The sequence below is a fragment of the Microbacterium sp. 4R-513 genome (assembly GCF_011046485.1).
Lineage (GTDB): Bacteria > Actinomycetota > Actinomycetes > Actinomycetales > Microbacteriaceae > Microbacterium.
This window is the reverse complement of sequence record NZ_CP049256.1, coordinates 229,564-460,249: the sequence shown is the minus strand read 5'-3', so window position 1 is coordinate 460,249 and position 230,686 is coordinate 229,564. Positions and strand designations below refer to the sequence as shown.

General features: G+C 69.9%; 196 protein-coding genes and 3 pseudogenes (1 of these 199 cut by a window edge). 100 read left to right on the top strand and 99 right to left on the bottom strand.

Features of this window, described 5'->3' with window-relative positions; genetic code table 11:
* From G5T42_RS02115 to G5T42_RS02100, 4 genes are all read right to left on the bottom strand, one after another.
* Positions 1–37, bottom strand: partial view of a YciI family protein gene (locus tag G5T42_RS02115; protein ID WP_165124794.1) — the 5' portion only. It extends 347 nt beyond the left edge of the window; the window shows 37 of its 384 coding nt (coding positions 1–37); its start codon is at positions 35–37; the stop codon falls past the left edge of the window.
* A 79-nt stretch (positions 38–116) separates the two neighbouring features.
* The gene (locus G5T42_RS02110; RefSeq protein WP_165124791.1) at positions 117–671 is read right to left on the bottom strand and encodes a hypothetical protein; all 555 of its coding nucleotides are present in this window, start codon (positions 669–671) and stop codon (positions 117–119) included.
* 58 nt (positions 672–729) lie between these two features.
* Positions 730–1,527 (bottom strand): transglutaminase family protein, encoded by a 798-nt coding sequence (locus G5T42_RS02105; RefSeq protein ID WP_165124788.1) that lies wholly within the window; start codon positions 1,525–1,527, stop codon positions 730–732.
* A 161-nt stretch (positions 1,528–1,688) separates the two neighbouring features.
* Positions 1,689–5,339, bottom strand: a complete 3,651-nt coding sequence (locus G5T42_RS02100) for a S8 family serine peptidase (protein ID WP_165124785.1) — start codon at positions 5,337–5,339, stop codon at positions 1,689–1,691.
* A gap of 300 nt (positions 5,340–5,639) precedes the next feature.
* Between G5T42_RS02100 and G5T42_RS02095 the strand changes: the two genes are divergently transcribed.
* On the top strand, positions 5,640–6,608 hold the full coding sequence (locus G5T42_RS02095; RefSeq protein WP_165124782.1) for a helix-turn-helix domain-containing protein: 969 nt from the start codon (positions 5,640–5,642) through the stop codon (positions 6,606–6,608).
* Between the two features lie 3 nt (positions 6,609–6,611).
* Here G5T42_RS02095 and G5T42_RS02090 read toward each other — a convergent pair whose 3' ends face one another.
* The 6 genes and pseudogenes from G5T42_RS02090 to G5T42_RS02065 form a co-directional block, all read right to left on the bottom strand.
* Positions 6,612–7,415: an aldolase/citrate lyase family protein gene (locus tag G5T42_RS02090; RefSeq protein WP_165124779.1), complete on the bottom strand. Its 804-nt coding sequence runs from the start codon at positions 7,413–7,415 to the stop codon at positions 6,612–6,614.
* Positions 7,400–8,185: a fumarylacetoacetate hydrolase family protein gene (locus G5T42_RS02085; protein WP_165124776.1), complete on the bottom strand. Its 786-nt coding sequence runs from the start codon at positions 8,183–8,185 to the stop codon at positions 7,400–7,402. Before G5T42_RS02085 ends, G5T42_RS02090 begins: the two co-directional genes overlap by 16 nt.
* Positions 8,186–8,340: 155 nt before the next feature.
* Positions 8,341–9,501: a 3,4-dihydroxyphenylacetate 2,3-dioxygenase gene (gene hpaD / locus G5T42_RS02080; RefSeq protein WP_165124773.1), complete on the bottom strand. Its 1,161-nt coding sequence runs from the start codon at positions 9,499–9,501 to the stop codon at positions 8,341–8,343.
* Between the two features lie 118 nt (positions 9,502–9,619).
* Positions 9,620–11,180, bottom strand: a pseudogene (gene hpaE, locus G5T42_RS02075) (5-carboxymethyl-2-hydroxymuconate semialdehyde dehydrogenase).
* A gap of 32 nt (positions 11,181–11,212) precedes the next feature.
* Positions 11,213–11,914, bottom strand: coding sequence for a GntR family transcriptional regulator (locus tag G5T42_RS02070; RefSeq protein WP_165130043.1), 702 nt, complete (start codon positions 11,912–11,914; stop codon positions 11,213–11,215).
* 38 nt (positions 11,915–11,952) lie between these two features.
* On the bottom strand, positions 11,953–13,530 hold the full coding sequence (locus tag G5T42_RS02065) for a fumarylacetoacetate hydrolase family protein (protein WP_165124770.1): 1,578 nt from the start codon (positions 13,528–13,530) through the stop codon (positions 11,953–11,955).
* Between the two features lie 109 nt (positions 13,531–13,639).
* Between G5T42_RS02065 and G5T42_RS02060 the strand changes: the two genes are divergently transcribed.
* Together G5T42_RS02060 and G5T42_RS02055 are read left to right on the top strand one after the other, a co-directional pair.
* Positions 13,640–15,031, top strand: coding sequence for an MFS transporter (locus G5T42_RS02060; protein WP_241245924.1), 1,392 nt, complete (start codon positions 13,640–13,642; stop codon positions 15,029–15,031).
* A gap of 86 nt (positions 15,032–15,117) precedes the next feature.
* Complete coding sequence (locus tag G5T42_RS02055) at positions 15,118–16,110, top strand: class I mannose-6-phosphate isomerase (RefSeq protein WP_165124767.1); 993 nt, start codon at positions 15,118–15,120, stop codon at positions 16,108–16,110.
* A 76-nt stretch (positions 16,111–16,186) separates the two neighbouring features.
* Here G5T42_RS02055 and G5T42_RS02050 read toward each other — a convergent pair whose 3' ends face one another.
* Entirely contained in the window at positions 16,187–17,839 is a 1,653-nt protein-coding gene (locus tag G5T42_RS02050) for a thiamine pyrophosphate-binding protein (protein ID WP_165124764.1), read from the bottom strand.
* A 149-nt stretch (positions 17,840–17,988) separates the two neighbouring features.
* Between G5T42_RS02050 and G5T42_RS02045 the strand changes: the two genes are divergently transcribed.
* Entirely contained in the window at positions 17,989–18,303 is a 315-nt protein-coding gene (locus tag G5T42_RS02045) for a hypothetical protein (protein WP_165124761.1), read from the top strand.
* Between the two features lie 256 nt (positions 18,304–18,559).
* On the opposite strand, the gene G5T42_RS02040 is transcribed toward G5T42_RS02045, so the two are convergent.
* On the bottom strand, positions 18,560–19,276 hold the full coding sequence (locus tag G5T42_RS02040; protein WP_241245923.1) for an IclR family transcriptional regulator: 717 nt from the start codon (positions 19,274–19,276) through the stop codon (positions 18,560–18,562).
* A gap of 133 nt (positions 19,277–19,409) precedes the next feature.
* Here G5T42_RS02040 and G5T42_RS02035 point away from each other — a divergent pair, with 133 nt between their 5' ends.
* The 3 genes from G5T42_RS02035 to G5T42_RS02025 all read left to right on the top strand — a co-directional run bounded on the left by G5T42_RS02035 (position 19,410) and on the right by G5T42_RS02025 (position 24,233).
* Positions 19,410–21,395 carry an FAD-dependent monooxygenase gene (locus tag G5T42_RS02035; protein WP_165124758.1) on the top strand — a complete coding sequence of 662 codons (1,986 nt, stop codon included), beginning with the start codon at positions 19,410–19,412 and terminating at the stop codon, positions 21,393–21,395.
* A 136-nt stretch (positions 21,396–21,531) separates the two neighbouring features.
* Positions 21,532–23,004 carry an NAD-dependent succinate-semialdehyde dehydrogenase gene (locus G5T42_RS02030; protein WP_165124755.1) on the top strand — a complete coding sequence of 491 codons (1,473 nt, stop codon included), beginning with the start codon at positions 21,532–21,534 and terminating at the stop codon, positions 23,002–23,004.
* Positions 23,005–23,156: 152 nt separating this feature from the next.
* Positions 23,157–24,233: a winged helix DNA-binding domain-containing protein gene (locus G5T42_RS02025; protein ID WP_165124752.1), complete on the top strand. Its 1,077-nt coding sequence runs from the start codon at positions 23,157–23,159 to the stop codon at positions 24,231–24,233.
* A gap of 212 nt (positions 24,234–24,445) precedes the next feature.
* Here the strand turns inward: G5T42_RS02025 and G5T42_RS02020 are convergent, their stop codons facing one another.
* A complete protein-coding gene (locus G5T42_RS02020) occupies positions 24,446–25,882 on the bottom strand; it encodes an XRE family transcriptional regulator (RefSeq protein WP_165124749.1) in 1,437 nt (478 codons plus the stop codon).
* Positions 25,883–26,004: 122 nt separating this feature from the next.
* Between G5T42_RS02020 and G5T42_RS02015 the strand changes: the two genes are divergently transcribed.
* The gene (locus G5T42_RS02015; protein ID WP_165124746.1) at positions 26,005–27,897 is read left to right on the top strand and encodes a phosphoenolpyruvate carboxykinase (GTP); all 1,893 of its coding nucleotides are present in this window, start codon (positions 26,005–26,007) and stop codon (positions 27,895–27,897) included.
* Positions 27,898–27,981: 84 nt separating this feature from the next.
* Here the strand turns inward: G5T42_RS02015 and G5T42_RS02010 are convergent, their stop codons facing one another.
* Entirely contained in the window at positions 27,982–28,263 is a 282-nt protein-coding gene (locus G5T42_RS02010) for a DUF3072 domain-containing protein (protein WP_165124743.1), read from the bottom strand.
* Between the two features lie 107 nt (positions 28,264–28,370).
* Here G5T42_RS02010 and G5T42_RS02005 point away from each other — a divergent pair, with 107 nt between their 5' ends.
* Together G5T42_RS02005 and G5T42_RS02000 are read left to right on the top strand one after the other, a co-directional pair.
* Complete coding sequence (locus tag G5T42_RS02005; RefSeq protein ID WP_165124740.1) at positions 28,371–29,306, top strand: hypothetical protein; 936 nt, start codon at positions 28,371–28,373, stop codon at positions 29,304–29,306.
* A complete protein-coding gene (locus tag G5T42_RS02000; RefSeq protein ID WP_165124737.1) occupies positions 29,303–31,075 on the top strand; it encodes a Dyp-type peroxidase in 1,773 nt (590 codons plus the stop codon). The genes G5T42_RS02005 and G5T42_RS02000 overlap by 4 nt, the downstream gene beginning before the upstream one ends.
* On the opposite strand, the gene G5T42_RS01995 is transcribed toward G5T42_RS02000, so the two are convergent.
* Together G5T42_RS01995 and arr are read right to left on the bottom strand one after the other, a co-directional pair.
* Complete coding sequence (locus G5T42_RS01995; RefSeq protein ID WP_165124734.1) at positions 31,046–31,393, bottom strand: hypothetical protein; 348 nt, start codon at positions 31,391–31,393, stop codon at positions 31,046–31,048. The genes G5T42_RS02000 and G5T42_RS01995 overlap by 30 nt on opposite strands.
* Positions 31,394–31,582: 189 nt before the next feature.
* Complete coding sequence (arr, locus tag G5T42_RS01990) at positions 31,583–31,993, bottom strand: NAD(+)--rifampin ADP-ribosyltransferase (RefSeq protein WP_165124731.1); 411 nt, start codon at positions 31,991–31,993, stop codon at positions 31,583–31,585.
* Between the two features lie 91 nt (positions 31,994–32,084).
* Between arr and G5T42_RS01985 the strand changes: the two genes are divergently transcribed.
* Positions 32,085–32,255 carry a hypothetical protein gene (locus G5T42_RS01985; RefSeq protein ID WP_165123761.1) on the top strand — a complete coding sequence of 57 codons (171 nt, stop codon included), beginning with the start codon at positions 32,085–32,087 and terminating at the stop codon, positions 32,253–32,255.
* An 18-nt stretch (positions 32,256–32,273) separates the two neighbouring features.
* Here G5T42_RS01985 and G5T42_RS01980 read toward each other — a convergent pair whose 3' ends face one another.
* From G5T42_RS01980 to G5T42_RS01970, 3 genes are all read right to left on the bottom strand, one after another.
* Positions 32,274–34,217: an ABC transporter ATP-binding protein gene (locus G5T42_RS01980; protein WP_165124728.1), complete on the bottom strand. Its 1,944-nt coding sequence runs from the start codon at positions 34,215–34,217 to the stop codon at positions 32,274–32,276.
* 45 nt (positions 34,218–34,262) lie between these two features.
* Entirely contained in the window at positions 34,263–34,475 is a 213-nt protein-coding gene (locus G5T42_RS01975; RefSeq protein ID WP_206535694.1) for a sigma factor-like helix-turn-helix DNA-binding protein, read from the bottom strand.
* Between the two features lie 174 nt (positions 34,476–34,649).
* A complete protein-coding gene (locus tag G5T42_RS01970; RefSeq protein WP_165124725.1) occupies positions 34,650–36,200 on the bottom strand; it encodes an aldehyde dehydrogenase family protein in 1,551 nt (516 codons plus the stop codon).
* Between the two features lie 328 nt (positions 36,201–36,528).
* On the opposite strand from G5T42_RS01970, the gene G5T42_RS01965 reads away from it, so the two are divergent.
* The gene (locus G5T42_RS01965) at positions 36,529–37,191 is read left to right on the top strand and encodes a GntR family transcriptional regulator (RefSeq protein ID WP_165124722.1); all 663 of its coding nucleotides are present in this window, start codon (positions 36,529–36,531) and stop codon (positions 37,189–37,191) included.
* 122 nt (positions 37,192–37,313) lie between these two features.
* Here G5T42_RS01965 and G5T42_RS01960 read toward each other — a convergent pair whose 3' ends face one another.
* From G5T42_RS01960 to G5T42_RS01940, 5 genes are read right to left on the bottom strand one after another with little or no spacing between them, the layout of a single operon-like run.
* Entirely contained in the window at positions 37,314–38,582 is a 1,269-nt protein-coding gene (locus G5T42_RS01960) for an ABC transporter substrate-binding protein (RefSeq protein WP_241245922.1), read from the bottom strand.
* Complete coding sequence (locus tag G5T42_RS01955; RefSeq protein WP_165124719.1) at positions 38,579–39,589, bottom strand: branched-chain amino acid ABC transporter permease; 1,011 nt, start codon at positions 39,587–39,589, stop codon at positions 38,579–38,581. The genes G5T42_RS01960 and G5T42_RS01955 overlap by 4 nt, the downstream gene beginning before the upstream one ends.
* On the bottom strand, positions 39,589–40,470 hold the full coding sequence (locus G5T42_RS01950; protein WP_165124716.1) for a branched-chain amino acid ABC transporter permease: 882 nt from the start codon (positions 40,468–40,470) through the stop codon (positions 39,589–39,591). Before G5T42_RS01950 ends, G5T42_RS01955 begins: the two co-directional genes overlap by 1 nt.
* Before the next feature lie 3 nt (positions 40,471–40,473).
* The gene (locus tag G5T42_RS01945; RefSeq protein ID WP_165124713.1) at positions 40,474–41,184 is read right to left on the bottom strand and encodes an ABC transporter ATP-binding protein; all 711 of its coding nucleotides are present in this window, start codon (positions 41,182–41,184) and stop codon (positions 40,474–40,476) included.
* Positions 41,171–41,953 carry an ABC transporter ATP-binding protein gene (locus G5T42_RS01940; protein ID WP_165124710.1) on the bottom strand — a complete coding sequence of 261 codons (783 nt, stop codon included), beginning with the start codon at positions 41,951–41,953 and terminating at the stop codon, positions 41,171–41,173. The genes G5T42_RS01945 and G5T42_RS01940 overlap by 14 nt, the downstream gene beginning before the upstream one ends.
* A gap of 296 nt (positions 41,954–42,249) precedes the next feature.
* On the opposite strand from G5T42_RS01940, the gene G5T42_RS01935 reads away from it, so the two are divergent.
* The 4 genes from G5T42_RS01935 (at position 42,250) to G5T42_RS01920 (ending at position 47,157) form a co-directional block, all read left to right on the top strand.
* Positions 42,250–43,632: an aminomethyl transferase family protein gene (locus G5T42_RS01935; protein ID WP_165124707.1), complete on the top strand. Its 1,383-nt coding sequence runs from the start codon at positions 42,250–42,252 to the stop codon at positions 43,630–43,632.
* Between the two features lie 76 nt (positions 43,633–43,708).
* Positions 43,709–44,584 (top strand): IclR family transcriptional regulator, encoded by an 876-nt coding sequence (locus tag G5T42_RS01930; RefSeq protein ID WP_165124704.1) that lies wholly within the window; start codon positions 43,709–43,711, stop codon positions 44,582–44,584.
* A gap of 12 nt (positions 44,585–44,596) precedes the next feature.
* Positions 44,597–45,373 carry an NAD(P)-dependent oxidoreductase gene (locus tag G5T42_RS01925; protein WP_165124701.1) on the top strand — a complete coding sequence of 259 codons (777 nt, stop codon included), beginning with the start codon at positions 44,597–44,599 and terminating at the stop codon, positions 45,371–45,373.
* 164 nt (positions 45,374–45,537) lie between these two features.
* Entirely contained in the window at positions 45,538–47,157 is a 1,620-nt protein-coding gene (locus G5T42_RS01920; protein WP_165124698.1) for a tannase/feruloyl esterase family alpha/beta hydrolase, read from the top strand.
* Positions 47,158–47,214: 57 nt separating this feature from the next.
* On the opposite strand, the gene G5T42_RS01915 is transcribed toward G5T42_RS01920, so the two are convergent.
* The 3 genes from G5T42_RS01915 to G5T42_RS01905 are packed head-to-tail and all read right to left on the bottom strand — an operon-like array spanning position 47,215 to position 50,952.
* On the bottom strand, positions 47,215–48,096 hold the full coding sequence (locus G5T42_RS01915) for an IclR family transcriptional regulator (RefSeq protein WP_165124695.1): 882 nt from the start codon (positions 48,094–48,096) through the stop codon (positions 47,215–47,217).
* A gap of 55 nt (positions 48,097–48,151) precedes the next feature.
* Entirely contained in the window at positions 48,152–49,510 is a 1,359-nt protein-coding gene (locus tag G5T42_RS01910) for an aminomethyl transferase family protein (RefSeq protein ID WP_165124692.1), read from the bottom strand.
* 38 nt (positions 49,511–49,548) lie between these two features.
* Positions 49,549–50,952: an aminomethyl transferase family protein gene (locus tag G5T42_RS01905; protein ID WP_165124689.1), complete on the bottom strand. Its 1,404-nt coding sequence runs from the start codon at positions 50,950–50,952 to the stop codon at positions 49,549–49,551.
* A gap of 208 nt (positions 50,953–51,160) precedes the next feature.
* Here G5T42_RS01905 and G5T42_RS01900 point away from each other — a divergent pair, with 208 nt between their 5' ends.
* Genes G5T42_RS01900 through G5T42_RS01885 form a run of 4 tightly spaced genes read left to right on the top strand, consistent with a single transcriptional unit; the run spans position 51,161 to position 54,681 of the window.
* The gene (locus tag G5T42_RS01900; RefSeq protein WP_165124686.1) at positions 51,161–51,916 is read left to right on the top strand and encodes a PIG-L deacetylase family protein; all 756 of its coding nucleotides are present in this window, start codon (positions 51,161–51,163) and stop codon (positions 51,914–51,916) included.
* Positions 51,913–52,626, top strand: coding sequence for a 4-carboxy-4-hydroxy-2-oxoadipate aldolase/oxaloacetate decarboxylase (locus G5T42_RS01895; RefSeq protein ID WP_165124683.1), 714 nt, complete (start codon positions 51,913–51,915; stop codon positions 52,624–52,626). The genes G5T42_RS01900 and G5T42_RS01895 overlap by 4 nt, the downstream gene beginning before the upstream one ends.
* Positions 52,613–53,698 (top strand): 4-oxalomesaconate tautomerase, encoded by a 1,086-nt coding sequence (locus tag G5T42_RS01890; protein ID WP_165124680.1) that lies wholly within the window; start codon positions 52,613–52,615, stop codon positions 53,696–53,698. Before G5T42_RS01895 ends, G5T42_RS01890 begins: the two co-directional genes overlap by 14 nt.
* A 32-nt stretch (positions 53,699–53,730) precedes the next feature.
* Positions 53,731–54,681, top strand: coding sequence for a VOC family protein (locus G5T42_RS01885; RefSeq protein ID WP_165124677.1), 951 nt, complete (start codon positions 53,731–53,733; stop codon positions 54,679–54,681).
* Positions 54,682–54,685: 4 nt separating this feature from the next.
* Here G5T42_RS01885 and G5T42_RS01880 read toward each other — a convergent pair whose 3' ends face one another.
* Entirely contained in the window at positions 54,686–55,825 is a 1,140-nt protein-coding gene (locus tag G5T42_RS01880) for a 5-methyltetrahydropteroyltriglutamate--homocysteine S-methyltransferase (RefSeq protein ID WP_165124674.1), read from the bottom strand.
* Positions 55,826–55,928: 103 nt separating this feature from the next.
* Between G5T42_RS01880 and G5T42_RS01875 the strand changes: the two genes are divergently transcribed.
* From G5T42_RS01875 to G5T42_RS01865, 3 genes are read left to right on the top strand one after another with little or no spacing between them, the layout of a single operon-like run.
* Positions 55,929–56,870 (top strand): ATP-binding cassette domain-containing protein, encoded by a 942-nt coding sequence (locus tag G5T42_RS01875; RefSeq protein WP_165124671.1) that lies wholly within the window; start codon positions 55,929–55,931, stop codon positions 56,868–56,870.
* 41 nt (positions 56,871–56,911) lie between these two features.
* Entirely contained in the window at positions 56,912–57,793 is an 882-nt protein-coding gene (locus G5T42_RS01870) for an ABC transporter permease (RefSeq protein WP_165124667.1), read from the top strand.
* Positions 57,790–58,617 carry an ABC transporter permease gene (locus G5T42_RS01865; protein WP_165124664.1) on the top strand — a complete coding sequence of 276 codons (828 nt, stop codon included), beginning with the start codon at positions 57,790–57,792 and terminating at the stop codon, positions 58,615–58,617. Before G5T42_RS01870 ends, G5T42_RS01865 begins: the two co-directional genes overlap by 4 nt.
* A 14-nt stretch (positions 58,618–58,631) precedes the next feature.
* Here G5T42_RS01865 and G5T42_RS01860 read toward each other — a convergent pair whose 3' ends face one another.
* Positions 58,632–58,895, bottom strand: coding sequence for a hypothetical protein (locus G5T42_RS01860; protein WP_165123758.1), 264 nt, complete (start codon positions 58,893–58,895; stop codon positions 58,632–58,634).
* Positions 58,896–59,015: 120 nt separating this feature from the next.
* Here G5T42_RS01860 and G5T42_RS01855 point away from each other — a divergent pair, with 120 nt between their 5' ends.
* The gene (locus tag G5T42_RS01855) at positions 59,016–59,183 is read left to right on the top strand and encodes a hypothetical protein (RefSeq protein WP_165124643.1); all 168 of its coding nucleotides are present in this window, start codon (positions 59,016–59,018) and stop codon (positions 59,181–59,183) included.
* A 207-nt stretch (positions 59,184–59,390) separates the two neighbouring features.
* Here G5T42_RS01855 and G5T42_RS01850 read toward each other — a convergent pair whose 3' ends face one another.
* The 8 genes from G5T42_RS01850 to G5T42_RS01815 all read right to left on the bottom strand — a co-directional run bounded on the left by G5T42_RS01850 (position 59,391) and on the right by G5T42_RS01815 (position 67,571).
* Complete coding sequence (locus G5T42_RS01850; RefSeq protein ID WP_165124640.1) at positions 59,391–60,512, bottom strand: LLM class flavin-dependent oxidoreductase; 1,122 nt, start codon at positions 60,510–60,512, stop codon at positions 59,391–59,393.
* 154 nt (positions 60,513–60,666) lie between these two features.
* Entirely contained in the window at positions 60,667–62,148 is a 1,482-nt protein-coding gene (locus G5T42_RS01845; protein ID WP_165124637.1) for an MFS transporter, read from the bottom strand.
* A gap of 208 nt (positions 62,149–62,356) precedes the next feature.
* The gene (locus G5T42_RS01840; protein ID WP_165124634.1) at positions 62,357–62,710 is read right to left on the bottom strand and encodes a Fe-S protein; all 354 of its coding nucleotides are present in this window, start codon (positions 62,708–62,710) and stop codon (positions 62,357–62,359) included.
* 70 nt (positions 62,711–62,780) lie between these two features.
* The gene (gene ribH, locus G5T42_RS01835; RefSeq protein ID WP_165124631.1) at positions 62,781–63,278 is read right to left on the bottom strand and encodes a 6,7-dimethyl-8-ribityllumazine synthase; all 498 of its coding nucleotides are present in this window, start codon (positions 63,276–63,278) and stop codon (positions 62,781–62,783) included.
* A complete protein-coding gene (gene ribA, locus G5T42_RS01830) occupies positions 63,275–64,567 on the bottom strand; it encodes a GTP cyclohydrolase II (protein WP_165124628.1) in 1,293 nt (430 codons plus the stop codon). The genes ribH and ribA overlap by 4 nt, the downstream gene beginning before the upstream one ends.
* Complete coding sequence (locus G5T42_RS01825) at positions 64,564–65,238, bottom strand: riboflavin synthase (protein ID WP_165124625.1); 675 nt, start codon at positions 65,236–65,238, stop codon at positions 64,564–64,566. Before G5T42_RS01825 ends, ribA begins: the two co-directional genes overlap by 4 nt.
* Positions 65,238–66,281 carry a bifunctional diaminohydroxyphosphoribosylaminopyrimidine deaminase/5-amino-6-(5-phosphoribosylamino)uracil reductase RibD gene (gene ribD / locus G5T42_RS01820; RefSeq protein WP_165130038.1) on the bottom strand — a complete coding sequence of 348 codons (1,044 nt, stop codon included), beginning with the start codon at positions 66,279–66,281 and terminating at the stop codon, positions 65,238–65,240. The genes G5T42_RS01825 and ribD overlap by 1 nt, the downstream gene beginning before the upstream one ends.
* 330 nt (positions 66,282–66,611) lie before the next feature.
* Entirely contained in the window at positions 66,612–67,571 is a 960-nt protein-coding gene (locus G5T42_RS01815; RefSeq protein WP_165124622.1) for a sugar-binding transcriptional regulator, read from the bottom strand.
* Between the two features lie 90 nt (positions 67,572–67,661).
* Between G5T42_RS01815 and G5T42_RS01810 the strand changes: the two genes are divergently transcribed.
* Together G5T42_RS01810 and glpK are read left to right on the top strand one after the other, a co-directional pair.
* Entirely contained in the window at positions 67,662–69,422 is a 1,761-nt protein-coding gene (locus G5T42_RS01810; RefSeq protein WP_165124619.1) for a glycerol-3-phosphate dehydrogenase/oxidase, read from the top strand.
* A 56-nt stretch (positions 69,423–69,478) separates the two neighbouring features.
* Positions 69,479–70,996, top strand: a complete 1,518-nt coding sequence (gene glpK, locus G5T42_RS01805; protein WP_165124616.1) for a glycerol kinase GlpK — start codon at positions 69,479–69,481, stop codon at positions 70,994–70,996.
* A 15-nt stretch (positions 70,997–71,011) separates the two neighbouring features.
* Here the strand turns inward: glpK and G5T42_RS01800 are convergent, their stop codons facing one another.
* The 9 genes from G5T42_RS01800 to sdhC form a co-directional block, all read right to left on the bottom strand.
* A complete protein-coding gene (locus G5T42_RS01800; protein WP_165124613.1) occupies positions 71,012–71,884 on the bottom strand; it encodes an Fpg/Nei family DNA glycosylase in 873 nt (290 codons plus the stop codon).
* Between the two features lie 77 nt (positions 71,885–71,961).
* Positions 71,962–72,525 (bottom strand): GNAT family N-acetyltransferase, encoded by a 564-nt coding sequence (locus G5T42_RS01795; RefSeq protein WP_165124610.1) that lies wholly within the window; start codon positions 72,523–72,525, stop codon positions 71,962–71,964.
* On the bottom strand, positions 72,525–73,529 hold the full coding sequence (gene trpS, locus G5T42_RS01790) for a tryptophan--tRNA ligase (protein ID WP_165124607.1): 1,005 nt from the start codon (positions 73,527–73,529) through the stop codon (positions 72,525–72,527). Before trpS ends, G5T42_RS01795 begins: the two co-directional genes overlap by 1 nt.
* A 53-nt stretch (positions 73,530–73,582) precedes the next feature.
* Complete coding sequence (locus G5T42_RS01785; protein WP_165124604.1) at positions 73,583–74,434, bottom strand: exodeoxyribonuclease III; 852 nt, start codon at positions 74,432–74,434, stop codon at positions 73,583–73,585.
* Between the two features lie 10 nt (positions 74,435–74,444).
* A complete protein-coding gene (locus G5T42_RS01780; RefSeq protein WP_165124601.1) occupies positions 74,445–75,719 on the bottom strand; it encodes a YihY/virulence factor BrkB family protein in 1,275 nt (424 codons plus the stop codon).
* A gap of 108 nt (positions 75,720–75,827) precedes the next feature.
* The gene (locus G5T42_RS01775) at positions 75,828–76,628 is read right to left on the bottom strand and encodes a succinate dehydrogenase iron-sulfur subunit (RefSeq protein WP_241245921.1); all 801 of its coding nucleotides are present in this window, start codon (positions 76,626–76,628) and stop codon (positions 75,828–75,830) included.
* Between the two features lie 2 nt (positions 76,629–76,630).
* Positions 76,631–78,457, bottom strand: a complete 1,827-nt coding sequence (sdhA, locus tag G5T42_RS01770; RefSeq protein WP_165124598.1) for a succinate dehydrogenase flavoprotein subunit — start codon at positions 78,455–78,457, stop codon at positions 76,631–76,633.
* A gap of 40 nt (positions 78,458–78,497) precedes the next feature.
* On the bottom strand, positions 78,498–78,953 hold the full coding sequence (locus G5T42_RS01765) for a succinate dehydrogenase hydrophobic membrane anchor subunit (RefSeq protein WP_165124595.1): 456 nt from the start codon (positions 78,951–78,953) through the stop codon (positions 78,498–78,500).
* Positions 78,953–79,387 (bottom strand): succinate dehydrogenase, cytochrome b556 subunit, encoded by a 435-nt coding sequence (gene sdhC, locus G5T42_RS01760; RefSeq protein ID WP_165124592.1) that lies wholly within the window; start codon positions 79,385–79,387, stop codon positions 78,953–78,955. The genes G5T42_RS01765 and sdhC overlap by 1 nt, the downstream gene beginning before the upstream one ends.
* A 268-nt stretch (positions 79,388–79,655) precedes the next feature.
* On the opposite strand from sdhC, the gene G5T42_RS01755 reads away from it, so the two are divergent.
* From G5T42_RS01755 to G5T42_RS01720, 8 genes are all read left to right on the top strand, one after another.
* Positions 79,656–80,771 carry a mannose-1-phosphate guanylyltransferase gene (locus G5T42_RS01755; protein WP_165124589.1) on the top strand — a complete coding sequence of 372 codons (1,116 nt, stop codon included), beginning with the start codon at positions 79,656–79,658 and terminating at the stop codon, positions 80,769–80,771.
* A gap of 163 nt (positions 80,772–80,934) precedes the next feature.
* Positions 80,935–82,038, top strand: a complete 1,104-nt coding sequence (locus G5T42_RS01750; RefSeq protein ID WP_165124586.1) for a BMP family ABC transporter substrate-binding protein — start codon at positions 80,935–80,937, stop codon at positions 82,036–82,038.
* Between the two features lie 138 nt (positions 82,039–82,176).
* Positions 82,177–83,697 carry an ABC transporter ATP-binding protein gene (locus tag G5T42_RS01745; protein WP_165124583.1) on the top strand — a complete coding sequence of 507 codons (1,521 nt, stop codon included), beginning with the start codon at positions 82,177–82,179 and terminating at the stop codon, positions 83,695–83,697.
* Positions 83,694–84,998 carry an ABC transporter permease gene (locus G5T42_RS01740; protein ID WP_165124579.1) on the top strand — a complete coding sequence of 435 codons (1,305 nt, stop codon included), beginning with the start codon at positions 83,694–83,696 and terminating at the stop codon, positions 84,996–84,998. Before G5T42_RS01745 ends, G5T42_RS01740 begins: the two co-directional genes overlap by 4 nt.
* A gap of 29 nt (positions 84,999–85,027) precedes the next feature.
* Positions 85,028–86,290 (top strand): ABC transporter permease, encoded by a 1,263-nt coding sequence (locus G5T42_RS01735; RefSeq protein WP_165130036.1) that lies wholly within the window; start codon positions 85,028–85,030, stop codon positions 86,288–86,290.
* A gap of 9 nt (positions 86,291–86,299) precedes the next feature.
* Positions 86,300–86,701, top strand: coding sequence for a cytidine deaminase (locus G5T42_RS01730; RefSeq protein WP_165124576.1), 402 nt, complete (start codon positions 86,300–86,302; stop codon positions 86,699–86,701).
* Complete coding sequence (locus G5T42_RS01725; RefSeq protein ID WP_165124573.1) at positions 86,701–87,987, top strand: thymidine phosphorylase; 1,287 nt, start codon at positions 86,701–86,703, stop codon at positions 87,985–87,987. The genes G5T42_RS01730 and G5T42_RS01725 overlap by 1 nt, the downstream gene beginning before the upstream one ends.
* Positions 87,988–88,046: 59 nt before the next feature.
* A complete protein-coding gene (locus G5T42_RS01720; protein ID WP_165124570.1) occupies positions 88,047–89,162 on the top strand; it encodes an adenosine deaminase in 1,116 nt (371 codons plus the stop codon).
* 202 nt (positions 89,163–89,364) lie between these two features.
* Here G5T42_RS01720 and G5T42_RS01715 read toward each other — a convergent pair whose 3' ends face one another.
* From G5T42_RS01715 to G5T42_RS01670, 10 genes are all read right to left on the bottom strand, one after another.
* Positions 89,365–90,321 carry an SDR family oxidoreductase gene (locus G5T42_RS01715; protein ID WP_165124567.1) on the bottom strand — a complete coding sequence of 319 codons (957 nt, stop codon included), beginning with the start codon at positions 90,319–90,321 and terminating at the stop codon, positions 89,365–89,367.
* Positions 90,321–91,289 carry a bile acid:sodium symporter family protein gene (locus tag G5T42_RS01710; RefSeq protein ID WP_165124564.1) on the bottom strand — a complete coding sequence of 323 codons (969 nt, stop codon included), beginning with the start codon at positions 91,287–91,289 and terminating at the stop codon, positions 90,321–90,323. The genes G5T42_RS01715 and G5T42_RS01710 overlap by 1 nt, the downstream gene beginning before the upstream one ends.
* Positions 91,286–92,671, bottom strand: a complete 1,386-nt coding sequence (locus G5T42_RS01705; RefSeq protein WP_165124561.1) for an NAD(P)-binding domain-containing protein — start codon at positions 92,669–92,671, stop codon at positions 91,286–91,288. Before G5T42_RS01705 ends, G5T42_RS01710 begins: the two co-directional genes overlap by 4 nt.
* A gap of 120 nt (positions 92,672–92,791) precedes the next feature.
* Positions 92,792–93,589, bottom strand: coding sequence for an alpha/beta hydrolase (locus tag G5T42_RS01700; RefSeq protein WP_206535693.1), 798 nt, complete (start codon positions 93,587–93,589; stop codon positions 92,792–92,794).
* A gap of 94 nt (positions 93,590–93,683) precedes the next feature.
* Positions 93,684–94,835: a mannitol-1-phosphate 5-dehydrogenase gene (locus G5T42_RS01695; RefSeq protein WP_165124558.1), complete on the bottom strand. Its 1,152-nt coding sequence runs from the start codon at positions 94,833–94,835 to the stop codon at positions 93,684–93,686.
* Positions 94,832–95,272 (bottom strand): PTS sugar transporter subunit IIA, encoded by a 441-nt coding sequence (locus G5T42_RS01690; RefSeq protein WP_165124555.1) that lies wholly within the window; start codon positions 95,270–95,272, stop codon positions 94,832–94,834. Before G5T42_RS01690 ends, G5T42_RS01695 begins: the two co-directional genes overlap by 4 nt.
* Positions 95,273–95,419: 147 nt before the next feature.
* Positions 95,420–96,991: a PTS mannitol transporter subunit IICB gene (locus G5T42_RS01685; protein WP_165124552.1), complete on the bottom strand. Its 1,572-nt coding sequence runs from the start codon at positions 96,989–96,991 to the stop codon at positions 95,420–95,422.
* 111 nt (positions 96,992–97,102) lie between these two features.
* Positions 97,103–98,794: a phosphoenolpyruvate--protein phosphotransferase gene (gene ptsP, locus G5T42_RS01680; protein WP_165124549.1), complete on the bottom strand. Its 1,692-nt coding sequence runs from the start codon at positions 98,792–98,794 to the stop codon at positions 97,103–97,105.
* Positions 98,795–98,797: 3 nt separating this feature from the next.
* Positions 98,798–99,073, bottom strand: a complete 276-nt coding sequence (locus tag G5T42_RS01675; protein WP_165124546.1) for an HPr family phosphocarrier protein — start codon at positions 99,071–99,073, stop codon at positions 98,798–98,800.
* 51 nt (positions 99,074–99,124) lie between these two features.
* Positions 99,125–99,472 (bottom strand): PTS sugar transporter, encoded by a 348-nt coding sequence (locus G5T42_RS01670; RefSeq protein WP_165124543.1) that lies wholly within the window; start codon positions 99,470–99,472, stop codon positions 99,125–99,127.
* A gap of 164 nt (positions 99,473–99,636) precedes the next feature.
* Here G5T42_RS01670 and G5T42_RS01665 point away from each other — a divergent pair, with 164 nt between their 5' ends.
* Positions 99,637–101,574 (top strand): PTS sugar transporter subunit IIA, encoded by a 1,938-nt coding sequence (locus tag G5T42_RS01665; RefSeq protein ID WP_165124540.1) that lies wholly within the window; start codon positions 99,637–99,639, stop codon positions 101,572–101,574.
* A 107-nt stretch (positions 101,575–101,681) separates the two neighbouring features.
* Here G5T42_RS01665 and G5T42_RS01660 read toward each other — a convergent pair whose 3' ends face one another.
* The 4 genes from G5T42_RS01660 to G5T42_RS01645 all read right to left on the bottom strand — a co-directional run bounded on the left by G5T42_RS01660 (position 101,682) and on the right by G5T42_RS01645 (position 106,019).
* Positions 101,682–102,638 (bottom strand): hypothetical protein, encoded by a 957-nt coding sequence (locus G5T42_RS01660; protein ID WP_165124537.1) that lies wholly within the window; start codon positions 102,636–102,638, stop codon positions 101,682–101,684.
* Positions 102,639–102,858: 220 nt separating this feature from the next.
* The gene (locus tag G5T42_RS01655; RefSeq protein ID WP_165124534.1) at positions 102,859–103,443 is read right to left on the bottom strand and encodes a GNAT family protein; all 585 of its coding nucleotides are present in this window, start codon (positions 103,441–103,443) and stop codon (positions 102,859–102,861) included.
* A gap of 72 nt (positions 103,444–103,515) precedes the next feature.
* Positions 103,516–105,189 (bottom strand): phospho-sugar mutase, encoded by a 1,674-nt coding sequence (locus tag G5T42_RS01650; protein ID WP_165124531.1) that lies wholly within the window; start codon positions 105,187–105,189, stop codon positions 103,516–103,518.
* Positions 105,186–106,019 carry a purine-nucleoside phosphorylase gene (locus G5T42_RS01645; protein ID WP_165124528.1) on the bottom strand — a complete coding sequence of 278 codons (834 nt, stop codon included), beginning with the start codon at positions 106,017–106,019 and terminating at the stop codon, positions 105,186–105,188. Before G5T42_RS01645 ends, G5T42_RS01650 begins: the two co-directional genes overlap by 4 nt.
* 112 nt (positions 106,020–106,131) lie before the next feature.
* Between G5T42_RS01645 and G5T42_RS01640 the strand changes: the two genes are divergently transcribed.
* Positions 106,132–107,589, top strand: coding sequence for an NAD(P)H-quinone dehydrogenase (locus tag G5T42_RS01640; RefSeq protein WP_165124525.1), 1,458 nt, complete (start codon positions 106,132–106,134; stop codon positions 107,587–107,589).
* 141 nt (positions 107,590–107,730) lie between these two features.
* Here the strand turns inward: G5T42_RS01640 and G5T42_RS01635 are convergent, their stop codons facing one another.
* Together G5T42_RS01635 and G5T42_RS01630 are read right to left on the bottom strand one after the other, a co-directional pair.
* On the bottom strand, positions 107,731–109,497 hold the full coding sequence (locus G5T42_RS01635; RefSeq protein WP_165124522.1) for a biotin carboxylase N-terminal domain-containing protein: 1,767 nt from the start codon (positions 109,495–109,497) through the stop codon (positions 107,731–107,733).
* Between the two features lie 78 nt (positions 109,498–109,575).
* Complete coding sequence (locus G5T42_RS01630) at positions 109,576–110,223, bottom strand: Maf family protein (protein ID WP_165124519.1); 648 nt, start codon at positions 110,221–110,223, stop codon at positions 109,576–109,578.
* A gap of 59 nt (positions 110,224–110,282) precedes the next feature.
* Here G5T42_RS01630 and G5T42_RS01625 point away from each other — a divergent pair, with 59 nt between their 5' ends.
* From G5T42_RS01625 to G5T42_RS17535, 4 genes are all read left to right on the top strand, one after another.
* On the top strand, positions 110,283–111,656 hold the full coding sequence (locus G5T42_RS01625; protein ID WP_165124516.1) for a TRAM domain-containing protein: 1,374 nt from the start codon (positions 110,283–110,285) through the stop codon (positions 111,654–111,656).
* 9 nt (positions 111,657–111,665) lie between these two features.
* Positions 111,666–112,337, top strand: a complete 672-nt coding sequence (locus G5T42_RS01620; protein ID WP_165124513.1) for a response regulator transcription factor — start codon at positions 111,666–111,668, stop codon at positions 112,335–112,337.
* A complete protein-coding gene (locus G5T42_RS01615; protein WP_241245920.1) occupies positions 112,327–113,583 on the top strand; it encodes an ATP-binding protein in 1,257 nt (418 codons plus the stop codon). Before G5T42_RS01620 ends, G5T42_RS01615 begins: the two co-directional genes overlap by 11 nt.
* A gap of 480 nt (positions 113,584–114,063) precedes the next feature.
* Positions 114,064–114,639, top strand: coding sequence for a hypothetical protein (locus G5T42_RS17535; protein WP_241245919.1), 576 nt, complete (start codon positions 114,064–114,066; stop codon positions 114,637–114,639).
* 529 nt (positions 114,640–115,168) lie between these two features.
* Here the strand turns inward: G5T42_RS17535 and G5T42_RS01605 are convergent.
* The gene (locus tag G5T42_RS01605; protein ID WP_165124510.1) at positions 115,169–115,399 is read right to left on the bottom strand and encodes an acyl-CoA carboxylase subunit epsilon; all 231 of its coding nucleotides are present in this window, start codon (positions 115,397–115,399) and stop codon (positions 115,169–115,171) included.
* On the bottom strand, positions 115,396–117,042 hold the full coding sequence (locus tag G5T42_RS01600) for an acyl-CoA carboxylase subunit beta (protein WP_241245918.1): 1,647 nt from the start codon (positions 117,040–117,042) through the stop codon (positions 115,396–115,398). Before G5T42_RS01600 ends, G5T42_RS01605 begins: the two co-directional genes overlap by 4 nt.
* 65 nt (positions 117,043–117,107) lie before the next feature.
* Here G5T42_RS01600 and G5T42_RS01595 point away from each other — a divergent pair, with 65 nt between their 5' ends.
* The 7 genes from G5T42_RS01595 to G5T42_RS01565 all read left to right on the top strand — a co-directional run bounded on the left by G5T42_RS01595 (position 117,108) and on the right by G5T42_RS01565 (position 125,412).
* Entirely contained in the window at positions 117,108–117,923 is an 816-nt protein-coding gene (locus G5T42_RS01595) for a biotin--[acetyl-CoA-carboxylase] ligase (RefSeq protein WP_165124504.1), read from the top strand.
* Between the two features lie 46 nt (positions 117,924–117,969).
* Positions 117,970–118,521 carry a PH domain-containing protein gene (locus G5T42_RS01590; RefSeq protein WP_165124501.1) on the top strand — a complete coding sequence of 184 codons (552 nt, stop codon included), beginning with the start codon at positions 117,970–117,972 and terminating at the stop codon, positions 118,519–118,521.
* A 63-nt stretch (positions 118,522–118,584) separates the two neighbouring features.
* Positions 118,585–119,721: a 5-(carboxyamino)imidazole ribonucleotide synthase gene (locus G5T42_RS01585; RefSeq protein ID WP_165124498.1), complete on the top strand. Its 1,137-nt coding sequence runs from the start codon at positions 118,585–118,587 to the stop codon at positions 119,719–119,721.
* Positions 119,722–119,840: 119 nt separating this feature from the next.
* Positions 119,841–120,308 (top strand): 5-(carboxyamino)imidazole ribonucleotide mutase, encoded by a 468-nt coding sequence (gene purE / locus G5T42_RS01580; RefSeq protein WP_165130033.1) that lies wholly within the window; start codon positions 119,841–119,843, stop codon positions 120,306–120,308.
* The gene (locus G5T42_RS01575; protein WP_165124495.1) at positions 120,305–121,756 is read left to right on the top strand and encodes an LCP family protein; all 1,452 of its coding nucleotides are present in this window, start codon (positions 120,305–120,307) and stop codon (positions 121,754–121,756) included. The genes purE and G5T42_RS01575 overlap by 4 nt, the downstream gene beginning before the upstream one ends.
* A 2-nt stretch (positions 121,757–121,758) precedes the next feature.
* On the top strand, positions 121,759–122,883 hold the full coding sequence (locus G5T42_RS01570; protein ID WP_165124492.1) for a glycosyltransferase: 1,125 nt from the start codon (positions 121,759–121,761) through the stop codon (positions 122,881–122,883).
* A gap of 54 nt (positions 122,884–122,937) precedes the next feature.
* Positions 122,938–125,412 (top strand): hypothetical protein, encoded by a 2,475-nt coding sequence (locus G5T42_RS01565; protein ID WP_165124489.1) that lies wholly within the window; start codon positions 122,938–122,940, stop codon positions 125,410–125,412.
* 102 nt (positions 125,413–125,514) lie between these two features.
* Here the strand turns inward: G5T42_RS01565 and G5T42_RS01560 are convergent, their stop codons facing one another.
* Both G5T42_RS01560 and rfbB read right to left on the bottom strand, forming a co-directional pair.
* Positions 125,515–126,954 carry a bifunctional dTDP-4-dehydrorhamnose 3,5-epimerase family protein/NAD(P)-dependent oxidoreductase gene (locus G5T42_RS01560; RefSeq protein WP_241245917.1) on the bottom strand — a complete coding sequence of 480 codons (1,440 nt, stop codon included), beginning with the start codon at positions 126,952–126,954 and terminating at the stop codon, positions 125,515–125,517.
* Positions 126,951–127,949 carry a dTDP-glucose 4,6-dehydratase gene (rfbB, locus tag G5T42_RS01555; RefSeq protein ID WP_165124486.1) on the bottom strand — a complete coding sequence of 333 codons (999 nt, stop codon included), beginning with the start codon at positions 127,947–127,949 and terminating at the stop codon, positions 126,951–126,953. Before rfbB ends, G5T42_RS01560 begins: the two co-directional genes overlap by 4 nt.
* Before the next feature lie 68 nt (positions 127,950–128,017).
* Between rfbB and rfbA the strand changes: the two genes are divergently transcribed.
* The 6 genes from rfbA (at position 128,018) to G5T42_RS01525 (ending at position 135,921) form a co-directional block, all read left to right on the top strand.
* The gene (rfbA, locus tag G5T42_RS01550) at positions 128,018–128,902 is read left to right on the top strand and encodes a glucose-1-phosphate thymidylyltransferase RfbA (RefSeq protein WP_165124483.1); all 885 of its coding nucleotides are present in this window, start codon (positions 128,018–128,020) and stop codon (positions 128,900–128,902) included.
* Between the two features lie 58 nt (positions 128,903–128,960).
* Entirely contained in the window at positions 128,961–130,928 is a 1,968-nt protein-coding gene (locus G5T42_RS17530; RefSeq protein ID WP_165124480.1) for a rhamnan synthesis F family protein, read from the top strand.
* Complete coding sequence (locus G5T42_RS01540) at positions 130,925–132,883, top strand: rhamnan synthesis F family protein (protein ID WP_347104451.1); 1,959 nt, start codon at positions 130,925–130,927, stop codon at positions 132,881–132,883. The genes G5T42_RS17530 and G5T42_RS01540 overlap by 4 nt, the downstream gene beginning before the upstream one ends.
* A gap of 68 nt (positions 132,884–132,951) precedes the next feature.
* On the top strand, positions 132,952–133,863 hold the full coding sequence (locus tag G5T42_RS01535) for an ABC transporter permease (protein WP_241245915.1): 912 nt from the start codon (positions 132,952–132,954) through the stop codon (positions 133,861–133,863).
* The gene (locus G5T42_RS01530) at positions 133,863–135,074 is read left to right on the top strand and encodes an ABC transporter ATP-binding protein (RefSeq protein ID WP_165124474.1); all 1,212 of its coding nucleotides are present in this window, start codon (positions 133,863–133,865) and stop codon (positions 135,072–135,074) included. Before G5T42_RS01535 ends, G5T42_RS01530 begins: the two co-directional genes overlap by 1 nt.
* Positions 135,067–135,921 carry a glycosyltransferase family 2 protein gene (locus G5T42_RS01525; protein ID WP_165124471.1) on the top strand — a complete coding sequence of 285 codons (855 nt, stop codon included), beginning with the start codon at positions 135,067–135,069 and terminating at the stop codon, positions 135,919–135,921. Before G5T42_RS01530 ends, G5T42_RS01525 begins: the two co-directional genes overlap by 8 nt.
* On the opposite strand, the gene G5T42_RS01520 is transcribed toward G5T42_RS01525, so the two are convergent.
* Complete coding sequence (locus tag G5T42_RS01520) at positions 135,906–137,495, bottom strand: DUF2142 domain-containing protein (RefSeq protein WP_165124468.1); 1,590 nt, start codon at positions 137,493–137,495, stop codon at positions 135,906–135,908. The two genes, G5T42_RS01525 and G5T42_RS01520, sit on opposite strands and share 16 nt — an antisense overlap.
* 75 nt (positions 137,496–137,570) lie before the next feature.
* Between G5T42_RS01520 and G5T42_RS01515 the strand changes: the two genes are divergently transcribed.
* From G5T42_RS01515 to G5T42_RS01505, 3 genes are read left to right on the top strand one after another with little or no spacing between them, the layout of a single operon-like run.
* On the top strand, positions 137,571–138,191 hold the full coding sequence (locus G5T42_RS01515; protein WP_165124465.1) for an acyltransferase: 621 nt from the start codon (positions 137,571–137,573) through the stop codon (positions 138,189–138,191).
* Positions 138,188–139,285 (top strand): DegT/DnrJ/EryC1/StrS family aminotransferase, encoded by a 1,098-nt coding sequence (locus G5T42_RS01510; RefSeq protein ID WP_165124462.1) that lies wholly within the window; start codon positions 138,188–138,190, stop codon positions 139,283–139,285. Before G5T42_RS01515 ends, G5T42_RS01510 begins: the two co-directional genes overlap by 4 nt.
* Positions 139,285–140,286, top strand: a complete 1,002-nt coding sequence (locus G5T42_RS01505) for a Gfo/Idh/MocA family oxidoreductase (RefSeq protein ID WP_165124459.1) — start codon at positions 139,285–139,287, stop codon at positions 140,284–140,286. Before G5T42_RS01510 ends, G5T42_RS01505 begins: the two co-directional genes overlap by 1 nt.
* Positions 140,287–140,305: 19 nt before the next feature.
* On the opposite strand, the gene G5T42_RS01500 is transcribed toward G5T42_RS01505, so the two are convergent.
* Together G5T42_RS01500 and G5T42_RS01495 are read right to left on the bottom strand one after the other, a co-directional pair.
* Positions 140,306–141,265 carry a glycosyltransferase family 2 protein gene (locus G5T42_RS01500; RefSeq protein ID WP_165124456.1) on the bottom strand — a complete coding sequence of 320 codons (960 nt, stop codon included), beginning with the start codon at positions 141,263–141,265 and terminating at the stop codon, positions 140,306–140,308.
* Entirely contained in the window at positions 141,265–141,696 is a 432-nt protein-coding gene (locus G5T42_RS01495; RefSeq protein ID WP_165124453.1) for a GtrA family protein, read from the bottom strand. The genes G5T42_RS01500 and G5T42_RS01495 overlap by 1 nt, the downstream gene beginning before the upstream one ends.
* 99 nt (positions 141,697–141,795) lie before the next feature.
* Here G5T42_RS01495 and glf point away from each other — a divergent pair, with 99 nt between their 5' ends.
* The 3 genes from glf to G5T42_RS01480 are packed head-to-tail and all read left to right on the top strand — an operon-like array spanning position 141,796 to position 144,097.
* Positions 141,796–142,932 (top strand): UDP-galactopyranose mutase, encoded by a 1,137-nt coding sequence (gene glf / locus G5T42_RS01490; protein WP_165124450.1) that lies wholly within the window; start codon positions 141,796–141,798, stop codon positions 142,930–142,932.
* Between the two features lie 56 nt (positions 142,933–142,988).
* Positions 142,989–143,726, top strand: coding sequence for a glycosyltransferase family 2 protein (locus tag G5T42_RS01485; RefSeq protein ID WP_165124447.1), 738 nt, complete (start codon positions 142,989–142,991; stop codon positions 143,724–143,726).
* Positions 143,723–144,097: a DUF2304 domain-containing protein gene (locus G5T42_RS01480; protein ID WP_165124444.1), complete on the top strand. Its 375-nt coding sequence runs from the start codon at positions 143,723–143,725 to the stop codon at positions 144,095–144,097. The genes G5T42_RS01485 and G5T42_RS01480 overlap by 4 nt, the downstream gene beginning before the upstream one ends.
* Here the strand turns inward: G5T42_RS01480 and G5T42_RS01475 are convergent.
* Positions 144,070–145,509: a DUF2142 domain-containing protein gene (locus G5T42_RS01475; protein WP_277601780.1), complete on the bottom strand. Its 1,440-nt coding sequence runs from the start codon at positions 145,507–145,509 to the stop codon at positions 144,070–144,072. The genes G5T42_RS01480 and G5T42_RS01475 overlap by 28 nt on opposite strands.
* 230 nt (positions 145,510–145,739) lie before the next feature.
* On the opposite strand from G5T42_RS01475, the gene G5T42_RS01470 reads away from it, so the two are divergent.
* Together G5T42_RS01470 and G5T42_RS01465 are read left to right on the top strand one after the other, a co-directional pair.
* A complete protein-coding gene (locus G5T42_RS01470) occupies positions 145,740–146,810 on the top strand; it encodes a glycosyltransferase family A protein (protein WP_277601762.1) in 1,071 nt (356 codons plus the stop codon).
* Positions 146,811–146,857: 47 nt separating this feature from the next.
* Positions 146,858–147,925 carry a UDP-N-acetylglucosamine 2-epimerase gene (locus G5T42_RS01465; RefSeq protein ID WP_241245913.1) on the top strand — a complete coding sequence of 356 codons (1,068 nt, stop codon included), beginning with the start codon at positions 146,858–146,860 and terminating at the stop codon, positions 147,923–147,925.
* A 15-nt stretch (positions 147,926–147,940) separates the two neighbouring features.
* Here the strand turns inward: G5T42_RS01465 and G5T42_RS01460 are convergent, their stop codons facing one another.
* On the bottom strand, positions 147,941–148,828 hold the full coding sequence (locus G5T42_RS01460) for an alpha-1,2-fucosyltransferase (RefSeq protein WP_165124435.1): 888 nt from the start codon (positions 148,826–148,828) through the stop codon (positions 147,941–147,943).
* Positions 148,825–150,108 carry an oligosaccharide flippase family protein gene (locus tag G5T42_RS01455; RefSeq protein ID WP_165124432.1) on the bottom strand — a complete coding sequence of 428 codons (1,284 nt, stop codon included), beginning with the start codon at positions 150,106–150,108 and terminating at the stop codon, positions 148,825–148,827. The genes G5T42_RS01460 and G5T42_RS01455 overlap by 4 nt, the downstream gene beginning before the upstream one ends.
* Positions 150,109–150,595: 487 nt before the next feature.
* Between G5T42_RS01455 and G5T42_RS17425 the strand changes: the two genes are divergently transcribed.
* Genes G5T42_RS17425 through gmd form a run of 3 tightly spaced genes read left to right on the top strand, consistent with a single transcriptional unit; the run spans position 150,596 to position 153,536 of the window.
* Complete coding sequence (locus tag G5T42_RS17425) at positions 150,596–151,285, top strand: NAD-dependent epimerase/dehydratase family protein (RefSeq protein WP_206535691.1); 690 nt, start codon at positions 150,596–150,598, stop codon at positions 151,283–151,285.
* Positions 151,251–152,456, top strand: a complete 1,206-nt coding sequence (locus G5T42_RS01440; protein ID WP_241245912.1) for a DegT/DnrJ/EryC1/StrS family aminotransferase — start codon at positions 151,251–151,253, stop codon at positions 152,454–152,456. The genes G5T42_RS17425 and G5T42_RS01440 overlap by 35 nt, the downstream gene beginning before the upstream one ends.
* Positions 152,457–152,504: 48 nt before the next feature.
* Positions 152,505–153,536, top strand: coding sequence for a GDP-mannose 4,6-dehydratase (gene gmd, locus G5T42_RS01435; RefSeq protein WP_165124423.1), 1,032 nt, complete (start codon positions 152,505–152,507; stop codon positions 153,534–153,536).
* 262 nt (positions 153,537–153,798) lie between these two features.
* Here the strand turns inward: gmd and G5T42_RS01430 are convergent, their stop codons facing one another.
* Entirely contained in the window at positions 153,799–155,013 is a 1,215-nt protein-coding gene (locus G5T42_RS01430; protein ID WP_277601761.1) for an acyltransferase, read from the bottom strand.
* A 162-nt stretch (positions 155,014–155,175) separates the two neighbouring features.
* Here G5T42_RS01430 and G5T42_RS01425 point away from each other — a divergent pair, with 162 nt between their 5' ends.
* The 3 genes and pseudogenes from G5T42_RS01425 (at position 155,176) to G5T42_RS01415 (ending at position 157,701) form a co-directional block, all read left to right on the top strand.
* Complete coding sequence (locus G5T42_RS01425) at positions 155,176–156,069, top strand: class I SAM-dependent methyltransferase (RefSeq protein ID WP_241245911.1); 894 nt, start codon at positions 155,176–155,178, stop codon at positions 156,067–156,069.
* A 63-nt stretch (positions 156,070–156,132) separates the two neighbouring features.
* Positions 156,133–156,925: pseudogene (locus G5T42_RS01420) on the top strand (ABC transporter permease).
* Positions 156,925–157,701, top strand: a complete 777-nt coding sequence (locus tag G5T42_RS01415; RefSeq protein WP_165124417.1) for an ABC transporter ATP-binding protein — start codon at positions 156,925–156,927, stop codon at positions 157,699–157,701. Before G5T42_RS01420 ends, G5T42_RS01415 begins: the two are co-directional and overlap by 1 nt.
* On the opposite strand, the gene G5T42_RS01410 is transcribed toward G5T42_RS01415, so the two are convergent.
* The 3 genes from G5T42_RS01410 to G5T42_RS01400 are packed head-to-tail and all read right to left on the bottom strand — an operon-like array spanning position 157,686 to position 161,466.
* Positions 157,686–158,702, bottom strand: a complete 1,017-nt coding sequence (locus G5T42_RS01410) for a glycosyltransferase family 2 protein (protein WP_241245910.1) — start codon at positions 158,700–158,702, stop codon at positions 157,686–157,688. The two genes, G5T42_RS01415 and G5T42_RS01410, sit on opposite strands and share 16 nt — an antisense overlap.
* 44 nt (positions 158,703–158,746) lie before the next feature.
* Positions 158,747–160,066: an O-antigen ligase family protein gene (locus tag G5T42_RS01405; protein WP_206535690.1), complete on the bottom strand. Its 1,320-nt coding sequence runs from the start codon at positions 160,064–160,066 to the stop codon at positions 158,747–158,749.
* Positions 160,063–161,466 carry an O-antigen ligase family protein gene (locus G5T42_RS01400; protein ID WP_165124414.1) on the bottom strand — a complete coding sequence of 468 codons (1,404 nt, stop codon included), beginning with the start codon at positions 161,464–161,466 and terminating at the stop codon, positions 160,063–160,065. Before G5T42_RS01400 ends, G5T42_RS01405 begins: the two co-directional genes overlap by 4 nt.
* 42 nt (positions 161,467–161,508) lie before the next feature.
* Between G5T42_RS01400 and manA the strand changes: the two genes are divergently transcribed.
* From manA to G5T42_RS01380, 4 genes are all read left to right on the top strand, one after another.
* On the top strand, positions 161,509–162,669 hold the full coding sequence (gene manA, locus G5T42_RS01395; protein ID WP_165124411.1) for a mannose-6-phosphate isomerase, class I: 1,161 nt from the start codon (positions 161,509–161,511) through the stop codon (positions 162,667–162,669).
* Between the two features lie 237 nt (positions 162,670–162,906).
* Complete coding sequence (locus G5T42_RS01390; protein WP_165124408.1) at positions 162,907–163,233, top strand: WhiB family transcriptional regulator; 327 nt, start codon at positions 162,907–162,909, stop codon at positions 163,231–163,233.
* A gap of 81 nt (positions 163,234–163,314) precedes the next feature.
* On the top strand, positions 163,315–166,158 hold the full coding sequence (locus tag G5T42_RS01385) for a glycosyltransferase (RefSeq protein WP_165124405.1): 2,844 nt from the start codon (positions 163,315–163,317) through the stop codon (positions 166,156–166,158).
* Complete coding sequence (locus G5T42_RS01380) at positions 166,155–167,558, top strand: DUF5719 family protein (RefSeq protein WP_165124402.1); 1,404 nt, start codon at positions 166,155–166,157, stop codon at positions 167,556–167,558. Before G5T42_RS01385 ends, G5T42_RS01380 begins: the two co-directional genes overlap by 4 nt.
* A gap of 9 nt (positions 167,559–167,567) precedes the next feature.
* Here the strand turns inward: G5T42_RS01380 and G5T42_RS01375 are convergent, their stop codons facing one another.
* A complete protein-coding gene (locus tag G5T42_RS01375) occupies positions 167,568–168,008 on the bottom strand; it encodes a metallopeptidase family protein (RefSeq protein ID WP_206535689.1) in 441 nt (146 codons plus the stop codon).
* Between the two features lie 104 nt (positions 168,009–168,112).
* Here G5T42_RS01375 and G5T42_RS01370 point away from each other — a divergent pair, with 104 nt between their 5' ends.
* Both G5T42_RS01370 and ahcY read left to right on the top strand, forming a co-directional pair.
* Entirely contained in the window at positions 168,113–168,319 is a 207-nt protein-coding gene (locus tag G5T42_RS01370; RefSeq protein WP_165124399.1) for a DUF3499 family protein, read from the top strand.
* Positions 168,320–168,361: 42 nt separating this feature from the next.
* Complete coding sequence (gene ahcY / locus G5T42_RS01365; protein WP_165124397.1) at positions 168,362–169,852, top strand: adenosylhomocysteinase; 1,491 nt, start codon at positions 168,362–168,364, stop codon at positions 169,850–169,852.
* Positions 169,853–169,891: 39 nt separating this feature from the next.
* Here ahcY and G5T42_RS01360 read toward each other — a convergent pair whose 3' ends face one another.
* Positions 169,892–170,740, bottom strand: coding sequence for an RDD family protein (locus tag G5T42_RS01360; RefSeq protein WP_165124394.1), 849 nt, complete (start codon positions 170,738–170,740; stop codon positions 169,892–169,894).
* A gap of 16 nt (positions 170,741–170,756) precedes the next feature.
* On the opposite strand from G5T42_RS01360, the gene G5T42_RS01355 reads away from it, so the two are divergent.
* On the top strand, positions 170,757–171,752 hold the full coding sequence (locus G5T42_RS01355) for a stage II sporulation protein M (protein WP_165124391.1): 996 nt from the start codon (positions 170,757–170,759) through the stop codon (positions 171,750–171,752).
* Positions 171,753–171,898: 146 nt separating this feature from the next.
* Here the strand turns inward: G5T42_RS01355 and G5T42_RS01350 are convergent, their stop codons facing one another.
* From G5T42_RS01350 to G5T42_RS01325, 6 genes are all read right to left on the bottom strand, one after another.
* Entirely contained in the window at positions 171,899–172,759 is an 861-nt protein-coding gene (locus tag G5T42_RS01350) for an aquaporin (protein ID WP_165124388.1), read from the bottom strand.
* A gap of 129 nt (positions 172,760–172,888) precedes the next feature.
* Positions 172,889–174,190, bottom strand: coding sequence for a DUF58 domain-containing protein (locus tag G5T42_RS01345; RefSeq protein WP_165124385.1), 1,302 nt, complete (start codon positions 174,188–174,190; stop codon positions 172,889–172,891).
* Between the two features lie 8 nt (positions 174,191–174,198).
* Positions 174,199–175,191, bottom strand: coding sequence for a MoxR family ATPase (locus G5T42_RS01340; RefSeq protein WP_165124382.1), 993 nt, complete (start codon positions 175,189–175,191; stop codon positions 174,199–174,201).
* On the bottom strand, positions 175,188–176,387 hold the full coding sequence (locus G5T42_RS01335) for a DUF4350 domain-containing protein (protein ID WP_165124379.1): 1,200 nt from the start codon (positions 176,385–176,387) through the stop codon (positions 175,188–175,190). The genes G5T42_RS01340 and G5T42_RS01335 overlap by 4 nt, the downstream gene beginning before the upstream one ends.
* Entirely contained in the window at positions 176,384–177,064 is a 681-nt protein-coding gene (locus tag G5T42_RS01330; protein ID WP_165124376.1) for a DUF4129 domain-containing protein, read from the bottom strand. The genes G5T42_RS01335 and G5T42_RS01330 overlap by 4 nt, the downstream gene beginning before the upstream one ends.
* Entirely contained in the window at positions 177,061–178,464 is a 1,404-nt protein-coding gene (locus G5T42_RS01325; protein WP_165124373.1) for a glycerophosphoryl diester phosphodiesterase membrane domain-containing protein, read from the bottom strand. The genes G5T42_RS01330 and G5T42_RS01325 overlap by 4 nt, the downstream gene beginning before the upstream one ends.
* Positions 178,465–178,695: 231 nt before the next feature.
* Between G5T42_RS01325 and mtrA the strand changes: the two genes are divergently transcribed.
* The 5 genes from mtrA to raiA all read left to right on the top strand — a co-directional run bounded on the left by mtrA (position 178,696) and on the right by raiA (position 184,344).
* Positions 178,696–179,376: an MtrAB system response regulator MtrA gene (mtrA, locus tag G5T42_RS01320; protein WP_165124370.1), complete on the top strand. Its 681-nt coding sequence runs from the start codon at positions 178,696–178,698 to the stop codon at positions 179,374–179,376.
* A 1-nt stretch (position 179,377) separates the two neighbouring features.
* Complete coding sequence (gene mtrB / locus G5T42_RS01315) at positions 179,378–181,135, top strand: MtrAB system histidine kinase MtrB (RefSeq protein WP_165124367.1); 1,758 nt, start codon at positions 179,378–179,380, stop codon at positions 181,133–181,135.
* Positions 181,132–182,805, top strand: a complete 1,674-nt coding sequence (locus G5T42_RS01310; protein ID WP_165124364.1) for an LpqB family beta-propeller domain-containing protein — start codon at positions 181,132–181,134, stop codon at positions 182,803–182,805. Before mtrB ends, G5T42_RS01310 begins: the two co-directional genes overlap by 4 nt.
* A 118-nt stretch (positions 182,806–182,923) precedes the next feature.
* Positions 182,924–183,574, top strand: coding sequence for a phosphoribosyltransferase family protein (locus G5T42_RS01305; RefSeq protein ID WP_165124361.1), 651 nt, complete (start codon positions 182,924–182,926; stop codon positions 183,572–183,574).
* A 110-nt stretch (positions 183,575–183,684) separates the two neighbouring features.
* The gene (gene raiA, locus G5T42_RS01300) at positions 183,685–184,344 is read left to right on the top strand and encodes a ribosome-associated translation inhibitor RaiA (protein WP_165124358.1); all 660 of its coding nucleotides are present in this window, start codon (positions 183,685–183,687) and stop codon (positions 184,342–184,344) included.
* Positions 184,345–184,417: 73 nt separating this feature from the next.
* On the opposite strand, the gene G5T42_RS01295 is transcribed toward raiA, so the two are convergent.
* Positions 184,418–185,788 carry a hypothetical protein gene (locus G5T42_RS01295; protein ID WP_165124355.1) on the bottom strand — a complete coding sequence of 457 codons (1,371 nt, stop codon included), beginning with the start codon at positions 185,786–185,788 and terminating at the stop codon, positions 184,418–184,420.
* A 243-nt stretch (positions 185,789–186,031) separates the two neighbouring features.
* On the opposite strand from G5T42_RS01295, the gene G5T42_RS01290 reads away from it, so the two are divergent.
* Positions 186,032–187,741 (top strand): SulP family inorganic anion transporter, encoded by a 1,710-nt coding sequence (locus tag G5T42_RS01290; protein ID WP_165124352.1) that lies wholly within the window; start codon positions 186,032–186,034, stop codon positions 187,739–187,741.
* 6 nt (positions 187,742–187,747) lie between these two features.
* Here the strand turns inward: G5T42_RS01290 and G5T42_RS01285 are convergent, their stop codons facing one another.
* The gene (locus tag G5T42_RS01285; protein WP_165124349.1) at positions 187,748–188,356 is read right to left on the bottom strand and encodes a PadR family transcriptional regulator; all 609 of its coding nucleotides are present in this window, start codon (positions 188,354–188,356) and stop codon (positions 187,748–187,750) included.
* A 240-nt stretch (positions 188,357–188,596) separates the two neighbouring features.
* Here G5T42_RS01285 and secA point away from each other — a divergent pair, with 240 nt between their 5' ends.
* From secA to G5T42_RS01270, 3 genes are all read left to right on the top strand, one after another.
* Entirely contained in the window at positions 188,597–191,428 is a 2,832-nt protein-coding gene (gene secA / locus G5T42_RS01280; protein ID WP_165124346.1) for a preprotein translocase subunit SecA, read from the top strand.
* A 156-nt stretch (positions 191,429–191,584) separates the two neighbouring features.
* Positions 191,585–192,808: a pyridoxal phosphate-dependent aminotransferase gene (locus tag G5T42_RS01275; RefSeq protein ID WP_165130025.1), complete on the top strand. Its 1,224-nt coding sequence runs from the start codon at positions 191,585–191,587 to the stop codon at positions 192,806–192,808.
* Between the two features lie 72 nt (positions 192,809–192,880).
* Positions 192,881–193,237: a hypothetical protein gene (locus tag G5T42_RS01270; protein WP_165124343.1), complete on the top strand. Its 357-nt coding sequence runs from the start codon at positions 192,881–192,883 to the stop codon at positions 193,235–193,237.
* A 67-nt stretch (positions 193,238–193,304) separates the two neighbouring features.
* On the opposite strand, the gene G5T42_RS01265 is transcribed toward G5T42_RS01270, so the two are convergent.
* On the bottom strand, positions 193,305–193,739 hold the full coding sequence (locus G5T42_RS01265) for an Rv3235 family protein (RefSeq protein WP_165124340.1): 435 nt from the start codon (positions 193,737–193,739) through the stop codon (positions 193,305–193,307).
* A gap of 151 nt (positions 193,740–193,890) precedes the next feature.
* Here G5T42_RS01265 and G5T42_RS01260 point away from each other — a divergent pair, with 151 nt between their 5' ends.
* Entirely contained in the window at positions 193,891–194,496 is a 606-nt protein-coding gene (locus G5T42_RS01260) for a hypothetical protein (RefSeq protein WP_165124338.1), read from the top strand.
* Positions 194,497–194,508: 12 nt separating this feature from the next.
* On the opposite strand, the gene G5T42_RS01255 is transcribed toward G5T42_RS01260, so the two are convergent.
* Complete coding sequence (locus tag G5T42_RS01255) at positions 194,509–194,790, bottom strand: helix-turn-helix domain-containing protein (protein ID WP_206535688.1); 282 nt, start codon at positions 194,788–194,790, stop codon at positions 194,509–194,511.
* Between the two features lie 99 nt (positions 194,791–194,889).
* Here G5T42_RS01255 and G5T42_RS01250 point away from each other — a divergent pair, with 99 nt between their 5' ends.
* From G5T42_RS01250 to G5T42_RS01240, 3 genes are all read left to right on the top strand, one after another.
* On the top strand, positions 194,890–195,519 hold the full coding sequence (locus G5T42_RS01250) for a flagella basal body P-ring formation protein FlgA (protein ID WP_165124336.1): 630 nt from the start codon (positions 194,890–194,892) through the stop codon (positions 195,517–195,519).
* Complete coding sequence (locus G5T42_RS01245) at positions 195,516–196,781, top strand: P-loop NTPase (protein WP_165124334.1); 1,266 nt, start codon at positions 195,516–195,518, stop codon at positions 196,779–196,781. Before G5T42_RS01250 ends, G5T42_RS01245 begins: the two co-directional genes overlap by 4 nt.
* Positions 196,782–196,845: 64 nt before the next feature.
* Positions 196,846–198,336, top strand: coding sequence for a PAS domain-containing sensor histidine kinase (locus G5T42_RS01240; protein ID WP_165124332.1), 1,491 nt, complete (start codon positions 196,846–196,848; stop codon positions 198,334–198,336).
* A gap of 39 nt (positions 198,337–198,375) precedes the next feature.
* Here the strand turns inward: G5T42_RS01240 and G5T42_RS01235 are convergent, their stop codons facing one another.
* Positions 198,376–198,624 (bottom strand): WhiB family transcriptional regulator, encoded by a 249-nt coding sequence (locus G5T42_RS01235; protein ID WP_039397845.1) that lies wholly within the window; start codon positions 198,622–198,624, stop codon positions 198,376–198,378.
* Positions 198,625–198,877: 253 nt separating this feature from the next.
* Between G5T42_RS01235 and G5T42_RS01230 the strand changes: the two genes are divergently transcribed.
* Positions 198,878–199,276, top strand: coding sequence for a histidine kinase (locus tag G5T42_RS01230; RefSeq protein WP_165124330.1), 399 nt, complete (start codon positions 198,878–198,880; stop codon positions 199,274–199,276).
* Positions 199,277–199,490: 214 nt separating this feature from the next.
* Complete coding sequence (locus G5T42_RS01225; protein WP_165124328.1) at positions 199,491–204,044, top strand: PxKF domain-containing protein; 4,554 nt, start codon at positions 199,491–199,493, stop codon at positions 204,042–204,044.
* A gap of 32 nt (positions 204,045–204,076) precedes the next feature.
* Here the strand turns inward: G5T42_RS01225 and bcp are convergent, their stop codons facing one another.
* The 3 genes and pseudogenes from bcp to aroA form a co-directional block, all read right to left on the bottom strand.
* On the bottom strand, positions 204,077–204,547 hold the full coding sequence (gene bcp / locus G5T42_RS01220; RefSeq protein WP_165124326.1) for a thioredoxin-dependent thiol peroxidase: 471 nt from the start codon (positions 204,545–204,547) through the stop codon (positions 204,077–204,079).
* A gap of 125 nt (positions 204,548–204,672) precedes the next feature.
* Positions 204,673–205,731 carry a ribosome small subunit-dependent GTPase A gene (gene rsgA, locus G5T42_RS01215; protein ID WP_165124324.1) on the bottom strand — a complete coding sequence of 353 codons (1,059 nt, stop codon included), beginning with the start codon at positions 205,729–205,731 and terminating at the stop codon, positions 204,673–204,675.
* Positions 205,728–207,105: pseudogene (gene aroA, locus G5T42_RS01210) on the bottom strand (3-phosphoshikimate 1-carboxyvinyltransferase). Before aroA ends, rsgA begins: the two are co-directional and overlap by 4 nt.
* A gap of 47 nt (positions 207,106–207,152) precedes the next feature.
* Between aroA and G5T42_RS01205 the strand changes: the two are divergent.
* On the top strand, positions 207,153–207,857 hold the full coding sequence (locus tag G5T42_RS01205) for a sigma-70 family RNA polymerase sigma factor (RefSeq protein WP_165130023.1): 705 nt from the start codon (positions 207,153–207,155) through the stop codon (positions 207,855–207,857).
* A complete protein-coding gene (locus G5T42_RS01200) occupies positions 207,854–208,096 on the top strand; it encodes an alpha-ketoglutarate decarboxylase (protein WP_165124322.1) in 243 nt (80 codons plus the stop codon). Before G5T42_RS01205 ends, G5T42_RS01200 begins: the two co-directional genes overlap by 4 nt.
* 34 nt (positions 208,097–208,130) lie before the next feature.
* Here the strand turns inward: G5T42_RS01200 and G5T42_RS01195 are convergent, their stop codons facing one another.
* Positions 208,131–209,036 (bottom strand): diacylglycerol kinase, encoded by a 906-nt coding sequence (locus tag G5T42_RS01195; protein ID WP_165124319.1) that lies wholly within the window; start codon positions 209,034–209,036, stop codon positions 208,131–208,133.
* Complete coding sequence (locus G5T42_RS01190) at positions 209,033–210,658, bottom strand: FAD-binding oxidoreductase (RefSeq protein ID WP_165124316.1); 1,626 nt, start codon at positions 210,656–210,658, stop codon at positions 209,033–209,035. The genes G5T42_RS01195 and G5T42_RS01190 overlap by 4 nt, the downstream gene beginning before the upstream one ends.
* A gap of 35 nt (positions 210,659–210,693) precedes the next feature.
* On the opposite strand from G5T42_RS01190, the gene G5T42_RS01185 reads away from it, so the two are divergent.
* Both G5T42_RS01185 and G5T42_RS01180 read left to right on the top strand, forming a co-directional pair.
* Complete coding sequence (locus tag G5T42_RS01185; RefSeq protein WP_241245909.1) at positions 210,694–211,287, top strand: TetR/AcrR family transcriptional regulator; 594 nt, start codon at positions 210,694–210,696, stop codon at positions 211,285–211,287.
* Positions 211,284–212,831, top strand: a complete 1,548-nt coding sequence (locus G5T42_RS01180) for a glycerol-3-phosphate dehydrogenase/oxidase (protein WP_165124313.1) — start codon at positions 211,284–211,286, stop codon at positions 212,829–212,831. The genes G5T42_RS01185 and G5T42_RS01180 overlap by 4 nt, the downstream gene beginning before the upstream one ends.
* Positions 212,832–213,008: 177 nt before the next feature.
* Here G5T42_RS01180 and G5T42_RS01175 read toward each other — a convergent pair whose 3' ends face one another.
* Positions 213,009–216,737, bottom strand: a complete 3,729-nt coding sequence (locus G5T42_RS01175) for a multifunctional oxoglutarate decarboxylase/oxoglutarate dehydrogenase thiamine pyrophosphate-binding subunit/dihydrolipoyllysine-residue succinyltransferase subunit (RefSeq protein ID WP_165124311.1) — start codon at positions 216,735–216,737, stop codon at positions 213,009–213,011.
* Positions 216,738–216,912: 175 nt separating this feature from the next.
* On the opposite strand from G5T42_RS01175, the gene G5T42_RS01170 reads away from it, so the two are divergent.
* Complete coding sequence (locus tag G5T42_RS01170) at positions 216,913–218,376, top strand: GuaB1 family IMP dehydrogenase-related protein (protein WP_165124308.1); 1,464 nt, start codon at positions 216,913–216,915, stop codon at positions 218,374–218,376.
* Here the strand turns inward: G5T42_RS01170 and G5T42_RS01165 are convergent.
* Positions 218,366–219,487 (bottom strand): YihY/virulence factor BrkB family protein, encoded by a 1,122-nt coding sequence (locus G5T42_RS01165; protein ID WP_165124305.1) that lies wholly within the window; start codon positions 219,485–219,487, stop codon positions 218,366–218,368. The two genes, G5T42_RS01170 and G5T42_RS01165, sit on opposite strands and share 11 nt — an antisense overlap.
* A 289-nt stretch (positions 219,488–219,776) precedes the next feature.
* On the opposite strand from G5T42_RS01165, the gene G5T42_RS01160 reads away from it, so the two are divergent.
* Together G5T42_RS01160 and G5T42_RS01155 are read left to right on the top strand one after the other, a co-directional pair.
* Positions 219,777–221,099: a hemolysin family protein gene (locus G5T42_RS01160; protein ID WP_165124302.1), complete on the top strand. Its 1,323-nt coding sequence runs from the start codon at positions 219,777–219,779 to the stop codon at positions 221,097–221,099.
* On the top strand, positions 221,096–222,151 hold the full coding sequence (locus G5T42_RS01155) for a hemolysin family protein (RefSeq protein WP_165124300.1): 1,056 nt from the start codon (positions 221,096–221,098) through the stop codon (positions 222,149–222,151). Before G5T42_RS01160 ends, G5T42_RS01155 begins: the two co-directional genes overlap by 4 nt.
* 21 nt (positions 222,152–222,172) lie before the next feature.
* On the opposite strand, the gene G5T42_RS01150 is transcribed toward G5T42_RS01155, so the two are convergent.
* The gene (locus tag G5T42_RS01150; RefSeq protein WP_165124297.1) at positions 222,173–223,246 is read right to left on the bottom strand and encodes an NADH:flavin oxidoreductase/NADH oxidase; all 1,074 of its coding nucleotides are present in this window, start codon (positions 223,244–223,246) and stop codon (positions 222,173–222,175) included.
* Between the two features lie 30 nt (positions 223,247–223,276).
* On the opposite strand from G5T42_RS01150, the gene G5T42_RS01145 reads away from it, so the two are divergent.
* The 4 genes from G5T42_RS01145 to G5T42_RS01130 all read left to right on the top strand — a co-directional run bounded on the left by G5T42_RS01145 (position 223,277) and on the right by G5T42_RS01130 (position 227,018).
* Positions 223,277–224,119, top strand: a complete 843-nt coding sequence (locus tag G5T42_RS01145; RefSeq protein WP_165124294.1) for an ADP/ATP-dependent (S)-NAD(P)H-hydrate dehydratase — start codon at positions 223,277–223,279, stop codon at positions 224,117–224,119.
* An 82-nt stretch (positions 224,120–224,201) separates the two neighbouring features.
* Entirely contained in the window at positions 224,202–225,467 is a 1,266-nt protein-coding gene (locus G5T42_RS01140) for a glycosyltransferase 87 family protein (protein ID WP_241245908.1), read from the top strand.
* 15 nt (positions 225,468–225,482) lie between these two features.
* Positions 225,483–225,821, top strand: a complete 339-nt coding sequence (locus G5T42_RS01135; protein ID WP_165124291.1) for a thiamine-binding protein — start codon at positions 225,483–225,485, stop codon at positions 225,819–225,821.
* A gap of 429 nt (positions 225,822–226,250) precedes the next feature.
* Positions 226,251–227,018 (top strand): NUDIX domain-containing protein, encoded by a 768-nt coding sequence (locus G5T42_RS01130; RefSeq protein WP_165124288.1) that lies wholly within the window; start codon positions 226,251–226,253, stop codon positions 227,016–227,018.
* A 1-nt stretch (position 227,019) separates the two neighbouring features.
* On the opposite strand, the gene G5T42_RS01125 is transcribed toward G5T42_RS01130, so the two are convergent.
* Positions 227,020–228,225, bottom strand: coding sequence for a homoserine O-acetyltransferase (locus G5T42_RS01125; protein WP_165124286.1), 1,206 nt, complete (start codon positions 228,223–228,225; stop codon positions 227,020–227,022).
* 166 nt (positions 228,226–228,391) lie between these two features.
* Positions 228,392–230,671, bottom strand: a complete 2,280-nt coding sequence (locus tag G5T42_RS01120) for a hypothetical protein (protein WP_165124283.1) — start codon at positions 230,669–230,671, stop codon at positions 228,392–228,394.
* Positions 230,672–230,686: the final 15 nt, after the last annotated feature.

The following is a 230,686-nucleotide window of genomic DNA, read 5'->3' as shown; positions in this document are numbered from 1 at the left end:
TCATCTCGGGGTAGTGGAGCAGAAGCGTGTAGCGCATGGTGTCATCCCTTCAGGTCGGTTGCGACACCGTGATGACGATCGAGTCCGCGGTGGATCGACAGCCCGGGGGAGATCCGTCAGCCCAGCTCGTCGAGCATGCGCCGCTGCTCCGCCGTCAGGCCGTCCTGCAGCTCTTCGCGGGCGGCCCGCGCTTCAGCGGAGGGAGGAGCGACGGGGGCCGCGGCATCCGTCCTCCCGCGCCCGATGCCCGCCGAGGCGCGGTCGAACAGGTCGCCCGCACGCGCCTCGAGACGGTCGTCGATCGCGGCGTAGATCGCCCATGCGATGAGGAGCAGGACGGGGGGCAGGAGGTATCCGAGGAAGAAGTGCCGCACCTGCACGCCCGACAGCATGACGACGATCACCCACACGATGAGCTCGACGAGGAAGACCAGACCGGCGCGGACGAGCCACTCGCCGGCCTTCGTCCGCTGCCCGGCCGACCGCGCGGCCATGCCGGTGAACCACTTGTGGATCAGAGGCTTCACCCAGAGCACGGCCGCGGTGAGGATGACGCTCGCCCACAGGACGCCCCAGCCCACCGAGACGCCCGCGACGAGCAGATCGATGACGAGGAGCACGGCGAGGTTGAACACGTAAAGCGTCGCGAATCGGACGACCCACTTCTTCATGCGTCCAGGTTCGCACGCCCGGCGACGGGCGGCCACCCGGCCGGGCGACCGGTACGGCTCAGGTGATCGAGACGAGCTGCGTGACGTCGTCGTAGGGGAGGCTGTCGGCGACGGCCGACACCGAGATGTCGACGAGCTCGGCCCGCCCCGACACGATGTTGAGGAACGCCGTGTCCGCGGCATCCCGTCCCGTCGCGATCCGCACGAGGGTCGAGCGCGGCGCGAGCGTCGTCGCGTCCACCGCACACCAGCGGCCGTCCACCCACGCCTCGGCGACGGCATGGAAGTCCATCGGCGAGAGTCCCGGCGCATAGACGGCGGCCAGGCGCGCCGGGACGCCGAGCGACCGCAGGAGCGCGATGCACAGGTGCGAGTAGTCGCGGCAGACGCCCTGCCTGGCGAGCAGCGTGCGCACCGCGCCGTCGGTCACGAGCGAGGATCCCGAGACGTAGGCGAGCTCGGTGCCGACCCACGACGAGACCGCGGCGAGCAGATCGGACGGCTGGGTGATCCCGCCGAACTCCGCGGCCGCCGTGGGGAGGAGCGAGTCCGACTCCGCGTAGCGACTCGGTCGCGAGTAGACGAGCAGCTCGGTCTCGCCGGCGTCCGGGACGGGCGCCGCATCGTCGACGGATGCCTGGTACTCCACGACGAGCTCGCCCGCACCCGCCTGCAGGCGGTGCAACCGGGTGCCGTGCGCGTCCGACAGCTCGTGGTGCGGCACGGGTTCTCCGCCGACGGATGCCTCGAACCGCTCGTCGACCGATTCGTACTGTCTCGCGACCGCGATCGCGAAGACGAGGTCGGCGGGTTCGCTGACGTTCAGGACGATGCGCGCGGAGACATCCCTCTTCATGAGTTCCACGATGTCATGCGCGCCCACGGCGGACGAACGCTTGACAGCGGCCGTGGATGAGACGAGGTGCCGGTCGACCCCGCCCCGCGGAGGGCCCGGCGATCCTCCGGGGGGATGCGGATCGCCGGGCTCGGCTCGGGGTCGACCGGAGTCGGGGAAGGTCAGGGGCGGGGCTTGCCGCCCTTCGCGGGGGCGACCTCGACCGCGTGCTCGATCTCCTGCGACATCGTGTTGCCGGCCTCGTCGGCGGTCGTGACCCTGAGGTCGATCCACCCTCCCGCGTCCGGCACCTTCAGCCCGGCCTTGTACGCCGCGACGAACGCACGACCTGTCGCGCTCTCGCTCCCATCGGTCGGAGGCTCGCCCGGGCCGGAGGTGTCGCGCGACACGAGTCCGAGCGGGACGGCCGTCCAGCCGCCTCCTGCGACCCGCATCTCGAGCTTCGTCGTCTTGACGGCTCCACTGCCCACAGCACCCGCGATGTGACCGATCTCCAGCGCAAGGGGGACGGTCTCGCCCTTCTTGCGTCCGTCGCCTGCCAGACCCGCGGCGTTGAGATCAACGTCGTAGTAGGCCTGGAGCATCGGGAGGAACTGCATCGTCCAGTCCTCCGAGTCGCCGGTCGTCTTGAACGTCCACGACGAGGCCAGCTTCGTCGACGACGTCAGGACCGTTCCATCGTGCGTGGCCGTCTGCGTGACTCGCACGTCGTGGGTCCCGTCCGGCATCTCCCAGTAGTTGGCGTCGATGAACGGCGAGGAGCGGACGAGCGTTTCGTCGACGAAGAGCTCCGTCGTGATGGCGGCGTTGGAGTCTTCCGCATCCGTGCTGATGGTTCCCTCGTGGAAGAGCTCGCCGCCGTCGGAGTAGGCCGGGACGATGATCGACAGCGCGGTCCCCGCGCGCACGGGCGCTCGGAAGCTCTGGCCGACGAACGGGCGCACGATGGGCGAGAAGTACGCCGTCTCGGTCCGTTCACCCGGCTCGTAGCTGCGAGTGATGTCCCGCATGAGCCACAGGCCGTCGACCGTCACGAGCTCCTGGTCCCAATCCGCAGACGCGTCGGTCCAGTCCGTCCGCACCATGCCGCGCTGCGTGGACATGTGCAGCGCGTAGCCCATCCGGCCGGCCGGATTGACGTCCCAGCGGATCTCCGCGACCTCGGCGCCCTTCTTGCCGAAGATCGTGGTGTCCACTCGGGCGAGATCCTTCGGGTGGTAGGCGAGGTCGGCGGGAACCGATCCGTCGACGAAGTGCGAGAGGTCCCAGATCTCGTCCGAGTAGGCCTCGGCGACGACGGTCGCCTTCTCCTTCTTCTTCGCGAGCATGGCCCGTACGAGGTCGCCCTCGACGCCGCTGATCCCGGCGACCGCGATGGGGCCCTTCGTGTACTCGTCCTCGCCGCCGACGAAGGTGTTGAACTCCTCATCGGCGTCGTTGGCCATGATGAGCATCGCGGCACCCGCGGCGGCGGCGTTGGCCGCCTGCTGCATCGGGGTCACGTCGGGGGAGAGCGTGACGAAGGCGATCCTGTCGCGGGCGCCTGCTGAGGCGAACTCCTCAGGGCTGCCTGCTCCGGCGTCGACGACCTGGGTCTTCAGCTCACCGGTCATCGGCTTGGAGGAGTTCAGCGGCAGCGCGTCGAGGTGCCGGCCGCCGATGTCGATGCTCATCCGCTCGTGGGTGAGACGCCACCGGGTCGTGAAGTCGACGGCCACGGCGTCGGAGGGATCCATCGGCTGAGCCCACATCTCGTCGGCCATGATCGGGACGAGGACCCCGGTGCCGATGCCGTCGATGTTCACGTCCATGCGCCGGACGGTCTGCTCGAGCCCGTCGCGGTCGACGTCCACCGTTACCGGCACCGCCTGGCGCGCGTCCAGCTCGACGGTCTTCGCGCCGTCGAGGAGGATGTCCGGGTCGCCGAGCGCGACCGTGGCGAGGGTGTCGGGCTCACGTGCGATGTCCGGGTAGGCGACGACGGCCCAGCGTCCCTTCGGAAGCCGGAGGGTGCGCTCGCCGGAGACGTACACCGGGTCGAACCAGCCCTCGTCGAGATTGACGACCGTCGCCACGAGGTCGAGGGGCTCGCCGTGGAATCCGGTCGCCGTGAGGGTCAGGTCATAGCGCTCGCCCTCGCGGAGGAGTCCGAGGGGCGTGCGCGCGACAGCGGTCCCGTCGATCGACGCGGTGAGCGCGCCGGTGTTCTGGGTGCCGGGCTCGACATCGGCCGGGTTGGCGGCGATCTTCACCGACCGCGTCTCGCCCGCCGGGATCGTGAGGCTGTCCGCACCCAGGGCGAGCGCGGCCGCGGTGTCGTCGCCGGAGCCGCCGTTCGTCGAGTCGCGCAGGGTCGCGGCGAGGTCGACCGTGACCTCGGCGTCCGAGTGGTTCGTGTACTCGACGGTCCGCTCGATCGGCGAGAGGTCCTCGCCCCACGACACGAGCCCGAAGTCGCCCGAGCCCGAAGCCACCACCTGCGCGTCGAGCGCGGCGGCGATGTCTACCACGCCGGCACCCTGCTGATAGGCCGTCAGACCGAGGTCCTTCGCGCTGCTCAGAAGCGCCGCGCGCAGCTGGTCGGCGGTGTACTCCGGGTGCTGCTGCTTGATGATCGCAGCCGCGCCCGAGACGTGCGGTGTGGCCATCGACGTGCCGCTCATGGCGATGTAATCGCCCTCTCCGGGCGAGTCCGCAGATCGTGCGGCCGTGACATTGTTTCCCGGCCCGGCGATGTTCGGCTTCATCACGCCCGTACCCCACAGCGGCCCCTGGCTCGAGAAGCCGGACAGCTCGCCGCCTGGGTCGTCGACCGAGCTGACGGTGAGCGCCTCGGCCGCGGCGCCCGGAGCGTTGACGGTCTCAGGGGCGCCGGAGTTGCCGGCCGCGACGACGAACAGGGTGCCGGTCTTCTCGGCGATCTCGTTGAGCGCCGTCGACATCATGTCGGTGCCGTCGGACGGCATCTGCGAGCCGATGCTCATCGAGACGATCGGCGCGTGAGAGGCGGCCCACTCCATGCCGGCGATGACCCACGAGTCCTGGCCCTGGCCCGAGGAGTCGAGGATCTTGCCGACGAGCAGGTCCGCGCCATCCGCGACGCCTCGGTGGGAGCCGCCGCTGGCGGCGCCTGTGCCGGCGATCGTCGATGCGACGTGGGTGCCGTGACCGTTCGGGTCCCAGGCGACGTCCTCGTCCGGGACGAAGCTCGTCGACTCGGGCAGCACCCGGCCCGCGAGGTCGGGGTGCGTGTCGTCGTAGCCCGTGTCGAGCACGGCCACGGTGACCCCTTCGCCGGTGTACCCCTTCTCCCAGGCCTCGGGGGCGCCGATCCACGGGACGCTCGAGTCGAGCGTCGCCTGAACCTTGCCGTCGAGGTGGATCGCCTCGACGCCGCCGGCGAGGCTGACGTCGGAGCCGAAGGCGGTGGGGCCCTCGGCATGGGTGAGAGCGGCCCAGGTGGCCGCGGCATCCGCGTGATCAGCCTTCGCCGCCGCGCCGCCGATGCTCTCGAGCGGCAGGCCGAGCTCGATGCCCGGGACGGGGGGATCCGCTGCGAAGGTCGTGGGGCCGGACTCGAGCTCGACGATGACGGGGGTGGCATCCACGTGCGCGTCGTCGTAGCCGAAGTCGATGAGCCGCGTCACGTTGAAGAGGTCGCGGTCGACGACACCGGCCGCGACGTAGCGGTCGACGCCCTCCGGCATGACGTACAGGTCGTCCTTCGTGCGAAGGGTGCGGAACCCCGTGCCGGGGACGGCCGGCTCGACGTCGACGGCGTCCTTGCCGTCGGCGAGGGTCTGCACGGTCACGCGATCGCCGGTGATCAGCGTGACCGTGTGCTCGGCGGGCTGACCGATGGAGGTCGCCGATCCGTTGGAGGGGGTGCGGCGCCGGCCGGTGCCGCGAGGCCGATGCCGGCTGCCGCGATCGCTGCGGAGCTCAGGACGGCTGTCACCGTGCGGGCGCGGTGACGTGGGGAAAGGGGGTGGTGGGACATGGCGGGGAGGGACCTCTCGTGAAGCGTCCTTTCAACTGTCGCTGAGAGTCGGTCTACAGTGATGGCGGAGAAGCGCCATGGCGCTCATCCGCCAGACATTCGAGGAGGCGCGATGCTCGAAGCGATCGGATTGAGCGAGGACCATTCGGCGGTCTATCGGCTGCTGCTGGCGCTTCCCTCCGCCGACCTGGCCGAGATCGCCGCGGACGCCTCGATCCCCGTCCGCATGGCACGGCAGGTCGTCGACGACCTCGAGGAGCTCGGCCTGATCGCGCGCCTCGCCTCGGCGCCCGACCGCGTCGTCGCATCCTCGCCCGCCGTCGCGATGCTGCCGATCCTGCGGGAGCGCGAGCGGCAGCTCGCGGCCGGCCATGAGGCGCTCGTGCACCTGAGCGACCTGTATCGGGGAGGAGCCGCTCAGCGAGCCGCGCCGGATGTCGTCGAGGTCGTCTTCGGCCCGGAGGCCGTCGTCCAGCGCCTCGGACAGCTGCAGGCGTCTGCCGAGCACCAGGTGCGGGTCTTCGTCCTCGAGGACGTCGCGATCATGTCGGGCGAGGACAACGTCGAGGAGGACCTCGCCCTCGCCCGAGGCGTGCGGTACCGCGTCGTCGCCGAAGCGGGCGTGCTGAATCGACCCGGATTCGTCGATACGGTCCGCGAGCTCGAGCCCCTCGGCGAGGAGGTGCGGGTCCTGCCGAGTCTGCCGACGAGGCTCTTCATCGCCGACTCGTCCTTCGCCCTGATCCCGATGTACTCGCGCGGTGAGCGCCGCGTGGCGGGTGGCCTCCTGATCCATCCGAGCGGCCTGCTCGACCTCGTCATCGCAATGTTCGAAGAGGCGTGGAAGTCGGCGCCGACGCTCCTCGCCTCACGCGGCGTGTTGCAGGAGCGGGACGAGGATCCCGTCGACACCGACCTGCTCAACCTGCTTCTGCTGGGATTGACGGATGCCGCGGCCGCGACGCAGCTCGGCATCTCGGTGCGCACCGTCCAGCGCCGGGTCGCCGACCTCATGGAGCGCGCCGGCGTCGCGACGCGCATCCAGCTCGGTGCCGAGGCGGTCCGTCGCGGCTGGGTCTGAGCCTCAGTACGAAGCGCGCTCGCCGTCGCGCCCGCGGCCGATGAACCGAGCCTCGAGGGCCTCCGAGCCGCGCGCGAGGAGCGCGACGTCGGCCCCGACGAGGATGAAGTCCGCGCCGTCGTCGAGGTAGCCGTCGGCGACGGCGGGATCGAAGGCGTTCACCCCGACGGGCTTGCCCGCGGCCTTCACCGCCTCGAACGTCCGCCGGACCGCCGCGACGACCTCGGGATGCGTCTGCGCGCCGAGCACTCCCATCGATGCTGCGAGGTCGCTCGGACCGACGAAGACGCCATCGACGCCGTCGACCGCCGCGATCTCGGCCGCCGCCTCGACGCCGGCCGCCGTCTCGATCTGCACGAAGAGCGAGACGTGGGCATCGGCATTCGTCAGATATCCGTCGATGCGGTTCCAGCGGCCGCTGCGCGCGAGCGCCGACCCGACGCCGCGCGTGCCGCGCGGGGGATACCGCACGGCCCGCACCACCGCCCGCGCCTCATCGGCCGACGAGATCATCGGCACGAGGAGGCTCTGCGCTCCGAGGTCGAGCACCTGCTTGATGGTCACGACGTCGCCGATCGGCACGCGCACCACGGGTGTGACCGGGTAGGCGGATACGGCGTGCAGCTGCGCGACGACGGACTCGAGGCCGTTCGGGGCGTGCTCCATGTCGATGAGCACCCAGTCGAGCCCCGCCCCCGCGCAGATCTCGGCGACGAGCGGGCTGCCCGTGCACACCCACATCCCCGCGAGGGGACGGGATGCCGCGGCCAGCGCCTCGCGGAAGGTCGGCGTCAGATGAAGCGGCATTCGATGACTCCCATCGGTCCGTAGTCGGCGCGAACGCTGTCGCCCGCCGCGACCCACATGGGACGCGTGAACGACCCTGCCAGGATGATCTCGCCCGCCTCGAGACGCGCGCCGTGCTGGTGGAACTTGTTCGCAAGCCACGCGACACCCGTCGCCGGGTGGCCGAGTACCCCGGCGGCGACGCCGGTCTCTTCGATCTCGTCGTTCTTGTAGAGCAGGGCAGGAACCCAGCGCAGGTCGATCTCGTCGGGGCGCTTGCGGGTCGTGCCGAGCACCATCGCGCCGTAGGCGGCGTTGTCGCTGATCGTGTCCACGATCGTCCGGCCCTCGAGCTCGATGTGCGAGTTGAGCACCTCGAGCGCGGGGACGGCGTAGTCGATCGCCGCGAGCGCATCGTCGAGCGTGCAGTCGGGCCCCTCGAGCGGGGTGCCGAGCGAGAAGGCGAGCTCGACCTCGATCCGGACGTTCGAGAAGCCCGCGACCGGGATCTCGGCGCCGGACTCGTAGACGGTGTCGTCGAACATGACCCCGTAGTCGGGCTCGGTGATGCCCGTCGCCTGCTGCATCGCCTTGCTCGTGAGCCCGATCTTGCGCCCGACGAGCTTCCGGCCCGCGGCGAGGTTCCTGTCGCGCCAGACGCCCTGGATCGCGTACGAGTCCTCGACCGTCGCATCCGGGTAGCGCGCCGTGATGCGGGGGATCACGCCGTGCGTGCGGTCGGCCTCGGCGAGCTCTTCGGCGATCGCCGCGATCTGCTCGGATGACAGCATCCTTCTCTCCCTGTCTCGTGCGTCCTGCTCTTGCTGTGCATGTCCCGAAGTTGGTCGCTTTCGCGCCGCGAAAGCGACCAACTTCGGGACATCAACCGGGTGGTGGTGCCGCGACGCTCGAAGAGGATCGGGACATCAACCGGTGGATGCTGCGGCTACAGCTGCGCGCCGAGCTTGAACTCGCCCTGCTTCCAGCTGGGCAGCTCGTCGGGCGCGTCCTCCGGGCGGGTGTAGGAGAAGCCGTCGGCGCCGATCGTGACGGCCATCTCGCTTGTGTCGGTGCGCGCGACGACCGGCTGCGGGTTGCCGTCGAGGTCGAGGACGAGGGATGCCTCGGTGTACCAGGACGGGACGACGGGGTTGCCCCACCAGTCGCGCCGCTGGTTGTCGTGGACGTCCCACGTGACGACCGGGTTGTCCGGGTCGCCCGTGTAGTAGTCCTGCGTGTAGATCTCGACGCGGTGCCCGTCGGGATCGCGCAGGTAGAGGTAGAACGCGTTGCTCACGCCGTGCCGGCCCGGGCCGCGCTCGATCGCGTCGGAGCGGCGGAGCGCGCCGAGCTTGTCGCAGATCGCGAGGATGTTGTGCTTCTCGTGCGTCGCGAAGGCGACGTGGTGCATGCGCGGGCCGTCGCCGCCCGTCATCGCCGTGTCGTGCACCGTGGGCTTGCGGCGCATCCACGCGGCGTAGACCGTGCCCTCCTCGTCCTGGATGTCCTCGGTCACGCGGAACCCCAGCGACTGCATGAAGTTCACGGCGCGCGGCACGTCCGGGGTGACCTGGTTGAAGTGGTCGAGGCGGACGAGCTCGCCCGGCGTGTGCAGGTCGTAGCGCCACGACAGCCGCTCGACGTGCTCGGTCTGGTAGAAGAACTCGTACGGGAAGCCGAGGGGGTCGGTCACCCGCACCGAGTCGCCGATGCCCTTGGTGAAGCCCTCGGGGCGGCGCTCGATGCGGCATCCCAGCTCCTCGTAGAAGGCGACCGCCTTGTCGAGGTCCTCGGGCGTCCGCACGCGGTAGGAGAAGGCGGCGACGGCGGCGACGGGGCCCTGACGCAGCACGAGGTTGTGGTGGATGAACTCCTCTGTCGAGCGGAGGTAGATCGCCTCGCCGTCCTCCTCCGTCACGTACAGGCCGAGCACGTCGACGTAGAACACGCGGGACGCCGCGAGGTCGGTCACGACGAGCTCCATGTACGCGCAGCGCAGGATGTCGGGGGGCGACGCCTGCGGTGTCGGGATCGGGTTGTCCGAGTGGATGGGCGCCTCCTGGCTGACGTAGAAGCCGGAGGAGGTGAGGGTCTTGTCGTGGGTCATTTCAGCGTCCTTGCTCTGGGTCGTCAGTGGGTCTGGGCGTCTCGTCTCGCTTCGCTCGCTCAGCGACCGAAACCTCCGGTCGTTGAGCGAGCGTGCGAAGCGACCGAGACGAAACGCGTCAGCGCGGATCGGGGTCGTCGAGGTCGGTGTGGTCCTCGTGCACGGACTTGCCGAAGGTGGGGTTGTGCACCTCGCCCAGCGTGATGTGCACCGACTGCTGGTCGGTGTAGAAGTCGATCGAGCGGTAGCCGCCCTCGTGACCGAGACCCGAGGCCTTGACGCCGCCGAAGGGGGGTGCGGAGGTCGCGGACGTTGTTCGAGTTGAGCCACACCATGCCGGCCTCGACGGCCTGCGAGAAGTTGTGCGCGCGCTTGAGGTCGTTCGTCCAGATGTAGGCGGCGAGCCCATACTTCGTGTTGTTCGCGAGAGCGAGCGCCTCTTCGTCGGAGTCGAACGGCGTGATCGCCACGACCGGTCCGAAGATCTCCTCCTGGAAGATCCGCGCGTCGGGGGCGACGTCGGCGAACACGGTCGGCTCGACGAAGTTGCCCGTCTCGAAGCCCTCGGGGCGACCGCCGCCGGCGACCAGACGACCCTCCGACTTGCCGATCTCGATGTACGAGACGACCTTGTCGTAGTGCTCGGGGTGCACGAGCGCACCGACTTCGGTCTTCGGGTCGTGCGGGTAGCCGACGACGACGCGCTTCGCCTGAGCCGCGTACTTCTCGACGAACTCGTCGTAGATCGCGCGCTCGACGAGGATGCGCGAACCCGCGGTGCAGCGCTCGCCGTTGAGCGAGAACACGCCGAAGATCGTCGCGTCGACCGCGGCATCGAGATCGGCGTCGGCGAAGACGACGGCGGGCGACTTGCCGCCGAGCTCCATCGAGAGGCCCTTGAGGAAGGGCGCGGCGTTGCCGAAGATCAGCTGGCCGGTCGAGCTCTCGCCCGTGAACGAGATGAGCGGGACATCGGGATGCTTCACCAGGGCGTCGCCGGCATCCTCACCGAGTCCGTTGACGAGGTTGAAGACGCCCTTGGGGAGCCCTGCCTCCTCGAAGATCCCGGCCCAGAGCGACGCCGACAGGGGAGTGAACTCGGCGGGCTTGAGCACGACGGTGTTGCCGGTCGCGAGGGCGGGGCCGAGCTTCCAGGACTCCAGCATGAACGGGGTGTTCCAGGGCGTGATGAGCCCCGCGACGCCGATCGGCTTGCGGTTGACGTAGTTGATCTGGCGGCCCGGCACCTTGTACGTGTCATCGGCCTGCGCGACGATCAGGTCTGCGAAGAATCGGAAGTTCTCGGCCGCGCGCCGGGCCTGACCGAGCGCCTGCGTGATCGGCAAGCCCGAGTCGAAGCTCTCGAGCTCGGCGAGCCGCGCGTCGCGGGACTCGACGATGTCGGCGATGCGGTGGAGGATGCGGGAGCGCTCGCGCGGCAGCATCCGGGGCCAGGGTCCCTCGGTGAACGCGCGGCGCGCGGCCGCGACCGCTCGGTCGATGTCGGCCTTCTTGCCCGCCGCGGCCTGCAGATAGACCTCGTTCGAGACGGGGTCGAGCACGTCGAACGTGTCGCCGTCCGCCGAGTCGACGAATTCGCCGTCGATGTAGTGCTGGATGCGGGTGGGCAGGTCGTCGGGCACGTGCCGCTGCGCTGCGAGCGTGGTCGTGTCGGTCATGGGTTTCCTCCGTGGGTGGGGCGAAGTCTTCGTCAGTTCGCTGCGCTGTCGGGATGCCGCGCCTCGAGGAACGCGGTCATCGTGCGCCAGCGGTGGTTGCGGGCGGCGAGTTCGACCTCGATGGGCTCGGCGCCGGAGCGGATGAGCTCGAGGATCTCGGCGTGCTCCTCGACGGAGTGCTGCGCGCGTCCCGGCACGAATGCGAAGGTCGTGTCGCGGAGGCCCGAGAGGCGCGACCATCCGCGGTGAACCAGGTCGAGCAGGAGCGGGTTCGGGCACGGTTCGTAGAGCACCGAGTGGAACTGCTGATTGAGCTGCGTGAAGGCATGCGGGTCGAAGTGGTCGAGCAGCTCCTGCATCCGGTCGTTGATCCCGGCGGCCCGCTCCAGGTCTTCCGGGCTCAGGAGCGGCGCCGACAGCGCCGTCGCGCAGCCTTCGACGAGGCCCAGCGTCTGCATGGTGTGGACGTACTCCGACTCGTCGACGAGGGTCACGCGAGCGCCGACGTTGCGCTCGAACGTCACGAGGCCCTCGGCTTCGAGCTGACGCACCGCCTCGCGCACTGGGACGACGCTCATGTCCAGCTCGCCGGCGATCGTGCCGAGCACGAGCCGGTAGCCGGGGGTGTACTCGTGCCGCGCGATGCGCTCCTTGATCCACGCGTACGCCACCTGGGACTTGCTGAGCGACTCCGGTCCCTGAGCCGGTCCCGGTCCCTGAGCCCCTCCCGGCACCTGAGCCGGTCCCGGTCCCTGAGCTTGTCGAAGGGTCGTCACTTCGCCTCGCCCCTCTCCGCCTCGTAGCGGGCGCGCCACTCGGCGTTCATGGGGAAGAGCCCGTCGACCGGATGCCCCGCCGCCACCTGCTCGGCGATCCAGGCATCCTCGTCCTCCTGTGCAAGCGCGGCGTCGACGACCTCTTCGGCCAGCGCGGGCGGGACGACGATCACCCCGTCGGCGTCGCCGACGATGATGTCGCCCGGCTGCACCGTCGTGCCGCCGCAGGCGATCGTGACGTCGTGGTCCCAGGGGACGTGCTTGCGGCCGAGGACGGCGGGGTGCGCGCCGTTCGAGAAGACCGGGATGCCGACGGATGCCACGGCCTCGGCATCCCGGACACCTCCGTCGGTCACGATACCGGCGGCGCCGCGCGCGTGGGCGCGGATCGCGAGGATGTCTCCGAGGGTGCCCGAGCCGGCCTCACCGCGGGCCTCGATGACGATGACCTCGCCGTCGCCGACGGCGTCGAATGCGCGCTTCTGGGCGTTGTAGCCGCCGCCGTGCGATGCGAAGAGGTCCTCACGGTTCGGGACGAAGCGGAGGGTCTTGGCGGTGCCGACGATCTTCACCCCGGGCGTGAGCGGGCGGACTCCGTCGATCGTGACGTTGTTCAAGCCGCGCTTGCGCAGCTGCTGCGACAGGCCCGCGACGGGCGTGCGCTCGAGCTTCGCCCGGAGGGCGGGGTCCAAAGCGGTTCCCGAGCTCGTCGAGGGGTCGTCCTCGGTGGCGCTCGTCGGTCCGAATGTCGACCCTTCGACAAGCTCGGGGACCGGGGCGGGGTCAGCGACCGGGGCGGGGGAGAGGCCGGCGGCCTCGCGCGAGCCCCACGCCTCGGCGCGCTGCGTGTCGTCGACGGAGGGGAGCGATCCGACCGAGGCATCGAACGCGTCGTGCCGTCCCTGCACGACGGTCGTGACGAGCCGGCCCGAGCTCGGGCCGTCGGGCACGTCGACCTCGACCTCGACGACGTCGCCCGGCTCGACGACGGACGAGCCCGCCGGGGTGCCGGTGAGGATGACGTCGCCCGGTTCGAGCGTGAAGTGCTGGGAGAGGTCGGCGACGAACTGCGCGAGCGGGAAGATGAGCCCGGCTGCGTCGTCGTGCTGAACGAGGTCGCCGTTCACCCAGGTGCGCAGCCGGAGCAGTCCGGGGTCGATGGCCCGCGCGTCGATGAGGGACGGGCCGATCGGCGTGAACCCGTCCCCGCCCTTCGAGCGCACGTTGGAGCCCTTGTCGTTGGCTCGAAGGTCGTAAAGCCCGAAGTCGTTCGCCGCCGTGACCCAGCCGACGTGCTGCCAGGCGTCCGCGAGCGAGACCCATCGGGCCGCCGTGCCGATGATGAGCGCCATCTCGCCCTCGAAGGCGAGCAGCTCGGTGCCCGCGGGGCGCTCGATCGTGCCGCCGGATGCCGCGACCGAGCTGGCGGGCTTGAAGAAGTACGACGGGTCGGCGGGGCGCCGGCCGCGCTGATCGGCGCGGGAGGCGTAGCTCAGATGTACGGCGATGATCTTGCCGGGGCGGCCCGGGAGCCCCGAGAAACGCGGGTCCGCGGCATCCGTCTGATTGTCCATGAGCTCCCTCGCTCTTGCGTCGTATTCGAAATCGTATATCATCGGTCCCGAACGGGCAACACCGATTCATCCCGGGCGAAGACGCCGAACTGACGAGGGAGTCATCGAAATGAGCATGCAAGACCGGAGGTCCGCAACGCCGGGCTTCACACCGACGGGCACGATCGCGACGCCCGCCGATCGCCGACGCGTGGTCTTCGCCACCGTCGTGGGAACCACCGTCGAGTGGTACGACTTCTTCATCTACGCCACCGCCGTAGGCCTGGTGTTCGGGCAGCTGTTCTTCGCGCCGCTCGGCGCGAACAGCGTGCTCATCGGGTTCGCGACCGTGGGCATCAGCTTCCTCTTCCGTCCCCTGGGTGCTTTCCTCGCCGGGCACTTCGGTGACAAGTACGGCCGCAAGGTCGTCCTGATGTGGACGCTCGTGCTCATGGGTCTGTCGACCGCCCTCATCGGCCTGCTGCCGACCTACGAGGCGATCGGCGTCGCCGCGCCGATCCTCCTCGTGCTGCTGCGCATCCTCCAGGGACTCTCGGCCGGTGGCGAGTGGGGCGGCGCGGTGCTCATGGCGGTCGAGCACGCCCCCAAGAAGCGCCGCGGCGCCTACGGCGCATCCCCGCAGATCGGCGTTCCGCTCGGACTGCTCCTCGCCTCGGGAATCATGGCGCTCATGGCGATGATCGCCCCCGGCGACGCCTTCCTCGCATGGGGCTGGCGCGTTCCCTTCCTCCTCAGCGTCGTGCTGATCCTCGTGGGCTGGTACGTGCGCCGTCGCGTCGAAGAGAGCCCGGTGTTCGTCGAGCTCGCCGAGCGCAAGGAGAAGGCCCGTACGCCGATCGTGCAGCTCTTCCGCAAGCACGCGCTCCTTGTGCTGATCGCCGCGCTCGTCTTCGCCGGCAACAACGCCGTCGGCTACATGACGACCGGAGGCTACATCCAGAACTACTCGACGAACCCCGAAGGTCCGCTGGGCCTCGACCGCACCCCCGTGCTCTGGGCCGTCGCCGCCTCGGCGGTCACCTGGCTGCTGTCGACATTCGCGGCGGGCGTCGTCTCGGATCGCCTCGGCCGCCGCACGACCTACATCATCGGCTGGATCCTGCAGCTCATCGGCGTCTTCGCCCTGTTCCCCCTCGTCAACACGGGCAACGTCGGGCTGCTGTTCCTGGGTCTCGCGATCCTCACGATCGGCCTCGGCTTCACGTACGGCCCGCAGGCGGCGCTCTACTCCGAGCTGTTCCCGGCGTCGATCCGCTTCTCGGGCGTCTCGATCTCCTACGCGATCGGCGCGATCCTCGGCGGTGCGTTCGCCCCGACGATCGCGACGGCGCTCGTGCAGGCGACCGGCACGACCCTCTCGGTCACGTGGTACCTCGCCGGCATGACCGTGATCGGCCTTCTGGCGACGCTGCTGCTGCGCGACCGCTCCGGCATCCCGCTCGGTCCCGATCACGAGGCCGAGCAGGCGCAGAGCCCGATCTACGGGCTCTCGAAGGCCTGACCTCCGCGATGGAAGGGCGGTCCCGGATGCCGGGGCCGCCCTTTCCGGTAGGGGCGCGGAGCACCCGGCGGGTGAACAATGCCTTCATGCACCTCCGGCCGATCGCGCTCCCCGCGAACCAGCCCTCCGCCCGGTTCTACCGCGGCGGAGAGCGCATCGCGCGCTTCCGCGGCCTTCCGGCGGCAGAGCCCCACACGCCAGAGGACTGGGTGGCCTCCACCACCGCCCTCTTCGGCGAGACCCGCACGGGCCTGACCACCGTCGAAGGCGACGTGCTGCGCGACCTCGTCGAAGCCGATCCGGTCGGGTGGCTCGGCGCCGCGCACGTCGCGGCGTTCGGCACCGATACGCGCCTCCTCGTGAAGCTGTTGGATGCGGGTCAGCGGCTGCCGGTGCACGCGCATCCCGACGACGCCTTCGCCGGCCGCATCGGTCACGGGCACGGCAAGACGGAGGCCTGGTTCATCCTCGAACCCGGCACGGTGCACCTCGGCTTCGTCCGCGATGTGTCGCGCGAGGAGCTGGAGCGGCTCGTCGATGAGCAGGACACCCGGCGCCTGCTGGATCTGCTCCATACCCGCCGGGTGGAGGCGGGCGACACGGTCCTCGTGCCGGCCGGCCTCCCGCACGCCATCGACGACGGCGTCCTCCTCGTCGAGGTGCAGCAGCCGGAGGACCTGTCGATCCTCCTCGAGTGGCGCGGATTCGCCATCGACGGCCGTGCCGACGGTCATCTCGGAATCGGCTTCGAGGCGGCTCTGGACGCGATCGATCGCCGTGGGAGGACGGATGCCGAGATCGACGCCCTGATCGAACCCCGGTCGGCGACGGAGCAAGCGCTGGTGCCCGCCGCTGATCCGTTCTTCCGGATCGAGCGGGCGTCCGCCGTGCAGAGGCCCCGGATCTCCGCCGGGTTCGCGGTCCTGGTCGTCACCGACGGCGCGGGGACGCTGCGGTCGGCGGCCGGCGAGCTGCCGTTGCGCGCCGGCGCGACCGTGGTCGTGCCGCATGCGGCCGGCGATCAGCTCCTGACGGGCACCCTCAGCGGCCTGGTCTGCCGACCTCCTGCGCCGGCCTGAGCACGCGTCGGCAGCGCCTTCCCGCGGCGCTTCGCGGAGCGCGAGGGTCGATGCTCGCCCAGTCGCCGAGCGCTCGTCAGGAGTTCACGCGGATGATCTCGCGCTGGTACGGCGCGATGACCGACGTCGAGACGCGGCAGTCGAGGAGGAGGAAGGGGCGGGCCGAGGCATCCGTCGCCGTCCACTCGGCGAGCCGATCGAGATCGGAGAGCGAGCGCACGACGACCCCCTCGGCCCCGACCGCCCGCGCGAGTCCCGCGAAGTCGACCTCGGGGATGAGCATCGGCTCTTCGGCGACGCCCTTGAGTCCGTAGAGGTTGACCTCCGCCCCGTACGCCCGGTCGTTCCAGACGACGCAGAGACCGCGGCCGCCCGCCACGCGCACCGCCGACTCGAGGTCGGCGAGGGCCATGAGCCCTCCGCCGTCCCCGGTCGTGAGCACGACGGTCGCCGACGGCTTCGCGAGAGCCGCGCCCGGCACCGAGGGGAAGCCCAGGCCGATCGACTGGTAGGCGGTGCCGACCATGATCATTCGGTCGGGCGAGGCGACCGGCCAGTACATGTTCGCCCAGCCGATGAAGTGGCCGCCGTCCGAGACGACGACCCGGTCCTCTGGGAGGAGCTCGCCGATGCGCGCAGCCACCGACCGGGGGTCGAGACGGCCGTCGCCGGCCAGCTCGTCGCCGGGCTCGTAGGCGCGCAAGCCGTCGAAGTCGACCGACTCCCGCCACCCCGACGGCGTCGCACCGAGGTCCCGCAGGGCGCCGACGAGGGACTGCGCGACGACGCCGGCGTCTCCGCGGAGGTATCCGCCGACGTGCGGGTGGGTCGCCGCGGGCGCGATGTCGACCTGCACCACGCGGGTTCCCGGCGAGAAGAGCTCGCCGAAGCGCATCGTGAACTGATTGAGGGATGCCCCGAACACGACCGCCACGTCGGCTTCGCGCACGAGCTCCATGGCGCCCTCGGCGCCGAAGCCGCCCGTGACGCCGAGATCGAACTCGGCGCGGGGGAACACGCCCCGGCCGAGGGCCGTGGAGGCGGTGACGGCTCCGGTCGCGTCGGCCAGTTCGCCGAACGCCTCGCCCGCGCCGGACACCCACGCCCCGCGGCCCGCGAGGAGGAAGGGGCGCTCGGCGGAGGCGAGGACCGCGGCCAGCTCGCCCACCGCTGCAGCCGCGAACGGGCCGGTCGGGGCGAGCGGCGTCGGCAGAGCCGGCATCGGCGCCTCGGGGACGGGGCCCGCCTCGCGTGTTGCGACGTCATACGGGATCGCGAGCACCGTCGGCACACGATAGGTGAGCGCGTGCTCGATCGCGATGACGGTCGTGGCCGCGGCATCCGTCCGTCCCACCGTGTAGGTGCGCGCGCCGACGGCCGATGCGAGCGCGATCTGGTCGACGTCCCACGGACGCGGACCCGACGTCGGCTCGTCGCCTACCACGAGCACGAGCGGGACGTGCGCCTGAACCGCTTCGGCGAGGGCCGTGAGCGTGTTGGTGAAGCCGGCGCCATAGGTCGCGGTCGCGGCGGCGAGGCGTCCGGAGGCGCGGTGGTAGGCATCGGCGGCGACGACGGCGCCCGCCTCGTGCCGCACCGCCGTGTAGGTCGCAGCGGTCTGCCGCTCGAGGGCGTCGAGGAACCAGGCGTTGCCGTTGCCCATCACACCGAAGACGTGGTCGATGTGGCGGGCGAGGGTGACGGCGACGTGCGCGGAGACGGTGGGCATGGCGGTGCTCCAGAAGAGACAGGGACGGATGATCAGGCCGTATGTGTCTCGCGCGTGTGCGCTGCGTGCCCTTTTTTCGAGCACCGGCGGGTTCGTCCCCGCCGGACATGACGAGTATAGGCATCCGGGCCGCGTGGCAGGATCGACGCGTGAGGACGATCCAGTTTCGCCGGTACCTGCTCGTCGAAGGCGAATACGACGCCTTCCTCGCCTGGTGGGAGGAGTGGATGCCGCGCGTGCGCGCCCGCGCCGGGTTCACGATCGACTTCGCCTACGGGCTGCGCGAGCAGAACCAGTTCATCTGGGCGGTGAGCGCCGAGGGCGACCGGGAGGCGTTCCTCGAGCTCGAGAAGGGGTACCTGGCCTCGCCCGAGCGCGCCCAGGCGTTCGACGGCGTTCCCCAGCGGATCGCGGAGTACGACATCCACCTGGTCGAGGACGTCCTGACCCCGGCTGCCGGCTGACCGTTCCCGGGTTCGGGGCGGATTCCACCGGCGACACGCCGGGGTGTTCGGCGCGCCGCGGCCGGACCACGCCCCAAACCGTTCCGGCCTGTCTGGAGCGGCGTCGAGCGCACGCCCGGGCCGCGCGTCCGTTACCACCGGCCCCTCCCGGGTTCGGGGCGGATTCGGCCGGCGACACGCCGGGACCTGCGGCGCGCCGCGGCCGGATCACGCCCCAAACCCATCGATGCCCGGCCGAGGGGCCCGGGGCGCCGAGTCAGCCGCCGATGGCCGCCGTGATCGCCGCGGCGACGCGGGTGAGGCGGCCCGCGATCTCGGCGTCGGGGTGCGGGTCGGACAGATAGACGACGGCGATCGCCGCGAGCTCGCCCTTGGGCAGAAGCAGGGGCACCGCGATAGAGCGCAATCCCGCGATCACCTCGTCGTGGCTCGTCGCCCAGCCGCGCTCGCGAGCCGCAGCGACGTCGGCGCGGTGGGCGTCGTCGAGCCCCGCGGGCCAGCGACCCTCGGGCAGCATCGACAGGATCGCCTTGCCCGGCGCTCCGACGGTGACGGGATGCCGCGTCCCCGGCCGCTGCGCGACCGAGGCGACGCCGTGCCGGGGTTCGACGCTCGCCAGGGTGATGCACTCGTCCCGGTCGAGGATCGACAGGAAGCACGTCATCCCGAGTTCGTTCGCGGCCGCGGTGAGCTCGGGGAGCGCCTCGGCCTGCAGGTCGTGCGCCACGCCGGCGGCGAGGGCCGCCATGCGGGAGCCCAGCGCGACCCGGCCGTTGCCGTCGCGCACGACGAGGCCGTGATCCTCGAGGGTCCGCAGCAGGCGGTAGGCGATGGACCGGTGCACGTCGAGCCGCCGGGACAGCTCGTCGATCGTGAGGGGCCCGCGCGCATCGGCGAGGATCTCGAGGATCCGGATGCCCCGGCTGAGCGTCTGCGACGCGGGGCTCTTCGTCTCGGCGATGACCATCGGCATCCACACCCTCTTGTCGCGACTCGGCAAGTCGTATACGATCTGTTCAATAGTAGAACGGTGTGTTCGAATATAGAACACAGTGGGCGAACCGGCAAGACCTCGACATCGATGTCCGAGGAAGGGATCGACGAAGATGCAGTTCCACCACCACGGGTACGTCTCGGGAGAGCCGCGCGTTCAGGATGCCGCGGGCGCGGGCATCGACCGTCCGGCCGAGCTCCCCGAGGAGATGGACGTGCTGATCGTCGGCTCCGGCCCTGCGGGCATGCTCCTCGCCGCGCAGCTCTCGCAGTTCCCCGACGTCACGACGCGCATCATCGAGCGACGCGACGGCCGGCTGGTTCTGGGCCAGGCGGACGGCATCCAGCCGCGCAGCGTCGAGACGTTCCAGGCCTTCGGCTTCGCCGAGCGCATCGTCGCCGAGGCGTACAACATCGCCTACATGAACTTCTGGGGGCCCGACCCCGAGAACCCGGGCAACATCATCCGCACGACCCGCACGGAGGACTACGCCTTCAAGATCAGTGAGTTCCCGCACCTCATCGTCAACCAGGCGCGCGTGCTCGACTACTTCGCCGAGGCGGCGGCCCATGGTCCGGGCCGCATCGTGCCGGACTACGGCATCGAGTTCGTCGGGCTCACGGTGCACGACGAGGGCGAGTACCCGGTTGAGGTGCGGGTGCGCCCTTCGACAGGCTCAGGGACCGGGGCCGGCTCAGGGACCGGGGCCGGCTCAGGGACCGGGGCCGGCCCAGGGACCCGGGCGGGCGACCGGGCCGGGGAGGTGCGCACCATCCGTGCGAAGTACGTCGTCGGCTGCGACGGCGCCCGCAGCGGCGTGCGCGAGGCGATCGGCCGCAAGCACATCGGCGGCATCTCGGCCCACGCGTGGGGCGTGATGGACGTGCTCGTCAACACCGACTTCCCGGACTGGCGCACCAAGTGCGCGATCAATGCCGAAGCGGGCAACATCCTGCACATCCCGCGCGAGGGCGGCTACCTCTCCCGCATGTACATCGACCTCGGAGCCGTCGCGCAGGACGACGACCACCGCGTGCGCCAGACTCCGATCGACGAGATCATCCGCAGGGCGAACGAGATCCTGCATCCGTACTCGATCGACGTGAAGCAGGTCGCATGGCACAGCGTCTACGAGGTCGGCCACCGCGTGACCGACAAGTTCGACGACGTCGACCTCGGAGAGGACCGCCCCCCGCGCGTCTTCCTCACCGGCGACGCCTGCCACACCCACAGCGCGAAGGCGGGCCAAGGGATGAACGTGTCGATGCAGGACGGCTTCAACCTCGGCTGGAAGCTCGGTCACGTGCTGACGGGCCTCGCCCCGGCATCCCTCCTCGAGACCTACTCCGCAGAGCGCCAGCCCGTCGCGCAGCAGCTGATCGACTTCGACAAGGAGTGGTCGTCGCTCATGGCGCGCAAGCCCGAAGAGATCAGCGATCCGCAGGAGCTCGCGACCTTCTATCTCGGCACCGCGGAGTTCCCATCGGGCTTCATGACGCAGTACGGTCCGTCGCAGATCGTGACGGATGCCTCGCACCAGGCGCTCGCGGCCGGGTTTCCACTGGGCAAGCGGTTCAAGTCGGTAGAGGTCACTCGGGTGTGCGACGGCAACGTCATCCACCTCGGCCACCACGCCAAGGCGGATGGCCGCTGGCGCATCTACGCGTTCGCCGACGCGCCGGCGGCGGGGGAGCCGTCGCGGCTCGCGGAGTGGGCCGAGTGGCTCGCGTCGTCCGAGTCGCCCATCGCCCGGCACACCCCGGCCGGCGCGGATGTGGACTCCGTCTTCGACGTGAAGGTCGTCTACCAGCAGCGTTTCGAAGACGTCGACATCAACCGGGTCCCCGGGGTGTTCCTGCCGGCCTCCGGCCCGCTGGGCCTCACGGACTGGGAGAAGATCTACGCGGCCGGCGCCGACGCGTGGCGCACGGCCGACATCTTCAACGAGCGGGAGCTCTCGCGCGACGGCGTGGTCGTCGTCGTGCGGCCCGACCAGTACGTCGCGGGGGTGCTTCCGCTCTCGGCGACGGATGAGCTCGCCGCGTTCTTCTCGGGCGCACTCGTCGACCAGCGCGAGACTGCAGCCGTCGCGTCCTGACTTGTCCGTCGGGGTGATCCGAGCCGAGCGCCTGTACACGGCGTCTATCGGATCGCACGCCGGGCGCGGGCAGAATGACCACGAACCACACTGAGCAGAGGGATGCCGCGGCATCCCGAACCGACGAGGGAGTCCCATGAGCGAGAACCGCGAGACCGAACTGCTGGCCAAGGTGCCGGACGGCCTCTTCATCGGTGGCGAGTGGCTCGCCGCCGACGGCGGAAAGACGCTGAAGGTCTATGACCCGGCGACGGGTGACGTCGTCAAGGAGATCGCGAACGCCTCGCCCGGCGATGGCATGTCCGCGCTCGACGCGGCCGTCGACGCGTTCCCCTCGTGGTCGCAGACGCCGGCGCGCGAGCGAGGTGAGCTGCTGCGGCGCGCGTTCGACCTGCTGCAGGAGCGCAAGGAGGAGTTCGCGCTCCTCATGACGATCGAGATGGGAAAGCCCCTCGCCGAGGCGCGCGGCGAGGTCGCCTACGGCGGCGAGTTCCTGCGCTGGTTCAGCGAGGAGGCCGCGCGCATCCAGGGCCGCTACGGGGCGAACCCCGAGGGCACGGGCCGCATGATCGTGTCGCAGCACGCCGTCGGGCCGTGCTTCCTGATCACGCCGTGGAACTTCCCCCTCGCGATGGCGACGCGCAAGATCGCGCCGGCGCTCGCCGCCGGGTGCACGGTCGTCATCAAGCCGGCCGAGCTCACGCCGCTCACCACCCTCTACTTCGCGAAGCTGCTCGAAGACGCCGGGCTGCCGAAGGGCGTCGTGAACGTCTTCACGACCTCCACGTCGGGCGCGGTGTCCGAGCCGATCATCCGCGACCCGCGTCTGCGCAAGCTCTCCTTCACTGGCTCGACCCCCGTCGGCGTGCGGCTGCTCGAGCAGGCCGCGGGCGGCATCCTTCGCACCTCGATGGAGCTCGGGGGCAACGCGCCCTTCGTCGTCATGGACGACGCCGACCTCGACAAGGCGGTCGACGGCGCGATGCTCGCGAAGTTCCGCAACATCGGCCAGGCGTGCACGGCGGCGAACCGCTTCATCGTGCACCGCTCCGTCGCCGACGAGTTCGCCCGGCGGGTGACCGAGAAGGTGCAGGCGTTCAAGATCGGTCGGGGCACCGAGGACGGCGTCGCCATCGGACCGCTCATCGACGACCGCGCCGTCGAGAAGGCGTCGACCCTGGTTCAGGATGCCGTGTCCCGGGGCGCGGTCGTGACCACCGGCGGCAAGGCCGTCGACGGTCCCGGCACCTTCTACGAGCCGACCGTCGTGACCGACGTGCGGCCGGGGAGCGAGATCCTCCAGGAGGAGATCTTCGGGCCGGTGCTCGCGATCATCCCGTTCGACACCGAGGACGACGCCGTGCGCATCGCGAACGACACGGAGTACGGCCTGGTCTCGTACGTCTTCACCGAGAACCTCGCACGCGGCCAGCGCATGATCGAGCGGCTCGAGACCGGGATGATGGGGCTCAACGTCGGGGTCGTCTCGAACGCCGCGGCGCCGTTCGGCGGCTGGAAGTCCTCCGGCCTCGGCCGCGAGGGCGGCGCCGAGGGCATCCACGAGTACCTCCAGACGAAGTACACGCTGACCCCGAACCCCTTCGCCTGACCTTCCGTCGCCGGTCGCTGCCGCCGAAACCACCCGTTCGCGCTTGAGACGCCGCATCCGGCCCGCACCGGATGGGCGTTTCAGCCGCGGACGGGTGGTTTCGCGCGCCAAACCCGGACACCAAGTGTCCGCCTCCCCGGCAGGATGAGGGGATGGATGCTGCGAGCCCGCGTGCAGAGAGACTCCGGTCGCATCGGCTGAGCGCCCCCGCCGCGACGGTGGCCGCGGCGGCCGAGCACATGCTCGCGACGCAGGCGCAGGAGTTCTGGGGCGGGCGCTGGGCGCTCGCCTCGCGGACCCGCGGCGAGCCGCGGCTGAGCGACGTCGACGCCGCCTTCGACCGCGGCGAGGTCGTGCGGTCGTGGACGATGCGCGGCACCATCCACGCCATCCCTCCTCGCGACCTCGCGTGGGTGCTCTCGCTCACGGGGGAGCGTCAGGGCCGGTCCGCCGCACCGGTCCGTCGTGTCGAGGGGATCGACGAAGACGTGCTGACCGGCGTCGAGGCGGCGACTCGCGCCGCGCTCTCGGGCGGCAACCGGCTCACCCGGAAGGAGCTCGCCGACCTCTGGGAGGCCGCCGGGCACTCCACTGCGAAGCAGCGCGGCTACCACCTCCTGGTGGCCATGTCGCTGCGCGGCGTCGTGTGCCAGGGGCCCGTCGTACCGCGCGATTCGGGCCCGTCCCGCGAGCAGTACCTCGTCCTCACCGAGGACTGGATCGCCGAATCCGCGAGCCCGACCGACCCGCTCGCGGAGTTCTTCGCGCGGTTCATCGCCTCGCACGGCCCCGCCGGCGCGCGCGACTTCTCGTGGTGGTCGGGGCTGCCGCTTCGCGATGCCCGGCAAGGGGCGGCCGCGGCATCCGATCGCCTCATCCAGGTCGCCGACGAGCCGGAGGCGCAGTACATCGCCGCCGGCGCCCGCCCGCGGCGGAGCCCGGCGCCCGAGGTGATCGCCCTGCCGCCGTTCGAGGAGTACTACCTCTCGTACGCCGACCGCACTGTGCCCTGCGCGCCGGAGTTCCTCGCGGCGATCGGTCCGAGCATGAACGGGATCGTGCGCCCGATCCTCGTCGCGCGCGGCGAGATCGTCGGCGTCTGGACGCACTCCGTCGCGGTCGGCCGCCATGCCGACGACCCCGTCCCGGAGCTCTTCACACCCGGGGCAGCGACCGACGAGGAGGTCGGCGCGGCCCTCGACCGCTACAAGCGCTTCATCACCGGCTGACGCCCCCGACCTCGACCGCTACAGCGCTTCATCACCGGCTGACGCCCCCGAGACCACACTTCGGTGCTCCCAACCACGCATCCACACCGTGCGGATGCTGCGTTTCGGGCGCGGATGTGTGGGCTCGGGCGAGAGAGGCAGGGCTAGAGGGGCTCGGGCGAGAGGGGCCAGGGCTAGAGGGGCCGAGGCGAGCGGGGCCAGGACGGGGCGGGTCAGGCGTGGCGCTCCAGGAAGGCGTAGACCTCGTTGTCGTCGACGCCCGGGAAGGCGCCGCGGGGAAGCGGCGAGAACATCTGCATGTGTACGCGAGCACTGGGCCACGCCTTGCCCTCCCAGCGCTCGGCGACGTCTGACGAGGGACGCCGGCAGCACGACTCGTCGGGACACCGCGACGTCGCGCGCTTCTGCGTCTCGCGACCGCGGAACCACTTCGCGTCGTCGAACGGCACCCCGACGGTGATCGAGAACTCGCCTGCCGACGTCGTACCGGTCTGCGTCGAGCACCAGAACGTGCCGGCCGGGGTGTCGGTGTACTGGTAGTGCTCGGTGGTACGGTTCTGCTCCTCGAAGGCCGACCGGGCGAGGAACCGTCGGCACACGATCTGACCCTCGACGGAGCCCGTCACATCCATCGGCACGGGCAGATCGTCGTTCTCGTAGACGCGTGAGATCGCCCCCGAGCCGTCGACCCGGAGGAAGTGCAGCGGGATGCCGAGATGCTTGGTGAGGAGATTCGTCATGCGCATCCCGGCCGCCTCGTGCGTCACACCGAAGGCGTCGCGGAAGTCCTCGACGGCGAGATTGCGGTCCTTCTTCGCCTGCTGCAGGAACGCGACGGAGTTCGTCTCGGGCATGAGGCAGCACGCCGCGAAGTAGTTGATCTCGAGGCGCTGCTGCAGGAAGTCGCCGTAGTCGGTCGGCGGCTTGTGGCCGAGCAGGCGGTGCGCCATCGCCTGCAGCGCCATCGACCGGAGGCCGTGGCCGCCCGGGATCGAGGCGGGCGGCAGGTAGATGCGGCCGTTCTCGAGATCCGTGACCGACCGCGCCGAGTGCGGCAGGTCGTTGACGTAGATGAGCTCGAAGCCCAGCTGCTCCGCCATGATGCTCACGGTCCGGTGCGTCAGGGCACCCGAGACGTGGCCGGCGGATTTGAGCTGCTTCTCGGCGAGCTTCTCGATGTCGGGGAGGTAGTTGTCGTGTGCGCGCATGCGCAGGCGCAGGTCGGTGTTCGCGCGGCGGGCCTCTTCGGGCGTCGCGATCGCCTCCCGCTCGCGCCGCTGCAGCTCGCGGTGCAGGCCGAGGATGGACTCCAGGGTCTCGTCGCTCATGCCTTTCGTCACCTTGACGGGCGCGATGCCGAGCTGCCGGAAGACCGAGCTCGATTGCGCACGTTCCAGCTCGATCTCCAGCGCGGCGCGTCGATTGGGCGGCTCGTTCGACAGCAGGTCGCCCACCTCGACGCCTGTCACCTGGGCGATCGCCTGCAGTAGTGACAGCTTCGGCTCCCGCTTGCCGTTCTCGATGAGACTCAGCTGGCTGCCCGCGACGCCGACCTTCTCGCCCAGTTCATCGAGCGTGAAACCGTGTGAGATTCGCTGATGACGGATGCGGTGGCCCAACGTCGTGAGCTCAAGAGAGGTGGGAGGCATTCCTTGAGCATAGAGAAAGAATTGAGGTTCTTGCGACTGTATTGCGTGGAAACCTCTCCAGGAAGGTCGCAAAGTAGAAGAGAGCACAGAAGCGCATCCGACGCCCCGGGAGGAACCTCGACATGGCACTCGCCGACATCTTCACTCGCCCCACGCCCGTGTCCGCCGCCCCGCCCGCTCCCTCGGCTCCTGCCTTCGGCGCGCGCCCCCGGATCGCCGGCGAGGGCTTGAAGGCGCTCGTCGACTGGGTCGACGAGATCGCCGCCCTCACACAGCCGGCGGCCATCCACTGGGTCGACGGTTCGCGCGCCGAGAACGAGGCGCTGCTGCGGGAGATGGTCGACGAGGGGAAGCTGATCAAGCTCAACCCGGAGTGGCGCCCGGGCTCGTACCTCGCACGCTCGCACCCCAGCGACGTCGCGCGCACCGAGGGCCGGACCTTCATCGCGTCCGAGAACGAGGAGGACGCCGGCCCGACGAACAACTGGATCGCGCCCGACGAGATCCGCGCCACGATCACTCCGCTCTTCGAGGGCAGCATGCGCGGACGGACCATGTACGTCGTGCCGTTCTCGATGGGACCCGTCGGCGGTCCGCTGTCGCACATCGGCGTGCAGATCACCGACAGCGCCTACGCCGTCACCTCGATCGGCATCATGACGCGCGTCGGAGCGTCGGTGGTGCGCGAGATCGCCGCCGGGGCGCACTGGGTCAAGACGGTGCACTCCGTCGGCGCACCTCTGGCAGCGGGCGAGCAGGATGTCCCGTGGCCGTGTAACGACGAGAAGTACATCGTGCACTTCCCCGACACGCTCGAGGTCTGGTCGTTCGGCTCGGGCTACGGCGGCAACGCGATCCTCGCGAAGAAGTGCTTCGCCCTGCGCATCGCATCGGTCATCGGCCGCGACGAGGGCTGGCTCGCCGAGCACATGCTCCTCATCCGGGTGATCGACCCCCAGGGGAAGGCGTACCACGTCGCCGCCGCGTTCCCCTCGGCGTGCGGCAAGACCAACCTCGCGATGCTCCGCCCGACGATCCCCGGCTGGCGCGTCGAGACGCTCGGCGACGACATCGCGTGGCTCCGACCCGGTGACGACGGGCGCCTCTGGGCGATCAACCCCGAGGCGGGCTTCTTCGGCGTCGCGCCGGGCACGGGCGAGTCGACGAACGTAACGGCGGTCGAGACCCTGTGGGGCAACACGATCTTCACGAACGTCGCGCTGCGCCCCGACGGCGACGTCTGGTGGGAGGGCCTCACCGACGAGCCGCCGGCAGAGCTCATCGACTGGGAGGGCAAGCCCTGGACGCCGGCCGCCGGTCGCCCGGCGGCGCACCCGAACTCCCGCTTCACGGTCAGCGCCGCGCAGTGCCCGCAGATCGCGGACGACTGGGATGCCCCGCAGGGCGTTCCCCTCGACGCCATCCTGTTCGGGGGCCGTCGTGCGACCAACGTGCCCCTCGTCGTCGAGGCGACCGACTGGACGCACGGCGTCTTCATGGGCTCGAACATCTCGTCCGAGCGCACCGCCGCCGCCGAGGGAACCGTCGGCGAGCTGCGCCGCGACCCCTTCGCGATGCTGCCCTTCTGCGGCTACAACATGGCCGACTACTTCGGCCACTGGCTCAAGATCGGCCAGAAGCTGCGCTTCGACCGGGCCCCGCGGGTGTTCCAGGTCAACTGGTTCCGCAAGGGCTCCGACGGCCGGTTCCTGTGGCCCGGCTTCGGCGACAACTCGCGCGTCATCGACTGGATCATCCGTCGCGTCGAGGGCCAGGTGCCCGCCGTCGACAGCCCGATCGGGCGCCTGCCGCGCACGGAGGACCTCAACCTCGAGGGCACCGATGTGTCCCAGGCCGACCTCGACGAGCTGTTCGCCATCGACCCGGTGTCGTGGAGCCGCGAAGCCGATCTCACCGAGGAGTTCTACGCAGAGTTCGGCGGCCGCGTGCCGGCGGCGCTCCAGGCCGAGCTCGCGGCGCTCCGCTACCGCCTGAAGGCGGCTCAGCAGTCCTGACCCCGGTCCGGACCATTCGCTGACGGATGCCTCGCCCCGCCCTGTGCAGCGGGCCGAGGCATCCGTCGTCTCGGTGGGAGCCGGTCAGCCGCGGCCGGTCTTCTGCTGCAGCCGCTCGATGTGCTCCGAGGCCTCTGCCTTCGTGAGGTTCGCGGGAACCGTCTCGCCGGCCTCCCGCGCCAGCGTGTCGAGGTAGCTGCGCTGGGCGGCCGTGATCGGCTCGTCCCCAGTGACCCACTCCGACGGATCCTTCGCCGCGGGGTTGTCCGTCTCCTCGGTCGCGCCGAGGACCTCGTCGGAGGCCTGGGGCTGGCCTCCGCTCGCGGCGTTCTCGGGCGCGCCCTGAGTGTTCTGCTCATCGCTCATGCACTCGACGGTAGGTGGGGGAGCGGACAGGCGGCGCGGGGTTGACAGCACGCGGCATCCGTCGTCTCTTCATCGCATCGGCCCGCGACCGCTGCTAGCTTCCGAGCATGGGACTCGTACGGTTCTCGCCGCCGGCCGGTATCGACGATGTGGGCGGGGATGCCGCGTTCCTCGACGGCTGGCACGACATCGTCAGCGCGCTCGTCGCCGAGCGCACGGAGGTGAGCGGTCGAGGGGCCTACGTGAACCCGGCGCTTGTCGAGGTCGTCGGCGGAAGGCCGCGGGCCATCACGTGGACCGGGCTCTCGCGGCCGCTGCTGATGGAGCACCGCGACGACCGGCGAGCCGCGTACATCGCGTCGGAGGAGCGGTCAGCCCAGATCGAGTACCTCGAGTGGCATGTCGAGCGGAAGGACGGCAAGGTCTCGGCTGTGACCTTCACGACCGAGACGCCGGAGTACTGGCGCCTCCTGGCGTCCGTGAACCCGGACGCCGTGCTCGACCTGTACCGGCGGCTCGTCTCGCCTGACGTGAAGCGCGAGGAGCTGTTCCCGGACGACGCGTACGACCCGCTGAACAGGTGGAACACGACCGACGGGGCGGTGCACTACGTCATGCCGATCAACTCGATGCGGGACCTGCTCGGCGTCTCGCAGGAGGTCGAGCCCTCGCACCACGCCGATGACGGCTACGACGCCCTGCCCTACTCGCGCGCCACCGGCGCCGACGCGCGCATCAACTTCGACCTCTGGGCCATCTCGCGGCAAGGCCATCGCATCGCCGCCGCGAACCCGCCTGGCGTCTACATGATCGGCTGGGACGACTCGGGCTGGACGAAGCCCGACGGAAGTCTCGTCGGCGACTACTGGACCATCGTCCGCGGCATCCCGGGAGCCGCGCTGCGAGTCGAGTATCGCGTGCCCGAGCACGAGGGCTTCCTCGTCGGCGACATCGCCATCGGCGGCATCCCGATCGAGTTCGGCGCGCAGCTCGCCGAGCACATCACGATGTCGGCGCACGTCGTCGCGGGAGGCGAAGCATGACGGGCGAGGGAGCGAGCGCGCTCGCGGGGCTCGGTGCGGTCGGGGTCGAGCGTTTGTCGGGGATCACGCTGCCCGCACCGTCCGCCGCCGAGCGCGCGTCGTCGGGGCTGCTGGGCGACGAGGAGCCCGGTGCTGAGAAGACGACGGATGCCGCCTCCCCCGGCGAGCCTCTCTTCGACGCCGCTGCCACTGCCGACATCCAGGGCAACGTCATCCCCGGGTTCAACAAGGACCACCAGCGGTTCCTCTTCTTCACCGCAAGTGAGGTCGAGGGTGCTCGAGCGTGGCTGCGCTGGCTGGCCCCACGACTGTCGAGCATGCAGGAGGTGCTCGACTTCCGGCGCGAGTTCCGGCGCGAGCGCCTCGAATCGGGGAGCTCGAAGCCGTCCAAGACGGCGATCTGGACGGCCTTCGCGCTGTCACGGGCGGCAGTGCTGAAGCTCCTCGGTGAGCAGGCGCTCGCCGAAATGGGCGACCGCGCATTCCGTCAGGGCATGGCGGCGCGATCCACGTACCTCGGCGATCCCGCGACGGCCGGAGCGCCCGGGCACAGTGGCGGCTGGCGCATCGGAGGGCCCGATGCCGAGCCCGACTTCCTCGTGATCATCGCCGCCGATGAGAAGGACGAACTGGATGCCGCGGCATCCGTCGTCATCTCCGAAGCCGCTGTCCGCGGGGTCGACCTGGCCTTCGACCAGCTCGGCGAAAACCTGCCCGGTAACCTCGCCGGGCACGAGCACTTCGGATTCAAGGACGGCGTCTCGCAGCCCGGCGTGCGTGGGACGACGGACGACGGCGAGGACATCAGCCCCCGCTACCTCGATCCGCGCAATCCGCACTCGCGGATCTTCGGCAAGCCCGGCCAGCCGCTCGTGTGGCCTGGTCAGTTCGTCGCCGGCTGGCCGCGGCAGAATCCGGCCGATCCGCTCATTCCCGACGAGGGGCCGGGAGCGTTCCCCGTCTGGGCGCGCAACGGCTCGTACCTCGTGTTCCGCCGCCTGAACCAGGACGTGCCGGCATTCTGGGACTTCGTCGCGCGCGCCGCGGGCGAGCACGGCACGGACCCCGTCCGCTTCGCGTCGATGCTCGTAGGCCGCTGGCCGAGCGGGGCCCCCGTCTCGCGCGCGCCCGAAGCGGACGACCTCGCGCTGGCCGGCGACGAGTTCGCCCACAACCACTTCCAGTTCGACGACGATACGAGGGGCTGGACCCCGAGCGCGGAGCTGAGCGGAGCCGGCTACGCCGGCGATGCGCATCCACGAGCGCGCTCCGACGTGTTCGGCGACGTCTGCCCCGTGTCGAGCCACATCCGCAAGGTCAATCCGCGGGACAGCGGCACGGACTTCGGCGCGCCGGGCGACACGTTCCTCCGACTCATGCTCCGCCGAGGCATCCCGTTCGGACCCCCGCTCGCCGGTGTTCGCGACCCGTCGCCCGACCTCGTCGCGACGGAGAGGGGACTCCTTTTCGCCGCGTACATGACCTCGATCGAGGATCAGTTCGAGTTCGTCATGCGTCGATGGGCGAACTCGTCCGTGCAGCCCAACGCCGGCGGGCACGACCCGATCATCGGACAGAGCAACGTGCACGGGGAGCGCGAGCGCCGACTCCGGCTCCACGCGAGTGACGGCGGGGAGCGCGACATCGTCCTGGAGCGCGAGTGGGTGACCGCCAGCGGCGGCGGCTACTTCTTCGCGCCGGGGATCTCGGCTGTCACGGCCGTGCTCGCCGCACCGGCGTCAGAGCGGTCCGGCCGCGACGAGTCCTGAGCGGGACCGCTCGTCGAATTCGGGCTCGTCCTCGGTGAACGCGATGCCGGACGACGAGTTCGCCGACTTCGCGAGCTGGGCGATCCACGTCGGGTTCAGCTCGCAGGGATCGGGGTCGTCGAACGTGAAGCGCAGCGGAATGGAGGGGTGCACCCAGATCGTCGAGCGTCCTCGAGGTTCGTCGGGGGCGTGCTGCCACGACAGTGTGAAGCTCTCGTTGCGCCGCAGCTTCGTCGCCATGACGACCTTCAGGTGGGCGAGCGCGCGGTCTCGGACACGGATGGGCGCCTCGGCGCCACCGTAGTACATCGTCCCCATCGATTCGTCCTTTCACGTGCGGGAGCGCGGCGGCGCGCTGCGGCACGCCCGATGCACACCTTTGCGCGCCGGACCGCTCAGGTAATCGGTCGGTCCGTCGACTGAGCACCCAGTACGTTTACGTGAAGGGACTCTATCACGCTTCTATACGTAGTCTATTCATGCCGCAAGGATACGGACGCGCCGACCTCAGTTGATGATCTGACCTCGCTCATCCGCGCGGAGCGCCGCGAGCCGATCTCTCCACGTCTGGAGCGCGTCGGGTGTGAGGCGTGTCCAGTCGTCCGACTCGCCGATGATCTTCAGCGGGGCGGTGCTGCGATAGGACCGCGTGGGATTGCCGGGGAACTTCTTGTCGGTCACGTTGGGGTCGTCCTCGAAAGGCCCGGTCGGCTCGACGAGGTAGACGCGGGGCGGATCCTCACCAGGCGCGAGCTCGGCCGCGAGACCGGCACCGTCGCGCAGCGCCGTGAAGTAGATGTGATTCATCACGATCTCGGGCCGGTAGTTCGAGCGGAATCCCGGCGTCAGCAGGTCGCCGACGCGGAGGTCAGCCTTGGTGCCGTGGTAGAACGGTCCGTCATCCGATGCTTCGGTCACCGCGACAGCATAGGACGTCCATGCCGGCCCGGATCCAAGACCGCGGGCCGCACCGGCAGGTACGTTGTGAACATCACCCCGAGGAGCAGAGATGTCGGATACCCACGCGCCAGTCGGCCACGACCACGTCCCCGAGCCGGGTGAGCCGAGCGTTCCCGAGCTCGAGGAGGACGAAACCATCGCGCCGCGCCCCGAGGAGGCGATCGCCGACATCCTGCGGGCCGAGCCCGATGTCGAGGACCACAGCGCGCATCACGACTGACGTCGGGCAGCGGCGCGCTCAGACGAGCAGCTGGTGCCGCGCGAGGTCGCGGTAGAGGGGCGTCGTCTCGACGAGCTCGGAGTGCGTGCCCTGACCCACCACCCGACCGTGGTCCATCACGACGATGTGGTCGCTGTCGACGACGGTCGACAGGCGGTGCGCGATCACGACGAGCGTCCGACCGGTGGCCACCGCGTCGATCGCGTCGCGCATCCGCTGCTCGTTCAGGCCGTCGAGCGACGAGGTGGACTCATCGAGGAGGAGGATCGGGGGAGCGGCCAGCAGGGCGCGGGCGATCGCGAGGCGCTGGCGCTCACCGCCCGAGAGCATCACGCCGCTCTCGCCGACGGGCGCGTCGACACCGAGCGGGCTCCGCTCGAGCACCTCGCCGAGGTTGACGGCGCGCAGCACGTGCTCGCAGTCCGCGTCGGATGCCTCGGGCGACGCCAGCCGAAGGTTCTCGGCGATCGTGCCGGCGAGCGTCGGGGCATCCTGTTCGACATAGCCGAGCTGTGCGCGAAGCGCGTCCCGCTCGAGCGTGCGCACGTCCGCACCGCCGAGGAGGACCGCGCCGGACGTGGGGTCGTAGAACCGCTCGATGAGCGCGAGGGTCGTGCTCTTGCCCGCACCCGACGGGCCGACGAGCGCGACGCGGGCCCCCTGCGGGACCGAGAACGACACTCCGCGCAGCACTTCGGTCGAGGCGTCCGTCTCGAGAGCCGACGGCTCGCCTTCACCCCCGGCGAGGCGGCGCAGATCGTCGGCGACGGACTTGTCGACGTGCGCGTCGTCGAGGGCTGCGAGGGCCGCGTCTTCGGCCTTGCGCCGGGCGGCGACGACGGCCTCGGGATAGCGGAAGCGCACGTCGCGGAACTCGATCGCGGCGGCGGGTGCGACGACGGATGCCGCGGGCTCGCGCTCGACGACGGTCGCCGCGATCTCGGCATCCTTCCCGGTCTCGGTCGGGAGGTCGAGGATCTCCTGGATGCGCCCGAGCGCGCCGAGCGCCTGGTTCACGGAGGTGATGGCGCCGAAGAAGGTGCCGAGGGGTGCGATCAGCATGAAGAGGAACATGACGAATGTCACGAGTGCCGCGACCGAGATGGCCCCGGACGCCACCCGCAGGCCGCCGACGCCGAGCACGACGAGGAGCGAGAGCTGCAGGGCCACGCTCGAGATCGGCACGATGAGCGCGGACACCTTGGCGATGCGCACACCCTGGTCGTATGTCTCTTCCGCGAGTCCGGCGAGGGCCCGCTCCTCGCGGTCGCTCGCGCCGGCCGCCCGGACGGTGCGGATCGAGCCGATGGCCCGCTCGACGCCGGAGGCGAGCTCGCCGACCTTCTCCTGCTGGTCTTTGGTCGCGCGGCGGATGCGTCCGCTGAGCCCGCCGACCACGGCGATCGATGCGCCGATCACGACGACGATGAGCCCCAGGAGGACGGGATCGATCAGCGCCATCGCCACCAGGGCGCCGATGAAGACGACGGAGTTGCCGACGGCGTCGGCGAGACCCTGCGTGAGGACGGCGTAGAGGAGCGTCGTATCCGTGCCGACGCGCGAGACGAGGTCGCCGGTGCGACGCGCGTCGAACTCGCCGATCGGCAGGTGCAGGATGCGGCCGATGAGCTTGCGGCGCGAGGAGTAGACGACCGCTGTGCCGGTGCGCTGGAGGAGGTAGTGCTGGTACCCCGAGATGAGGGACGCGATGACCACGAGCACGACGATGCCCCACACGAGGTAGCCGAGCGGCTCGCTGGCCTCGACGCGGCCGATCAGCACTCCCACGAAGAGCGGCTGCGCGAGGGTGGCCGCGGCACCGACGATGCTCAGGATCGCGACGATGATGAGGACGCGCTTGTGCTCGAAGAGGAAGGGGAGGAGCTGCTTGAGGCTCGCGCGCGGACCCTCTTGAGGTGCGCGCCGGCCGCGGCGGGCTCGGGGAGACGTCGTGGTGGACATGCGGGTTCCCTGTTCCGTGCTCATTCGGGGGATGGGGCGAACGCCCTATCTTCGACCGTACTTCTTGTGAACTGCCTGCTTGCTGACGCCGAGGGCGTCGGCGATGGCGAGCCAGGAGTACCCCTGGGCGCGCGCCAGTCGGACCTGCTCGGCTTCCGCGCGAGCGAGCTCGGCATGAAGTGCCCGCAGGCGGCGCAGCTCGGGCAGCGGGTCGCCGCCCTGTGCTGCGCCGATGGCGGTGCGGATGTCGTCGCTCACGGGTGTCAACCTTAGTTGACGGCATCTCGCGGTGTCAACTTGAGTTGACGTTTGCGTGACGAAGGCCCGTCCCGGTGTACCGGGACGGGCCTTCTGCTGGAACAGGCTGTGCTGATTCTGATCGCGGCAGATCCCGCGTGGCCTCGCTGACGCGAGTCAGCGAGGCCGTCGCCCCTAGTGGGCCATTTGGGCGAGGGCGGTGGGGTCGATGGTGGCGATGGCGCGGGTGTCTTGGAAGGCGCGGATGCCTTCGATGCCTTGTTCGCGGCCGATGCCGGATTGTTTCATGCCGCCGAAGGGGGCGCGCAGGTCGAGGCGGGTGGCGCCGTGGTCGTTGACCCAGACGTAGCCGCAGACCAGCTGCGACCCGACCCGGGTGGCGGATTCCGGCGAGGCGGTCCAGACGGAGCCGCACAGGCCGCCCCAGGTGTCGTTCGCGAGCCGGACGGCGTCGTCTTCCGAATCGAAGGGGAGGATCGGGATGACCGGTCCGAACTGTTCCTGGGTGACCACCCGCAGGCCCGGGTCGGGGTCGACGATGATCGCGGGGCGGAGGAAGTTCCCGCCGGCGAGGTCGCCGGTGGGGAGTTCGCCGTATTCGCGGACGTCCGCGCCGGCATCCTTCGCTTCCTGGATGATGTCTTCGACGAACGCTTTCTGCGCGGCTTGGTGCAGCGGCCCCATCGTGGTCGCCTCGTCCAGCCCGTACCCGATCACCGCCTGGTTCAGCCGCTGCTCCAGCCCGGTGACGACCTCGTTCAGGCGGGAGCGGTGCACGAAGACGCGTTTGGCGTTCATGCAGATCTGCCCGGTGGTGTCGTAGATCGCCGCGTAGAGGCGGTCCAGGTGGGTGTCGTCCAGGATCGCGTCGTCCAGGATCACCGCGGCGTCGTTCCCGCCGAGCTCCAGGGTCACCCGGGTCAGGGTCTGCGACGCCATCTGCATGATCCGCTTGCCCCCGTTCACCGACCCGGTGAAGCACACCTTGTCGACATCGGTGATCAGCCCGGCCATGTTCTCGTCCCGGCCGGTCACGACGTTCAGCACCCCCGGCGGGAGCTTGGCGGCGACCCGCTGCACCACCCGGGTGGTCGCCAGCGGCGCCGACGGCGGCGGCTTGACGATCGCGGTGTTCCCCGCCAGCAGCGCATGCGGCAGCGCCGCGCCGAGGATCGCGATCGGCCAGTTGAACGGCACGATCACCGTGACCACCCCGAGCGGCTGATACGACACCTCGGTGGACACCGGGATCGCGCCGGGCACCACCGGCAGGGTGTGCCCGGTGTCGACCTGGTCGGCGAGCATCAGCGCCAGGTCCCACCGGATCTCGAACACCAGCGCATCCACCCAGGACTCGAACCGGATCTTCCCGTTCTCCTGCGACAAGATCGCCGCATCCGCGTCCCGCTCCTCCGCGATCCCCGCGATCGCGTCCGCCATCATCCCGGCCCGCTCCTGCGCCGACAACGCCGCCCACGCCGGGAACGCCGAGCGTGCCGCCGCGACCGCGTCCGACACATCACCCGGCGACGCCGACGCCGCCTCACCGACCACCACGCCCGGCTTACCCGGGTCCGCGATCCGCAGCACCTCCGGCGTGAACCGCTCCTCCCCACCGATGAACAACCCCGTCCGCACCCCCGAACCCACCGGCGAACCCACCACCGTGTCCGACCGGCCATCCGCGGCATTCGTGCTCACCACCGCGTTCTCCACATCAGTCATCTCGACCACCTCTCTGTGTTCTCCGGTGCGTCGAGCGCGCACCGGCGTCGGGAGAGGCATCCGTCTGAGGGGGCGGACGAGCCGCCGCGCGCAGCAGAAGAATGCGCCTGAATAAAGCCTGCCTCGCGCCGCTCGTCCTGACAAGATTGCGGCGAAATCTCGCGCCAATTTCGTATGCAATGTTCAGACGGCGGCTAGCCTGGGACCGGGCACTCTTCGTCGTGCCCCTCGGCAGCGCAGCCGACGGCCGGGATGTCTCTTTGCGGGAGTTCCGGCGAATCGGCTCGCGCCGGGTTGGCCGCAGGGCAGACGCGAAGGGATCCGCGGGATGACCGACACCGTCGTCGTGGAGGTGGACGAGGACACGACCTCGCGCCCCGACCTGACCCAGCAGATCCGCGAGGCTATCCTCGGCGCCGAGTTCGCACCGCATCAGCGGCTCATCGAGGCGGACCTGAGCGAGCGTTACGACGCCTCCCGCGCCGCGGTGCGCACCGCGCTGCTCAACCTGGCGAACGAGGGACTCGTCGAGCGCGTGCCGAACCGCGGCGCCCGCGTCCGCGCGATCAGCGTCGACGAGGCGGTCGAGATCGTCGAGGTGCGCATCGGACTCGAGACGCTGTGCGCCCGCAAGGCGGCGGAGAATCTGACGGATGCCGACGCCGACGAGCTGCAGACGCTGCGGGGCGCGATCGGCACGGCCGTGACATCCGGCAACCTCGTCGAGTACTCGCGACTGAATCAGGAGCTCGACCGCCGGATCCGGGAGCTCAGCCGGCACCGGACCGCGACACAGCTGCTCGAGCGGCTGCGGGCGCAATCGGCCCGGCACCAGTTCCGGCTCGCATTCCACCCGGGGCGGGCCGCGCAGTCGGCGCCGGAGCACATCGCGATCATCGACGCGATCCTCTCGCGGGATCCCGATGCCGCCGAGGCCGCGACCCGCGCTCACCTCAGCGGCATCGTCGACGTGCTGCGCGGGATGGACTGACCGGGGGAAGCGGTCCTCGTCGGCGCGGCGCGTTTCGTCTCGCTTCGCTCGCTCAACGACCGGGGGGCGACATGGGAAGGGGCGGCCCGCGTCGCGGACCGCCCCCTCACGTCAGAGCTGGATCAGCCCCATTCCTGGGCCGGCGCGTACCCCTTGCCGTTGTACTTCTGCACCTGCACGGTCGAGACGGCGGGCTGGCCGTCCTCGGTCGTGTTGACGCTCGAGCCTTCGAGCATGAGCGGAGCGACGTAGTCCTTGATGGAGCGGAGCTCCTTCATGAAGTCCTCGCGCGTCGGCTCGGTCATCTTCTGGAAGACCTGGTCGAGCGTCGCGCCCACCTGGTACGACCAGACGCAGTGCGGGAAGGCCGGAGTGTCCGGGTAGTCCGCGTACTGCTTGAGACCCTCGAGGAACGTCTTGCCGTCCTCGCTGTCTGCGAAGGTCGGCGCCGCCGCCGACTGGGCGAAGGCGACGGTGTAGACGCCGGGGAAGGCCGAGGCGCCACCGGGCTCGAGGATCGCGCTGGGGCTCGAGGTGTTCGACGGAAGGAACCAGCTGGGCAGCCAGCCGAGCTCCTGCGTCTTCTGCAGCGACGAGATCACGAGAGGCGTGATCGACATCGCGTTGAAGAACACGTCGGCGCCGGAGCCCGCAAGCTCGGTGAGCTGCGCGTCGACGTTGGTGTCGGTCGCCTCGTACGTCAGCTCCTTGACGACCTCGATGTTGTCTGCGCCCTCGATGGCCTTCTTGAAGCCCTCGACGTAGCCCTCGCCGTAGTCGTCGTTCTGCGACAGGATGGCGACCTTGTGGTCGTCGCCCGACGACGCGAGCAGCTTGCCGAACGCCTCGCCCTCGTTTTGGTAGATCGGCACGAAGCCGAGCGACCAGGGGCTCTCCTTCTGATCGCTGAAGATCGGGTCACCCGTCATGATGAGGGCCTGGGGGACCTCGTCGGCGATCGCGGCCTCGCGCCAGGCGCGGTTGGTGGGCGTGCCGAGCCCGGCCGTCATCGCGAAGACGCTGTCCTTCAGCTGGTCGAAGTTCGCGGCCGCCTTCTGCGGGTCGTACGTGTCGTCGAGCGACTTGATCTCGACCTTGCGGGTCTTGCCGTCGCCGAACTCCACGCCTCCGTCGGCGTTCTTCGCGCCGAAGTAGGCGGTGATGCCCGCGACTGTGCAGGTGCCGGGGCCGGCGGTCGGACCCGACAGGGGAGTCGTGATGCCGAGCGTGATCGTGTCGTCGGTGATGCCCGGGCTGGCAGCGGCGGGGCCGCCGCTCTCGCTGGGGCTTCCGCTGTCGCCGCCGCGGGCGCATCCGGCGGCGAGGAGGGCGACGATGCCCAGGCCCGCGACGACCGACACAGCCCGCATCTTGGTGCGGTGGGTGATCATGTGTCCTGCCTTCTCTCTTGTGACTCTGTGGGTGGGTGGGTGGAGGGGCCGTTGCGTCGACGGCGCCAGAGCCTCGGGAGCGACACGAGCCCGCCCGGGAGGACGAAGAGCACGACGAGGAGGATCGCGCCCTGGAGCACGGCCGTGAGACCCGGGTCGATGAGGTTCGTGAGCTGCGGGGTGAGCACGTAGTACGCGCCACCGAGCAGCGAGCCGATGATGCTTCCGGCGCCCCCGATGACCATCGCGGCGACGAGGGTGATGGAGTGGCCGAAGTTCAGCGTCTCGGGCGACGTGTACTGGATGACGACCATGTAGAGGAAGCCGCTCACACCGCCGAGGAGTGAAGCCACCGTGAAGGCGAGCACCTTGTAGCGGTAGGGGGAGATGCCCATCGAGGAGGCGACGGCCTCGTTGCCCTTCACGATCGCGAAGGCGCGGCCGTACTTGCCCCGCACGAGGTTGCGCGTCAGCAGGAACGAGATTCCGGCGATCAGCAGGACGATGTAGAGCTGCCACTGGTCGTCGTACAGGCCGCTCCAGTCCGGGGCATCCGTGAATCGTGCCGAGATGCCCTGCGACCCGCCCGTGAAGTCGGACAGGCGCTTGGCCAGTGGGACGCCGACGATGGGCAGCGCAATGGTGACCATCGCGATCGCCAGGCCGCCCAGGCGGGCCGCCGCGAGAGCGACGAGCAGGCCGACGACGGCCGGGACGATGCACGCGAGCAGGAAGACCAGGACGATGTTCCAGTCCTGCTCGACGCCGTAGGCCGTCACGTACGCGCCGAGCCCGAGGAAGAAGATCTGGCCGAGCGACACCTGGCCCGTGTAGCCCATGACGACGTTGAGGCCGAGGACCGCGACTGCGAAGACGCCGATGCGCGCGATCGTGGTGTTGGCGAATTCGGGGAGCACGAGGGGGAGGACGACGGCGAGCACCACGATGAGCGCGATGCCGGCCCAGCGGACCCAGGGCTTCTGCAGGAAGGCGGTGGCGGTGGACATCAGACGCGCACCACCGCTTTCCGGCCGAACAGGCCCTGGGGTCTCAGGATGAGCACGACGAAGATCATGATGAAGGGCACCGCGATCTTCAGGTCGTGTCCGATGAAGGGCACGTAGACGGCGGCGAGGTTCTCGAGGACGCCGATGAGCCACGCGGCGATGACCACGCCGATGGGACTCGTGAGCCCCCCGATGATGACGGCGGCGAGGGCGTAGACCAGGGCGCCGTCCATCATGTTGGGGGTCAGCGTCAGCTGCGGAGCCACGAGCGCTCCCGCGACGGCCCCGAGTCCGGCGGCGAGTCCCCAGCCGATCATGAGCAGCCGTCCGACGGGCATTCCGGAGAACGCCGCCGACTGAGGGTTGATGGCGACGGCTCGCAGGGCGAGTCCGAGCTTCGTGCCGATGAACAGGAGCTGCAGCAGCACCATGATCGCCACGATCACGAGGATGGTGCCGAGCGACCGCACGCTGATCACGGCGCCCGCGATGTTGATCGTCTCGAGCGGGAACAGCGAGGGGAAGAGCCTGTTGTTGTACGACCAGATCCAGGCGCAGATGCCGGTGATGAGGGTCAGCAGGCCGATCGTCACGACGACGGCCGTGTCGGGGTCGCCTCCCTCGAACTTGCGGATGAGGAAGCGCTCGACGATCGCGCCGATGACGAACGAGACGGCGATGGAGATCAGGATCGCGAGGATGAGTGGCACGCTCCAGGCCGTGAGCTGCCAGGCGATGTAGGCCGAGAGCACGGCCATGCCGCCCTGCGCGAAGTTGATCAGGCCCGTCGCCTGGTTGACGAGCACGATCGCGAGGGCGAGCGCGGCATAGATCGAGCCGGTCGAGAGGCCGTCGATGACGAGCTGGATGAAGGTCCCCACCGGTCAGCCTCCCAGGTACGCGCGGCGGATCTCGTCCATGCCCTTGAGCTCGGCCGAAGAGCCCGTGAGGACGTTGCGGCCCGTCTCGAGCACCGTCGCCGAGTCGACGAGCGTGAACGCGAGGTTGGCGTTCTGCTCCACGATGAGCATCGCGATGCCGGACTCGACGCGCAGCCGGCGGATCGAGTCGTAGACGTTCCGCGCGGTGCTCGGCGCGAGACCGAGGGATGCCTCGTCGAGAAGCAGGAGCCGGGGCTTGGCCATGAACGCCCGGGCGACCGCCAGCATCTGCTGTTCGCCGCCCGATAGAGCGGAGGCGTTGGACTTGATGCGCTCCTGGAGCTGCGGGAAGAGATCGAGGCAGTAGTCGATGTCGGCGGCGATCCCCTTGCGGTCCTTGCGTTTGTACGCGCCGACGCGGAGGTTCTCGCGCACCGTGAGGTCGCCGAGGGTTCCCCGTCCCTCGGGGACGTGGGCGATGCCGAGCCCGGCGACCTGATCGGGTCGGAGGCCCCGGATGTCCTTGCCGTCGAACTTGATCGACCCGCCTGCCCGAACGGTGCCGCTGATCGCGCGGAGCGTCGTCGTCTTGCCCGCTCCGTTCGCACCCAGGATGCCGACGGCCCCTCCGTCGGGCACGCTCAGCGACACGGTGTCGAGCACCTGGACCGGCCCGTAGAACGCCGTGACGTCGGTGAGCTCAAGCAGCGTCATCCGCGGCATCCTTCCCGATGTAGGCCTCGATGACGCGCGCGTCGGACTGCGCCTCGGCGGCGCTGCCCTCCATCAGCTTGCGGCCGTGGTCGAGCACGACGACGCGGTCGGTGAGCGCGGCGATGAGTCCCATGTGGTGCTCCACGATCACGACGGTGATGTCGTCGTCCGCCCGCAGGCGGCGGACGGTGTCGATCAGCTGCTCGACCTCGGTATGGGGGAGACCGGCGGCCGGCTCGTCGAGCAGGAGGAGCCGCGGCTTCATGAGCAGCGCGCGACAGAGCTCGATCCCCTTGTGGAGGCCGTGCGACAGCTCGTCGGCGGGCAGGTTGGCCGCCCAGCCGAGGCCGTTGCGTTCGAGGAGGCGCAGTGCCTCGTCGCGCAGCGCCCGTTCCGAACGGGACGTGCGGGGAAGCCGCAGCGACCACTCGCCGGCACCGCCGGGAAGCCGCGTGTGCGCGCCCAGCAGGACGTTCTCGAGCACCGTCGAGTGCAGCTGGAGGGCCGGGTGCTGGAACGTGCGGGCCAGACCGTGCTGGGCGAGCGTCGCGGGGCGGGAGCCGCTGACCTCGGCGTCGTCGATGCGGATCGAACCGGCCGTGGGCTTGTAGTGACCGCTGATGCAGTTGAACAGCGACGTCTTGCCTGCGCCGTTGGGGCCGACGAGCCCGAAGATCTGCCCCGGCTCGACCGTGAACGACACATCCTGCAGCACCTTGATGCCACCGAACTGCAGGCTCACATCCTGGAGTGTCAGCTGAGCGGCCATGCTCACCCTTCGCGTCGTCGCGTCGTCTGGCTCGGGCACGGGTCGGGTCGACAGGACGACCTGTCCCCGTGAATGGGACGGTACGGATCTGCGCTCAGATTGTCAACGATTTTGGCGTGATTCCCGCGACGCGTTTCCGAATCGTGACCGGGTGCCCGGTGCATCCCTGCCCGCCGATTCATCGTCCCGCCGGCCGCCTTCCCGACGAGGCATCCATTCTGTTGAACGGAAGCGACGCTTCTCGTCGTCGAGGAGGTTCGTAGCGTGGCCGTCATCACCCGACAGGAAGGCCGACGATGACGTCTGAATCTCTCGCAGAAGCGATCGCCCGCGCGGGCAGCCCCGTGGAGCTGCTGCGCAACCAGAACTGGCCGGCGTTCACCTTTCCGGTCGCGCCCGAGTTCACGAACTGGCGCGACGAGCAGCGCGCCTGGAACACGAGCGTGGCGCTCATGGACCAGTCGCACCATATGACCCAGCTGTTCCTCCACGGCGCCGACCTTCTTCCCATGCTGGAGAGCATCTCGCCGAACACCTTCGGCACGTTCCGGCCGGGAGTCGCCAAGCAGCTGATCTCGGTCAACCAGGACGGCTACCTGATCGGCGACGGCATCCTCTTCTACAACGCGGAGGGTCCCGAGGGACTCGTGCTGATCGGCCACCACATCCTCATCGACTGGGTGCGGTACAACGCCGAGAAGGCCGAGGCGGCAGGCAAGGACGTGCACCACCGCCTCGAGGCGAACTCTCACATGCGCCAGGGCCCGCCGACGTTCTACCGGTACGAGCTGCAGGGCCCGCACGCCAATCAGGTCATGGAGAAGCTTTTCAGCGGACCCGTGCCCGAGGTCAAGTTCTTCCACATCGCCGACTTCACGATCGCCGGCAGGAACGTCAAGGCGCTCCGCCACGGCATGGCGGGGCAGCCCGGCTTCGAGTTCTTCGGACCGTGGGAGGACAGCGACGTGGTGCTCGAGGCCATCCTCGACGCGGGGGGCGAGTTCGGCATCCGTCGCGTAGGCGCCAAGGCCTACTCGGCCACGCCGCTCGAATCCGGCTGGGTGCCCACGCCCTTCCCGGCGATCTTCGACGAGGACTTCGCCGAGTACCGCGAGTGGCTGCCGGCCGCGCGCGCGGGATCGATCGGCGGGTCGCTGTACTCCGAGGACATCCACGAGTTCTACATGACCCCCTACGACATCGGGCTCGGCAAGTCCGTGCGCTTCGACCACGACTTCCACGGTCGGGCGGCTCTCGAGAAGCACGCCGAGAACCAGAGGCGCCGCAAGGTCACGCTGCTGTGGAACGCGGAGGATGTCGCGGCCGTCGTCCGCTCGCAGCTCGAGCCCGGTACGCCGGCGAAGTTCCTGGACTTCCCGAAGGCGCGGTACGGCCTCTACCAGATGGACGAGGTCGTCCAGGGCGACCGCCGCGTCGGCATCTCCACCGATGCCGGGTACATCGCCTACGACCAGCTCTACATGTCGCTCGCGACGCTCGACACCGACATCGCCGATGGCGACGAGGTCGAGGTCGTCTGGGGTGAGGACCCCATCTCGCGCAAGGACTCCGTCGACGCCGACCACCGCCAGGTGCGGATCCGCGCCACCGTGGCTCCCGCTCCGTACCACGAGTGGGCACGGACGGTGTATCGGGCAGACGCCTCGGTCCCGGCCTAGACCCGAGGCATCCGTGCGACCCCGGTTCCGCTGAACGGAATCCGGTTAGCATGGCGCCGACGAGGGGAGGTCGCCCATGGCGCGGGGATCGGACGGCGAATCCGTCCTGCACAAGCATCTGCGGGTACTGCAGGCCTTCGACACCCTGCGCCCCTTCCTCACCCTGACCGAGATCGCGGATGCCTCGGGCCTGGCCCTCTCGACCGCGCACCGTCTCGTCGCCGAGCTCGAGCGCGAGGGGCTGCTCGAGCGCATGCCCGACCGCACGTATCGGCTCGGCGTGCGCCTGTGGGAGTTCGCGTCGCGGACGCCGGGCGCCCTCGGTCTGCGGGAGCTCGCGCGACCGTGGCTCGGCGCCGTGCACGCGCGAGTACGGCAGCACACGCAGCTGGGAGTGCTGAGCGGTCGCGACGTGCTCTTCATCGAAAGGATGTCGACGCGCGACGCCGTGCTGAACCTCACGCTGATCGGGGGTCGAACTCCGCTGCCCGTGAGCTCGAGCGGGCTCGTCCTGCTCGCGCACGCCGCTCCCGGACTCGTCGACGAGGTGATCGCCGCCGGGTGGCCGGCGTACACGGCCGAGACGATCCGGCGCGACGCACTGCGCGACAGGCTGCGGCATGTGCGAGCCGACGGATTCGCCATCACGAACGGGCAGATCCACGCCGAGTCCAGCGGTATCGCCGTGCCCGTGCTCGGGCCGCACGGCGCCGTCTATGCCGCGATCGGCGTGGTCGTCGCCAACGACGGGTCGTCGCCGCAGCCCGCGATCGAGCTGCTCACCGTGGCCGCGGCCGGGATCACCCGGGCGCTGGAGGAGGCCTACCTCCCCGACGGCGCCGCGGCGACGCACGACGGCCGCGGCATCCGCGCCCTCATCACCGGCTCGCAGCGCTCGCTCGACTACTTCGCGTCGCTCGACGCCACGCCGTGGCCGACGAGCGGCGGCTAGGGTGAGCACTCGATGACGACGATCGCGATCCTCGGCCTCGGCGAGGCGGGGCGGCTCTATGCCCGCGGACTGCTGTCGGAGGGCGCCGAGGTGCGGGGCTACGACCCGCACCACCGGCTGGGCGACCCGGACGTGCGTCAGCTCGACGACCTCGGCGAGACACTCGCCGGCGCGGGCGTCGTCGTGAGTCTGGTCGGCGGCGCGGCCGCGGCATCCGTCGCCCGCGACGCCCTGCCGCTGGCGGATCCGGCCGCCGTCTACGCCGACCTGAACACCGCCTCGCCCGAGATCAAGCTCGAGGTCGCCGCGCTCGCCGCGGACCAAGGCATCGCCATGGCCGATGTCGCGGTGCTGGCGCCCGTCGTCCGCGCCGCACATCGCACGCCGCTTCTCGCGAGCGGCGCGGGGGCGACTGTCCTGGCGGAGCGCCTGCGGTCGTTCGGGGTGCCGATCACGGTCGTCGACGGCGAGGCCGGTGAAGCCGCCCGGCTGCGACTGCTGCGCAGCGTCTTCATGAAGGGTCTTGCCGCGCTCGTGCTCGAGGCCGATGCGGCGGCACGGGCGGTCGGCGCCGACGCGTGGCTCCGCGCACAGATCGCGGCAGAGCTCGGGCCCGACGGAGCCGACCTCGTCGACCGACTCATCGCCGGCTCGCACCGCCACGCCGTCCGGCGGGAGCACGAGATGCGCGATGCGCTCGCGGCGCTCGAGTCGACGGGTCAGCCGACCGACATGACGCGGGCGACGCTCGCGTGGTTCGAGCGTCTCGTGGCACAGGACGAGGGGTAGGGCCGAGGAGCTCGATCCCCCCGGCCGCGCACAATACCCGCCGACAGGACGCCTTGCAATGACAAGCCGCATTGGGCGGAAACGGCGTTGAAGCGGGGCCCGCGACCTGGCATCGTCGCGTCCGCCGCAACGAGGGCGGTGAGTCACAACGCGAAGGAGCGTCGATGAAATCAGGGTTCAGACGGCTGACAGTGGTGTCGATCGGCATCGCAGCGGCCCTCTTCGTCACCGCGGGGGCCGCGTCGGCCTCGGCGGCCCCGCCGTCCCGCGGTGGCGCGCCTGCGCTCACGGCGGCACAGTGTGCACCCCTCGCCGACCTCACGATCCCCGCCAAGGCGATCGGGCTTCCCACGAACGGCGCAGACATCGACACCGCCGTGTGGGATGCGGCAGGGAACTTCTGCGCGGTCACCGGCTGGATCCACGCGGTCACCGCGCCGCAGGACATGCAGTTCCGCGTGAACCTGCCCGGGGCGTGGAACGGTCGAACGCTGCAGTTCGGCGGCGGCGGCTTCGACGGCTCGCTCGTCACCGCCACGGGTCTCTACACCGCGCAGCCCAACGGCTCGCCCACCGCCCTCTCGCAGGGCTGGGTGACCCTCGGTTCGGACGGGGGACATCAGGGCGGTCCCGGTTTCGACGGCCGGTTCCAACTGGATGAGGAGCTGTTCCTGAACTACGGACAGTGGTCGGTCAAGAAGGCGCACGACGCCGCCTACGCCGTGATCGATGCGGCCTACGGCGTCGACCCGAAGTGGTCGTACTTCATCGGCGGCTCGCAGGGCGGGCACGAGGCACTCGATGCTGCGGCTCGCTACCCGAAGGACTACGACGGCGTCATCGCCAACTACCCGGCGTACAACGTCACGATGATGCATGTCGGCGCCGTCAACTTCCGCGACGCACTGCTGCTGGAGGGGGGTGCCGGTCACCTCAACTCCGCCGAGACGGCCACGATCACGAATGCCGTCTATGCGACGTGCGACCCGCTTGACGGGGTCACCGACGGTCTCATCAGCAACGTGAAGGGCTGCGACGAGGCCTTCGACGTGCGCACTCTCGCCTGCCCCGCGGGCGTGGACCCGGCAGCGGTCGACACATGCCTCTCGGAGGTCGAGATCGAGGCCGCGATCAAGATCACGACCGACTACGACCTCGGCATCGACATCGAGGGCAACTCGATCTTCGCGAAGAGCGCATTGTTCGAAGGCGCCCTCTACCAGGGCTTCGCGGGCTTCGGGACCGGGCCGCTGTCGCAGGGGCTGCAGTTCCAGGTGTTCGATGCGACGATGCGCTACGGCGTCGCGGGCAACCCCCCGGGATTCGACCCGTACACCGTCGACCCGCTCGACTATGCCGACCGCGTGCAGGAGGTGGGCGAGATCATGGACGTCACCGACGTCTCGCTCAACCAGTTCCGCGCCCACGGCGGCAAGATCATCATGACGCACGGGACGATCGACGACTTCATCACGCCGCACAACACCGAGCTCTACTACGCGTCGCTGCAGGATGAGTTCGGCAAGCGCCTGAGCCGGTTCCTGAGGTTCTACGAGGTGCCGGGATGGGGTCACGGGCAGGGTCGCTTCCTCGCGCAGTACGACGGTCTCAGTGCGATCGTCGACTGGGTCGAGAACGGCGTCGCCCCGTCGGGCCTCGTCGCCAGTGACGGCAACCCGGGGGCGAACCGCACCCGGCCGATGTGCGAGTTCCCGTCGTGGCCGAAGTATGTCGGCTCCGGCTCCGTCGACCAGGCGAGCTCGTACACCTGCGTCACGAACTGACCCGCTCGCCAGGAACGTGAGGCCCGGGCACCCACGCGGTGCCCGGGCTTTCGCGGTTCACCCTCGGGTCATGCGGGATGCCGGGGCTTCGGGCGGCGTGAGCACATCCCGAGATCGGCGAGCGCCATCTGCCAGAGGGCGCACGGCATGCCTCGGCCGCGGCATCCCCTCGGGTCGACTGAAGGGGTACGCGTCACGCAGAGCACGCGAGATCTGCGCGGACGCGACGGTCAGGAGCTCCACGGTCGGCAGCGGCGAGGAACGGTCATTGGGCACGACCACGCCCAGCGCCGCGTGGACCGCGCCACGAGATCCCACGATCGGCACCGCGATGCCCCGCGCCTCCCGGTGCACGTGTCCATCCGTGACGGCGAATCCGTCGGCGCGCACACGCCGCAGCCGCGCCCGCAGCTCGTCGGCGTCGCGGATCGTCGCTGCCGTGTACCGGGGCCAGCCGGCGGCGATCACCTCGTCGATCACCCCGCGCCCGGCGTGCGCGAGCAGCACGAGTCCGCTCGAGCTGACCGGAAGCGGAACGCGGCCGCCGATCACCGTGGCGTTCACGACGGCCTCGCGCGTCGAGAGCCGCTCGATGAAGAGTACGTCGCAGTCGCTCAGCACGCCCAGCTGCGTGTGCTGCCGTATCCGCGAGTGGACCACCTCGAGCGATGGGCGGGCGAGTTCGCGCAGTCCCACGGCGCCGGGCGTGCGCGACGCGAACTCCCAGAGACGGATGCCGAGCCGATACGTGCGCTCGGGCGTGCGCTCGAGCAGTCCCTCGCGCTCGAGTTCGGCGACGAGACGGTGGGTCGTCGACACCGGCAGTCTCGTCGCGTCGGCGATCTCGCCCAGCGTGAGGAACGGCCGCAGGATGTCGAAGGCCTCGAGCACGCGCAGATGACGATGCAGGACCGACTCGCCGTCCGAGCCGTGGGCCATCGCAGACCTCCCTGTGGAGGCGACGGATGCCGCGGCATCCGTCCCCTCACGTGAGTCAGTTCTTGCGGTAGTTCTCGCGGGCGAACGCCGAGTAGGGAGCCGGATAGACCGTTGCGCGGATCTCGATCTGCCGGTGCGGCTCGACGGCGGGCTTGGTGGAATTCGGCTCCTCGCCCCAGAGGACGACGACCTCCGTCCCAGGTTCGGCATGGGCCGCATCGAGGCTGGCGAGGGAGGCGAACACCTGCTCGCCGGTGATGTAGCCGGCGTCGTGCGAGATGCCCACGTCGGCGCCGTCGACCAGGACGCGGTCCACCTGATAGACGCCGTAGCGGGCCTTCGGAAAGTCGATGTACTTCGCCGGGATGCCGGGCTCGTAGAGCGAGCGCTGCGCGGCCGCGACATCCTCCGGTTTCCACACCAGGGTGACCTTCTGACGCTGCTCGGCGGCGGAATGCCGTTCGAGGGCCGCGCGGCCGATGAAGTCGTGATCGAAGGCGACGCTGCGGCCATAGCCGAGGTCGTAGGGCGTGAGGTAGTAGTCCTCGATGTCGTCGGACGTGAAGCTCCCGGCCAGCGAGCCGACCCGGTTCGCCGGCAGCCACGCGAGGTAGTCGGCCGAGCCCTCGCCCGTGAAGATGGCGGGCAGCGGGGACGGCACCCACGCCGACTCGAGGTTGGCCGACGAGTACGCCTTGGCGCCCACGAGCACGAGGCCGAACTCCTCTCCCGCCGCCAGGATCGCGTTCCGGACCCGTTCGCCCTCCTCCCACGGTCCGAAGAGCTCGAAGCCCGGCTGGCCGGCCATGCCGTGGCGGAGCGAGCGCACCTCGGTCCCGTCGATCGTGAACGTGGCCATGTGGAAGAACTTCGTCGGAGGCACCGGCGCTCCGGTGAGCTTCTCCATGAGCGCGAGGGCGTGCGGTCCCTGCAGTTCGTAGCGGTAGAGCTTCGGTGGCACGCCGGCTTCGCGCATGAGCGAGTTCGCATCGCGCTCGAAGGTGACGTCGTAGTCACCCGACTCGCCGATGTACTGCACCCAATCGAGCACCATGAACCAGCCCACGAGGTCGAACACGTCCTCCTCGAGGTGGAAGAGGATCGCGTCGCCGATGAGGTAGCCCTCGCGATTGACCGCGACGAACTGCTTCGCGCGGTCGACCGCGAAGTTCTCGAAGCTGTTCACGCCGGTGTCGCGCAGCAGCCGGAGCGCGTCGGGACCCGAGATGAAGAGGTCCGTCATGTGGTGCGACTGGTCCAGCAGCGCGACGCTCGTGCGCCACGACAGCTGCTCGGAACGCCAGTTCGTGAACTCCGGCGTCACGGGGAAGATGGTCGGTCGGGCCTGCGCGTTGCGCAGCAGCTCGACGGGACTGCCTGCACGCGCGATGGCGTCGGCGGCCGATTCGGACATCGGGGAACTCCTTCGTTCGGGTGGGTGCCGGGCCAGGGTCAGAGCGACCCGGACGAGCGCCAGCCGCCGTGGTACTCGAGGCGGGCCGTCTCGGCGTAGGGGACGGGGCTGACGATGGCGCGCACCGCGATCTGCTCGTGCGGCTCGACCGTCGTCTTGCGCGAGCCGCCGTCCGGCTCGCCCCACACCACCCGCACCTCGGTGCCCAGCTCGATCTCCCGGTCGACGGTGGCGAGCGACAGCCCCCGCTTCTCGTTCGCCGTCACGCCCGTGAAGAGCGACAGGCCGACGTTGTTGCCGTCGGCGTCGATGACCGAGTCGTAGTTCGACGAGCCGTAGTTGGCGTTCGGCAGGTCGAAGAACTGGTAGCCCGGTCCCTCGCGGTCGATGACGCTCGTGAGGATCTTCGCGAGGTCCTCGTCGTCCCACGCGAGGGTGACCTTCTTCCGCTGCGTCTCGGAGTCGACCTTCTCGAGCGCCTCACGGCCGATGAAGTCGTGGTCGAACTTGACGAAGGAGCCGTAGCCCAGCTCCCACGGGGTCAAGTAGTAGTCCTCGATGTCGTCGGACACGAACGAGCCCGCGAGGGCGTTGATCGCCTCGTAGCTGTTCGCGGGAAGCCACTCGCGGTACGCGCGCTCCTCCTCGCTCGAGTAGACGGCGGGAAGGGGCGACGGGATCCAGCCCGACTCCAGGGTGTTCGACGAGTAGGCCCGCGAGCCGCAGGGCTCGATGCCGAACTCGCGCCCGGCCTCCAGGATCGCGTCGCGGATCCTGCCGTGCTGCTCGTAGGGACCCCAGAGCTCGAGGCCGGGGGCTCCGGCCATCCCGTGCCGAAGCGTGCGGACGTGCTCGCCGTCGATCTCGAGCTCGCCCATGTGGAAGAACTTGACCTGCTCGAGCGTGCCGCCGTTGAGCTTCTCGATGATCTGCCAGGCGTTGGGTCCCTGGATCTGGAAGCGGTAGTACTCGCGGTGGACGGCCTGGCCGTAGGGGCGCGAGGGGGAGCGGTCGTCGTACCGGAACTCGACGTCGTAGCCGCCCGTCTCGGCGTGGAACTGAAGCCAGTTCGCCGCCGGTGCGCGGCCGACGTAGACGAACTCGTTCTCGGCTTCGTGGAAGAGTATGCCGTCGCCGATCACGCCGCCGTTCGACGCCGTCGGCACGAACTGCTTCGCGGTGTCGACCGGGAAGTTCGCGAAGCTGTTGATGCCCGTCTCGCGGAGCAGTCGGAGCGCATCGGGACCCGACACGAAGAAGTTCACCATGTGGTGCGTCTGGTCGTAGAGCACGGCCGTCTCGCGCCACGCCTTCTGCTCGCGGCGCCAGTTGGTGAACTCGGCGGGGACGACCGGGTAGATGTACGTGCCGAGCTGCGAATTCCGCAGCATCTCGACGACGTTGCCCTTTTCGTCCAGCAGCTCCTGAAGGTTGCGCGCCATGACGGTCCTCGACTTCCTTGTCTCGTGCGGGGGTCTGTCGGCATCGTAGGCACGAGCGTTTCCCTATGTCCAGAGGTATGCCGGTCGCCAAGATTGTAAACATAATCTTGACCAATATGCCAGGGTGTGATTCGCTGGCGTTGTCGCCGATCGACGCCGACGGCGGCTGTTCGCCCGCGTGCGGGCGGCCGAGCTTCGAAGGAGCACGATGGCCGACAACGGGTCCACGATGCTGGTCGTGAGCGCTCATGCGGGCGACTTCGTGTGGCGTGCCGGCGGAGCGATCGCCGCGGCCACGATGCGCGGGGAGCGGGCGGTCGTCGTATGCCTGTCGTACGGGGAGCGCGGCGAGTCGGCGAGCCAGTGGCTGCAGGGCAAGACCCTCGATGAGATCAAGGCGATCCGCCGCGAGGAGGCGTCTGCCGCGGCATCCGCTCTGGGAGCGGAGATCGAGTTCCTCGACCTCGGCGACTACCCGCTCGTGGAGTCGGAGGATGCCGTGGCGAAGCTCGTCGACGTCTATCGGCGCGTGCAGCCCACGGTCGTGCTGACCCACCCGCTCGCCGACCCGTACAACGGCGACCATCCGGCGGCGGCGCGCATGGCGCTGCAGGCGCGAGTTCTCGCCCAAGCGATCGGGGTGGCCAACTCGGACGGCTCGTTCCCCGGCAAGGACGACATCATCGGCGCTCCGCCGGTCTTCTTCTTCGAGCCGCACCAGCCCGAGCAGAGCGACTTCAAGCCCAACGTCCTCCTCGACATCACCGACGCCTTCCCGCGCAAGCGCGCCGCGATGGAGTGCCTGCCCGCGCAGAAGCACATGTGGTCGTACTACACCGACCTGGCGATCCGCCGCGGCGTGCAGGTCAAGCGCAATGCGGGCCCCAACCTCGGCCTGCCGCACGAGACGATGGGCGAGGCGTACATGCGCTACTTCCCGCAGGTGACGGGCGTGCTCGAATGACGGCACGCCCCGTCATCGTCACCGACATCGCCCGAGCGGATGCCGCGGTCGTCGACGCACTCGCCGTCCACGGCGTCGCGACCGTGCACGAGGCGATGGGCCGGACGGGGCTGGTCGGCCCCGGCATCCGTCCCATCCAGGACGGCGCGCGCATCGCGGGGTCGGCCGTCACGATCCTCTCGTGGCCCGGCGACAACCTCATGATCCACGCGGCGATCGAGCAGTGCCGGGAAGGCGACGTGCTCGTCATCGCGACGACGTCGACGTCGAGCGACGGCGCGTTCGGCGACCTCTTCGCCACCGCCCTGAAGGCACGGGGCGTGCGAGGTCTCGTGACGACGACCGGAGTCCGGGATGTCGCGGACCTCCGTGCAATGGGATTCCCGGTGTGGTCGAGCGCCGTCCACGCTCAGGGCACCGTCAAGGCGACAGCCGGCTCGGTCAACGTGCCGATCGTCGTGGCCGGCGCGACCGTGCGTCCCGGCGATGTCGTGATCGCCGACGACGACGGGGTCGTCGTCGTGCCGCGCTTCGAGGCTGCCGACGCGCTGGCGGCTGCCGATGCCCGGGTCGAGAAGGAGGCCGCCGACCGCGACGCCTACGGATCGGGCGCGCAGCTCAGCCTCGACCGGAAGGGCCTGCGCCAGACGCTCGCCGACCTCGGCGTGACCTATGTGACGCAGGCGGAGTACGACGATGGCGGCCGCTGACTTCGATCTGGCCGGCGCCGTGCGAGACGGCATCCGCTGCATGCTCATGCGCGGCGGAACGTCGAAGGGCGCCTACTTCGTAGCCGACGACGTGCCGGCCGATCGGGCCGTGCGCGACGATCTTCTGCTCCGGATCATGGGCAGCCCGGACCCGAAGCAGATCGACGGGGTCGGCGGCGCTCATCCGCTCACGAGCAAGGTCGCCATCGTCTCGCCGTCGTCCGAGCCCGGCATCGACGTCGACTACCTCTTCCTGCAGGTCGTCGTCGACGAGCCGGTCGTGAGCGACGCGCAGACGTGCGGCAACCTGCTCGCGGGCATCGGCCCTTTCGCCGTCGAACGCGGCCTCGTGCCCGCCGGCGGCGACCACACGTCGGTGCGCATCCGGCTCGTGAACACCGGGGATGTCGCGACCTCCGCCTTCCCGACGCCCGGCGGCCGCCCGGACTACGCGGGAGAGCAGGCCATCGACGGCGTGCCCGGCACCGCCGCCCGCATCGAGCTCGAGATGTCGTCGGGTGGTCGCCCCCTGCTGCCCACGGGTCACGTCGTCGACGAGATCGCCGGCCACGCCGCAACGCTCGTCGACAACGGCATGCCCGTCGTGCTCCTCCGCGCGGAGGACTTCGGCGTCACCGGTGACGAGAGTCCCGCCGAGCTCGAGTCGAGGGCCGACCTGCGATCGCAGATCGAGGCCGTGCGCCTCACCGCCGGCAAGCTCATGGGCCTCGGCGACGTCACGACGCAGACCGTGCCGAAGATGTTCCTCCTCTCGCCGGCCCGCAACGGCGGTGCGATCTCGACGCGCGCCTTCATCCCGTCTCGGGTCCACCCGTCGGTCGGCGTGCTCATGGCGGCCTCGGTCGCGGCGGGGATCAGCATCCCGGATGCCGTGGGCTCCGAGTTCGCGCGCCTGCCCGCCGAGGGACCGATCGAGGTTGAGCACCCGTCCGGGTCGTTCCCCGCGCTCGTGCGCGTCGGCAAAGCCGACGACGGCGCGTGGACCGGAACGTCGACCTCGATCCGCACCGCTCGCAAGCTCTTCGACGGGCTCGTGTTCCCGCGCGCCTGATCGGCCGATCCCGTCACGTCAGAGAGGACATCATGACCGACTCCACCGCCTTCGACGTCGCGCATCTCGCGAACGTCGAACTGCTCACCCCCGAGTTCGACAAGAGCCTGTGGTTCTTCCGCGACCTCCTCGCGATGCGGGTCGTCGCCGAGGCGGGCGACTCGGTGTTCCTGCGCACGTGGGACGAGTACGAGCTCTACACGATCAAGCTCACGGCATCGGATGCCGCGGGCGTCGGCCGCACCTCGTTCCGCGCTTCATCGCAGGAAGCCCTCCAGCGCCGCGTCGCCGCGATCGATGCGATGGGCCTCGGGGACGGCTGGGTCGACGGCGAGGTCGGCACGGGTCCGACGTACGCCTTCCGCGACCCGGACGGGCACGCGATGGCGATCTACTACGAGACCGAGCGGTACGAGGCATCCGACGAGGACCGCCCTGCCCTGAAGAACCAGGCATCCGCGTTTCCCGGCCGCGGAGTCAACGCTCGGCGTCTCGACCACATCAACTACCTGGCGAAGGATGTCGAGGCCAACGGCGAATTCCTCGCTCGCGCGCTGGGCATGCGCGAGTCCGAGCGCATCCGCCTCGACTCGGGGAGATTCGCGGCGTGGTGGTTCCACTTCTCGCTGAAGTCCTACGACGTCGTCTACTCGGACGACTGGACCAAGCACGGCAACCGCCTGCATCACATCGCGTTCGCTCCCGACACGCGTGAGGACATCCTCAAGGCCGCCGACATCTTCCTGGAGAACGGCATCCACATCGAGTCGGGCCCGCACAAGCACGCCATCAACCAGACGTTCTTCCTCTACGTATGGGAGCCAGGCGGCAACCGGATCGAGTTCGCCAACGCCGGCGCCCGCCTGCTGCTCGACCCCGACCAGCCGGTCGTGGAGTGGTCCGAGCAGGAGCGCAAGAAGGGTCAGGCGTGGGGCATGAAGACCATCGAGACCTTCCACACCCACGGCACCCCGCTGGTCTGAGCGACTACTTCCAGACGTCCGCCGCGATCTCGACGACCGACCTGATCTTCGCCCACTGCTCGTCCTCGGTGAGGAGGTTGCCCTCCTCGGTCGAGGCGAAGCCGCACTGCGGGCTCAGCGCCAACTGCTCGAGGGGCGCGAAGTGGGACGCCTCCTCTATGCGCTGCTTGACGACCTCCGGGTCCTCCAGCTCGCCGCTCTTGGTCGTGATGAGGCCGAGCACGACGATCTTGTCGCCCTCGGGGAGGAAGCGGAGGGGCTCGAAGCCGCCGGCGCGCTCGCTGTCGTACTCGAGGAAGTAGCCGTCGTACGCGGTGTTGCCGAGGAGCTGCTCGGCAACGGGCTCATAGCCGCCCGAAGAGATCCAGGTGGAGCGGAAGTTGCCGCGACAGACGTGCGTCGTGATGACCAGGTCGTCGGGCTTGCCTTCGAGGATGCGGTTGAGCAGCGTCGCGTAGCGCTCGGCGATGCCGTCGGTGTCGATGCCGCGCTCGCGGGCCTTCTCGAGCTCGACCTCGCTGCACAGGTAGGCCCATGCCGTGTCGTCGAACTGCAGGTAGCGGGCGCCGGCGTCGTAGAACGCCTGCCACGCGTCGCGGTACGCCTGGACCAGGTCGTCGGTGATCGCGGGGTGGCCGCCGGGGTAGGCGACGGGGTCGATGTGGCCCGGCTCGACCCGGAAGTCCAGGACCGTCGGAGCGGGGATGGTGAACTTCGGCGTCACGCCTGCGGCCTCGGCCCGCTCCTTGAGGAAGCGGAAGTGCGCGAGGAAGGGGTGGTCCGCCGGGAAGCGGATGGGGCCTGAGACGTGCACTCCGCGGGGCTTGGTCTGGACCCCCTGGAACTGGATACCGTGATCGAGCTCGACGATCTCGACACCCTCGAGGAAGCCGAAGAAGTCGAAGTGCCACCAGGAGCGCCGGAACTCGCCGTCGGTCGCGAGCTCGAGTCCGGCGGCCTTCTCCTTCGCGACGAGGTCGGCGATCGCGTCGTCCTCGACGGAGCGCAGTGCGGCGGTCGAGAGGTCGCCCTCGGCGTGCTCGTGCCGCGCCTCGGCGACGCCGACGGGTCGCAGGAAGCTCCCGACGATGTCGGCCCGGAAGGGGGCGCGCTGGCGGACGGAAGTCGAGGCGGAGTGAGTCACCCGGCGATCGTAGTCACAGCCGACCGCCCGCGCCCAGAGGAGCGTCACATGTCGTCACCGTCCGGCCGGGGGCGGTGTCGGGCCCCGGCGTTAGGGTTGTTCGGTGCCCGCCCCTGTCATCGACGCCCGCAACCTCGTCAAGGCCTACAAGGTCAAGGGCAAGCCCGACTTCCTCGCGGTGGACGGCCTGTCCTTCGAGGTCGCACCGGGCGAGTCGTTCGGTCTCCTGGGCCCGAACGGCGCCGGCAAGTCCACGACGATGAAGATGATCGGCGCGGTCTCGACGCGCACGAGCGGCGACCTCACGATCCTCGGTCTCGATCCCGATCAGTACGGGCCCGAGATCCGCTCCCGCCTCGGCGTCGTGCCGCAGCAGGACAACCTGGACGGCGAGCTCAACGCTCGCGAGAACCTCTTCATCTACGGCCGCTACTTCGGGCTCCCGGCCAAGGTGTGCCACGAGAAGGCCGACGAGCTCCTCGCCTTCGCCGCGCTCGAAGACAAGGCCAAGAGCAAGGTCGACCAGCTCTCGGGCGGCATGAAGCGCCGTCTGACCATCGCGCGCGGGCTCATCAACGACCCCCGCATCCTGCTCCTCGACGAGCCGACGACAGGTCTCGACCCGCAAGCCCGCCACGTGCTGTGGGACCGCCTCTTCCGCCTCAAGGAGCGCGGCACGACGCTCGTGCTCACGACGCACTACATGGACGAGGCCGAGCAGCTGTGCGACCGCCTCATCGTCGTCGACAAGGGGCGCATCATGGCCGAGGGCACCCCCGCGTCGCTCATCCGCCAGCACTCCAGCCGCGAGGTGCTCGAGGTGCGCTTCGGCTCCGACCGCAATCAGCAGGTCGCCGCGCAGCTCGAGGGCATCGGCGACCGCGTCGAGGTGCTGCCCGACCGCATCCTCATTTACACCGACGACGGCGAGGCCGCGCTCGAGCGCATCAGCCACCACGGCCTCGAGCCGCTCACCTCGCTCGTGCGCCGGTCGAGCCTCGAAGACGTCTTCCTGCGCCTGACCGGAAGGTCGCTGATCGAATGAGCGGCCCGCAACCGGCTCGCGAACCCGGCGAGGTATCACGGATGCCTGGGGGCGAGGCATCCGCCACCCGCACGCAGCCCTCGCTCGACGAGCTTCGAGCCGAGGCGATGGAGTGGGGCCGCAAGCCCCGCCGCCGCGGCACGCTCTACGTCACCGAGCACATGGTGCGCGCGATGCGGGCCTACGGCTGGACCATCATCGTCAACGCGCTCGGCCAGCCGATCCTCTACCTGCTCGGACTCGCGGTGGGTCTCGCGGCCCTCATCCAGGCGCCCATCGAGGTCGACGGGCGGGAGGTCCCGTACCTCGTCTTCGTCGCGCCCGCGCTGCTCATGACGGCCGCGATCGCGGTGGCATCCGAGGAGTTCACCTACCCCGTCATGGCGGGATTCAAGTGGCGGCGCTACTTCTACGGCTTCAACGCCTCGCCGATCGGCTCGCCGCAGATCGCCGGGGGAGTCGTCGCGGGAGCGGCGGCACGCATGGCCGTCACGGTCGTCCTCTACTACTTCTTCATCTGGATCTTCTTCGCGTGGCTCTATCCCGGCGAGACGAATCCCGGCACCGCCTGGCTGATGATGCCGATCGGCGTGCTCGCCGGTCTGTCGTTCGGCATCCCGCTCATGGCGTACGCCGCGTCGATCGAAGACGACAAGGGCCAGTTCGCCCTCGTGCAGCGCTTCATCTTCATGCCGATGTTCCTGTTCTCGGGCACGTTCTACCCCCTGACCAACCTGCCGCTGTGGCTGCAGTGGATCGGCTGGATCTCACCGCTCTGGCACGCATCCGAGCTCGGTCGCGCCGCGACCTACGGCGACCTCTCGTCGCCGCTCGTCTGGGTCAATCTCCTCTACCTCCTCGCGCTCGCCGTCGGCGGCTTCCTCATCGGCCGACGCGTCTTCACGAACAGGCTCGCGAAATGACCGCAGTGTCGACGACGACGGATGCCCCACCCCGCCGGGGGAGCGTACGCGCCCTGTGGGCCGGCAACCCCTTCGCGGTCGTGCAGCGCGGACTCATCGCCGCGCGCTCGTCGAGCTGGATCGTCGTGTTCTCGGGCTTCTTCGAGCCCGTCTTCTACCTCGCATCGATGGGCATCGGCCTCGGATCGATCATCGGCGACGTCGAGACGTCCGCCGGTGTCGAAGTCCCGTATGCGGCGTTCATCGCGCCCGCGCTCCTCGCCGTGTCGGCGATGAACGGCGCCATCTACGACTCGACGTGGAACGTGTTCTTCAAGCTCAACTACGGCAAGCTCTACGAGGGCATGCTCGCGACCTCGCTCGGTCCGCTCGACGTCGCTCTGGGCGAGATCCTCTACGCGCTGCTGCGCGGTCTGCTCTACGCCACCGGCTTCCTGATCATCATGCAGATCCTCGGGCTCAACCTCGCCTGGACGGCGATCCTCGCCATCCCGGCGGTGCTGCTCATCGCGTTCGGCTTCGCGGCGCTGGGGATGGCCGTCACGAGCTACATGAAGACGTTCCAGCAGATGGACTGGATCAACTTCGTGCTGCTGCCGATGTTCCTCTTCTCGGCGACGCTGTACCCGATCACGGTCTACCCCGAGTGGGTGCAGACGATCGTCATGGCCTTCCCGCTGTGGCATGCGGTCGAGCTGATCCGCGGCCTCACGACGGGGGTCATGAGCCCCGACATGGGCTGGCACCTTCTGTACTTCGTCGTCATGATCGTCGTCGGCCTCATCTTCACGACGAAGCGGCTCCGCGCCCTCTTCCTCGACTGACGGAATCGTTGCGGTCAGGCGCCGCGGCGCCGCACGGCGATGAGCCACCCCGTCGAGAAGCCGACCCCGAGCAGTCCGACTCCGGCGACAAGGAGCCACCAGACGGTCGCCGGCCAGAGACCGAGGCCGGGCGTGAAGACCGCATCGGCCAGTGGCTGGTAGGCGTAGTAGCCGAAGGACGCCTGCGACTCGACGACCAGAGCCATGAGGACGCCGGTGGTCGCCGCAAGCGCGGAGACGATGAGCAGAGCGGTGATCGCTGCTCGTCCCCGTCTCACAGCGCCAGGCTATCGAAGCCGGGCCGGGCCCGGGTTCCTCGGGCCGGAGGGTCGCACTGTCAACCCGCTTCTCGCTCCGCCCGCCTCGGGCGAGAGTCGAGGAAAGATCGAGGAGGCTCCATGTCCGACACGAACAAGCCGCACACCCATCACTCGGAGGATGCCCAGGCCGACGACGCCCCTCCCACGGACGCCGTGAGCGACGAGGTGAAGGAAGACGCCGCGAAGGCCGAGTCATCCGGCGGCGCAGGCGACCTGCCCGACGAGCCTGCGCTCAGCCACCCCTGACCTCCGGGTCGGGGCACAGCAACTGCCGCGCCGGCTGGAACCGCGCGCGAGCGCATCAGCCGCCGGCGGGCGGAGGGGAACCGACGAGCGGAGGGCGTTTCCGGCCGAAACGCCCTCCGCTCGCACGTTCCCCTCCCTCCATCGGCGGGAGAGGGCAGATCGCCGCGGGCGAGCATCGGGCGCAAGATCCCCTACCTGCGCAGCGGGTCAGAGCAGGCCGCGGCGTGCGAGCTCGGGGCGCACTCCCTCGGCGAACCAGTACGCCTCCTCGAGGTGCGGGTACCCGGACAGCACGAACTCCGTGAAGCCGACGGACCGGTACTCCGCAATCAGGGCGGCGACCTCGGCGTAGCTTCCGACGAGCGCGGTGCCGGCGCCGCCCCGCACGAGCGATGCGCCGGCCCACAGGCCCGGGTGGATCTCGAGATCGGCGCGGGTCGTGCCGCCGTTCGTCAGGGCGAACTGACGCTGCTGTCCGACGGAACCTGAGCGCGCGAAGGCCGCGCGCCGCTCGGCGACGACGGACGGATCCAGACCCGAAACCAGGCCGTCGGCGATGCGCCACGCCTCGTCCGACGTCGGTCGTGCGATCGTGTGCAGACGGATGCCGTAGCGCAGCGCTCGCCCGTGATCCGCGGCCCGCTCGGCGACGCGCCGGATCTTCTCCCCGGCCTGGGCGGGCGGCTCGCCCCACGTCAGGTAGACGTCGGCGTGCTCGGCCGCGACGTCGATCGCGGCATCCGAAGACCCTCCGAGGTAGATCTCGGGTACGCGCGCGATCGGGGAGACGTACGCGTCCTCGATGTCGAAGAAGTCACCGCGGAAGCTCGTGCGCTCGCCGGTCCACAGGCGCATGAGGATCGTGAGGTACTCGGCGGCCCGCGCATAGCGCCCGTCGTGGCCGATCCGGTCGCCGAAGCGTCGCTGCTCGGCATCCTCGCCGCCCGCGACGACGTTGATGCGCAGGCGGCCGTCGCTCACGCTCTGGAAGGTCGTCGTGATCTGAGCCTGAAGCGTCGGCGAGACGAGCCCCGGCCGCACGGCGACGAGATATTCGAGCCGTCGGGTGTGCTGCGTGAGGGCGGTCGTGATCGTCCAGCTCTCCTCGTTCCCGCCGCCGGTGGGCACGAGCACCGCCTCGTAGTCGAGGTACTCGGCTGCGCGCGCGATCTGCGCGATGTAGTCGAGTGTCGGCCGTCGGGATGCCGCGTTCATCCGGGCCGGGTTGTTGTCCGTCGCACTGCCCAGTGCGAGGTTGGTGCGGGAATCGCCCGTCAGGGGCAGGAACCAGTCCAGGATCACCGGCCCCGCCGCGGCTTCCGTGCCCATCCCTCGCTCCTCGCCGCGCCCCCGGCGGGCGCCGCCTCAGGCTATTCCGCATCGGACGAAGGGCACGTTCCAGGTTGCGATCTGTGACACCGCCCGAAACGAGAAGAGTGGATGCCGCGACCGGGGCCGCGGCATCCACTCTCGGCGGATCGGGTCAGAGCGAGCCGGTCACCCCGACGCCGATGTTGTCGTCGTAGTCGATGTCCTTCGTCTCCTTGGAGAAGAGGAGCGCGATGAGGGTGAGGACCGCCATGGCCGACAGGTAGAGGCCGACAAGCCACGGCGAACCGCCCGTCGCGGCCCACAGCGCCACAGCGACGATCGGCGCCAGCGCGGCACCGAGGATCGACGAGACGTTGTACGAGATCGCCGAGCCGGAGTAGCGGACGTTCGTCGGGAAGAGCTCGGGCAGCACGGCGCCCATCGGCCCGAACGTCGCGCCCATGAGCATGAACCCGAACACGAGGAACGCCTGCACCATCGCGCCCGTGAACTTCGGGTCCGCCTGCGGCAGCAGGAAGAGGTTGAACGTGAGGCCGAAGACGATGATGAGGACCGTCACCCAGATGAGGAGCTTGCGGCGGCCGATCGCGTCGGCGATGGGTCCCGACAGCAGCGTGAAGATGCCGAAGAACACCACGCCGATGATCTGCATGATGACGAAGTCGGTGTAGCCGAAGCCGAGTCCGGGATAGAACTGCGCCGCGAACGCCGTCGCATCGAAGGTCTTGCCGGCGGCCTCCGCCTGCGCCGCCGCAGCCGCAGCCGCGACGTCGACGCTCGCCGCCTTCGTGCCGTACGACAGGGTGAAGTTCGTCATCAGGTAGAAGAGCACGTAGGTCGCCAGCATGATGAAGGTGCCGAGGATCAGCTCCTTCCAGTGGTGACGGATGACCACGGCGAGCGGGAACTTGCGGATCGCGCCCTTCTGCTCCGCCTTCGCGAACGTCTCGGATTCCACGAGCCGCAGGCGCACCCAGAGGCCGATGATCACCATGACGGCCGAGAACAGGAACGGCACGCGCCAGCCCCAGGCGAGGAATGCCTCGGAGCGCTGGGCACCGCCGTCCGGGTGGGGGAGCAGGAAGTTGATCGCGAGGAAGACCCCGTTCGCGATGATGAAGCCGAGGGGAGCCCCGAGCTGCGGGAACGTGCCGTACCAGGCGCGCTTTCCGCGAGGGGCGTTCTCGGTCGCGACGAGTGCCGCCCCCGACCACTCCCCGCCGAGCGCGAAGCCCTGCGCGAGTCGCAGGATGAGCAGGAGGAAGGCCGCCCACCAGCCGATGTCGTTGTAGGTGGGGAGGCAGCCGATGAGGAACGTCGCGATCCCCATCGTGAGAAGGGATGCCACGAGCGTCGCCTTGCGGCCGAAGCGGTCGCCGAAGTGGCCGAACACGATCGCGCCGAGGGGGCGCGCGACCATGGCCGCACCGAAGACGCCGAACGAGGCGAGCAGTGCCGTGGTGTCGTTCCCGGTGGGGAAGAAGAGGATCGGGAAGACCAGGACGGCCGCCGTCGCGTACGCGTAGAAGTCGTAGAACTCGATCGTGGTGCCGACGAGGCTGGCGGTGATGACACGCGAGCGGGGGTTGGCAGGCGCAGCCGTGCGGGATGGGGAAGTTGCGGTGGAAGACATGAGGAACCTGTCGAGAGAACGGGGTGTCGTCCTCATGGGACGCGCCGGTGGCGCGCGCCCGGAGCAGGGGTGTCGCAGCGGGCGGCTCGTCGCTGGGTCACCGGGGTGTCGGCGGATTCGCCGGCACACGGTCTCCGAGCTTACCGGCGCAAAACGGAAGGCGGGTCCGATCGGACCCGCCTTCGTTACGACGTGTGAGCTGCGGAGCTCAGCGCCAGAGCACCGCGATGCCCGCATTGACGAGCGTCAGGATGCCGATCGACCAGAAGATGCCGGCCGGCACCGAGCCGGTCTTCTTCTGGCGGCCCATGCCGATGCCGAGGAGGGCTCCGATGACGAGCAGGATGACGAGCTTGGTGCCGATCTTGACGTAGTTGAGGTCGTAGTCGATGCCCCACGGAGCGGCGAGGGCGAGGCCGGCGACACCCGCGATGGCCAGACCCCATTCCATCAGGCGGGTGACCTGCCGGCGACGGTTGACGAGTTCGACGACCCACGCTCCGAAGAGGATCGCGAAGCCGACGAGGTGGACGAGCAGGACGACGTGGCGAAGGATCTCCATGCCGCCAGAGTACCTTATGTACTACTGAAGGTTGGTGGCCGAGGCGCGGGGATGTCTCGACCGCGAGCGATCAGAACCCGGCCGGCCGACGGCGGGACTCGCGCAGCTCGCGGAGTACGAGAGCCGTGCGGATCGCGGCATCCGCGGCCTCGGCGCCCTTGTCCTCCTTCGACCCGGGCAGACCCGCGCGGTCGATGCCCTGCTGCTCGTCGTCGAGGGTGAGAACCCCGAATCCCACGGGCTTGCCTGTGTCGATGGCGACCCGCGTCAGACCGTCCGTCGCCGCGTTCGACACGAAGTCGAAGTGCGGCGTGCCGCCGCGGATGATGACGCCGAGCGCCACCACGGCGTCGGCACCGGCATCCAGTGCCGCCTTCGCGGCCACCGGCAGCTCGAACGACCCCGGAACGCGCACGAGCTGCCACGACGCGTTGGCGGCATCGAGCGTGCGCTGCGCGCCGGCGATCAGGCCGTCGGTGATGACGTCGTGCCACGTTCCCGCGATGACGACGATCTCGAGCCCTGTCGCGTCGCTCCCGCCGACGATCGGCGCTCCCTTGCCGCTCATGCGCCGGCCCCTCCGCTCACGTGGGACTCCTTCATCTCGGCGAGGGCGTCGGCGAGCTCCTGCTCGTCGATGATGTGACCCATCCGGTCGCGCTTCGTCTCGAGGTACTGGTGGTTGTTCGGGCCGACGCCCACGAGGAGCGGGACCTGCTCGACGATGTCGAGACCCAGCTCGCGCAGCTGCTTGACCTTGTCCGAGTTGTTGGTCAGCAGACGCACCTTCTCGATGCCGAGGTCGGCGAGGATGCCGGCCGCGGCCGCGTAGTCGCGTGCGTCGGCCGGAAGGCCCAGCGCGAGGTTGGCGTCGACCGTGTCGAGACCCCGCTCCTGCAGGCTGTAGGCGCGGAGCTTGTTGATGAGCCCGATGCCCCGGCCCTCGTGGCCGCGCATGTAGACGACGACTCCGCCGTCCTGTTCGATGGCGTCGAGGGCGGCTTCGAGCTGCGGACCGCACTCGCACTTGAGCGAGCCGAACGCCTCGCCCGTCAGGCACTCCGAGTGCACGCGCACGAGCGGCGCGCCGTCGGTGATCTCCCCGGAGACGACCGCGATGTGGTCGGTGCCGGTGATGCGGTCCTTGTACGCGAGGAAGCGGAAGCTGCCGTGCGCGGTCGGGACGTGGGCCTCGGCGCGCAGACTCACCCGGCGCTTGTGCGCCGTCGGAGCGGATGCCTGGAGCGGCTCGTTCTCCTCGAGATAGGCGACGAGCTGCTCGATCGTGATGACGGGCACTCCGTCGCGCTCGCCGAGTTCGATGAGTCCGGGCAGGCGCATCATCGATCCGTCTTCCGCGACGACCTCGGCGATCGCACCGACGGGCTTGAGGCCCGCCAGGCGCATCAGCTCGACGGCCGCCTCGGTGTGGCCGCCGCGCTCGCGCACACCGCCGTCGACGGCCCGCAGCGGCAGGATGTGCCCGGGGCGGATGACGCTCGTCGGCGTCGACGAGGGGTCGGCGAGGACGTTCAGCGTGTGCGCGCGATCGGCGGCGCTGATGCCGGTCGAGACGCGGTCGGCCGCGTCGACGCTCACGGTGTAGGCGGTGCCACGGGCGTCCTCGTTCACCGCGACCATCGGAGGAAGGTCGAGGCGGTCGGCCCACTCGGCGGGCATGGGCGCGCAGATGAAGCCGCTCGACCACCGCACGGTCCACGCGACCCACTCGGGCGTCGCGAGCTCCGCCGAGAGCACGACGTCGCCCTCGTTCTCGCGGTTCTCATCGTCGGCGACGATGATCGGGCGCCCGGCGCGCAGCGCTTCCAGGGCGTCGGGGATCGTGGCAAGGCTCATCGCGAGCCTCCTTCCGTGGATGCGGCGAGGGCCGCGGGGGAGTCGGCGGCCTGGGCGGCTGCGGGAGAGGTGAAAGCCAGCAGCCGCTGCACGTGACGGGCCAGGATGTCGGTCTCGAGGTTGACGACGTCACCTGCGCGCCGTGCGCCGAGGGTCGTCGCCTCGAGGGTCTCGGGGATCAGCGAGACCTCGAACCACTGGGTGGGCGAACCGGCGCCGCTGACCGCGCTCACCGTGAGCGACACGCCGTCAACGGCGATCGAGCCCTTGTCGACGACGAGCGGCGCGTGGTCGGCGGCGAGCGAGATGCGCAGGACGCGCCACTGCTCGCCCCGGCGCACTTCGAGCACCTCGCCGGTGCCGTCGATGTGCCCCTGCACGATGTGTCCGCCCAGCCGGCCGTGCGCGCGGGTCGCACGCTCGACGTTGACGGCGAGCCCAGGGCCGACCTCGGCGAGTGTGGACATGTCGAGCGTCTGCTTCATCACGTCGGCGGTGAACCAGTCCTCACCCTGGTCGACCACCGTGAGGCACACTCCGCTGATCGAGATCGAGTCGCCGTGCGCGGCATCCGAGACGGCCTGCGGCGCCCGGACGGTGAGCCGCACCCCGTCGCCCGAGGGCTCGACCGCGGTGACCTCGCCGATCTCTTCGACGATTCCCGTGAACATCAGGCGTCTCCTTCTTCGTCTTCGTGAACAGCGCCGGCGGGCACCGTCACGGCCTCGCTCGGTCGCGGGCGCGCGACGATCAGCAGGTCGTCGCCGAGCCGGTCGACGGATGCCACGTCCAGCCGCCGCGCGTCGCCGATGGTCTTGACGCCGATGTCGGTGAGCGCGAGCCGATCTCCTCCGAGAAGCACTGGCGCGACGTAGGCGAGCAGCTCGTCGACGAGGCCCGCGCGCAGGAATGCGCTCGCGACGGTCGGGCCGCCCTCGACGAACACCCGCTGCACCCCGCGCTGGCGCAGATCCGCGAGGACGGCGCCCAGGTCGTCGCCACGGTACTGCAGAAGGGGGAGGGGATGCCGCCGCACGGCCGCGTCGTCGGGCACCGGCCGGACGCCGAGCACGACGGGGGTGGGCTGATGCCCGAGCAGTGCGCCCGAGGCATCCCGAGCCGTCAGCGCCGGATCGTCCGCCAGAACGGTCCCCGTCCCGGCGACGATCGCGTCGGCCAGGGCGCGCCGGCGGTGCACGTCCGCGCGGGCCGCGGGCCCGGTGATCCACTGGCTCGTGCCGTCGGAGGCCGCCGCCCGCCCGTCGAGGCTCTGGGCCCACTTGACGGTCACGTGGGGGCGTCCGAGGCGCTGCACCGTGAGCCAGGAGTCGAGGAGCGCAGTGGCCTCATCGGCGAAGAGCCCCGCCTCGACGTCGACGCCGGCCGCGCGCAGGCGGTCCGCGCCACCGGACGAGTGGTCGCCAGGATCGGCGATCGAGTACACGACGCGACCGATGCCGGCGGCGATGAGCGCCTCGGCGCACGGCCCCGTGCGTCCCGTGTGGTTGCAGGGCTCGAGCGTCACGATCGCCGTCGCTCCGCGCGCCGCACCGGGTGCGAGCTTGGAGAGGGCGTCGACCTCGGCGTGCGGAGTGCTCGCACCGCGGTGCCACCCCTCGGCGAGCACGCGGCCGTCCGGCGACAGCAGTACGGCGCCCACCTGCGGGTTGACTCCGCGGGGTCCGTTGAGGGCCAGCGTCAGCGCGTGCCGCATGGCATCGCGTTCCGCGTCGTTCGCCACTTCTTATCCGTCTTCCTGCCTCGCGACAGCGCCGGGGCAAGGGGAAGCAGCGGCACGCTTGCGCCGCTCGTGCTGCCTCCCATCCGGACTCGCAGCCTGCGCTGCATCACCGTCGGTCCCGGAATTCCACCGGATCGGCTTCGGCATCCTTCCCGGAAAGGACGGATGCCTCGGCTCGCGGACTGTCACCGCCGGTTCGGATTCTCACCGACCCCGGAGCACGTCGATGCTCTCGAGTGTAGTAAACGTGCCGCACGACGATTCATTCCTTGACATGGAACGACTCGGAGGGCACCGGTCGGCCTACTCCAGGAGGGCCCGGGCGGTCGCCTCGTCGAGCACGAGATCGGTCGCGGTCTGCGCCGCGAGGGCGCCCCGCAGGCTCGCGAGCTTCGAGACGCCGGAGACGATGCACAGGCGCCGGGGAACCCGGCGCAGCAGGTCCAGGCTCGGTCCGGTCGCACGATCGTTCAGCGTGATGCCGTCGCTCGAGCCGTCCGCCCGGAAGAACACCGTCGCGATGTCACCGACGACCCCTTCGTCGGCCAGCTGCTCGAGCTCCGCCGACTCCAGGTAGCCGCCGCTGTAGACGTGGCTCGGCACCCGCGAGCCCGCGGAGCCGGTGCTGAACAGGACGAGGTCCATGTCGGCCTGCATGTCGAGGATGCGCCGCGTGCTGCGCTCGCGCCACATCGCCTCGCGCGTGCGGGGGTCGTCGAAGAAGGCCGGAACGGGGAACTGCTGGGCGCTGCCGCCGTAGGCCGCCGCGAAGCGGCTCAGGATCTCGCTCGCGTAGAGGAGTCCCGTCGTGTGGGTGTTGCCCGACCCGTTCAGCTGCACGAATGTCGTGCCCCGCACCGCCTTCGGCACGAGATGTCTGCTCACGGCGTCGGTCGTCGATCCCCAGGCGACCCCCACCGTCATGTCGTCGTGGAGCAGTTCGAGGAGCGCGTGACCGGCCGCGATCGCCACCCGCTGGAGGCGGTCGACCTCGCTGGCGTCGTCGGGCACGGGAACGACCTGCGCCGCGACGCCGAACCGCTCCGCGAGGCGCTCTTCGAGCCGCTGGGGGGCGGCGAAGGGAGACCGGATGCGGATGTCGACGATGCCGGTCGCGCGGGCCGACGTGAGAAGGCGCGACACCGTCGACCGGGAGGTCCCGAGCTCCTGTGCGATGGCCTCCATGGTGCGGTCCTGCACGTAATACAGGTGGGCCGCGGTGAGCGCCCGCGCGATCGTCGCGGCATCGGTGAGCTGCTCCATGCGCTCATCCTGCACGTATGTGCAGAAGGGCTGCAAGACCGTCCAGCGATGTCATGATGGAGGCACGTCCACGCGACAGGAGGCAGTGCCATGACGGCGTCGAGTTCGAAGCGGGGAGCGGGTGCCCTCGCGGAGCGGCCCCACGCCGACGTGCTGATCATCGGCGGCGGGATCAACGGCCTCGCGACATTCCGCGAGCTCGCCCTGCAGGGGGTGGACGTCGCCCTGGTCGAGCGCGGCGACTTCGTGAGCGGCGCGTCGGCGGCCTCGTCTCACATGATCCACGGCGGCATCCGCTACCTCGAGAACGGCGAATTCCGGCTCGTCCACGAGGCCGTGACCGAGCGCAACGGCCTGCTCCGCATCGCGCCGCACTATGTGAGCCCGCTCCAGACGACGATCCCGATCTACAGCACCTTCTCCGGCGTCCTCAGCGCCCCCCTCCGCTTCCTCCGCCACGGCGGCGGCAAGCCGCGCGAGCGCGGCGCCATGCTCATCAAGATCGGGCTCGTCATCTACGACTCGTTCTCGCGCAACGGCGGCCGCGTGCCCGCCCACTCCTTCCACGGGCGAAAGAAGTCGCTCGTCGCCCTGCCGCGCCTGAACCCGAAGGTCAAGTACACCGCGACGTACTGGGATGCCTCGCTCCACGATCCCGAGCGGCTCGCCCTCGACGTGCTGCGCGATGCGCTGACGGCCGGACGGGGCAGAGCCCGCGCCGCGAACTACACGGCGGCGGTCGGCGTGGACGATGGCCGCATCGTGCTGCGCGACCTCGAGACCGGCGACGAGACGCCGTTCTCGGCATCCGTCGTCGTCAATGCGTCGGGCCCGTGGACCGACATCACGAACACGGCCATCGGCCACGCCACGTCGTACATGGGCGGCACGAAGGGCTCGCACATCGTGCTCGACCACCCGGAGCTCCTCGAGGCGACCGCCGGCCGCGAGCTCTTCTTCGAGGGCAGCGACGGCCGCATCGTGCTCATCTACCCGCTCAAGGGCCGGGTGCTCGTCGGCACGACCGACCTCGAGCACGACATGGCCGACCCCATCGTGTGCACGGAGGAGGAGGTCGACTACTTCATCGACCTCGTCGGACAGGTGCTTCCCGACATCGCGGTCGACCGCTCGCAGATCGTCTACCGCTTCTCGGGCGTCCGGCCGCTGCCGGGTCACGGCGATGTGGCGGCCGGATTCGTGTCGCGCGACTACCGCATCGAGTCGGCGCCGCTCGAGGGTGCGCCGGGCACGACAGTGCTGAGCCTCGTGGGCGGCAAGTGGACGACGTTCCGCGCCTCCGGCGAGCGTCTCGCCGACCACGTGCTCGCTGTGCTGTCCCGGGCGCGCGTCCGTTCGACCAAGGGGCTCCCGATCGGGGGCGGCCGCGGCTATCCGACGAGCGAAGCGGCGCGTCGCCAGTGGCTCGCGGCCCACGAGGGCGGCTTCGGAGTCGAGCGTGCGGCCACGCTGCTCGACCGCTACGGTACGATCGCCGCCGATGTGATCGAGGCGATCGCCGACGATGACGACGACCGGCCCCTGAAGTCCGCGCCGGACTACAGCACGGCCGAGCTCCGCCACCTGGCCCGCACCGAGGCCGTCGTGCACCTCGACGACATCCTGCTGCGTCGGACCAGCCTCGCCTTCGTCGGTGCCGTCACCGCCGAGTCCGCCGCCGAGATCGCCGAGGCCATCGCTCCCGTCCTCGGCTGGAGTGCGCGCAAGCGCCAGGACGAGGTCGAGCGGGCGCTCGTGCGCGTGCACGCCGCGGACCCCAGCTGGCAGGGCGGGCGATCGGATGCCGCGACCGGCGACGCATCCCGATCGTCGGTCCCCGCCGAGCGATAGCCTGACCGCAGCCGTGCCCGGGCACCGGGCGGGCTTCTCGATGAAGAGGAGGCGCCGTGGCCGACCACGTCCTGGCGATCGATCAAGGAACAACATCGACCCGGGCGATCGTCTTCGACGCCCAGGGCGCGATCGTCTCGGTCGCGCAGCACGAGCACGCGCAGATCCTGCCGCGCGCGGGCTGGGTCGAGCACGATCCCGTCGAGATCTGGACGAACACGGAATGGGTCATGTCGTCGGCCCTTTCACGGGCGCGCCTCGGCGCCGGCGACCTCGTCGGCATCGGCGTCACCAACCAGCGCGAGACGGCCATCGTGTGGGACCGGCGCACCGGCCGGCCGATCTCGAATGCGATCGTGTGGCAGGACACCCGCACGCAGGGCCGGATCGACGCGCTCGCGGCCGAGGGCGGCAGCGACCGCTTCGCCGAGACGACGGGCCTCCCGCTTGCGACGTACTTCTCGGCGTCCAAGATCGCGTGGATCCTCGACAACGTCGCCGGTGCGCGCGAGGCCGCCGAGCGCGGCGACGTGGTGTTCGGCACGCCCGACACCTGGGTCGTCTGGAACCTCTCGGGCGGCATCCGCGGCGGCATCCACGTGACCGACGTCACGAACGCGAGCCGCACCCTCCTCATGGACCTGCAGACGCTCGACTGGTCGGATGAGCTGCTCGAGGTGTGGGGCATCCCGCGCGCCATGATGCCCGAGATCCGGTCGTCATCCGAGGTCCTGAGCGAGACGCAGCTCCCGGGTGTCGCGAGCGGTGCACCGATCGCGGGGATCCTCGGCGACCAGCAGGCGGCGACCTTCGGCCAGGCCGCCTTCGACACGGGCGAGTCGAAGAACACCTACGGCACGGGCAATTTCCTCCTCGTGAACACCGGCACCGAGATCGTGCGCTCGAAGCACGGGCTCATCACGACCGTCGCCTACCGGTGCGGCGACGAGCCCGCGCGCTACGCGCTGGAGGGCTCGATCGCCGTCACCGGCTCGCTCGTGCAGTGGCTGCGCGACAACCTCGGCATCATCGAGCGGTCCGAAGACGTCGAGACCCTCGCGGCCACGGTCGACGACAACGGGGGCGCGCACTTCGTGCCGGCCTTCTCGGGCCTGTTCGCGCCGTACTGGCGGCCCGACGCGCGCGGCGCGCTCGTCGGCCTCACGCGCTTCGTCAACCGTGCGCACATCGCGCGCGCGGCGCTCGAGTCGACAGCGTTCCAGACTCGCGACGTCATCGAGGCGGTCGTCGGCGACACGGACCGCACGCTCGACGAGCTGCGCGTGGACGGAGGGATGACGCGCGACGCGCTGCTCATGCAGTTCCAGGCCGACATCCTCGGCATCCCGGTCGTCCGTCCCCAGGTGATCGAGACGACCGCGCTCGGCGCCGCGTACGCCGCAGGCCTCGCGACCGGGCTGTGGAAAGGCCGCGACGAGCTGCGCGCGCACTGGAAGGAGGACGTGCGCTTCGAGCCGCGGATGGAAGAGGACGAGCGCGAGCGCCGCTACCGTCTGTGGCAGAAGGCCGTGTCGAAGTCGCTCGACTGGGTCGACGCCGACGTCGAGGACTGACCCCGGAGTCGCGCCCTACTTGAGCAGCCGCGACAGCCGCCGGTCGGCGAGGATCTTGCCGCCCGTCTGACACGTCGGGCAGTACTCCAGCGAGTTGTCGGCGAAGAAGACGCTGCGCACCGTGTCTCCGCACACCGGGCACGCCTCACCGCGACGGCCGTGCACCTGCATCCCGCGCCGCTTGGCGTCCTTGAGCTCCGCGGGCGGCTTCCCGGATGCCTCGGCCACCGCCTCGGTGAGGGTCGCGGTCATCGCGGTGAAGAGCCGGTCGATGTCGGCGTCGTCGAGGCTCGACGCCAGGGCGTACGGCGACATCTTCGCCGCATGCAGGATCTCGTCGGAGTAGGCGTTGCCGACGCCCGCGATGATCATCTGGTCGCGCAGGACGCCCTTGATCTGGGTCCGCCGCCCGGCGAGCAGCCCCGCAAACGTATCTCGATCGAACGACGGATCGAGCGGATCGGGGCCGAGGCGGGCGACGCCCGGAACGTCGGACGGGTCGCGCACGACGTACACCGCGAGGGACTTCTTCGTGCCGGCCTCGGTCAGGTCGAAGCCGGAGCCGTCGCTCAGCGCGACCCGGAGTGCGATCGGGGTCTTGCCCGGCCTGATGAGGGTGGTCGGCAGCTGTTCGTAGAACCGGAGCCAGCCGGCCTTGGCCAGGTGGAAGACGAGGTGGGGCGAGGCATCCGTCCCCTTCGTCGCGATGTCGAGGAACTTCCCGTGGCGCTCGACGCCGGTGATCTCGGCTCCGTGGAGGGCATGGACCGGTGGGTCGTACGTCTTGAGCGCCGCGATGTTCGCGACCGTGACGCGCGTGAACTCGAGGCCCGTCAGACGACCTCGGAGGAAGTCGACGAGCCCTTGCACCTCTGGCATCTCGGGCATGCGCCCATCCTGGCATGGCGCGCCGACGCGCGGCCCCGTCGGGAACCGCCCGGTCTCGCGCCACAAGCGAACGGGGCTCAGCCGAGGACGGGCCAGTCCTGCGGCAGGCGGTCGTCGGTCGCGAGGAGTCCCGCGACCCAGCCGTCGTCGCGCTGGCCCGAGCCGTTGCGCAGCGCCTGACGGAGCGTCCCCTCGTACCGGAAGCCGAGGGCGCGCGCGATGCGCGCCGAGCCGATGTTGCCGACCACCGCGCGCCACTCGATGCGCTGCAGGGCGAGTCCTTCGGGTGAGAAGGCCCAGTCCACGACGGCTCGGGATGCCTCGGTGCCGAAGCCCCTTTGCCGCGCCGCGGGGGCCATCCAGTAGCCGAGCTCGGCCGCGCCCGCGCCCTGCCGGTAGAGGCCGATCATGCCGGCGAGCGCGTCGCCGTCGCGGATCGCCCACGTCTGCTCGGTGTCTTCGGCCCAGTTCTTCGCCACGCGCCCGATGAAGTCCTCGGCGTGGCGACGCTCGTACGGCGATGGCACAGTGGTGTACCGCCGGATCGCGGGGTCCTGGCACGCCTCGAAGACGGCGTCGACATCGGCCTCGACGGGGAGAGACAGCTCGAGGCGCTCGGTGCGCAGAGTGACGGGTTCCATCACGCGCGCCGGAGCAGGCCGACCTTGTCGTACACGTCGTTGAGGGTGCCCCGCGCGACCTCCTCGGCCTTCGCCGCATTCGCCGCGAGGACGCGGTCGAGCTCGGCTGGATCGTCGAGCAGCTCGAGCGCCCGCTGGCGCACGGGCCCGAACTCGTTCACGACGACCTCGGCGAGGCCCTTCTTGAAGTCGCCGTAGCCACGACCGGCGTACTCGTCCTCGATCGCCGGGATCTGCCGACCCGTGAGTGCGGCGTAGATCACGAGCAGGTTCGAGACGCCCGGCTTGCTCTCGCGGTCGTAGCGCACCGACCCCTCGCTGTCGGTCACGGCCCGCATGACCTTCTTCGCCGAAACCGCGGGGTCGTCGAGCAGCCACAGCACACCGGCATCCGACTCTGCGGACTTCGACATCTTGGACGTCGGGTTCTGCAGGTCGTAGATGCGCGCGGTCTCCTGCTGGATCACGGGCATCGGCACAGTGAACGTCTGCCCGTAGCGGCTGTTGAAGCGCTCGGCCAGGTCGCGCGTGAGCTCGACGTGCTGCTTCTGGTCGTCGCCGACGGGCACGATGTCGGTCTGGTACAGCAGGATGTCGGCCGCCATCAGCACGGGGTAGGTGAAGAGTCCGACCGACGTCGCGTCGGCGCCGTAGCGCTGCGACTTGTCTTTGAACTGCGTCATGCGCCCGGCCTCGCCGAAGCCCGTGATCGTCGACAGCACCCACGCGAGCTCTGGGTGCGCGGGCACGTGCGACTGCACGTAGAGCGTGGACTTCGACGGCTCGATGCCCGCCGCGATGTACTGAGCCGCCGTGCGGCGCGTCTTCTCGCGCAGCTCGGCGGGGTCGTTCGGCTGCGTGAGCGCGTGCAGGTCGACGACGGAGAAGAACGCGTCGTACGCCTCCTGGAGGTCGCGCCACTGCATGAGCGCCCCGATGTAATTGCCGATCTGGAGCGAGTCGGCGGAGGGCTGCATGCCGGAGTACAGGCGCGGTTTCGTCACCGATCAATCCTATTCGCGAAGGACGGATGCCCCGTCCCGCGGGCTCGGGGGCGTCAGGCGCCGAAAGCGTAGTCGGCGACGACCGGGGCGTGATCGCTCCACCGCGTGTCCCACGACGGCGCCCGGACGACGCGGTAGTCGCCCACCCGGGCCGCGAGGTCGGGGGTGGCGAGGTGGTAGTCGATGCGCCAGCCGGTGTCGTTGTCGAACGCCTTGCCGCGGCTGGACCACCATGTGTACGGGCCGTCGACCTCGCCGGCGAACGTCCGTCCGATGTCGACCCACCCGAGCCCCGGGCCGACCGATCCGTCGACGCCCGTGACCTCCGACCCGAGGGGCCCGAGGAACCGGTCGAAGTAGGCGCGCTCGCGGGGGAGGAAGCCGGCCTTCTTGACGTTGCCCTTCCAGTTGCGGATGTCGAATTCGCGGTGGCCGACGTTGAGGTCGCCCATGATGAGGCTGAGCGGCCGCTCGGCGGCGAGCAGCGGCATCCGTCTCTCCATCGCGTCGAGGAAGGCCCACTTCGCGTCCTGCCGAGGCGTCTCGGCCTCGCCCGTCGGCACGTACGCGCTCACGACGGTCAGCAGCTCGCCGTCGACGTCGAAGTCGGCCTCGATCCACCGGCCCGCGGAGTCGAGCGTCTCGTCGTCGCTCAGCACCCGGCGGACATCGACCGAGTCGGTGCGAGAGGCGATCGCGACCCCGGCGCGACCCTTCGCCAGTGCCTCGTCGTTGACGAGCTGCCAGCCGGGGAGCGACGCGGCGAGGTCGTCGACCGTGGCACGCACCTCCTGCAGGGCGAGGATGTCGACGTCCGCCTGCTCGAGCCAGGGGATCATCCCCTTGCGGGCGGCGGCGCGGATGCCGTTGACGTTGACGGAGGCGATGCGGACGCGGCGTGGCACGACGGCAAGCCTACTTGCGGCTCCCGACGTTCTTCGGGCGGGGGCGCTGCCCGTTCGCGCTCGGCGGCGGGGGAGCGGATGCCTCGACCTCGGCGAGCTCCTGCTCGGCCTGCCGCAGGGCCCGGTCCGCCGCCCAGATGCCGTACCACGGCGCGTGCGCGCGGGACTCCTGGGCCGTGCGCAGGCGCACGTGCGCCGCGACGACGAGCGCCCGATGCTCGGCGGCGAGCTTGTCGGCCTCGGAGGGCTCGAGGAGCGGGACATTGCGGTCGCCGGCTGATGTCGCGATCCACGCGGCCGCGACGAGCATGATGATGCCGACGATCTTGAACCACAGAAGCAGTCCGACGAAGATCGCGAACGTCGCGAGCAGGGGATTGGACGGCGTGTAGCTGACCAGCAGGCCGGCGCCGAGGAGCACGACCGTGACGGCGGCGCCGCCGAGGAGCGAGCCGGGCCAGATGCGTCGCCACTGCAGCGTCGCCCCCGTGAGGAAGCGGAACAGCGCCGCCAGCGCCGACGAGATGATGATGAACGACACGACGAGCGAGCCGATGCGCAGCGACGAGGCGATCCCCGACGACGCGTCGAGTCCGAGCCATCCGAAGATGAGGGTGATCGCCCACGTGCTCATCGTGCTGAGGCCCGCGCCGACGACGAGGGCGATCCCGAAGATGAACGCGGCGAGCAGGTCGCGCGCCTTGAGGAGGACGTAGGAGCGGTGGTCGTACGGGAGCTCGAAGATGTCGCGCACGGCCCGCCGTGAGTACGTGACGAAGCCGATCGCGGTCCAGATGAGGGCGCCGAGGGCGATGACGCCGGTGATCCCGAGCACCCCGGTGCTCTCGGTCGCGACGGCTTGCACCTGCGCGGGCGTGACGATGCCGCCCTCGTCGCTGATGAGGTTCGGGATGTAGCTGTTGATGACGTTGATCAGCGCCTGAACCGCCTGCTCGCTGCCGCCGAGCCACAGCCCGATGCCGGCGAAGGCGACGTAGATCGCCGCGAACACCGCGAAGAGCGCCTGGTAGCTCACGCCCGCCCCGAGGAGGAAGCCGTTCGTCTGCAGGAAGTGCCGCCACACCCTCACCGGGAACCAGGCGAGGGTGGCCTGGGTCAGCTCCGTGGCGCGCGAGATCGGGCGGTCGAACCGCTGCCGCAGGTTCGTCTGGGTCTGGTCCCAGCGCTCGCGGAGGGCCTGCTCCTCCTCCTTGGCCTTCGCGGCCGCATCGCGCTTGCCCGGCGCGTCGCGAGACGCGGCGGAGCTCGGGGGCGAGGCGGTCACGCTGGACAGACTAGCGAGGGACGGATGCCTCGGCACCGCGCCTCACCCGCGACGGGTCGCACCCGCGAAGCGGCCGCGGGAGCGCGGCATCCGTCGTCGGATCGCCTGTCAGCGCTTGCCGCGCAGGACCGCCTGCTTGACGTCGGCGATCGCCTTGGTGACCTCGATGCCGCGCGGGCACGCCTCGGTGCAGTTGAAGGTCGTGCGGCAGCGCCACACGCCCTCCTTGTCGTTGAGGATGTCGAGGCGGACGGCGGCGGCGTCGTCGCGCGAGTCGAAGATGAAGCGGTGTGCATTGACGATCGCGGCGGGCCCGAAGTACTGGCCGTCGGTCCAGAACACGGGGCACGACGACGTGCACGCGGCGCACAGGATGCACTTCGTGGTGTCGTCGAAGACCTCGCGGTCGACGATCGACTGGATGCGCTCCTTGCCCGGCTCGGGCTTCGAGTTCGCGATGAGGAACGGCTGCACTTCGCGGTACGACGCGAAGAACGGCTCCATGTCGACGATGAGGTCCTTCTCGAGCGGCAGGCCCTTGATCGCCTCGACGTAGATCGGCTGCGAGATGTCGAGGTCCTTGATGAGCGTCTTGCACGCGAGCCGGTTGCGGCCGTTGATGCGCATCGCGTCCGATCCGCAGATTCCGTGCGCGCACGAGCGGCGGAACGACAGCGAGCCGTCGACCTCCCACTTGATCTTGTGCAGTGCGTCGAGAACGCGGTCCGTCGAGTAGAGCTCGACGTCGTAGTCGACCCAGCGCGGCTCTTCGTCGACCTCGGGATCGAAGCGCCGGATGATGAAGGTGATGATGAAGGACTGGATGCCGGTGTCGTCGGCAGCGGACTGCGCCTCCGCCGGAGCGTCGGCGTCGGTGCGCTCGATGATGTCGGTCGCGGACGTCGCCATCGTCAGTACTTCCTCTCCAACGGCGGGTAGCGCAACTCGCCGGCCTCGTTCTTCGTGAAGACGACGGGCTTCCAGTCGAGCCGGATGTGGTCCTCGGGGTGCGACGAGTGGGCGTCGCCCGAGAGGTAGGCCATCGTGTGCTTCATGTAGTTCTCGTCGTCGCGCTGCGGGTAGTCGTCGCGCATATGGCCGCCACGGCTCTCTTTGCGGTTGCGGGCGGTCACGACCACGACCTCGGCGAGGTCCAGCAGGAAGCCCAGTTCCACAGCCTCCAGCAGATCGGTGTTGTAGCGCTTGCCCTTGTCGTCGACGTGCACGTTGCGGTAGCGGTCGCGGAGGTCGGCGATGACGTCCATGACCTCCGAGAGCGACTGGTCGGTGCGGAAGACCTGCGCCTTGCGGTCCATCTCGTCCTGAAGCGTCTTGCGGAGGACGGCGATGCGCTCGGTGCCGGGGTTGTTGCGCAGCCCCTCGAGCATGTCGCGGACGTCCTTCGCGGGGTCGTCGGGCAGCTCGACGAAGTCGGCCGTCTGGACGTACTCGACGGCATTCCGGCCGGCGCGCTTGCCGAAGACGTTGATGTCCAGGAGCGAGTTCGTGCCCAGGCGGTTCGAGCCGTGCACCGAGACGCACGCGCACTCGCCGGCCGCATAGAGGCCGGGCACGACGGTCGTGTTGTCGGCCAGCACCTCGGCGTTCGTGTTGGTGGGGATGCCGCCCATCGCGTAGTGCGCCGTCGGCATGACCGGCACCGGCTCGACGACCGGGTCGACACCGAGGTAGGTGCGGGCGAACTCCGTGATGTCGGGGAGCTTCGTCTCGAGCACCTCGGCGCCGAGGTGCGTGCAGTCCAGCAGCACGTAGTCGCGGTGCGGGCCGGCGCCGCGTCCCTCGGCGACCTCCTGCACCATGCAGCGGCTGACGATGTCGCGCGGCGCGAGGTCTTTGATCGTCGGCGCATAGCGCTCCATGAAGCGCTCGCCCGAGACGTTGCGCAGGATCGCGCCCTCACCGCGGGCGCCCTCGGTGAGCAGGATGCCGAGTCCGGCGAGGCCGGTCGGGTGGAACTGGAAGAACTCCATGTCCTCGAGCGGCAGGCCCTTGCGCCACACCACTCCCACGCCGTCGCCCGTGAGCGTGTGCGCGTTGGAGGTCGTCTTGAATATCTTGCCGAAACCGCCCGTCGCGAAGATGACGGCCTTGGAGTGGAAGACGTGGAGGTCGCCCGTGGCCAGCTCGTAGGCCACGACGCCGGCGACCTCGGTCTTGCCCGCGGCATCCTTCACCGTGATCAGGTCGAGGACGTAGAACTCGTTGAAGAAGTTGATGCCCAGCTTGACGCAGTTCTGGAACAGCGTCTGGAGGATCATGTGACCCGTGCGGTCGGCGGCGTAGCACGCGCGGCGGACGGGCGTCTTGCCGTGATCGGCGGTGTGACCGCCGAAGCGGCGCTGGTCGATCTTGCCCTCGGGCGTGCGGTTGAAGGGCAGGCCCATGTTCTCGAGGTCGATGACCGCGTCGATCGCCTCTTTCGCGAGGATCTCGGCGGCGTCCTGGTCGACGAGGTAGTCGCCGCCCTTGACCGTGTCGAACGTGTGCCACTCCCACGAGTCCTCTTCGACGTTCGCGAGGGCCGCCGCCATGCCGCCCTGCGCCGCACCGGTGTGCGAGCGGGTGGGGTAGAGCTTCGTGATGACCGCGGTCTTCGCGCCGGGGCCGGCTTCGATCGCGGCACGCATCCCGGCTCCGCCGGCGCCCACGATGACGATGTCGAACTGGTGGTAGTGGACGCCGTTCTTGACGACGCCGTCGGTGGTCTGGGTGCTCACGGAAAGGATGCTCTCGTCTCTGTCGTACTCGCGGCGACCGTCAGCCCGCGACGCTCTGGCACATCTCCCAGAGGGAGCTGTCCGCGGTGACGCCGATGCAGGGGTCGAAGGTGAACACCACGAGGGTGCCGAGGAGGATGAGGAAGGCGGCGGCGAGCCACAGCGCCCAGACGAGCACGCGGCGGACGCCGTTGTGGGTCACGTAGTCGTTGACGATGGTGCGCATGCCGTTGGCGCCGTGGATCAGCGCGAGCCACAGCATCAGCACGTCCCACCACTGCCAGAACGGCGTGGCGTACTTGCCCGCCACGAAGGCGAAGTCGATCTGATGGATGCCCTCGCCCACCATGAGGTTCACGAACAGGTGGCCGAAGATCAGCACGACCAGCAGCACGCCGGAGGCGCGCATGTAGATCCAGCCCCACTTCTCGAGGTTCGGACCCCTGCGCCGCGTGCGGACGACGGGGGAGCGCGGGTCTGCGATGGCGGCGGTCATCAGTGGCCCCCTCCCGTCGAGGCGAAGACGTTCATGAGGTGGCGCGGCGCGAAGCCGAGCATCGTGACGGCCCAGATGCCGAGCACGCCCCACCACAGCTGACGCTGCATGCGCGTGGCCCACGGCCACAGGTCGACCGCGATGATGCGCAGGCCGTTGAAGGCGTGGTACGCGATCGCCGCGACGAGAACGACTTCTCCGAGGCCCATGATCGGGTTCTTGTACGTGCCGATGACGGCGTCGTACGCCTCGGGCGAGACCCGGATCAGCGCCGTGTCGAGCACGTGCACGAGGAGGAAGAAGAAGATGGCGACGCCGGTGATGCGGTGGAGGACCCACGACCACATCCCCTCGCGTCCGCGGTAGAGGGTGCCGCGCGGCACTCTCGATGTGGTCTCGGCGACCGACGGTGTGACGCGTGCTGGTGCTGACACGGGCCGTCCTCCCTGACTCGAACACTGTGTGCGGGGGCGGATCTCTGCCCCTCGGGGATGGCTCCCCTGCGTCACGCGGGCGCCCCCACATCCTATTCCCGTCCTGTGAACAGGGGGGATTAGGCCTGCCTTACTATCTCGACGTCGAGATAATGCGGGGCGTGCGCGACGTTCCCGACCGCGGGGTGCGGATGCCGCAGCATCCGTCTTCACGCCCCGGACAACTGCCCGACATCCCCGCGCAACGCCCCTGGGTAGCCTTGACCGCATGGTCGACCCCATCGAGGACTTCTACGCCGTCATCCCCGCCGGAGGCATCGGCAGCAGGCTGTGGCCGCTCTCGCGCGCCGACGCGCCGAAGTTCCTGCACGACCTGACGGGGTCGGGACAGACGCTGCTGCGGGACACGTGGGACCGGCTGGAGCCCCTCGCCGGCGCCGATCGGATCGCCGTCGTGACGGGCCGAGCCCACCGGGCCGCCGTCGAGCGGGAGCTCCCAGGAGTGCCCGACAAGAACGTCTTCCTCGAGTCCGAGCCCCGCGACTCCTCCGCCGCCATCGGCCTCGCTGCGGCGATCCTGTCGCGGCGCGAGCCCGACGTCATCATCGGATCGTTCGCGGCCGACCACGTCATCCGCGGCACGCAGGTCTTCGACTGGGCCGTGCGCCAAGCGGTGGCGACGGCGCGCGAAGGCTACATCTGCACGATCGGCATCCCTCCGGTCGAGCCCTCCGTCGGCTTCGGCTACATCAAGAAGGCGGGCGAGCTCGTCATCGACGGGGCGCCTGAGGCGGCGCTCGTCGAGCGCTTCGTCGAGAAGCCCGACCTCGAGACCGCGAAGGCCTACTTCGCCGACCGCTCCTACCTCTGGAACGCGGGCATGTTCATCACGCGCGCCGACGTCCTGCTCGCCGAGCTCGCGCAGAGCGAGCCCGAGCTCCACTCGGGCCTCATGGAGCTCGCCGAGGCGTGGGACGACCGCGACGCCCGCGGACCGGTCGTCGACCGCGTGTGGCCGAGCCTCAAGAAGATCGCGATCGACTACGCCGTCGCCGAGCCCGCCGCCGCACGCGGCAAGCTGGCCGTCATCCCCGGGCACTTCGACTGGGACGACATCGGCGACTTCGCGAGCCTCGCCAAGCTCAACAGCCACGGCCGCGGCAACGACCTGGCGATCCTCGGGCAGAACGCGCGCATCCTCGCCGATGCGTCGAGCGGGATCGTGGTGAGCCAGACCAATCGCGTCATCAGCCTCATCGGCGTCAAGGACATCGTCGTCGTCGACACCCCCGACGCGCTCCTCGTGACGACCAGCGAGCACGCGCAGCGGGTCAAGGGCGTGGTCGACGCGCTCAAGGTGAACGGGCGCAGCGAAGTGCTCTGATGAGCCGCAGTCGCGCGGAATGCGGCATCCGGTTCCGCGCGTGTTGCGTCTTTGTAACCATTCGCTCGCACAGGGGTGCTGAGCATGCAACTGCCCGGTCACACTGGGTAACTTCTTCTGATGCACCCGCGAGGTCCGCGGGTCTTCTTCCGTGGAGGCAGAGTTGACCACTTCTACCCGAAAGCGAGTGCTCGGCGGCCTGGTCGCCGCGAGCCTCTTCGTCGCCCTTGCTGGCTGCGCGTCCGCACCCGAAGAGTCCGAGTCCACGGGCGAGGCCAGCGGCGGCGCCGTCGACGGCTTCAAGCCGTGCATGGTCTCCGACGCCGGCGGCTTCGACGACAAGTCCTTCAACCAGCTCGGCTACGAGGGCCTCCAGAAGGCGGCCGAGGAGCTCGGTGTCGAGCCCATCGCCGTCGAGTCGAGCTCCGAGTCGGACTACGCGCCGAACATCACGAGCCTCGTCGACCAGAACTGCACCATGATTATCACGGTCGGCTTCGCGCTCGCGTCGGCCGCGTCCGAGGCGGCCCAGGCGAACCCCGACATCGACTTCGTGTCGATCGACGACATCGTCGACACCGACTTCGACGGCAAGACGGATGCCTCGAACATCAAGCCGATCGTCTTCGACACGGCTCAGGCGGCATTCCTCGGCGGCTACGCGGCGGCGTCGTACTCCCAGGCCAAGAAGGTCGGCACCTTCGGCGGCATGAACTTCCCGACCGTCACCATCTTCATGGACGGCTTCAAGCAGGGCGTCGACTACTGGAACCAGGAGAACGGCGACAGCGTCCAGGTCATCGGCTGGGACGGCACCGACGGGGTCTTCACGGGTGGCTTCGAGGCGAACCAGGACGCGATCAACGCTGCCCAGGGCATCGTCGACCAGGGCGTCGACGTGCTGCTCCCCGTCGGCGGCCCGATCTACCAGAGCGCCGCGTCGGTCATCCGCTCGTCGGGGCGTGACATCGCCCTCCTCGGCGTGGACGCCGACGTGTTCGAGACCGACCCGAGCGTCGCGGACCTGCTCCTCACCTCGATCCGCAAGCTGATCGACGTGGGTGTCGAAGAGGCCGTCACCGAGGCGGGCCAGGGCAACTTCAACAGCGAGAAGTTCGTCGGCACGCTCGAGAACGAGGGCGTGGGCCTGGCCCCGTTCCACGACTTCGAGAGCAAGGTCTCGCCCGACCTGCAGAAGCAGCTCGACACGATCAAGGCCGGCATCATCGACGGCTCGATCAAGGTCAACTCGTACCTCGCGGGCTGATCCACTCTCCCTGTGGGGAGGCCGGCATGCCGGCCTCCCCACAGTCGTCTCCGGGGCCGCCGCGCGCGGCCCCGTCTCCGCGGCGCGCGTTGCGGATACCCTCACCTCCCATGCACCCCGCTCACTAGGATCGGCACCATGAAGCTCGAGCTCCGCGGAATCACGAAGAGATTCGGCAGTCTCGTCGCGAACGACCACATCGACCTCGTGGTCGAGCCGGGGGAGATCCACTGTCTCCTCGGCGAGAACGGCGCAGGCAAGTCCACGCTCATGAACGTGCTGTACGGGTTGTACCAGGCTGACGACGGCGTCATCCTGCTCGACGACCACGTCCAGGCCTTCCGAGGTCCCGGCGACGCGATGCGCGCCGGCATCGGGATGGTGCACCAGCACTTCATGCTCGTCCCCGTCTTCACGGTCGCCGAGAACGTCATGCTGGGGCACGAGTCGACGCGCGCCGCGGGTCTCCTCGACCTCGAGGCGGCGCGGGAACGCGTGCGCGAGATCTCGGCGCGGTTCGGGTTCGACGTCGACCCGGACGCGATCGTCGAAGACCTGCCGGTGGGCGTGCAGCAGCGCGTCGAGATCATCAAGGCGCTCTCGCGCGACGCGAAGGTGCTCGTGTTCGACGAGCCGACCGCCGTGCTGACGCCGCAGGAGACCGACGAGCTCATGGGCATCATGCGCCAGCTCAGAGAGGCCGGGGCATCCATCGTCTTCATCACGCACAAGCTGCGCGAGGTGCGCGAGGTCGCCGACCGCATCACCGTGATCCGGCTCGGCAAGGTCGTCGGCGAGGCGTCGCCGACGGCGTCCAACGCCGAGCTCGCGTCGATGATGGTCGGCCGGTCCGTGCAGCTGACGGTCCAGAAGGACGCGCCGAACCTCGGCGAGCCCGAGCTCGTCGTCGAGGGCCTCAGCGTCATCGACACGATCGGTCAGCTCGTCGTGAACGACGTGAGCTTCGAGGTGCGCGGGGGAGAGGTGCTCGCCGTCGCCGGCGTGCAGGGCAACGGACAGACCGAGCTGACCGAGGCGCTCGTGGGCCTCCAGCCCCAGGTGCGCGGTTCGGTGCGGCTCAACGGCGAGGAGCTCGTCGGCCGGACCGTGCGACACATCCTCGATCAGGGCGTCGGCTTCGTACCCGAGGACCGCAACGAGGACGGCCTCGTGGGTGCCTTCACGATCGCCGAGAACCTCATGCTCGACCGCGCGAACGGCGCACCCTTCGTCAAGGGCGGGAACGTCCAGAAGCGCGCGCTCGAGGAGTTCGCGAAGGAGAAGTTCACCGAGTTCGACGTCCGCGCCCCTGGGATCGACACCCCCGTCGGGTCGCTCTCCGGCGGCAACCAGCAGAAGGTCGTCCTCGCGCGGGAGCTGAGCCGCGACCTGTCGCTCCTCGTCGCCGCCCAGCCCACGCGCGGTGTGGATGTCGGCTCGATCGAGTTCATCCACAAGCGCATCGTGGAGACGCGGGATGCCGGCATCCCCGTCGTCGTCGTCTCCACCGAGCTCGACGAGGTCACGGCCCTCGCCGACCGCATCATGGTGATGTACCGCGGCAAGATCGTCGGGATCGTGCCCGGCAACACCCCGCGCGACGTCCTCGGCCTCATGATGGCCGGCGTCGCGCCCGAGTCGGAAGGGGCCGCCGCGTGACCACCTCGACAGCGCCGGCGCAGGCGCCTCGCCAGCCTCAGCCCGAGGCGCCGCAGCCATCGAAGTGGCACGACACGTTCCTGCGGATCACGCAGGGCAACGCGATCATCTCGGTGCTCGCCGTCGTGCTCGCCCTCATCGTCGGCGGCATCATGATCGCCGCGACCGACGAGGACGTGCAGGCGGCATCCGTCTACTTCTTCGCCCGCCCCGGCGACACGTTCGTCGCCATCTGGCAGTCGGTCTCGGGTGCGTACATCGCCCTCTTCCAGGGGTCGATCTACAACTTCGGCGCACCGACCTTCGCTCGCGCCATCCGACCCCTCACCGAAACCCTGACGTTCGCGACCCCGCTCATCGCGGCGGGTCTCGGCGTGGCGCTGGCGTTCCGCATCGGCATGTTCAACATCGGTGGACGCGGCCAGATGCTCATGGCGTCGGCGGCCGCCGGGTGGGTGGCGTTCTCGCTCGACCTGCCGTGGGGCATCCACATGATCGTCGCTCTCATCGCCGGGCTCATCGCGGGTGCGCTGTGGGCCGGCATCGCGGGCTTCCTCAAGGCACGCACGGGCGCGCACGAGGTGATCGTCACGATCATGCTCAACTACGTCGCCTTCTACCTGATCTCGTGGATGCTGCGCACCCCGGGCCTTCTGCAGGCGCCCGGGTCCAGCAACCCCAAGACGCCGGCCATGAAGGACACGGCCGTCTTCTTCGATCTGCTCGGGCCGCAGTACAATCTGCACTTCGGCTTCATCCTCGTGATCGGCGCGACCGTGCTGGTGTGGTGGATCCTCAACAAGTCGAGCCTCGGCTTCCAGTTCCGGGCCGTGGGCGAGAACCCGAGCGCGGCGCGGGTGGCCGGCATCAACGTCCGCAACATGTACGTCTACGGCATGCTCATCTCGGGCGCGCTCGTCGGCCTCGCGGGCGTCAACCAGGTTCTGGGGACGATCACCACAGGGTTCACCGCCGGCATCGATGCCGGGATCGGCTTCGACGCGATCACGGTCGCACTCCTCGGGCGCTCGACGCCGTGGGGAACCTTCGCCGCCGGCATCCTCTTCGGCGCGTTCAAGGCCGGCGGGTTCGCGATGCAGGCGGGCCAGCAGATCCCGATCGAGATCGTCACGGTCGTGCAGTCGCTCATCGTCCTGTTCATCGCCGCGCCGCCGCTGGTGCGGACCATCTTCTTCCTGCCCTCGCCGGAGCGTGACCGGCGTCGCGCCGAGAGGGCTCGGAAGAAGGCGCTCAAGGCCGAGGTCGCGCAGGGCGCACAGATCGAGGGGGTCGCCAAGTGACCGCGCCGCACCTCCCCACCGCCGGACTCATGCCCGAGACGCCGCTCGCCGTCGAGAAGACGGTCGTGCGCAGCTGGAAGACGCCGATCGCCCTGACCGTCTTCACGGTGCTCTACGCACTGCTGATGCTGTTCGCGCCCCGCGGGGGCACCACGACGTTCCGCCTCTCGACGCAGGCCGATCTCATCCAGCTCCCCGACCTGCAGGTGCCGGTCGGACCGACGGTGTGGGTCTGCTTCGTCCTCCTCGCGCTCCTGACGCTGGCCTCCGCGTACTTCGTGCGCGCGGGCGGCCGGTCGCCCCTCTGGGTCGTGATCGTCTACATCGTGGTGTTCGTCGTGGGATTCCTCACGTGGGCGGCCTCGGGAGCGACGATCCCCGTGCCGGGCCTGCTGGCGGGTTCGCTCGCCCTCGCGGTGCCGCTCATCTACGGCGCGCTCGGCGGAGTCATCGGCGAGCGCGCGGGTGTGGTGAACATCGCGATCGAGGGGCAGCTCCTCGCGGGTGCCTTCACGGCCGCCGTGATCTCATCGCTCACGAAGCAGCCCTTCCTGGGTCTCCTCGCGGCGATGGTCGCGGGTGTGCTGGTCGCGGCCGTGCTGGCGGCCTTCGCGATCAAGTACCTCGTGGACCAGGTCATCGTCGGTGTCGTCCTCAACGTCCTCGTGCTGGGCCTCACCGGGTTCCTGTTCTCGCAGGTGCTGCAGCCGAACGCCGCCGTGCTCAACACGCCCGTGCGGTTCGACCGCATCCCGATTCCGCTGCTCAGCGAGATCCCGGTCATCGGGCCGCTGCTCTTCCGGCAGACCATCATCGTCTACATCATGTACGTCGCCGTCGCGCTGGTGTACGTCGGGATGTTCCACACGCGCTGGGGTCTGCGCCTCCGCGCGGTCGGCGAGCACCCGCAGGCCGCCGACACGGTCGGCATCAAGGTGAACTCCACGCGGTTCTGGAACGTGCTCCTCGCCGGAGCCATCGTGGGGCTCGGCGGCACGGTCTTCACGATCGGCAACGGCATCGCGTTCAACAAGGACATGACGGCCGGCGCCGGCTTCATCGCGCTCGCCGCAGTCATCTTCGGCCAGTGGGACCCGATCAAGGCGACCCTCGCAGCGCTGCTGTTCGGCTTCGCCTCGAACCTGCAGAACACGCTGAGCGTCATCGGCTCCCCGGTGCCCAGCGAGTTCATGCTCATGCTTCCGTACCTCGTCACGATCTTCGTCGTGGCGGGGGTCGTCGGAAAGTCCCGCGCTCCCGCGGCCGACGGCAAGCCATACATCAAGGGGTGATGTGATCTCGTGACCGACATCGACTGGGACGAGCTCAGAGCAGCCGCAACCGAGGCGATGCAGCGCGCGTATGCGCCGTACTCCCGCTATCGCGTGGGTGCTGCCGCTCTCGTGTCCGACGGACGCATCGTGCAGGGCTGCAACGTCGAGAACGCCTCCTACGGCGTGACGCTGTGCGCCGAGTGCGGACTCGTCTCCGAGCTGCACATGTCGGGTGGAGGGCAGCTGGTGGCCTTCGTCTGCGTGAACAACGACGGCCAGACGATCATGCCCTGCGGCCGCTGCCGGCAGCTGCTCTACGAGCACGCCCTCCCGGGCATGCTGCTCGAGACGGTCTCGGGCATCCGCACGATCGACGAGGTGCTGCCGGATGCCTTCGGCCCGCGCGACCTCGAAGAGGCCGCACGCTGATGGTCGAGGCATTCGACGCCGTCGATGTGATCCGCGCCAAGCGTGATGGGGGAGAGGTCCCCGAGGACGCGCTGCGCTGGATGGTCGACGCCTACACACGGGGCTACGTCGCCGACGCCCAGATGTCGGCGTTCGCGATGGCGGTGCTCCTCAACGGGATGACGCGGGCCGAGATCCGGGTCATGACCGACGCCATGATCGCATCCGGCGAGCGGCTGAGCTTCGCGGGCCTCGGAAAGCCGACCGTCGACAAGCACTCCACCGGTGGCGTGGGCGACAAGATCACCCTGCCGCTCGCGCCTCTGGTCGCGGCGTTCGGCGTCGCCGTGCCGCAGCTCTCCGGCCGGGGGCTCGGTCACACGGGCGGGACGCTCGACAAGCTCGAGTCGATCCCCGGCTGGACCGCCGCCCTCACCAACGACGAGCTCTTCGACCAGCTCCGCGACGTCGGCGCTGTCATCTGCGCCGCGGGCTCGGGGCTCGCGCCGGCCGATAAGAAGCTCTACGCCCTGCGGGATGTCACCGGGACGGTCGAGGCGATCCCGCTCATCGCCTCGAGCATCATGTCGAAGAAGATCGCGGAGGGCACCGACTCGCTCGTGCTCGACGTCAAGTTCGGCTCCGGCGCCTTCATGAAGGACGTGGAGCGGGCGCGCGAGCTCGCGCGCACCATGGTCGAGCTCGGCACCGACTCGGGAGTCTCGACGACGGCGCTCCTCACCGATATGAACACCCCGCTCGGCCTCGCCATCGGCAACGCCAACGAGGTTCGCGAGTCGGTCGAGGTGCTCGCGGGCGGGGGTCCCGCCGACATCGTCGAGCTGACGGTCGCGCTCGCGCGCGAGATGCTCGCTCTCGCCGGGCAGCCGGACGCCGACGTCGAGGCGGCCCTGAAAGACGGGCGTGCCATGGACGTCTGGCGCGACATGATCCGCGCGCAGGACGGCGACCCGGATGCCGAGCTCCCCGCGCCCCGCGAGACCCACACCGTCACGGCCGACGCCGACGGCTACGTGACGCGGCTCGAAGCGCTGCCCTTCGGTGTCGCGGCGTGGCGCCTCGGCGCGGGCCGCGCCCGGGCCGAAGACCCCGTCGTCCACGCGGCCGGCATCGACCTCCACGTCAAGCCCGGCGATCGGATCACCGCCGGCCAGCCGCTGTTCACCCTGCTCGGGCACGATGCCAGCCGGTTCGACCGCGCCCTCGCCGCACTGGACGGCGCGTGGCAGATCGGCGCCGAGGCCCCGGCCGCCGCCCCGCTGGTTCTCGAGCGCATCACCGCCTGACCCCGGCTGCGCCGAGGCGCGGCATCCATTCCCCAAGAAAGACCGACGAGGAGCAGCGAATGCCCATCGACCAGCATGGCGACACCGTCCTTCAGGGCGTCTCGATCCGCAGCCTCCCCAAGGTCTCGCTGCACGACCACCTCGACGGGGGCGTGCGTCCCGCGACGATCGTCGAGCTCGCCGACGCGGCGGGCGTCGATGTCCCCGCGACGGACGCCGACGAACTCGCCGACTGGTTCGCCGAGAAGAGCGACTCGGGCTCCCTCGTCGAGTACCTGAAGACGTTCGACCTGACCATCGCCGTCATGCAGACGGCCGACGGGCTCCGGCGGGTCGCGCGCGAATTCGTCGAGGACCTCGCCGCCGACGGCGTCGTCTACGGCGAGGTGCGCTGGGCGCCCGAGCAGCACCTGCAGGGCGGGCTGTCGCTCGAGGAGGTCGTCGAGGCGGTCCAGGAGGGCATCGAAGAGGGTGAGGATGCCGCCGACCGCGCGGGCCGCGACATCCGTGTCGGACAGCTCATCACCGCCATGCGGCACACCGACCGTTCGCTCGAGATCGCCCGGCTCGCGGTCGACTTCCGCGGTCGCGGAGCCGTCGGCTTCGACATCGCCGGGCCGGAGGACGGCTTCCCGCCCTCGAACCACAAGGCCGCCTTCGACTACCTCGCGTCGGAGTTCTTCCCCGTGACGGTGCACGCCGGCGAGGCGGCGGGGCTCGACTCCATTCGCTCGGCGCTGCTCGACGGACGCGCGCTGCGCCTCGGGCACGGGGTGCGGATCGCGGAGGACCTCGAGGTCGTCTCGCGCGCCGGCGAAGAGGTGCTCGTGACCTTCGGCGACCTCGCTCGCTGGGTGCGCGACCGCGAGATCCCGCTCGAGCTCTCACCCTCGTCGAACCTGCAGACCGGCGCGATCGAGCGGTGGGGCACGACGATCGAGGACCACCCGTTCGATCTGCTGTACCAGCTCGGGTTCGCCGTGACGGTCAACGTCGACAACCGCACGATGAGCCGCACATCGCTCACCCGCGAGCTCGCGCTCCTCGCCGAGACCTTCGAGTACGACCTCGACGACCTCGAGATCTTCCAGGTCAACGCCGCCGCCGGCTCGTTCCTCCCCCTCGAGGAGCGCGAAGAGCTCATCGAGATCATCAACGACGGCTTCGACCTCTGACCCGCCGAAGTCGGCCTTCGCCCGCGGCAAATCGCGGGTCATCGGGGTCAACACCCGCAGTTTGCCGCGGGGGAGCGAGCGCGCGACGGGCTCGCCCGCGGCGACTCGCGGGTGAGCCTGCTCCACAGTCGCACATTGCCGCGGGGGAGCGAGCGCATGGCGGACTCGTCCGCGGCGGGCTCGCCCGCGGCGACCGGGGAGGTCAGCGCCGGGCGACGCCCGGATGCGTGGCGAGATAGGCCTCGAACGCCTCGGCGCTCGTCTTGGCCGGGGTGAACCCGAAGTCGCGTGTGAGCGCTTCGTTGGACAGCACGGGGCGGTAGCGGAGGAAGCCGACCTGTTCGGGACCGTGCACGGTGAGGCGCAGCATCCGTCCGATCCGCAGCCCGAAGGCCAGGACGCCCGCCGGCACCGTGAGCAGCGGCTTGCCGAGGCGTTCCGCAAGCTCATGGATCGTCACGCGGCCGTCGCCGGCGACGTTGTAGATGCCCGGCGGCCCGTCGGTCGCGGCGCGGGTCATTGCGGCGGCGACATCGTCGACCCAGATGAAGACGAACGGCGACTCCGACCCTCGAATGGCCAGGATGCGGCGGCCGTCCCACAGCGCCGTGATCTGGTTGCGGACGGTCGGGCCGAGGATCGTCCCGATGCGGAAGACGACCTGCTCGAGTTCGGGGTGGGTGAGCCGGTATCCCGCCAGCATCTGCTCGACGAGGCGCTTGTGCTTGGAGTACGGGAACTCGTCGTTGCCGCGGACCGGGTCGGTCTCGCGCAGCCATTCGGGGTTGTCGGGGTGATACCCGTAGGCCGCCCCCGACGATGACACGACGACGCGCCGCACTCCCGCCTCGATGCAGGCCTCGAGCACGTTGCGCGAGCCGTCGACGTCGACGCGGTACTCGAGGTCGTGGTCGCGCCCGGGGTTCACGATCGCGGCGAGATGCACCACGACGTCGATGCGGTGACGCTCCATGAGGGGCACGAGGCCGCCCGCGATCGTCACGTCGCACTCGTCGTAGGTGACGCGCTGGAGCGGATGCTCCGGCCGGCGCACGTCGCCCGCGACGACCTTGTCGACGCCGGGGTGCCCGACGAGTGCCGCAGCGACGTGCGTGCCGAGGAAGCCCGCACCGCCCGTGACGAGCACGCGCGCGCCCATCAGGCGGCCTCGGGCGCGGTGTCGGACGAGGCGGTCGCGTGGCGCGAGGCATCCCCTCTCGCCGATCCAGTGCGGCGGCGCGTGTGCCGCGCCCACAGCGCCGCGACGGCAAGGCCAGCGATGATGTCCCAGATGCCCCACCACCCGGCGACGATGGCCATGCCGCCGAGCCCGCCGAAGAACGTGAAGACGAGGCCGAGGCCGAGGCCCGCGTTGCGGATGCCGACCTCGAACGTCATCGCCTTGCGCTCGCGCGTGCCGAGGCCGCCCACCACGGCCGTCGAGTAGCCGATCGCGAGAGCGACGGCGTCGTGGATCGCCACGACGACGAGGATGACGCCGAGGAACGCGATGAAGTACGACCAGTTGCCCGCGAGAGCGGCGACGATGAAGCCGAGGAGCGCGAGGAGCGAGAACCACTTCACGAAGGGCTGCACCCTGCCGGCGAACGCGGGGAAGCGCGCTCGGATGCCGAGACCGAGCAGGAACGGGACGCCGATGATGAGGAAGACGTCGACGAGCATCTGCCAGGGGTTGAGCTGCACGGTCTCGAGCAGGTCGCGCGCCGTCGGGTGGAGGGACCCCCAGAACGCCACGCTGAGCGGCAGAACGAAGATGTAGATGAGATTCGAGACGGCGGTCATCGAGACCGACAGCGCGACGTTCCCGCCCGAGCGGTGCGTGAGCACCTGCGAGATGTTCCCCGGCGGGCAGCAGGCGACGAGCAGCATGCCGAGCGCCATCGACGGCGTCACGGGGAGGATGAGCGTGAGGCAGAACGTCACCGCGGGGAGCACGAGGAGCTGCGCGAGGATCGCGATGACGAAGGGCTTCGGCTTGCGCGCGACGACCTTGAAGTCCTGCGGCGAGGTGTCCAGCGCGATGCCGAACATGATGAGCGCCAGCACGACGTTGAGGATGACAAGCGTCGCGGGGTTGAAGTTGAGGACGACGTCGTCGATGTTCATGTGCCGGCCTTCGTGCTGCGGGCGTCGGGGCGCGGGGGATGGATGCCCTTGCCCGGATCGACGGGACGCAGCTTCGGGGCATCCGGATCTCGCCGCAGCTCGGCGATGGCGGCGCGGACCGCCCGCCGGTAGGCGTCCTTGTTGACGTAGTACGACATCCGCTCGAGACCGAGATAGCGGTAGCCGCCAGACAGGTCGGGCCATGCGCCGGTGGCGACGTCGCGCCGGAACGCGGCCGCACGCGACGGGTGGTGCTCGAGCGCTGAGAGGTACTCGGCGATGAGCTCGGCCTGCTCGTAGCGCCCCTGCCAGCCGATTCCGGATGCCTCGATCATGCCCATGACGTAGAGCCCGTTGAACGCCGGCGGGAAGATGTTGAGGAACAGGCGCGGCGACCAGCCGGTCCAGTTGAGCTCTTCCTTCTCGACGAACGGATAGTCGAGCGTGTACCCCGTCGCGAGCAGGACCGTGTCGTACTCCGCGCTCGAGCCGTCGCGGAAGTGCACCGTCGAGCCGTCGAAGCGTGCGATGTCGGGACGGATGCGGAGATCGCCCTGGCCGAGGTGATTGAGGATCAGGGTGTTGACGATCGGGTGCGACTCGTAGATGCGGTAGTCGGGTTTGGGGAACCCGAAGCGCACCGGATCGCCCGTGAAGGCGCGCAGCACCCGCGTGTCGACGAACTGCTTGATGCGCGCGGGCAGCGGCTTGCCCTGATTCAGGGTGTCCGAGGGGCGGCCGAAGAGGTACCGAGGAACGAAGTAGTAGCCGCGGCGCACGCTCATGTCCACGGATGCCGCGTGGTGCACGGCGTCCACGGCGATGTCGCAGCCCGAGTTCCCGGCGCCGACGATGAGCACCCGCTTGCCGGTGAGCTGCGTCGCGCGCTTGTACCCGCTCGTGTGCAGGAGCTCACCCGAGAACTCCCCGGGGAAGGACGGCACGTTCGGCTCGGCGAGCGTGCCGTTCGCGAGGACGACGCCGGCGTACTGCCGGGCGAACTCTCCGTCAGTGTCTTCGGCGGTCAGCATCCATCCACCGTCCGGCGACCGGTCGAGGCTCGTGACCTTCGTGTCGAAGCGGAAGTGCTCGGTGAGCCCGAAGTGGTCGGCGTAATCGCGGAAGTACTGGATGAGCGAGCGGTGGCTCGGGTAGTCGGCCGCATCGGTCATCGGGAACTCGGCGAACTGCGTCGTCGTGCGCGAGGAGATGAGGTGTGCCGACTCGTACATCGTCGAGCGCGGATTCTCGATGTCCCACAGGCCGCCGACACCGCGGGATGCCTCGTACCCGTCGAAGGCGATGCCGGCCTTCTGCAGCGCGCGCGCCGCGGCGAGACCAGATGGGCCCGCCCCGATGATGGCGTACCGGTGCTCCTGCATGTTCCACACTCCGTCGTGCCCGCGTCCCGCGGAGCAACCTCACGATGTTAGCCGCTGAGGGCGGAGGGGAGGATCCGTCCGCCCACGGGTGTGGGAAGTGGCCGGCGGTGCACGCGGGGGTCAGTTCAGAGAGGATGCCACGCGGCCGACGAGGCGCGTGATCTCCGCCGTCATCTCCTCGTCGGAGATCGTGGGCGTGCCGTCGCCGGGCTGGGGTCCGTAGTCGCCGAACGACGAGTGGCTCGCCCCGTCGACCTCGACCATCTCGGCGTCGCGGGGGAGGAGGCGCTGAGCCTCGGCGATCTTCTCGGGCGTGGAGAGTCCGTCCTCGCTCCCCGAGATGCTGAGCACCGGCTGCTGCCATTCCGAGAGGTCCTGGGCGCAGTACGAGCCGAAGAGCACGAGCGCCTCGGCCTGCGTGGCGAGCTGGCACGAGCGGACGCCGCCGAGCGAATGCCCGCCGACCATCCACTCGCGCACGGCGGGCGCGAGCGTCGTGAACGAGCCGAGGGGCCTCAGATCGAAGAAGGCGAGGTTGAGCCACGGCTTCGTGATGACCACGGTGACGCCCTTGTCGGCCACGAGGCCCGACAGCTTCGAGGCGTAGGCCCACGGGTCGACCTTGGCGCCGGGGATGAAGACGAGCCCGACGTGCGACCGGCCCTCGGCCGGCGTCATGATGATGCCGTCCGGCTCGTCGCTGATCACGATGCGGTCGTCGGCCTTCACAGCCGCGAGTGGCTCCGGCTCGGCCTGCATGACACCGACCTGGCTCCAGATGACGATCCCCACGACGGCGGCGAGGATGAGCACGCCGATGCCGGCGAGCACCCACCAGATGACCCGGAGACCGCGGCGTCGGCGGGCGCTGGGCGGCTGGTCTTCGGTCGGCGCGGGCGAGGCGTCAGGGTCGGTCACAGCCACGAGCGTACCGGCGGTCAGGTACGGCCCGGATCAGCGACGGCCCGCTCGGCGACCGGACGGTGCCGGTCGCCGAGCGGGCCAAGCGCTCTCAGACGAGCTGGGATTGCCGCGCCGCGACGACTTCTTCGACCTTCGGGAACAGCGGATGCTCCCGCTCGAGACCGGTGACGGCGGCGGTGAAGGACGCGGCATCCTGTTCCCGCAGCTGCGCCTGCAGCTGCACCGACTGCTCGTCCTCGGCGTCTTCGAAGGCGAGGGCAGCGCCCATCGCGGCGACGAGCGCGTCGGTCGACAGTCCTCGCTCGGCGGCCTCGGCCGCCGGTCCGATGAACCGCTCGTTGCGCGACAGCTTGCGCAGCGGCTGCCTGCCGACCCGCCACACCGTGTCGGGGAGGGCGTCGTTGCGGAAGCGACGGAGGATCGTCTCGCGGTACTGCGCGAGATCGGCCGGGTCGAGACCGTGCTTGGCGGCGAGCAGGGCCGAGGTCTCTTCCAGAGTCGCGGCGACCCGCGCGGCGATCGCATCGTCGGAGAGGGCCTGCGCGATCGTCTCGACGCCGGACTGGGCGCCGAAGTACGCGGTCGTCGCATGCCCCGTGTTGACGGTGAAGAGCTTGCGCTCGATGTACGGCCCCAGATCGTCCACGAAGTGGGCACCCGGGATGTCGGGCGGATCGTCACCGAAGGGCAGGCGCTCGATCGCCCACTCGAAGAACGGCTCGACCGTCACGTCGACGCCTCCGCCTTCGGGCTGGGCCGGGACGATCCGGTCGACCGCGGTGTTGGCGAAGACGGCCCGCCCCTGGATCGCCTCCCACGCGTCGCCAGCCTGCGCGCGGATCTCGTCGCGCAGCAGGTCGGTCGCGTTGATCGCATTCTCGCAGGCCATGACCTGCAGGGGCGGCGACGACGGGTCGCGCAGCGCGAGGGCGGAGAGGATGTGCGGAGCGACGAACTTGAGGATCGTCGGCCCGACCGCGGTCGTCACGACATTGGCGGTCGCGACCTCGTCGATCACCTCGTCGGGGTGCGTCGCGCTGTTGATCGCACGGAAGCCGGTGACGACGGTGTCGCGCCCGCCCTCGCCGACCTCGTGGACCGTGTACTCGTCGACGGCGTTGATCGCATCGACGAGCGGGGCCGCGACATCCGAGAAGACGAGGTCGTACCCGCCCTCGTGCAGGAGCAGGCCGACGAAGCCGCGCCCGATGTTCCCGGCGCCGAAGTGGACGGCCTTCATGACTCGTTGACGGTGCCGAGCAGCCGGTAGAGCTCCTCGGGCGTCTGCGCCTGCTTGAGGCGCTCGACCTCGTCCTCGTCCGAGAACAGGAGCGCGATCTGCGAGAGGATCTCGAGGTGCTCGTCGCCCTTGCCGGCGATGCCGATGACGAACGTCACGGGCTCTCCGTCCCAGTCGACGCCGCCGTCGTAGCGGACGACCGAGAGCCCCGACGCGAGGATCGTCTGCTTCGTCTCGTTCGTGCCGTGCGGGATCGCGAGCTCGTTGCCCATATAGGTCGAGACGGTCTGCTCCCGCTGCTGCATCGCGTCGAAGTAGGCGCTGGTGACGGCACCCGCGGCCTCGAGGATGTCGGCGGCCTCCTTCATCGCGTCCTCTCGGGACGCTCCTCCGGAGTGGATCCGCACCTGGCCGATGCTGAGGACGTCACGTGCCATGGTTCACGCCTTTCTCGAAACGGATGACTGCTGCCCAGTCCACTATCGACCGCCGACGTCTGTCCAGCGGTTGACCAGGAGCGCCGAAGACTCTGGGGCCGGGGCATCGCGCACATCCGACCCCAGAGCGTCTTCGGGCCTCGGCTGTTACGCCTCGGCGTCCTGATGCTGCGCGCGGACGAGGTCGACGACCTCGTCGTAGCGCGGCGAATTCATGAAGTTGTCGACCGAGACGTGGACCGCACCGGGCGTCTGCTGACGCGCGCGGTCCGTCAGCTGGTTCTGCGTGATGACCAGGTCGGCGGAGGAGTCGAGGTTCGAGATCGCCTTGTTGACGACCGTGACATCCTCGATGCCCGCCTTCTTGATCTTGTTGCGCAGGACGCTCGCGCCCATCGCCGACGACCCCATGCCCGCGTCGCACGCGAACACGATGTTGCGGATCTCCTTCTCCATGCCCGTGCCCGGGCCGCCACGGCCGTCGACCTGCGTCGCCGCGCCGCCGCGGAGGTTCGCGAGGGCGTCGGAGCTCTTGCCCTTGGCGGCCTCGGTCTGGGTGATCGCCGCGCCGAAGGCGTCGTCCGTCAGGGCCATGGCCTCGAGGTCGCGCTTGCGGGAGGCCCGCAGGATGACGGCCGCGATGAGGAAGGTCACCACGGCGGCAAGGAGCACCGACAGCAGCACGGCGAAGTACTTGCCGGGTGCGATCTGCGCGATGACCGCGAAGATGCTGCCCGGTGCCGCCGGGGCTCGCAGTGCCCCGCCGAGGAGCATGTTGGTCGTGACGCCGGTCATGCCGCCGCCGATGAGGGCGAGGATCAGCATCGGCTTCATGAGCGCGTACGGGAAGTACACCTCGTGGATGCCGCCGAAGAACTGGATGACGGCCGCGCCCGGTGCCGACGCGCGCGCCGCCCCGATGCCGAAGAACGTGAACGCGAGGAGCAGACCCACGCCGGGGCCGGGGTTGGCCTCGAGGAGGAAGAGGATCGACGATCCCGAGTCCGCGGACTCCTGCAGGCCGAGCGGGGTGAGCACGCCGTGGTTGATGGCGTTGTTCAGGAAGAACACCTTCGCCGGCTCGATCACGATGCTCGTCAGCGGCAGCAGGTTCGTCTCGACGAGCCAGCCGACGGCGTTGGAGAGGATCTGCATGATGCCGTTGACGACCCACGCGATCGGGTAGAAGCCGACGATCGCCATCACGAAGCCCCAGATGCCGGCCGAGAACATGTTGACGAGCATCTCGAAGCCCGCCCGGATCTTCCCCTCCCACAGCGAGTCGAGCCACTTCATCGTGTACGCGGAGAGCGGGCCCATGATCATCGCGCCGATGAACATGTGCACCTGGCCGAGCGGGGCATCGCCCTCCGGCAGGCTCGCGTTGAACTGCGCGATGAGGTAGTCCGAGCCCGCGATGGCGCCGAAGGTGCCGATGGCGCCCACGACTCCGCCGCGGATGCCGTAGACCATGCTGCCGCCCGTGTAGGCGATGAGGATCGGCAGCAGGTAGTGGATGAAGGGACCGACGATCGTCGCCAGTGCGGCGACCGGAGTCCAGCCCACGTCGATGAAGAAGGCGGTGAAGATGCCCCACGCGATGAGCGCGGGGATGTTCGGCATGATCATGCCGGACAGGAACGTGCCGAAGCGCTGGACTCCGACTCGCGCCCGGCTCGTGCCACCCGCCACGGGGGCGGGTACTGACGCCGTTGTCATTACTGTGTCTCCTTTTTTCTTCGGTTCTTCCCTCGCCGCGGGTGCGGCTTTCTTCGGTTCTTCCCTCGCCGCGGTGCGGCTTTCTTCGGTTCTTCCCTCGCCGCGGTGCGGCTAGGCGGCCGCGCTCGCGGCCTGGTCGGCGGCCTCGCGGGCCGCGGTTCGGGCGGATGCCGCATCGTCGGCGGCAAGGGCCGCTTCGGCGATTCCGCGCGCCTCGGCGAGGGTGTACTGCAGCAGCGACGCGCGGACGTCGGCGAGAGCGGTGGGCGCCATCGAGAGGCTCGTGGCTCCGAGGCCCACGAGCACGACGGCCAGGAGCGGATCCGCGGCGGCCTCGCCGCAGATCCCGACGGGCTTCGAGTGCTCGCGACCGGCCTGGCCGACGTCGCGGATGAGGGTCAGCACCGCGGGATGCCACGGATCCTGGAACGACGCGACCGAGCCGAGGAGGCGGTCGGCGGCCAGCGTGTACTGCGTGAGGTCGTTGGTCCCGATCGACGCGAAGTCGGCGACCCGCAGCACCCGGTCGGCGAGCAGAGCCGACGACGGCACCTCGACCATGACTCCGGCGGTCTTGATGCCGTACTCACGGGCCAGGGTGGTGAAGTACTCGGTCTCCTCGACCGTCGCGATCATGGGGGCCATGACCCAGAGGTCGGCCGGCCCGTCCGGCAGCTGGCGGGTCGCGGCATCCGCTTCGGCCAGAGCCGTCAGCTGCTCGCGCAGGATGTCCTCGCTCGCCCGCAGGGCGCGGATGCCCCGGAGGCCCAGGGCCGGGTTCTCCTCGTGCGCGTCGTTGAGGAAGGCGAGCGGCTTGTCCGCACCCGCGTCGAGCACGCGCACGACGACCTTCTTGCCGGGGAAGGCCGAGAGGAGGGCCGTGTAGGACTCGCGCTGCTGCTCGACCGTGGGTGCCTGGCTCGAGCTCAGGAAGAGGAACTCCGTGCGGAAGAGGCCGACCCCCTCCGCCCCGAGCGCCACGGCCTCGAGCGCACCCTCGGGCTTGCCGAGGTTGGCGAGGAGCGGGATGGCCGTGCCGTCCGCGAGGGCACCGGGAGTCAGGGGAGCGGATGCCTGCGCCGCGCGGGCGGCGGCGCGGTTCTGCGCCCGCTCGAGCTCCTCGGTGGTCGGCTGCGTCGTGACGACGCCGGCCGCGGCATCCACGATCACCGTCTCGCCCTCGGCAAGGTCCTTCGCGGCGGCGGCGCCGACGACCGCGACGATCGACTTCTCCCGGGCGAGGATCGCCGTGTGCGACGTGGGTCCGCCCTCCGTCGTGACGAGTGCGAGCACCTTGTCGAGGTCGAGGAGGGCCGTGTCGGCCGGCGCGAGGTCCTTCGCGACGAGGACGAACGGATGCCCCGGATCGGGCACGCCCGGAGCCGGCACACCGCGCAGGCGGGCGATGACGCGCTGCGCGACGTCGTCGAGGTCTGCGGCGCGCTCGCCGAGGTAGCCGCCGAGGGCGGTGAGCTGGTCCCGGAACGACGCGAAGGCGTCGAACACGGCGAACTCGCCCGTCCGGCCCTGGGCGAGGCGATCGTCGACCTCCTGCTCGAGCGTCGGGTCCTCGGCCATCATCGCCTGCGCCTCGAGCACGTCTCGCGCGGCGCCTCCGGCCAGCGCCCCGCGCTTCTCGAGCTCTCGGGCGACGGCGGCCACGGCATCCCGGACCCGTGCCGTCTCCTCCTCGGCGCTCAGCGTGCTCGGCGCGTCGCTCGGCGCAGGCAGCGGCTCGGCCATTCGCGCGACGGGACCCTGGGCGACGCCCAGCCCGATTCCGACTCCCCGCAGTTCCGTCATCGTCTACTCCGCGTCGTGGTCGGTCGTGAGGAGTTCGGCGAGGTTGTCGAGCGCCGCCTCGGCGCCGTCGCCGTCGGCCGTGAGGGTCACGTAGTCGCCCTGCTCGACGCCGAGCGCGATCACTCCCAGGATGCTGGCGGCGTTGACCGGTGAGCCCGAGTCCTTCGCGACCGTGATCGGGATGCCGGCATCCTTGGCCGCCTGCGCGAAGAGCTTCGCCGGGCGGGCGTGAAGGCCGTGCGATGAGCCGATCCGCACGGTGCGCGAGATGGGGGCCATGTCGTTCCTCTCAGTTCGGTTCAGCTGTCGTACGAGCATTCGGGAGCCGTCTCACGGGGGCGTGACGCCGCTCGCGGTCGGAAGGGTCCCCCCGGAGCCTCCGACCGCGTCGCGGACGAGTTGAAGCGTCCGCGTTCCGTCGAGATCCATGAAGATGTCGGACGGCAGCAGCACCACTGTCGTCCCGCGGACCGCGGCGTCGCGCTCGATGCGGTCGAGCGCGTGCACCAGGTGCGGTCCGACGAGGACGACGTCGGCGGCATCGAGGTCGATCGGAAGCGACTGCTCGGTGCCGGCGAAGGCGGAATAGGCGAGTCCCTGGTCGTGGGCAGCGTGTCGCACGCGCTGTGCGACGAAGGTGCTCGAGGCACCGGCTCCGCAGACCACGAGGATCCTCATCGATCCGCCTCCTTCGTGTGGCCATTCTTGTGAAAACGCTGGGAGCGGACAACCACGTCTTCTTCCGCCCCTCCGGAAGATCGGCGGGGGCGCGGATCGCGCCTCCCGCCCCGTGGTTGACTGGTGACGGCGCAGCCGAGGGCGGAGCGCGGGCGGAGGACGCGGTGACACGAGCGAGACAGGATCGCCTGCTCGCCCTGCTCGTCCGCGACGGCGAGTGGGCGACCGCGGCGACTCTCGCCGACGCCCTCGGGGTCACGCCGCGCAGCATCCGCTCCTACGTCACGACCCTCAACGCCCGGGTTCCCGAGGGGACGGTGATCGAGTCGGGCCCCCTCGGCTATCGCGCCGGCCCCGATGCCGCGCCGGCCCTCCGGACGAACGGGACGACGGATGCCGGCACCCCCCGTGACCGTCTGCACACGCTGGTCCGTGCCCTTCTCGATTCGCCCGACGGCATCGACGTCTTCGAGACGGCCGAGCGGCTCCACGTCTCGTCGGCCACCCTCGACGCGGACCTCGCCCGCGTGCGCGGCCTCCTCGGCGGAACGGAGCTGACCCTGGAGCGATCGGCGTCCCGCGCGCGGCTGCGCGGGACCGAGATGGCGCAGCGCCGCCTCCTCAGCCGCCTCGCGCACGATGAGATGGATGCCGGGTCGTTCGACCTCGAAGCACTCCGCCGCACGTTGGGCGACGCCTCCGTCGGCGCCCGCGCCTTCGGCCCGTTCAAGACGGATCTCGTGGCCGAGCTCGGGTCGCTGGGCTACTTCGTCAACGAGTACGGCATCGCCGACGTCGTCATGCACATCGCGATCGCGGCCGACCGGGTCGCGCAGGACCGCGGGCTCGACGGACAGGCGGCCGCCGCTTCTCCGGCGAACGCCGAGGTGGCGGCGATCCTCGCCCGCCTCTCGGCCGAGCACCTCGGCGTGGAGCTCGGGACGGGCGACCTCCAGCATCTCGCGTCGCTGGTGCTGACGCGCGTCGTCGCGCCCGGGGCGACCGCGCCCAAGATGCACGTGCGCGAGCGCCTCGACCCCGAGGTCGAGCAGGCGGTCCGCGAGGTCGTGGGGGCCGCGGCATCCGAGTTCCTCGTCGACATCGTGCACGAGGACTTCATCCTGCGACTCGCCCTCCACGTGCAGAATCTCCGCCTGCGGGCGCAGGAGCAGGCGTGGTCGCGCAATCCGCTCACGCGGTCGCTCAAGGCCTCGTACCCGATGATCTTCGAGGTCGCCGTCTACATCGCGAACGGCCTCCACGAGAGCCTCGGCATCCCTCTCCTCGACGACGAGATCGCCTACATCGCGATGCACGTCGGCGGGCGCCTGGAGCGGAGCCGGCAGGCCGACCAGCTGCTCACGGCGACCATCGTGTGCCCGGGCTACTACGAGCTGCACGAGCTGCTGCGCTCGTCGGTCGACCGCTCGCTCGGACAGGCCATCGAGGTCGTCGGCGTCGAGACTCGCGTCGATCCGGACTGGTCCTCGATCGACACCGACCTCGTGCTCACCACGATCGACCCCGGACCGGAGCGCGCGGCATCCGACCGGATCGTCCGAATCCAGCCGTTCCTCACCGACGCCGACGTGGAGCGGGTGCAGGCGGCGGCGGGGCGCATCCGCCGGGCGCGGCGTCTGGCGCGGCTGCGCACCGAGCTCGAGCGGTACTTCGAGCCGACGGCCTTCGTCAGGGGACTGGATGCCGAGGCCGGCGAAGACGCGGTGATCCGGCGCCTCGGCGCCCTGCTCGTGGCGCGCGGGGTCATCGACGACGACTACGTCGAGCGCGCGATCCAGCGCGAGCACCTCTCGTCGACCGCGTTCACCGACGCGCTCGCCGTGCCGCACGCGCTCGGCATGACAGCGACCCGCACGGCCATCGCGGTCGGGATCGCCGACCCCTCGATCCTCTGGGGCGAGAGCCGCGTGCAGGTCGTGGCGCTGGTCGCCTTCAGCGAGACGGATCGCGAGGCGTTCCAGACGGTGTTCGAGCAGCTCGTCGAGGTCTTCTCGGAGCGCGAGTCGGTGCAGCGGATCGTGCGCCGCGCCACGGACTTCGCGGCCTTCCTCGACGAGCTCGTCGCCGTCGTCGACGGCTGACTCCGGCATCCCCCGCTTCCCTCTTTTTGGGTTTGGGGCGCCTTCCGGTTGCGCCACGCCGCTGAGGCGGCGCGTCGTCAGCGGATCGCGCCCCGAAACGCCCCCGCTCACCCGGCAGGACGGATGCCGAAGGCAGCGAGCCTCTCGGCGAGCGCTGCGGCGGTGGCGATGTGCGGCCAGCCCCACCTGACGACGGATCGCCCGGTCGTTCCCCGGATCCAGTCCTCGCGCTGCTTCTCGCGCTCGAAGATCTCATCCGGTGAGCGCTGGACGAGCAATCGGCCGTCCTCGTACTTGATGCGGCCGTCGAACTCGCCGTAGACCCCCGCATCATCGAGGGCGAAGTCGACGTAGTAGGTCACCGTTCGGGTCGGCCCCGGCACGGCGACTTGAAGTCGCGCGGGGCGGAATCCGATCTGGGCCAGCCTGATGCGGCTCACGCTCTCGCCGGGGAGCTCGGCGCGACCATCGGCAAAGCGCAGCACGCGCTCCGCGCGGGATCGCCCGTGCGCGCTCTCCCGCACGATGGCTCGAAGCTCCGCACGCACCTCCGCCGCCCGGTCGTCGTCGTAGTCCGCGCGGCTCGTGACGCATAGGCGGCGCAGCATCGCATCCGTCACGACCACGGCCTGCTCGAACGCCGCGGTCCGCGCGATGTCGGCGATCGTGCGCGTCAGAGCGGTGCAGCGGAGGCCGTCGACCTCGACGATCTGGTCCGAGCCGACCTCACCGCGATGCCGGATGACGCCCGCCGCCGCGCCCGGCCGATCCGCGTCCAGCGTCACGTGCACTTTCCTCGGATCGGGAGCGAGAAGGGGCAACCCGTGCAGCGCCGCCGCGGTCTCGTGGGAGAACAACGGTGGTGTCCGAGACGACGACGCGAGTGCCCGGGCGCGCGCGACGACGCGTTCCTCGGGTGTGGCGAGCTGCCAGCTTTCGGCGAGGCTGAACATCCCGGGGCGCACTTTGATCAGCAGCCCGTTCGCTACGGACTCGAGGATCCGCGCCGACCCGAACCCCCACGATGCGAGCTCGGTGCGCCGGTACAGGGGCAGTCCTTCCACCCATCGACCCTGCGTCGCCCGACTCCTGCCAGCGCCCCGTTCCGGCCGACCCGGTGTACAGCCGGCGCGCCCAACCCACTGTGGAGGCTCGCCGTCGCAGGAGGGTTTGGGGCGCGTTCCGTCACCGACACGCGGAGGCGGGCGGCGTGCCGCTGACCGAATCCGCCCCAAAGCCCCCACGTGGAGGGCCGGGAGGCGGATGGATGCCGGGGGCGGCGGGTCAGCGCCGGGCGAGGCGCTCGCGCAACCCCAGGCGGACGGCGGGCCACTCGTGCGGGAGGATCGAGAAGACGACCGTGTCGCGCAGCGTCCCGTCAGGGCCGAGCCGGTGGTTGCGGAGGATGCCGTCCTGCTTGGCGCCGAGGCGCGCGATCGCGGCCCGCGACTGCCGGTTGTGGAAGTGCGTCCGCAGCTCGACCGCGATCGCGTCGCACGCGTCGAACGCGTGGCCGAGCAGCGCGAGCTTGGCGGCCGTGTTGACCTCGGTGCGCTGCGCCGACGGCGAGAGCCAGGTGTACCCGATCTCGACGTGCCGATTGGCCTGGTCGATGTTGCAGAACGTCGTCATGCCGACGACGCGCCCCGTCGAGAGGCGGCGCACGGCCCAGGGGTTCATGTGCCCCTCGGCCTGCCACGCGAGCCGGCGGTCGATTTCGGCCGGGATGCCGGCGGGCGTCGGCGCGCTCGTGTACCAGGCGTACTCGAGCCCCTCCGTCGCGGCGGCGAGATCGTCGCCGTGCTCGTGCGAGAGCGGCTCGAGGGCAACCCAGCCGTTCTGGAGCGTGATCGGATCGGTCAGCAGCACGCCCCCGAGCCTAAACGGGAAGCGACCGCGCTGCTGAGGGCAGGACCAACGCAACCCCCGCGTCGCGCCGCGTCAGGAGACCTCGGCCAGCAGCGCCCGCGCTCCGTCGGCCAGGGCCGCGATCCGATGCGCTGCGTCCGCCGACGAGTCGCCCCGCACGTCGAGGTAGAGCTTGAGCTTGGGCTCCGTCCCGCTCGGACGCACGATGACTCGTGACCCGTCCGCGAGCCAGAACCGCAGCACATCGCCGGGCGGCAGATCGTCGACCCCGGTGAGCAGGTCGTCGACCCGCTCCACCACGACCTCGCCGATCCGCGAGGGATGGCGCGCCCGCAGGGCCGCCATGACGTCGGCGATGACCGACAGCTGCTCGACGCGCACCGAGATCTGGTCGCTCGCGAAGTAGCCGAACGTCTCGTCGAACTCCCTCACGAGATCGGCGACGGATGCCCCGCGCCCCCGGGCCTCGGACACCATGCCGAGCATCGCGATCGCGGCCGAAACGCCGTCCTTGTCGCGGACGGTCTCGGGGTTGACGAGATAGCCGAGCGCCTCCTCGAACCCGAAGACGAGGCCCGGCGCGCGCGAGATCCACTTGAAGCCCGTGAGCGTCGCGTGGAAGTCGAGACCGTAGTGCTCGGCCACCGTCTGCAGGCCGGGGGAGGACACGAGCGAGCAGGCGAGCGACGCGGGGGGCGCGGCATCCGTCGCCTTCGCCCGCTGCGCGGCCCGCCAGCCCAGCAGCAGCCCGATCTGGTTGCCGCTCAGGCGCCGCCAGCCGCCGGGCGCGTCATCGTCGGGGACGGCGACGGCCAGCCGGTCGGCGTCGGGGTCGTTCGCGATGATGAGCTCTGCGCCGGCGCGGCGCGCCGTCTCGAACGCGAGGTCCATCGCACCGGGCTCTTCGGGGTTGGGGAACGCGACGGTCGGGAACGCTCCGTCGGGCTCGATCTGCTCCGCAACGAGCGTCGGCGCGGGGTATCCCGCCGCCTCGACGATGCGCGAGAGCGTCTCCCATCCGACGCCGTGCATGGCGGTGTAGACCCACGACAGGCCTTCCGCCCCCGCGGGCGCCGGCGCGACGGCCGCCGTCGCGGCGATATACGCGTCGACGACCGACTCGGGCGCGGTCTCGTACTCTGCCGAGCGGGGGAGGGATGCCGCGTCCCCCGCGGCGATGCGCTCGATGTGCGCCGCGATCTCGGCGTCGGCGGGCGATACGATCTGCGCGCCCTCGTTCGCCCCGCCGAGGTAGACCTTGTACCCGTTGTCGTTGGGAGGGTTGTGGCTGGCCGTCACCATGACGCCGGCATCGGCGTCCAGGTGCCGCACGGCGAATGCGAGGACGGGCGTCGGGAGGAGTCGCGGGAGCAGGACGGCCCGGATCCCGGCGCCCGCGAACAGCTCGGCGGAGTCCTCGGCGAACACGCGGGAGTTGCGGCGGCCGTCGTACCCGATCACGACCGTCGGCCGGGCGCCGCCCGCCTTCTCGAGCAGGTAGGCGCCGAGGCCCGCCGCCGCCTGCGCCACGAGCACCCGGTTCATGCGGTTGCTGCCGGCGCCCAGTTCGCCGCGAAGGCCGGCCGTGCCGAAGGCGAGGCGCCCCGCGAACCGGTCCTCGAGATCGACGGATGCCGCGGCATCCCCCTTCTCGACGCGCTCGAGCAGTGCCGAGAGCTCCTCGCGCGTCTCGGGGTCGGGGTCCTGGGCGAGCCAGGCCTCGGCCCGCGCGGCGGCGGTGCTCACAGGGCCCCGATGACGCGGGCGAGCAGCGACGAGATGACCGGCTCGGCCTCGCGGCCGGCCTCGATCACCTCCTGGTGGCTGAGCGGAGTCGTCTGGATGCCCGCCGCCATGTTCGTGATCAGCGAGAAGCCGAGGATCTCCATCCCGGCCTGGCGCGCGGCGATCGCCTCGAGCGCCGTCGACATGCCGACGATGTGACCGCCGATCGCCTTGGCCATGCGCACCTCGGCCGGCGTCTCGTACTGCGGTCCCGTGAACTGGCAGTAGACGCCCTCGTCGAGGCTCGGGTCGATCCGGCGGGCGAGATCGCGCAGACGCACGGAGTAGAGATCGGTGAGGTCGATGAACGTCGCCCCCTCGAGCGGGGTGGATGCCGTGAGGTTGATGTGGTCGCTGATGAGCACCGGCGTGCCGGGCTTCCAGCCGTGCTTGATGCCGCCGGCGCCGTTGGTCAGCACCATCGTGCGCGCGCCGGTGGCCGCCGCGGTGCGGACGCTGTGGACGACCCGGCGGACGCCGTGACCCTCGTAGAAGTGCGTGCGTGCGCCGATGACGAGGACGTGCTTGCCCTTCGGTGTCACGACGCTGCGGAGCGTCCCCACGTGCCCCGCGAGGGCCGGCGCGCTGAAGCCGGTCACGTCGGTCGCCGGGAAGGTCGCCGTCGTCTCGCCGAGGAGCTCGGCCGCCTTGCCCCAGCCGCTGCCGAGCGTCAGCGCGATGTCGTGGTGCTCGACGCCCGTGATGCGCGCGATGTCGGCGGCGGCTTCCGCCGCGATCGCGAACGGGTCGGCCGCTGGGTCGTCGAGGGGATTGGGGGTCGTCTCTGACATGCCCACCACTCTAGGGAGACCGCGTCGGAGGGGCCAACGAGCGGTTCCCCGCGCGCGTCGGACGATGTCGCGACCGCCGCCGATGCGGCGGGCGGGCGGGCGGACTGTGAGAATGGGAGCCATGTCTGTGAGCTTCGAGCGCACCCAGAGCATCGCGATCATCGGCGGGGGACCCGGCGGATACGAGGCCGCGCTCGCCGCGGCGCAGTTCGGGGCCGAGGTGACCCTCGTCGAGCGGGTGGGCGTCGGCGGGTCCGCCGTCATCACCGACGTCGTGCCGTCGAAGTCGCTCATCGCGACCGCGGACGCCGCCGTCGCCATCGGGGCCGCGGGCGACCTCGGGGTGCAGCTCTTCGCGAAGGGCGAGTCGGGCAAGCCGCTCAAGCCCGAGATCGCGATCAACCTGGCCGCCGTCAACAAGCGCCTCCTCTCGCTCGCCCGTCAGCAGTCCGACGACATGCGCGCCGCGCTCGTCGAGGCGGGCGTCCGGATCATCTCCGGCCACGGTCGCCTGGAAGGCGAGAACGCCGTCGTCATCTCGACCGGACCGCGCGGCACCGACTTCGACCGCATCGAGGCCGACACGATCGTCGTCTCGGTCGGAGCCTCGCCGCGCATCCTCCCGACGGCCAAGCCCGACGGCGAGCGGATCCTCACGTGGACCCAGCTCTACGACATGGAGGCGCTGCCCGAGCACCTCATCGTCATCGGCTCGGGCGTCACGGGCGCCGAGTTCGCCGGCGCCTACATGAACCTCGGCGCGAAGGTCACGCTCGTCTCGAGCCGCGACCAGGTGCTTCCGGGTGAGGATGCCGATGCCGCGGCGGTGCTCGAGAAGGTCTTCAAGCGCGGCGGCATGAACGTGCTGTCGAAGTCCCGCGCCGAGAAGGTCGAGCGATCGGGCGACGGCGTGGTCGTGACGCTCGCCGACGGCCGCACCGTCGAGGGCAGCCACTGCCTCATGGCCGTCGGCGCCGTTCCGAACACGAAGGGCATCGGCCTCGAGGAGGCGGGCGTGCAGATGACCGAGTCGGGCCACATCCAGGTCAACCGCGTCGCGCGCACCTCGATCCCGAACATCTATGCCGCCGGCGACTGCACGACGTTCATCCCGCTCGCCTCGGTCGCCGCGATGCAGGGACGCACGGCGGTCTTCCACGCCCTCGGCGACGTGGTGATCCCTCTCGAGCGGCGCCGGATCGCGTCGAACATCTTCACGGCTCCCGAGATCGCGACGGTCGGCTGGCAGGAGAAGGACATCGCCGACGGCCTCATCCAGGGAGTCGTCCACAAGCTCCCGCTCGCCGCCAACCCGCGCGCCAAGATGATGGGCATCAAGGACGGCTTCGTCAAGCTCATCGCCCGGCAGGGGAGCGGCAGCGTCATCGGCGGCGTCATCGTGGGCCCGCGGGCGTCCGAGCTGATCTACCCGATCGCGATCGCCGTGGAGCGGCGTCTCACGGTCGACCAGGTCTCGCGCGTCTTCGCGGTGTATCCGTCGCTGTCGGGCACGATCACCGACTCGGCCCGCGCGATGCACGTCGTCGACCACACCATCTACGGCGCCTGACACGTGACGGATGCCGCGGCATCCGTCGTCGCCCGCGCCCGGAGCGTACGCTCTCGCCGAGAACCCACCAGACTCGCGCACACGACGTGTGCTCTCGCCGAGAACGTACGCTCTCGCCGCCGGCTCTCGCCGCGATGAGGCCTAGGAGATCGTCAGGAGCTGGTGCCCGGCCGACACGGTCGTGCCGGGATCGGCGTTGATCGCGCCGATGACGCCGTCCTTGTGGGCCTGGATCGGCTGCTCCATCTTCATCGCCTCGAGCACGACCACGAGGTCGCCCTTGACGACCTGCTGGCCCTCCTCGACGGCGACCTTGACGATCGTCGCCTGCATGGGCGCCTTGACGGCGTCTCCGGATGCCCCGGCCACGACCGTCGGCGCGTGCGAACGGCGCGACGGCGGCACGGCCGCGGGGCGCCCGGCCGCTGAGGGCGCGGCGACGATCCGGTCGGGGAGGCTCACCTCGAGGCGCTTCCCGGCGACCTCGACGACCACGGTGTGCCGCGCCTCGGCGGCCTTGGGCGAGTCGAGCTCGCCGTCCCACGGAGCGATGTCGTTGACGAACTCGGTCTCGATCCAGCGGGTGAAGACGCCGAACTCGCCGTTCTCGGCCGTGAAGGCGGGGTCGCGGACGACCTTGCGGTGGAACGGGAGCACCGTCGGCAGCCCCGCCACCTCGAACTCGTCGAGGGCGCGGCGGGAGCGCTCGAGCGCCTCGGCGCGGTCGCGTCCCGTGACGATGATCTTGCCGAGCAGGGAGTCGAACGACCCGCTCACGCTGTCGCCGGCGGTCACTCCGGAGTCGAGACGGATGCCGGGGCCGCCGAAGGTCTTGAAGACCTTGATGGGACCGGGCTGCGGCAGGAAGTTGCGACCGGGGTCCTCGCCGTTGATGCGGAACTCGATCGAGTGCCCCTCGGGCTTCGGGTCGGGGTAGTCGAGCGTCCCGCCCTCCGCGATGCGGAACTGCTCGCGGACGAGGTCGATGCCCGTGACCTCCTCGGACACGGGGTGCTCGACCTGGAGGCGCGTGTTGACCTCGAGGAAGGAGATGGTGCCGTCGGCGCCGATGAGGAACTCGCACGTTCCCGCGCCGACGTAGCCGACCTCCTTGAGGATCGCCTTGGACGCCGAGTAGAGCGTCTCGTTCTGCGCGGCCGTGAGGAACGGCGCGGGGGCCTCCTCGACGAGCTTCTGGTGGCGGCGCTGGAGCGAGCAGTCGCGCGTCGAGACGACGACGACGTTGCCCTCGGCGTCCGCGAGGCACTGGGTCTCGACGTGGCGCGGCTTGTCGAGGTATTTCTCGACGAAGCACTCGCCGCGGCCGAAGGCCGTGATGGCCTCGCGCGTGGCCGACTCGAAGAGCTCGGGCACCTCGTCGATCGTGCGCGCCACCTTGAGGCCGCGCCCGCCGCCGCCGTAGGCGGCCTTGATCGCGATGGGCAGGCCCACGCGCTCGGCGAACTCGACGACCTCGTCGGCGCCGCTCACCGGGCCGGGCGTGCCGGGGGCCAGCGGCGCGCCGACCTTCTCGGCGACGTGCCGCGCGGTGACCTTGTCGCCCAGCGCCTCGATCGCCTCGGGCGAGGGTCCGATCCAGATGAGACTGGCGCCGATGACGGCGCGAGCGAAGTCGGCGTTCTCGGCGAGGAACCCGTATCCGGGGTGCACGGCGTCGGCGCCGGAGCGGCGGGCCACCGAGAGGATCTTGTCGATCGAGAGGTAGGTGTCGGCGCTCGTGGCGCCCTCGAGGGCGTACGCCTCGTCGGCGAGTCGCGCGTGGAGGGCGTCGCGATCCTGGTCGGCGTAGACGGCGACCGAGGCCTTGCCGGAGTCGCGGGCGGCGCGGATGACGCGTACGGCGATCTCACCGCGGTTGGCAACGAGAACCTTGGTGATCTGCGGCATGAGTGTCAGCCTACAGATGGGCTTCCAAGCACTTTTGGGTGCCTCGCACAAGAAACGCCCGCGAACGTGTGTGGGAGTCTACGAGCGATTCCAGAGGTCCGGCCACTCGACCCCGAGCTGGCGCACGAGACGTCGCAGCGTCGACAGCGACATCCCGACGACCGTCGAAGGGTCGCCGCTCACCCGCTCGATGAACGGCCCGCCGAGGCTGTCGATCGTGAATGCGCCCGCGACGTGAAGGGGTTCGCCGGAGGCGACGTACGCGTCGATCTCGGCATCCGTCATGTCGGCCGAGAAGGTGACGGATGCCTGGGCCACCGCGTGCGCCTCGTGCGGCTCCTTGCCCGGGGACAGGCGGTAGACGGCGTGGCCCGAGTGGAGCACGCCCGTGCGCCCGCGCATCGCATGCCACCGCGCCGACGCCGCCTCGGGGGTGTAGGGCTTGCCGAGGATCTGCCCGTCGAGCTCGAACATCGAGTCGCCGCCGACGACGATCCCGTCGAACGACGGATCCTCCTCCGAAACGCGCGCGGCGACGTCCGCCGCCTTGCGGCGCGCGAGGAGCAGGACGTGCTCGTCGGGCGGCAGCGTGCGTCGCTCGGCGGCCTCCACGGCCGCGACCACAGCTTCCTCGTCGACATCGGGCGACGCCGTGAGCGGCTCGATCCCAGCCTGGCGCAGAAGCATCAGGCGAGCCGGCGAGGTCGAGGCGAGCAGCACGCGCATGCGTCCACGGTAGCCCGATCAGCCGGTCGGCAACGGGCGACGTGTGCCAGGCTCGGAGGATGGACGACCGGCTTCTCGACCTCGACATCACCGACGTCGCGCACGGCGGCGTGTTCGTCGGACGCCACGAAGGGCGCGTCGTCTTCGTCCCCGATGCGATCCCCGGCGAGCGTGTGCGAGTGCGGGTCACCGACGCCGGGGACGCGGCATCCAAGTCCTTCTGGCGCGGTGAGGTGCTGGAGGTCCTGGATGCCTCGCCCCACCGCCGCCCCCATGTATGGCGCCAGGCGGATGTCGACGTGCCGCCCGAGGACCGCCCCGGCGGAGCCGACTTCGGCCACATCGAGCTCGAGCACCAGAGGACGCTCAAGACGCGGGTTCTCCGCGACGCGCTCGAGCGGATCGGCCGGATGCCCGATACGGCGGTGACGCTCGAGCCCGCGACCCCGATCGTCTCGCCCGAGGGCGAGGTCGTCGCCGCCGAGACGCAGGACGGCACCGCCTGGCGCACGCGCGTGAGCCTCCACGTCGATGCCGAGGGCCGGGTCGGCCCGTACGCGGCTCGCAGTCACCGCATCATCCCGGTCGAGGACCACCCGCTGGCTACGCCGGCCATCGAGCGGGCGGCCCTCCGTCTCGCCGGCGGCAGGCCGGGGCGCATCGACCTCGTCCAGCCGTCCGACGGGCGGGTGCGCGTCATCCCGCGTCCCGAGATCGAGCGCCCCCGACGCCAGGGCCCGCGGCGCGGGGGAAGAAGAGCCCCGGCGCCGAAGCCGCAGCCGAGTAAGGACGATCCCGCGTTCGAGACGGTGGTGGAGAGCGTGGACGGCAGGGACTTCCGCGTCGACGCGGGCGGCTTCTGGCAGGTGCACCGGCTCGCCGCGCATTCGTTGTCATCGCTCGTGTCGGCACAGCTGCGTGCCGCGCCCGCCGAGTCGGACGGGATCGATCCGGATGCCTGGCACCTCGACCTCTACGGGGGTGTGGGCCTGTTCGCCGCCACCCTCGGCGACCTCGGCGGCGAGGGCACGCGGGTCACGAGTATCGAGTCGGACCCGCGCGCGACCGACCACGCCGGTGAGAACCTCGCCGAGTGGGTCGGCGCACGCGCCGAGACGGACCGCGTGGACAGATGGATCGCGCGGTTGGGGGACGAGGCATCCGTGGCCCAGCGCGAGCGGCTGTCCCGGGGAGTCGTGATCCTCGACCCGCCTCGATCCGGCGCGGGCCGGGCGGTCGTCGAGGGCGTCGCGACTCTCGCCCCACGCACCGTCGTCTATGTCGCGTGCGACCCCGTGGCGCTCGCGCGCGACCTCGCGACGTTCCGCGAGCGCGGGTACGAGACGGGCTCCATCGCGGCACTCGACCTGTTCCCCAACTCTCACCACGTCGAGGCCGTCGCGACCCTCACCCGCGCGCACGAGCCGCGCTAGCCTGGGCGCATGACGCGCGTGGCCCTCATCGACGACCACGAGTCCGTCCGACTCGGACTCGAGGCCGCGTGTGCGCGCGGCGGCACCGAGAACGTCGTGTTCTCGGGCAGCACGGTGACCGCGTACCTCGACTGGCGGAGCTTCGCCCGCGCCCGCCCTGCCGACGTCGTGGTGCTCGACCTGACCCTCGGCGACGGCACCACGGTGACCGAGAACGTCCGGCGGCTGACGTCGGACGGCTCGAGCGTCATCATCCACAGCGTCGCCGACCGCCCCGCGGCGGTGCGCGAGGCTCTCGTGGCGGGCGCCGCGGGTGTCGTCAGCAAGGCCTCGCCGATCGACGACGTCATCGCCGCGGTCCGCACGGTGGCGCGCGGCGAACCGCTCAACAACGTGGAGTGGGCGAGCGCCGTCGAGGGCGACCGCGCCTTCGCCGACGCGCAGCTCTCGCAGCGCGAGCGCGAGGTGCTGCGCCTGTACGCGGCCGGCCTGCCGCTCAAGGTGGTCGCGGATCGCCTCGGCGTCGCCTACTCGACCGCCAAGGAGAACATCACGCGCGTGCGCGTCAAGTACGTCGAGGTCGGGCGCCCCGCGCCGACCAAGGTCGATCTGCTGCGTCGCGCGATGGAGGACGGCATCCTCTCCCAATCCCAATCCGACGGGGGCGCCGGTGACGGCTGACGCGACCGGGTCGGTTCTCGACGACGCCTGGGGCCATATCCCGCAGACGCGTGAGACCAGTGCAGGCCTCGGCTCGTTCACCCGCCGGCGCATCGAGCGCGCCATCGCGCTCGCGGTCGCCTTCGGCGCCCTGATCCTCGGCATCCAGGCATTCCTGGAATCGTTCGGACCGATCGAAGAGGGCCCCGGGTGGCACCAGGTGCTCGTCATCGGGACGTTCGGTCCTCTCGCCCTGATGCTCCTCGCCTGTGTCATCGGCCGCGGCGTGAGGTTCTTCGCCGGCCTCTTCGCCCTCCTCTACCTCGTCGCGCTGCTCCTGTGGCCGATCGCCACACGCGGCGGGACGGCGCCCGTCCCGACGGCCGAGCCGTGGATCTGGTACCTGGTCAACGTCGGCACGGTGGCCGCGGTGCTCGCGTTCCCGCTCCTGGTGCAGCTGGGCTGGACGGCCCTTCTCCCGCTCGTCTTCGGCCTCGTCCGACTCATCCAGGCAGGGTTCGCGCAGGACTTCTGGATCCCCGTCCTCCTCGACGTCTCGTTTGCCCTCATCCTGGGCTTCATCCTGCTGACCCTCGCGTGGGTCTTCCGTTCCGTCTCGGCCAACGTCGACGAGACGCGCGCCCGCGCTGTCGAGTCGTACGCGTCGGCGGCGGCGGCCGCAGCGACCGAGCAGGAGCGCGTCGCGGTCGCGGCCCTCATGCACGACAGCGTGCTCGCGGCCCTCATCGCGGCCGAGCGGGCCCAGACCGACCGCGAGCGGACCCTCGCCGCCGCGATGGCCCGAGAGGCCCTCACGCGGCTCGCCAACACCGAGCAGGATCCGGAGGAGGGACCGGACGAGCCGAGGGATGCCGCGGCCATCGCCGACGAGATCGAGCACATCTCCGGTGACCTCGGCGTCGAGGTCACTGTCGAGCGCTCGATCGACGGCGAGCATCCGGCCGTCCCGGGACGCGTCGCCCGCGCCCTCATCCTGGCGACGATGCAGGCGATCACGAACTCGATCGAGCACGCCGACGGCGAGGGGCTCGCCGTCGCAGTCCGCGCTGTCGCCGATCCCGTTCAGCTGCGGATCGAGGTCCACGACACCGGCCGCGGGTTCGACCTCGAGGGCGTGCCCGACGATCGCCTCGGCATCCGCGCCTCGATCATCGCCCGCGTCGCCGCCGTCGGCGGCACGACGCGCATCGCCTCTGGCGAGCACGGCACGACGGTGCGCCTGGAGTGGCGGGAGGCGACGGCGTGATCAGTGTCCGCACCATCCTGGTCACCCTGGGAATCGCGTTCACGGCGTACCTCGCCGCGCGCGGCCTCTGGTGGACCGCGCCCGTGCCGTACCCCCTCGTCGTCGTGATCGCCCTGAGCCTCTATCTCGTCACGACGTGGCTCTGCATCTTCTGGGAGCCGAAGCCCGTCGACGCGCATCCCGCGCAGGACGAAGACCTGCAGCTCACGATCGGCTCGCGCGGGCCGACGATCCTCCCGCTGTGGGCGAGCTTACTCGCCTTCGTGAGCGCCGTGCTGGTGCCGACGTCGATCGCGGTCGGAGTGGGTGCGGACAATCGCACCGAGCCTTTTGCGACCTGGTATCTGGGTGGCATCGGCGCGCTCATGACGATCGTCATGGTCCGCCGGCGGCCATGGGTCGCGTGGGCCGGGATCGTGGTGCTGGGCATCGCCTCGATGGCGTGGATGGGCCCCCCTGGACGCGCTGTCGCTCGGTCTCGTGGGATCGATCGTCTGGGTCGGGGTCGCCCAGCTCCTCCTCCGCTCGATGGACCGGGCTGCGCGGGACACGGCCCGTCTCGCTCAGCTGCAGCGCGCGGCCTCCGCCTGGCAGGCATCGCAGACGGGACGTCAGCGCGAGCGCCGGGTGCAGGTGCAGCGTGCGCTCGCCGTCGCCGGCCCCATCCTCACACGCACCGTCGCCACGACCGGGGCGCTCGACGACGAGGAGAAGCTCGAGGCCCGCATCGCAGAGGGGGCGCTCCGTGACGAGATGCGCGGGCCGCGCCTCCTCGACGACGACGTGCGCACGCAGCTCGACTCCGCGCGTCGCCGGGGCGCGACGGTGACGGTCCTCGACGAGGGCGGCCTCGACGGGCTGGACGAGGCATCCCTCGCCCTCATCCGCGCGCAGCTCGCCGACACTCTGCGGGCCTCGACATCCGACCGGCTCTACATCCGCACGTCGCCCGACGAGCGCGTCGCCGTCACGGTGGTGGGGCGCTCGGCCGCCGGCCCTGGGCTGTCCGACGAGGACGTCGTCGAGCTCTGGCGAGAGATCGACCACCCCGCCTGACGGCCCGGGCCGCCCGAAGGGGGGATCGCCGGAGACTCTGGTGCGGGTGAGCCGTTGAAGGGCCCTCACTGGCGTGTGAGCCGCGGATGCGGTCACCCGGCGTTGAGCGGTGCCCGCGGTGTCCAGCCGTGCCACCCTGCCGGTTAAGAATCTCGCCCCCCGTCCTGGTGGGGGAGGGGAACCAGGGCGGGGGGCGGAATCGGAAGAGGCGGGGGCGGCAGATATGCCTGCCCCCGCCTGGCGAACGGTTACCCGAAAACCGTTCGCGTGGCCGAACCTGAGACTGCTTGGGACAGTCAGGTCAGCCGAACGCAAAGCGTTCCAGCACTTCAAGTATCCGGGGGTGGCAACTTTCCGTCTGTAGGTATTTCGGGGGACATTTGCGCCGGATGGGGGACAAGCCCTTGTCCCGCCTGGCATCGGCCCCGAAGGCGTACCCGCCATCAGCGCAGAGCGCGTGGTCGGGGACGGATTCCTGCCGGAATCGATGATGCGCCCCCAGGGCGGCGTCTGGCAAGGGTCGGGGGCTTCAGCCCTGGAAACCGGTCCAGCCGAGCTCACGGCGCAGCGGCGCGCGGAACGGCCGCTGCGACACCGACCACGCGGTACGGCTCTTCGTGTCGTCGGCCAGGGCCGAGGAGGCCTCCTCGACGTAGGCCTCGCTCACGACGGCGATGAGAGCGGCCAGCTCGGCCTCGGTGGGCTGCCCGTGCAGCACCTCGAGGTGGATTCCCTCCTCGGGCGACGAGTCGCCGCTCACAGCGGGATGTTCCCGTGCTTCTTGGGCGGCAGGCTCGCGCGCTTGCCGCGCAGGGCGCGGAGGGCCTTCGCGATCGACACGCGGGTCTGCGCCGGCTCGATGATGCCGTCCAGCTCGCCGCGCTCGGCGGCGAGGAAGGGCGAGGCGACGTTGTACGTGTACTCGTTGGCGAGGCGCGTGCGGACGGCCGCGACATCCTCGCCCGCCTCCTCGGCGCGCTTGATCTCGCCGCGGTAGAGGATGTTGACGGCCCCCTGGCCGCCCATGACGGCGATCTCGGCCGTGGGCCAGGCGAGGTTCACGTCGGCCCCGAGCTGCTTCGAGCCCATGACGATGTACGCCCCGCCGTACGCCTTGCGAAGGATGACGGTGACGAGGGGCACGGTCGCCTCGGCGTAGGCGTAGAGGAGCTTGGCGCCGCGGCGGATGACTCCTGTCCACTCCTGATCGGTGCCGGGGAGGTACCCGGGCACGTCCACGAGCGTGACGATCGGGATCGAGAACGCGTCGCAGAACCGCACGAAGCGGCTGGCCTTCTCGCCGGCCTCGATGTTGAGGGTTCCCGCCATCTGCGACGGCTGGTTCGCGATGATCCCGACCGTGCGACCCTCGACCCGTCCGAAGCCGATGACGATGTTGGGGGCGAACAGCGGCTGCACCTCGAGGAAGTCGCCCGCGTCGACGATGTGCTGGATGACGTTGTGGATGTCGTACGGCTGGTTGGGCGAGTCGGGGATGACGGTGTTCAGGGTGCGATCGGCATCCGTCGTCTCCCATTCGAACCCGGTCTCGTAGACCGGCAGCTCCGACATGTTGTTGTCGGGCAGGTAGCCGAGGAGGGTCCGGACGTAGTCGAGCGCGTCCTCCTCGTCCTCGGCGAGATAGTGCGCGACGCCCGAGCGGGTGTTGTGGGTGTAGGCGCCGCCGAGCTCCTCCATGCCGACGTCCTCGCCCGTGACGGTCTTGATGACGTCGGGGCCGGTGACGAACATCTGGCTGGTCTTGTCGACCATGACGACGAAGTCGGTGAGGGCGGGGGAGTAGACCGCGCCGCCCGCGGCCGGTCCCATGATGATCGAGATCTGCGGGATGACTCCGGATGCCGCGGTGTTCAGGCGGAAGATCTCGCCGTACTTGCCGAGGGCGATGACGCCCTCCTGGATGCGGGCGCCGCCCGAGTCGAGCATGCCGACGCAAGGCATGCCGCCCTGCATGGCGAACTCCATGATCTTGATGATCTTGTCGCCCGCGGCCTCGCCGAGTGATCCGCCGAACGTCGAGAAGTCCTGCGCGTAGACGGCAACCGTGCGGCCGTGGATCGTGCCGACACCCGTCACGACCGAGTCCCCGTAAGGACGCGCCTTGTCCATGCCGAAGGCCGTCGTGCGGTGGCGCACGTACTCGTCGAACTCGACGAACGAGCCCGTGTCGACGAGCTGCTCGATGCGCTCGCGCGCGGTCTGCTTGCCCTTCGCGTGCTGCTTGCCGCGTGCCGCCTCCTCGGCGTCGACGACGGCCTCCTGGTAACGGGCGCGCAGGTCGGCGATCTTGCCGGCGGTCGTGGAGAGATCGGGCGTGTCGGTCACGTCCTCCACACTATCGGCGGGGCTCGCCGATCCGTTGGAGGGTTCGCACAAGGGCATCCGCGATCGGCTGTCGGCTGTCAAGCCCTCGGTCGAGCCTCGCGGGTGCCGCGTAGGGTTGCGCCATGCCGATCTCCGAAGCCGGATACCCCCTCGCCGCCGCCGTCAGCCCGCGTGTCCAGGTCGTCGAGACGACCGGGTCCACGAACGCCGATGTCGTCGAGTCGGTCGTGGCGGATCCGGAGCGCTGGCCGCACCTGTCGCTCCTCCTCACGAACGACCAGCGCGCCGGGCGCGGGCGCCTCGACCGGTCGTGGACGACCCCCGCCGGGACGGCGCTCGCGGTCTCGGTCGTCGTTCGTGTCCCCGACCTCCCGGTGGAGGCGCGGGGCTGGATCCCGCTTCTCGCCGGAGCCGCCATGACGCGTGCGCTCGCCGAGCAGCTGTACGGCACGGGCCACGCGGCACGCCTCAAGTGGCCGAACGACGTCCTCCTCGACGGGGGCAAGATCTGCGGCATCCTCGCGGAGGTCGTGCCGGGGCATCCCGACGTCGTCGTCGTGGGAGCGGGCGTCAACACTCGCATGCCGCGCACCGACCTCCCGGTCGCCACGGCGACGTCGTTCGCCGCCGTCGGGCTCGAGTGCGACGAGGACAAGCTCCTCGCCGACTACCTCCGGGCGCTCGACGAGCAGCTCTCGGCACTGCTCGCGTCGCGCGGCGACGCTGCGGCGTCCGGCGTCCTGGGTGAGGTCCAGACCGTCTGCTCGACGCTCGGGACCGACGTCATCGTCTCGCTCCCCGACGGCTCGAAGCTCGAAGGGCGAGCCGCGCGCATCGACGGCGAAGGGCGTCTGGTCGTCGAGTCGGGCGACGTGCTGACCACGGTGTCCGCCGGCGACGTGACTCACGTCCGGCTGAGCGGTCACCTGGGCCGCTGACGGCGAGGCGGCGCCGGCTGTCGCCGGGTCGTCGGAGAATGGACGCATGACGCAGCCGGCGACGTTCGGGGGCAGGCCTCCGACCCCGGCGCCGGGCGTGCCCACGCCCGAGCTCCGCGTCGCGCGATTCCGCAGCCACGCACGCAGGCTCGTCTGGTCGGCCCTCGTCGTCGTCGTCGTCGCCGGCGTGGCGGGCTTCTTCTACGGCAACCTCCCCGAGCCGTTCCGGAACTGGATGCTGCTGACCGCGGCCGCGGTCGCGATCCTGCTCCTCGGGCTCCTGCCGTTCCTCGCGTGGTGGTCGCACACCTGGACCATCACGACCCGCCGGGTGATCGAACGCCGGGGTATCGTGGTGCCGCGCAGACGCGAGCTGACGCACGTCCGGGGCTACAGCATCCAGGTGAAGCGCGGTCCCCTCCAGCGGATGTGGGGCGCGGGCACGCTTGTGCTCTCGAACGGCGTCGAGGAGCCCATGCGGCTGACGAACATCCCGAGCGTCGAGCTCGTGCACGAGAGCCTCGTCGACCAGGTCGAGGTCAACCAGATCCTGGCGCACCGCGAGCTCCCCATTCCCCCAGCGGCTCCCCAGCCCTGACGACCGCGCTTCGGTCTGCGCGGCCCGGTGCGCGATGATGGAGGCCCGGAAAGAAGGAGCCCCATGTCGTTGCGTGTCGGAGTCGTCGGCGGCGGTCAGCTCGCCCGCATGATGATCGCCCCCGCCGTCGAGCTCGGCGTCGAGCTGCGCGTCCTCGCGGAGGACGAGGGCATGGCGGCGGCCCTCGCAGCCACGGCCGTCGGCGACTACCGCGACGCCGACACGGTCCTCGCCTTCGCCCGCGAGGTCGACGTCGTGACGTTCGACCACGAGCACGTGCCGCAGGAGGTGCTGGCCGTGCTCGTCGGCGAGGGCATCGCGGTGCGACCCGGCCCCGACGCGCTGCGCTTCGCGCAGGACAAGCTCGTGATGCGCGCGAAGCTCCAAGAGCTCGGGATGCCGCAGCCCGCCTGGGCCGCCGTGCACGACGCGGCCGAGCTGCAGGAGTTCCTCGACGCGCACGGTGGCAGAGCTGTCGTGAAGACTCCGCGCGGCGGCTACGACGGCAAGGGCGTGCGCGTCGTGTCGGCCGGGACGGAGGCCGACGACTGGTTCGCGACCCTCGCGGAAGACGCGCGCGGCGGGGCGCTCCTGGCCGAGGAGCTCGTCGACTTCTCGCGCGAGCTCGCGCAGCAGGTCGCGCGGCGACCCTCGGGGGAGGTCCGGGCCTACCCCGTGGTCGAGACCGTGCAGCGCGACGGCGTGTGCGCCGAGGTGCTCGCGCCCGCGCCGCACGCCGCCGAGCGACTGGTCGACGTGGCCGAGCGGATCGGCGTCGCGATCGCCGAGGGGCTCGACGTCACCGGCATGCTCGCGGTCGAGCTGTTCGAGACGACCGACCAGCGACTCCTCGTCAACGAGCTCGCCATGCGCCCGCACAACAGCGGTCACTGGAGCCAGGACGGCGCCGTGACGAGCCAGTTCGAACAGCACCTCCGTGCGGTGCTCGACCTCCCCCTCGGCGACCCGTCGCCTCGCGCCCCGTGGTCGGTCATGGTCAACATCCTCGGCGGTCCCGCCTCCGGAGCGCTCGACGAGCGGTTCGCCGCGGCGCTCGCCGAATACCCCGGTGCGAAGGTCCACACCTACGGCAAGGCGCCTCGACCGGGACGCAAGGTCGGGCACGTCAACACCGTGGGCGACGACCTCGACGACGTCGTCTACGAGGCGCGGGCCGCGGCATCCCACTTCCTCGACTGACGCACGGTCACGCGGCGGACGAAGCCGTGCCGTTGCGGGGTTCTTCCAGCCTCGCGGCCTAGCCTTGACGGGTGACAGGCCCCCTCCATTCCTCCGGCGCGCCCCTCGTCGGCGTCGTGATGGGCTCCGACTCGGATTGGCGCGTCATGAGCGACGCCTCGCAGATCCTGTCGGACTTCGGCGTCCCGCACGAGGTCGAGGTCGTCTCGGCCCACCGCACGCCCGAGAAGCTCCACCGCTACGGCACCGAGGCGCGCGAGCGCGGGCTCCGGGTCATCATCGCGGGAGCCGGCGGTGCAGCTCACCTTCCCGGCATGCTCGCGTCCGTCACGGCGCTGCCGGTCATCGGCGTGCCCGTGCCGCTCGCCTACCTCGACGGCATGGACTCACTCCTCAGCATCGTCCAGATGCCCGCCGGCATCCCGGTCGCGACGGTATCGATCGGCGGGGCCAAGAACGCCGGCCTCCTCGCCGCTCGAATCCTCGGGACGACGGATGCCGAGCTCGGCGACCGCGTCGAGGCGTACGCCCGAGAGCTGGAGGCGCAGGTGGAGGAGAAGAACCGGCGGCTCAAGGAGTCTCTGTGAGCGTCGCAAGCCCTCCGCGCGCACCGCGCGCCACGGCATCCGCTCTCCCTCGCAATGTCGTGGAGGAGAGGCCGCTGCGCTATCCCGACACCACCTCGCGCGCGTTCATGACCAAGCGCGGATGGTGGCTCGTGCTGCTGAACTTCCTGCTCCCGGGCTCGGCGCAGGTGCTCGCGGGCAACCGGCGGCTGGGCCGATTCGGCATCGCCGCGACGCTCACGATGTGGGTGCTCGTCATCCTCGGGGTGCTCTCGGCGCTGCTCTGGCGCACCCTGCTCGTGACCCTCGCCACGAACTGGTTCTTCCTGCTGGCGGCGCAGATCCTCCTCATCGGGTACGCCGTGCTCTGGGTCGTCCTCACCATCGACACCATCAGGCTCGTGCGCCTCGTGAAGACCGGCAGGGGCGCGCGGTTCGGGATCGCCCTGCTCTCGGTCGTGCTGCTCATGATCTCGGGCGGCGGCGCGGTCTACGCGTCCCAGGTGGCCGGAACGACGAGAGACACGCTGGGCGCGATCTTCGGGGCGAGCGGGCCTTCGGTTCCGCCCTCGGAGGGCTACTACAACATCCTGCTGCTGGGCGCAGACAGCGGTCAGGGCCGTGACTCGATGAGATTCGACAGCATCTCGGTCGTCTCGGTGAACGCCGACACCGGCGCCGTCACGATCACCGGCATCCCGCGCGACATGCCGCACTTCCCGTTCGCCGACGGTCCGATGAAGGACCTCTATCCCGACGTGCACGAGGGCCACGCCGACCCGAAGTGCGGCTGGAGCAGCGGCATCAACCAGCTGCGGACCGAGGTCGAGGTCTGCCGTGACGGCAACGCGCTGTATCCGGATGCCGTGGCCAACGGCTCGACACCGGGCGTCGAGGCGACGAAGGACGCGGTGGAAGGCATCCTCGGGATCGAGGTCCCGTACTACGTCTTCATCGACATGGACGGCTTCGCGGCTCTCATCGACGCGCTCGGCGGAGTCGACATCACCGTCGAGCAGCGTCTGCCCAAGGGAGGCGGTCCGGCCTACGAGGGTCAGCCCGCCGAGGACTGGGCGATCGGATGGATCGAGCCGGGCAAGCAGCACATGGACGGCGACACGGCCCAGTGGTACGCGCGCTCGCGCTACACGACGAACGACTTCGACCGCATGAAGCGCCAGCGTCAGCTGCAGGAGGCCATGCTCGCCCAGTTCACGCCGGCGACCGTGCTCACGCGATTCAACGAGATCGCGACGGCCGGGAAGGCGATCGTCGAGACCGATCTGCCGCAGTCGATGCTTCCGTACTTCGCCGACCTCGCCATCAAGGCCAAGGAGCAGACCGTGGCCACGATCGAGCTGACCCCCGAGGGCGGCATCGACGAGTACGACCCGGACTACGCCTACATCCAGCAGCTCATCCAGTCGACGCTCCACCCGCCGACTCCGACCGCCTCTCCGGAGGGCTGACGGTGGTCGCGACCCTTCGCGTCGTGCTCGACCAGGTTGCGGCGCCCACGGACGCCGACCTGGCCGTCGCGTCGCGCGAGCTCGCCGCCGCCCTGGTCGCCGCTGCACCGACCGGGTGCGAGGTCGAGGGCATCGTGCCGAGCCTGCCGGCGGTGCGGGTGGACGAGATCGCCTCGGAGGTTCGCGGCCTGGCAGGCATCCACAAGGTCGCGCTCGCGCGCCGGGAGCTCTCCGCTGCGCTGCAGCTCGGTGTGGCGACGGGGATCGGCGGCGGGATGATCCACTCGCCGACGCTCTTCGCCCCCCTTGTGAAGCACGACCGCGTGCACGACAACGACCAGACCGTCGTGACGCTGTGGGACTTTCGCGCGTGGGAGGCGCCCGACGAGCTCTCCCGGACCGCGGTCGGGTGGCAGCGGGCGATGCTCAAGCGCGCCGCGAAGCACGCCGACGCCATCGTCGTGCCGACGCACTCGATGGCCGGACAGCTCGAGGACTTCGCACCGCGCCTGAACGAGCGGGTCCGGGTGATCGCGGGGGCCGCGCCCGCTGGATTCGCGGTGCCGTCCGACGAGGTCGGGCGACGCCGGGTGCTCGATGTGCCGGAGGGCTTCGTGCTGATCTCGGGCGGCATCGCCGCCTCGGACGCGCTTGCTCTGGGTTTCTCGGCCATCGCCCGGTCGGGACTCGATGTGCCGGTGCTCGTCATCGATGCGCCCGAAGGAGAGGAGCCCGGCATCGCCGAGCTGGCGTCGGCGTCCGGGCTGCCCGAACGCAACCTTCAGGTGCGGGGTCCGCTCGACACGGCCGATCGTGCGGCCGTGTTCGGCGCCGCTGTCGCGCTCCTCGCGCCGGCCGTGCGATCGACTTTCCCCTGGCGCGTCGTGGAGGCTCTGGCGCTCGGCGTTCCCGTGATCGCGGCTCAGTCGCCCCTGCACGCCGAGACGATCGTCGACGGCGGGATGCTCGTACCGGCCGATCCGGAGGCTCTCGGGTCAGCCCTGTCGGATGCGCTGGGGTCGACGGTGGCGGCCGACCGGCTGGGCGTTCTGGCCGCCGATCGCGGGCGGGTCTTCTCGTGGCGCGAGGCCGCGGATCGCGTGTGGCAGCTCCACGCCGACCTGTAGCATCCGCGGCGAGTCGGCATTGAAGCGGTTCCGTCATTGGGCAAGACTGTGCCCATGACGGCCGCCCCACCGACGGCCCCGCGCCGAGCACGCTCAGTGATCGTCATCACAACGGTGCTCTCGATTCTCCTCGCGGGTCTCCTCGGCATGCCTGCGGCGGTGTCGACTCTGTCGGCCGCGGAGGCAGCCGCCGGAGGGCCGGTCAAGACCGCCGACCTGTCGAAGTTCCAAGCCGGCAACATCATCAGCGACGCTGTGTTCTTCAACAAGGGCACGATGAGTGAGGGACAGATCCAATCGTTCCTCGAGTCGAAGGTGCCGACCTGCCAGGCCGGGTACACGTGTCTCAAGGACTGGTACGACACGTCGCGCTCCACGAACGCCGACGCCATGTGCGCTCCCTACAGCGGCGGCTTCCGCGAGCGAGCCTCCGCCATCATCTACAAGGTCGCGCAGGCATGCGGCATCAATCCGCAGGTGATCCTGGCAACGCTCCAGAAGGAGCAGGGTCTCGTCCTGCATACGTGGCCGTCGACCTGGCGCTACACGATCGCGATGGGGCAGGGATGCCCGGACACGGCCGCCTGCGACACCCGCTACTACGGCTTCTTCAACCAGGTCTACGGCGCGGCGTGGCAGTTCAAGCGCTACGCCAACCCGCCCGGGACGAGCAACTACTTCAACTGGTACGCCCCGGGCAGGACCTGGAATGTGCTTTACAGCCCGAACGCGGCGTGCGGATCCTCGCCCGTCCTCATCCAGAACCAGGCGACGGCCAACCTCTACTACTACACGCCCTATCAGCCCAACGCGGCGTCGCTGCGCGCCGGGTACGGCACCGGTGATGGCTGCTCGACCTACGGGAACCGCAACTTCTACAACTACTTCACCGACTGGTTCGGGTCGACGCAGTCCTTCAACAACCCCTTCGGGAACATCGAGCTCATCCAGGCCCTTCCCGGACAATTCCGTGTCGCCGGATGGGCCGCCGACCTCGATACGACCTCGCCGATCTCGATCCACGTCTACGCGGGATCCCAGAGCACCGCCTTCACCGCCGACCTGGATCGCAGCGATATCGCCGCGGCTTATCCCGCCGTCGGAAGCCGGCACGGTTTCGACGTCAAGGTGCCGGCCGTCGGAGCCGGTACGACCAGTGTCTGCGTTTACGCCATAAACGTGGGAGGCGGGGGGAACGTCTTGCTGGGCTGCTCGCCGGTCGCGGCGATGAGTGGCGCCCCAGTCGGCGCATTCGACACGGTGCAGGTCGCGGACGGCACGGTCCAGGTGAGCGGCTGGGCCATCGATCCCGACACGACAGGCCCCACATCGGTTCACGTCTACGTCGATTCCGTAGGAACTCCCGTCACCGCAGACAGGCCGCGCGCAGAGCTGGCCCCGACCTATCCAGCGTATGGAACGAATCACGGATTCACCGCGACCCTTCCTGCCGCGGCCGGCACGAGGTCGGTCTGCGCGTACGCGATCAACGTCGGCCCCGGTGGCACCACCGTTCTCGGATGCCAGACGGTGACGGTGGGTGGCCCGATCGACCTCGGCCGAGTGCCCTTCGGGGCCTTCGAGGGTCTGGACATCAGCGGGAACACAGCCTCCGCGTCGGGGTGGGCGATCGACCCTGACACGACCGCGCCGATCAAGGTTCACCTGTATGTCGGCTCTACGGGAGCCGAGTACACCGCGGACAAGCCGCGGGCGGACGTCGCTGCGGCGTACCCGGGTACGGGCACCAACCACGGGTTCGCTGAGAAGCTGACGCTCCCGGTCGGGACCACCCAGGTGTGCGCGTACGCGATCAACAACGGCGCGGGCGGGCCCGCCTTCCTGGGTTGCAAGTCCGCAACCGTTGCCGGCACGACGCCCGACCTCGGACGCGCGCCTTTCGGCAACCTGGAAGCGGTGACGGTGAGCGGCAACGCCGCGACCGCCTCTGGATGGGCGATCGATCCTGATACGACAGCGCCGATAAAGGTGCATCTGTATGTGGGGTCTGTGAGCGCCGAGTACACCGCCGACAAAGCTCGGTCCGACGTCGCGGCCGCTTATCCCGCATCGGGGCCGAATCACGGATTCGTCGAGAAATTGACGCTTCCAGCAGGCACGACGCAGGTCTGCGCCTACGCCATCAACAGCGGCCCTGGGGGAAATGCCTTCCTCGGTTGCAAGACAGTGACAGTCGCCTCGACCGCTCCCGACCTGGGACGTGCACCCATCGGCAACCTGGAAGGGGTCGTCGCGGGAGCCGGCGGGGCGAATGTTTCGGGCTGGGCGCTCGACCCGGATACCACCGCGTCGATCAACGTTCACATCTATGTCGGGTCGACCGGCGCCCAGTACCTCGCGGACAAGTCACGGCCCGACGTCGGCGCGGTCTACCGACTGGGCGACGCCCACGGTTTCGCGGAGTTCATTCCGATGACGTCTGGTACGAAGTCCGTCTGCGTGTACGCGATAAACAGCGGTGCCGGCGGACATGCGTTCCTGGGGTGCCGCGACGTGGTCATACCCTGAGTCGCGGCGTCGCCACAGCATCAGCCCCGGTCGTTCCCGGCGTGTTCCAGAGCCGCCGCGGTCAGGAGTGGCGGGCCATCACGGGGCCCTGTTCCGCCTCGGTCACGCAGATGACGCGGCGAGGTATCGCGACAGCGACTCGGATGCCGTCTCGGACGTGAAGCCCGCGGCTTCGATCTTGGCGAGGTCCAGGACGCTGTTGCGTGGCCGCGGCGCGACGGGGCCGGTCGCGCTCGCGAAATACTCGTCGGTCGTCACACCCTTGACCCGGGCCGGGTCGTGGCCGCCGAGCTCGAACACCTGTCGGGCAATGTCCGCCCACGACGTGGGCTCGCCCGAGCCGGTGAGGTTGTAGGTTCCGTACTCAGCCTCGGAATCGAGCAGATGACGGATGCCTCGGGCGATCTCCGCCGTGAAGGTCAGCCGGCCCACCTGATCGTCCACCACGGCGGGATCGACGCCTCGCTCCGCGAGGGAGGCCATCGTGCGGACGAAGTTCTTGCCGTCACCGATCACCCACGACGTCCGAATGATGTAGTGACGCGGAACGGTGGAGACGATCGCGTCCCCTGCCGCCTTCGTCTGTCCGTACACGCCGAGCGGGCAGAGGGCGTCGTCCTCGCGATATGGCCGATCAAGAGTGCCGTCGTACACGTAGTCGCTGGAGACGTGGACCAGCACGATCCCGTTCGCCGCTGCGATGCGGGCCAGTGCGGCCACCCCGGTCACGTTGGCGGCCCACGCATCCTGTCGGCCGTCCGGAGTCTCCGCGAGGTCGACCGCGGTGTAGGCGCCCGCGTTCACGATGACGCCGTAATCGCGCCAGCGGCGAGCGCCCGCGAGATCCGCCTGCGCGAGGTCCAGCTCCGCGCGACTCGCGTACTCGAGGTGCCCGGCCTCGCCGAACTCCTCCTGCAGGGCACGGCCGAGCTGACCGCCCGCGCCGACCACGAGCGTCTTCTTCGGAAGGATGCGAGTGACGTCCGCGAGACGAGGGTGCTCACGATCCTTGGCTGAGACCTCCACCTGCTCCAGCGGGATCGGCCACTCGATGGCGACCGTCTCGTCGGCGAGGTTCAGGAAACTATAGGCGGCGTCGGGCGACCAGTGGTCGTTGACGAGATACGCGTAGGCCGTGTCGGGTTCGAGGGTCTGGTACGAATTGCCGACGCCGCGCGGGACGAAGATCGCCCGCGACGGGTCGAGCTCCGTCGTGAACACAGCACCGAACGAGGGTCCTTCGCGGAGGTCCACCCACGCGCCGAAGATCCGCCCGCTCGCGGTGGAGACCCACTTGTCCCACGGCTCCGCATGAATGCCGCGGGTCGTGCCGACGGCGTCGTTGAACGAGATGTTGTTCTGAACCGGCCCGAAGTCCGGGAGGCCGGCAGCGACCATCTTCTCGCGCTGCCAGTTCTCCTTGAACCAGCCGCGCGTGTCTCCGTGCACGGGCAGTTCGAACACCACGAGACCCGGAATCGGGGTCTCGATCCGGGTGAGCGGCTTTCCGAACCCGCTCACTGCGCCGCCGACCAAGGTCACTGTCCCTTGGAGGCGTAGAACGCTTCGACGCCGTCCTTGGCGGGCGCCCACCACTGCTCGTGGTCCCGGTACCACTCGATGGTGGCCGCGAGCCCGGATTCGAAATCGCCGTACGACGGCGTCCAGCCCAGTTCCCGGCGGAGCTTGGTGGAGTCGATCGCGTACCTGAGATCGTGGCCGGCCCGATCGGCGACGTGGTCGTAGGCGTCCCTCGGCTGATCCATCAGCTCGAGGATGAGCTCCACGACCTCCTTGTTGTTCTTCTCGCCATCGGCGCCGATGAGGTAGGTCTCGCCCAGCTCGCCCTTGTCGAGGATCGTGAGGACCGCCGAGGAGTGGTCGTCGGCGTGGATCCAGTCGCGGACGTTCTCTCCGGCTCCGTAGAGCTTCGGACGGATGCCGCGGATGACGTTCGTGATCTGACGCGGGATGAATTTCTCGACGTGCTGATAGGGCCCGTAGTTGTTCGAGCAGTTCGAGATCGTCGCCCGCACGCCGAAGGATCGCACCCAGGCGCGCACGAGCAGATCGCTGCCGGCCTTCGTCGAGGAGTACGGGCTCGACGGGTTGTACGGCGTCGACTCGGTGAAGCGGGCGGGGTCGTCGAGTTCGAGGTCGCCGTAGACCTCGTCCGTGGAGATGTGGTGCAGGCGGGTGCCGTGCTTGCGGGCGGCTTCGAGAAGGGTGTACGTGCCGACGATGTTGGTGTCGAGGAACGGACGGGGGTCGTGCAGCGAGTTGTCGTTGTGCGATTCGGCTGCGTAGTGCACGACGGCATCCGCTCGGGAGAACAGGTCATCGACGAGAGCCGCGTCGGCGATGTCGCCCTCTACGAACGTGAGCCGGTCGGAAGGCAGCCCGTCCAGCGATGCGCGGTTGCCTGCGTAAGTGAGCTTGTCGAGGACCGTCACGTGATCGTCGGTGTGCTCGATGACGTGGTGCACGAAGTTGGAGCCGATGAAGCCGGCGCCTCCGGTTACGAGGAGTCTGCGCATCCGTCAAGCGTACTGGGACCGTTCGGCCCCGTTTGGAGGGGTCGCACAGGATGCCGGAGACTAGAGCAATGCGCGGCATCATCCTCGCCGGGGGCACCGGCTCCCGGCTGCACCCGATCACTCTCGGAATCTCCAAGCAGCTGGTCCCGGTTTACGACAAGCCGATGATCTACTACCCGCTGTCCACGCTGATCCTCGCCGGCATCCGGGACATCCTGATCATCACGACCCCTCAGGACTCCGAGCAGTTCCAAAGACTGCTGGGTGACGGCAGCCGTTTCGGGATCTCGCTGACCTACAAGACCCAGCCTTCTCCTGACGGGCTCGCACAGGCCTTCATCCTCGGAGAGGACCACATCGGCTCCGAGTCGGCCGCGCTGGTTCTCGGTGACAACATCTTCTACGGGCAGGGCATGGGCACCCGTCTGCGGCAGTACACGCAGCTTCGGGGGGGCGTCGTCTTCGGGTATTGGGTCGACGATCCCACGGCGTACGGCGTGGTCGAGTTCGACCCGGAGGGCCGCGTGGTCTCACTCGAGGAGAAGCCGGCCCGCCCCAAGAGCAACTACGCCGTGCCAGGGCTCTACTTCTACGACAACGACGTCATCGAGATCGCGAAGAATCTCGAGCCGTCTCCCCGCGGCGAGCTTGAGATCACCGACGTGAACAAGGCCTATCTGGAGCGCGGCGACCTCCAGGTGGAACTGCTTCCCCGGGGAACGGCCTGGCTCGACACCGGCACTTTCGACTCGCTGAGCGAGGCCACCGACTTCATCCGGACCGTCGAGAAGCGGCAGGGTCTGTCGATCGGCTGCCCGGAGGAAGTGGCGTGGCGCATGGGCTTCTTGACCGACGACGAGTTGCGGGAACGGGCGGAACCGCTCGTCAAGAGCGGCTACGGCGCCTACCTCCTCAAGGCACTCGCCCAGGGATCGAACCAGCCCGCGGTCTAGGATCGCTCGGGCCGCGCTCGATCCCGGGAACGGCGACAGACCTGGAGACAACGCATTCATGACAGACGCACGCCAGATCGTCGGTGGCCGGGTGGCTGCGCCGGGTGTTTTCCCGGTGGGTGGTCGTCGTCTTGTGGTGTACGTGGTGTTCGATCGGCGCGGGGATGTGGATGACTACATTCCGTTGGCGTTGTCGGGGTTGCGTGAGCATGCGGCGCGGGTGCTGGTGGTGGTCAACGGGAAGTTGACCGATCAGGGTCGGGCGGCGTTGGAGCCGGTGTCGGACGAGATCCTGGTGCGGGACAACGAGGGCTTCGACATCTGGGCGCACAAGGCGGCGCTGGATCATGTGGGTGCGGGTCTGGCGGAGTTCGATGAGGTTCTGCTGACCAATGACACGTGGTTCGGTCCGGTGCGTCCGTATGGTCCGGTGCTCGAGCGGATGGGGGAGCGTGCGGTTCATTTCTGGGGGATGACCGATCATGCGCGGGAGGAGCCGAATCCGTTCACGGGCAAGGGTGTGCTGCCGTACCACTTGCAGTCGTTCTGGATCGCGGTGCGGCGGGAGATGTTCCTGTCCGAGGAGTGGGCGTCGTACTGGCGGGATCTTCCGGCGATGCCGTCATACTTCGACGCCGTCCTCAAGCACGAGGCGACCTTCACCGAGCACTTCACCGACCGCGGCTACACCGTCGACGTCGCCTACCCGGGCACGGCCTACCCGACGGAGCACCCCGCTCTCTTCAATCCCGATCTGCTGATGGATGACGGGTGCCCCGTACTCAAGCGCCGGCCCTTCTTCCACTACCCGCCGTTCCTCGACCGGCATGCCGTGATCGGAAGGCAGAACCTCGAGCGGGTCGCTGCTCACGGATACCCCGTCGCCGTGATCCTGCAGAACCTGGCACGCAACGTCGCGCCCAAGACTCTGAACGCTGACGCCGGGATGCTCGAAGTCCTTCCCGAGCTCGACGTCTCATACGATCCCGGACAGCCTTTCCGTGTCGGTGTCTTCGTGCACGCCGCGTCACCGGCCTCTTTGAGGCGGGTGCTGCGCAGAATAACCGTGATCCCGGTCGCCTTCGACCTCTTCGTGTCCACTATCGAAGGCGCTCCCCTCTCCGAGATCGAACGTGTGGTGCAGGAGGCAGATCTGCCCCAGGCGGGGCGCCGAGAGGTGCGGGTCACCCCTGCCGAGCGCGGTCGCGACATGAGTGCGTTCTTCATCGGCTGGCGCGACGTCCTCCGCCGTGGCGAGCACGATCTGGTCATCAAGGTCCACGGTCGGACGCCCACCAAACGCGACGTGAACTCGGAGCGGTACTTCCGGCGCTACCAGCTGGACAATCTGCTGTGCAGTGCCGGCTATGTCGCCAACGTGATCGGCCTGTTCCAGCGGGAGCAGGGACTCGGCCTCGTGTTCCCTCCGCCGATGCACATCGGTTATGCGACCCCCGGCCGCGGCTGGCACACGTACCGCGACCGCGGTATCGAGGTGACCAAGCGGCTGGGGATCAGGGTTCCGCTCGACGGCGTCTCGCCACTCGCTCCCCTCGGCGGCATGTGGATCGCCCGCACCGAGGCGCTGCGGATCCTCATCGACGCGGACTGGACGTACGACGAGTTCATGAAGCCGCCGCGGGAAGAGGCGGTGCTGAGCAAGGTCCTCGAGCGCATCGTGCCGCTGGCGGCGGGTGAGTCGGGATTCCACACCAGAACGGTCCTCACCCCGGAGCACGCGGCGATCAGCCACGTGGCCCTCGAGTACAAGGTCGATCAGCTGTCCTCGACCACGCCGGGATACCCGGTGGAGCAGATCCAGTATTTCCATCGCGCCGGATGGATGGGGGCCGGGGGCGCCGTCGCCATGACGCGGATGTACATGAACACGAACCATCCGCGCACGATGCAGGTGCTGCGCCCCGTGCTCTCTCCGGCGGGTCGGATCGCGCGAGGCGTCGTCCGTCGGGGCAAGGCGGTGGCCCGCAAGGTGCGGGGAATCCCCGAGACGAGGAACGAGCAGTGACGTCGGGAGCAGGTGCCGGTCTGGGTGTCCGGGTGGCTGCGCCGGGTGTTTTCCCGGTGGGTGGTCGTCGTCTTGTGGTGTACGTGGTGTTCGATCGGCGCGGGGATGTGGATGACTACATTCCGTTGGCGTTGTCGGGGTTGCGTGAGCATGCGGCGCGGGTGCTGGTGGTGGTCAACGGGAAGTTGACCGATCAGGGTCGGGCGGCGTTGGAGCCGGTGTCGGACGAGATCCTGGTGCGGGACAACGAGGGCTTCGACATCTGGGCGCACAAGGCGGCGCTGGATCATGTGGGTGCGGGTCTGGCGGAGTTCGATGAGGTTCTGCTGACCAATGACACGTGGTTCGGTCCGGTGCGTCCGTATGGTCCGGTGTTCGAGCGGATGGGGGAGCGTGCGGTTCATTTCTGGGGGATGACCGATCATGCGCGGGAGGAGCCGAATCCGTTCACGGGCAAGGGTGTGCTGCCGTACCACTTGCAGTCGTTCTGGATCGCGGTGCGGCGGGAGATGTTCCTGTCCGAGGAGTGGGCGTCGTACTGGCGGGATCTTCCGGCGATGCCGTCATACTTCGACGCCGTCCTCAAGCACGAGGCGACCTTCACCGAGCACTTCACCGACCGCGGCTACACCGTCGACGTCGCCTTTCCCACGGCAGAGCGCGGCTTCACCAACGCGTCGCTCCTCGCGCCGGAGGAGCTGATCGACGCGGGCTGCCCGCTCCTGCGCTGCCGTCCCTTCGCGGAGTGGCCGCCGTTCCTCGACCGGCATTCCCTGATCGGTCGGTGGACCCTCGCGAAGGCGGCACGTGCCGGGTACCCCGTCGAGGTGGCACTGCGCCACCTCGCCCGCAACGTCCCGCCACGCGATCTCAATGCCGACGCCGGCCTCTTCGATGTCCTTCCGCATGTCGACGGCTCATACGATCCCGATCGCCCGCTGCGCACCGTCGTGACGGCTCACATCTTCTACGAGGACATGACCGACGAGATGCTCGATCTCGCCGACACCCTTCCCGGTCCCTACGATCTGGTCGTGACCACGCCGACCGCCGAGAAGGCGGAGGCTATCGGCAGCATCATCGCCGACCGCCCCACCCGGGGCGAAGTCGATGTCCGGGTGGTCGTCAACGACGGTCGCGACCAGAGCGCTTTTCTCATCGGATGCCGCGACGTGCTGCTCGGCGGCCGATACGACCTCGTGGTCAAGCTGCATTCCAAGAAGACGCCGCAGGACGGGTTCAACGTCGGCCGGCATTTCAAGTCGCAGCAGTTCGAGAATCTGCTCGCGAGCCCCGGCTACACGGCGAACGTCCTCGCGCTCTTCCAGCGCGAGCCGGGCCTGGGGCTCGTCTACCCCCCGATGATCCACATCGGGTATCCGACGATGGGCCGCGGATGGTGGTCCAACAAGCCGGGGTTCGAGAAGCTCGCGGCGGAGCTCGGCATCCGTGTTCCTCTCGACGACATCTCGCCGTTGGCGCCCTACGGCTCCATGTACATCGCACGGCCGGAGGCGCTGCGTCCGCTCGTCGAGCGTGAGTGGCGCTACGACGAGTTCGGCGGAGCCGAGGCCTACCGCGACGGGGGGCTCGCCCACATCCTCGAGCGGATGCCCTCATACGCGGCAGCGGAGCTGGGGTACCACACCCGCACGGTGGCCACCGCCGAGTACACGTCGATCTCGCACACCGCCTTCGAGTTCAACTTCGATGAACTCTCGGCCACCACGCCGGGGTATTCCTACGAGCAGATCCGCTTCATCCGGCGTGCCGGGTACGTCGGGCAAGGGCGCGCGAGGGACTTCCTCCGCATGTACCTTCGCCTCAACCACCCGGGCGCGGAAGGCAGGATCCTCGGCGCTCTGGAGCCGGACAGATTTCTCGGACGCTGGGCGCGACGCCTCCGTCACCCCGGCTCTACTGTCGCAGGTGCCCTGCGGCGATGGCGCCGATGAGCCCGACACCGGCCGCGCATGAGCGTGCGGCTATAGTTCTCTGGTTGACCCGATAGCGAGTACCTCTTTTGGACACTTCTGCACGTTTCGCACGGCTCGCGGCTGAGCCGTTCACCGTCATCGACGACCGCGGTCCCCGGCCGAGGGGCCGCGGCGGCAAGATCGGTGAGATCCTCGCCCGCCGCGAGCTTCTCAACCTCCTCGTCCGTCGCGATCTGCAGGCGCGCTACCGCGACAGCGCGCTCGGCTTCCTCTGGACGGTCATCCGTCCGCTCATCCAGTTCCTGATGTATTTCATCGTCCTCGGCCAGTTCCTGGGCGCTGCGCGAGGCATCGACCAGTTCGCGATCTACCTGTTCTCCGGCCTGACGCTGTTCGCGTTCTTCAGCGACATGGTCTTCGGTGCGACCGGGTCCATCATCGGAAACGCCGGGCTGGTGAAGAAGATCTATCTGCCGCGTGAGATCTTCCCGCTCGCCAGCGTCGGGGCGGCATCCTTCATGTTCCTCGTGCAGCTGCTCATCCTGGTGCTCGCGGCGCTTGTTCTCGGTGCCCTGCCGCCACCTCCGCAGATGCTGTGGTTCTTCCCCTCGGTGGGGCTCATCGTCGTCTGGGGGGTCGCGATCGGGCTTCTGCTGGCGGCCTTGAACGTCTACCTGCGCGACATCCAGTACCTCACCGAGGTCGTCATGATGCTCGCTATGTGGGGCTCACCGATCGTCTACTCCTGGCAGATGGTCACCGACTCCATCGCCAACTTCTCACTGCCCCCGTGGGTGCTCGAGGTCTATGCGGCCAATCCGATCACCATCGGCGTCCTGGGCTTCCACAAGGCGTTCTGGAACGCCGGCACACCCGCCGACTATCCCGACAACCTCGGGCTCCGCATGGTCATCGCCGGCATCATCGGTCTCGTGTTTCTCTTCATCTCCCATCGTGCGTTCGTGCGCATGCAGGGCAACTTCGCACAGGAACTCTGATGGACACGGCAACCCCTCGCCCCGACCTCGTGCGCGTCACCGACGTCAGCAAGCACTTCATCGTCCGCAAGGACAACAACCTCAAAGACCGCATCGTCTACTTCGGCCGTTTGGGGAACGCCCATCGGCAGGACTTCATCGCCGTCGACCAGGTCACGTTGTCGATCCAGGCAGGCACGACTGTCGGTCTCATGGGCGCCAACGGGTCCGGCAAGAGCACGCTTCTGAAGCTCATCGGCGGCATCGTCGCGCCCTCGTCGGGGAAGATCGAGACCCGCGGTCGCATGGCGGCACTCCTCGAACTCGGCGCCGGGTTCCATCCCGACCTCAGCGGTCGCGAGAACGTCTATCTGAATGCCTCGATCCTCGGTCTCACTCGGGACGAGATCGATCGGCAGTTCGATGCGATCGTCGCCTTCAGCGGCATCGGCGACTTCATCGAGACCGCCGTGAAGTTCTACTCGTCCGGCATGTACGTCCGACTCGCGTTCGCGGTCGCGGTGCACACGGACCCCGACATCCTCCTCGTCGACGAGGTGCTTGCGGTCGGTGACGAGGCGTTCCAGCGCAAGTGCATGGAGCGGATCGCCCAGTTCCGCGAAGAGGGCCGCACGATCATCCTCGTGAGCCACTCCGCGCAGCAGGTGGCCGAGCTCTGCGACCGGGGGATCGTGCTCAGCGACGGCAAGGTGGTGTTCGACGGCGACACCAACGCCGCGATCGGCGCACTGCGCGACGTGCTCGACGGCCGGCGGGTCGGGGAGATCCCGGCCGAGGGCACGATGCACCCGATCCAGGTCAAGCGGATCGAGCTCCTGGATGCGGACGGCGAGCCGACGCGCAGCGTTGCTGCGGGAGCACCCCTCACCATCCGCGTGCACGTGGACTCGCTCCGGCCGATCGAGCGGTGGGAGCTCGGGTTCAGCATCGACACGCCCCTCGGCCACATGGCCCTGGCCAGCAACACCGAGGTGCTGGGTGTGCGCCTGGCACCCATCTCGGGTCCCGTGCAGGTCGACCTGCGGATCGAAGAGGTGTACCTCGGCCCCGGGCAGTACTACGTCAACGCCAACGCGGCCGGCGTGAGCGAAGAGAGCAGCCACGGCCTCATGCAGGGCGCGCTGTTCACCGTCACGAGCGAGCACCCGACGTTCGGGACCGTCGCTGCCGCCGTCTCGGTGGCCGCCGCGGGCAGCGGTGACCGTGCCTGACGACGCCGAGCGGACGGCCGGGGTCGTCCTGGCCTACCACCCGACCGATGAGATCCGCCACAACGTCGCTCGGCTGCTCACGCAGGTGCCGCACGTCTTCGTGGTGAACAACTCGCCGGACGAGGCATCCCGAGCAACCCTCGACGATCTCGACGCGGATCGTGTCACGGTCCTGGAGCAGGACGGCAACGTCGGAGTCGCCGCCGGATTCAATGCGGGGATGCGGGCGGCCCTGGATGCCGGGTTCGACTTCGTCTGGATCTTCGACCAGGACAGCACCGTCGCGGACGGCATGCTCGATGCTCTGCACAGGGCTCGGGCGCGGACGGACGTGAAGGTGGGGATCGTCGGACCGGCGCTGCGCGCGGCGGAGACGGGGAACGTCTACGACGCCGACCGGGGGCAGGGCAGCGCGCCGATCGAGGCGCTGATCTCATCCGGCGCCCTCTTCTCACGAGCTCTGCTCGACGAGATCGGCCTGCACGACGAGGCGCTGTTCATCGACTATGTGGACCACGACATCTCGCTGCGGGCGGCCCGCGCGGGCTACACGAACCTCAAGGTGTTCGACACGCTGCTGGACCACAGATTCGGCGACTCCGAGCCGGCCCGCTTCCTGTGGCGCAAGGTGTATCTCGCGAACTACTCGCCGATGCGTCACTACTACACGTCGCGTAACCGCGTGATCGTCGTTCGGCGATTCGGCCCGGGCAAGTGGTTCCGCGATGACGTCCGGTACGCGGCGAAGGCGTGGATCAAGGTGCTCGTCTGCGAACGGGGACGGCCGAAGAAGGTCGGAGCCTTCTTCCGCGGACTGCGCGACGGAGTCGCCTACCGAGAGGTCTGAGCGTCAGGAGCGTCGGTCCGAGGACCGTCGATTCCGGACGTTCCCTCCGCATCCGTTCGGATCGCGGCGACCCGCTTCGGCGATGCTTCGGTGTCTGTCGTCGGGACGGCAACGGTTTCATCGATGTCCGGCTGGTCCGACACCTCGCGCAAGACGAACCAGAGGACGACGAACACCGCGGCGAAAGCGAGCGAACCGATCACCCAGATCGCCAGTGGCGAGGGCGCGGTGGCCCACCACCACTCGGCATCCCGGCCCGGATCGACTGCGTTGCTGTCCGCTCCCACGGTGTAGCGGCGAATGTTGTAGTGCAGCGCGACGGCCATGGCGAGGCTCAGAGCGGCGCCGGCCACGAGCATCCGCGTTCCGCGCCAGGAATGGAGGATCCGCGGTGCCAGGCTCGCGACTCCGACCAAGATGATCATCAACGGCAGGAGATAGCGGGACTGAACGATGCTTCCGACCGACGCGTGGGACTGGTTGAACAGCACGAAGGGCACGAGCCAGAGAGCAGCGAACGCGAGCGTCAGGGCGATCGCCCGCCGGAGACCAACACGGTGGATCCCGACGAAGATCGCACCGCAGAACGCGCCGAACCCGAGGACCGTCACGACTGCGGGGACCGCGGTGTCGAGCCAGCCGAGCCCTGAGCCGCCGAATGCGTCGAGCCAGAGGATCGGGATGCCCACGATGTTCGCGAGCTGCTGGGTGAGGCTCAGGGGTGGGTTCTCATTCGGAAGACCCGATGAGACCACATCGCTCTGACCGGACGTCAGGAAGAAGGCGATACTCACGATGACGACAAGCGCCGCAGAGGCGAGGGGAACGAGGAGTGGCCGACGTCTGCGCGCACCGAGGATGGCCGCGATGGCGACGGCGAAGACGGCGAAGGCCGCGGCATCCGCTCGCGCACCTGCACCGATGACGGCGCCGAGCACGGCGATGGCACCGAGGACGATCTGCCGCCTTCCGGTCGTCGTGAAAGCGCCATAGAGCGCAACCCAGATCGTCATGGAGGCGAGGATCGCCCAGGATGACGGGTTGGTCGAGGGGATGATGAACAAGCCGAGGGGCACAGCCGATGCGAGTGCGGAGATGACGAGGGCCGGTCTCGCGCGCCGTGGGAGGGCGAAGAACAATCCGGTCAGCATGCCGACGGCGAGCGCGGCGTTGAAGAGCCTCATCGTGACGACGGAGGCGACCACGTCCGGACCGACGAACACGCTCATCGTCGCGTAGAACAGCGGCGGATAGAGCCCGTTGGCGTTCATCCAGCTGGCCTCGGACAGCCCTGGCTGCTCAGGATGCCAGCAGTCCGCGCTCGCCTCGGGATGGTAGGCGTAGCACGGCGCGTTGATGATGGGCGACGGCACGAGTCGCGTCTCGGGATTGCCGGACTCTTCGCAGATGCCCGGTCGATCGCCCAGACCGCACCAGATGGATGCGAGGTGGAAGTTGTCATCGGGCGTCGAGCCGACAGGCGATGCGAACGCCCACGCTGCCAGTGTCACGAAGATGAGCACCGGCACGGCAATCGCGGCCGCGAGCGCGCGCGTTCGTCTTCCCCCAGTCATGCCTTCCATCGTACGGGGGCGTTTCCGGGGGCTCCGAGATGGACGACGAGGGTCGCTCGACTAGGCTTGGCAGACGTGTCAGGAACGAGCCCCGAGAACACCTCCGTCCGCGTCGTCCCTTCGGCGGACGTAGCCGCGGACGTGGTGCTCGGGGGTGGCACGTCGATCTGGCACCTGGCGCAGGTTCGAGAGGGCGCGCGGCTCGGACGGAATTGCGTCGTCGGGCGCGGTGCGTACATCGGCACGGGCGTCACCATGGGCGACAACTGCAAAGTGCAGAACTATGCGCTGGTCTACGAGCCGGCCTCCCTCGGAGACGGGGTCTTCATCGGGCCGGCGGTGGTCTTGACGAACGACACCTATCCACGTGCGATCAATCCCGACGGCAGCCTCAAGAATGCCCACGACTGGCGGCCCGTCGGTGTCACCATCAAGACCGGCGCGTCGATCGGCGCGCGCGCGACCTGCGTGGCGCCGGTCACGGTCGGTGCGTGGGCAACCGTCGCAGCAGGCGCCGTGGTCGTCAAGGACGTCCCGGACTACGCCCTCGTCGTCGGCGTTCCCGCTCGTCGCGTCGGCTGGGTCGGCCGAGCCGGCGTTCCCCTCGTCGATGAGGGGGCGGGCCGCTGGCGTTGCCCCATCACGCAAGACATCTACATCGAAGCCGACGGGCTTCTCAGTCAGGAGGACTCATGACGGCCTTCATCCCGGCGGCCAAGCCGCTCATCGGCGACGACGAGCGCGCGGCGGTCGACCGCGTGCTGCAGAGCGGCATGGTCGCACAGGGTCCTGAGGTCGCGGCGTTCGAGCGAGAGTTCGCGGACCACTTCGTAGAGGGCCGCCCCGTTGTTGCGGTCAATTCGGGGACCGCCGGCCTGCATCTGGGACTGCTCGCGGCTGGTGTCGGCCCCGGTGACGAGGTGATCGTCCCTTCCTTCACGTTCGCTGCGACGGCCAATTCGGTCGCGCTCACCGGCGCGACGCCGGTCTTCGCGGACATCGAGCCCGACTCTTTCACCCTCGACCCTGTCGCGGTCGAGGCGGCAGTCACCGACCGCACCAAGGGCATCATGCCCGTTCACCTGTACGGTCACCCAGCGCGGATGGATGAGTTGGGCGCCCTCGCTGAGGCTCGCGGTATAGCGATCTATGAGGATGCCGCCCAGGCGCACGGCGCCGCGCTCGCCGGTCGGCCCGTGGGCACGTTCGGCGTCTTCGGGATGTTCTCGCTCTACCCGACCAAGAACATGACCAGTGGGGAGGGCGGCATGATCTCCGCTGCGCACGACGACATCGCACGTCGAGCGCGGCTTCTGCGCAACCAGGGAATGGAGCGCCAGTACGAGAACGAGGTCATCGGCTTCAACGCCCGCATGACCGACATCCACGCTGCCATCGGTCGGGTTCAGCTCACCAAGGTGGATGCCTGGACCGAGAGTCGCCGCGCGAACGCCGCATTCCTCGATGCGAACCTCGTGGGCGTCGTGGTTCCGCCCGTCGCGGACGGCGCGCGTCACGTCTACCACCAGTACACGATCCGTGTGCGCGATGATCGCGACGGCTTCGTCGCTGCCTTGAAAGAGGAGTACGCGATCGGCAGCGGGGTGTACTACCCCATCCCGAACCACCGACTCCCGTCTCTCATGCATTTCGCGCCGGGACTGGACCTTCCCGAGACAGAGCGCGCGGCCAGTGAGGTGGTGTCCCTGCCCGTGCACCCCTTGCTTTCGCAGGGCGATCTCGAACGGATCGTGGAGGCGGTCAACGCGCTCGCGGGGGCGGGCGCCTGATGACATCGCTCCGCGCCGGCCTGCTCGGCATCGGCATGATGGGCAGGCATCACGCCCGTATTCTGCGCGACGTGGATGGCGTCGACCTCGTCGCAGTCGCCGACCCCGGGGGCGACCCGCACCGTGTGGCGGGCGGTCTGGAAGTCCTTCCCGACGTTCACGGGCTGATCGACGCGGGAATCGATATCGCCGTCGTCGCGATTCCCACACGATTCCATGCGGAGGCCGCGCTCGCGCTGGCTGATGCGGGCATCCACACGCTCGTCGAGAAGCCCATCGCCGAAGACACCGAGACGGGCCGCAAGGTTGCGCAGACGTTCGAGGAGCGCGGGCTGGTCGGGGTCGTGGGTCATGTCGAGCGATTCAACCCGGCCCTGCAGCAGCTTCGCCAGCGTCTCGAGGCTGGCGACGCCGGCGACGTCTATCAGATCGCGACCCGCCGTCAGAGCAGCTTTCCGACCCGCATCGGCGATGTGGGTGTCGCCAAGGATCTCGCCACTCATGACGTCGACTTGACGGCGTGGGTCGCCCAGGCGCTCTATGCGTCGGTGTCGGCGCAGACAGCGCACAAGAGCGGCCGCGAGCACGAGGACATGATCTCGATCACCGGCCGCTTGCGTAATGGAGTGATCACGAATCACCTCATCAACTGGCTCAGCCCTATGAAAGAGCGCGTGACCGTCGTCACAGGCGAACGCGGCACGTTCATCGCAGACACGGCGACCGGCGACCTGACCTTCTTCGCGAACGGGACTGTCGCGCTCGAGTGGGAGTCCGTGTCATCCTTCCGCGGGGTATCGGAGGGAGACGTCACGCGCTTCGCCTTTGCGAAGAAGGAGCCACTGCGCGCCGAGTTGGAAGCCTTCCGTGACGCAGTCAACGGTCAACCGACTCAGCTCTCCTCGATGTCCGAGGCGGCCCACACGCTGGAAGTCGTGGAAGCAGCGCTCCGCTCGGCGGGCGATGGCGGGGCGCTTGTTGTGACCGACGCGGTCACCTGACGGCTGCCTTCGCAGCCGGTCAATCCTCGAAAGGAGGGAAGGTCGGCGTCGACGGAGTCGCCTGGATGTCCAGCTGCAACGCGCTGATGAGCATCTGCGAGCCGATCATGAGCGGGAGAGCTGCCAGCATGACGGTTGCAGCGGTAGCGATCACCGACGCGAGAATCTGGAAGACCAGCCAGATGCTCACAGCGATACCGAATGCGAAGAGCCCGAGTCCCAAGAAGAGCAGCAGGGCGATCGGCGAAAACGACCAGAGGACGTAGCGGTACCAGATGCGCGTCCAGAAGCCGACCGTCAGCCGGTTGAGCAGCTCCGGAATGACGTTTCGCAGCTTGATGCTCGACACCTCATCGCCGTAGACCGCGGGAATGGGGACGTCCACGGCCGGTACCTGGAGGATGTTCAGGTGCATCAGCAGATCGTTCTCGAAGCTGTACCGCTTCGCGACCCGGTCGAGCGGGAGCCGGCGAACGACATCCGTGCGGATAGCCGTGTAGCCGTTCTGCGGATCGAAGAGATTCCAGTACCCCGACGCGAGCTTCGTCATGAACGACAGCAGGATGTTTCCGAAGACGCGATGTCTCGGCATCCCTGAGAAGGACTCGGGGGAGTAGAACCGGTTCGCCTTCGCGAAGCCGTACCCGTCGTCCGTGACCCTGTCCAGCAGTGCGGGAAGGTACGCGGGGTCCATCTGGGCGTCACCTGCCATGATGACGTTGATATCGCTGCCCAGCTCGAGTGCGGCCTTGTGCCCGGTCGCGATCGCGCCTCCGACGCCCAAGTTGACCTCGTGGCGAATGAGCTCGACGCGCGGGTTCGCCAGGCGCTGGACGGCGCCGCTGGTGTCGTCGGGGCTGCAGTCATCCACGATGACGATGTGGTCGACATAGTCGGGCATCGTCTCGATCACCTGCCCGATCATGAGCTCTTCTCTGTAGGCCGGAACAACGGCCGCGACGCGAGCGCCCTTGTACATCAGTCCTCCGTCTTGTGCGCTGCGAACACCCACTGGCGATACGCGAAGTAGTTCCAGACCGTCGTCGCGATCACCGCGACGACTTTACCCACGGCCCAGGGGGCACCGAGCGTCGCCACGGCCCACACGATCGCTGTCGTGGCCACCGTGTTGATGATCACGAGGATCGTATAGCGCACGACGCTCGGCGCGACGCCTTCGCTCGACCGGAAGGCGACGGTGCGCTGGAGCGTATACGTGACGACGAAACTGAGCAGAAACGCGATGGGTGTGGCGATCGGGAGAGCGACGTGGAATGCATCGTGCAGGAGCCAGAGCACGCCGATGTCGAACAGGAAACTGAATCCCCCCACCACGAGGTAGCGGGAGACATTCGACGACCACAGCCTCGCGATCAGCGGGCTCGGCTCGGGGCTCCGGTCCGCATGCATAGACTCCATTCTCCCATGGCCGAAGCGCGCTCCACGTTCCGGCGGGCTCCCGCGCGGCGCGGCGCTAGGCTGGCAGACGGTTCGCCGGAAAGGACGTGCATGGATCTCCTCATCGTCGGCTCGGGGTTCTTCGGCCTCACGATCGCGGAGCGGGCCGCTGCAGCGGGGCGCAGGGTCACGGTCATCGACCGCCGTCCCCACATCGGCGGCAATGCCTACAGCGAGGACGACCCTCAGACCGGGATCGAAGTGCACCGCTACGGCGCCCACTTGTTCCACACGTCCAACCCGGTCGTGTGGCAGTACGTGAACCGGTTCACCAGCTTCACCAGCTACGTGCACCGCGTGTACACCACCCATAAAGGCGAGGTATTCCCCCTGCCGATCAACCTCGGCACGATCAACCAGTTCTTCCGATCAGCCCACGGCCCGGCCGAGGCGCGTCGGCTCGTCCACGAGCAGGCGGGTGAATTCGAAGCGGCATCGGCCCGCAATCTCGAAGAGCGCGGCATCGCTCTCATCGGCCGTCCGCTGTACGAAGCCTTCATCCGCGACTACACCGCCAAGCAGTGGCAGACGGATCCGAACGAACTGCCTGCGGAAGTCATCAGCCGACTGCCCGTTCGGTACACCTACGACAACAGGTACTTCAACGACACGTGGGAAGGCCTGCCGACAGACGGCTACACGGCATGGCTCGAGCGCATGGCCGATCACCCGGGCATCGAGGTGCAGCTCGACACCGACTTCTTCGACGAGACGCAACCGCTCAACAAGAACGCGACCGTCGGCCGGGTCCCCGTCGTCTACACGGGCCCTGTGGACCGCTACTTCGACTACGCAGAGGGCGAGCTGTCATGGCGCACGCTCGACTTCGAGCGGGAGGTCCTGCCGGTCGGCGACTTCCAAGGGACGTCCGTGATGAACTATGCCGACGCCGAAGTTCCGTACACGCGCATTCATGAGTTCCGTCACTTCCACCCCGAGCGCGCCGATCGCTATCCCGACGACGCCACGGTCATCATGCGTGAGTTCTCCCGTTTCGCGGAGCGCGGCGACGAGCCGTACTACCCGGTCAACAGGGCGAAGGACCGTGCGGGCCTCCTCGCGTACCGCGAGCATGCGAAGGGCGAGCCCAACGTCCACTTCGGAGGGCGGCTCGGTACGTATCAGTACCTCGACATGCACATGGCGATCGGCTCCGCCCTGTCCATGTGGAGCAACAAGCTCGCGTAAGGCTGGAGCCACAGGGCTCCCGGGGCTTCCCGCGCGCGAAAGCTAGAATTGGGTGCATGCCCTCCCCTCCCTCGCGCGTGCTCATCGTGCTTCCCGCGTACAACGAAGAGGAAGCCGTCGGGGACGTCGTGCGCGAGGTCCGTGACACCCTGCCGAGCTTCACGTGCCTCGTCGTCGACGACGGCTCGAGGGATGCCACGGCCGACACCGCGGAGGCCGCCGGCGCCTTGGTCGCACGGCTGCCGTACAACCTCGGGGTCGGCGGGGCGTTGCGGCTCGGCTTCAAGTACGCCGTCGAGAACGGATTCGACACCGTCGTCCAGATCGACGCGGACGGTCAACACGACCCGGCGGCCGTCCCTCGGCTGCTGGCGAAGCTGGACGAGGCCGACATCGTGATCGGAGCCCGCTTCGCCGGGGTCGGCGATTACAAGGCGCGCGGCCTCCGTCGGCTCGCCATGCGGGTGATCGCGGGCGTCCTCAGCCGGACGGCGAAGACCACCCTCACAGACACGACTTCCGGCTTCAAGGCGTGCGGGCCGCGCGCAGTCGCGCTGTTCGCCGAGAACTTCCCGGCGGAGTACCTCGGCGACACCATCGAGGCGCTCGTCATCGCGGCCCGCGCCGGATGCCGCATCACTCAAGTGCCCGTGGCCATGCGTGCCCGGGCAGCGGGGCGTCCGTCCCACAATCCCCTCAAGGCAGCGGTCTACCTTATGCGCGCCTTCCTTGCGCTCGGGTTCGCCTACCTGCGACCGGCGCCCGCGATGACTGAGAGCAGGGTCCCCGCATGAGTCCCACGAGTTACCTCCTCGGCGTTGCAGCAGCCGTCATCACGTTCGTCGTCGTCGTCGAGCTCCTGCGTCGCCGCCGCCTGCGTGAGCGGCACGCAGTGTGGTGGCTTCTCGCGGCGCTGCTTGCACTGATCGCGGGCTTGTTCCCTGACCTGCTCATCTGGGCGACGTCGGTGGTCGGAGTCGTACTGCCGACGAATCTGGTGTTCTTCGTCAGTATCGCGGTGCTCTTCCTCGTGTGCATCCAGCACAGTGCGGAGCTGACGGACCTCGAGTCGGAGACACGCGTGCTGGCCGAGCGCACGGCGCTCCTCGAGCTTCGACTCAGCGGCCTCGAGAGCGCTCAGGCCACCAAGGACTCCGAGGGCTGAACGCGCTCCTCCTCGAGCGGCGCAGTCCGCCGCTCCCACACGAGCAGAACAAGCGCTCCGGCCGCCACCGCGAAGGCGGCTGACCCTGCCGCCCAGACGACCATGGGGGAGAGCGGGACGTTCCACCACCACTCGATGGGCCAGTTCAGATTGAAGTTCTGCACGTCCAGCCCCGAGATGTACCTCCGCATGTTCACGTGCAGCGCGACGCTGTTCGCGAGGACGAGGCCCACGGCCACGACGACCAGCTGCAGCCGGTTGAGGCCGAGCCCCGCGCGTGCGAAGCCGACGAGCGCGACGCCGCCGAAGATGATGATCAGCGGATAGATGTAGCGGGGCTGCACGTACGAGCCCACTATCACCGCGTCGTGGATGAGGATGTACATCGGCACGGCGACGAGAGCCAGCGCTGCACCGGCGAGCGCGAGCCGCTTACGCCAGTCGCCTACGCGCAGACCCATGAAACACAAGGCCCCGAAGACCGTCAGAGTGGTGATCCACACGATGCCGGGCATCGTGGTGTCGAGCCAGCCCAGCCCCCACATGCCGAACACTCCCGCCCAAAGCTGAGGGAGAAGCTTGGCGTTGACGAAGACGAGCGAGGAGAGCGGCAGCGGTCGATCTTCGACGGCGGTGTCACCTGTCACGATGGCGGATTGCCCGCCGCTGAAGAACAGGAGGACTGCCACGACGACGAGTGCGGCCGGCAGGATAAGGTCGAGCGCGTACCGGCGGTCACGTCGGAACGCGAGGACGGCCGCGACGATCAGGGCCAGAACGCCGTAAACGGCCGAGTCGGCTCGGGCGCCCGCGCCGAGCAGCAGCAGCAGCACTGATATGGCCGCGAGGATCCACTTCCGCGCGCCCGTCTGTACGAAGAAGCCCCACATGGCCAGCCAAAGACCCGTCGCCGAAAGCACCGACCAGCCGCTCGGGTTGACGCTCGCGATGAGGAACATTCCGAGGGGCACGATCGAGATCGCGGCAGTCCACACGACGAGGTGGCGCATCCCCCTCGGAAGAAGGAAGAACAGGGCTGTGAGCACGCCGACATACAGCATCGAATTGACCGCGCGCATGAGCAGGATCGATGTGCCGAGGTGGTCGGTGACGAACACGCTCATCACGGCGTAGAAGTACGGCGGATACGAATGGTCGAGCCAGTTCCCCCGGTCGGTGCGGAGGAGGCGGTCAGGGATGGGGCAGGATGCCGACTGGTCCGGGTAGAAGGCGAAGCACTTCGAGCCCTTGACGATCTCCGCGGGAAGCATCCTGTAGTCAGGAGAGGAAGTCGCTTCGCACCGGCCTTCTACATCGCCGCCCGCGCACCAGATGCTGGCCATGTGGTAGTCATCGTCCGGCCCGGATCCTGGCGGTGAGGACACCCCCCACACGAGAAGCGCACCGAGCATCGCGAGAGGGATCGCGATCGCCGTCAGGACGCGGAGAAGTGGGTGATGGCGCATTGCGAGGGAGTCGTTCCTGGTCGATGGATCCGTGCCCGTTCGAATTCATCGATCTGGACCGGCCCAGTAGGCTGGGTGAGTGATCGTCCACCCGCAACCATCGTATCCAGCCGACGGCGGCCTCGTGACGCGGATGGCGGGCGGTGCTGGCGCAGCGGGCGGGGTGCCCACGATCCATGCGGACTGACGGCGGGGCGCGGAGCGCGCCTGCACTGACCGTCGTGATCCCCGCGCTCGACTCCGCTCCATGGCTTCCCAGCACTTTGACGGCGCTTGCCGACGCAATCCGAACCGCGAGCGCAGACGTCGAAGTCATCCTGGTGGACGACGGCTCTACAGACGGCACAGCAGACGTCGCGCGCAGTCTCGGTGCAGAACTGCTTGATTCCGTCCACGTCATAGAGCAGGCGAACCGCGGGCGCTTTCTCGCACGGTGGGCAGGAATCGAGCGGGCGCGATCGCGGTACGTCCTGCTTCTCGACTCCCGCGTCCTCATCGATCGGAGCGCCATCCGATATGCATTGAGCAGGCTCGCCGAGCGGGGGCACCCGGTGGCGTGGAATGCGTACGTCCCGACAGATCCTGCGGCGCCACTCGTCGGCCTCTTCTGGGAGGTGCCCACGCACGTCTTCTGGGGGCGGTTCCTCCGCGCACCGAAACCGTTCGACCTGACGACCGAAACCTTCGACCGGGCACCGAAGGGAACGACGATGTTCCTCGCCGACAAGCAGGTGCTCCAGGAGGCGTTCCGCCACGCATGGCCCAAGGGTGACGCGAGATTCGTCTCGGATGACACCAAGGTCCTGCGCTGGTTGGCAGAGACGCATGGCATCCGGCTCGACCCTGCATTCGCCGCGACCTACCGGCCTCGCACATCCTTGCGTGCATTCATCAAGCACACCTTCGACCGCGGCACGCTGTTCGTCGACAGCTACGCCGGCACGAGCATCCTGCGGTCCGTAATCATCCTCGGGCTCGCGGTCCTCCCCGTCGTCATTCTTGGGGCGCTGGTTTGGCTGGTGGCGAGCGGTCTCGCTCTCGTGGCGGTGGCGGTTGTCGCGCTCCTTTGCGTGGTGGCGCTCGTCCCGCTGCTCCTCGCAGCTATCAACAGATGCCCACCCCGCGGTCTGCTCGCCTACGTGGTGTGCCTGCCGGTCTTTGTGTTGCCCTTCTGGCTAGGTCTCCTGCGGGGCGTCGTCATCCACAGAAAGTCGTTCCTCCGCCGTTCCACCAGGGAGCTCGAGTGATCATCTTCATCTACGGCACGACCGCTGAAGCTATCAAGATCGCCCCCGTGGCCCGCCGGCTCGCGGCAAGAGGCGTTCCCTATCAGCAATGGGTGACGCAGCAGCACACCGAGGCACTGCGCCGCGCGATCCCGGAGCTCGCACTGAACCCGCCCGACCGGGTGATCGCAAACGGCTGGCGGGGAAAGCCCCTCAAGACGCCGCTGCAGATGGTCGGCTGGGCCTTCGACGTCGTGGGCTGGTCGGTCCGCCACCTGGGCAAGATCAGACGCACCCTGCCCGCTGGGTCGCTCGTCATCGTGCACGGCGACACGATGACCACTGTGCTCGGCACGTTCATCGGACGTCGACTGCGCGTACCCGTCGCTCACATTGAGGCTGGACTTCGCTCGGGCAACTGGCGGCACCCCTTCCCGGAAGAACTCGACAGACGCGTGGTGGGGCGCTTCGCTCACATCCACTATGTGCCGTCCGAGGAAGCCGCCGAAAACCTCGCCGGCCGGCAGAACGTCGTGCTGACGCACGGCAACACGGCCAAGGATGCCGTCAACGACGCCGCCCTCGGGATGTCGAGCGGCGATAGCGACGCGCACGCCTACGCGCTCGTGCTGCTGCACCGGTACGAGTTCATCTCGAACCCCGCGCTCGTCCGAGAAACGTTGCGCACCCTCGATGCCAACAGTCCGGTTTCGCTCCGGCTCATCGTCGACTCGTACTCCCGCGGTGCGATCGAGGAGACGATCGAAGAGCTGGGCCTCCAGCGATTCTCTCTGACGACCAAGCTCGAGCACGGTCAGTTCGTAGCGGCCATGAAGGGCGCTGAGTTCATCGTGACCGATTCCGGCGGGATCCAGCAGGAGGCAGCCGCGCTCGGGATCCCTACACTCATTCATCGCAGAGTGACGGAGGGCCGAGAGGGATTCGGCACGACCGCCGTGCTGTCGGGCTGGGACCAAGGCGTGTTGCGGGAGTTCCTCGCCGATCACGCCCGGTATCGCAACGATGACGTCGACAAGGGGCTTTCGCCGTCGGACATCATCGTCGACGACCTGATCGAGCGTGGCTTCGCGGTGCCGGCCGAACCCGCGCCCGGGACGGCTCCCGCTGAGTCCTGAGGGCGCGATTGGATCTCATCGGGCGTCGAGCGAGATCCAGTCCGGGTCGAGGAGGTCCGCCTTGGCGGTGCCTGTCTGAGTCCACGGTCGCGGCGCGATGATCGGAGCCGCATCGCCGAAGCGCCGGCGCATGAGTTCGGCACCCCACCAGCTGAAGCTGGAGTTGCTCATGATCATGGCTCGTCCAGCCGACATGGCCTTGAGGCTCGCCCACGTGCCCAGTACGCCGTCGTCCTCGACGAACTCGAAGTCGCCTTCCACGCCGCGAAGCTCTTCCTTGACGAGGTCGACCGAGTCGGAGAAGACCCGCACCGGCAGGTCGACGCCCATCGCCCGAAGAAGCCGGACGCCGCGGATCGCGTATGCGACGGACGCGATGAACTGCCGGTCGACTGATACCGCGAGGTAGTCGCCGCGGCGCAGATGAAGAGAGATCGCGGGCGAGTCCAACATCTCGGCGATGCGTGCCGACTCGGCAGGCGTGTCGGGCGCGGCAAGCATTGCGGCGCCCAGTTCGTCGCGGACGGACGGGAAGTAGCGGGGCGACTGGAAGTAGCCGATGAGTGTTGTGCCGACCTTCACGTCGTGAACAGCGGGATTGTAGGTGTCGCCATCACCCTCGAGGTAGATGTGGCCCCAGGGTCGGCGCGGAAACGGAAGCACCCGCTCGCGGTTGATCCGAACGGAGCGCCACGGGGACTCGGCCCGTGCGAGGACGCGACCGGGGTGCTCAAAAGCGTCGAGGCCGTAAGCGAACGTGCCGCCGACGGCGTAGTGCGACCGGTCGAGGTAGAGCGGCACTCCGAGCCGACGGGACTGCTCCCACGCGGCGGCCAGGATGAACACCTGATTCCCCAGGCCGCCCATCACATAGCCGGTGATGCCGTCGCGATTCACTGTCATGTGTCATTCCCTACTGCGGCCGCTGCATGCCGCGCTTGGAGGCTGTCGAGGATCAGGAAGATCGTCAGAACGACCACGCCGATGCCCGCGAACCACGCAAGCATCGCGTACACATCGGGCACCACGGCGGTGAAGGTGATCCACTGCGCGAGGACCGCGACGATCAGGATCGCTGCGCCGCCTCGCGACGCCGTCGACGTCATCTTGATCAGCATCCCCTGAGCGGCCATCCACGGGAGGTACGCGAGCGAAACCGGCACGAGCAGGTCCGCTGCGGAAGCGAACGACTCGCCATACAGCACGTGGATGAGCCACGGGCCGAAAAGGGCGAAGAACGCCGTCATGGCGAGGCTTGTCGCAAGCGAGAGAGCCAGGGTCGCGAGGACACCGATCCGCGACAGACGGCGATTGCCGCGATTGCGGACGAATCGAGGGAGAAGGTACAGCGACAGGGTGGAGGGGACAAGGAAGCCCGCCTTCACGAGGACCGTGACAGACGCGTATGTACCCACCAGAGCGTCAGCGCCGCCCGCACGAAGAAAAATGACGTCCGAAGTCGTGAGCCATGCGAATGCGACGGTCAGGACCAGGATAGTGATGCCGTTCGCGGTGAAGGCGCCTTCTACGGGCCGCGCGATGCGGCGGGCCGACCACAACGCCCCGACGACGGAAACCGCCGTCGCGGCCACGACAGAACCAATGACGCCCGCCAGGCCGGCGCCGATGAGGACGGCGACGAACAGCAGCACGATGCGGGCGACGAGAGAGATCGTCGACCACCAGACGGCGCGGGACACGTCGCCCGACCCCTGCAGGAGGCCCAGCGCGTCGGCGAAGACGAAGCTTAGCGGGATGCAGACCGCTGCCGCCAAGATCACCGAGGGCGAGGTGTCGAGGGCGGTTGCGAGCCATGGCGAGACGACCGCCACGACGGCGCCTCCGCCGACGCCGACAGCGATCGCCTCCCATGGCATGCGTCGGGATGGGCGCACCCGCGCAGGGGCGACAAGGGCAGCGGCGGTCTGAACAGTCACGATGTTCTGGAGGGACGAGCTGCCCACCGCCGCGGTGCTGACCACCACGAGGAAGGCCGAGAGCAGGCCGAAATCGACGGGAGCGAGGTAGCGTGCGCTCGCCACCTGGAAGACGAATGACGCGACGACGCCCAGCACGCTGGCGAGTGCAACGGCGGACAGACCGCGCGCATGGGAGCGCACGTGCCCTCCGAGGCCGTTCCCGGTCTGCGAGTGGGCATCCCGATTTTCGTCTGGTTCTGCCATCCTGGCGCTCCGCCGGTCCCTCGTCTCATGGCGGCCACAATCGAGGGTCGCACGCGTCGGCGCGGCTGCCCTCCGGCCCGACCAGCCTCCAGACCGACGACTCTCAGCCTACCAAGCGGTCGGGGCGCGCCCTCGGGCAGGTGAGGGCGCGCGCGGGCGTCGACTAAACTCGGAACGACTCCGACCCTCGAGGCGAGAGTTCTGTCGCGCCATGAATCGAGCGGGGAAATCCACATGCGTGTACTACTGACCGGCGGCAACGGCATGCTCGCACGGGCGATCCGGGCCGCATGGACCCGGTCCGGCCGCACCGACGAGCTCATTGTCGCGACGCGGGCCGACGCTGACCTGCGCGATCAGGCGGCGGTTCGCGCGCTCGTCGGTCGCACGCAGCCCGACCTCGTGGTCCACACGGCGGCCCGGGTCGGCGGGATCGCCGCCAATGTGGCCGACCCGTCGGGGTTCCTGATGGACAACATCGTGATGGATGCGAACCTGCTCTCGGCCGCGACCGAAGCCGGCGTGCGTCGCTTCCTGTACTTCGGCAGTTCGTGCATGTACCCGAAGGACTACCGCCAGCCGCTCGTCGAGGGGGGACGTCCTGGCAGCCCCCCTCGAGCCGACGAACGAGGGCTACGCTCTGGCCAAGATCACGTCCGCTCGCTACTGCGAGTACGTGTCCGCTCAACTCGGGTACGACTACCGCGTCGTGATCCCCTCGAACCTCTATGGACCCCACGACGACTTCTCTCTCGAGCGCGCCCACCTCGTGGCGGCGACGATCGCGAAGGCGCACCGCGCGAAGGAATCGGGCGCCACATCGATCGACGTCTGGGGCGACGGAACGGCGCGCCGCGAGTTCACCTACGTCGGCGATCTCGCCGACTGGGTGGTCGAACACCTGGACTCGATAGGGGACTGGCCGACGCTGATGAACGTCGGTCAGGGTGATGACCACAGCGTTCTCGACTACTACCGCGCGGCGCTCGAGACCGTGGGTTACGAGTGCGAGCTTGTGACGGATCCATCCAAGCCCGCAGGCATGCATCAGAAGCTGATGGACTCGTCGCTTGCCGCCGACTTCGGGTGGAAGCCCTCGACCTCGCTCGTGGAAGGTATGCGGCGCTCCTATGAGGCGTACCTTGCTTCCGCCGCCCAGACCACGGAGGCTCGCTGATATGGAGACCCGCTATCCACTCGCGACCACGACGTGGGACGAGGCCGAGTATGCGGCGCTGCAACGCGTCATCGAGAGTGGCCGTTTCACGATGGGGCCACTCGTGCGCACCTTCGAGGAGCAGTTCGCCGAGGCGCTCGGCACGCGCCATGCCGTCATGGTCAACTCGGGCAGCAGCGCCAATCTGATCGCCCTGGCCGCGGCCGTCGTGGACCCCGACATCGATCTCAATCCCGGCGACGAGGTCATCGTGCCGGCGGTCTCATGGGCGACGACCTTCTACCCCGTTCATCAGCTCGGTCTCCGCCTGCGCTTCGTCGACATCGACCTCGACACGTTGAACATGGACCCTGCACTGGTGGCCGCGGCGATCACGCCCCGGACCCGGGCGATCCTGGCCGTGAACCTGCTCGGCAACCCAGCGGACCTGACCACGCTGTCGGCCCTCGCCAAGGAGCACGGGCTGGTGCTCATCGAGGACAACTGCGAGTCGCTGGGTGCAACCCTCGAGGGACGAAGTGCAGGCACCTTCGGCATCGCCGGCACGTACAGCGCCTTCTTCTCCCACCACATCTCGACCATGGAGGGCGGACTCGTCACAACCGACGACGAGTTCGTCTACCAAGCCGCCGTCTCGCTTCGAGCACATGGCTGGACGCGAGAGCTCCCCGCCGACAACCTCATCCACCCGAAGTCGGGTGAGCCGTTCGATGACCTGTTCCGGTTCGTGCTGCCGGGGTACAACGTACGCCCGCTCGAGATGTCAGGTGCACTGGGCATCGAGCAGCTGAAGAAGCTTCCTGCGCTCGTCGCGGGCCGCCGCGACAACGGGCGCCGCTTCGTCGAACTCTTCGGCGGGCGTGATGACCTGCGGATCCAGCGTGAGAACGGCGAAAGCAGCTGGTTCGGATTCTCCTTCATCCTCGAAGGCCGGCTGGAAGGCAGGCGGGCCGAGCTGGCAAGAGCCCTCACCGCTGCCGGCATCGACTCACGGCCGATCGTCGCGGGCAACTTCGTGCGCAACCCCGTCATGAAGCACCTGAATGCAGCGGTCCCGGACTCTCTCCCTGCCGCCGATAAGGTGCACGTCGACGGGCTCTTCGTGGGTAACCACCACTATCCGATCCCCGCCGAGCTGGACCTGCTCGCCTCGGTGATCGACGAACTTTGATACCCGGCGTGCCGAGCACGCCCGCGAGACAACAGGAAGCACAACCACATGACCCAGACCACCTCGAAGCGCGCGTTCGTCACCGGCATCACGGGACAGGACGGCAGCTATCTCGCCGAGCTGCTCCTCGCAAAGGGTTACGAGGTCCACGGCCTGATCCGTCGTGCGTCCACCTTCAACACCCATCGGATCGATCACCTCTTCACCGATCCGCACGAGCCTCACTCGCGCCTCACGCTCCACTACGGCGACCTCACGGACGGCTCGCGACTGGTGACGCTGCTGAGCACGATCCGCCCCGACGAGGTGTACAACCTGGCAGCGCAGTCGCACGTACGGGTCAGCTTCGACGAGCCCGAGTTCACCGGTGACACGACCGGACTGGGCAGCGTTCGCCTCCTCGAGGCGGTCAAGCTCGCCGGCCTCGATTGCCGCTACTACCAGGCCAGCAGCTCCGAGATGTTCGGCGCGACGCCGCCACCGCAGAACGAATCCACGCCCTTCTATCCCCGTTCGCCCTATGGTGCGGCGAAGGTCTATTCGTATTGGATCACGAAGAACTACCGCGAAGCCTTCGACCTCTTCGCCGTCAACGGCATCCTCTTCAACCACGAGTCCCCTCGCCGAGGCGAGACGTTCGTGACCCGCAAGATCACGCGAGCGGTGGCACGGATCGCGGCCGGCGAGCAGCAGGAGCTCTACATGGGCAACCTGGACGCTGTGCGCGACTGGGGTTACGCCCCCGAATACGTCGAGGCCATGTGGCGGATGCTGCAGCACGACACGCCTCAGGACTACGTCGTCGCAACGAACACGGCCTACACCGTGCGCGACTTCCTCGAGTTCTCGTTCGCGCGGGTCGGACTCGAGTGGGAGAAGTACGTCAAGTTCGACGAGCGCTACCTGCGGCCCACCGAGGTCGACGCCCTCGTGGGCGATTATGGCCTTGCCGAGCGCGAGCTCGGATGGAGGCCGGCGGTCACCGCCCCCCGGCTCGCCGAGATCATGGTCGACCACGACGTCGCGGCGCTGGCGGGTGGCCGGGAGCACGCCGTCGACAAGGTCGACTGGAAGGCTTGACGGGCCGGAGAAGGCCCGCATCGCCTGAACCCTGGCGTCGCTTTACAAGGTCCCATCCCTGCAGACCGGCCGCTCGCTGCGCCTGCACATCAGCGACGCAGCGCGGTACGTGGTGACCCGTGCATGGCGTCCGGCGATGCTGGCGGCGCCTCCTGGCGCAGGCTGGCGGCGGCTGGGAATGGGGGTGCCCTGAGTTGGGAACCGGTCACACAGCCTTGGAGCATCGCAGACGTCTGTTCCGCACGCTCCAGAAGCCGCGCGGTCAGCCGGGCAGGGTGTCGGCGCGCGCAGCTTCGGCGGCGGTCGAATCACCCCGGGGCTGCGGAGTTGCAGCGGAAGCCCGGACGGAGCGTTCGATCCTTCGGGAAAGCCGATGCACGGGGCGCTCCGCCACGTAGTAGAACCCGATCGCAACGCCGACAGATGCGACGATCGCGAGGATCGCGGGCATCGGTCCGATCCCGGCGAGGAAGGCGACCATGATCATGATGGGTCGGTGGACGAGATAGAGACTGAAGGAGATCGTGCCGAGGAACACGAGACCGCGCGTCGACAGCAGTCTGCTGAGAGGCGGCCAGTTCACCGAGACGATGATGAGGAGCATGATCGCTGCCATCACAAGTGGGAGAGTGACCACTCGCGCGGGTGCGCCTACCGAACCGAGCCATCTGCCCAGGAGGAAGTACGAGGTGAGGCCGCAGGCGGCGAGAGCGACCAGGACGGCTCCCCACGCATGTGATGACAGCCGCCCGTTGCGCAGGAACGAGAATGCCCGGCAGACCCGCTCCCAATACTGCGCGAGGAGCGCGCCGAAGAAGAACATCGGCATGAACGAAAGCACCTGATCTGCGTTCGCCCACCCGACGAGACACGAGACGACCGCTACGGCCGTCGCGCTCTTGGGGTACTTCCGGACCAGCAGGAGATACACCGGCAGCGCCAGAGAGAAGAGCACCTCCCACTGCAGCGACCAGAGCACCCCGATCGAGGTGCTCGTCCCTCCGAGGAGCGTCGCATCGCGCAGTATGTCCCCCAGCGGGTAGCCGGCGGGCAGTCCCGCTATCGCCGGTGGGTCGCCAGGCTCCACAACGTGGGGCACGAGCGTATAGGTCAGCCACGCCAGGACGATGGCGAGAAGCACCGGTCCGTACAGCCGAACCAGCCGACTCGGATAGTAGGACGGAAGGTAGAAGTCCGGGCGGGCGGCCGCCTTCGTGAGTACGAAGCCCGAGAGCACGAAGAAGAACCACACGGCTTCAGCACCGAGCCATACGATGTGTGCCGGCGAGAAGATCAGCACGTTCGCCCAGACGTTCGCAGCCGGCTCCAGGTAGACGCCGTTCTGCAGCGAGGCCCAGTTGAGAGCGAGGACGTGGTACAGCAGCACCGACAATGCTGCAAACCCACGGAGGGCGTCGAGTTCGCGATTCCGGATGTGCGGACCTCTCTCGGGCGAAAAGTGCCACGGCGCTGACACCGAGGACTATGATATCGGGCTCCCGCTCCTCACCCGTAACGCGGGGGATGGCCGCGTGGCGCCTATATCGCCGACCTCCGAGGTAACGCATAGGCTGGCCCGAACCCGAGCAATGGAGCACGATTCATGGAGCTGTCCGTCGAACCCGAAAGCGTGCATCGGATGGATGCCGACGCTCCGTTCTGGCTGAGCGCTCCGGCCTACTGGCTGCCGGCGCACTACCCCACCTCGGCCTGGCTGACTCACGCGGCGTTCGCCGCATGGATCGTCGACGCGCTCCGTCCGCAGGCGATCGTGGAGCTGGGGACGCACTACGGATTCTCGTGCTTCGCGTTCGCGGAGGCGTCGAAGCGCCTCGGGATCTCGACCCGCATCAGCGCGCTCGACACCTGGGAAGGCGACGACCACGCAGGGTTCTACGACGATGACGTGTTCGCCTACGTCCAGGAGGTGGCGCGGACCGACTATCCCGACTCGGTGAGGCTCGTCCGCGGACGGTTCGACGAATCCCGGTCACGATTCGACGACTCCTCGGTGGACCTTCTCCACATCGACGGCCGCCACGGATACGAAGACGTCCTCGCCGACTACTCGGACTGGCGCGGCACCGTCCGAGACGGAGGCGTCATCCTCTTCCACGACATCGCCGAGCGCTCGCGAGGGTTCGGGGTGTGGCGGCTGTGGGAGGAGCTCGCCGTCCCTGGAAGATCGTTCGCGTTCGAGCACGGCCACGGACTCGGCGTCCTGAGCGTAGGTGAGCCCGTTACGCCCGCGCTGCGATGCCTGTTCGAGGCGGATGCCGCCACCGCCGCCCTGATCCGCTCCGACTTCGAACATCTCGGCGAGTCGGCGGCGCGGCAGGCCTGGCTGCTGACGCTTCCGCGTGAACTCGAGCAGGTCCGTGCCGAGGTGCACGACCGCGCGGCGCACGAAGAGGTGCAGGCAGGCGAGATCGAAGCCCAGCGCACGCACATCGATGCGCTCACGCGCAGCACGAGTTGGCGTCTCACCGCACCGCTGCGGGCGCTCGGCGCCCGACTGCCACGGCGTAAGTGAGGAGACGTTTGGCTGACCACGGCGTGCGGGTGATGGAGAGGTAAGCCGCCTAAGATCATCTCCGTGACCACAGCCGCCGTCGGCGCCCCTGGATCGCCCCGGCGCTACCTCCACTCGCTGTGGTTGCTGTCGGCGCGCGACCTTCGCGTCCGCTACGCCACGAGTGCGCTCGGCTATCTGTGGTCGGTCCTCGACCCGCTCGTCATGAGCGGCATCTATTGGTTCGTCTTCACGCAGATCTTCCAGCGCACCGTCGGCCACGAGCCGTACATCGTGTTCCTCATCTCGGCGCTCCTTCCCTGGGTGTGGTTCAACTCGGCCGTGTCGGACTTCACGAAGGCCTTCAGCAAAGACGCCCGGCTGGTCCGCTCGACCGCGATCCCGCGGACGATCTGGATCAACCGCATCGTCCTCAGCAAGGGCATCGAGTTCCTCTGCTCCCTCCCCGTGCTCGCGTTCTTCGCCATCGCGACGGGCGCACACGTCGGGTGGGGCATCCTCTGGTTCCCCCCTCGCCGTCCTGCTCCAGACCGTCCTGCTCGTGGGACTGGGCCTCCTCGTCGCCCCCCTCTGCGTGCTCTACACCGACCTGGAGCGAACGACTCGCCTCATCCTCCGGGCGCTCTTCTACGCGTCGCCGGTCATCTACGGCGTCTCCGACCTGCCGGGCGCCTTCGAGCAGCTCGCTGCACTCAATCCGCTGTCGGGGATCTTCACGCTCTACCGGGTGGCGTTCTTCCCGGAGACGTGGGACACCCTCGCCGTCGTCTCGGCCGTCATCCTCAGCTTCCTCTTCCTCGCCCTCGGCATCTGGGTGTTCCGCAGCCTCGAGCGACCCGTCCTCAAGGAGCTCTGATGGCAGAGGCATCCACCGCTTCCACGACTGCCCGCGCGTCCGAGCACGCGATCGAGGTGACGAACCTCGGTGTCCGCTTCCGCCGGAATCGGCGCGGCCGCAGGAACTTCAAGGACCTGTTCGCCGGCGCCGAGCGGCGCGCGCGCCCGGGCGAGTTCTGGGCGCTCCGCGACGTCTCGTTCACGGTAGCCCCCGGCGAGTCGATCGGGGTCGTCGGGCGCAACGGGCAGGGCAAGTCGACGCTGCTCAAGCTCGTCGCCGGAGTGCTGCTCTCCGACGAGGGCACGGTCCGGGTCAACGGGGGAGTGGCGCCGCTCATCGAGATCACCGGCGGGTTCGTCGGCGACCTCACGGTTCGCGAGAACGTCCGGCTGACGGCTGGGCTGCACGGGATGTCGCGGGCCGAGGTCAACCGCCGGTTCGACGGGATCATCGACTTCGCCGAGATCGCCGACTTCGTCGACACGCCCTATAAGCACCTCTCGAACGGCATGAAGGTCCGCCTGGCGTTCTCGGTCGTGTCCCAGCTCGACGAGCCGGTGCTGCTCGTCGACGAGGTTCTCGCGGTCGGCGACAAGGCCTTCCGCGAGAAGTGCTACGCGCGCATCGACGAGCTGCTCGCCGACGGCCGCACGCTGTTCTTCGTCAGCCACAACGAGCGCGACCTGCGCCGCTTCTGCACGCGCGGCCTCTACCTCGACAAGGGGCGTCTTGCTCTGGATGCCTCGCTCGGCGAGGTGCTGGACCGCTACAACGCCGACTATCCCGTCGGCTGATCGGCCGTTCCCGCGACGAGGGGCGGCATGGGCCGCCACGACCGGTCGCGCGAGATCTTGCCGCCGTCGCGAAGACCGCGGAAGAGATTGCTCGTGCCGCGGAGCTTGCGCTCGACGAAGACGAGGCGGATGAGCTCCTTGGCGAACGTGAGCGCCGTGCCGAGAGCGAAAGGCACGCGCCGGTAGACGCCCAGCGAGCGGTAGTAGTGCTTGATGATCGCGCGGTTGCGCATGATGTAGTACCGGTACGCGTCGCTCGAGGCGTTCATGTGGCGGATGCCCATGTCCCACTGCTTGATCTCGCGCGTGCGGCGGAGCACGAACTCATCCACGATGACCGAGGTGGTCTTGCGCGAGGCGAGCCAGCCGTAGAGCTGGTCGTCCCAGTAGATGAAGAAGCGCGGGTCGGGCAGGCCGATCTGGGTCACGATGTCGCGGTGGATGAACATGCCCTCGAAGCATCCCGAGTTCATCTCCTTGAACCCCGACTCGTCGAAGCCGGAGGGAGCGAACGGGATCGGGATGCCGAGAGGCTCGGCCACGCGGTACTGCCAGTAGAACTCGCTGCCGTCGTAGTCGTACCGGCGGCCCTGGATGCTCTTGAAGCGCGGCGCCCACTTGCCCATCTTGGCCAGCCCGTCGGGGATGACCTCGACGTCGTCGTCCATGAGCCAGATCCACGTCGAGCCCAGCTCGTACGCGGTACGCATGCCCTCGCTGAAGCCCCCGGACCCGCCCGTGTTGGTCTCGAGGCGGCGGTAGACGAGCTCGCTGGGGGCGAGGCGCTCACGGAAGGACTCGACCACCTCCGTGGTGCCGTCGGTCGACGCGTTGTCGATGATGACGATGTGACCGGGCTTCGGGTCCATCCGGATGATCGACTCGAGCAGGCGGGTGAGGAGCCCCGAACGGTTGTACGTCACGATCGCGATCGTCGCTGTGGTGGGGTCGAACGGAGTCGTCGTCATGGAGGCTGCGGGGGTGTCAGAGGCAAGAGGCATGGCGCGCAAAGCCTACCGTGCACGGCTCCGAGAAGCCTGCGCCCTCACCGGTGCGAGGTGCCATCCACGTGCGGAAGCTCCGGCTCGCCGTCCTCGACGCCGTCGAATCGATCCCGCCACGACCGGGACTGACCGGCCCGGACGGCGCAGAGGACGAGCAGCAGCCAGCCGAACCCCGACAGCGTGAAGCTCTCGAACATCGAGTCGACGAGCAGAGCGACGAGGATCAGAGGGGTCCACGCGTAGATGATCGAACGGCGCTCGCTCGCCACGAGCCAGGCGCGGATGAACGCGAACCCGCCGAACACGAGGAAGAGCACGAGGCCGACCCAGCCCAGTTGCAGGAGCACGTCGAAGTAGGCGTTGAGGGCAGAGGCGTGCGTCTGGCCCGCCGAGAAGTTGACCGCCCAGAACGGCAGCTCGCCCTCGGCCCAGGGGCCGAACCACCCCCAGCCCTGCACGGGCTTCATGCGCTGGTAGACCAGGATGCTCGCCCAGAGGTTCGCGCGGGTCGAGAAGTCGCTGCCCGCGCCGATCCACGCGATGATCGGATGCCTCGCGATGTACGCCGCGACGAGACCGACCGCGAGGATGCTGCCGAAGATCCACTGCAGGGTCGTGCGGTTCTGAGGCGTCGCATGGCGCACGATCGCGAGCGCCCCCGCCGCGACGCCGACGGAGGCCGCCAGGACGACGACGGTGGGGGAGTCCGACAGCACGGCGACGACGCCGCCGAGCACGACGGAGAAGAGCGAGACGCCGGGCCGCACGGACTGGGTGCGGTACTCCACGAGGAAGGTGATGAGGGCGAGGACCGCGGCGAAGCCGAGAAGGTTCCTCGTGCCGAAGACGCCCTGGATCGGACCCAGCGAGGCGATGTCGCCCTCGATGCCGAGGAAGCGCAGCGGCATGTCGAGGAGGATGCCGGACAGGATCTCGAGGCCCAGCGAGATGCTCAGCACGACGCGCATGACATCGCCCAGCGCGCGAACGGTCTGGAGGGTGTCTCTGACGTGTCCGATGGTCACGGCCAGCAGAGCCACACCGACGAGCGTGACCCAGCCCCAGAAGCTGCGGGTCGAGTCCGAACTCCAGAAGATGCTCGCGAAGGCCCAGCCGACGAACAGGACGAGCGTCGTCGGGACGAGCCGGAGGAACGAGATCTCACGGCGGCGGGCCGCGAGCATCGCGATAGCGACGACGCACAGGCCGACGACGATCGTGGCGTAGGTCACGATGCCCGCGATCCGCTCGATCGCGACGGCACCGAACACCGCGCCGAACACGGTGAGCGTGAAGGCGCGCGCGAGGGCCGCCGAGGCGAGCAGACCGCCGAGTCCGCGCCCCGCGCCCGGGTCGCTCACGGGGCCTGCTTCGTCAGCTCGCCGCGCTCGATGGCGAGCGTCTGCTCGGCCGGACCGACGCCGATGTGCGGGGACTGCTTGATCTTGAAGCTGAACATGACGACGAACATCCAGCCCCACAGGAGGAGCGGGCTCGACTCCGAGACGCCCTGCACGAGGAGGATCGCGCCGACGAGCGTGGGCAGAAGGGACAGCGCCGAATAGGGGCGATCGTCGCGGAGATCCCAGCGCGGCCGGTCGACGGCGAAGAACCAGGCGCGCCAGACGAAGGCGAGATACGTGAGGGCGAGGATGGCGACGCCGATGATGCCGAGCTGCAGGAAGACGTCGACCCACATGTTGTGCGCCTGCATGACGGTCTGGCCGTGGTCGACGATCCAGCCGTCGAACGCGGGGTCTGCGGGGTTCCAGGGCGTCGCGAAGCCCCACCCTGTCCAGGGGCGCTCCCACGCCTTCGCGAGCACGACCTCCCAGATCCCCTCGCGGCCGGTGAGGTCGGATTCGCGCCCGACGAGCGAGAAGAGCTGCGCGCGGAAGAACCACAGTGCGATGAGACCGCCCACTCCCACGACCGCATAGGCGACGTAGTACGGGGTCCGCTCACCGGGTCGCCGCGTGCGGCGCATGAGCAGGACCGTCGCGAGCACCACGGCGACGCCAGCGGCGGCGACATAGGCGGTCGCCGAGCCGGCGCGGATCATGAGATACGCCGCGAGACCGATCCAGATCCACAGCAGCACGCGCCGGGGGGCGCCTGAGGCGAGACGGATGCCGAACACGATGATCGCGAGCAGGCACAGGGGTCCGAGGAGGTTGGCGTTGCCGACGATGCCCTGGATGCGGCCGCCGTCGATGAGGTTGTTGCGGGACCAGTAGACGATCGGGTCGACGTGACCTTCCGGAGGCGGCTGGAAGCCCGGCATGACGGCGTGCCCGATGAAGACCGAGACGAAGAGCTCGAACAGGAACGAGAGCGCGACGACCCACTTGAGCGCCGATGCGATCGCGCGCACGACTTCGCGCCACGTCAGGACGCTCCCCACGAAGAAGCCCTGCACGGTCGTGATGATGAGCAGCAGCCACGTGAGCGCGCTCGTCTGCGGCCATGCCGACCAGATGATCGACAGGCCCGCCCAGACGACGTATGCCAGGGAGAAGAGCGGCAGTCTGCGCCACTGCACAGGCGGGCGGATCAGGAACCAGAGGAGGAGCGAGACCGCGCCTCCGCCGATGGCGACGGCTGCAGCCACCGCCTCGCCGAAGGCGAGCACCCACGCCACGCCGCTGAGGGCGGTGAAGAGCACGAAGATGCACCAGGCGCGCAGCATCAGGTGCCCCGTCTTCTCGCGGACCGGGGCCTCCGGCGGCGCCGACGCCGGGTGCTTCGTGTGGACCGCCATCGTTCACAAAGGGTACCCCGGCGCCGCGGTTAGGCTGAGGACATGCTGGTCTCCCTCGTGAACGAGCCGCGCGACTACGCCTGGGGGTCCACGACCCTCATCGCAGACCTGGAGGGGCGCGCGCCGAGCGGCAGGCCCGAGGCCGAGGTCTGGTACGGCGACCACCCGGCGGACCCCGCGATCGTGCCGGACGGCCGGAGCCTCGGCGAGTGGCTCGCGGACGAGGGCGCCGCGGCGGGTGCGCCGAAGAAGCTGCCGTACCTGCTGAAGGTGCTGGCCGCGGCATCCCCCCTCTCTATCCAGGCGCACCCGTCGAAGCAGCAGGCCGAAGCCGGGTTCGCGCGCGAGGAGGCTGCCGGGGTCGCCCGCAACGCCCCCGAGCGCACCTACCGCGACGACAACCACAAGCCGGAGCTCATCGTCGCCGTGAGCGAGACCTTCACCGCTCTGGCGGGGCTGCGCGAACTGGACGCGACGCGCCGTCTCATCGCGCTGCTCGGGGACGCCGGACGCCCGCTCGCGCAGCGTCTGGAGGGGACGGATGCCGCGGCATCCCTCCGCGACACGATCGCCTGGCTCCTCTCGGGCACGGCGCAGGCCGACGTCGACGCGATCGTCGCCGCCGCCGCCGGCGCCGAGGACGCGGAGTTCGCCGCGGAGCTCGCGCTCTCGCGCCACCTGAACGCCGCCTACCCCGGCGACCCGGGCGTCGTCGTCGCACTGCTCATGAACCTCGTCGTGCTGCAGCGGGGCGAGGCGCTGTTCGTCGCTGCAGGCGTGCTGCACGCCTACGTGCAGGGGCTCGGCGTCGAGCTCATGGCCGCGAGCGACAACGTCCTGCGCGGGGGACTCACGCCGAAGCACATCGACGTCCCCGAACTGCTCGCCGTGCTCGATCCGAATCCCGGCCCCCCGCCCGTGCTGAAGCCCGAGGTGCACGACGGCGTCGAGCGGTTCGGCGTGCCGGGCCTCGCCGACTTCGCCCTGAGCCACGCCGAGGTGCAGACGGATGCCGCGACCCGGGTGCCCCTCGAGGGCGTCGCGATCGCGCTCGTGACCTCGGGCGAGGTCGAGGTGACGGCATCCGCGACCGGCGCCCAGGCGACCCTCATCCCGGGCTGCGCCGTCCTCGTGACGCCCGACGAGGGGACCCTCGGGGTGACGGGGTCGGGCGACCTCTTCGTCGCGACCCCGGGTCGCTGACCGGCGCTCCAGCGGAGCGAGCCGGCCGGCGGCGACCACCCCTGATCTGAGACGGGACTCGGTGGCCGCCGTGCGCGGGCCAGGCGTTATCCGGGTGTGACACGCCGTCGGCGCGTCGTGAACCCTCAACCGCGGGCTGAGGCTTTATGGTTCGCGACTTGACCGGGGCGAATTACACGGGTGTAATTGCTCGTACACGCACACCAGCGTGGGGGGTTCAGCAGGTGGGAGAACGAGATGACGGTTTCGAATTACCGTTCCGGCGTTCCCGACAATTGGTTCGTCGATCCGGTCAACCTGGGCGTGCCAGGGGTTCGTCGGCCCGTCGAGGGCGAAGACGAGAATCCGCTCGGTTGGCAGACCGATGCGCTGTGTGCGCAGACCGACCCCGAAGCCTTCTTTCCGGAGAAGGGCGGCTCGACGCGTGACGCCAAGCGCATCTGCACCTCGTGCGATGTGCGGGGCGAATGCCTCGAGTACGCGCTCCAGAACGACGAGCGCTTCGGGATCTGGGGCGGCCTGAGCGAGCGCGAGCGGCGCAAGCTCAAGCGTCGCGCCGGCTGACCGGGTGCGGGTCCGCGATCGGGGGCGCGCCGAGCGTGCACCCCGGAACGCGGATGCCGCCCGCCTAGGCTGACCTGCGTCATGCCCGGCCGAGTACACGCGATCCTCGTCGTGCGCCCCGATGGGCGCACCCCCGCGGCGTTCCATCTTCGGCGGACTCTCGCAGCGCTCTCGGCGCAATCCCGGCCGGTCGACGCCCTCACGATCGTCGTCTGCGGCGACGATCCCATTGCGGCCGAGGCCGCGGCATCCGCGCCCGCAGAGTCTGTGATCACGACGCCCGCTCGCACACGCTTCGCCGAAGCCACCGCGATCGCCTCGCGTCGCGTCGCCGCAGGGGACGCCGTCTGGCTCCTGGCGCAGGACACAGCCCCGGAGCCGGAGGCGCTGGCCCGCCTTGCGGGTGCGCTCGAGCTCGCCCCGTCGGTCGCGTTCGTCGCCCCGAAGCTCGTCCGGGCGGACGATCGATCGGTCATCGTGTCGCTCGGGATGAGTGTCACGCAGGTCGGTCGGGCCGTCGGGCTCGCAGACGGAGAGCTCGACCAGGGCCAGCACGACGTCCGCGAGGATGTGCTCGGCGCCGACGTCCGAGGCATCCTCGTCCGCGGCGATGCCTGGCACAAGCTCAAGGGACTCGATCGCGCCCTCGGCGGTGCCGAGGAGGGACTCGATCTCGGCATCCGGGCGCGCCTCGCCGGGTCTCGCGTCACGCTCGTCCCGAACGCCCTCGTCGCGGTCTCGGGCGACGGCGTCGCCGGTCCGGCCGCGCCGACATCGCGCGCACGGAGGATGCACACGGCGATCGCCGAGCGCACGTCGCAGCTGCATCGGCGCCTCGCTTACGCGCACCCCGTCGCGCTGCCGTTCCTGTGGCTGGCGATCCTTCCGCTGGCGCTCTGGCGCACGATCGTGCTCCTGGTCGGCAAGCAGCCGGGGCTCATCGCCCCGGAGTGGGCGGCATCGGCCATCGTCCTCGTGCGTCTCGGGGCGATCGCACGGTCGCGGTCGCGCATCCGGCACGCGCGCTCGGCCACGTGGGCCCAGCTCGCCCCGCTGCGGGTGGGCCGCTCCGAGCTCCGCGAGCGCCTCGACGACGGTCCCGAGGTGCTCGGCGACGTCCAGCGCGGCGAGCTGCGGTTCTTCGCGGGCGGCGGAGCATGGCTCGTCCTCGCCGCTCTGGTCGTCTCGGTCGCTTCGTTCACGGCGCTGCTGGCGTGGCCGGTACTCGGGGGCGGTGCGCTGCAGCCCCTCCGCTCGGTCGTGGCGCAGCTGTGGACGGATGCCGCGTACGGCGCGCGTGCGCTGGGCCTCGACACCGTCGGGCCCGCCGACCCCTTCGCCGCCGTCATCGCGGTGCTCGGCTCGCTCTGGCCGCTCGAGCCGTCGCGGACCGTCGTGATCCTGTGGATCCTCTCGCTCCCGCTCGCGGCGCTCGGCGGCTGGTTCGCTGCGACCCGCGTCACCGACCGGCCCATCCTCCGGATCACGGGCGGAGCGGTCTGGGCACTGGCGCCGACCTTCCTCGCCGCCCTCGTCGAGGGCCGGCCCGCGGCCGTCATCGCCCATCTGCTGCTGCCCTGGCTCTTCTACGCCGCCTCGGTGGCGCATCGCTCCTGGGTGGCGGCGGGCGCGGCATCCGTCCTCCTCGCCGGCGTCGTGGCGTGCGCCCCGTCGCTCGCGCCTGCGCTCGCCGTGGTGTGGGTCGTCGCGCTCAGCCTCACGATCGCCCGCCGCGCCGGGCGCGGCGTCGCCCAGCTCGTCTGGGTAGTGATCCCGACGGCCGCGCTCGCCGCGCCGCTCGTCTGGTATCAGCTGCGCTCCGGCGACGCGTGGGGGCTCCTCGCCGATCCCGGCGTTCCCTGGGCCGGACCCCAGGTCGCGGCCGACCCGGCCGGCCGGGCGCTCCTCGCCGCCGGTTTCCCGACCTCCGACCCCGGCGGATGGGGCGCGTTCCTCGACGGCGGGCCGACGTGGTGGGTGCCGCTGCTCGCGGCCCCGATCGCGGTGCTCGCCCTGGTCGCCCCCGTGACGCAGCGCTGGCTGTCGGGGGTCGTGCTGCTCGTCGTAGCCGTGCTCGGCATCGGCACGGCGTTCGCCGCCGCGGCCGTCTCGGTCGCATTCGACGAGTCGCTCGCGGTGCCGGTGTGGCCGGGGGCCGGAGTGAGCCTCGCGTGGCTCGGAGCGCTCGGCGGAGCGCTCGTCGCCCTCGACTCAGGGCTCGCTCCTCGACTCGCGACCGTCCGCAGCCTCGTCGCGGTCGGGGTGATCGCGGCCATCGCCGTGCTGGCGGTGCCCGCGCTCACGGCTTCCGTGCGGGGGGTGACGTTCCTGACGAACGGCCCCGAGAGCACCCTGCCCGCCTACGTCGCCGCCGAGGGGCGTGACGACCCCGATGTCGGGACGCTCGTGCTCACCCCTCAGAACGCCGGCGGGCTCGCCGCCGACCTCGTCTGGGGTGGAAGCGAGACGCTGGGCGGCCAGGCCACCATCGTCGCGACCCGCACCTCCCCGACGAAGGCCGACCGGACGCTCGCGAACCTCTCCGCCGATCTCGTGACGGCCTCGGCAGGGGATGCCGTCGCCCAGGCGGCGGCGGAGGGCATCAGGTTCGTCCTGCTCGCGCCCGCCGCCGAGCCGGAGTCGGACGCGGCTCGCTCCCTCCGCCTCTCGTCGCAGACCGCGCTCGACCAGCGCGACGGTCTCGACGCGGTCGGCGACACGCCCAAGGGCTCGCTCTGGCGCGTGACGATCGCCGTGGCCGGCCGGGCCGAGGCATCCGTCGGCGGATTGGCCGGGTGGATCGCGTTCGGACAGCTCGCGGCCTTCGGCGTCGCACTGCTGCTGGCGATCCCGACCTCCGGCGCGCGTCGCGCGGCGCAGCGCACTCCCCGCGTCGTCGGGCACTACTGGCAGGAGGGGCGATGAGCGATCGCCGGGTCTTCCGCTGGGCGACGACGGGGGCGCGCGCCCTCGCCGGCACCCTCGTCGCGGCAGGCTTCGTCGTCGCCGTCGCGACGGCGGTCGCGGTCCCGTGGCCGACCCTCACCCGCGAGCCGGTCGAGATCACCGCCGTGCCCGCCCCCGAGGCCAGCGTCCTGTCGTGCGCGGGATCAGTCCTCGCGCTCGGGCGCGACCCCGTCGACGCCGGTGCGATCTCGGTGGCCGCCGACCAGAACCTCACCGCAGGGGTGGGGGAAGGATCCGCGCCGCCCGTGGAGACGCAGCTCGACACTTCGGTGGCGGGCTCGATCGCATCGGTCTTCACCGCCGAGCCCGAGAACCGCACGCGGACGGATGTCGCGGCCACCGGCTCGTCGACCGTCTCGGACGAGGACCTCTCGGGCTTCGCGGCCTCGCCGTGCCGGCCGCCGCTCACCGAGTCGTGGCTCGTCGGCGGGGCCACGACGACGGGCGCCGCGGACATCGTCGTCATCTCCAACCCCGGCGAGGTGGCTGCGACCGTCGAGCTCACCGTCTTCGGCACGAGCGGGCCCGTCGTCCCCCCGGGCGGCGACCTCGTGGTCGCGGCCGGATCGCAGCAGGCTCTCTCCCTCGCCGGGCTCGCCCTCGGGCAGGACAGCCCCGTGATCCGCGTCTCGGCGACCGGGGCCCCCGTGACGGCTGTGCTCCAGACGAGCCTCACCCGCACGCTCCTCCCGGGCGGTGTCGACCAGGTCGGTGCCATCGAGTCGCCCGACCCCGACATCGTGATCCCGGGCGTCGCGGTCGCCGCCGGCGACGGGCCCGCGACGGATGCCGCGACCGTCCTGCGCGTGCTGTCGCCGTCCGCCGACACGACCGCGCAGGTGACCGTCGTGCCGACGGGCGTCGCACAGCCCGTGTCGGAGCCGATCGAGGTGCCGCTCACGGCGGGACTGCCGCTCGACCTCGATCTCGGGGGCCTCGACCCCCGCGAGTACACCGTCCGGGTGCAGGCGGAGGCTCCCGTCGTGGGGGCCGTCTGGCAGACGACGGGCTTCGGCGAGGGGGCGGACTTCGCCTGGTACACGCCGGCGCCCGCGCTCGCCGTGCCGAGCCTCTTCGCGACGCCCACGGGTCCGTCGCCGGCGCTCACGGTCGCCAACCCCACTGCAGACGAGGCCCAGGTGACGGTCGACGCCGTCGACGGCTCGAGCTCCACGACGGTGGTGGTGCAGCCGGGGCAGTCGGCGCGGTTCAGCCTCCGCGCCCGGACCGTGTATTCGATCGACGCCGGCGGGATCGGCGTCCGCGCCGGCGTCTCGCTCACGGGCGACGACGCCCTCGCCGGGTATCCCGTGTGGTCCGGCGACACGGCGGCCGAGCCGATCGTCGTCTACCCCTAGGGCGCGAGCTCAGAAGAAGCGGAACCGCTCCGGGCCGAGGTCCCACGGATCCCGGTCGAGGTACTCGGCGGCGGCGCGGAAGACGCAGCTCTCGATCATCATGCGGCGGTGCAGCTCGTCGTTGCGGTGCAGATGGCTGAGCCGCTCGATGGGGAGGCGGTACAGGATGATGCGCTTCGCATCGGTCAGCACCTGCCACCGGGGGATGCCGTCGTCGTCGGTCGCCGCCGGCATGTCGGCGATCTCGAAGCTGACCTCCCGGAGCTCCTCCCACGCAGACCGGAGGAACTCGGCAGCCGTGCCCACGGCGAGGTCGAAGCGCTCGACGCGGGTGTCCAGCGGCGGGAGCGGCGGCCGGACGACCGGGCTCCGGCCCTCGCGACCGTGCCGGCCGTGGCGCGCGGGACGACGGCCGCGCCGGGCAGCGTCTCTCGTCCTCCGCCACGCCATGCACTCATCCTAGGCGTGCGCGTGCCGAGGACACCCGGGAACCTCGGGGCGCGCTGCGGCGCGGCATCCGTCGTCTGCCGGCCCTCCTGGATAGGGTCGGATCGATGCGCGAGAGACTCTGCTCCAAGGTGGGATGCGCCCGCGAAGCGGTGTCGACCCTCACGTACGACTACGGCGACCAGATGGCCGCCGTCGGCCCTCTCGGGCAGGACGGCGACCCGCACGCGCACGATCTCTGCGCGATCCACACCGACCGCCTGTCGGTGCCGAAGGGCTGGGTCGTCGTGCGGCACGAGACGCTGCGCGTCTAGGGCGCACAGGCTCCGCGGCGGTGGCCGTGGAACAATGGACGGATGCCGACTTCATCGCCCGTCGCCACGCCCACGACCGCCGTCGAGGAGCGCGCTCTCGACTTCGAGGTCGCCGACCTCTCGCTGGCCGAGGCCGGCCGCCACCAGATCCGCCTCGCCGAGAACGAGATGCCGGGTCTTATGGCGCTGCGCGAGGAGTTCGGCCCCACGCAGCCGCTGAAGGGCGCGCGGATCGCCGGCTCGCTGCACATGACCGTGCAGACCGCCGTGCTGATCGAGACCCTCGTGGCCCTCGGCGCCCAGGTGCGATGGGCGAGCTGCAACATCTTCTCCACGCAGGACGAGGCGGCCGCGGCGATCGCGGTCGGCCCCACCGGCACCGTCGAGTCGCCCGCCGGCGTTCCGGTCTTCGCCTGGAAGGGCGAGACCCTCGAGGAGTACTGGCGCTGCACGGACCGCATCTTCGACTGGTCGGCCGAGGGCTTCGACGGCCCCAACCTGATCCTCGACGACGGCGGTGACGCGACCCTCCTCGTGCACAAGGGCGTCGAGTTCGAGAAGGCCGGTGCCGTGCCGGACGGCGCGGCGGACGCCTCCGAGGAGTACCGGATCATCCTCGACACCCTACGCGCGAGCCTCGCTCGCGACCCGCAGCGCTTCACGCGCATCGCCGGCGAGCTCATCGGCGTGACCGAGGAGACGACGACGGGCGTCCACCGCCTGTACGAGCTCGCGGCATCCGGCGATCTGCTCTTCCCCGCCATCAACGTCAACGACTCCGTCACCAAGTCGAAATTCGACAACACCTACGGCATCCGTCACTCGCTGCCCGACGGCATCAACCGCGCGACCGACGTCCTCATCGGCGGCAAGGTCGCCTTCGTCGCCGGCTACGGCGATGTGGGCAAGGGATCGGCCGAGGCGCTGCGCGGCCAGGGTGCGCGCGTCATCATCGGCGAGGTCGATCCGATCTGCGCGTTGCAGGCCGCCATGGACGGCTTCCAGGTGGCGCGGCTCGAGTCGGTCATCGACCAGGTCGACATCATCATCACGGGCACCGGCAACACGCGGGTCGTGACGCCGGAGCACATCCTCGGGCTCAAGCACCTCGCGATCGTCGGCAACGTCGGCCACTTCGACGACGAGATCGACATGGCCGGCCTCGCCGCCATCCCGGGTGTCGAGAAGATCGAGATCAAGCCGCAGGTGCACGAGTGGCGCCTCCCCAACGGCCGGAGCGTCCTCGTGCTGAGCGAGGGCCGGCTCATGAACCTCGGCAACGCCACGGGGCATCCGTCGTTCGTCATGAGCGCGTCGTTCTCGAACCAGGTGCTCGCCCAGCTCGAGCTCTACACGAAGCGCGACGAGTACCCGGTCGGCGTCTACACCCTGCCCAAGACGCTCGACGAGAAGGTCGCGCGTCTGCACCTCGCGGCGCTCGGCGTCGAGCTCACCGAGCTCACGGCGGAGCAGTCGGCCTACCTCGGCGTGCCCGTCGACGGTCCGTACAAGCTCGACCACTACCGCTACTGAAGCTGAGGGCGTCCGCGGCTCCGCGCGCGGGCGGCCCCGTCACCGCTGCGGGAAGCCTCGCACCGCCCCCGTCGCCCCGGCGGTGAGCGCGGCGACCCGCTGGGCCTCGAGGTCCAGCGCCCGCAGCTCACGATCGCGCCGGACCGCGACGACCCCGCGGAGGAACGTCTCGGGATCCACCGGCGGCACGGGCGAGACGTGCTGTGCCGCTTCGGCGGCGAGGGATGCCGCGACCCGCGCCCGCGCGGCGGGCTCCATCGCATCGGCGTGCGAGACGAACTGCGCCGTCCGCCGCGCGAGCCGATCCGGCAGGCGCGCGACATCGGCCACCTGCGCCCAGCCGATGAGCGGGTACGGGATGCCGGGGGCCGATGCCGGCAGCGCGGGCGTCCGGGTGCGCTCGGAGTAGGTGCCGGCCAGAAGGTCGCCGAGCCGCTGCGAGCGGGGGGTGAAGGCCCCGACGATGGCGGCCACGGCGCCGGCCGTGAGCCAGATCTCGAAGACGCCGACGAGTGCGCGGATGAAAGCCTGACGGAAGCCCGAGGCGCCCCCGTCGGCGCGCACGATCCGTCCGCCCACGGCGAGCTTGCCGAGGCTGCGACCGCGCGTCGCGGTCTCGACGACCGTCGGCAGCACGACCGTCACGAGGACGATCGCGAGGATCGTGAGGATGGGCGAGACGCTCACGTCGAGGATGCTCTGACCGAGCAGCCACGAGGCGACGAGCGAGAAGAGGATCAGCACGCCGACGGCGAGCACGACGTCGATGAGAAGGCCGAGCGCACGCAGGAAGTAGCCGATCGGCTGCACGTCGAGCGCGACCGCTTCGCCCGTGAGGATCTCGTCCTGGCGGATGTCGACCACGGTCGGGGGCGGGGCGGCGCTCATGCGTAAAGTATGCCTAATGGACCTCGACGCGCTCACGACCGCCCGGCGGGCGGAGTGGGCGCGGCTCGACGAGCTGAGCCGTTCTCGGTCGCTCTCGGGTGCGGAGGTCGACGAGCTCGTCACCCGGTATCGCGCGGCGTCGGCGGACCTCGCCGACATCAAGACCTCGGCCGGCCGCACGATGCACGGCGACCACGTCTCGACGATGCTGGCGCGCGCACGGCTGCGGCTCACGGGCGGCCCCGAGAACGTGCTGCGGCAGATCCCGCGCTTCTTCGCCCTGCAGCTTCCGGCCGCCCTCTACCGGGTGCGATGGACGACCCTCGTCATCGCGGTGGCTTTCGTGATCGTCGTAGCGATCGTGGCCTTCTGGATCTCGGGCGATCCGGCGCTCGTGGCGACGCTCGGCAGCGATGCGCAGCTCTCGTACTACGCCGAGCACTCCTTCACCGAGTACTACAGCGAGAATCCCGCGGCGGTCTTCGCGGGCACGGTGTGGACCAACAACGCCTGGATCGCGGCGCAGTGCGTGCTGTTCGGCATCACAGGGATCTGGCCGGTCTACATGCTCGTGCAGAACGCCATCGGCGTGGGGACCGCGGCGGCCGTCATGATCGCCTACGGCCGAGGCGACGTCTTCCTGCTCTTCATCCTTCCGCACGGCATGCTCGAGCTGACGAGCATCTTCGTCGCGGCGGCCGCGGGCCTGCACATCTTCTGGGCCTGGGTCGCCCCCGGACGCCGCTCGCGCGCGGAGGCGCTCGCCGCGGCCGGGCGCTCCCTCGCGACCATCGCGATCGGCCTGGTCATCGCCCTCGCGATCTCGGGGCTGATCGAGGGCTTCGTGACGGCGCAGCCCTGGCCGTGGCCCGTCAAGATCGGCATCGGAGCGGCCGCGCTGGCCGCCTTCCTCTTCTACATGGTGTTCGTCGGCGGGCGTGCGTACCGCCGCGGTGAGACGGGCGACCTGACGGAATTCGAGACCGGCACGCCGACCCTCGTCGCCGGCTGAGCGCCCGGGTACGCCGGCGGAGCGCCCGGTTACGCCGGCTGAGCGCGGGAACGCCGGCCGAGCACCCGGGTAAGCCGGCTGAGCACCCGGGAACGAAGAACGGCCCGGATGCCGAGGCATCCGAGCCGTTCTCAGCGGATCGAGGGTCAGGCCCGCTTGGAGCCGTCGAACAGGGCCCGGTAGGCGAAGCCCGCGATGAGCGCACCGATGATCGGGAACACGATGAACACCCACAGCTGCGCGAGCGGCAGCCCGCCGCCGTAGACGGCGGTCGCGATCGAACGCGCCGGGTTCACCGAGGTGTTGTCGATCGGGATCGTCGCGAGGTGGATGAGCGTCAGCGTGAGGCCGATGACGAGGCCCGCGAATGCCGAATTGCCGCGGGTCGAATGCGTGACGCCGAGGATCACGATGACGAAGAGGGCCGTGAACAGCACCTCGACGACGATCGCGCCGAGGATGCCGAAGCCGCCGGGCGACAGGTCGTCCCAGCCGTTGCTCGCGAAGCCGCCGTCCTGAGCCCTGCTCAGCCAGTTGTCGGGGCCCGAGAGGCCGATGAGGACGATGAGGGTCGTCGCGACGAGACCGCCGATGACCTGCGCGATGATGTAGCCGAGCACGCCCCGCCACGGGAAGCGACCCGCTGCGGCGAGGCCGAGCGTCACCGCCGGGTTGAAGTGGCCGCCCGAGATCGGCCCGAAGGCGTACGCGCCGGCGACGACGGTCAGGCCGACGGCGAGAGAGACGCCGAGGAAGCCGACGCCCTTGTTCGCCGCCTCCGTGCCCTCCCCGAAACCTGCAGCGAAGAGCGCCGTGCTGATGACCCCGAGCACGAGGAGGAAGGTGCCGAACGCCTCGGCCGTCAGCGTCGCCGCGGTGGACGGGGCGACGGGCGTGTGCTCGAGCGGCGTGGCCGGGACCGGCACGTCAGGCTTTGGGTCGGCCGCGGCGGGCGTGTGATCGAGGGGAGTCGGGACAACCGGCTCCTCGGGGAGCGGATCGCTCATGAGGGCTCCTTCAGCGTGGGGAACGGCGGAACGGCCGCCGCTCGGGAGCATAGGGCACGTCCAGCGGACTCCCAGGTAAGCGGCGCGGCCAGCCGTCAGATTGCGAAACGGTCCGTCATCGGCCGCCCGTCAGAGCCGTCCCGCCGCCTTGAGGGCGAGATACCGGTCGGCGATCCGGGGAGGCAGCGCGTCCGGGGTGTCCGCGATGGCCTCGGCGCCCGCTCGGGCGATGGCAGAGGCGACGGATGCCGCGTCCCGCGCGGTCCGGGCCGCCGCCGCCTCGCGGTAGACGTCCGCCGCGTCCGGCCGCGGCTCGGGCGCCGCCGCCTCGTCGGTGACCGTCCCGACGAGGACGTGGGCACGGTGAGCGAGCGCAGGCAGGGAGCCGAGGAAGCCCCGCGCGGCCTCGGGGGCGTCCTGCGCCGTGAGGAGGACGACGAGGGAGGGGCGCGAGGTGAGGGCGCGGATCTGCGCGAAGGCGGCGTCCCAGTCGGTGTCGATGAGCTGCGGCTCGACCGGCGCCATCGCATCCACGAGCGCCGGAAGGAGAGCGGGGCCGTCGACGCGGGTGACGCGGGCGCGCGTCACCCGATCGAACATCAGGAGGTGGGTGTGGTCGCCGGCGCGGGTCGCGAGCGCTGCCAGCAGGAGTGCGGCCTCCATCGCCGCGTCCAGGCGTACGCCGTCGCCGACGCGCGCCGCCGCGGTTCGGCCGGTGTCGATGAGGATGACCACGTGCCGATCCCGCTCGGGGCGCCACGTGCGGAGCATCGTCGTGCTGGACCGGGCGGTCGCGCGCCAGTCGATCGAACGCACGTCATCGCCGCGCACGTATTCGCGGAGGCTGTCGAACTCGGTGCCCTGGCCGCGCATCTGGACGCTCGTCGAGCCGTCCAGCTCACGCAGCCGCGCGAGGCGCGACGGCAGGTGCCGGCGGGCCGTGAAGGGCGGCAGCACGCGAAGGGCGCCCCGGTCGTCGATCCGAACCTGCCGCCCCGCCAGGCCGAGCGGCCCGAGAGAGCGCACCACGACGAAGTCGCTGTGCAGCTCGCCGCGACGGCGCGGCAGGAGCGGCACGACGAGTCGACGGCGCTCGCCGCCCGGGAGGTCGAGTGGCAGGCGTTCGGGCGGTGCTCCCGCCGTCGGCTGCCACGCGTCGCGCACGCGGCCCCGGATGCGGCGCACGCCCGGGTTGGTGAGCCAGAGCTCCGTCTCGACTCGCTGGCCGAGGAGCGTGCGCCGGGGGATGCGCCGCTCGACCCTCAGCCCCCGCGCGGAGGCGGCGGCCGCGGCATCCGTCACCGCCGCCACGAGGCAGAGGAGCAGCCAGCCGGCCGCCGTCGCCCACGCGTCGACGCCCGCGAGCGACAGCAGCACGACGGGCACGGCGCCCAGGGCGACGAGGAGCGGGAGACGGCCGGTGACGTACATGGGCCGGGTCAGATGGGGACGCGCGTCTGCTGTACGACGGAGGCGAGGACGGCGTCGACCGAGACCCCCTCGAGCTCCGCGTCGGGGCGCAGGCGGATGCGGTGCCGCCACGTCGGCACGAGCATCGTCTGGACGTGGTCGGGCGTGATCGCGGGGTAGCCGCCGAGCCAGGCCCAGGCCTTTGCGGCAGCGAGGAGCGCGGTCGCGGCGCGGGGGCTCACACCGAGCTGCACCGACGGGCTGCGGCGCGTCGCCTGCGCCAGGTCGACGACGTAGCCGAGCACGTCGTCGGCGACTGTGACGGATGCCGCGGCCCGCTGCGCTGCGCGGATCTCGGCCGGCGAGACGACCTGGGAGAGGCCTGCTCCGGCGAGGTCGCGCGGGTCGAAGCCGCTCGCGTGCCTGCGGAGCACCGCGAGCTCGGCGTCGCGCGCGGGCACCTCGACGATGAGTTTGAGGAGGAACCGGTCCAGCTGCGCCTCGGGCAGGGTATAGGTGCCCTCGTGCTCGATCGGGTTCTGGGTCGCCGCGACGAGGAAGGGGTCGGGGAGGGCGCGCGTGACGCCGTCCGTCGACACCTGCCGCTCCTCCATCGCCTCGAGGAGGGCCGCCTGGGTCTTCGGCGGGGTGCGGTTGATCTCGTCGGCGAGCACGATGTTGGTGAAGACCGGGCCCTCGCGGAACTCGAACTCGCCGGTCTTCGCGTCGTAGACGAGCGACCCCGACACGTCGCCGGGCATGAGGTCGGGCGTGAACTGGATGCGCTTCGTGTCGAGCCCGAGCGCCGTCGAGAACGAGCGCACCAGCAGCGTCTTGGCGACGCCCGGCACACCCTCGAGCAGCACGTGTCCGCGCGAGAGGAGCGCGATCAGCAGGCCCGTGATCGTCCCGTCCTGGCCGATCACGGCCTTGCCCACCTCGAGCCGGACGCGGTTCATCGCGTCGCGGAGATGCTCCGGCGGGAGGGCCTGGGCGGCTGGCGTCGTGGTGACGTCGGTCATCGAGCGTTCCTTTCCGGGCGGACGGCCTGCCGGACCGCCTCCTCGAGATGGCTGAGCCGGTCGCGGAGAGCCACCAGCTGTGCGTCGTTCGCGGGAAGTTCTTCGATCAGGATGCCCCGTACCGCACGGCGGTCCCAGCCGAGACGATCGGCCGCGGCATCCGCGATCTCCGTCGCACTCGCCGCCGGGCCGAGCCCGAGAAGGCGTGCGAGCCGTACGAGCGCAGACAGTCGCAGCTGGTCGGCCGCGTGCACGGCGTCGCGCGAGCGGGCGTAGAGCCGAGCCCGCCCCTCCGTGGTCTCGGAGACCCGCACCGTCACGGGGAGACGCTCGGGCACGAGCGGTCCGAACCGCCGTCCTCGCCAGACGCCGGCCGCGACGGCCGCGAAGAGCAGGAGCACGATGACGGGGCTGACCCACGGAGGAGTCAGCTCGCCGAGCGAGGGGTCGTTGCTCGTGAGGTCGGTGTCGCCGGGACCTGGCATGTACCAGACGAGGTGCGGATGCCGCCCGAGCAGGTTGATCGCGAGGGCCGCGTTGCCGTTCTCGGCGAGGGACTCGTTGACGAAGAGCGTCCGGCCGTCGACGGCGCTCACGCGGCGCGCACCGTCGTCGGCGACGAGGAGTCCGGATCCGTCGCCGGAGGGGTAGCAGGCGACCGCGTCGCCGGTCGTCGTGAAGACGGCACCCGGCAGGACGGCGCCGGCGCGCTGCGCATCGGCGAGGTCGCAGCCGGGTTCGGCGAGCTCGCCCGATCCGTATCCGGCGGCGCGCGCTCCGGGCAGCAGCAGACGCAGAGTCCGGGACCGCGGGTCGATCAGCACGACGTCCTCCGCGCCGGCGGCGAGGTTCTCGACGGCCCCGTCCGAGAGCGCGGGCGTATCGGGCAGGACGAGGGTGGCGTCGCCGGACAGGAGGGCCTGCTGGGCGGAGTCGCGGTCCCGGGTGACCTCGACCTCGACGCCGTGCTCCCGCAGGACCTCCACGAGCGCGCGCGTGCCGTTCGGCCCGGCCGACTCCGGGTCGAGCGCGTCGCGCTGCGCCCACTGCGACAGCGCGGCCAGCGCGGCACCCACTCCGCCGACGAGCAGCACGACGATTGCGATGACGATCCACCCCGCGACGCCGCGACGCCGGCTGCGGGCGGGGGTCGCGGGCCAGCTCGGCGTCGACGTGGCCGCTGGGGCGAGGGTCATCGCACGGGTCCTGCGGGAAGGGGCTCGAGATCGACCGGGCGGCTGCGTGAGACGGTCTCATCGACGGCGACGATCCGTCGGTAGAGGTCCTCCGTTCCGGGACGGCGGAGGTACCGCACGTCGTCGAACGCGACGGCTGCCGCTTCGAGGGCGTCCGCCGAGGCCGGGAACACCCGGCCGGCGCGGCGTGCGAAGCCGTGGACGGTCGCGCCCGGAGGCGTCTCGACGGCCCCCCTCTCGACGGCTCCGCGCGCCAGTGCGCGGAAGCGGAGGACGATCGCGGCATCCCAGTCCCGTCGCGCGGCGGCACTCTCGGCGTCTGCCCGGAGCTGCCCCGCCGAGCGGGTCTCGGTCTCGCCGAAGAGCTCGGCCACCGCGACCCTCGAGCGGTGCGTCGCTCGCGGTCGGCCCCACACCAGGAAGGCGCCGACGATGAGGAGGACCACGATGATCGCCGCGACGATCGCGGCGGTCGAACCCCACGGACCGTCGAGCTGGGTCGAGAAGAGCCGTTCGAAGAACTCGGCGATCGCCCGGGCGATGCGGTCGAAGAGCGTCGGCTCCGCTTCGGCGTAGACGGGCTTGCTCAGCTCCTGCTCCGCCCACCGCCGGGCCTCTTCGCCGTCGGGAGTCAGGGGCGGGACGGAGTCGGCCAGGCGCGCGATGATCGGGGTCAAGCCCACGGCGACTCGCGGTCGGTGCCGTCCTGGGGCTCGACGGCCGCGCCGGTCCCGTGGGCCGGGTCTGCGGGCGCGGTCGTCCCGGCCGCAGACTGCTGTGTCTGCGGCGGCGGGGGAGAAGCCGGATAGGCCGGCTGCGGGGCCGAGTAGGCGAGCGCGTAAGTGCCGTAGGCGCCCGGCTGCGGCGGGTGCGCGGCATCCGTCGCCTGGCCGTATGGGCCTGCCGGATAGGGCGGCGGGGCGTACCCCTGGTACGGCGGGGCAGCCGCGTACCCCTGGTACGACTGCGGGGCCGGGTACCCCTGGTACGGCGGGGGATACCCCGGGGCGTACGCCGGTGCGGGGAAGCGGGGGGCGATGACCCGGCCGATGTGCTCGAGATAGGGATCCGGCAGACCCTGTGCGCCGGCATCCCTCCGCTCCACGTATGTGAGCAGATCGAGGTCGAGCCCCTCGTGGCGCATGCGGCAGTCGATGTAGATGAGAGCGGTCGCCGTCGCCTGGACGACGGTCGCAACGGCCTGGATGAGGAGGATCACCGCCTGCGACAGCAGTCCGCCCGCGATGAGCGCGATGATCTCGCCGACCTGCGGATCGCCCGTCGGCGTGATGATCGTCGACATTGCGACCGATGCGAACGAGAACGGGATGCTGACGACCTGCGAGATGCCCCAGAAGATGAGGTTCAGCAGGACGATGATGCCGAGGATCGGCCAGAACCGCCCGCGGGTCAGGCGCCAGGACCGGCCGAGGGCGTCGCCGATGGTCGCACGCTCGATGATGATGGCCGACGGCACGAGCGCGAGCTTGACCATGAGCCACCACACGACCGGGAGCGCGGCAAGGCCCAGGAGGACCCCCACGACGACCGCAGCGCCCGGCGCCAGGGCGGCGATGCCGAAGAGCGACACTCCGGCGAGCGCCACGACGGCGGTGATGGCTAGCAGCACGAGGAACGAGTAGCCGATCAGGCGCCAGGCGACGGGCTTGACCTTGCGCCACAGCGCTCCGAGTGTGAGCTTCTCGGCGAGGACCGCGTGCGCCACCTCGCTCACGACGACGCCCTGCACGATGACGCTGAGCGCCCCGGCGGCAAGACCGAGGACGGCGCCGACGACGACCGTGATGGCGACGGAGCCGGCGAGCACGGCCTGGTAGTCGTCGGAGCCCGGTCGCATGGTGTCGAGGCGCGAGAACGAGGCGATGGCGACACCGCCGATCGCGAGGATCACGAGGATGTAGGCGACGGCCTGCACGCAGAGTGCGAAGCCCAGCAGCACGCGGGGGTTCTGCCGCAGCGCCGCGAACGACCGGCCGAGGATCGTGCCGAACGTCAGCGGATGCAGCGGGATGATCCCGGGGCGCGACGCGGGCGTCCATGCCGGGTAGGCGGTCACAGCTCCTCCTCGTGCCCTCGCCGCGGGGGCCGCGGGGTCGCCGGGCAGATCCCTATCGTGTCACATCGCCCGGCTCGCGCCCGAGGGCCGTCCCCAGGCCGCTCGGCGGGCGCTCGGCGGGTGTCGACGCCCGCTCAGGCAGGGTCGACTACTCTGTGTCCAGTGCGCCATGGGGAGGGAGCGGGCGACCGCAATGCCTCGGGGCCGGACGAGAAGGACGAAACGCGCGCGATGACTTCACGCATCCTGGTGGTCGACGATGACACCGCCCTCGCCGAGATGATCGGCATCGTGCTCCGCACGGAGGGCTTCGACACCGTGTTCTGCGCCGACGGCGCGAAGGCGGTCGAGGCGTGGCGGTCGGAGCGGCCCGATCTCGTGCTGCTCGACCTCATGCTCCCGGGCATCGACGGCATCGAGGTGTGCACGCGCATCCGGCAGGAGAGCGGCATCCCGATCATCATGCTCACCGCGCGCACCGACACCGCCGACGTCGTCAAGGGGCTCGAGTCGGGTGCCGACGACTACATCGTCAAGCCGTTCAACCCCAAGGAGCTCGTCGCGCGCATCCGCACGCGCCTGCGCCCCGCCTCGCAGCCCTCGAGCGACACGCTGCGCATCGGCGATCTCACGGTGGACGTCGCCGCGCACGAGGTGCGGCGCGGCGAGAGCTCGATCGCGCTCACCCCGCTCGAGTTCGAGCTGCTGGTGGCGCTCGCGTCCAAGCCCCAGCAGGTGTTCTCGCGCGAGATGCTGCTCGAGCAGGTATGGGGCTACCACTACAAGGCCGATACGCGGCTGGTCAACGTCCACGTGCAGCGTCTTCGCGCGAAGGTCGAGCTCGACCCCGACAACCCGAAGATCGTCACGACGGTCCGCGGCGTGGGCTACCGGGCCGGGGCGGTCGTGTGAGGTGACCGTGACGTCGGCGCAGACCGGAACGGTCTCGACGCCGCTCCGCGCATCGGGGGGATGGCGCGACTGGCGCAGCTGGCCCGACAACGTCGCAGCGCTCTGGCGCCGCTCGCTGCGCTTCCGCATCGTCCTCGTGACCCTCGGCCTGACCGCGATCGCCGTGCTGATCGCGTGTGTGCTCATGGCGCTGTTCATCCAGAACGACCTGTTCGTCACGCGCCGCGATCAGGCGCTGAGCGACGCGCGCCGCGCGACGACGGCGGCGCAGCAGACGCTCGACACCGCGAACATCGAGAGCGGCGACACCGCGCAGCTGCAGAGCCTCATGACGAGCGTGCGCAACATCCTCATCCAGCAGTCGTCGACCGACATGATCTCGGCCTCGCGCATCGACCGGACGGCGCCCCAGGCGCCGCAGGACTTCACCGTCGGCGGCTTCGACGAGTCGCTCGTGTCGGAGGGCATGAGCGACGCGGTCCGCAAGAACGCCGCACCCCAGTGGTGGCAGTCCGTGGCGCTCCCGGCCGATGGGGGCGGCACGATGCCGGGGATCGTCGTCGGGCAGCAGCTCCTCGTGCCCGAGGTCGGCGCCTACGAGCTCTATTTCGCCTACGACCTGGGCAGCGCCGACCAGACCCTCGGGTTCGTGCAGGGCGTGCTGTGGGTCGTCGGGGTCGCGCTCATCCTCATCATCGGCGGGATCGCGTGGTTCGTGCTGCGGTCGGTGACAACCCCGATCGGGGAGGCCGCCGACACCAGCGCGCGCCTCGCTGCCGGCGAGCTCACCGTTCGCCTGCCCGTCCACGGTGAGGACGAGCTCGCCACTCTGGGGCGGTCCTTCAATGCGATGGCCGACAGCATCGAGTCGCAGATCAAGGAGCTCGCCGACCTCTCGCTCGTGCAGCAGCGCTTCGTGTCGGACGTGTCGCACGAGCTGCGCACGCCGCTCACCACGATCCGGCTCGCGGCCGACATGATCAACGACCAGCGCGAGGAGTTCGACCCGGCGACGGCGCGGGCGGCCGAGCTCCTCAACGCCCAGGTGCAGCGCTTCGAGACGCTCCTCACCGATCTCCTCGAGATCAGCCGCTACGACGCCGGCTCGGTGCAGCTCGAGCTCGAGGCGACGAGCCTCGCCCACCTCGCGGAAGACGTGATCGCGTCGATGCACCAGCTCGCCGAGCAGCACGGGACCGATGTGCGTCTGGTCGCCCCGGGCGGATATTCCCCCGTGGACATGGATCCGCGCCGCGTCCGCCGGATCGTCCGGAACCTCCTCGGCAACGCGATCGAGCACGGTGAAGGCAGGCCCATCGTCGTCACGGTCGACAGCAACCAGCAGGCCATCGCCCTCGGCGTGCGCGACTTCGGCATGGGCATGCGCCCCGAGGAGGTCGAGCACGTCTTCGACCGCTTCTGGCGCGCCGATCCGTCGCGCACGCGCACGATCGGCGGAACCGGGCTCGGGCTCTCGATCGCCCTCGGCGACGCGCGGCTGCACGGCGGGGAGCTCGCGGTGTGGTCCGAGCTCGGGCGCGGCTCGAACTTCGTGCTGACGCTGCCCCGTACGCCTGCACCCCTGAGCGGCACGTCGCCGATCCGCCTCGAGCCGGTCGACGAGGTGCCGGAGGAGTTCGGCCGCACCGAGCCGATCGATCTGCCGACTGTTCCCGCGCCCGCTCCGTCCGGTGCTGACGCGGGGGAGCAGGCTTCCGGCCGGGTGGGTCCGACCGCGGCCCGAGGAGGCGCGTCGTGAACCGCCGCCGCGCAGTCGTGGCGGCGCTCGCCGCCCTCGCGTTGGCCCTCGCCGGCTGCGCGGGGCTGCCGACGACCGGGCCCGTCACCCCCGGCCTGGAGGCAGGGGCCGAGGCGGGCGAGCCAGACTTCGCCTTCCGCCCTGACAGCCCCCAGCCCGGCGCGACACCGCAGGAGATCGTCGACGGCTTCATCCGAGCGGGCACGGGACCCGGCAAGGACGGACAGTGGTCGGTCGCGAAGGAGTACCTCGCGCAGGGCACGAGGTGGAACCCCACCGCGCGGGTCACGATCGACGAGCCCGGCGACCGCGTGTACTCGTCCTCGGCCGAGGACCAGGTGTCGCTCACGGTCAGCCACGTCGCCGATGTCGACGACATCGGCGCGTACGAGCCGAGCGCAGGCGAGCCGTTGAAGCTCGACTTCCGCCTCGCCGTCCAGCCCGACGGGGAGTGGCGAATCACCGAGGTCCCCGACGGCCTCGTGCTCGACATGTCCCAGTTCTCGAGCGTCTTCCAGCGCTACGCCCTCATGTACTTCGACCCCACGTGGCGGTTCCTCGTGCCCGATGTGCGCTGGTTCCCGCGGGTGAATGCCGCGACCTACGTCACCGATGCCCTCATCGACGGGCCGCCGGCGCCCTGGCTCGCGGCATCCGTCGCCTCGGCCTTCCCCGATTCGGTCTCGGTGCGCCCCTCCGTTCCCGTGGACAGCGACGGCGTCGCACAGGTGGAGCTGGATGCCTCGGCCGCCGAGCTGAGCCCCGACACCCAGTCGCGGATGCAGGCGCAGCTCGAGGCGAGCCTCGCCGACGCCCGCGTGTCCACGGTGGAGATGACGGCCGGGACCACCCCCCTCGACGTCGAGCCCGCCGCCACCCGCTCGACGCGAGTGAGCTCGCTGGCGGCCGTTCAGACCGAGCAGGGCTTCGGCTTCCTCAACGGCGACGAGGTCGACCCGATCGACGGTCTGACCCCCGCGATGCGGCAGGTCGACCCCCTCGCGATCCAGGTGGCCCCCGACCGCGACTTCGCCGCGGTCCATGTCACGAGCGGCTCCAACGTCCGGGTGCAGGCCGACGGCGACGTGTTCGAGTTCGACAGCCGGCCCGGCCTCGTCGATCCGACGGTGGACCCCTCGGGCTACACCTGGAGCGTCCCGCGGGATGCCCCGAGCACCCTCATCGCCTTCGCCGCAGGCAGCGAGCAGACGCCTATCGACAATGCGTGGCCGGAGGCGACCCGAGTGAGCTCGATCGCGATGTCGCGCGACGGCACGCGGCTCGCGGCCGTCGTGACGTCGAACGGGCGCTCGGCGGTCTGGGTGTCGGGCGTCGTCCGCAAGCAGGACGGCACGCCGTCGGCGCTCGGCGAGCCTCTCCTGCTCGACTCGCTCGCGACCGAGAACGCCTCCGTCGCGTGGCTCGACGACATCACCGTGGGCGTCCTGTCGGGGATCGGGATCGAGCCGGAGGTCGTCGAGCTGACCGTCGGCGGTCCCTCGGCCGTGACGCCGGCCCCCGCGGGGGCGGCGCAGCTCGCGGGCGGCAATCAGGGGACGATGCGCGTTCGCGGCGCGCAGGGCGCCCTCTACTCCAAGCGCGGGTCCACCTGGCCGCAGACGGGCGCCGGCATCCTCGTGCTGGCGACGCAGCAGGGCACTCCCCAGTAGCGATCCTCGAAGCGGCGGATGCCTCGTCCTCTCCTCCCCGGGCGCTCGAAGCCGGCGGTCGTCCACGCCCGCGGCCGACGGCTCGCGGGAGGCGTCGAGTTCCCGCGAGGCTCTCGGGGTGCTTCGCCTTCCGCCCGTCGTCAGAGGGGCGCTGTCCGACGCCCTCACGCTCGTGCTGCCCGTCGACTGCGCCGGCTGCGACGCCCCGGACACGCCGCTGTGCGAGGACTGCCGCGCCGCGCTGGCTCCGCGAGCGCGGAGGCGCACAGTCGAGGGCATCCCGGTGTGGAGCGGGCTCGAGTTCGAGGGCACCGCGGCCCGCGTCATCCGCTCGCTCAAGCAGGACGGCCGCACGGGGCTCGCTGCAGCGCTCGCGCCCGCGCTCGCCGCAGCGGTCCGCGCCGCTTCAGGCGGGGTTCCCGTCGTCGTCGTGCCGATCCCGACGTCGCGGGCGGCGTACCGCCGACGCGGCTACCGCGTCCCCGACCTCGTCGCACGACGAGCCGGGCTCCGGGTCGAGCGGCTCCTCGCATCAGGGCGGCGCACCGCCGACCAGAGGGGCCTCGGACGCGGGGAGCGCCGGCGGAACGTCGCCGGGTCCTTCGTCGCGCGACGCTCCGTGTCGGGCCTCCGAGTCGTCGTCGTGGACGACGTCGTGACGACCGGCGCGACCCTCGCCGAGGCCGTCCGCACCCTGCGGGCGGCAGGCGCAGAGGTCGTCGGCGCCGCCACGGTCGCCTCGACCCCGCGCCTCGTCTTGCGCGGGTGACACATCGCAAACTGCCAGGTGACAGGTCGAGGGTGCGCGGCTACCGTGGGGGTGACAAGGCGACTGAAGGTCCGCCCTTGGCCGGGTGGACCGGAACAAGGAGGTCAAGGATGGAAACCAGCATCGTCGGCGTGGGAGTGGGGATCACGGATCGCTTCCGCTCGGTCGTCGAAGAGAAGGCGACCCGGATCGAGCACCTCGCTCCTCGCGCTCAGCGCGTCGAAGTCAAGGTCACGCATCGCGCGTACCACAACGGTCGGATGGAGGACTCGACCGTTGAGATGACCCTCACGGGGAAGGGCCCGGTGGTCCGGGCCGAAGCGGTCGACGGCGACAAGTTCGCCGCACTCGACCTGGCCGTCGACAAGCTGTGCGAGCAGCTGCGGCGGGCCAAGGACAAGCGGGTCGACTCCCGCAACCACCCTCGCGGCGCCAAGTTCGAGAAGGAGAGCGGCGCCATCCAGGGGATCGATCTGCAGCCGGCATCCGTCGATGTCATCCGAGCCGTCGCGACCGGCGAGATCCCCATCGTCACGGGCAACGAGGAAGAAGAGGGCTACACGCCCGTCGTGATCCGCACGAAGAGCTTCGACGCCGAGTGGATGACGGTCGAAGAGGCCGTCGACCGCATGGAACTGGTCGGGCACGACTTCTTCCTGTTCATCGACGCCCGCACTGATCACCCGAGCGTCGTGTACCGCCGCAAGGGCTGGGACTACGGCGTCATCTCGCTGAGCGCACAGGCCGGCCCCACGGAGCTCGCCTCCTGATACAGACCGATGAAGAGAGGGGATGCCGCAGCCGCGGCATCCCCTCTCTTGTCGTTGCGGACGCGGCGGAACGTCAGTCGAAGAAGCCGTCGAGCAGGCTTCCGATCACGAGACCGCCCATGATGCCGCCCATGACGTCTCCGGCGCCGCCGCCGCGGCGGCCGCCGCCCCAGCCCTGCGGCTGACCGCCCCAGGCTCCGTAGCCGGGCTCGCCCCAGCCCTGCGGACGGTACGCCTCGATGTCGCGCTGGGCGAGCTGCAATCCCTCGCTCGCCAGGAACGCTGAACGGCGGGCGACGGCCAGCGCCTGCTCGCGCTGCTCTTCCGGGATGCTCGTGACGGTCGCGGCGGAGGCGCCGAGGTAGCGGTCGAGGTCGAGGCGCAGCCGCTCCGCCTCCGCGAGCCGCGTGCGCGCGTCGGCCCCGATCCAGCCCCGGTGGCCGGCGATGACGTCGCGGGCGACGGCGAGCTGGCGGTCGGCGTCGTCGATGGCGTTGCGGACGTGCGTGTAGTCGGGGACGGGGTGCGCCTCACGCTCGCGGGCGGCGGCGATCGCGGCATCGAGGCCCGCGTTGGCCTCGCGCATGCGCGTGAGCTGCGTGAAGGGGTCGGTGTTCACCCCGGCGGCGGGAAGGCCCGCGAGGGCGGCCTCGAGCTCCCGGACGGCGTCGAGGACAGCCGGGACCTGCGGTGCCTGACGGGCCGCGACGAGGTCGCCCCGCGAGTCCTCGATGACGGCGGCGAGGATCGACTCGGCGCGCAGCGCCTCGACCTCGAACGTCTCGACGGCCTCGATCAGAGTCCCCGCGCGGCGCACCGCTTCGGTGGATGCCTCGAGCGCGAGGTTCGCCTGCTCCCGCTGACCCGCCTCGCGCCGGCGCTCCGAGACTCCGGCGCTGTGCTCGGCGAAACCGAGGAGCTGCTCGGCCTCGGCCGGGTTCGCCTCGATCTGGCGCAGCGCCTCGGCGGAGTAGCGCGCGCTCAGGCGCGTCAGCGTCTCGCGGGCCTGGGGGAGGAGCTCGCGGAGGCGCACCGCATCCCTCCGCACTCCGGCGAGGATCTCGGGCGCGCGCCGGGCCCGCGCGATGCGCTCTGCGAGGACCTCGGTGCGATCGTCGAGGAGCTCTTCGGCCCAATCGCAGAGCTGCACGATGCGGGCGTTGCGGGTGCGGAGCTCTTCCGCCGTGTCGGGGATGTCGTCGTGGTTCAGCTGGTTCAGGTGGAACGCCTCGCCGAGGTGCTGACGCACCGCCTCGAGGGCGTCGCTGAGATCCTTCGTCGCCTCGGGCCCGAGCTCGGCTTCCGCGAAGACGAGCTCATCGGTCGTGAGCCGGATGCGCTCGTCGGCCTCGACGATCGCGGTCTGTGCGCGCCGGGCGAGATCCGCATCCTGAGCGAGAAGCTCCTCGTTGTCGCGCTTGCGCTTTCCCCAGAATCCGGCCATGGATCGATCCTACGATCGCGCGGTGGAGCGCCCACCGCGCCGGGCTGGGCGTCCGCCGCGAGTCGGAAGGACATCCGCGGCGGGTGAGGCCGCCGTTTCCGGACTGTCCTGGCTGGCCGTCTGGGCGCACAATGACCGTCAGGTCCGCCGTGGTCGCCGCATCGCAGGCCCGGCGGGACTCCCCCGCACAGGGGAGCCTCGGGACCCGTTCCCGGCCTCGCCCTCGCCGATCAGGAGGCAGCCATGCCCTTGCCGAAAGCACTCGTCCCCGTCTCGATGCGCGGATACCGGCCCGCCTGGCTGGGCCGCGACCTGCTCGCGGGCGTCACGCTGGCCGCCGTCGCCATCCCCGAGGTCATGGGGTACACGTCCATCGCGCAGACGCCGGTCGTGACGGGTCTGTACACGATCCTCCTGCCGCTCCTCGCCTTCGCCCTGCTGGGCTCCTCGAAGCTCCTCGTGGTGGGCGGCGATTCGGCGACGGCGGCGATCCTCGCCGCGGGGCTCGCCGGCGCGGGCATCGCGGGGCTGCAGCCCCAGTCGCCGCAGTGGGTCGCGCTGTGCGGGCTGACCGCCCTCATCACCGGTGTCATCCTCCTCATCGCGAGGCTTCTGCGGCTGGGATTCCTCGGCGACTTCCTCTCGGCATCCGTCCTGATCGGCTTCCTGACCGGCGTCGGCATCCAGGTCGCGAGCGGCCAGATCCCCGACATCCTCGGCGTTCCCAAGGGCACCGGCAACTGGTTCCAGCAGCAGTGGGCGTGGATCACCGGGGCCGGACAGCTGTCCTGGCCGACCCTCGCCTACGGGGCGGGGACCATCGCGATCATCTTCCTGTTCAAGCTGCTCCTGCCGAAGATCCCCGGCGCGATCGTCGCGGTCGTCGGCCTGCTCGCAGTGGCGACGCTGACGGATGCCTCCTCCTACGGCGTCGCCGTCATCGGCGCCATCCAGGGCGGCCTCCCGCCCATCGGGCTCCCGCAGGGCATCCAGTGGAGCGACGTCGCCGCGGTCGTCCCCACGGCGTTCGCGTGCTTCTTCATCGTCATCGCGCAGAGCGCCGCCACTTCCCGAAGCTTCGCGCTCAAGCACGGCGACCGCGCCGACGTCAATCGCGACATCGTCGGCCTCTCCGCCGCGAACCTCGCGGCGGGGCTCAGCGGGACGTTCGTGGTCAACGGATCCCCGACCAAGACGCAGATCCTCGACGGCGTGAAGGGCCGCACCCAGGTCGCGAACCTCGTCGTCGTGGTCGTGACGCTCCTCGTGCTGCTCTTCCTCACGGGCCTTCTCACCGACCTCCCGAAGGCGGTGCTCGCCGGCGTCGTCTTCGTGATCGGCATCGAGCTCATCGACATCAAGGGGCTCGCGCGCGTATCTCGGCGCCGTCCGCGCGAACTGGTCATCGCGATCATCACGGCTCTCACGGTGGTCATCGTGGGCGTCGGGGCGGGCATCGTCCTGGCGCTCGTGCTGTCGCTGCTCGACGTCATCGAGCGCCAGTACAAGGCGCGGGCCCTCGTGCTCGCACCCAAGGCGGACGGCGGCTACGACTACGCGAAGGCCGCGCCGGGCGTGCAGAGCGCCCCCGGGCTCATCGTCTTCCGGTTCGATGCGGACCTCTTCTTCGCGAACGCGAGCGGGTTCACCGACCGCGTCGAGGCCGTCGTCTCGGCGGCTCCCGACCCCGTGCGATGGTTCATCCTCGACTGCACGGGGGTGACCGACGTCGACTACTCGGCTGGTCAGAGCCTCGCCGACGTGACGGACTACCTGCACAAGCGCGGCATCCATCTCGTCCTGGCGCGCCCCGAGGCAGACCTTCTCGATACGCTGCGGCGCTATGAGCTGATGGACCGCATCAGCCCCGACCACGTCTTCGACGACCTGGACAAGGCCGTCGCCGCCTTCCCCGAGTCCGCGGGCGAGCGCCCGCCCGCGCCGCCCGCCTGATCCGCCTCAGCCCGCGGCGGCGACGGATGCCTCGGCCCGCGCGGGGCGGCCGCGCTTGGGCCGCTCGGTCGACAGCGCGAGCGCCATCGCGCGCGCCGGATGCTTCGCAAGGCGCTCCTCGGCCCGGTCGAGCCAGCGGAGCTCGGCTTCGGCGGCGAACACCATCGAGTCCACCACGAGAGTGCGGGCGAGGGCCTCGGCATCCGTCCCCTGCGGCGAGCCCTGCGAATCGGCGAGCCGGCGGAGCTGCGCGACCGATGCGCGCCGCTGCGCCCGGATGACCTGCGAGACGTCGACCCCGGGAAGCGTCGCGGCGACGGCGAGCTTGATCGCGAGCTCGTCCCGCGTGGCCGCCGAGCGTTCGACGGGGGAGTCGAGCCACCGTCGCACCTCGTCGCGTCCCGCGTCGGTGATGCGCCAGTACACGTGCCCGTGCTCGTCGGCGCCCGCCTTCTCGGCGAGCCCGTCCCGCTCGAGGCGATCGAGCGTGTTGTAGATCTGCCCGACGTTGAGCGACCAGGTCGAGCCCGTGCGCCGGTCGAACTCGGACCTCAGCTGATAGCCGTAGCACGGCCCCTGGTCGAGGATCGCGAGCAGACTCTGACGCACCGACATGGCAACTCCTTCTGCATACCCGGTATGCAGTTGCTGAGCCTAGGGACTCCCGCCGGGAGGGCGACGGATGCCTCGCCGCGAAGCGGCGGACCCGCCGACCTCCGCGAGCCCGTCGAGGCTCGGCATCCACAGCACCTTTCAAGGTCACAGACGGATAACATGGGACAGTATGCCTAGGCGCTGGGGCGCCGGGCGGCACCGGTGCCGAGCGGCACCGGACCCGACAGATGGAGACACTCCGTGGCCAATCCTCTCGAGAAACTGCTTCGTGCCGGCGAGGGCCGCATCCTCCGGCGGCTTCAGCAGGTCGTGAAGGCCGTCAACGCCCTCGAAGAGGACTACGCGCATCTCACCGATGAGGAACTGCGCAACGAGACCGTCGAACTGCGCGCCCGCTACGACGCCGGTGCGACGCTCGACCAGCTCATGCCCGAGGCGTTCGCGGCCGTCCGCGAGGCCGCGAAGCGCACGCTCGGCCAGCGGCCGTACGACGTCCAGATCATGGGCGGCGCCGCCCTGCATCTCGGCAACATCGCCGAGATGAAGACCGGTGAGGGCAAGACGCTCACCGGCGCCTTCCCGGTGTACCTCAACGCGATCGCGGGCCAGGGCGTGCACGTCGTCACGGTCAACGACTACCTCGCCGGTTACCAGTCCGAGCTGATGGGCCGCATCTACCGCGCCCTCGGCATGACCACCGGCACGATCCTCGCCGGCCAGACGCCCGCCGTCCGCCGCGAGCAGTACAACGCCGACATCACCTACGGCACGAACAACGAGTTCGGCTTCGACTACCTGCGCGACAACATGGCGTGGCGCAAGGAGGACCTCGTCCAGCGCGGTCACTTCTTCGCGATCGTCGATGAGGTCGACTCGATCCTCATCGACGAGGCCCGCACGCCGCTCATCATCTCGGGTCCGTCGTCCGGCGAGGCGAACCGCTGGTTCATGGAGTTCGCCAAGATCGCGAAGACCCTCGAGCCCGGCGTCGACTACGAGGTCGACGAGAAGAAGCGCACGATCGGCGTGCTCGAGCCCGGCATCGAGAAGGTCGAGGACTACCTCGGCATCGAGAACCTCTACGAGTCGGCGAACACACCCCTCATCTCGTTCCTCAACAACTCGATCAAGGCGCTCGCGCTCTTCAAGCGCGACACGGACTACGTCGTCATGAACGACGAGGTCATGATCGTCGACGAGCACACCGGACGAATCCTCGTGGGCCGCCGTTACAACGAGGGCATCCACCAGGCCATCGAGGCCAAGGAGAACGTGCCGGTCAAGGCCGAGAACCAGACCCTCGCCACCGTCACGCTGCAGAACTACTTCCGCCTCTACGACAAGCTGGCGGGCATGACCGGAACGGCCGAGACCGAGGCCGCCGAGTTCATGTCGACCTACCAGCTCGGAGTCGTGCCCATCCCGACGAACCGGCCCATGATCCGCAAGGACCAGCCCGACCTCGTCTATAAGAATGAGCAGGCGAAGTTCGCCCAGGTCGTCGAAGACATCGCCCGCCGGCACGAGTCCGGCCAGCCGGTGCTCGTCGGCACGGTCAGCGTCGAGAAGAGCGAGTACCTCTCGCGGCTCCTCGCCAAGAAGGGCATCAAGCACGAGGTCCTGAACGCGAAGAACCACGCCCGCGAGGCCGAGATCGTCGCGCGCGCCGGCCGGCTGGGTGCTGTCACCGTGGCGACGAACATGGCCGGCCGCGGCACCGACATCATGCTCGGCGGCAACGCCGAATTCCTCGCTGTGCAGGAACTGAAGGCGAAGGGCCTGGACCCCGTCGAGACGCCCGACGAGTACGAGGCCGAGTGGGACACGGTGTACGAGGCGATGCGCGAGCGCGTCGCCGCCGAGAGCTCGTCCGTCGTCGAGGCGGGCGGCCTGTACGTCCTGGGCACCGAGCGCCACGAGTCCCGCCGCATCGACAACCAGCTGCGCGGTCGCTCCGGCCGTCAGGGCGACCCGGGCGAGAGCCGCTTCTACCTGTCGCTCACCGACGACCTCATGCGCCTCTTCCAGTCCGGCGCCGCCGAGGCGATCCTCGCGCGCACGAACTTCCCCGACGACGTCGCGATCGAGTCGTCGATGGTGTCGCGCGCCATCAAGAGCGCCCAGTCGCAGGTCGAGGCGCGCAACGCCGAGATCCGCAAGAACGTCCTCAAGTACGACGACGTCCTGAACCGCCAGCGCGAGGCCATCTACTCCGACCGCCGGCACATGCTGCAGGGCGATGACATCGCCGACCGCGTCAGGCACTTCATCGAGGACGCGATCGAGGCCGTCATCGACGACCACACGTCGACCGGACACACCGAGAGCTGGGACTTCGACGCCCTCTGGACGGAGCTCAAGACGCTCTACCCCGTCAGCGTCACGATCGACGAGGTCGTGGCCGAGGCGGGCACGAAGGGCCGGATCACGCCGGAGGGCCTCAAGCGCGAGCTGCTCTCCGACGCGACGATCGCCTACCAGAAGCGCGAAGAGACTCTCGGCTCCGCCGCCATGCGCGAGCTCGAGCGCCGCGTCGTGCTGCAGGTGCTCGACCGCCGCTGGCGGGACCACCTGTACGAGATGGACTATCTCAAGGACGGCATCGGACTGCGTGCGATGGCCCAGCGCGACCCGCTCATCGAGTACCAGCGCGAGGGCTACCAGATGTTCCAGGCGATGATGGGGCAGATCAAGGAGGAGTCGGTCGGCTACCTCTACAACCTCGAGGTCGAGGTGCGCCGCGCCGAAGGCGAGACCGAGGTCGACGCGAAGGGCCTCGGCGCGACCCCCATCGAGGGCCAGCGCCTGGAGTACTCCGCCGCGAACGACGCCGGCGAGGTCGAGGTGCGGAACGACCGCGGCCAGGTGCAGCAGTCCGCGACCAACCGCCTCCGCCAGGCGGCCGCGGCGGCCGCGGCATCCGCTCCCGGCCAGCAGGCTCCCGCCGCGCAGACCCAGACGCAGACGGCCACGCGCGAGGCGCCCCGTGGCGCCTTCGGACAGCGGACGGATGGCTCGACCCCGCCGCCGCAGAACCGCGCGCAGCGTCGTGCGGCCGAGAAGAACAAGTAGGCAGCTGCATCGGAACGCCCCGGACCTCGTCGGAGGTCCGGGGCGTTCCGTCTTCCATCGCCCGCTCGACGACCCGCCTTGAGTCGGCGGGGGAGGGCCACTCGTGGTCCTTTGGCCCGAGGAGCGCCCGGATATCCTGATCCGATGAGCAAGACCGTGCCCCTGCGAACGCTCGATCAGTCGAGCAAGCTGAAGAACGTCCTGTACGAGATCCGCGGACAGGCACTCGTCGAGGCAGATCGGCTCGAGGCAGAGGGACACCGCATCCTCAAGCTCAACACCGGCAATCCCGCGGCGTTCGGGTTCGAGGCGCCGTTCCAGATCGTGCGCGACATGATCGAGGCGATTCCGAACGCCCACGGCTACAGCGACAGCCGCGGCATCGCCTCCGCACGCCGCGCCGTCGTGTACCGCTACGAGCAGGAGCCGGGCTTCCCTCGGGTCGACCCCGACCACGTGTACCTCGGCAACGGCGTGTCCGAGCTCATCACGATGACGATGCAGGCCCTCCTCGACGAGGGCGACGAGGTGCTGATCCCGGCTCCCGACTATCCCCTGTGGACGGCGATGACGAGCCTCGGCGGCGGCACGCCCGTGCACTACGTCTGCGACGAGGGCAACGGCTGGCAGCCCGACCTCGAAGACATCCGCTCGAAGGTCACCGAGCGCACCAAGGCCATCGTTGTCATCAATCCGAACAACCCGACCGGCGCCGTCTACACGCGGGAGGTGCTCGACGGGATCGCCGACATCGCCCGCGAGCACTCGCTCCTCCTCCTCGCCGACGAGATCTACGACCGGATCCTCTTCGACGATGCGAAGCACATCCCGATGGCCACGATCGCGCCGGACCTGCTCTGCCTCACCTTCAACGGCCTGTCCAAGACGTATCGCGTCGCGGGCTACCGCTCGGGCTGGCTCGTGATCACAGGCCCCCAGCGCCACGCTGCTGGATTCCTCGAGGGCATCACGCTCCTCGCATCGACGCGCCTGTGCCCGAACGTCCCGGCGCAGCACGCCGTGCAGGCCGCCCTCTCGGGCGTTCAGTCGATCGACGCGCTCATCGCGCCCACTGGGCGCCTCCACGAGCAGCGCGACGCCGCATGGGAGGGGCTCGAGGAGATCCCCGGCGTGACTTGCGTCAAGCCGCAGGGCGCCCTCTACGCCTTCCCACGGCTCGACCCGGAGTTCTACGAGATCCGCGACGATCAGAAGCTCGTTCTCGATTTCCTCATGGCCGAGCACGTCCTCCTCGTGCCGGGGACGGGGTTCAACTGGGCGACCCCCGACCACCTCCGGATCGTGACGCTGCCGGAGGCCCGCGTGCTGACCGAGGCCGTCGAGCGGCTGGGCAACTTCCTCTCGTCATACAAGCAGTGACGCCCCGCTGACGGCGGAAGCGGCATCCGTCAACCCCTCGCGACCCGCCTATGCCCGGCCTAGCGTGACGGCATGTCCATCGAGTTGAACCAACCGGCGTTGAAGAACGCGCGCGCTCTGGTGCGCGACGGCAAAGTCGAGCGCGACGAGCGGGACGACTGGTCGGAGGCGGCCCCGACGGCCGATGAGGAGAACGCCTTCATCGAGCGGGAGGGCTGGACCGAGTACTCGCACTGGCACCTCGGCATCGACCGGAGCGAGAACCTCGAGACGAAGGGGGCCTACTCGTTCCCGTTCGGCGACTTCCGGAAGGTGCACCGCGGAGGGGTGATCGCCGGCGAGAGCCGAGCGGGTCAGTACGACCACGCCGAGATCCGCGATGCGCTCAAGAAGCTCCTGGAGCTTATCGACGGGGATGCCGGCGACTAGCCGATCCCGCGCTCGCAGGACGAGCGGGCGGCCACGACGCTGGGGCCGACCCGCCGCCGGTCTGAGGTCAGAGAAGGGCCAGCGACGTGGCCCGCCACCGCCCGTCCATGCCCTCGAGGCGCACGGCGACGGCACGCGTGCGTGCCGGCCCCGCGACGATGACGACGGCCTCGACGACGCCGTCCGCGGGAGCGGTGTGGCGCACCGAGAGGATCGAGTGCACCGGGCGCTTCGCGGGGACCCCCCGCGCGCTGCGGGCGCGCGCCGAGAGGTTGGACCGCACCACCAGCTTGCGGAACGCGTCTTCGGTCACCCACCGGGCGAGCTGCTCGACCTCGCGGGCGCCGGAGAACACCTCGAGGACGCCCCGCGTGAGGTTCTGCAGGAAGGGCTCGGGGTCGGGAAGCTCCGCGGCGGGTGTGCGCTGCGGAGCGAAGAAGTCGGACAGTTCGTACGCCACGTCGGCAGAGCGACGCGGACGGACTGCAGGCATCATCGCCATCAGTGGCCTATCTCGTTGGGGGGAAACGAAATCTCGTCGGGGGGGACGGTCTGGCGGAAATTACAACACATACAGCGCTGTCAGGAAAATCCCAGGAACGGGATGTGGATAACTTCCTCACCCTCCCCGAGGGGTGCCCTAGTGTCGCGGGGTGCGCTGGGATCGCTTCTTCGACGACCTCGAGGATCAGCTCGCCTCCGAGTGGGAGGCGGAGCGCGCGGCCCTCGACAGCGAGGCGGAGCGGCTGAGACTCTCGCGCGTCCCGCTGCGCGATCGGCTCGCCGGCCTCATCGAGCGCGAGGGAACGTCGACCCCTCCGTCGTTCGAGATGCGCGACGGCACGGTCCTCGTGGCCGAGGTGAGCGGGTTGGGCGCCGACTGGGTGGCGCTCGATCCCGCGCAAGCGCGGTCGGGCGCCGTCATCGCACCCCTCACGGCGATCATGTCGATCGGGATGCCGCATCCCGACCTTCTGCGCAGCGCTCGTCCGATCGGCTCGCGCTCGTCGCTCAGCGAGCGGATGACCCTCGGGTTCGCGCTCCGCGACCTCGTCCGGCGCCGCGTCGCGGTGTCCATCCATCTCGTCCACGGACGCACGCTCACGGGGACGATCGACCGAGCCGGAGTCGACCACCTCGATCTGGCGCTGCACGAGCCCGGGACGCCGCGACGCACGGACGAGGTCAGCGGCCACCGGATAGTGCCGTTCGACGCGATCGCGTGGGTGCGGCTGGAAGCGGGAGCGACGACCCGCTGAGGCGCCTGATCGTCAGTCAGAGTTGCGGATGACGCCGGAGCCCCACAGCTCGGGGAAGCTCGCCTCGTTCGACTGCCGCCACAGGGCCATGCGCCGCGCCTCCTCGACGCGATCGTCGAGGTAATGCTCGATGCTCTCGGCCTCGATCCGCCAGCGCGCGGGGGAGCCGACGCGAACGCCGCGGAGCTGCGCCGACTGCACGAGCTCCATCACCTCGTCGACGGACACGCCGAGCAGCTCCGCCGCTTCGGCGGCGGCCAGCATCCGGGTGCGCGAGGTCGGGTTCTCGGGCATGCCCCCATTATGGCCGCGCCCCCAGGGGTCGGGATCGGGCCTTTTCGCCTTGTGGATAACGGCGGCGCCCTCTGACGGGTCTGGGTGACGATGGTCGGTATGACCGCAATCGAGTCCGCGCGCCCTCGCCCTCGCGCCTTCTGGGGCGATGCACGGTTCTTCCTCGGCATCCTGCTCATCGTCGCCTCCGTCGCAGGCGTCTGGTTCGTCGTCTCGGCCGCGCGACAGACGGTTCCGGTGTTCGCCGCGACACGCACGCTCGTCCCCGGCGACACCGTCTCGGCCGGCGACCTCCGGGTCGTGGACGTGGCGCTGGGTCAGCTGGAAGGCGCCTACCTCTCGCCCGACAGGATCGACGAGGGCCTCGTCGCCACCCGCACGGTCGAGGAGGGGGAGCTGGTCCCCCAGAGCGCCGTGGGGGCGACGACGACGGTCGCGACGACGACCGTCGTGCTGCAGAGCGCCGTCGAGGTGCCCGCGTCGGTCGAGGCCGGCTCGGTGGTCGAGGTCTGGGAAGCCCCGCTGATCGAGCGCGGCAGTTACGACGCTCCGCGCATCCTCGTCCCCGATGCGACGGTCGTCTCGGTCACGCGCGACGACTCCGTCATGGGCGGTGGTGCGGCCTCGCTCGAGGTCGTCATCCCGCGGGCCGACGTCGCTGCGGTCCTCGCTGCGATGTCGGACGAATCGGCCCTCTCCATCGTGCCGACCGCGGGAGCGGCCCGGTGACGGTCCTCGTCGCCGTCGACGATCCGCGCGGAACCGCGCTGGCTGCAGCGCTCGAGCGTGAAGGCCTCGTGGTCGTGGCAGTCGTCCCGGCTCGGGCTCTGGCGGACGCCGCCGCCGACGACCTGCATGGCCACGAGGCCAAGCGCGTCAGCCAGGCGCTGGCGGGCGCCGAGACCATCGTCCTCCAGGCGGACCGCGCAACCCTCACCGCGGGCGCCGTCTCGTTATGCGACCGTCGTGGCGTGCGCATCGTCCCGCTCGCGGGCGATCCCAGCGACGCCCGGGTCGTCGAGACTTTCGGGCTCGCGGGCCCGTGGCCGATCGACATCGAGCCGTGGCGTCTCGTCGACGCGATGGCCGGCGCCGCGGCTCCTCCCCAGGCTCCCGCTCCGGATTCCCGCCACCCTCGCGTCGTGGCCGTCTGGGGACCCGCGGGGGCCCCCGGGCGCACCACCCTCGCGATCGAGCTCGCCGTCGAGCTGGCCCGCGGCGGGCGCCACGTCGGTCTCATCGACGCCGACACGCATGCTCCGTCGATGGCGCTGCAGCTGGGGCTCGCGGACGAAGGGCCCGGCTTCGCCGCCGCCTGCCGCCAGGCCGAGCTCGGCGGACTCGACGCGCGAGAGCTCACGCGCATCGCGATGCCGCTGGGGCGGGCGGACGTCGACGTCCTCACCGGCATCAACCGGCCATCCCGGTGGCCTGAGCTGAGCGATGCCCGCGTCACGGCGGCGCTCGACGCGTGCCGCGGGTGGGCCGACTACACGGTCGTCGACGTCGCGGCGCCGCTCGAGCGAGATGAGGAGATCGTGAGCGATCTCGACGGGCCGCGCCGCAACGCCGCGACGCTCGCCGCGCTGCGCTCGGCCGACCTCGTCGTCGCCGTCACGGCCGCCGACCCCGTGGGCATCTCACGGTTCGTGCGCGCGCACGCGGAGCTCCGGGCGACGATCGGCGCGACCCCCGTCGCCGTCGTGGCCAACCGGCTCCGACCCGGCACCTTGGGCATCGATGCGCGGGGACAGGTGCGCCGCACCCTCGATCGATTCGCCGGCATCCACGACGTCTGGTTCGTGCCGACCGATCCCCGGTCGACGGATGCCGCGATCCTCGCCTCCCGGCCGGTGGCCGAGGTCGCCCCGAAGTCGCCGTTGACCCTGGCCGTCCGGCGGTTCGTCGGTGAGGCTGTGGCTCCGGTCGCGGCGCCCGTCGCGGCGACGCCGAGGCGCGGCATCCGTCGTCCTTCGTCGCGTGCCGCGTGAGGCGGCGGAGTCCGGCCGGTCGGACCGTCCGACCCGTGGAGCGCGAACATTTAGGCTGAGAGGCGTGTCGACCCTCAGCGATCTCGTGTACGCGCAAGGCCGGTCGAGCGAGGCCGACGTCGAATGGCTGCACCGCCTGGCCGGCGACGGCCAGCTGCTCGCCGACCTCGCCTTCGCCGACATCGTCATCTGGGTGCCGACCTCCGACGACTCGTTCATCGCCGTGGCACACACGCGTCCGAGCGGCGCCGCGACGCTCTTCTACCGCGACATCGTCTCGGACCGGGTGCGCCCCCAGTGGCGGACTCAGGTGCGGGATGCCTTCCAGACGAAGCGCATCATCGACTCGGCGTCGCCCGACTGGTTCGAAGAGACGCCGACGCGCGTGCGTGCCGTGCCGATCGTTCGCGTGGCGCGGCCGGGCGACGAGCCGCAGGCCATCGGCGTGCTGACGCGGCACACGAACCTCGGAGAGACGCGCACGCCGTCACGTCAGCAGATCACTTTCAACGACTGCGCCGACGAGCTCTTCGGCATGATCGCCTCCGGCGACTTCCCCGACCTGACAGCGCCGACGTCCCCGCGCCGCGGCGCGCCGCGTGCGTCGGACGGACTTATCCGTCTCGATGTCGACGGCATCACGACCTTCGCGAGCCCCAATGCGCTCTCCGCGTTCAACCGGCTGGGCTTCGACGACGAGCTGGAGGGCGAGTCCCTCGTCGAGGTCGTGACGAGCATCCTTCCGACCAAGCGGCAGTTCGACGAGTCGCTTCCCGTCGTCGTGACGGGCCGCGCGCCGTGGCGGGCCGACATCGAGTCTCGCGGCGTCACCGTGAGCCTCCGCACGATTCCTCTCCGCGACCGTGGGACGCGCATCGGCGCGATCGTGCTGTGCCGCGATGTCACCGAGATCCGCCACCAGGAGCAGGAGCTCATCACCAAGGACGCGACGATCCGCGAGATCCACCACCGGGTGAAGAACAACCTGCAGACGGTGGCGTCGCTCCTGCGCATCCAGGCGCGCCGGTCGCACACCGACGAGGCGCGCGAGGCCCTCACGCAGGCGATGCGGAGGGTCTCGGCGATCGCGGTGGTGCACGACACGCTCTCGGAGGGGCTCGCGCAGAACGTCGACTTCGACGACGTGTTCGCGCGCGTCATGAAGCTCGTCGCCGAGGTCGCCGCGGCACCGAACACGCGCGCGCGAACGCGCACCACGGGCCGGTTCGGGACGCTGCCCAGCGAGTATGCGACACCGCTCGCGCTCGCGCTGACCGAACTCGTGACGAACGCCGTCGAGCACGGGCTGGCGGGTCAAGAGGGCGATGTCGAAATCGCCGCGGAACGGACCGACGAGAGCCTCGAGGTGAGTGTCCGCGACACGGGCTCCGGCCTGCCCGAGGGTCAGGTCGGCCGCGGGCTCGGCACGCAGATCGTGCGCACTCTCATCCAGGGTGAGCTCGGCGGCACGATCGACTGGCACACGATCATGGGCAGCGGCACCGAGGTGACGATCGACATCCCGCTGCGCTACATCGACCGCAGCGCGAAGTGATCAGGTGACGGATGCCGAGGCATCCGTCACCTCACTGCGTCAGGATGCGCGGCGGGCACGGGCGGCGCGGCGCTTGAGGGCGCGACGCTCGTCTTCGGAGAGGCCGCCCCACACGCCCGAGTCCTGGCCGGTCTCGAGGGCGTACTGCAGGCAGATCTCGGTGACCGTGCAGCGGGCGCAGACGGCCTTCGCCTTCTCGATCTGGTCGACCGCGGGGCCGGTGTTGCCGACGGGGAAGAACAGTTCGGGGTCGACTGTCAGGCAGGCGGCTTTGTCGCGCCAATCCATGGTGGTGCTCCTTGATGACGGAAGAGGTCGGGTGTTCCAGAGCCCGGATTCGGGTCCGATACCCTGTGGGAGATGCGAGCGATTGCTCGCCCCACGTCGCTGTGGGAGCACACGGCTTTATCTATGATCCCATGACGGACCGCGCGGGATCAAGGGTTCCCGAACGACATTTGGTCGAACAGCCTGAGCATTCCCTCAACGGCATGGAGGGAAGTCACAAACCGTGTGCGCCGGATCGAGGGAAGCTCAAGGAATGCGAACAAACCCCGCCGCACGCGTAGCGGCAGTCCTGGTGGGACTCGAGGCCCTGGGTCTCTTCGCCGTCGTCGCGTGGCAGATCGCGGCGCTCGCGGGCGGTGACACGGATTCGGCCACCAGTGCGATCGCTCTCATCGTGCTGACGGCAGCAGGGGCGGTGCTCCTCGCCGCATTCGCCATCGCGGTGTGGCGGGGGCAGTCCTGGGGCCGCTCGGGCGGCATCGTCGCACAGGTGCTCATCCTCGCCGTCGCGCTCGGCGCTGCCATGGGCGCCTACGCGCACCCGCTCACTGGGCTGGCTCTCGCCGTGCCGGCGGTCGTGACGCTCGTGTTCCTGGTACTCGCTGCGCGACGCGGACGTCCCGTTAACGAAGAGAACTCCTCGTCTTCCTGACGCTTCCGTCCATTTCACGCATTTCGCTTCTCGAAGTCGGCTGTTCGACATAAGGTGACCTGGAGCCGGTGTCGGTGGACTGGGGAGTCCGCCCGGCGATTTCACTTGGGGAACTTCAATGGGGAAAGTGCGTTCGTCGCGCCTGCTCGCAGGGCTGACCGCGGCGGTTGTCATCATCGGGGGCGGCGGAGCCGTCGCTGCCAACGCGGCAAGCGTGAGCTCTGCCGCATTCTCGGGCGGTTCGGGCACGGTCACCGTCGCCGACACTCTGTTCGCGAAGACAGGTGCGAACGTGACGCTCACCGTGAAGACGGCCGACGGCGTCAAGTGCGTTGAGGTCGCGGGTGCCATGACCGGCGTCCAGGCTTCCGCGACCGTGGGCAGCTCCTGGACGTTCGCCACCACCGCGCCGTCGGGAGACGGTGTGAAGGCAGTGTCGGTAGTCGCGTCCGAGAAGTCCGTCACGAACAACAACAAGACGGATTGCACGGGCCCGTCCGCATCGCTGCAGGCCTCGTACGTCGTCGACAACACGGGTCCGGCGGTCACGGCCACCCTCACACCCGCCCCCAACGCGGCCGGCTGGAACAAGACCAACACGTCGGTCACCTGGTCGGCGACGGATGCCGGCGCCGGCATCCTGAACGGTCCCAACCCCTCGAGCAACACCGTCTCGGCCAACGGCATCACCACTCTGTCCTCCACAGCGACGGACAGGCTGGGCAATTCCGGCCAGGGATCGGTCACCGTGCGCGTCGACAAGACGACTCCCACCATCACCGCCTCGCAGGTGAAGAACCCCGACGGCACGACGACCGTCACCTTCGTGTGCGCCGATCCCGGAGGGACTCAGGCCTCGGGCATCGCGACCTGCGTCGCCGACGGGTCGGCCACGAACTCGAAGACCGTCGGGCCCGGTGTGACGGTCGGCGGCACTGCGACGGATGTCGCAGGCAACACCGCGACGGCGTCCGCCACCGCGCCGGCCGGCGACGTCACGCCGCCGACCTTGACCGGAGCCCCCACGACGTCGCCCAACGGCGCCGGCTGGTACTCCGACAGCGTGACCGTCCATTGGACCGCCGCCGACCCGGAGTCCGGGATCCCGACCTCGCCCGCGGACACGGTGATCGCGGGAGAGGGCGCCGGCCTCACGAGCACGACGAACGTGGCTAACGGTGCCGGGCTGTCGACGACATCGATCAGTCAGCCCGCGGTCAACATCGACCGCACCGCGCCCACGACGGCCATCAGCGGCACCTCCAATAACTGGGTGAACGGCTCCGTGACGGTCGGGCTGGCAGCATCCGACAACCTGTCGGGAGTCGCACGCACGGAGTACACGATCGACGGCGGCCCCGTCGTGTCAGGCTCGAGCCTCACCCTGTCCACCGACGGCGAGCACACGATCACCTACCGCAGCAGCGACAAGGCAGGGAACGTCGAGGCGCAGCGCACGGCGACCGTGAAGATCGACCAGACCGCCCCGACCATCAGCCACTCGTTCACCCCGCTCTCGTACACGGACGGGGCGTGGAGCAACGCCGACGTGACCGTCACCTTCGCGTGCGCCGACCAGGGCGGCTCGGGCGTTGCCAGCTGCACCGCGCCGGTGAAGCGGACGGCGGAAGGATCGTTCACCGTGTCGGGCACCGGGACCGACGGAGCAGGCAACACCGCGAGCGACACCGCCGACGTGCGGATCGACAAGACGGCGCCCGTCGTCACCGCGGTCGTGGGCGGCACGAAGAATGCGGCCGGTTGGTACAAGGAGCCCGTGCGAGTGACCTACACCGCGGAGGACCCGCTGTCGGGCGTGGCGATCCCTCCCGAGGACGCGGTGCTCGCCGAGGGTGCAAACCAGAGCGCATCGGCCAGCGCGACCGACGCCGCGGGGAACACCGGGAGCACGGGTGTCACGGGGATCAATGTCGACCTGACCGCTCCCGAGCTCAAGGCGGACTACTCGACCGATTGGAGCACGAACGACGTCCCGGTCGACTGGAGCTGCACGGACGCGCTCTCCGGGGTGGCCTCCGCGCCGGTGAACTCCACCGTCGCGGGGGAGGGCGACAACCTCTCCGCCACCGCGAGCTGCACGGACGTCGCGGGCAACACGGTGACGAAGACCGTCGCCGGCATCCGGATCGACCGGTCGGCGCCCACCACGGCGGCCTCGGCAGCCGATCCGCTGGCGAGCGGCTGGTACGGCCAGCCGGTGAAGGTCACCCTCACGGGCGCTGACAACCTGTCGGGCGTGGTCGCCACCACCTACACGGTGAACGGCGGGGCGGAGCAGATATACACGGGGCCGTTCGAGGTGAACACCGACGGCGTCCACACCATCAGGTTCTGGAGCCGGGATGCCGCGGGCAACGTCGAGACTGCGGGAGCGCCGATCGTGCTGAAGGTAGATCTGACGGCACCCACGACGACGGTGATCAACCCCATTTCTCCGGCCAGCGGATGGTTCGTCACGAGCGGCATCCCTGTCGCCTTCGAGGCAGCGGATGCGCACTCGGGTGTCGCTGCCACCTATTACACGATCGACGGCGGAGAGGTGCACACCTACGGCGAGCCCTTCACGGCCGACCTGTCGACCGGCACGCATACGATCACCTACTGGAGCGTGGATCTCACCGGGAACGTCGAGGAGCAGGCGGAGACGAACACCATCTCCGTGCAGGTCGACACCGACGCCCCGTCGATCTCCGGCACGGCGACGCCGGCGGCCAACGAGTTCGGATGGAACAACAGCGATGTCGCCGTGACGTTCACGTGCGCAGACGTCGGCTCCGGTCTCCAGACCGGGGTGGCGGGATGCGCCGGCGACACCGTGCTGAGCAACGAGGGCGCGGACCAGACCGTGATGGGACAGGCGGTCGACGTGGCCGGCAACAAGAGCGCCGCCACCGTCGGGCCAATCAAGATCGACACCACGAAGCCCACCCTCGTCGGCGTCCCCGCCGATGCCAACGCTGCCGGATGGTACCGGACCGATGTCGTGGTGAAGTGGGTCGGCGACGACGGCCTCTCGGGCATCGACCCGGCGTCGCAGCCGGACAACAGCATCATCACCGGCGAAGGCTCGGACCTCGGGGCAGGCCCCGTGACGATTCGCGACAAGGCGGGCAACACGAGCCTCGGGGCATCCGTCTCGGGGGTCAAGATCGACCGCACGGCGCCCGTCATTGCGGGCGGGCCCACGACGGCGGCGAACGCGGCCGGCTGGTACAACACCGCCGTCACCGTGGACTTCTCCTGCACCGACGCGCTGTCGGGTGTGGCGTCCTGCCCGACGAGCACGAAGCTCTCGGACGATGGAGCGGGCCAGACCGTCACGAGCGGACCGGCAACCGACGTCGCCGGGAACGTGAGCGCCGGCAAGACGGTCACGGGCATCAACATCGACGGCACGGCGCCGACGACGAAGAGCAACAACACGTGCACGGCGGTCAACGAGTGGTGCAAGGGTGACCACGCGGACGTCGTCCTCACGTCGGTCGATCAGGCTGGACTCTCCGGCGTGAAAGAGATCCGGTACCGCGTCGACGGCGGCGCCGAGCAGACGGCGACCGGGTCGTCGGTGACGGTCAGCGTCCCTCTGGCCGGCAGCGGAAGCGGTGCCGTCACCTACTACGCCGTCGACAACGCCGGGAACGCGGAGAGCCCGAACAGCGTCGCACTGAAGTGGGACAACATTGCCCCGACGGTCGAGCACAAGCTGTCACCCGCTGCCAACGCGGCCGAATGGAACAAGAGCGACGTCACGGTCACCTTCTCGGCGAAGGACGACGACAAGGGTTCCGGTGTCGCCAGCGTCACAGCCCCCGTCACCGTGAGCAGCGAGACGGCCGGCCAGGTCGTCGTCGGCACCGCCACGGATACGGCGGGGAACGTCGGCACAGACTCCCTCACCGTCAAGCTCGACAAGACGGCGCCGACGATCAGCGGAGCCGTGACGTCCGGCCGCCAGACGGCCAGCGGCTGGTACGACGGGCCCGTCATCGTCACGTTCACCTGCGCCGACGCGTTGTCCGGCGTCGGGACGTGCTCGGATCCTGTGACCCTGACGGCCAACGGCGCCGCGAACCCTGTGACCGGGACCGTGACCGACAAAGCGGGCAACACCGCCACGGCGACGGTGAGCGGCATCCGGATCGACAGCGAGAACCCGACGCTGACGACGAAGGATGTGAACGTCGAGGGCGGGACCTTCACGCTTGGTTCCGTGCCGGCCGCCACGTGCACCGCAACGGACAGCTTCTCAGGCGTGGCCTCGTGCATCGTGACCGTCACCGGCGGCAACGCCAACGGCGTCGGGGCCTTCGACTACAGGGCGGTCGCCACGGACCGCGCCGGCAACACCACGACGATCCTCGGCACCTTCCGTGTCGTCTATCGCTTCGACGGATTCCTGCAGCCGATCAACGACACGGCGCACCAGGTCGGTGCGTCGACGAGCATCTTCAAGGCGGGCAGCACCGTGCCGGTGAAGTTCCAGCTGAGGAATGCCGCCGGAGCGCTCGTCCAGGCCGCGACGGCGCCGGTGTGGATGACCCCCGTCAAGGGCAGCGCCACCGCGCTTCCCGTGGACGAGACGATCTACTCGGCGGCGGGCGACAGCGGCTCCGCCTTCCGCTACGACACCACTGACAAGCAGTACGTCTTCAACTGGAAGACGGGCAGCGCGGGTGGCAACTACTGGCGGATCGGAGTGCGGCTGGACGACGGCCAGACCTACTACGTCAACATCGGCCTTCGCTGACGGCTCCGGCCGGCTCGCGTGGCCGGCCGGGGTCAGCCGAGCTGCAACAGTGCGCGCAGCCGAGCCACGTGCCCGGTTGCGCGCACGTTGTACAGCGCGTGGGCGATGCGGCCCTTCTCATCGATGACGAAGGTCGAGCGGATCACGCCCTGCACGACCTTGCCGTAGTTGAGCTTGTCACCCCACACGGCGTACTTCTCGTGCACCTTGTGGTCGGGGTCGCTCAGGAGGTCGTACGTGAGCCCGTCGCGCTCCCGGAAGCGGCGGAGCTTCTCGGGCTCGTCCCGCGAGACGCCGAGGATCGTGTATCCGGCCGCCTGCAGCGGAGCGAGGCTGTCGCGGAAGTCGCACGCCTCCTTGGTGCAGCCCGGGGTCATCGCCTCCGGATAGAAGAAGAGGATGACGCGCCGCCCCCGAAGATCCTTGAGCGTGACGGGCGTCTCGTCCTGGTCGAGCAGCGTGAACGCGGGAGCGAGGTGGCCGGGTTCGAGGCGATCGGTCATCGTTCCAGCGTAGGCGCGCCGGCGACTCGTTCCGTCCGCACGGTCCCACGAGGACATGCCGTGCCCGGCGGCGGATCCGACGGCGTGTCGCGGTTCGGTCGTGCGGACGGCCGCCGACGTCGGGGCTAGGTCTGCGTCCGGCCGCGCTCGGCGAAGGTCTCGAGCAGACGCTGGAGCGAGTCCAGCCGCGCCGCGCCGCGCGGACCGAGGCGGCCCTCCTGCACGGCCTCGACGATCGCGCAGTCCGGGGCATCCGGAAGATGGGTGCAGCCCCGCGGGCACTCCTCGGCGATCTCGGCGAGATCCGTGAACGCGCGCAGGATGTTCGCGGGGTCGACGTGCCCCAGACCGAAGGAACGGACGCCGGGGGTGTCGATGACCCAGCCGTTGCCGCCCTCGCCGCGGTAGCGGAGCGAGACGGTGGAGCTCGACGTGTGCCGCCCGCGGCCCGTCACGACGTTGACGTGCCCGGTGGCGCGCTGCGCGCTCGGCACGAGGGCGTTCACGAGCGTCGACTTGCCGACGCCGGAGTGCCCCACGAAGACGGTCGAGTGGCCGATGAGCGCCGCTCCGATCCGGTCGACGGGCATCTCTTCTCGCGCGCTCGTGAACACCTCGAGGTCGAGGCCCTCGAAGTGCGCCAGGAACGCGGTCGGGTCGGCGAGATCGGTCTTCGTCACGACGAGGAGGGGACGGATGCCGGCATCCAGCGCCGCGACGAGGTATCTGTCCACGAGCCGCGGCCGAGGCTCGGGGTCGGCCGCCGCGACGACGACGAGCATCTGGTCGGCGTTCGCGACGACGATGCGCTCGACCTGATCGGTGTCGTCGGCGCTTCGCCGGAGGAGCGACGTGCGGTCCTCGATCCCGACGATGCGGCCGAGGGTGCCCTGATCGCCCGTCGTGTCGCCGACGACCCGGGCGAGGTCGCCCGTGACGATCGGCCGCTTGCGCAGCTCGCGCGCGCGCATCGCCACGGATTCGTGCTCGTCCTCGGTGTCCTCCCCGACGAGTACGGCGTAGCGCCCTCGGTCGACGCCGAGCACGCGGGCGATCTGAGCATCGCTGTGCGCCGGCCGGCGCTTGGTGCGCGGCCGGTTCGCCTTGGGATTGGGCCGGACCCGGACGTCGGCTTCGTCGAACTCGTCGTCGTCTTCGTCGTCGGTGTCGTCCAGCCAGCTCACGATGCCTGCAGCGCCTCCGGACGCGGGGTCGCGTCATCCGATCCGCCCTCGAGCATGCGCTGCCACAGCTCGGGGAACTCGGGCATGGTCTTGGCGGTGGTGCCGATGTCGTCGATCTCGACGTCGGGGACGGCGAGCCCGACGAGCGCGCCGGTCGTCGCGAGGCGGTGGTCGTGGTGGGCCCGCCAGCGTCCGCCGTGAAGCTTGCGCGGCACGATGCGGATGCCGTCCGCCAGCTCCTCGGCCTCGCCGCCGAGGGCGCGCAGCTCGCCGACGAGGGCGGCGATGCGATCGGTCTCGTGGCCGCGGATGTGGCCGATGCCGTACAGCGTCGTGGGGGGAGTCGGCGAAGGCCGCGAGCCCCACGATCGTCGGAGTGAGCTCGCCTGCTGCAGAGAGGTCCAGGTCGACGCCCTGGATGCCGTGCGCACCGCCTGTCACGGTGAGCGAACCGCCGCGGCGCACGACCTTCGCCCCCATGAGGGCGAGGATGTCGGACAGCATCGCGCCCGGCTGAGTCGAGTGCGCCGGCCACCCTGTGACCGACACCGAGCCGCCGGCCACCATCGCGGCCGCGAGGAACGGCGCGGCGTTGGAGAGATCGGGCTCGATCGCGATGTCCTTGCCGCGGAGGGGCCCCGCCGGCACGACCCATTCCCCGACAGCCGGCCGCTCGACATGCACCCCGCGGTGCGCGAGCGACTCGATCGTCATGTCGATGTGGGGCATGCTCGGGAGGCGGTCGCCCTGGTGGATGAGGTGCAGGCCGACGTCGAAGCGCGGCGCGGCCAGGAGCAGACCCGACACGAACTGGCTCGACGCGCTCGCATCCATGACGATCTCGCCGCCGCGGACGTGGCCGTGACCGCGGACCGTGAAGGGGAGAGTCCAGTGGCCGCCGTCGTCGATGTCGACTCCGACGTCGCGGAGGGCCTTGATCATGGCGCCCATCGGACGGTGCAGCGCCGTCTCATGCGCCGTCAGCGTCACCTCCCCCTGGGCGAAGCCGGCCAGTGCGGCCACGAAGCGCATGACCGTGCCCGCCTGGCCGGCGTCGATGACACCGCCGGCCAGCAGCGGCCACCGGGGTGTGACGATCAGGTCCGGGCCGAACGGGCCCGCCGCCGGCTCGGCGACGATGGAGACGCCGAGGGACTGCAGCGCCTCGATCATGCGCTGCGAGTCTTCTGAGTGCAGAGGCGCCGAGAGGCGGCTCGGAGCATCGGCGAGCGCGGCGAGGATCAGCTCGCGGTTCGTGAGCGACTTCGAGCCCGGGACGGTGACTGTCGCGGCAAGCGGGCCGCCCGCGACCGGCGCACGCCAGGCGCCTCGCGGGGTGCGCGGGGATGGGGGGGAATACCCGTCGGCTGTCATCGGTTTCTACACTACTGAACCCGTTGATCGAAACCCCTGAGGAGCTCATGATCGCCACGCTCGATCGCACGCTCGTCGGCGCCCGGGAGGACTGGGAAGCGCCCGACGTAGACTGGCGCGTGATGAACGATCAGGCCCAGGCCGAGCCCGATGTCCGCGCGCAGTTCGAAGAGCAGGCGCTGCCCTACATGGACCAGCTCTACGCGGCCGCGATGCGCATGACGCGCAACCCCGCGGACGCCGCTGATCTCGTGCAGGAGACCTTCGTCAAGGCCTTCGCCTCGTGGAGGACCTTCACGCAGGGCACCAACCTCAAGGCGTGGCTCTACCGGATCCTCACCAACGCCTACATCAATACGTACCGCAAGAAGCAGCGCGAGCCGTATCAGGGCACGATCGACGATCTCGAGGACTGGCAGCTCGGCGGCGCCGAATCGACCACGGCGACGAGCACGCGGTCGGCCGAGGCGGAGGCGATCGACCGGATGCCGGCATCCGTCGTGAAAGACGCGCTGCAGTCCATCCCGGAGGACTTCCGGCTCGCGGTGTACCTCGCAGACGTCGAGGGCTTCGCGTACCAGGAGATCGCCGACATCATGAAAACCCCCATCGGCACGGTCATGAGCCGTCTGCATCGTGGCAGGCGGATGCTTCGTGAACTGCTGGCCGACTACGCGAGCGAGCGCGGCATCGACACCGCGCCCGCGACAGAGCGCGGCAGGAAGACTGCCGCTTCGAGGAGCACGAAATGACCGACTGCGGCTGTGAGAAGGCGCGGCGCGATCTCGAGGAGTACCTGCGCCACGAGGTCTGCAAGACCCAGCACTCCGACATCGCCGAGCACCTCGAGAACTGCGTGGAGTGCCGCGACGAGGCTCTCGTGGCGCGCACCCTCACCGAGGTCGTCGCCCGCGCGTGCAAGGAGACGGCGCCCGAAGAGCTGCGCGACCAGGTGATCGCGCGTCTGCTCGAGGTGCAGGCCACTCACTGACTCCGGGGGGCGGATGCCGCGGCATCCGTCGCCGTCACGGTGCGGGAGCGAAGACCCTGAGCGCGCCCGGCACGACGTCGATCGTGAGCGGCAGCGGACCGACGGGATCGCCGTCGGCATACGCCGTGACGCCGGGTGAGGCGAGCGAGATCGAGGTGACTCGCCGCACGAGCACCTCGGCCGCCGTCGTGTGCGTGCCCCGGTAGAAGCGGGGGATCAGCCGCGCGAGGCGCAGCCGACCCGAGGGGCGCACGAGCGTCACGTCGAGCAGGCCGTCGCCCGGATCCGCATCGGGGCAGATCGGGATGCCGCCGCCGTACATGCTGGTGTTGCCGACCGTGGCCATCACGAGGTCTCCGTCGATGCGCTCCGTCGATCCGTCGGCGAGTCGGAGCTCGACGAGGAACGGGATGCCGCGCAGCCGCAGGAACTCGAGGGCGATCGCCATCGTGTAGCGCGACTCGCCCCGCGGCCACGACATGGCGTTCGCGCGGTCGTTGACCTTCGAGTCGAAGCCGCTCGCGAGCACGGAGGCGAAGTGCTGCGTGCTGCCGTCCCCCCGTGTGATGCGCGCGACGTCGAGCGTTCGCGTCGTCCCGGCGGCGATGAGGGCCGCCGCACCCTCGACCTCCAGCTCGCGCAGCCCGAGGGCGCCCGCGAAATCGTTGCCGGTGCCGGACGGCACGATGCCGAGCGGAACGCCGGTGCCGGCGAGCTCCTGCACGGCGAGGCCCACCGTTCCGTCGCCTCCCGCGACGACGACGGCGTCCGTGCCGAGCTGGATCGCCGTGTGCAGCAGCGCACGGGACTCGGACGCACTTCCGCCGCTGACGACCGTCGTCTGCACGCCGTGCGCGCGCAGGCGTTCGGCGGCGTCCGTGGCGGCGCCCGTCGAGGCGCCCGATCGGGCCGCAGGGTTGACGAGCAGCGTGACGTTCATGCGCCCGGCCGCGGCGGGACGAGGACTCCCGGGTTCATGATCCCGGTGGGGTCGAAGACATCCTTGACGGCACGCAGCGCCGCGACGCCGAGCAGGCCGATCTCGGTCTCGAGGTACGGTCGGTGGTCGCGTCCGACGGCGTGGTGGTGGGTGATCGTGCCGCCGGCCGAGCCGATCGCGAGGGACGCGGCATCCTTCGCCCGCCGCCACTGACCGGCGGGATCGGTCGTGAGCGCCGCGATGACGGTGAAGTAGAGCGACGCGCCTGCCGGGTACACGTGCGAGATGTGGCACATCACGACGGGCTTCGTGCCCTCCGCGCCCAGGGCGTCGGCCAGGGCGCGGGTCACCGCCGCCTTGAGGTCGGGAAGCTGCGCCCACGTCGTCGCCGTCTCGAGGGTCTCGGCGAGGACACCGATGTCCAGGAGCGTGTCGCGCAGGGCCGGTGAGGCGAAGCGTCCCCGCTCCCACGAGCGAGCCGGGTCCTCACCACGGGACTTGCCGCCATGCGTCGTGAAGACGGCGTCCACGGCATCGCGAGCGCCGCGGGCCTCGGCATCCGTCGCCCCTTCGAAGGTCGCGACCGCGAGACACCCGCGCATGCGCGTGAGGTGGCCGCCGAGCGTCGCGTTGACGCGAGTCTCCGACGCGTCGCTCAGGCGGAGGACGGTGGGACGGATGCCGCGCTGCGTCGCTTCGCGGAAGGCGGCCGCGCCCGACTCGAAGTCGGGGAATGTCCACGCGCCGTACGCCGTCGCCGCCGGCACGGGCCGGATGCGCACCGCGACCTCGGTGAGGACCCCGAACGCGCCCTCCGACCCGAGGAACAGCTCGCGGAGGTCGGGTCCGGCCGCGCTCGCCGGGGCGCGGCCGAGGGTGAGCTCACCCGCGGGGCTCGCGACGCGGAGGGAATGCACGAGGTCGTCGAAGCGTCCGTACCCGCGCGAGGCCTGCCCGCTCGAGCGCGTGGCCGCGAATCCGCCGATCGAGGCGTAGCGGAAGCTCTGCGGGAAGTGGCCGATCGTGTAGCCGCGTGCGGCGAGGAGCTCCTCGGCCTGCGGGCCCGTCGTGCCGGCGCCGAACGTGGCCAGCAGCGACGTCTCGTCGATGCTCAGGAGGGCGGCAGTGCGGGCGAGATCGAGGGCGATGACCAGATCGTGCGCGCCGGGCTCCGGGTCGACACCCCCGACGACGCTCGTGCCGCCGCCGAATGGCACGACGGCGATGCGGCGTTCGACGCACACCCGGAGGACGCCCAGCACCTCGGCGTGGGACGCGGGGGAGACCACGGCATCGGGAGCCGGCTGCGGGTCTCCGAGGCGGCGCGCGAGGAGGTCGGGGGTGCTCTTCCCACCGAGGTGGAGCATCCGCGCGGCGTCGTCCCGGGTCGCATGGCCGGCGCCCACGATGGCAGCGAGAGCGTCGAGGTCGTCGTTGCCCATCCGGGAGGCGGTGAGGATCGGCGTGCTCCGCCGCGGGACCGGATGCGCCTTGCCGGGCAGGACGGTCGCGATGATCGCGCGCGCGCCCGCTGGAAGCTTCGCCGGCTCGTCGCCCCAGACATCCCAGTCCGAGCGCGGCGCCGCGCGAGGGATCGCGAGCGGCGACGTCGACGATGACATGGGCGACAGTATGACACATTCTGTATGGTTGTCACATGGCATCGATGCCGACCCGCTCCGCCGCCCCGCGGGGAGCGACCGCCGAGACCGAGACGGCTCTGCTCGACGCCGCGCTCGCGGAGGTGATCGCCCACGGGATCCGCCGGACGACGGCATCCGACATCGCCCGCCGGGCCGGGGTCTCGCGCCAGACCCTGTACCGGTACTGGCCCGACGCGCAGTCGGTCTTCGCCGCACTCGTGACGCGCGAGCTCATCGCAGCTCTTCCCGCCGACGACGGTCCGGGCGACCTCGAGGAGCTCGTGGCCCTGCTCGTCTCCACCGCCGGAAGGGTGCGACGGATGCCTCTGCTCCGCCGCCTGCGCGACACCGACCCCGAACTTCTCGGCCGTTATGTCCTCACGCGCCTCGGGACGAGCCAGCGGGCGATCCACACCGACCTCGCCCGACGCCTGCGCGCCGGTCAGGCGGACGGCTTCGTGCGCACGGGCGACCCCGACGCGCTTTCCGCGACCGTCCTGCTCATCGCCCAGTCGGCAGTGCTCTCCGCGCCCCTCGTCGAGGAATGGCTGCCGCCCGACGCCTGGTCCGTCGAGCTGACGCGGGCCCTCGAGGGATACCTGCGATGAGGGTCGTCGGCCGCACGCCCTTCGCGTCCACGCTGAACGCCGCCCGGCGCTCGGCCGAGCTGCGCCGGCTGGCCGACGGTCCCCGCGTCGACGTCGTCGTGATCGGCGGCGGCATCACCGGGGCGGGGCTCGCGCTGGATGCCGCGACCCGAGGCCTGCGGACGGTGCTCGTCGAGCGCCACGACCTCGCGCACGGCACGAGCCGCTGGAGCTCCAAGCTCGTCCACGGCGGCCTGCGCTACCTCGCCTCGGGTCAGCTCGGCATCGCGCACGAGAGCGCGGCGGAGCGCCATCTGCTCCTCACCCGCATCGCCCCGCACCTCACGAGGCCCCTCGCTCAGGTGCTGCCGCTGTACGCGCCCGGCCACCTGTCGCAGGGCGCGTTCATCGGCATGGGGTACGGACTCGGCGACGGCCTCCGGCGCTTCGTCGGCACGCCCGACGCGGTCCTGCGCTCGCCGGGGCCGATCGGCGTCGCTGCGACGCTCGGCCTCGTGCCCGCCGTGCGGCGCGACGGGCTGCGCGGTGCGATGCGCGGCTGGGACGGCCAGCTGATCGACGACTCGCGGCTGGTCATCGGCGTCGCCCGGACGGCGGCGGGGCACGGGGCATCCGTCCTCACGCGCGTCGCTGCCGTCGCGGCATCGGGCGATCGCGTGCGCCTGCGCGATGAGCTCACTGGGGAGCAGTTCGACCTGGAGGCACGCGCTGTCGTGAACGCGACGGGGGTGTGGGCGGGCGAGCTCGACCCCGACGTGCGGCTGCGACCGAGCCGCGGCACCCACCTCGTCGTCGAGTCCGCGCGCCTCGGGGGCTCCGACGTGTCGCTCACGGTGCCGGTGGCCGGCTCGCGGAGCCGCTTCGTCTTCACGCTCCCCGCGCAGCATGGTCGGACCTACATCGGCCTCACCGACGTGCCGGCAGACGGGCCGATCCCCGACGTGCCGCGCGCGACCGACCCTGAGATCGACCTCCTCCTCGACACGGTCGGCTCCGTCCTCGCCGAGCCGCTGACGCGCGACGACGTCGTGGGCACGTACGCCGGGCTCCGCCCGCTCCTGACGTCGGCGCACGACGACGGCGAGACGAGCGACCTCTCCCGGCGCCACGCGATCATCGAATCGTCCAGCGGCGTGCTCACCGTGGTCGGCGGCAAGCTCACGACGTACCGGCGGATGGCCGAGGACGGCATCGACGAGGCGATCCGCCGTCGGCTGCTCCCGGCTCGGCCGTCCGTGACGCGGACGCTTGCCCTCGTCGGCGCCTGGCCACGGGCGCGCCTGGGCGAGATCGCCGCGCCGGGGCGATTCGTGCGCCGATTCGGCGCGGAAGCCCCTTTCGCGGCATCCCTCCCCGACGGCCCGGGCGCGGCCCGAGGTGTCACCGCCCAGGAGCTGCAGTGGGGGGTCGCCGTCGAGGGAGCCCTCACGATCGACGATCTGCTCGACCGCCGCACCCGCCTCGGGCTGGTCGCGGCTGATCGGGACGAGTCGATGGATGCCGCGGCCGCCGCCTTCGCTCGGGCCGGCGTCGATCCGGCCTGAGCCGTCGCGCGCTTCACCCGACGGAGACACTTTCCTGCGAGCGCCACGTCGGCCGACGTGGCGCTCGCAGGAAACTGTGGCGCTGGGCACAGCCGGGCCCGGGAGGCGGGCGGCGCCGACCGACAGCGAGGGCCGCTGCCGGAACGGCAGCGGCCCTCGCAGGATGTGTCGCGGGCGTCAGCGTGACGTCGTGGTGAGCGCCTTCTTCATCAGCTCGGCGTGCTCGACCGCGTGCACCTTGGGCGAGCCCGTCGCGGGCGAGGCCGCGGCGCTGCGCGAGATGCGGCGGATCGTGCGGCCGTGCAGGTGCTTGACGACCTCGAGCGCGATGAACGGCCAGGCACCCTGGTTCTCGGGCTCGTCCTGCACCCAGTACAGCTGCGCGTTCGGGTAGCTGTCGATGACGGCGTTCAGCTCCTGGATCGGCGCCGGGTAGAACTGCTCGAGGCGCACGAGCGCGACCTCGGGGTTGGGGTTCTTCTCGAGCTCCGCGCGCAGATCCCAGTGGATCTTGCCGGCGTGCAGGAGCACGCGCGTGACGGCGCCCTTGTCGACGCCGCGGTCGTCGTCGAGCACGGGCTGGAAGGTCCCGTTGACGAAATCCTCGACCTTGCTGGTCGCCCCGCGGAGGCGCAGCATCGCCTTCGGCGTGAAGACGATGAGCGGCCGCCGGGGCCGTGCGTAGGCCTGCCGGCGCAGCAGGTGGAAGTACGACGCCGGGGTCGAGGGGCGGGCGACGGTCATGTTGTCCTGCGCGCACAGCGACAGGTACCGCTCGATGCGGGCCGACGAGTGGTCGGGTCCCTGACCCTCGTAGCCGTGGGGGAGGAGCAGCACGACGCTCGACTGCTGGCCCCACTTCTGCTCGGCCGCCGAGATGTACTCGTCGATGACCGACTGGGCGCCGTTGGCGAAGTCGCCGAACTGCGCCTCCCACAGGACGAGCGAGTCGGCGCGCTCGACGGAGTAGCCGTACTCGAAGCCCATCGCGGCGTACTCGCTGAGCAGCGAGTCGTAGACCCAGAAGCGTCCCTGGCTGTCGCCGAGGTTCGCCAGCGGGATCCACTCCTGGCCGTTCGCCCGGTCGTGGAGGACGGCGTGGCGCTGCACGAAGGTGCCGCGGCGCGCATCCTGACCCGCGAGGCGGACGTTCGTGCCCTCGATGAGCAGCGAGCCGAAAGCGAGGAGCTCGCCGAAGGCCCAGTCGATGCCGCCGTTGCGGCTCATGTCGAGGCGCTTGTCGAGCAGCTGCTGGAGCTTCGGATGCACCGTGAAGCCGTCGGGCTTGTTGACGAAGGCGTCGCCGATGAGCTGCACGATCTCAGTGGGCACGCCGGTCGTCTCAGGGGCTCCCGAGACGGGGGCGGATGCCTCGGCATCCGGGACGACCGGGTGCGTGCCCGTCTGGGCGGCGTGCGTCTCGGCGAACGCCACCTCGAGGCCGTTCTGGAAGTCGAGCTTCGCCTTCTCGTACTCCTCCTCGGTGATGTCGCCGCGACCGACGAGGGCCTCGGTGTACAGCCGCCGGACGGAGCGCTTCGCCTCGATGAGGTTCGTCATGAGCGGCTGCGTCATCGAGGGATCGTCGCCCTCGTTGTGTCCGCGCCGGCGGTAGCAGACGAGGTCGATCACGACGTCGCGGTGGAACTGCTCGCGGTAGGCGAAGGCGAGCTGTGCGACGCGGACGACGGCCTCGGGGTCGTCCCCGTTCACGTGGAAGATCGGCGCCTGGATCGTCTTGGCGACGTCGGTCGCGTAGATCGAGCTGCGCGCGTCGCCGGGGACCGTCGTGAAGCCGACCTGGTTGTTGACGACGACGTGGATCGTGCCGCCCGTGCGGTAGCCGCGCAGCTGCGACATCTGCAGCGTCTCGACGACGACGCCCTGGCCCGCGAAGGCCGCGTCGCCGTGGACGAGGATCGGCAGCCAGGAGAACGTGCCGATGGGCTTGCGGTCCTGCTTCGCGCGGGTGATGCCCTCGAGCACGCCGTCGACGGTCTCGAGGTGCGACGGGTTGGCCGCGAGGAGCACGGGGAGCTCGTCGCCGCCGTCGGCGACGAAGGTTCCCTCGGTGCCGAGGTGGTACTTGACGTCGCCCGACCCGCTCTTGCTGCCCACGGCGACCGAGCCCTCGAACTCGCGGAAGACCTGGCCGTACGTCTTGCCGGCGATGTTCGTCAGCACGTTGAGGCGGCCGCGGTGGGCCATGCCGATGGCCGCGCCGTCGAGGCCCGACTGTGCGGCGCCCTGGAGGATCTCGTCGAGGAGCGGGATGAGGGACTCGCCGCCCTCGAGGCTGAAGCGCTTCTGACCGACGTACTTGGTCTGCAGGAACGTCTCGAACGCCTCGGCCTCGTTGAGCTTCGACAGGATGCGCAGCTGCTCGTCGTGGCCGGGCTTCTGGTACTTGATCTCGACGTGCTCCTGGAACCAGGCGCGCTGGCCCGGGTCCTGGATGTGCATGTACTCGATGCCGATCGTGCGGCAGTAGGAGTCGCGCAGGACGCCGAGGATGTCGCGCAGCTTCATGATGCGCTTGCCGCCGAAGCCGCCGGTGACGAACTCGCGGTCGAGGTCCCAGAAGGTCAGGCCGTGGTTCTCGATCTCGAGATCGGGGTGGGTGCGCTGCACGTACTCGAGCGGGTCGATGTCGGCCATGAGGTGGCCGCGGACCCGGAAGGAGTTGATGAGCTCCTGCACGCGGGCGGTCTTGTCGACGCGCTCGGCAATGTCGACGTTGATGTCGCTCGCCCAGTGGATCGGCGCGTACGGGATCCGCAGCGCCGCAAAGATGTCTTCGTAGAAGTTGCGCTGCCCGATGAGCAGCTCGTGCACCTTCTTGAGGAACTCGCCCGAGCCGGCGCCCTGGATGACGCGGTGGTCGTAGGTGCTCGTGAGGGTGATCGTCTTTCCGATGCCGAGCTCGACGAGCGTCTTCTCGCTCGAGCCCTGGAACTCGGCGGGGTACTCGAGAGCGCCGGCGCCCACGATGCATCCCTGCCCCTTCATCAGGCGGGGGACCGAGTGGACGGTGCCGATGCCGCCCGGGTTCGTGAGCGAGATCGTCGTGCCCTGGAAGTCGCCCGCCGTCAGCTTGTTGCCGCGTGCGCGCGAGATGAGGTCTTCGTAGGAGGCCAGGTACTCGCCGAAGGTGAGGGTGTCGGCGCGCTTGATGCTCGGCACGAGGAGCGAGCGCGTGCCGTCGGGCTTCGGAAGATCGATCGCGATGCCGAGGTTGACGTGCGCGGGCGCGACGACCGAGGGCTTGCCGTCGATCTCGGCGTAGAACACGTTCTGGCTCGGGAACTCCTTGAGCGCCCGGATGATGGCCCAGCCGATGAGGTGCGTGAAGCTCACCTTGCCGCCGCGAGTGCGGGCCATGTGGTTGTTGATCACGATCCGGTTGTCGATCATGAGCTTCGCCGGGACGGTGCGCACGCTCGTCGCGGTCGGCACGGTCAGCGACTCGTCCATGTTGGCGGCGAGCGTCTTGGTCATGCCGCGGAGGACCGTGACCTGATCTTCTTCGGTGGATGCCTCTCCCGTGGAGGGCACGGCAGCCGGCGCCTGCGCGGGGATCGGCTGGTTCGCCGCCGGCTTCGCGGTCGTGCGCGCGACCGGCTGTGCGCCGATGACGGGGATGGGGGCGGTCACGGGACGTGGCTCGGACGCACCGGGCTGAGCCTGCGTGGGCGCCGCCGCCTCGGAGGCCGGAGCTGATGGAGCTGCGGGCACCGCCGGCGCCGCCTCATCGACCGGGTGATAGTTCTCGAGGATCGGCCACCACGCCTTGTCCACCGAGTTCCTGTCGATCTTGAATTGCTCGTACAGCTCCTCGACGAGCCACTCGTTCGCTCCGAACTCTCCCTCGTTCGAAACTCCGACGCCCGTCACCTGGCTAGACACGCTGGATCGCCTGCTTTCATCGGTGAAGATCACTGAACGTGCGGGGCTGAATACGCCCACACGCACGACTGTTAAGCCTAACCCAGTCTGTCGAGGGGTTCCCGGGGCAGAAGGTCCGCGCAGCGGAAGAATCGCCATCATTATTCCCACAGGCAGGAATCACTAGCCTTGATGCGTGGAGTTCTACGGTGAGCGGCCCGACGTCGACCTGACCTACTCGGACGTCTTCCTGGTGCCGCGCAGGTCCTCGGTCACGAGCCGCCTCGATGTCGACCTCGCGCCGCGCGACGGCACCCCGGCGACGATCCCCCTCGTCTCGGCCAACATGAACTCCGTGACCGGCGCGCGCCTCGCGGCGACCCTCGCTCGGCGCGGCGGCCTGGGCGTGCTGCCGCAGGACATGCCGCTTCAGGAACTGGATGCCGCGATCCGCTGGGTCAAGGCGCAGCCCGTCCTCTGGGACACGCCTCTCGTGCTTCCCCCGGAGGCCACCGTCGCCGACGCCGCCCGGCTGCTCCCGGCGACGGAGGGGCACGGCATCGTCGTCGCTCCGGCGGGGACCCACCCCCAGGGCATCCGCATCGAGGAGATCCTCGGCGTGATCCCGGCGACGCGTCTGGGCACGGCGCTGCCCGACGCCCGCCTCGGCGACCTCGCCCGCGGCCATGCGGCATCGATCGACGCCGACGATGTCGAGACCCCGCGCCACGCCTTCGACCTCATCGTCGGCGCGCGCGCCGAGACGGTCTGCATCCTCCACCACGGCTTCCTCGTCGGCACGCTCTCTCGCCGCACCGCGCTGCGGTCCACCCTGTATCGGCCGGCCGTCGACGCGAACGGGCGCCTCGGCGTCGCTGCTGCCGTCGGCATCAACGGCGACGTCGCGGCCAAGGCGCAGGCGCTCGCCGCAGCGGGGGTCGACGTCCTCGTCGTCGACACCGCGCACGGCCACCAGGAGGGCATGCTGAGGGCGCTGCAGGCGGTCGCCGAGCTCGGCCTCGGCATCCCGATCGCCGCCGGCAACGTCGTGACCGCCGAAGGCGTGCACGATCTCGTCGCCGCCGGCGCCGACATCCTGAAGGTGGGCGTGGGACCGGGCGCGATGTGCACGACTCGCATGATGACCGCGGTCGGCCGGCCGCAGTTCTCGGCGGTGCTCGAGACCGCCGAGGCCGCGCGCGTCATGGGCGCGCACGTGTGGGCGGATGGCGGCGTGCGCTACCCGCGCGACGTGGCCCTCGCGCTCGCGGCGGGCGCGGCATCCGTCATGATCGGCTCCTGGTTCGCCGGCACGATCGAGGCTCCCGGCGAGCTGCAGGTCGACGGCGCCGGCCGGGCCTACAAGGAGTCGTGGGGGATGGCGTCGACGAAGGCCGTGCACGAGCGCTTCGGACGCCTCGACCCCTACGAGCTCGCCCGCAAGGAGCTCTTCGCCGAGGGCATCTCGTCGTCGAAGATCTACCTCGACCCGCTGCGCCCGAGCCTCGAGGACCTGCTCGACATGATCACCTCGGGCGTGCGCTCCTCGTTCACCTACGCGGGCGCCGCCACGGTACCCGAATTCCACGAGCGTGCGCGGGTCGGCCTGCAGTCGGCCGCCGGCTACGAAGAGGGAAAGGCGCTGCCGGTCAGCTGGTAGGCCGGTTCGCATCGTCACGCGAGCTGTCACGCGAGCCGCTACGCGACGCGTTCTCGTCGTCGTCGGAGTGCTCCTCGCGGATGCTGCGCGCCTCCTCGAGCTCCTCCTTGTCCTTCTTCTCCGCCTTCTTGATCTTGCGGTCGTCCCGCGGCGGCAGCTGAAGCGTCTCCTCGGCGGGCAGCCCGCCCTGCAGCTGTCGGCCGCGCTCCAGCTCGGCGTCGAACTCGGCGCCGAAGAGGAGGGCGAGGTTGGCGATGTAGAGCCAGAGCAGGAAGATCACGATCCCGGCGAGCGACCCGTACGTGCGGTCGTAGTTCGAGAAGTTCGTGACGTAGATGCCGAAGGCGACCGTCGCGAGCGTGAGCACGAGGATCGCGAGAAGCGAGCCCAGGCTGATCCAGCGGAACTTCGGCTGCTTGGCGTTCGGAGTCGCGTAGTACAGGATCGCGACCATCAGCACGACGATGAATGCCAGCACCGGCCACTTCAGGATCGACCAGACCGTGGTCGCGACATCCCCGAGACCGAGCGCTGAGCCGACCGCGTCGGCGACGGGGCCCGAGACGACGAGGATGATGGCGGCGATCGCGATCATCACGATGCCGATCACGGTCACGAGCAGCTGTGCCGGCTTCAGCTTCCAGAAGGGGCGACCCTCCTCGATCTCGTAGATGCGGTTCATGGCCCGGCTGAACGCCCCGACGTAGCCGGACGCGGCCCAGATCGCCAGCACGATGCCCGAGATGAGGGCGAAGCCGGCGCCGGGCGAGTTGGCGATGTCGCTGAGCGGGCCGTCGAGGGCGTCGGCGGCGTCCGGAGCGAAGCTCTGGATGATCCCCGTGATCGCCTCGGCTGCCGACTCGCCCTGACCGATCACGCCGAGGATCGAGAACACGGCGATCAGCGCGGGGAAGAGCGCGAGCACCGCGAAGTACGTGAGCCCGGCTGCGATGTCGGTGCACTGGTCGTCGGAGAACTCGCGCAGTGTCTTCTTGACGACGTACTTCCACGATCGCTTGTCGATCTCGCGGAGGGAGTCCGGCTTCGCCGGGTTCTCGGGGTCAGGGATCTGCTCCTCGTCGGTCTTGCGCTGCTCGTCCGTCGTGCTCATCGTCTCTCCAGTTCGGTGCCTGAGGCTGGTGAAGGGCTGTCGAGGTGTGCCGGCGAGGGAGTGCGAGGATCACCATCCTGTTCGCCGCGCCGCACCGCAAAGAGGGGGTTGACACGTCCGCCGGATGAAGAGGACTGTCGACGGATGCCTCGGCCCGAGGCATCCGTCCACCCGTCGTCCAGGCGACCGGTGAGGCCCTGCCGTAGACTTGGCGCACGATGGACGACCCTCCTAGTTGCAGACGTTCGCCCCACCGACCCGCCCCCATCACGATCGGGGGTGATGCCTGATGGAGTACGTCATGCTGGGCGTGGGGCTCCTGCTCACCGTGGGGACCGGACTCTTCGTCGCGAGCGAGTTCGCCCTCGTCAATCTCGATCGAGCCGACCTCGAGGCGCGGCGCGACCGCGGCGAATCCCGCCTCTCCCTGACGATCAGCGCGCTGAAGATCACCTCGACGCATCTGTCCAGCGCGCAGCTCGGGATTACGCTCACCACGCTCCTGACGGGCTACACGATGGAGCCCGCGATCTCGAGCCTGCTCGCGCCGGTCTTCACGGCGTGGGGCCTTCCCTCCGGCCTCGTCGGACCGATCTCGGTGTTCATCGGCATCGCGATCGCGACGATCCTGTCGATGATCCTCGGTGAGCTCGTGCCGAAGAACTTCGCCCTCGCGCTCCCGCGTCAGACCGCGAAGCTCGTGATGCCCTTCCAGGTCGCGTTCACGACGGTGTTCCGCCCGGCCATCGTCGTCCTCAACGGCAGCGCCAACGGCGTGCTCCGCGCCGTCGGGGTCGAGCCGAAGGAGGAGCTCTCCGGCGCGCGCACCGCCGAGGAGCTCTCGAGCCTCGTCCGCCGCTCGGCCAGCGCCGGCGTCCTCGAGGAGGACACCGCGTCGCTCCTCGACCGCAGCCTCACCTTCGCCCGGCTGACGACGGCCGACGTCATGACGCCGCGCCCCAGCATCCATGCCCTGCAGGCGGGCGACTCCGCTGAAGAGGCGATCCAGCTCGCCCGGCGCACGGGGCACAGCCGGTTCCCGGTCTACGACGACTCGATGGACGACATCGTCGGCATCGTGCACCTGAAGGCCGCCGTCGGCGTGCCGCGCGATCGTCGCACCGACGTGCCCGTCGCCGCGCTCGCGACCGAGCCCCTGCGCGTCCCCGAGGCGGTTCACCTCGACGTCCTCGTCGCGGAGCTGCGCGCGCGCGGCTACCAGATGGCCGTCGTCGTCGACGAGTACGGCGGGACGGCGGGCGTCGTCACGCTGGAAGACCTCGTCGAGGAGATCGTCGGCGAAGTGCTCGATGAGCACGATCGCCGCCGCGCCGGGATCGTCCGCCTCGACGGCGACGTGCTGTTCCCCGGCGAGCTGCGCCCCGACGAGCTGCTCGACCGCACGGGCATCCGCGTTCCCGAGGGCGAGGTCTACGACACCGTGGGCGGCTACCTCATGAGCGTGCTCGAGCGCATCCCCACGGTCGGCGACCAGGTCGAGGTCGAGGACGGCACCCTCGCGGTGCAGCGCATGGACGGCCGCCGCGTCGACCGGGTGAGGTTCACGCCGAAGCCGATGCCGTCGACCGACGACGAGAGGGGTGACCGATGAGCGATTGGGCAGGCATCGCCTGGCTGTTCGTGCTCCTCGTCGCGAACGCCTTCTTCGTCGGCGCCGAGTTCGCCGTCATCTCGGCCCGCCGCTCGCAGATCGAGCCGCTCGCTGAGAAGGGCTCGCGCTCGGCCAAGACCGCGCTCTACGCGATGGAGCACGCGACGCTCATGCTCGCGACGTCGCAGCTCGGCATCACGATCTGCTCGCTGCTGATCCTGAACGTCTCGGAGCCGGCGATCCACCACCTGCTGGCCGAGCCGCTCGGCCTCACGGGCCTCGGCGAGGCGACGGTCGACATCATCGCCTTCATCGTCGCGCTCGTGCTCGTGTCGTACCTTCACGTCGTCTTCGGCGAGATGGTGCCGAAGAACCTCGCGTTCTCGGTCCCCGATCGCGCCGTGCTGATGCTCGCGACCCCCCTCGTGTGGGTGTCGAAGGTCTTCCACCCCGTCATCGTGTCGCTGAACTGGCTCTCGAACAGCGTGCTGCGGCTCTTCCGCGTCGAGCCGAAGGACGAGGCCGCCTCGACGTTCACGCTCGACGAGGTCGCCACGATCGTGAACCAGTCGCGGATCGAGGGGGTGCTCGACGACACGGCGGGCACCGTCGCGGCCGCCGTGGAGTTCACCGACAAGAAGGCCAAGGACATCGCGGTGCCGCTCGTCGACCTCGTCACGCTCCCCGAGCAGACGACCGCCGACGAGATCGAGCGCGCCGTGTCGAAGCACGGCTTCTCGCGCTACGTCATCGTCGGTGGCGACGGGGTGCCGGTCGGGTACGTGCACCTCAAGGACGTGCTGCGCGCGGCCGAGGGACCGGATGCCGCGGCCGACGTCGTGCGCCCGCTCCCGGCCAAGCGCATCCACCACATGGTGCCGGTGCTCGAGACGACCGACCTCGAGGATGCGCTCGCGCTGATGCGCCGCGCCGGTCGTCACCTCGCTCAGGTGCGCAACACCTCGGGCGAGACGACGGCCGTGCTGTTCCTCGAGGACATCATCGAGGAGCTCATCGGCGAGATCCAGGACGCGACCCGCCGCCGGCGCTGACGGCGGCCGGGTCGGCGCGGTTCAGCGGTGGGGGCGGGCCCGGACGTACTGCTTCGGCCAGTAGTCGATGTCCGCGCCGACCTCGCCGGCGGCCCGCAGTGCGAAGTGCGGATCGCGGAGCCACTCGCGCGCCGACATGATCGCATCGGCGTCGCCGCGGCGGAGGATCTCCTCCGCCTGCTTCCCGGAGTCGATGAGGCCGACCGCGCTCACCGGAACGCCGGCCGCCTCGCGGACGTGGCGCGCGAGGTGCACCTGATACCCGGGGCCGGGGACGATCCGCTGGTGCGCGACCAGGCCACCGCTCGAGATGTCGAAGAAGTCGACGCCCCGCTCCGCCGCCCAGCCGGCGACCGTCGCGGTCTCCTCTACGGTCCAGCCGGCCTCTGCCCAGTCGGTCCCGGAGAACCGCACGAACAGGGGGACGTCGGGCGCGGCATCCCGAACCGCGTCGACGACGCGCAGGAGCAGGCGCGCGCGGTTCTCGAGCGAGCCGCCGTACTCGTCGGTGCGCCGGTTCGAGAGGGGCGAGAGGAACTGGTGCAGCAGATAGCCGTGGGCCGCGTGGATCTCGAGCAGCTCGAACCCGGCGTCGAGTGCGCGACGGGTCGCGGCGGCGAAGTCGTCGACGACCTTGTCGATCCCCGCCTGGTCGAGTGCGACCGGCTCGTCGAAGCCCTCGAACGCGACGGCCGACGGAGCGACGGTCTGCCAGCCGCCCTCCGACGCGGAGACGGTGCCGCGACGGTGCGAGAACGGCGACCACGTCGAGGCCTTCCGGCCCGCGTGCGCGAGCTGCAGGGCGGGGACGGCACCGCGCGCGGCGATGGCCGAGACGATGGGCCTCCAGGCATCCACCTGTTCGTCGTTCCAGATGCCGGTGTCCTCCGGCGAGATGCGCCCCTCGGGCGAGACGCCGGTGGCCTCGGCGAACACGATGCCCGCTCCGCCCGATGCGAACTGGGCGAGGTGGGTGTGGTGCCACTCCTGCGGAACCCCGTCGACGGCGCTGTACTGGCACATCGGCGCGACCCAGAGCCGGTTGCGCACCTCGAGCCCGCGGATCGTCAGAGGGGTGAACAGGGTGGAGGTCATAGGGCGCTCCCGCGTCGATAGTGTGTGGCCATGGGCGGATCGTGGACGGCCTCGGACGTCGCCGGGCTCCTCCGGAGGCCAACGGCCACCGATGACAAGTATTCCCGCGGCGTGCTCGGCATCCGAACCGGGTCAGAGCTCTATCCGGGGGCCGCCGTGCTGGGCGTCGAGGCCGCATGGCGCACGGGTGTCGGCATGGTGCGGTACGTCGGCGCGGCGCGCGATCTCGTGCTGCAGCGGCGTCCTGAGACCGTGACGCAGGACGGCCGGGTGCAGGCGTGGCTCATCGGGTCGGGAACGGATGCCTCGGCCCGCCGCGGCGACGAGACGCACGCGCTTCGCGCGATCCTGGCGGGCGACGTGCCCGTTGTCGTCGACGCCGGAGCCCTCGACCTCGTCGTCGGAGCGACGGCGCCGCTCGTCGTCACGCCCCACGCGCGCGAGCACGCGAAGCTGCGCTCCGCGCTGGGGCTGGGCGAGTACGACGCCGCCGATCCCGACTCTCGCGCGCGGGCCGCGGCCGAGACAGCGGCCGCTCTCGGCGGCGCCGTGCTTCTCAAGGGGAGCGCCACCGTCGTCGCGGCACCCTCGGGGTGGAGCACCGTCGTCGAAGCCGGCACGCCGTGGCTCGCGACGGCGGGCACCGGCGACGTGCTGGGCGGAGTCGTCGGCGCGCTCGTCGCGGGTGCTGCCGACGACGGGTCGCTCGACGCCGAGCGTCTCGCGCGGCTCGCGGCATCCGGCGCGTGGCTGCACGGTCACGCCGCGAACCTCGCCGCGGCAGCTGCGGGAAAGGGCGGCGGCCCCATCACGGCCCTCGACGTGGCCGACGCGCTGCCCCGTGCGGTGGCCGAGGTCCTCGCGGGCGGCTGAGGGGTCGACCCGGCCGCTCCCGCGTGCGACGGCGCGTGTCGTGGCCCCGGGGCGGCGGGGGGCGTCCGCCTAGGATGGGGGAGTGTCGAGGCGGGCGGTGCTGTGGATCGCGTTCGTCATCGTCCATGCCGGGGTCGCAGCCCTCGGGTTCCTCCTTCCCAACGAGCCGATGGGCGACGTCTACCGCGTCTATGAGCCGTGGTCCCGCGCGTGGCTTGCGGGCGTCGACATCGAGCCGGTGCTGAATGCGCAGTTCCCGGCCAGCTCGAGTCTCGTGGGGATCACCGAGTCGTGGGTGTACCCGCAGCTCGCCATCGTCCCGATGCTCATCGCATGGCTCTTCTCGTGGGTCGCCGGTTACGAGATCGGCTGGGCGACCCTCGTCACACTTTGCGACGCGCTCGCCTTCGCGATGCTCGTCGGCCGCGCGCGATCGACAGGACGTTGGGTCGCCGCGTGGTTCTGGCTCGCGTTCATCGCGGTGCTCGGTCCGGTCGGGATGTACCGGCTCGACGGCATCACGGTGCCGCTCGCGATCGCAGGAAGCCTGTGGCTCGTGGGACGCCCGTGGATCGGTTCGGCGCTGCTCGCGATCGCGACCTGGATGAAGGTGTGGCCGGCTGCGCTCATCGCCGCGGCGATCATCGCGGTGCGACGCCGCCTGGCCGTGTTGGGCGCGGCTGCCGCCGTCTCGGTCCTCGTCGTGGTCTGGGTGATATCCATGGGCGGGGCCGCGCACCTCTTCGGGTTCATCCTCGACCAGACCGATCGCGGGCTGCAGCTCGAGGCGCCCGTCAGCACGGTCTACCTCTGGCAGTCCGTCGCCGGCATCCCGGGCTCGATGATCTACTACGACCAGGACCTGCTGACCTTCCAGGTGACGGGCCCCGGCGTCGACACGGTCATCGCCGTGATGACACCGCTCCTCGTGATCGCCGTCGCCGCGGTCGCGGCCGTCGGCGGATACAAGGCGTGGCGCGGCGCGTCGTTCGCGGCGCTCTACCCCAACCTCTCGCTCGGCCTCGTGCTCGCCTTCATCGTCTTCAACAAGGTGGGGTCGCCCCAGTACATGACCTGGATCGCCGCCCCCATCATCGTCGGACTCGTGATCGACAGGCATCGCTGGTGGAAGCCGGCGACGCTCGCGCTCGTCATCGCCGGCTTCACTCTCGGCGTGTACCCGCTCGCCTATTACTCGCTGCTGCTCGCGTGGCCGTTCCCCGCGTCGCTCCTCACGATCCGCAACATCCTCGTCGTGGTGCTCTTCGTGTGGGTCGTGCTCCGGCTCGCGCGCGTCCAGATCCATCCGCATGTGCGCGCCGCGCGGCACGCCGAAGCCCTCGCCTGACCTCCGGGAGGAACAATGCTCGTCGCCTTCTCCGTCGCCCCGAGCGGCACCGGCCGTGCTGACGGCTCCGTCCACGACGCCGTCGCCGCGGCCGTGCGGATCGTCCGCAACAGCGGCCTGCCGTCCCGCACGACCTCGATGTTCACCGAGATCGAGGGGGAGTGGGACGAGGTCTTCGCCGTCGTGAAGCAGGCGACCGATGCAGTGCTGCCCTTCGGATCCCGGGTCTCGCTCGTGCTCAAGGCCGACATCCGCCCGGGCTTCACGGGCGAGCTCGACGCGAAGGTGGAGCGTCTCGAGGAGGCGCTCGCCGACGAGGGGTCCTCGCTCGAGGAGCCCGACCGCCTGGACTGACCGGCCGCGTCTATCCTTCTCTACCCGGCCGCGGCATCCGTCCTCCGCCCGGCCGGGCCGCGGCATCCGTCCTCCGCCCGGCGCGGCCGCGGCATCCGTCCTCCCTCCACCGGGGGCGCGGGAGGGGATTCGAGGAGCGGAGGGCGTCTTCGGGGCATTCGTCCTCCCTCGGCCGGATCCCCTCCGCACGCACGGCGCGGGGCCAGGTCGCAGGACTCTTCTCGGCTCCGGCCGCAGGCTGCCCGGCCCGGCCGGGCCGCGGCATCCGTCCTCCCTCCACCGGGGGCGCGGGAGGGGATTCGAGGAGCGGAGGGAGTCTTCGGGGCATTCGTCCTCCCTCGGCCGGATCCCCTCCGCACGCACGGCGCCAGACCGGCCGGATCTCCTCCGCACGCACGGCGCGAGGCCGGCCGACCGTAGGCTGAGCGGGTGTCAGAGCCGACGTCGAGCGCCGAGTCCCCGACCGACCGGGCGGTGCGCGCGCTCGCCGATGCCGTCGGCGAGTCAAGGCCCCGTGTGCCGGGCGACGGTTCCGACCCCGACATCCCCGTCGCGGCGACCGTGATCGTCCTGCGCGACGGCGCTTCCGGGCCGGAGGTGCTGATGATCGAGCGGCCCGACCGGGGGTCGTTCGCCGGCGCGTGGGTGTTCCCCGGCGGCAAGGTCGAACCCGCCGACCGGCTCGCCGACGACGAGCCGGAGGAGGATGTCGCGCGCCGCGCGGGCGTGCGCGAGACGCTCGAGGAGGCCGGCCTGGAGATCGACCCCGAGGATCTCTGGACCATCTCCGTCTGGGATCCGCCGCCGGGACTGGCGCTGCGCATCCGCACGTGGTTCTTCGCCGTGCGGGCCGGCGACGGCGAGGTCGTGCTGTCGCCCGACGAGGCGGTCGATGCCGAGTGGGTCGACCCGGGCCGGCTCCTCGAGCGGCATGGGCGCGGAGAGGTGACGCTCTACCCGCCGACGTGGGTCACCCTGCATGCGCTCGCGGGTCAGCTCGATGTCGAGGCGCTCCTCGGCGCCCTGCGTCTCGCCGGGTTCCGGCGGTTCGAGACCGTCGCCCGCAAGGGCGAGACGGGGCCCATGCTGCTGTGGCAGGAAGACGCCGAGTACGGCTCCGGCGCGGGGGACCAGGCATCCGCCCGCCATCGCCTCGAACTCGGCGCGCTGCCCTGGATCTACACGCGCACCGACTGAGTCACGCCTCTAGCAGCCGCCGCAGGTGCGTGCCGACGGCGTGCGTCTCGATGAGGAAGCCGTCGTGGCCGAAGTCGCTCGTCAGCACGACGGCGCGGTCACCGTCGAGGGCGTTCGGGATGCCTCGCGCGATCCGGTGCTGCCCGTCGATGGGGAAGAGCCGGTCGCTGTCGATGCCGAGCACGAGCGCCTTCGCGGTCACGCGCCCGAGGGCGTCTTCGACTCCGCCGCGGTCCCGGCCGACGTCGTGCGAGTTCATCGCCTCGACGAGCGTGATGTAGCTGTTCGCGTCGAACCGGCGCGTGAATCGGTTGCCGTGGAAGTCGAGGTACGACTCGACGGCGAAGCGCCCGCCGTGGCCCAGGGGGCTCACCCCCGACTGCCAGGAGCGCTGGAAGCGCTGGTTGAGCTCCGTGGGGCTGCGGTAGTTGAGCAGAGCCATGCGGCGGGCGAGAGCGAGTCCGCGGTGCGGGCCGTCGCCCGCGTCGGCGTCGTAGTACTCGCCGTTCTGGAACCGCGGGTCGATCGAGATCGCCTCGAGCTGCACGGAGTTGAGGGCGATCTGGTCGGCGGTGTTGATCGGCGGAGCCGAGAGGACGCCGACCCGCGCCACGCGTTCGGGAAGCGAGATCGCCCACTCCAGGGCGTGCATGCCGCCCATCGATCCGCCGAGCACGGCGGCCCAGCGGTCGATCCCGAGGGCGTCGGCGAGGCGCACCTGCGCGTTCACCTGGTCGCGAATGGTCAGGTACGGGAAGCGCGAGGCCCACTCGTAGCCGTCCGGCGCGATGCTCGCGGGCCCGGTGGACCCCTGGCATCCGCCGAGCATGTTGGGGGCGCTGACGAACCACTCGTCGGTGTCGATCGGCGCGCCGGGGCCGACGATGTCCCCCCACCATCCGGCGGTGGGATGCCCCGGCCCCGCTGGTCCGCGAACATGGCTGTCGCCCGTCAGGGCGTGCAGGACGAGCACGGCGTTGTCGCGCGCCGCGTTGAGCTCGCCCCACGTCTCATAGGCCAGGCGGTAGGCCGGCAGTTCGCGCCCGCCCTCGGTGCGGAAGGCGCCGAAGGCGGCGAAGTGCCGGTCGCCGGCCGGATCGCCGTCGCGCCACGCACCCGTCGCGGGCGGGCGGCCGAGGAGGAGCCGGGCGTCGGCCTCCGTCACCGGTGCCGAGGGCACGGTGTCTTCGGAGGTCTGCCAGTCCATCGGTCCATTCTCCCGGGTGGCGGCTGGCGGCGGCCGGATGTTACGGGTGGCCGGGTGCCACGACGGCGGGACGACGGGATGCCGGGGGCCGAGGCATCCCGGATCGACGGCGAAGCGAGCGCACAGGGGAACGCCGCCCGGTCGGGTCCGGGCGGCGTTCCTCGCGTCAGGCTTCGAGCGAGAAGCCGAACAGGTCGCGGTCGCGCCACGGACCGCCCGGCGTGATGGTGCGGTCCGTCGCCCACAGGGTGAGCACGTAGCCGCACGCGGCCATGATGCTCGTGTCGAGCTCCCACGTGCCGTTCGCCGTCGTCGTGATGGCGGGGAACGCGGTCGGACCCGAGAACGTCGGCAGTGCGCCCAGCGCCGACGAGGCCGGTTCGAGCTCGAACCAGATCTGCGACAGATGCGCGTCCGAGACGTCGTACGTTCCCCGGAGCTTGTCGCCGATCTTGAACTTCTTGCAGGGACCCGTCGGGTTCACCGTGCCGTCAGCGTGCTCGACCTCCGTGATGGCGAGTGCGACGGAAGGTGCCGTCTCGTCGAGGCGGATGGTGACCGTGGTGCGGATCGTGCCGTCGGAGCACTGCAGGATCTGCGCGGGGTAGACCGTGCCTCCGGCATCCTTCGCCACGACCTCGATCTCCCACAGGCCCGCGCCGAGCGCGATCGTCTGCCACGGATAGAGCACGTCGCCGTACACCGTCCGGTACCCGGCGCCCGCGAGGTTGCGGTCGACGAGGTATGGGAAGAAGCCGTCGGCGTCCGCCGTCTGCAGCTGGCTGTACGACTCGGGGAAGGTCGTGCCGATCCACCGCGTACCGCTCACCCAGAACGGGTCGCTCAGTGTCGTCCACGAACTCGTCCCGGACGGGCGCACCCGCACGCGGTACCGCATCTGCGGCGCGCCGACATCGGGCGCATCCGGGATGAATCCCGAGATCGTCACCACACCGCCGAACGGATTGTCGCCGCTCGTCGTCCGTCCATCGGACTGGTCGACGTCGCAGACGCTCACGCCGCTGACGAAGTCGAAGACGGGCCGGAGCGGAGACAGCGCGCCGACCGGCAGCTGGATCGTCGTCTCCTCGCGGTTGCCCCACGTCGGCACCCAGTCGGGATTGCCGGCGGGAGGGGGCGTGCTCCACGAGAGGATGGCGCGGACCCGGGGCTCGACCGGCCCCTCGACGCAGTCGCGTCGGTGGGCCGTCGAGCCGAGCGGCAGGTACACCGCGAAGCGCAGGCCGCCGTCGGGGATGGTCTCGTCGTGCACGACGACGCCCGCCGTCCCCACGTAGGACCAGCCGCCGCCCCAGTCCACCCAGAACGCGACGTACTCGGTGCTGCCCGCCGTGCACGGGCCGCCGCTGTAGCCGTTCGGCTTCTTGACCGTGAGGACGCCGACGAGGGCATCCTCCGTGGGGTCGTAGCCGATGCAGCCGAGCTCCTCGTACGACTTGTCGCCGTCCGTCTTCATCAGGGTCGCGATGACCGCCGAGAGGTCGATCTGCTTGAGCTCCGGGATGTCGAACAGCGGCGACTGCATCGGCATGGGCGGCACGCCGCCGAGTTGTCCGACCTTCGCCGAGAGCGCGGCCGCGACGCCCGGCTGGACGGGCCCGACCGGCGGGTTCGGTGCGACGGGCGCGACGCCGATCCCGGCACGCGACGTCTCGACGCCGATGTGGTCGAGGATCGTGGGTGCGAGGAAGCGGTGAGGTTCGACATCCGTCCCCGCGTACGTCTGAGCGAGCTCGGCGACCGAGAGGGTCTCGGCGGCCTTGAGCGTCACCGGGGCGGTCGGGTCGACCTGCGCGAGGACCGCCTCGGGCAGCTTGATCTTGGTCGACTCGAGGAACTCGCCCCACGGGACGAGCTTGCTCGTGCGCGGTGCGACCGAGACGGTCACGACGTTGCCCCACACCGGGGTGTAGTCCGGATCGCCTGCGGTGGGCGCGGTGTTCCACGACAGGATCGCGCGGACGAGCGCCGGCCGCGCGAACAGACACCATCGGTGCTGCAGAGGTGCCACGACGTTGACCGCGAAGTCGAGCGGACGCGCGCCGGCGGAGTCGTGGACGGCGAAGGAGTCCATCCCGGCATCCGTCCACGTCGCCCCGTCGTCGTAGCTCACGAAGAACCGCACGTATTCGCGGGACCCGGCGCTGCAGAGCGCGCCGCCGTAGCCGCCCGTCTGATTGATGCGCACGACGGCTTCGAGCTGATCGATCGTCGGGTTGAGTCCGACGCAGTTCAGCCGCTCGAACGTCGTGCTGAAGGCCAGCTGCTCGACGGCCGGGAACGGCGTCTCCTTGATCGTGCCGAAGTAGTTCGGATTGGCGAGCAGCTTCGCCTTCGCGCTGCCCCGCAGTCCCAGTTCCTTGGCGCTGACTTTCGTGACCCGCCCCGCGACCGGCCGGGGCTTGGTCTCATCTCCAGGTGGCATCTCCGCCTCCTCATC

Bases quoted from the DNA above. Each gene is read 5' to 3' on its own strand.
- G5T42_RS02110 (WP_165124791.1), bottom strand. From the start codon at position 671: ATGAAGAAGTGGGTCGTCCGATTCGCGACGCTTTACGTGTTCAACCTC.
- G5T42_RS02105 (WP_165124788.1), bottom strand. From the start codon at position 1,527: ATGAAGAGGGATGTCTCCGCGCGCATCGTCCTGAACGTCAGCGAACCC.
- G5T42_RS02095 (WP_165124782.1), top strand. From the start codon at position 5,640: ATGCTCGAAGCGATCGGATTGAGCGAGGACCATTCGGCGGTCTATCGG.
- G5T42_RS02090 (WP_165124779.1), bottom strand. From the start codon at position 7,415: ATGCCGCTTCATCTGACGCCGACCTTCCGCGAGGCGCTGGCCGCGGCA.
- G5T42_RS02085 (WP_165124776.1), bottom strand. From the start codon at position 8,185: ATGCTGTCATCCGAGCAGATCGCGGCGATCGCCGAAGAGCTCGCCGAG.
- hpaD (WP_165124773.1), bottom strand. From the start codon at position 9,501: ATGACCCACGACAAGACCCTCACCTCCTCCGGCTTCTACGTCAGCCAG.
- G5T42_RS02065 (WP_165124770.1), bottom strand. From the start codon at position 13,530: ATGGACAATCAGACGGATGCCGCGGACCCGCGTTTCTCGGGGCTCCCG.
- G5T42_RS02060 (WP_241245924.1), top strand. From the start codon at position 13,640: ATGAGCATGCAAGACCGGAGGTCCGCAACGCCGGGCTTCACACCGACG.
- G5T42_RS02055 (WP_165124767.1), top strand. From the start codon at position 15,118: ATGCACCTCCGGCCGATCGCGCTCCCCGCGAACCAGCCCTCCGCCCGG.
- G5T42_RS02050 (WP_165124764.1), bottom strand. From the start codon at position 17,839: ATGCCCACCGTCTCCGCGCACGTCGCCGTCACCCTCGCCCGCCACATC.
- G5T42_RS02040 (WP_241245923.1), bottom strand. From the start codon at position 19,276: ATGCCGATGGTCATCGCCGAGACGAAGAGCCCCGCGTCGCAGACGCTC.
- G5T42_RS02035 (WP_165124758.1), top strand. From the start codon at position 19,410: ATGCAGTTCCACCACCACGGGTACGTCTCGGGAGAGCCGCGCGTTCAG.
- G5T42_RS02030 (WP_165124755.1), top strand. From the start codon at position 21,532: ATGAGCGAGAACCGCGAGACCGAACTGCTGGCCAAGGTGCCGGACGGC.
- G5T42_RS02025 (WP_165124752.1), top strand. From the start codon at position 23,157: ATGGATGCTGCGAGCCCGCGTGCAGAGAGACTCCGGTCGCATCGGCTG.
- G5T42_RS02020 (WP_165124749.1), bottom strand. From the start codon at position 25,882: ATGCCTCCCACCTCTCTTGAGCTCACGACGTTGGGCCACCGCATCCGT.
- G5T42_RS02015 (WP_165124746.1), top strand. From the start codon at position 26,005: ATGGCACTCGCCGACATCTTCACTCGCCCCACGCCCGTGTCCGCCGCC.
- G5T42_RS02010 (WP_165124743.1), bottom strand. From the start codon at position 28,263: ATGAGCGATGAGCAGAACACTCAGGGCGCGCCCGAGAACGCCGCGAGC.
- G5T42_RS02005 (WP_165124740.1), top strand. From the start codon at position 28,371: ATGGGACTCGTACGGTTCTCGCCGCCGGCCGGTATCGACGATGTGGGC.
- G5T42_RS02000 (WP_165124737.1), top strand. From the start codon at position 29,303: ATGACGGGCGAGGGAGCGAGCGCGCTCGCGGGGCTCGGTGCGGTCGGG.
- G5T42_RS01995 (WP_165124734.1), bottom strand. From the start codon at position 31,393: ATGGGGACGATGTACTACGGTGGCGCCGAGGCGCCCATCCGTGTCCGA.
- G5T42_RS01985 (WP_165123761.1), top strand. From the start codon at position 32,085: ATGTCGGATACCCACGCGCCAGTCGGCCACGACCACGTCCCCGAGCCG.
- G5T42_RS01980 (WP_165124728.1), bottom strand. From the start codon at position 34,217: ATGTCCACCACGACGTCTCCCCGAGCCCGCCGCGGCCGGCGCGCACCT.
- G5T42_RS01970 (WP_165124725.1), bottom strand. From the start codon at position 36,200: ATGACTGATGTGGAGAACGCGGTGGTGAGCACGAATGCCGCGGATGGC.
- G5T42_RS01965 (WP_165124722.1), top strand. From the start codon at position 36,529: ATGACCGACACCGTCGTCGTGGAGGTGGACGAGGACACGACCTCGCGC.
- G5T42_RS01960 (WP_241245922.1), bottom strand. From the start codon at position 38,582: ATGATCACCCACCGCACCAAGATGCGGGCTGTGTCGGTCGTCGCGGGC.
- G5T42_RS01955 (WP_165124719.1), bottom strand. From the start codon at position 39,589: ATGTCCACCGCCACCGCCTTCCTGCAGAAGCCCTGGGTCCGCTGGGCC.
- G5T42_RS01945 (WP_165124713.1), bottom strand. From the start codon at position 41,184: ATGACGCTGCTTGAGCTCACCGACGTCACGGCGTTCTACGGGCCGGTC.
- G5T42_RS01940 (WP_165124710.1), bottom strand. From the start codon at position 41,953: ATGGCCGCTCAGCTGACACTCCAGGATGTGAGCCTGCAGTTCGGTGGC.
- G5T42_RS01935 (WP_165124707.1), top strand. From the start codon at position 42,250: ATGACGTCTGAATCTCTCGCAGAAGCGATCGCCCGCGCGGGCAGCCCC.
- G5T42_RS01930 (WP_165124704.1), top strand. From the start codon at position 43,709: ATGGCGCGGGGATCGGACGGCGAATCCGTCCTGCACAAGCATCTGCGG.
- G5T42_RS01925 (WP_165124701.1), top strand. From the start codon at position 44,597: ATGACGACGATCGCGATCCTCGGCCTCGGCGAGGCGGGGCGGCTCTAT.
- G5T42_RS01920 (WP_165124698.1), top strand. From the start codon at position 45,538: ATGAAATCAGGGTTCAGACGGCTGACAGTGGTGTCGATCGGCATCGCA.
- G5T42_RS01915 (WP_165124695.1), bottom strand. From the start codon at position 48,096: ATGGCCCACGGCTCGGACGGCGAGTCGGTCCTGCATCGTCATCTGCGC.
- G5T42_RS01910 (WP_165124692.1), bottom strand. From the start codon at position 49,510: ATGTCCGAATCGGCCGCCGACGCCATCGCGCGTGCAGGCAGTCCCGTC.
- G5T42_RS01905 (WP_165124689.1), bottom strand. From the start codon at position 50,952: ATGGCGCGCAACCTTCAGGAGCTGCTGGACGAAAAGGGCAACGTCGTC.
- G5T42_RS01900 (WP_165124686.1), top strand. From the start codon at position 51,161: ATGGCCGACAACGGGTCCACGATGCTGGTCGTGAGCGCTCATGCGGGC.
- G5T42_RS01895 (WP_165124683.1), top strand. From the start codon at position 51,913: ATGACGGCACGCCCCGTCATCGTCACCGACATCGCCCGAGCGGATGCC.
- G5T42_RS01890 (WP_165124680.1), top strand. From the start codon at position 52,613: ATGGCGGCCGCTGACTTCGATCTGGCCGGCGCCGTGCGAGACGGCATC.
- G5T42_RS01885 (WP_165124677.1), top strand. From the start codon at position 53,731: ATGACCGACTCCACCGCCTTCGACGTCGCGCATCTCGCGAACGTCGAA.
- G5T42_RS01870 (WP_165124667.1), top strand. From the start codon at position 56,912: ATGCCTGGGGGCGAGGCATCCGCCACCCGCACGCAGCCCTCGCTCGAC.
- G5T42_RS01865 (WP_165124664.1), top strand. From the start codon at position 57,790: ATGACCGCAGTGTCGACGACGACGGATGCCCCACCCCGCCGGGGGAGC.
- G5T42_RS01855 (WP_165124643.1), top strand. From the start codon at position 59,016: ATGTCCGACACGAACAAGCCGCACACCCATCACTCGGAGGATGCCCAG.
- G5T42_RS01850 (WP_165124640.1), bottom strand. From the start codon at position 60,512: ATGGGCACGGAAGCCGCGGCGGGGCCGGTGATCCTGGACTGGTTCCTG.
- G5T42_RS01845 (WP_165124637.1), bottom strand. From the start codon at position 62,148: ATGTCTTCCACCGCAACTTCCCCATCCCGCACGGCTGCGCCTGCCAAC.
- G5T42_RS01840 (WP_165124634.1), bottom strand. From the start codon at position 62,710: ATGGAGATCCTTCGCCACGTCGTCCTGCTCGTCCACCTCGTCGGCTTC.
- ribH (WP_165124631.1), bottom strand. From the start codon at position 63,278: ATGAGCGGCAAGGGAGCGCCGATCGTCGGCGGGAGCGACGCGACAGGG.
- ribA (WP_165124628.1), bottom strand. From the start codon at position 64,567: ATGAGCCTTGCCACGATCCCCGACGCCCTGGAAGCGCTGCGCGCCGGG.
- G5T42_RS01825 (WP_165124625.1), bottom strand. From the start codon at position 65,238: ATGTTCACGGGAATCGTCGAAGAGATCGGCGAGGTCACCGCGGTCGAG.
- ribD (WP_165130038.1), bottom strand. From the start codon at position 66,281: ATGCGGCACGCGCTGACGCTGGCCCTCAACGGACCCCGCGGAGTCAAC.
- G5T42_RS01815 (WP_165124622.1), bottom strand. From the start codon at position 67,571: ATGGAGCAGCTCACCGATGCCGCGACGATCGCGCGGGCGCTCACCGCG.
- G5T42_RS01810 (WP_165124619.1), top strand. From the start codon at position 67,662: ATGACGGCGTCGAGTTCGAAGCGGGGAGCGGGTGCCCTCGCGGAGCGG.
- G5T42_RS01800 (WP_165124613.1), bottom strand. From the start codon at position 71,884: ATGCCCGAGATGCCAGAGGTGCAAGGGCTCGTCGACTTCCTCCGAGGT.
- G5T42_RS01795 (WP_165124610.1), bottom strand. From the start codon at position 72,525: ATGGAACCCGTCACTCTGCGCACCGAGCGCCTCGAGCTGTCTCTCCCC.
- G5T42_RS01775 (WP_241245921.1), bottom strand. From the start codon at position 76,628: ATGGCGACGTCCGCGACCGACATCATCGAGCGCACCGACGCCGACGCT.
- G5T42_RS01765 (WP_165124595.1), bottom strand. From the start codon at position 78,953: ATGACCGCCGCCATCGCAGACCCGCGCTCCCCCGTCGTCCGCACGCGG.
- G5T42_RS01755 (WP_165124589.1), top strand. From the start codon at position 79,656: ATGGTCGACCCCATCGAGGACTTCTACGCCGTCATCCCCGCCGGAGGC.
- G5T42_RS01745 (WP_165124583.1), top strand. From the start codon at position 82,177: ATGAAGCTCGAGCTCCGCGGAATCACGAAGAGATTCGGCAGTCTCGTC.
- G5T42_RS01735 (WP_165130036.1), top strand. From the start codon at position 85,028: ATGCCCGAGACGCCGCTCGCCGTCGAGAAGACGGTCGTGCGCAGCTGG.
- G5T42_RS01725 (WP_165124573.1), top strand. From the start codon at position 86,701: ATGGTCGAGGCATTCGACGCCGTCGATGTGATCCGCGCCAAGCGTGAT.
- G5T42_RS01720 (WP_165124570.1), top strand. From the start codon at position 88,047: ATGCCCATCGACCAGCATGGCGACACCGTCCTTCAGGGCGTCTCGATC.
- G5T42_RS01715 (WP_165124567.1), bottom strand. From the start codon at position 90,321: ATGGGCGCGCGCGTGCTCGTCACGGGCGGTGCGGGCTTCCTCGGCACG.
- G5T42_RS01710 (WP_165124564.1), bottom strand. From the start codon at position 91,289: ATGAACATCGACGACGTCGTCCTCAACTTCAACCCCGCGACGCTTGTC.
- G5T42_RS01705 (WP_165124561.1), bottom strand. From the start codon at position 92,671: ATGCAGGAGCACCGGTACGCCATCATCGGGGCGGGCCCATCTGGTCTC.
- G5T42_RS01695 (WP_165124558.1), bottom strand. From the start codon at position 94,835: ATGAAGGCCGTCCACTTCGGCGCCGGGAACATCGGGCGCGGCTTCGTC.
- G5T42_RS01690 (WP_165124555.1), bottom strand. From the start codon at position 95,272: ATGGCACGTGACGTCCTCAGCATCGGCCAGGTGCGGATCCACTCCGGA.
- G5T42_RS01685 (WP_165124552.1), bottom strand. From the start codon at position 96,991: ATGACAACGGCGTCAGTACCCGCCCCCGTGGCGGGTGGCACGAGCCGG.
- ptsP (WP_165124549.1), bottom strand. From the start codon at position 98,794: ATGACGGAACTGCGGGGAGTCGGAATCGGGCTGGGCGTCGCCCAGGGT.
- G5T42_RS01675 (WP_165124546.1), bottom strand. From the start codon at position 99,073: ATGGCCCCCATCTCGCGCACCGTGCGGATCGGCTCATCGCACGGCCTT.
- G5T42_RS01670 (WP_165124543.1), bottom strand. From the start codon at position 99,472: ATGAGGATCCTCGTGGTCTGCGGAGCCGGTGCCTCGAGCACCTTCGTC.
- G5T42_RS01645 (WP_165124528.1), bottom strand. From the start codon at position 106,019: ATGTCAGAGACGACCCCCAATCCCCTCGACGACCCAGCGGCCGACCCG.
- G5T42_RS01640 (WP_165124525.1), top strand. From the start codon at position 106,132: ATGGGAGCCATGTCTGTGAGCTTCGAGCGCACCCAGAGCATCGCGATC.
- G5T42_RS01635 (WP_165124522.1), bottom strand. From the start codon at position 109,497: ATGCCGCAGATCACCAAGGTTCTCGTTGCCAACCGCGGTGAGATCGCC.
- G5T42_RS01630 (WP_165124519.1), bottom strand. From the start codon at position 110,223: ATGCGCGTGCTGCTCGCCTCGACCTCGCCGGCTCGCCTGATGCTTCTG.
- G5T42_RS01625 (WP_165124516.1), top strand. From the start codon at position 110,283: ATGGACGACCGGCTTCTCGACCTCGACATCACCGACGTCGCGCACGGC.
- G5T42_RS01620 (WP_165124513.1), top strand. From the start codon at position 111,666: ATGACGCGCGTGGCCCTCATCGACGACCACGAGTCCGTCCGACTCGGA.
- G5T42_RS01600 (WP_241245918.1), bottom strand. From the start codon at position 117,042: ATGCCCTTGTGCGAACCCTCCAACGGATCGGCGAGCCCCGCCGATAGT.
- G5T42_RS01595 (WP_165124504.1), top strand. From the start codon at position 117,108: ATGCCGATCTCCGAAGCCGGATACCCCCTCGCCGCCGCCGTCAGCCCG.
- G5T42_RS01590 (WP_165124501.1), top strand. From the start codon at position 117,970: ATGACGCAGCCGGCGACGTTCGGGGGCAGGCCTCCGACCCCGGCGCCG.
- G5T42_RS01585 (WP_165124498.1), top strand. From the start codon at position 118,585: ATGTCGTTGCGTGTCGGAGTCGTCGGCGGCGGTCAGCTCGCCCGCATG.
- purE (WP_165130033.1), top strand. From the start codon at position 119,841: ATGGGCTCCGACTCGGATTGGCGCGTCATGAGCGACGCCTCGCAGATC.
- G5T42_RS01565 (WP_165124489.1), top strand. From the start codon at position 122,938: ATGACGGCCGCCCCACCGACGGCCCCGCGCCGAGCACGCTCAGTGATC.
- rfbB (WP_165124486.1), bottom strand. From the start codon at position 127,949: ATGCGCAGACTCCTCGTAACCGGAGGCGCCGGCTTCATCGGCTCCAAC.
- rfbA (WP_165124483.1), top strand. From the start codon at position 128,018: ATGCGCGGCATCATCCTCGCCGGGGGCACCGGCTCCCGGCTGCACCCG.
- G5T42_RS17530 (WP_165124480.1), top strand. From the start codon at position 128,961: ATGACAGACGCACGCCAGATCGTCGGTGGCCGGGTGGCTGCGCCGGGT.
- G5T42_RS01530 (WP_165124474.1), top strand. From the start codon at position 133,863: ATGGACACGGCAACCCCTCGCCCCGACCTCGTGCGCGTCACCGACGTC.
- G5T42_RS01520 (WP_165124468.1), bottom strand. From the start codon at position 137,495: ATGACTGGGGGAAGACGAACGCGCGCGCTCGCGGCCGCGATTGCCGTG.
- G5T42_RS01510 (WP_165124462.1), top strand. From the start codon at position 138,188: ATGACGGCCTTCATCCCGGCGGCCAAGCCGCTCATCGGCGACGACGAG.
- G5T42_RS01505 (WP_165124459.1), top strand. From the start codon at position 139,285: ATGACATCGCTCCGCGCCGGCCTGCTCGGCATCGGCATGATGGGCAGG.
- G5T42_RS01500 (WP_165124456.1), bottom strand. From the start codon at position 141,265: ATGTACAAGGGCGCTCGCGTCGCGGCCGTTGTTCCGGCCTACAGAGAA.
- G5T42_RS01495 (WP_165124453.1), bottom strand. From the start codon at position 141,696: ATGCATGCGGACCGGAGCCCCGAGCCGAGCCCGCTGATCGCGAGGCTG.
- glf (WP_165124450.1), top strand. From the start codon at position 141,796: ATGGATCTCCTCATCGTCGGCTCGGGGTTCTTCGGCCTCACGATCGCG.
- G5T42_RS01485 (WP_165124447.1), top strand. From the start codon at position 142,989: ATGCCCTCCCCTCCCTCGCGCGTGCTCATCGTGCTTCCCGCGTACAAC.
- G5T42_RS01480 (WP_165124444.1), top strand. From the start codon at position 143,723: ATGAGTCCCACGAGTTACCTCCTCGGCGTTGCAGCAGCCGTCATCACG.
- G5T42_RS01475 (WP_277601780.1), bottom strand. From the start codon at position 145,509: ATGCTCGGTGCGCTTCTCGTGTGGGGGGTGTCCTCACCGCCAGGATCC.
- G5T42_RS01470 (WP_277601762.1), top strand. From the start codon at position 145,740: ATGCGGACTGACGGCGGGGCGCGGAGCGCGCCTGCACTGACCGTCGTG.
- G5T42_RS01460 (WP_165124435.1), bottom strand. From the start codon at position 148,828: ATGACAGTGAATCGCGACGGCATCACCGGCTATGTGATGGGCGGCCTG.
- G5T42_RS01455 (WP_165124432.1), bottom strand. From the start codon at position 150,108: ATGGCAGAACCAGACGAAAATCGGGATGCCCACTCGCAGACCGGGAAC.
- G5T42_RS17425 (WP_206535691.1), top strand. From the start codon at position 150,596: ATGCGAACCTGCTCTCGGCCGCGACCGAAGCCGGCGTGCGTCGCTTCC.
- gmd (WP_165124423.1), top strand. From the start codon at position 152,505: ATGACCCAGACCACCTCGAAGCGCGCGTTCGTCACCGGCATCACGGGA.
- G5T42_RS01425 (WP_241245911.1), top strand. From the start codon at position 155,176: ATGGATGCCGACGCTCCGTTCTGGCTGAGCGCTCCGGCCTACTGGCTG.
- G5T42_RS01415 (WP_165124417.1), top strand. From the start codon at position 156,925: ATGGCAGAGGCATCCACCGCTTCCACGACTGCCCGCGCGTCCGAGCAC.
- G5T42_RS01410 (WP_241245910.1), bottom strand. From the start codon at position 158,702: ATGCCTCTTGCCTCTGACACCCCCGCAGCCTCCATGACGACGACTCCG.
- G5T42_RS01400 (WP_165124414.1), bottom strand. From the start codon at position 161,466: ATGGCGGTCCACACGAAGCACCCGGCGTCGGCGCCGCCGGAGGCCCCG.
- manA (WP_165124411.1), top strand. From the start codon at position 161,509: ATGCTGGTCTCCCTCGTGAACGAGCCGCGCGACTACGCCTGGGGGTCC.
- G5T42_RS01390 (WP_165124408.1), top strand. From the start codon at position 162,907: ATGACGGTTTCGAATTACCGTTCCGGCGTTCCCGACAATTGGTTCGTC.
- G5T42_RS01385 (WP_165124405.1), top strand. From the start codon at position 163,315: ATGCCCGGCCGAGTACACGCGATCCTCGTCGTGCGCCCCGATGGGCGC.
- G5T42_RS01380 (WP_165124402.1), top strand. From the start codon at position 166,155: ATGAGCGATCGCCGGGTCTTCCGCTGGGCGACGACGGGGGCGCGCGCC.
- G5T42_RS01375 (WP_206535689.1), bottom strand. From the start codon at position 168,008: ATGGCGTGGCGGAGGACGAGAGACGCTGCCCGGCGCGGCCGTCGTCCC.
- G5T42_RS01370 (WP_165124399.1), top strand. From the start codon at position 168,113: ATGCGCGAGAGACTCTGCTCCAAGGTGGGATGCGCCCGCGAAGCGGTG.
- ahcY (WP_165124397.1), top strand. From the start codon at position 168,362: ATGCCGACTTCATCGCCCGTCGCCACGCCCACGACCGCCGTCGAGGAG.
- G5T42_RS01360 (WP_165124394.1), bottom strand. From the start codon at position 170,740: ATGAGCGCCGCCCCGCCCCCGACCGTGGTCGACATCCGCCAGGACGAG.
- G5T42_RS01355 (WP_165124391.1), top strand. From the start codon at position 170,757: ATGGACCTCGACGCGCTCACGACCGCCCGGCGGGCGGAGTGGGCGCGG.
- G5T42_RS01350 (WP_165124388.1), bottom strand. From the start codon at position 172,759: ATGAGCGATCCGCTCCCCGAGGAGCCGGTTGTCCCGACTCCCCTCGAT.
- G5T42_RS01345 (WP_165124385.1), bottom strand. From the start codon at position 174,190: ATGTACGTCACCGGCCGTCTCCCGCTCCTCGTCGCCCTGGGCGCCGTG.
- G5T42_RS01340 (WP_165124382.1), bottom strand. From the start codon at position 175,191: ATGACCGACGTCACCACGACGCCAGCCGCCCAGGCCCTCCCGCCGGAG.
- G5T42_RS01335 (WP_165124379.1), bottom strand. From the start codon at position 176,387: ATGACCCTCGCCCCAGCGGCCACGTCGACGCCGAGCTGGCCCGCGACC.
- mtrA (WP_165124370.1), top strand. From the start codon at position 178,696: ATGACTTCACGCATCCTGGTGGTCGACGATGACACCGCCCTCGCCGAG.
- raiA (WP_165124358.1), top strand. From the start codon at position 183,685: ATGGAAACCAGCATCGTCGGCGTGGGAGTGGGGATCACGGATCGCTTC.
- G5T42_RS01295 (WP_165124355.1), bottom strand. From the start codon at position 185,788: ATGGCCGGATTCTGGGGAAAGCGCAAGCGCGACAACGAGGAGCTTCTC.
- G5T42_RS01290 (WP_165124352.1), top strand. From the start codon at position 186,032: ATGCCCTTGCCGAAAGCACTCGTCCCCGTCTCGATGCGCGGATACCGG.
- G5T42_RS01285 (WP_165124349.1), bottom strand. From the start codon at position 188,356: ATGTCGGTGCGTCAGAGTCTGCTCGCGATCCTCGACCAGGGGCCGTGC.
- G5T42_RS01270 (WP_165124343.1), top strand. From the start codon at position 192,881: ATGTCCATCGAGTTGAACCAACCGGCGTTGAAGAACGCGCGCGCTCTG.
- G5T42_RS01265 (WP_165124340.1), bottom strand. From the start codon at position 193,739: ATGGCGATGATGCCTGCAGTCCGTCCGCGTCGCTCTGCCGACGTGGCG.
- G5T42_RS01255 (WP_206535688.1), bottom strand. From the start codon at position 194,790: ATGCCCGAGAACCCGACCTCGCGCACCCGGATGCTGGCCGCCGCCGAA.
- G5T42_RS01250 (WP_165124336.1), top strand. From the start codon at position 194,890: ATGACCGCAATCGAGTCCGCGCGCCCTCGCCCTCGCGCCTTCTGGGGC.
- G5T42_RS01235 (WP_039397845.1), bottom strand. From the start codon at position 198,624: ATGGATTGGCGCGACAAAGCCGCCTGCCTGACAGTCGACCCCGAACTG.
- G5T42_RS01230 (WP_165124330.1), top strand. From the start codon at position 198,878: ATGCGAACAAACCCCGCCGCACGCGTAGCGGCAGTCCTGGTGGGACTC.
- bcp (WP_165124326.1), bottom strand. From the start codon at position 204,547: ATGACCGATCGCCTCGAACCCGGCCACCTCGCTCCCGCGTTCACGCTG.
- G5T42_RS01205 (WP_165130023.1), top strand. From the start codon at position 207,153: ATGATCGCCACGCTCGATCGCACGCTCGTCGGCGCCCGGGAGGACTGG.
- G5T42_RS01200 (WP_165124322.1), top strand. From the start codon at position 207,854: ATGACCGACTGCGGCTGTGAGAAGGCGCGGCGCGATCTCGAGGAGTAC.
- G5T42_RS01195 (WP_165124319.1), bottom strand. From the start codon at position 209,036: ATGAACGTCACGCTGCTCGTCAACCCTGCGGCCCGATCGGGCGCCTCG.
- G5T42_RS01190 (WP_165124316.1), bottom strand. From the start codon at position 210,658: ATGTCATCGTCGACGTCGCCGCTCGCGATCCCTCGCGCGGCGCCGCGC.
- G5T42_RS01185 (WP_241245909.1), top strand. From the start codon at position 210,694: ATGGCATCGATGCCGACCCGCTCCGCCGCCCCGCGGGGAGCGACCGCC.
- G5T42_RS01180 (WP_165124313.1), top strand. From the start codon at position 211,284: ATGAGGGTCGTCGGCCGCACGCCCTTCGCGTCCACGCTGAACGCCGCC.
- G5T42_RS01165 (WP_165124305.1), bottom strand. From the start codon at position 219,487: ATGAGCACGACGGACGAGCAGCGCAAGACCGACGAGGAGCAGATCCCT.
- G5T42_RS01160 (WP_165124302.1), top strand. From the start codon at position 219,777: ATGGAGTACGTCATGCTGGGCGTGGGGCTCCTGCTCACCGTGGGGACC.
- G5T42_RS01155 (WP_165124300.1), top strand. From the start codon at position 221,096: ATGAGCGATTGGGCAGGCATCGCCTGGCTGTTCGTGCTCCTCGTCGCG.
- G5T42_RS01150 (WP_165124297.1), bottom strand. From the start codon at position 223,246: ATGACCTCCACCCTGTTCACCCCTCTGACGATCCGCGGGCTCGAGGTG.
- G5T42_RS01145 (WP_165124294.1), top strand. From the start codon at position 223,277: ATGGGCGGATCGTGGACGGCCTCGGACGTCGCCGGGCTCCTCCGGAGG.
- G5T42_RS01135 (WP_165124291.1), top strand. From the start codon at position 225,483: ATGCTCGTCGCCTTCTCCGTCGCCCCGAGCGGCACCGGCCGTGCTGAC.
- G5T42_RS01125 (WP_165124286.1), bottom strand. From the start codon at position 228,225: ATGGACTGGCAGACCTCCGAAGACACCGTGCCCTCGGCACCGGTGACG.
- G5T42_RS01120 (WP_165124283.1), bottom strand. From the start codon at position 230,671: ATGCCACCTGGAGATGAGACCAAGCCCCGGCCGGTCGCGGGGCGGGTC.